The 230,686-nt window shown below is 58.7% G+C and carries 179 protein-coding genes and 2 pseudogenes; 67 read left to right on the forward strand and 114 right to left on the reverse strand.

The genetic code is table 11. From position 1 onward, the window contains the following. The first annotated feature begins 1,204 nt into the window (after positions 1 to 1,204). Together KW848_RS00005 and KW848_RS00010 are read left to right on the forward strand one after the other, a co-directional pair. Positions 1,205 to 2,272, forward strand: a complete 1,068-nt coding sequence (locus tag KW848_RS00005; protein ID WP_134097110.1) for a YCF48-related protein — start codon at positions 1,205 to 1,207, stop codon at positions 2,270 to 2,272. 28 nt (positions 2,273 to 2,300) lie between these two features. Further along, positions 2,301 to 4,685, forward strand: a complete 2,385-nt coding sequence (locus tag KW848_RS00010; protein ID WP_192409466.1) for an RND family transporter — start codon at positions 2,301 to 2,303, stop codon at positions 4,683 to 4,685. Positions 4,686 to 4,751: 66 nt separating this feature from the next. Here the strand turns inward: KW848_RS00010 and KW848_RS00015 are convergent, their stop codons facing one another. The 3 genes from KW848_RS00015 to KW848_RS00025 all read right to left on the reverse strand — a co-directional run bounded on the left by KW848_RS00015 (position 4,752) and on the right by KW848_RS00025 (position 12,250). Continuing rightward, positions 4,752 to 9,470, reverse strand: a complete 4,719-nt coding sequence (locus KW848_RS00015; RefSeq protein WP_218534610.1) for a DUF6543 domain-containing protein — start codon at positions 9,468 to 9,470, stop codon at positions 4,752 to 4,754. A 115-nt stretch (positions 9,471 to 9,585) separates the two neighbouring features. Beyond that, positions 9,586 to 10,305, reverse strand: a complete 720-nt coding sequence (locus KW848_RS00020; RefSeq protein WP_218534611.1) for a FadR/GntR family transcriptional regulator — start codon at positions 10,303 to 10,305, stop codon at positions 9,586 to 9,588. 208 nt (positions 10,306 to 10,513) lie between these two features. Further along, complete coding sequence (locus tag KW848_RS00025; protein WP_218534612.1) at positions 10,514 to 12,250, reverse strand: IlvD/Edd family dehydratase; 1,737 nt, start codon at positions 12,248 to 12,250, stop codon at positions 10,514 to 10,516. Positions 12,251 to 12,443: 193 nt separating this feature from the next. On the opposite strand from KW848_RS00025, the gene KW848_RS00030 reads away from it, so the two are divergent. The 9 genes from KW848_RS00030 to KW848_RS00065 all read left to right on the forward strand — a co-directional run bounded on the left by KW848_RS00030 (position 12,444) and on the right by KW848_RS00065 (position 19,412). After that, a complete protein-coding gene (locus tag KW848_RS00030) occupies positions 12,444 to 13,766 on the forward strand; it encodes an MFS transporter (protein ID WP_111452703.1) in 1,323 nt (440 codons plus the stop codon). A gap of 150 nt (positions 13,767 to 13,916) precedes the next feature. Then, positions 13,917 to 14,909, forward strand: coding sequence for an AraD1 family protein (gene araD1, locus KW848_RS00035; protein WP_218534613.1), 993 nt, complete (start codon positions 13,917 to 13,919; stop codon positions 14,907 to 14,909). A 10-nt stretch (positions 14,910 to 14,919) separates the two neighbouring features. Next, positions 14,920 to 16,500 carry an aldehyde dehydrogenase (NADP(+)) gene (locus KW848_RS00040; RefSeq protein ID WP_218534614.1) on the forward strand — a complete coding sequence of 527 codons (1,581 nt, stop codon included), beginning with the start codon at positions 14,920 to 14,922 and terminating at the stop codon, positions 16,498 to 16,500. A 202-nt stretch (positions 16,501 to 16,702) separates the two neighbouring features. After that, a complete protein-coding gene (locus tag KW848_RS00045; RefSeq protein WP_134097098.1) occupies positions 16,703 to 16,999 on the forward strand; it encodes a DUF5629 family protein in 297 nt (98 codons plus the stop codon). Next, positions 16,992 to 18,161 (forward strand): lactonase family protein, encoded by a 1,170-nt coding sequence (locus tag KW848_RS00050; RefSeq protein ID WP_218535335.1) that lies wholly within the window; start codon positions 16,992 to 16,994, stop codon positions 18,159 to 18,161. Before KW848_RS00045 ends, KW848_RS00050 begins: the two co-directional genes overlap by 8 nt. 155 nt (positions 18,162 to 18,316) lie before the next feature. Next, positions 18,317 to 18,496: a hypothetical protein gene (locus tag KW848_RS00055; RefSeq protein WP_218534615.1), complete on the forward strand. Its 180-nt coding sequence runs from the start codon at positions 18,317 to 18,319 to the stop codon at positions 18,494 to 18,496. 208 nt (positions 18,497 to 18,704) lie between these two features. Then, positions 18,705 to 18,830, forward strand: a complete 126-nt coding sequence (locus tag KW848_RS31585) for a hypothetical protein (RefSeq protein WP_256364976.1) — start codon at positions 18,705 to 18,707, stop codon at positions 18,828 to 18,830. Positions 18,831 to 18,945: 115 nt separating this feature from the next. Then, positions 18,946 to 19,158, forward strand: a complete 213-nt coding sequence (locus KW848_RS00060; protein ID WP_218534616.1) for a hypothetical protein — start codon at positions 18,946 to 18,948, stop codon at positions 19,156 to 19,158. After that, complete coding sequence (locus KW848_RS00065; RefSeq protein ID WP_111451551.1) at positions 19,155 to 19,412, forward strand: hypothetical protein; 258 nt, start codon at positions 19,155 to 19,157, stop codon at positions 19,410 to 19,412. Before KW848_RS00060 ends, KW848_RS00065 begins: the two co-directional genes overlap by 4 nt. 157 nt (positions 19,413 to 19,569) lie before the next feature. Here KW848_RS00065 and KW848_RS00070 read toward each other — a convergent pair whose 3' ends face one another. The 10 genes from KW848_RS00070 to KW848_RS00115 form a co-directional block, all read right to left on the reverse strand. Further along, positions 19,570 to 20,178 (reverse strand): glutathione S-transferase, encoded by a 609-nt coding sequence (locus KW848_RS00070; protein ID WP_218534617.1) that lies wholly within the window; start codon positions 20,176 to 20,178, stop codon positions 19,570 to 19,572. After that, positions 20,175 to 23,816 (reverse strand): AAA family ATPase, encoded by a 3,642-nt coding sequence (locus KW848_RS00075; RefSeq protein WP_218534618.1) that lies wholly within the window; start codon positions 23,814 to 23,816, stop codon positions 20,175 to 20,177. The genes KW848_RS00070 and KW848_RS00075 overlap by 4 nt, the downstream gene beginning before the upstream one ends. Then, on the reverse strand, positions 23,813 to 25,057 hold the full coding sequence (locus tag KW848_RS00080; protein WP_102614364.1) for an exonuclease SbcCD subunit D C-terminal domain-containing protein: 1,245 nt from the start codon (positions 25,055 to 25,057) through the stop codon (positions 23,813 to 23,815). The genes KW848_RS00075 and KW848_RS00080 overlap by 4 nt, the downstream gene beginning before the upstream one ends. 155 nt (positions 25,058 to 25,212) lie before the next feature. Next, entirely contained in the window at positions 25,213 to 26,853 is a 1,641-nt protein-coding gene (locus tag KW848_RS00085) for a BatD family protein (protein WP_218534619.1), read from the reverse strand. After that, the gene (locus KW848_RS00090; RefSeq protein WP_218534620.1) at positions 26,850 to 28,589 is read right to left on the reverse strand and encodes a tetratricopeptide repeat protein; all 1,740 of its coding nucleotides are present in this window, start codon (positions 28,587 to 28,589) and stop codon (positions 26,850 to 26,852) included. The genes KW848_RS00085 and KW848_RS00090 overlap by 4 nt, the downstream gene beginning before the upstream one ends. Continuing rightward, entirely contained in the window at positions 28,586 to 29,662 is a 1,077-nt protein-coding gene (locus KW848_RS00095; protein WP_218534621.1) for a VWA domain-containing protein, read from the reverse strand. Before KW848_RS00095 ends, KW848_RS00090 begins: the two co-directional genes overlap by 4 nt. After that, positions 29,655 to 30,149: a DUF4381 domain-containing protein gene (locus KW848_RS00100; protein ID WP_192409455.1), complete on the reverse strand. Its 495-nt coding sequence runs from the start codon at positions 30,147 to 30,149 to the stop codon at positions 29,655 to 29,657. The genes KW848_RS00095 and KW848_RS00100 overlap by 8 nt, the downstream gene beginning before the upstream one ends. Then, complete coding sequence (locus KW848_RS00105) at positions 30,146 to 31,090, reverse strand: DUF58 domain-containing protein (RefSeq protein WP_008150798.1); 945 nt, start codon at positions 31,088 to 31,090, stop codon at positions 30,146 to 30,148. Before KW848_RS00105 ends, KW848_RS00100 begins: the two co-directional genes overlap by 4 nt. Before the next feature lie 5 nt (positions 31,091 to 31,095). After that, entirely contained in the window at positions 31,096 to 32,055 is a 960-nt protein-coding gene (locus KW848_RS00110; protein WP_008150800.1) for a MoxR family ATPase, read from the reverse strand. A 306-nt stretch (positions 32,056 to 32,361) separates the two neighbouring features. Further along, positions 32,362 to 32,715 (reverse strand): hypothetical protein, encoded by a 354-nt coding sequence (locus KW848_RS00115; RefSeq protein ID WP_218534622.1) that lies wholly within the window; start codon positions 32,713 to 32,715, stop codon positions 32,362 to 32,364. A 503-nt stretch (positions 32,716 to 33,218) separates the two neighbouring features. Here KW848_RS00115 and KW848_RS00120 point away from each other — a divergent pair. Next, complete coding sequence (locus KW848_RS00120; protein ID WP_218534623.1) at positions 33,219 to 38,126, forward strand: NAD-glutamate dehydrogenase; 4,908 nt, start codon at positions 33,219 to 33,221, stop codon at positions 38,124 to 38,126. A 171-nt stretch (positions 38,127 to 38,297) separates the two neighbouring features. Here the strand turns inward: KW848_RS00120 and KW848_RS00125 are convergent, their stop codons facing one another. From KW848_RS00125 to KW848_RS00140, 4 genes are all read right to left on the reverse strand, one after another. Beyond that, positions 38,298 to 39,008 carry an ATPase gene (locus KW848_RS00125; protein WP_218534624.1) on the reverse strand — a complete coding sequence of 237 codons (711 nt, stop codon included), beginning with the start codon at positions 39,006 to 39,008 and terminating at the stop codon, positions 38,298 to 38,300. Positions 39,009 to 39,236: 228 nt separating this feature from the next. Beyond that, the gene (locus tag KW848_RS00130) at positions 39,237 to 39,653 is read right to left on the reverse strand and encodes a cupin domain-containing protein (RefSeq protein WP_218534625.1); all 417 of its coding nucleotides are present in this window, start codon (positions 39,651 to 39,653) and stop codon (positions 39,237 to 39,239) included. 189 nt (positions 39,654 to 39,842) lie between these two features. After that, complete coding sequence (locus KW848_RS00135) at positions 39,843 to 40,136, reverse strand: putative quinol monooxygenase (RefSeq protein ID WP_150657870.1); 294 nt, start codon at positions 40,134 to 40,136, stop codon at positions 39,843 to 39,845. Between the two features lie 123 nt (positions 40,137 to 40,259). Further along, the gene (locus KW848_RS00140) at positions 40,260 to 41,693 is read right to left on the reverse strand and encodes a PLP-dependent aminotransferase family protein (protein WP_218534626.1); all 1,434 of its coding nucleotides are present in this window, start codon (positions 41,691 to 41,693) and stop codon (positions 40,260 to 40,262) included. A 207-nt stretch (positions 41,694 to 41,900) separates the two neighbouring features. Between KW848_RS00140 and KW848_RS00145 the strand changes: the two genes are divergently transcribed. From KW848_RS00145 to KW848_RS00155, 3 genes are all read left to right on the forward strand, one after another. Then, positions 41,901 to 42,341, forward strand: a complete 441-nt coding sequence (locus KW848_RS00145) for a carboxymuconolactone decarboxylase family protein (RefSeq protein ID WP_008150813.1) — start codon at positions 41,901 to 41,903, stop codon at positions 42,339 to 42,341. Between the two features lie 87 nt (positions 42,342 to 42,428). Next, on the forward strand, positions 42,429 to 43,409 hold the full coding sequence (locus KW848_RS00150) for a LysR family transcriptional regulator (RefSeq protein ID WP_218534627.1): 981 nt from the start codon (positions 42,429 to 42,431) through the stop codon (positions 43,407 to 43,409). Positions 43,410 to 43,582: 173 nt separating this feature from the next. Next, a complete protein-coding gene (locus tag KW848_RS00155; RefSeq protein ID WP_218534628.1) occupies positions 43,583 to 44,104 on the forward strand; it encodes a GNAT family N-acetyltransferase in 522 nt (173 codons plus the stop codon). 1 nt (position 44,105) lies between these two features. On the opposite strand, the gene KW848_RS00160 is transcribed toward KW848_RS00155, so the two are convergent. Further along, on the reverse strand, positions 44,106 to 44,798 hold the full coding sequence (locus tag KW848_RS00160; RefSeq protein WP_218534629.1) for an aspartate/glutamate racemase family protein: 693 nt from the start codon (positions 44,796 to 44,798) through the stop codon (positions 44,106 to 44,108). Between the two features lie 93 nt (positions 44,799 to 44,891). Between KW848_RS00160 and KW848_RS00165 the strand changes: the two genes are divergently transcribed. Next, positions 44,892 to 45,668, forward strand: a complete 777-nt coding sequence (locus KW848_RS00165; protein WP_218534630.1) for an AraC family transcriptional regulator — start codon at positions 44,892 to 44,894, stop codon at positions 45,666 to 45,668. 69 nt (positions 45,669 to 45,737) lie between these two features. Beyond that, positions 45,738 to 46,232, forward strand: coding sequence for a hypothetical protein (locus KW848_RS00170; protein WP_218534631.1), 495 nt, complete (start codon positions 45,738 to 45,740; stop codon positions 46,230 to 46,232). A 68-nt stretch (positions 46,233 to 46,300) separates the two neighbouring features. On the opposite strand, the gene KW848_RS00175 is transcribed toward KW848_RS00170, so the two are convergent. Both KW848_RS00175 and ccoN read right to left on the reverse strand, forming a co-directional pair. Then, a complete protein-coding gene (locus KW848_RS00175) occupies positions 46,301 to 46,522 on the reverse strand; it encodes a cbb3-type cytochrome c oxidase subunit 3 (protein WP_218534632.1) in 222 nt (73 codons plus the stop codon). A 15-nt stretch (positions 46,523 to 46,537) separates the two neighbouring features. Further along, on the reverse strand, positions 46,538 to 47,965 hold the full coding sequence (ccoN, locus tag KW848_RS00180; protein WP_192409442.1) for a cytochrome-c oxidase, cbb3-type subunit I: 1,428 nt from the start codon (positions 47,963 to 47,965) through the stop codon (positions 46,538 to 46,540). Positions 47,966 to 48,424: 459 nt separating this feature from the next. Here ccoN and KW848_RS00185 point away from each other — a divergent pair, with 459 nt between their 5' ends. The 3 genes from KW848_RS00185 to KW848_RS00195 all read left to right on the forward strand — a co-directional run bounded on the left by KW848_RS00185 (position 48,425) and on the right by KW848_RS00195 (position 51,620). Next, positions 48,425 to 50,098 (forward strand): nitrite/sulfite reductase, encoded by a 1,674-nt coding sequence (locus KW848_RS00185; RefSeq protein WP_218534633.1) that lies wholly within the window; start codon positions 48,425 to 48,427, stop codon positions 50,096 to 50,098. Further along, positions 50,095 to 50,574: a DUF934 domain-containing protein gene (locus KW848_RS00190; RefSeq protein WP_218534634.1), complete on the forward strand. Its 480-nt coding sequence runs from the start codon at positions 50,095 to 50,097 to the stop codon at positions 50,572 to 50,574. The genes KW848_RS00185 and KW848_RS00190 overlap by 4 nt, the downstream gene beginning before the upstream one ends. 77 nt (positions 50,575 to 50,651) lie before the next feature. Next, positions 50,652 to 51,620 (forward strand): hypothetical protein, encoded by a 969-nt coding sequence (locus KW848_RS00195; protein ID WP_218534635.1) that lies wholly within the window; start codon positions 50,652 to 50,654, stop codon positions 51,618 to 51,620. Between the two features lie 83 nt (positions 51,621 to 51,703). On the opposite strand, the gene KW848_RS00200 is transcribed toward KW848_RS00195, so the two are convergent. From KW848_RS00200 to KW848_RS00270, 15 genes and pseudogenes are all read right to left on the reverse strand, one after another. Beyond that, the gene (locus tag KW848_RS00200; protein ID WP_218534636.1) at positions 51,704 to 54,055 is read right to left on the reverse strand and encodes a tetratricopeptide repeat protein; all 2,352 of its coding nucleotides are present in this window, start codon (positions 54,053 to 54,055) and stop codon (positions 51,704 to 51,706) included. Between the two features lie 152 nt (positions 54,056 to 54,207). Continuing rightward, complete coding sequence (locus KW848_RS00205; RefSeq protein WP_218534637.1) at positions 54,208 to 56,721, reverse strand: fused MFS/spermidine synthase; 2,514 nt, start codon at positions 56,719 to 56,721, stop codon at positions 54,208 to 54,210. Between the two features lie 200 nt (positions 56,722 to 56,921). After that, a complete protein-coding gene (locus KW848_RS00210) occupies positions 56,922 to 58,508 on the reverse strand; it encodes an arylsulfatase (RefSeq protein ID WP_218534638.1) in 1,587 nt (528 codons plus the stop codon). A gap of 73 nt (positions 58,509 to 58,581) precedes the next feature. Next, complete coding sequence (locus KW848_RS00215) at positions 58,582 to 59,610, reverse strand: HAD family phosphatase (protein ID WP_218534639.1); 1,029 nt, start codon at positions 59,608 to 59,610, stop codon at positions 58,582 to 58,584. Next, entirely contained in the window at positions 59,607 to 61,037 is a 1,431-nt protein-coding gene (locus tag KW848_RS00220) for a BatD family protein (RefSeq protein ID WP_218534640.1), read from the reverse strand. The genes KW848_RS00215 and KW848_RS00220 overlap by 4 nt, the downstream gene beginning before the upstream one ends. Next, the gene (locus KW848_RS00225) at positions 61,034 to 62,614 is read right to left on the reverse strand and encodes a VWA domain-containing protein (RefSeq protein ID WP_218534641.1); all 1,581 of its coding nucleotides are present in this window, start codon (positions 62,612 to 62,614) and stop codon (positions 61,034 to 61,036) included. Before KW848_RS00225 ends, KW848_RS00220 begins: the two co-directional genes overlap by 4 nt. A 1-nt stretch (position 62,615) precedes the next feature. Then, positions 62,616 to 63,608 (reverse strand): VWA domain-containing protein, encoded by a 993-nt coding sequence (locus tag KW848_RS00230; protein ID WP_218534642.1) that lies wholly within the window; start codon positions 63,606 to 63,608, stop codon positions 62,616 to 62,618. After that, a complete protein-coding gene (locus KW848_RS00235; protein ID WP_218534643.1) occupies positions 63,595 to 64,188 on the reverse strand; it encodes a DUF4381 domain-containing protein in 594 nt (197 codons plus the stop codon). The genes KW848_RS00230 and KW848_RS00235 overlap by 14 nt, the downstream gene beginning before the upstream one ends. Continuing rightward, positions 64,185 to 65,123, reverse strand: coding sequence for a DUF58 domain-containing protein (locus KW848_RS00240; protein WP_218534644.1), 939 nt, complete (start codon positions 65,121 to 65,123; stop codon positions 64,185 to 64,187). The genes KW848_RS00235 and KW848_RS00240 overlap by 4 nt, the downstream gene beginning before the upstream one ends. Positions 65,124 to 65,131: 8 nt before the next feature. After that, positions 65,132 to 66,112, reverse strand: coding sequence for a MoxR family ATPase (locus KW848_RS00245; protein ID WP_218534645.1), 981 nt, complete (start codon positions 66,110 to 66,112; stop codon positions 65,132 to 65,134). Between the two features lie 14 nt (positions 66,113 to 66,126). Beyond that, positions 66,127 to 67,080 (reverse strand): transporter, encoded by a 954-nt coding sequence (locus KW848_RS00250; RefSeq protein ID WP_218534646.1) that lies wholly within the window; start codon positions 67,078 to 67,080, stop codon positions 66,127 to 66,129. A 12-nt stretch (positions 67,081 to 67,092) separates the two neighbouring features. Further along, positions 67,093 to 68,496 carry a DUF1254 domain-containing protein gene (locus KW848_RS00255; protein WP_218534647.1) on the reverse strand — a complete coding sequence of 468 codons (1,404 nt, stop codon included), beginning with the start codon at positions 68,494 to 68,496 and terminating at the stop codon, positions 67,093 to 67,095. A gap of 27 nt (positions 68,497 to 68,523) precedes the next feature. Further along, positions 68,524 to 69,975, reverse strand: coding sequence for a DUF1254 domain-containing protein (locus KW848_RS00260; RefSeq protein ID WP_218534648.1), 1,452 nt, complete (start codon positions 69,973 to 69,975; stop codon positions 68,524 to 68,526). 58 nt (positions 69,976 to 70,033) lie between these two features. Further along, positions 70,034 to 70,276: pseudogene (locus KW848_RS00265) on the reverse strand (hypothetical protein); the annotation flags it as partial. 181 nt (positions 70,277 to 70,457) lie between these two features. Beyond that, positions 70,458 to 70,883 carry a YciI family protein gene (locus tag KW848_RS00270; protein ID WP_218534649.1) on the reverse strand — a complete coding sequence of 142 codons (426 nt, stop codon included), beginning with the start codon at positions 70,881 to 70,883 and terminating at the stop codon, positions 70,458 to 70,460. Positions 70,884 to 71,252: 369 nt separating this feature from the next. On the opposite strand from KW848_RS00270, the gene tpx reads away from it, so the two are divergent. The 7 genes from tpx (at position 71,253) to KW848_RS00305 (ending at position 84,010) form a co-directional block, all read left to right on the forward strand. Beyond that, on the forward strand, positions 71,253 to 71,753 hold the full coding sequence (gene tpx, locus KW848_RS00275) for a thiol peroxidase (RefSeq protein WP_008150862.1): 501 nt from the start codon (positions 71,253 to 71,255) through the stop codon (positions 71,751 to 71,753). A 178-nt stretch (positions 71,754 to 71,931) separates the two neighbouring features. Continuing rightward, positions 71,932 to 73,248: an MdtA/MuxA family multidrug efflux RND transporter periplasmic adaptor subunit gene (locus KW848_RS00280; protein ID WP_218534650.1), complete on the forward strand. Its 1,317-nt coding sequence runs from the start codon at positions 71,932 to 71,934 to the stop codon at positions 73,246 to 73,248. Beyond that, positions 73,245 to 76,349 carry an MdtB/MuxB family multidrug efflux RND transporter permease subunit gene (locus KW848_RS00285; RefSeq protein WP_218534651.1) on the forward strand — a complete coding sequence of 1,035 codons (3,105 nt, stop codon included), beginning with the start codon at positions 73,245 to 73,247 and terminating at the stop codon, positions 76,347 to 76,349. The genes KW848_RS00280 and KW848_RS00285 overlap by 4 nt, the downstream gene beginning before the upstream one ends. After that, positions 76,346 to 79,453: an efflux RND transporter permease subunit gene (locus tag KW848_RS00290; RefSeq protein WP_192409433.1), complete on the forward strand. Its 3,108-nt coding sequence runs from the start codon at positions 76,346 to 76,348 to the stop codon at positions 79,451 to 79,453. The genes KW848_RS00285 and KW848_RS00290 overlap by 4 nt, the downstream gene beginning before the upstream one ends. After that, positions 79,450 to 80,931, forward strand: coding sequence for an efflux transporter outer membrane subunit (locus KW848_RS00295; RefSeq protein WP_192409432.1), 1,482 nt, complete (start codon positions 79,450 to 79,452; stop codon positions 80,929 to 80,931). The genes KW848_RS00290 and KW848_RS00295 overlap by 4 nt, the downstream gene beginning before the upstream one ends. Positions 80,932 to 81,088: 157 nt before the next feature. Further along, positions 81,089 to 83,170 carry a bifunctional diguanylate cyclase/phosphodiesterase gene (locus KW848_RS00300; protein ID WP_218534652.1) on the forward strand — a complete coding sequence of 694 codons (2,082 nt, stop codon included), beginning with the start codon at positions 81,089 to 81,091 and terminating at the stop codon, positions 83,168 to 83,170. A gap of 93 nt (positions 83,171 to 83,263) precedes the next feature. Continuing rightward, positions 83,264 to 84,010, forward strand: a complete 747-nt coding sequence (locus tag KW848_RS00305) for an SDR family oxidoreductase (RefSeq protein ID WP_218534653.1) — start codon at positions 83,264 to 83,266, stop codon at positions 84,008 to 84,010. A 148-nt stretch (positions 84,011 to 84,158) separates the two neighbouring features. Here KW848_RS00305 and mapR read toward each other — a convergent pair whose 3' ends face one another. The 3 genes from mapR to KW848_RS00320 form a co-directional block, all read right to left on the reverse strand. Continuing rightward, a complete protein-coding gene (gene mapR / locus KW848_RS00310) occupies positions 84,159 to 85,568 on the reverse strand; it encodes a GntR family transcriptional regulator MpaR (RefSeq protein ID WP_076031034.1) in 1,410 nt (469 codons plus the stop codon). A gap of 217 nt (positions 85,569 to 85,785) precedes the next feature. Further along, entirely contained in the window at positions 85,786 to 87,216 is a 1,431-nt protein-coding gene (gene ccoG, locus KW848_RS00315; protein ID WP_218534654.1) for a cytochrome c oxidase accessory protein CcoG, read from the reverse strand. Between the two features lie 195 nt (positions 87,217 to 87,411). Next, a complete protein-coding gene (locus KW848_RS00320; RefSeq protein ID WP_218534655.1) occupies positions 87,412 to 87,645 on the reverse strand; it encodes a DUF3203 family protein in 234 nt (77 codons plus the stop codon). A gap of 122 nt (positions 87,646 to 87,767) precedes the next feature. On the opposite strand from KW848_RS00320, the gene KW848_RS00325 reads away from it, so the two are divergent. After that, on the forward strand, positions 87,768 to 88,277 hold the full coding sequence (locus KW848_RS00325) for an MgtC/SapB family protein (protein ID WP_218534656.1): 510 nt from the start codon (positions 87,768 to 87,770) through the stop codon (positions 88,275 to 88,277). Between the two features lie 26 nt (positions 88,278 to 88,303). Here the strand turns inward: KW848_RS00325 and KW848_RS00330 are convergent, their stop codons facing one another. The 6 genes from KW848_RS00330 to KW848_RS00355 form a co-directional block, all read right to left on the reverse strand. Then, entirely contained in the window at positions 88,304 to 89,020 is a 717-nt protein-coding gene (locus KW848_RS00330; protein ID WP_218534657.1) for an AAA family ATPase, read from the reverse strand. Between the two features lie 755 nt (positions 89,021 to 89,775). Next, positions 89,776 to 90,975 carry a YcaO-like family protein gene (locus KW848_RS00335; protein WP_218534658.1) on the reverse strand — a complete coding sequence of 400 codons (1,200 nt, stop codon included), beginning with the start codon at positions 90,973 to 90,975 and terminating at the stop codon, positions 89,776 to 89,778. Then, positions 90,972 to 91,763, reverse strand: a complete 792-nt coding sequence (locus KW848_RS00340; protein ID WP_218534659.1) for a SagB/ThcOx family dehydrogenase — start codon at positions 91,761 to 91,763, stop codon at positions 90,972 to 90,974. The genes KW848_RS00335 and KW848_RS00340 overlap by 4 nt, the downstream gene beginning before the upstream one ends. Continuing rightward, positions 91,760 to 92,620, reverse strand: a complete 861-nt coding sequence (locus KW848_RS00345) for an McbB family protein (protein WP_218534660.1) — start codon at positions 92,618 to 92,620, stop codon at positions 91,760 to 91,762. The genes KW848_RS00340 and KW848_RS00345 overlap by 4 nt, the downstream gene beginning before the upstream one ends. A gap of 66 nt (positions 92,621 to 92,686) precedes the next feature. Then, positions 92,687 to 93,025, reverse strand: coding sequence for a hypothetical protein (locus KW848_RS00350; protein ID WP_218534661.1), 339 nt, complete (start codon positions 93,023 to 93,025; stop codon positions 92,687 to 92,689). Positions 93,026 to 93,439: 414 nt separating this feature from the next. Continuing rightward, on the reverse strand, positions 93,440 to 93,610 hold the full coding sequence (locus tag KW848_RS00355; RefSeq protein ID WP_218534662.1) for a hypothetical protein: 171 nt from the start codon (positions 93,608 to 93,610) through the stop codon (positions 93,440 to 93,442). A gap of 230 nt (positions 93,611 to 93,840) precedes the next feature. Between KW848_RS00355 and KW848_RS00360 the strand changes: the two genes are divergently transcribed. The 3 genes from KW848_RS00360 (at position 93,841) to glgB (ending at position 101,641) form a co-directional block, all read left to right on the forward strand. After that, positions 93,841 to 95,838, forward strand: a complete 1,998-nt coding sequence (locus KW848_RS00360; RefSeq protein WP_218534663.1) for an alpha-1,4-glucan--maltose-1-phosphate maltosyltransferase — start codon at positions 93,841 to 93,843, stop codon at positions 95,836 to 95,838. A 227-nt stretch (positions 95,839 to 96,065) separates the two neighbouring features. Further along, entirely contained in the window at positions 96,066 to 99,407 is a 3,342-nt protein-coding gene (gene treS / locus KW848_RS00365; protein WP_218534664.1) for a maltose alpha-D-glucosyltransferase, read from the forward strand. Between the two features lie 2 nt (positions 99,408 to 99,409). Further along, positions 99,410 to 101,641 (forward strand): 1,4-alpha-glucan branching protein GlgB, encoded by a 2,232-nt coding sequence (glgB, locus tag KW848_RS00370; RefSeq protein WP_218534665.1) that lies wholly within the window; start codon positions 99,410 to 99,412, stop codon positions 101,639 to 101,641. A 134-nt stretch (positions 101,642 to 101,775) separates the two neighbouring features. Here the strand turns inward: glgB and KW848_RS00375 are convergent, their stop codons facing one another. From KW848_RS00375 to glgA, 10 genes are all read right to left on the reverse strand, one after another. Further along, positions 101,776 to 102,849 (reverse strand): autotransporter outer membrane beta-barrel domain-containing protein, encoded by a 1,074-nt coding sequence (locus KW848_RS00375; RefSeq protein WP_218534666.1) that lies wholly within the window; start codon positions 102,847 to 102,849, stop codon positions 101,776 to 101,778. Between the two features lie 324 nt (positions 102,850 to 103,173). After that, positions 103,174 to 105,741, reverse strand: coding sequence for an autotransporter outer membrane beta-barrel domain-containing protein (locus KW848_RS00380; protein ID WP_218534667.1), 2,568 nt, complete (start codon positions 105,739 to 105,741; stop codon positions 103,174 to 103,176). Positions 105,742 to 106,027: 286 nt separating this feature from the next. Then, positions 106,028 to 106,828, reverse strand: a complete 801-nt coding sequence (locus KW848_RS00385; protein ID WP_111451586.1) for an endonuclease/exonuclease/phosphatase family protein — start codon at positions 106,826 to 106,828, stop codon at positions 106,028 to 106,030. Between the two features lie 147 nt (positions 106,829 to 106,975). Further along, complete coding sequence (locus KW848_RS00390; RefSeq protein WP_111451587.1) at positions 106,976 to 107,734, reverse strand: PIG-L deacetylase family protein; 759 nt, start codon at positions 107,732 to 107,734, stop codon at positions 106,976 to 106,978. Between the two features lie 155 nt (positions 107,735 to 107,889). Continuing rightward, the gene (gene glgX, locus KW848_RS00395) at positions 107,890 to 110,049 is read right to left on the reverse strand and encodes a glycogen debranching protein GlgX (RefSeq protein WP_218534668.1); all 2,160 of its coding nucleotides are present in this window, start codon (positions 110,047 to 110,049) and stop codon (positions 107,890 to 107,892) included. A 114-nt stretch (positions 110,050 to 110,163) separates the two neighbouring features. Then, entirely contained in the window at positions 110,164 to 110,481 is a 318-nt protein-coding gene (locus tag KW848_RS00400; RefSeq protein ID WP_192409421.1) for a DUF2934 domain-containing protein, read from the reverse strand. A 21-nt stretch (positions 110,482 to 110,502) separates the two neighbouring features. Next, positions 110,503 to 113,289: a malto-oligosyltrehalose synthase gene (locus KW848_RS00405; RefSeq protein WP_218534669.1), complete on the reverse strand. Its 2,787-nt coding sequence runs from the start codon at positions 113,287 to 113,289 to the stop codon at positions 110,503 to 110,505. Further along, entirely contained in the window at positions 113,286 to 115,364 is a 2,079-nt protein-coding gene (gene malQ / locus KW848_RS00410) for a 4-alpha-glucanotransferase (RefSeq protein ID WP_218534670.1), read from the reverse strand. Before malQ ends, KW848_RS00405 begins: the two co-directional genes overlap by 4 nt. Continuing rightward, the gene (gene treZ / locus KW848_RS00415) at positions 115,361 to 117,160 is read right to left on the reverse strand and encodes a malto-oligosyltrehalose trehalohydrolase (protein ID WP_218534671.1); all 1,800 of its coding nucleotides are present in this window, start codon (positions 117,158 to 117,160) and stop codon (positions 115,361 to 115,363) included. Before treZ ends, malQ begins: the two co-directional genes overlap by 4 nt. 13 nt (positions 117,161 to 117,173) lie before the next feature. Continuing rightward, positions 117,174 to 118,760: a glycogen synthase GlgA gene (gene glgA / locus KW848_RS00420; protein ID WP_218534672.1), complete on the reverse strand. Its 1,587-nt coding sequence runs from the start codon at positions 118,758 to 118,760 to the stop codon at positions 117,174 to 117,176. A gap of 563 nt (positions 118,761 to 119,323) precedes the next feature. Between glgA and KW848_RS00425 the strand changes: the two genes are divergently transcribed. Both KW848_RS00425 and nudC read left to right on the forward strand, forming a co-directional pair. Then, the gene (locus KW848_RS00425) at positions 119,324 to 120,136 is read left to right on the forward strand and encodes a crotonase/enoyl-CoA hydratase family protein (protein WP_218534673.1); all 813 of its coding nucleotides are present in this window, start codon (positions 119,324 to 119,326) and stop codon (positions 120,134 to 120,136) included. Positions 120,137 to 120,142: 6 nt separating this feature from the next. After that, entirely contained in the window at positions 120,143 to 120,973 is an 831-nt protein-coding gene (gene nudC, locus KW848_RS00430; protein WP_111451595.1) for an NAD(+) diphosphatase, read from the forward strand. On the opposite strand, the gene KW848_RS00435 is transcribed toward nudC, so the two are convergent. After that, positions 120,941 to 121,720: a TSUP family transporter gene (locus tag KW848_RS00435; RefSeq protein WP_192409418.1), complete on the reverse strand. Its 780-nt coding sequence runs from the start codon at positions 121,718 to 121,720 to the stop codon at positions 120,941 to 120,943. The two genes, nudC and KW848_RS00435, sit on opposite strands and share 33 nt — an antisense overlap. 190 nt (positions 121,721 to 121,910) lie before the next feature. Next, entirely contained in the window at positions 121,911 to 123,149 is a 1,239-nt protein-coding gene (locus tag KW848_RS00440; protein WP_218534674.1) for an acyl-CoA dehydrogenase family protein, read from the reverse strand. A 354-nt stretch (positions 123,150 to 123,503) separates the two neighbouring features. Between KW848_RS00440 and sfnG the strand changes: the two genes are divergently transcribed. Further along, positions 123,504 to 124,598 (forward strand): dimethylsulfone monooxygenase SfnG, encoded by a 1,095-nt coding sequence (gene sfnG, locus KW848_RS00445; RefSeq protein WP_046053564.1) that lies wholly within the window; start codon positions 123,504 to 123,506, stop codon positions 124,596 to 124,598. Positions 124,599 to 124,715: 117 nt separating this feature from the next. Here the strand turns inward: sfnG and KW848_RS00450 are convergent, their stop codons facing one another. Together KW848_RS00450 and KW848_RS00455 are read right to left on the reverse strand one after the other, a co-directional pair. Beyond that, positions 124,716 to 125,192 carry a nuclear transport factor 2 family protein gene (locus tag KW848_RS00450; protein ID WP_008152708.1) on the reverse strand — a complete coding sequence of 159 codons (477 nt, stop codon included), beginning with the start codon at positions 125,190 to 125,192 and terminating at the stop codon, positions 124,716 to 124,718. A 56-nt stretch (positions 125,193 to 125,248) separates the two neighbouring features. Then, positions 125,249 to 125,812, reverse strand: a complete 564-nt coding sequence (locus KW848_RS00455; protein WP_218534676.1) for a TetR/AcrR family transcriptional regulator — start codon at positions 125,810 to 125,812, stop codon at positions 125,249 to 125,251. A gap of 233 nt (positions 125,813 to 126,045) precedes the next feature. On the opposite strand from KW848_RS00455, the gene pssA reads away from it, so the two are divergent. Next, complete coding sequence (pssA, locus tag KW848_RS00460; protein ID WP_218534677.1) at positions 126,046 to 127,389, forward strand: CDP-diacylglycerol--serine O-phosphatidyltransferase; 1,344 nt, start codon at positions 126,046 to 126,048, stop codon at positions 127,387 to 127,389. A 12-nt stretch (positions 127,390 to 127,401) separates the two neighbouring features. Here pssA and KW848_RS00465 read toward each other — a convergent pair whose 3' ends face one another. The 8 genes from KW848_RS00465 to KW848_RS00500 form a co-directional block, all read right to left on the reverse strand. Next, the gene (locus KW848_RS00465; RefSeq protein ID WP_218534678.1) at positions 127,402 to 128,244 is read right to left on the reverse strand and encodes a hypothetical protein; all 843 of its coding nucleotides are present in this window, start codon (positions 128,242 to 128,244) and stop codon (positions 127,402 to 127,404) included. 131 nt (positions 128,245 to 128,375) lie between these two features. Next, positions 128,376 to 129,200, reverse strand: a complete 825-nt coding sequence (gene efeO / locus KW848_RS00470) for an iron uptake system protein EfeO (protein ID WP_218534679.1) — start codon at positions 129,198 to 129,200, stop codon at positions 128,376 to 128,378. A gap of 25 nt (positions 129,201 to 129,225) precedes the next feature. Beyond that, positions 129,226 to 130,536 (reverse strand): iron uptake transporter deferrochelatase/peroxidase subunit, encoded by a 1,311-nt coding sequence (efeB, locus tag KW848_RS00475; RefSeq protein ID WP_218534680.1) that lies wholly within the window; start codon positions 130,534 to 130,536, stop codon positions 129,226 to 129,228. Positions 130,537 to 130,552: 16 nt separating this feature from the next. Next, the gene (gene efeO / locus KW848_RS00480) at positions 130,553 to 131,752 is read right to left on the reverse strand and encodes an iron uptake system protein EfeO (RefSeq protein WP_218534681.1); all 1,200 of its coding nucleotides are present in this window, start codon (positions 131,750 to 131,752) and stop codon (positions 130,553 to 130,555) included. Positions 131,753 to 131,760: 8 nt separating this feature from the next. After that, positions 131,761 to 132,600 (reverse strand): iron uptake transporter permease EfeU, encoded by an 840-nt coding sequence (gene efeU / locus KW848_RS00485; protein WP_218534682.1) that lies wholly within the window; start codon positions 132,598 to 132,600, stop codon positions 131,761 to 131,763. A gap of 117 nt (positions 132,601 to 132,717) precedes the next feature. After that, entirely contained in the window at positions 132,718 to 133,725 is a 1,008-nt protein-coding gene (locus tag KW848_RS00490; protein ID WP_218534683.1) for a DUF3829 domain-containing protein, read from the reverse strand. Next, positions 133,722 to 135,425, reverse strand: a complete 1,704-nt coding sequence (locus tag KW848_RS00495) for a J domain-containing protein (protein WP_218534684.1) — start codon at positions 135,423 to 135,425, stop codon at positions 133,722 to 133,724. The genes KW848_RS00490 and KW848_RS00495 overlap by 4 nt, the downstream gene beginning before the upstream one ends. Beyond that, positions 135,416 to 137,119: a molecular chaperone HscC gene (locus tag KW848_RS00500; RefSeq protein ID WP_218534685.1), complete on the reverse strand. Its 1,704-nt coding sequence runs from the start codon at positions 137,117 to 137,119 to the stop codon at positions 135,416 to 135,418. Before KW848_RS00500 ends, KW848_RS00495 begins: the two co-directional genes overlap by 10 nt. Positions 137,120 to 137,274: 155 nt before the next feature. On the opposite strand from KW848_RS00500, the gene KW848_RS00505 reads away from it, so the two are divergent. The 6 genes from KW848_RS00505 to KW848_RS00530 all read left to right on the forward strand — a co-directional run bounded on the left by KW848_RS00505 (position 137,275) and on the right by KW848_RS00530 (position 144,271). Next, the gene (locus KW848_RS00505; protein WP_218534686.1) at positions 137,275 to 138,291 is read left to right on the forward strand and encodes an AraC family transcriptional regulator; all 1,017 of its coding nucleotides are present in this window, start codon (positions 137,275 to 137,277) and stop codon (positions 138,289 to 138,291) included. 254 nt (positions 138,292 to 138,545) lie between these two features. Next, a complete protein-coding gene (locus KW848_RS00510) occupies positions 138,546 to 140,210 on the forward strand; it encodes an AMP-binding protein (RefSeq protein WP_218534687.1) in 1,665 nt (554 codons plus the stop codon). A gap of 16 nt (positions 140,211 to 140,226) precedes the next feature. Further along, complete coding sequence (locus tag KW848_RS00515) at positions 140,227 to 140,988, forward strand: SDR family NAD(P)-dependent oxidoreductase (RefSeq protein WP_074876737.1); 762 nt, start codon at positions 140,227 to 140,229, stop codon at positions 140,986 to 140,988. Between the two features lie 12 nt (positions 140,989 to 141,000). Continuing rightward, complete coding sequence (locus KW848_RS00520) at positions 141,001 to 142,194, forward strand: acetyl-CoA C-acyltransferase (protein WP_218534688.1); 1,194 nt, start codon at positions 141,001 to 141,003, stop codon at positions 142,192 to 142,194. A 161-nt stretch (positions 142,195 to 142,355) separates the two neighbouring features. Beyond that, on the forward strand, positions 142,356 to 143,483 hold the full coding sequence (locus tag KW848_RS00525; protein ID WP_074876733.1) for an acyl-CoA dehydrogenase: 1,128 nt from the start codon (positions 142,356 to 142,358) through the stop codon (positions 143,481 to 143,483). Between the two features lie 14 nt (positions 143,484 to 143,497). Next, positions 143,498 to 144,271 carry an enoyl-CoA hydratase gene (locus KW848_RS00530; RefSeq protein WP_030131385.1) on the forward strand — a complete coding sequence of 258 codons (774 nt, stop codon included), beginning with the start codon at positions 143,498 to 143,500 and terminating at the stop codon, positions 144,269 to 144,271. A 162-nt stretch (positions 144,272 to 144,433) separates the two neighbouring features. Here the strand turns inward: KW848_RS00530 and KW848_RS00535 are convergent, their stop codons facing one another. Further along, complete coding sequence (locus KW848_RS00535) at positions 144,434 to 145,585, reverse strand: acyl-CoA dehydrogenase family protein (RefSeq protein ID WP_129443945.1); 1,152 nt, start codon at positions 145,583 to 145,585, stop codon at positions 144,434 to 144,436. Positions 145,586 to 145,588: 3 nt separating this feature from the next. Further along, entirely contained in the window at positions 145,589 to 146,695 is a 1,107-nt protein-coding gene (locus KW848_RS00540; protein ID WP_218534689.1) for an enoyl-CoA hydratase/isomerase family protein, read from the reverse strand. Between the two features lie 448 nt (positions 146,696 to 147,143). On the opposite strand from KW848_RS00540, the gene KW848_RS00545 reads away from it, so the two are divergent. From KW848_RS00545 to astA, 7 genes are all read left to right on the forward strand, one after another. After that, entirely contained in the window at positions 147,144 to 147,923 is a 780-nt protein-coding gene (locus KW848_RS00545; protein WP_111451608.1) for a transporter substrate-binding domain-containing protein, read from the forward strand. Between the two features lie 75 nt (positions 147,924 to 147,998). After that, positions 147,999 to 148,724: an ABC transporter permease gene (locus KW848_RS00550; protein ID WP_111451609.1), complete on the forward strand. Its 726-nt coding sequence runs from the start codon at positions 147,999 to 148,001 to the stop codon at positions 148,722 to 148,724. After that, complete coding sequence (locus KW848_RS00555; RefSeq protein ID WP_218534690.1) at positions 148,721 to 149,431, forward strand: ABC transporter permease; 711 nt, start codon at positions 148,721 to 148,723, stop codon at positions 149,429 to 149,431. Before KW848_RS00550 ends, KW848_RS00555 begins: the two co-directional genes overlap by 4 nt. A gap of 56 nt (positions 149,432 to 149,487) precedes the next feature. After that, positions 149,488 to 150,249, forward strand: coding sequence for an ABC transporter ATP-binding protein (locus tag KW848_RS00560; protein WP_074876725.1), 762 nt, complete (start codon positions 149,488 to 149,490; stop codon positions 150,247 to 150,249). 12 nt (positions 150,250 to 150,261) lie between these two features. Then, a complete protein-coding gene (locus KW848_RS00565; RefSeq protein WP_007974731.1) occupies positions 150,262 to 150,741 on the forward strand; it encodes an Lrp/AsnC family transcriptional regulator in 480 nt (159 codons plus the stop codon). A 184-nt stretch (positions 150,742 to 150,925) separates the two neighbouring features. Next, positions 150,926 to 151,864, forward strand: coding sequence for a citrulline utilization hydrolase CtlX (gene ctlX / locus KW848_RS00570; RefSeq protein WP_008155283.1), 939 nt, complete (start codon positions 150,926 to 150,928; stop codon positions 151,862 to 151,864). Beyond that, the gene (gene astA, locus KW848_RS00575; protein WP_008155285.1) at positions 151,861 to 152,895 is read left to right on the forward strand and encodes an arginine N-succinyltransferase; all 1,035 of its coding nucleotides are present in this window, start codon (positions 151,861 to 151,863) and stop codon (positions 152,893 to 152,895) included. The genes ctlX and astA overlap by 4 nt, the downstream gene beginning before the upstream one ends. Positions 152,896 to 153,027: 132 nt before the next feature. Here astA and KW848_RS00580 read toward each other — a convergent pair whose 3' ends face one another. The 9 genes from KW848_RS00580 to argH form a co-directional block, all read right to left on the reverse strand. Continuing rightward, on the reverse strand, positions 153,028 to 153,723 hold the full coding sequence (locus KW848_RS00580; protein WP_218534691.1) for an HPP family protein: 696 nt from the start codon (positions 153,721 to 153,723) through the stop codon (positions 153,028 to 153,030). A 160-nt stretch (positions 153,724 to 153,883) separates the two neighbouring features. Continuing rightward, positions 153,884 to 155,062 carry an MFS transporter gene (locus KW848_RS00585; RefSeq protein ID WP_218534692.1) on the reverse strand — a complete coding sequence of 393 codons (1,179 nt, stop codon included), beginning with the start codon at positions 155,060 to 155,062 and terminating at the stop codon, positions 153,884 to 153,886. A gap of 177 nt (positions 155,063 to 155,239) precedes the next feature. Then, on the reverse strand, positions 155,240 to 156,589 hold the full coding sequence (locus tag KW848_RS00590) for an MmgE/PrpD family protein (RefSeq protein WP_218534693.1): 1,350 nt from the start codon (positions 156,587 to 156,589) through the stop codon (positions 155,240 to 155,242). Next, positions 156,586 to 157,473 carry a polysaccharide deacetylase gene (locus KW848_RS00595; protein WP_218534694.1) on the reverse strand — a complete coding sequence of 296 codons (888 nt, stop codon included), beginning with the start codon at positions 157,471 to 157,473 and terminating at the stop codon, positions 156,586 to 156,588. The genes KW848_RS00590 and KW848_RS00595 overlap by 4 nt, the downstream gene beginning before the upstream one ends. Beyond that, the gene (locus KW848_RS00600; RefSeq protein WP_218534695.1) at positions 157,466 to 158,314 is read right to left on the reverse strand and encodes a polysaccharide deacetylase; all 849 of its coding nucleotides are present in this window, start codon (positions 158,312 to 158,314) and stop codon (positions 157,466 to 157,468) included. Before KW848_RS00600 ends, KW848_RS00595 begins: the two co-directional genes overlap by 8 nt. Before the next feature lie 155 nt (positions 158,315 to 158,469). Next, positions 158,470 to 159,294 carry an ABC transporter substrate-binding protein gene (locus tag KW848_RS00605; protein WP_218534696.1) on the reverse strand — a complete coding sequence of 275 codons (825 nt, stop codon included), beginning with the start codon at positions 159,292 to 159,294 and terminating at the stop codon, positions 158,470 to 158,472. A 39-nt stretch (positions 159,295 to 159,333) separates the two neighbouring features. Then, on the reverse strand, positions 159,334 to 160,098 hold the full coding sequence (locus KW848_RS00610; protein WP_007934202.1) for an amino acid ABC transporter ATP-binding protein: 765 nt from the start codon (positions 160,096 to 160,098) through the stop codon (positions 159,334 to 159,336). Positions 160,099 to 160,108: 10 nt separating this feature from the next. After that, positions 160,109 to 160,987 carry an amino acid ABC transporter permease gene (locus KW848_RS00615; RefSeq protein WP_218534697.1) on the reverse strand — a complete coding sequence of 293 codons (879 nt, stop codon included), beginning with the start codon at positions 160,985 to 160,987 and terminating at the stop codon, positions 160,109 to 160,111. Between the two features lie 150 nt (positions 160,988 to 161,137). Beyond that, on the reverse strand, positions 161,138 to 162,565 hold the full coding sequence (gene argH / locus KW848_RS00620; RefSeq protein WP_218534698.1) for an argininosuccinate lyase: 1,428 nt from the start codon (positions 162,563 to 162,565) through the stop codon (positions 161,138 to 161,140). 296 nt (positions 162,566 to 162,861) lie between these two features. Between argH and KW848_RS00625 the strand changes: the two genes are divergently transcribed. Further along, the gene (locus KW848_RS00625; protein WP_218534699.1) at positions 162,862 to 163,827 is read left to right on the forward strand and encodes a LysR family transcriptional regulator; all 966 of its coding nucleotides are present in this window, start codon (positions 162,862 to 162,864) and stop codon (positions 163,825 to 163,827) included. Between the two features lie 240 nt (positions 163,828 to 164,067). On the opposite strand, the gene KW848_RS00630 is transcribed toward KW848_RS00625, so the two are convergent. From KW848_RS00630 to arnB, 9 genes are read right to left on the reverse strand one after another with little or no spacing between them, the layout of a single operon-like run. Continuing rightward, positions 164,068 to 165,654 (reverse strand): glycosyltransferase family 39 protein, encoded by a 1,587-nt coding sequence (locus tag KW848_RS00630; RefSeq protein WP_218534700.1) that lies wholly within the window; start codon positions 165,652 to 165,654, stop codon positions 164,068 to 164,070. A 5-nt stretch (positions 165,655 to 165,659) separates the two neighbouring features. Next, positions 165,660 to 167,039: a UDP-glucose/GDP-mannose dehydrogenase family protein gene (locus KW848_RS00635; RefSeq protein WP_218534701.1), complete on the reverse strand. Its 1,380-nt coding sequence runs from the start codon at positions 167,037 to 167,039 to the stop codon at positions 165,660 to 165,662. Then, the gene (gene arnF / locus KW848_RS00640; protein WP_111451624.1) at positions 167,036 to 167,437 is read right to left on the reverse strand and encodes a 4-amino-4-deoxy-L-arabinose-phosphoundecaprenol flippase subunit ArnF; all 402 of its coding nucleotides are present in this window, start codon (positions 167,435 to 167,437) and stop codon (positions 167,036 to 167,038) included. Before arnF ends, KW848_RS00635 begins: the two co-directional genes overlap by 4 nt. Beyond that, positions 167,434 to 167,778: a 4-amino-4-deoxy-L-arabinose-phosphoundecaprenol flippase subunit ArnE gene (arnE, locus tag KW848_RS00645; protein ID WP_218534702.1), complete on the reverse strand. Its 345-nt coding sequence runs from the start codon at positions 167,776 to 167,778 to the stop codon at positions 167,434 to 167,436. The genes arnF and arnE overlap by 4 nt, the downstream gene beginning before the upstream one ends. Continuing rightward, on the reverse strand, positions 167,775 to 169,424 hold the full coding sequence (gene arnT, locus KW848_RS00650; RefSeq protein WP_218534703.1) for a lipid IV(A) 4-amino-4-deoxy-L-arabinosyltransferase: 1,650 nt from the start codon (positions 169,422 to 169,424) through the stop codon (positions 167,775 to 167,777). Before arnT (KW848_RS00650) ends, arnE begins: the two co-directional genes overlap by 4 nt. Next, on the reverse strand, positions 169,421 to 170,305 hold the full coding sequence (arnD, locus tag KW848_RS00655) for a 4-deoxy-4-formamido-L-arabinose-phosphoundecaprenol deformylase (RefSeq protein ID WP_218534704.1): 885 nt from the start codon (positions 170,303 to 170,305) through the stop codon (positions 169,421 to 169,423). Before arnD ends, arnT (KW848_RS00650) begins: the two co-directional genes overlap by 4 nt. Further along, positions 170,305 to 172,296 (reverse strand): bifunctional UDP-4-amino-4-deoxy-L-arabinose formyltransferase/UDP-glucuronic acid oxidase ArnA, encoded by a 1,992-nt coding sequence (gene arnA / locus KW848_RS00660; RefSeq protein WP_218534705.1) that lies wholly within the window; start codon positions 172,294 to 172,296, stop codon positions 170,305 to 170,307. Before arnA ends, arnD begins: the two co-directional genes overlap by 1 nt. Continuing rightward, positions 172,293 to 173,312 (reverse strand): undecaprenyl-phosphate 4-deoxy-4-formamido-L-arabinose transferase, encoded by a 1,020-nt coding sequence (gene arnC / locus KW848_RS00665; protein WP_218534706.1) that lies wholly within the window; start codon positions 173,310 to 173,312, stop codon positions 172,293 to 172,295. The genes arnA and arnC overlap by 4 nt, the downstream gene beginning before the upstream one ends. Continuing rightward, the gene (gene arnB / locus KW848_RS00670) at positions 173,309 to 174,457 is read right to left on the reverse strand and encodes a UDP-4-amino-4-deoxy-L-arabinose aminotransferase (RefSeq protein WP_008155322.1); all 1,149 of its coding nucleotides are present in this window, start codon (positions 174,455 to 174,457) and stop codon (positions 173,309 to 173,311) included. Before arnB ends, arnC begins: the two co-directional genes overlap by 4 nt. Before the next feature lie 391 nt (positions 174,458 to 174,848). Here arnB and xerC point away from each other — a divergent pair, with 391 nt between their 5' ends. Continuing rightward, positions 174,849 to 175,787: a tyrosine recombinase XerC gene (gene xerC, locus KW848_RS00675; protein ID WP_375154702.1), complete on the forward strand. Its 939-nt coding sequence runs from the start codon at positions 174,849 to 174,851 to the stop codon at positions 175,785 to 175,787. Positions 175,788 to 175,797: 10 nt separating this feature from the next. Here xerC and KW848_RS00680 read toward each other — a convergent pair whose 3' ends face one another. The 5 genes from KW848_RS00680 to KW848_RS00700 form a co-directional block, all read right to left on the reverse strand. Further along, positions 175,798 to 176,868, reverse strand: coding sequence for an ABC transporter ATP-binding protein (locus KW848_RS00680; protein ID WP_218534707.1), 1,071 nt, complete (start codon positions 176,866 to 176,868; stop codon positions 175,798 to 175,800). Further along, positions 176,865 to 178,463, reverse strand: a complete 1,599-nt coding sequence (locus KW848_RS00685) for an iron ABC transporter permease (RefSeq protein ID WP_218534708.1) — start codon at positions 178,461 to 178,463, stop codon at positions 176,865 to 176,867. The genes KW848_RS00680 and KW848_RS00685 overlap by 4 nt, the downstream gene beginning before the upstream one ends. 3 nt (positions 178,464 to 178,466) lie before the next feature. Beyond that, positions 178,467 to 179,480 (reverse strand): iron ABC transporter substrate-binding protein, encoded by a 1,014-nt coding sequence (locus KW848_RS00690; protein WP_218534709.1) that lies wholly within the window; start codon positions 179,478 to 179,480, stop codon positions 178,467 to 178,469. Between the two features lie 340 nt (positions 179,481 to 179,820). Continuing rightward, entirely contained in the window at positions 179,821 to 181,542 is a 1,722-nt protein-coding gene (gene arnT / locus KW848_RS00695; protein WP_218534710.1) for a lipid IV(A) 4-amino-4-deoxy-L-arabinosyltransferase, read from the reverse strand. A 180-nt stretch (positions 181,543 to 181,722) separates the two neighbouring features. After that, positions 181,723 to 182,403, reverse strand: a complete 681-nt coding sequence (locus KW848_RS00700; protein WP_375154703.1) for a histidine phosphatase family protein — start codon at positions 182,401 to 182,403, stop codon at positions 181,723 to 181,725. Positions 182,404 to 182,694: 291 nt separating this feature from the next. Here KW848_RS00700 and KW848_RS00705 point away from each other — a divergent pair, with 291 nt between their 5' ends. After that, positions 182,695 to 184,011 carry a HAMP domain-containing sensor histidine kinase gene (locus KW848_RS00705; RefSeq protein WP_218534712.1) on the forward strand — a complete coding sequence of 439 codons (1,317 nt, stop codon included), beginning with the start codon at positions 182,695 to 182,697 and terminating at the stop codon, positions 184,009 to 184,011. On the opposite strand, the gene KW848_RS00710 is transcribed toward KW848_RS00705, so the two are convergent. The 7 genes from KW848_RS00710 to KW848_RS00740 form a co-directional block, all read right to left on the reverse strand. Next, positions 183,974 to 184,534: a membrane integrity-associated transporter subunit PqiC gene (locus KW848_RS00710; RefSeq protein WP_218534713.1), complete on the reverse strand. Its 561-nt coding sequence runs from the start codon at positions 184,532 to 184,534 to the stop codon at positions 183,974 to 183,976. The two genes, KW848_RS00705 and KW848_RS00710, sit on opposite strands and share 38 nt — an antisense overlap. A 17-nt stretch (positions 184,535 to 184,551) precedes the next feature. Continuing rightward, positions 184,552 to 186,207 (reverse strand): intermembrane transport protein PqiB, encoded by a 1,656-nt coding sequence (locus KW848_RS00715; RefSeq protein WP_218534714.1) that lies wholly within the window; start codon positions 186,205 to 186,207, stop codon positions 184,552 to 184,554. Further along, positions 186,188 to 186,844, reverse strand: a complete 657-nt coding sequence (locus tag KW848_RS00720; protein WP_192409387.1) for a paraquat-inducible protein A — start codon at positions 186,842 to 186,844, stop codon at positions 186,188 to 186,190. Before KW848_RS00720 ends, KW848_RS00715 begins: the two co-directional genes overlap by 20 nt. Further along, positions 186,841 to 187,437, reverse strand: coding sequence for a paraquat-inducible protein A (locus KW848_RS00725; RefSeq protein WP_192409386.1), 597 nt, complete (start codon positions 187,435 to 187,437; stop codon positions 186,841 to 186,843). Before KW848_RS00725 ends, KW848_RS00720 begins: the two co-directional genes overlap by 4 nt. A gap of 251 nt (positions 187,438 to 187,688) precedes the next feature. After that, a complete protein-coding gene (locus KW848_RS00730; protein WP_218534715.1) occupies positions 187,689 to 188,990 on the reverse strand; it encodes an FAD-binding oxidoreductase in 1,302 nt (433 codons plus the stop codon). Next, positions 188,987 to 190,075 (reverse strand): polyamine ABC transporter substrate-binding protein, encoded by a 1,089-nt coding sequence (locus tag KW848_RS00735; RefSeq protein ID WP_218534716.1) that lies wholly within the window; start codon positions 190,073 to 190,075, stop codon positions 188,987 to 188,989. Before KW848_RS00735 ends, KW848_RS00730 begins: the two co-directional genes overlap by 4 nt. 171 nt (positions 190,076 to 190,246) lie before the next feature. Beyond that, positions 190,247 to 191,605, reverse strand: coding sequence for a glutamine synthetase family protein (locus KW848_RS00740; protein ID WP_033053302.1), 1,359 nt, complete (start codon positions 191,603 to 191,605; stop codon positions 190,247 to 190,249). 161 nt (positions 191,606 to 191,766) lie between these two features. Here KW848_RS00740 and KW848_RS00745 point away from each other — a divergent pair, with 161 nt between their 5' ends. Beyond that, positions 191,767 to 192,681: a helix-turn-helix domain-containing protein gene (locus KW848_RS00745; protein ID WP_218534717.1), complete on the forward strand. Its 915-nt coding sequence runs from the start codon at positions 191,767 to 191,769 to the stop codon at positions 192,679 to 192,681. A gap of 12 nt (positions 192,682 to 192,693) precedes the next feature. Here KW848_RS00745 and KW848_RS00750 read toward each other — a convergent pair whose 3' ends face one another. The 7 genes from KW848_RS00750 to KW848_RS00780 form a co-directional block, all read right to left on the reverse strand. Beyond that, the gene (locus tag KW848_RS00750; protein WP_218534718.1) at positions 192,694 to 193,614 is read right to left on the reverse strand and encodes a MurR/RpiR family transcriptional regulator; all 921 of its coding nucleotides are present in this window, start codon (positions 193,612 to 193,614) and stop codon (positions 192,694 to 192,696) included. 115 nt (positions 193,615 to 193,729) lie between these two features. Further along, positions 193,730 to 194,494, reverse strand: coding sequence for an ABC transporter ATP-binding protein (locus KW848_RS00755; RefSeq protein ID WP_111451645.1), 765 nt, complete (start codon positions 194,492 to 194,494; stop codon positions 193,730 to 193,732). 18 nt (positions 194,495 to 194,512) lie between these two features. Continuing rightward, positions 194,513 to 195,625 (reverse strand): succinylglutamate desuccinylase/aspartoacylase family protein, encoded by a 1,113-nt coding sequence (locus tag KW848_RS00760; protein ID WP_218534719.1) that lies wholly within the window; start codon positions 195,623 to 195,625, stop codon positions 194,513 to 194,515. A gap of 9 nt (positions 195,626 to 195,634) precedes the next feature. Next, on the reverse strand, positions 195,635 to 196,333 hold the full coding sequence (locus tag KW848_RS00765; RefSeq protein ID WP_111451647.1) for an ABC transporter permease: 699 nt from the start codon (positions 196,331 to 196,333) through the stop codon (positions 195,635 to 195,637). 14 nt (positions 196,334 to 196,347) lie between these two features. Then, complete coding sequence (locus KW848_RS00770) at positions 196,348 to 197,037, reverse strand: ABC transporter permease (RefSeq protein ID WP_218534720.1); 690 nt, start codon at positions 197,035 to 197,037, stop codon at positions 196,348 to 196,350. Positions 197,038 to 197,128: 91 nt separating this feature from the next. Continuing rightward, a complete protein-coding gene (locus KW848_RS00775) occupies positions 197,129 to 197,905 on the reverse strand; it encodes an ABC transporter substrate-binding protein (protein ID WP_046047038.1) in 777 nt (258 codons plus the stop codon). Between the two features lie 214 nt (positions 197,906 to 198,119). Continuing rightward, positions 198,120 to 200,507 (reverse strand): DUF3772 domain-containing protein, encoded by a 2,388-nt coding sequence (locus KW848_RS00780; protein ID WP_218534721.1) that lies wholly within the window; start codon positions 200,505 to 200,507, stop codon positions 198,120 to 198,122. 228 nt (positions 200,508 to 200,735) lie between these two features. Here KW848_RS00780 and KW848_RS00785 point away from each other — a divergent pair, with 228 nt between their 5' ends. Next, positions 200,736 to 201,191: a YMGG-like glycine zipper-containing protein gene (locus tag KW848_RS00785; protein WP_111451651.1), complete on the forward strand. Its 456-nt coding sequence runs from the start codon at positions 200,736 to 200,738 to the stop codon at positions 201,189 to 201,191. Here KW848_RS00785 and KW848_RS00790 read toward each other — a convergent pair. The 3 genes from KW848_RS00790 to KW848_RS00800 are packed head-to-tail and all read right to left on the reverse strand — an operon-like array spanning position 201,176 to position 204,895. After that, the gene (locus KW848_RS00790; protein WP_218535347.1) at positions 201,176 to 202,201 is read right to left on the reverse strand and encodes a DUF2955 domain-containing protein; all 1,026 of its coding nucleotides are present in this window, start codon (positions 202,199 to 202,201) and stop codon (positions 201,176 to 201,178) included. The two genes, KW848_RS00785 and KW848_RS00790, sit on opposite strands and share 16 nt — an antisense overlap. Positions 202,202 to 202,205: 4 nt before the next feature. Next, the gene (locus KW848_RS00795; RefSeq protein WP_218534722.1) at positions 202,206 to 203,345 is read right to left on the reverse strand and encodes an HlyD family secretion protein; all 1,140 of its coding nucleotides are present in this window, start codon (positions 203,343 to 203,345) and stop codon (positions 202,206 to 202,208) included. Next, entirely contained in the window at positions 203,342 to 204,895 is a 1,554-nt protein-coding gene (locus KW848_RS00800; RefSeq protein ID WP_218534723.1) for an efflux transporter outer membrane subunit, read from the reverse strand. The genes KW848_RS00795 and KW848_RS00800 overlap by 4 nt, the downstream gene beginning before the upstream one ends. Positions 204,896 to 205,215: 320 nt before the next feature. Between KW848_RS00800 and KW848_RS00805 the strand changes: the two genes are divergently transcribed. The 6 genes and pseudogenes from KW848_RS00805 (at position 205,216) to KW848_RS00825 (ending at position 211,387) form a co-directional block, all read left to right on the forward strand. Continuing rightward, the gene (locus KW848_RS00805) at positions 205,216 to 205,746 is read left to right on the forward strand and encodes a cupin domain-containing protein (protein WP_218534724.1); all 531 of its coding nucleotides are present in this window, start codon (positions 205,216 to 205,218) and stop codon (positions 205,744 to 205,746) included. A 1,151-nt stretch (positions 205,747 to 206,897) separates the two neighbouring features. Then, positions 206,898 to 208,727 carry a Mu transposase C-terminal domain-containing protein gene (locus KW848_RS00810; protein ID WP_218534725.1) on the forward strand — a complete coding sequence of 610 codons (1,830 nt, stop codon included), beginning with the start codon at positions 206,898 to 206,900 and terminating at the stop codon, positions 208,725 to 208,727. Between the two features lie 2 nt (positions 208,728 to 208,729). After that, entirely contained in the window at positions 208,730 to 209,602 is an 873-nt protein-coding gene (locus KW848_RS00815; RefSeq protein WP_218534726.1) for a TniB family NTP-binding protein, read from the forward strand. Then, positions 209,599 to 210,330 carry an ATP-binding protein gene (locus KW848_RS00820; protein WP_218534727.1) on the forward strand — a complete coding sequence of 244 codons (732 nt, stop codon included), beginning with the start codon at positions 209,599 to 209,601 and terminating at the stop codon, positions 210,328 to 210,330. Before KW848_RS00815 ends, KW848_RS00820 begins: the two co-directional genes overlap by 4 nt. A 1-nt stretch (position 210,331) precedes the next feature. Continuing rightward, positions 210,332 to 210,760: pseudogene (locus KW848_RS32355) on the forward strand (TniQ family protein); the annotation flags it as partial. 135 nt (positions 210,761 to 210,895) lie between these two features. Next, positions 210,896 to 211,387 (forward strand): hypothetical protein, encoded by a 492-nt coding sequence (locus KW848_RS00825; RefSeq protein WP_218534728.1) that lies wholly within the window; start codon positions 210,896 to 210,898, stop codon positions 211,385 to 211,387. Positions 211,388 to 211,572: 185 nt separating this feature from the next. On the opposite strand, the gene KW848_RS00830 is transcribed toward KW848_RS00825, so the two are convergent. Continuing rightward, on the reverse strand, positions 211,573 to 212,046 hold the full coding sequence (locus tag KW848_RS00830) for an XRE family transcriptional regulator (protein WP_218534729.1): 474 nt from the start codon (positions 212,044 to 212,046) through the stop codon (positions 211,573 to 211,575). A gap of 210 nt (positions 212,047 to 212,256) precedes the next feature. On the opposite strand from KW848_RS00830, the gene KW848_RS00835 reads away from it, so the two are divergent. From KW848_RS00835 to KW848_RS00855, 5 genes are all read left to right on the forward strand, one after another. After that, positions 212,257 to 212,697 carry a DUF6957 family protein gene (locus tag KW848_RS00835; RefSeq protein WP_256364981.1) on the forward strand — a complete coding sequence of 147 codons (441 nt, stop codon included), beginning with the start codon at positions 212,257 to 212,259 and terminating at the stop codon, positions 212,695 to 212,697. Positions 212,698 to 212,738: 41 nt separating this feature from the next. Continuing rightward, the gene (locus KW848_RS00840; protein ID WP_218534731.1) at positions 212,739 to 213,161 is read left to right on the forward strand and encodes a hypothetical protein; all 423 of its coding nucleotides are present in this window, start codon (positions 212,739 to 212,741) and stop codon (positions 213,159 to 213,161) included. An 818-nt stretch (positions 213,162 to 213,979) separates the two neighbouring features. After that, positions 213,980 to 214,477: a 3'-5' exoribonuclease gene (locus tag KW848_RS00845; protein ID WP_218534732.1), complete on the forward strand. Its 498-nt coding sequence runs from the start codon at positions 213,980 to 213,982 to the stop codon at positions 214,475 to 214,477. Positions 214,478 to 214,498: 21 nt separating this feature from the next. Further along, a complete protein-coding gene (locus tag KW848_RS00850; protein ID WP_218534733.1) occupies positions 214,499 to 214,711 on the forward strand; it encodes a hypothetical protein in 213 nt (70 codons plus the stop codon). Positions 214,712 to 215,086: 375 nt separating this feature from the next. Beyond that, positions 215,087 to 215,815 (forward strand): metallophosphoesterase family protein, encoded by a 729-nt coding sequence (locus KW848_RS00855; RefSeq protein WP_218534734.1) that lies wholly within the window; start codon positions 215,087 to 215,089, stop codon positions 215,813 to 215,815. Between the two features lie 120 nt (positions 215,816 to 215,935). On the opposite strand, the gene KW848_RS00860 is transcribed toward KW848_RS00855, so the two are convergent. The 3 genes from KW848_RS00860 to KW848_RS00870 all read right to left on the reverse strand — a co-directional run bounded on the left by KW848_RS00860 (position 215,936) and on the right by KW848_RS00870 (position 219,086). Further along, the gene (locus KW848_RS00860; protein ID WP_218534735.1) at positions 215,936 to 216,640 is read right to left on the reverse strand and encodes a hypothetical protein; all 705 of its coding nucleotides are present in this window, start codon (positions 216,638 to 216,640) and stop codon (positions 215,936 to 215,938) included. A gap of 399 nt (positions 216,641 to 217,039) precedes the next feature. Next, the gene (locus KW848_RS00865) at positions 217,040 to 218,218 is read right to left on the reverse strand and encodes a phospholipase D family protein (RefSeq protein ID WP_218534736.1); all 1,179 of its coding nucleotides are present in this window, start codon (positions 218,216 to 218,218) and stop codon (positions 217,040 to 217,042) included. 103 nt (positions 218,219 to 218,321) lie between these two features. Further along, positions 218,322 to 219,086 (reverse strand): HEPN domain-containing protein, encoded by a 765-nt coding sequence (locus KW848_RS00870; RefSeq protein ID WP_218534737.1) that lies wholly within the window; start codon positions 219,084 to 219,086, stop codon positions 218,322 to 218,324. A gap of 156 nt (positions 219,087 to 219,242) precedes the next feature. Between KW848_RS00870 and KW848_RS00875 the strand changes: the two genes are divergently transcribed. Next, positions 219,243 to 220,487, forward strand: a complete 1,245-nt coding sequence (locus KW848_RS00875) for an RES family NAD+ phosphorylase (protein ID WP_223530921.1) — start codon at positions 219,243 to 219,245, stop codon at positions 220,485 to 220,487. 130 nt (positions 220,488 to 220,617) lie between these two features. Here KW848_RS00875 and KW848_RS00880 read toward each other — a convergent pair whose 3' ends face one another. Beyond that, the gene (locus KW848_RS00880; RefSeq protein ID WP_218534739.1) at positions 220,618 to 221,409 is read right to left on the reverse strand and encodes a hypothetical protein; all 792 of its coding nucleotides are present in this window, start codon (positions 221,407 to 221,409) and stop codon (positions 220,618 to 220,620) included. 125 nt (positions 221,410 to 221,534) lie between these two features. Further along, positions 221,535 to 222,344, reverse strand: coding sequence for a phosphodiester glycosidase family protein (locus KW848_RS00885; RefSeq protein ID WP_218534744.1), 810 nt, complete (start codon positions 222,342 to 222,344; stop codon positions 221,535 to 221,537). A 463-nt stretch (positions 222,345 to 222,807) separates the two neighbouring features. On the opposite strand from KW848_RS00885, the gene KW848_RS00890 reads away from it, so the two are divergent. Together KW848_RS00890 and KW848_RS00895 are read left to right on the forward strand one after the other, a co-directional pair. Continuing rightward, the gene (locus KW848_RS00890) at positions 222,808 to 223,812 is read left to right on the forward strand and encodes a hypothetical protein (RefSeq protein WP_218534746.1); all 1,005 of its coding nucleotides are present in this window, start codon (positions 222,808 to 222,810) and stop codon (positions 223,810 to 223,812) included. A gap of 167 nt (positions 223,813 to 223,979) precedes the next feature. Then, positions 223,980 to 230,618 (forward strand): DUF3320 domain-containing protein, encoded by a 6,639-nt coding sequence (locus tag KW848_RS00895; RefSeq protein ID WP_218534750.1) that lies wholly within the window; start codon positions 223,980 to 223,982, stop codon positions 230,616 to 230,618. Positions 230,619 to 230,686: the final 68 nt, after the last annotated feature.

The following is a 230,686-nucleotide window of genomic DNA, read 5'->3' on the forward strand; positions in this document are numbered from 1 at the left end:
AAAAGCATACGAGGTCCCAAAATCGCCAAGTCCAAGGAATGGCTGGAGGGCAGGGCTGCAAATGCTCATGTGTCGACGGCTCGCGTGCTTAAGGCCCATAAAAAGAAAACACCTTGAAAGGGCTGGCCCTTACGGCGACTCACTTTTTTTTCAAACGCCAAAAAAAAGTAAGCAAAAAAAGGCTCGCCCCGAGCGTCCGGCCCCTCGCTTAGGCTCGGCGTTCCTTCGTTCCGGTATTCATCTGGGGGCATCGCCTCCGGTCGGCTTCGCTTCGACCTCCTCTCGATGTGTTCGACTGCGTCGAACGGCGCTACGCGCCTACCCCCCAGATGAACACCTCCACTCAGCCTCCCGATGGGGCGGGCAAAGCAAGATCAAAATCAAAAGCTGCAGGCGAGCTAACGCTCGGCCTGTTGAGTGGTGAGAAGCGAAAGGCGTACGCCGATCCCCTGTGGGAGTGAGCCTGCTCGCGATGACGGCCTGACAGCCGACCAATCTCTTTCTGCCAAACATCCGATCCCTGTGGGAGCGAGCTTGCTCGCGAAGCTGTTGATCTTGCCGTTGCCGTTGCCGTTGCCGTTGGCTTTGGCTTTGGCTTTGGCTTTGGCTTTGGCTTTGGCTTTGGCTTTGGCTTTGGCTTTGGCTTTGGCTTTGGCTTTGGCTTTTGACGTTGATCTTGATCTTTCGCCCCTTCGGCAGGCCGAGCGGAGGTGTTCATCAGGGGGTAGGCGCGTAGCGCCGTGCGGCGAAGCCGCACACATCGAGAGGAGGTCGTCGCGAAGCAGGCCGTAGGCGATGCCCCCTGATGGACACCGTAGCGAGGGAACACTGAGCTTTAGCGAAGTGCCGTACGCCGGGGCGAAGCCTTTTGCTTACTTTTCGGCGTTTGGAAAAGTGAGTCGCTGTAAAAGCGAAACCGTAATCAGCCGTTACCGCAGCAACGGATATGTACCCCAAACCCAAAACCCAATCACCCCATCTGATACCGAATCATTCAGCACCCACCCATATCCCCCGGGTTAACAAAACATAACGTGGCGTCGATTGTCAGACCTTTCCAAACCCCGATAGGATAAGCCAGCTTCCGAAGGGGCTCTAGATTGCGTATTTCAGGACTATGCTCCAGAAAAGGCAATCCTAAAGAGCATCCCTTATGGCGCCCAGAAAGGTTGAACGACCTAACAATAATAATGGGGGAAGGTCTATGAGTGAGCCTGTCATGGGTGTGGGTATCTGCCGCCCGCCGGCATTACGCAAATTCGCGTTGCTGGCTACAGCGCTCTCGCTGTTGGGCTGTGCCGTGCTGTCGGCACCTGTGCTGGCCGCTGCTGCGCCAGCATCCGACATTGTTTATTCCGTTGAATCCGCCAAAGCCAGCAAGAGCCTGATGCTCGACGTCGTGCACGCCGGCAAGCGCCTGGTGGCGGTCGGTGATCGCGGGCACATTTTATATTCAGATGACCAGGGCGCGACCTGGACCCAAGCCAAGGTGCCGACGCGGCAACTGCTGACGTCGGTGTATTTCGTCGACGACAAACACGGTTGGGCCGTCGGCCATGATGCGCAGATCCTCGCGAGCGAGGACGGCGGCGTTACCTGGACCAAGCAATTCGAAGATTTGAAACGCGAATCTCCGCTGCTCGACGTCTGGTTCCAGGACGTCAACAGCGGCTTTGCCGTAGGCGCTTACGGCGCGTTGCTGGCCACCACCGACGGCGGCAAGAACTGGGAAGATGTCAGCGATCGTCTGGATAACGAAGACCAGTACCACCTCAACGCCATCGCCGCGGTCAAGGATTCCGGGCTGTTCATTGTCGGCGAGCAGGGCAGCATGTTCCGCTCCGCCGACTGGGGCCAGACCTGGGAGAAGCTTGAAGGTCCCTATGAGGGCTCACTGTTTGGCGTGATCGGCACCGCTCAAGCCAATACGCTGCTGGCCTACGGGCTGCGGGGCAATCTGTTTCGCTCCACCGATTTCGGTACGACCTGGGAGCCGATTGAGCTCAAGGCCGCTCGCGGTGCGCTGGAATTCGGTCTGTCCGGCGCGACGCTGCTCGACGACGGCTCCATCGTGATCGTCGGCAACGGTGGCTCGGTGATCCGCAGCAACGACAACGGCGAAACCTTCAGCGTGTTCAACCGTCCGGATCGCATTTCCGTTTCGGCAGTCACCGCAGCGGGCAACGGCAATCTGATTCTGGCAGGACAGGGTGGCGTTCGCGTCACCTCGCCAACCGGCGCAGAGAACGGAAAAAATGGGTCGTCCAAATGAGCCGGGCAAATAATAAGAAGGCGGGTCTATGACATCCTTGAGCACTCATCATCATGACAAGGCGACGTTTCTCGAACGCCTGATTTTCAACAACCGCCCGGCAGTGATCGTCATCTGCCTGCTGGTCAGTATCTTCCTGTTCTGGCAAGCGACGCTGATCCGGCCGTCCACCAGTTTCGAAAAAATGATCCCGCTCGAGCATCCGTTCATTCAAAAGATGATGGAGCATCGCAACGATCTGGCGAACCTGGGCAACACGGTGCGCATCTCGGTGGAAGCCACTGATGGCGACATCTTCTCCAAGGAGTACATGGAGACTCTGCGTCAGATCAATGACGAGGTGTTCTACATTTCCGGGGTTGACCGTTCCGGTCTCAAGTCGCTGTGGAGCCCGAGCGTACGCTGGACCGAAGTGACAGAGGAGGGCTTCGCCGGCGGTGAAGTGATTCCGCAGAGCTACAACGGCTCCCAGCAAAGCCTCGACCTGTTACGCAATAACGTGCTCAAGTCCGGTCAGGTCGGGCGTCTGGTGGCCAACGACTTCAAGTCGAGCATTGTCGATATCCCGCTGCTGGAGTCCTACCCGGACCCGCAGGACCAAGGCAAGTTGCTGGCGCTGGACTATCGCAAGTTCTCTCACGAACTCGAAGACAAGATCCGCAACAAGTTCGAAGCCCAGAACCCTAACGTGAAGATCCACATCGTCGGTTTCGCCAAGAAAGTCGGCGACCTGATCGATGGGTTGGTCATGGTGGTGATGTTCTTCGGCATCGCCTTCATCATCACGTTGATCCTGCTCTACTGGTTCACCAACTGCATGCGCAGCACCGTGGCGGTGTTGAGCACCACGCTGGTGGCGGTGGTCTGGCAGCTCGGTTTGATGCACTTCTTTGGTTTCGGGCTCGATCCCTACTCGATGCTGGTGCCGTTCCTGATCTTCGCCATCGGTATTTCCCACGGTGTGCAGAAGATCAACGGTATTGCCTTGCAGTCCAGCGAGGCAGACAACGCCTTGACTGCGGCGCGGCGCACGTTCCGTCAGCTGTTCCTGCCGGGGATGATTGCGATCCTCGCGGATGCGGTGGGTTTCATCACGCTGCTGATCATCGACATCGGCGTGATTCGTGAACTGGCCATCGGCGCGTCTATCGGCGTGGCGGTCATCGTGTTCACCAACCTGATCCTGCTGCCGGTGGCGATTTCCTACGTTGGCATCAGCAAACGCGCGGTCGAACGCAGCAAGAAAGACGCGCACCGCGAACACCCGTTCTGGCGTCTGCTGTCGAATTTTGCCAGCCCGAAAGTGGCGCCGGTGTCGGTTGTCCTGGCCTTGTTGGCCTTCAGTGGCGGCCTCTGGTACAGCCAGAACCTGAAAATCGGTGACCTGGATCAGGGCGCTCCGGAACTGCGTCCGGACTCGCGCTATAACAAGGACAACAACTTCATCATCAGCAATTACTCCACCAGTTCCGACGTGTTGGTGGTGATGGTCAAGACCAGGTCCGAAGGCTGCTCGCGCTACGAAGCCATGGCGCCGATCGACGAGCTGATGTGGAAGATGCAGAACACCGAGGGCGTGCAGTCGGCGATTTCGCTGGTGACCGTGTCCAAGCAGATGATCAAGGGCATGAACGAAGGCAACCTGAAATGGGAAACCCTGTCGCGTAACCCGGACGTGCTGAACAACTCGATCGCTCGGGCTGATGGTCTGTACAACAACAGTTGCTCCCTGGCGCCGGTACTGGTGTTCCTCAACGATCACAAGGCCGCCACGCTGGATCGCGCCGTACATGCAGTGCAGGACTTCGCCAAGGAGAACAACAAGGAAGGCCTGGAATTCATCCTCGCGGCCGGTAACGCCGGGATCGAAGCGGCCACCAACGAGGTGATCAAGGAATCAGAGCTGACCATCCTGATCCTGGTGTACATCTGCGTGGCGACCATGTGCATGATCACCTTCCGTTCATGGGCGGCGACGTTGTGTATCGTGCTGCCGCTGGTCCTGACCTCGGTACTCGGCAACGCCCTCATGGCCTTCATGGGCATCGGCGTGAAAGTCGCGACCTTGCCTGTCGTGGCACTCGGGGTGGGGATTGGCGTGGACTACGGGATCTACATCTACAGCCGCCTGGAAAGCTTCCTCCGTGCCGGTCTGCCGTTGCAAGAGGCGTACTACCAGACGCTGAAATCCACCGGTAAAGCCGTGCTGTTCACCGGCCTGTGCCTGGCGATCGGCGTGTGCACCTGGATCTTCTCGGCCATCAAGTTCCAGGCCGACATGGGCCTGATGCTGACCTTCATGCTGCTCTGGAACATGTTCGGCGCACTGTGGCTGCTACCAGCGCTGGCACGCTTCCTGATCAAACCGGAGAAACTGGCGGGGCAGAAGGGCAACTCGCTGTTCGCTCACTGATTCCAGGCTGTAATAGAAAAGCCGCAACCTCAGGGTTGCGGCTTTTTTATGGGTGCCAAGCGCGGATCAGCGTGGTTCCAAGGGTAGAAAACTTTGCTCGGCCAAGGATTTAGTGATGAATCCATGATGTATTTCGATCTTTTGTTTCGGGTCCTTGGCCTTCGCCAAGGCCGATTCATAGGTTTCGTAGCGTTGCTCCCTGGTTTTCAAGTGTGCCTGGGTGTAGTTCGCCTTGGCATCGTTGGCCTTTGCGTAGTGAAAATGACCATACCACCAGGGTTGGTTTTCACGGTTGAGCAAGACGTACTCCTGCACGAAATCCTTGCGCCCGGTTTTCAGCTGAACCCGTGCGCCAATGATTCGCGCGTAAAGTTGGTTGTGATGTTGCAGGTATTCCAATCCCTCGCTGGTGGGAGCCTGGTACAACGTCATGCGGGTGCGCAGTTCCGTCGCCTTGTTCTCCAGAACCCGGGCCTTGTCCCGCAGTTCGGTGAGAAGTGTGGCGTCTTTTTCGCCGGTTGACGGGGCGTGCTCATGGTTTTCCAGCTTGTCGGCGAAATGCATGAGCTTTTGCCCTTCACGCTGCAACTGCTCTTCGATTTCCTTGGGTGAGCTTGCACGTTGTGCGTAGCCCTCGATCTTCCTGACCTGCTCATCGACTTTCGCCAACGCTTTGCGGGCGTCGCCCTTGAGTTGCGGGTAGGGGCGGGAGGTGGCTTTGGGTTCCGGTGTTTTGGCTGCAACCATTTCGACCCAGACATCGGGCGAGTCTTCACGGAAAGACGTCAAGGGGCTGTCTTCCATAGGCCCTTTTATGTCAACGATTTCGCCGCCCTGATTGTCGGTGTTCGGGCGAACGTCGCCAATCAACATACCTTTGGACGTTTTGATCACCTTTTTCCGGCTGGCCGTGGAAGGCTTCCTGCCACCGGCTGTTCCTTTCGAAGTACCCGCTTCTTGCGTGGATGATTGCGCCTGTGCGGGTGACGACCTTTGAAGTTCATCGGCCAGGCGCTGCTCGGCATCGACGCGCAATTGCTCGATGATCTCGCGCAAGCGGTTGAATGCCGGCATATGCAACTCATCGGCGCTGAAGATTTCGATACTCCCCAGGGCGTCCTGCGCCTTGTTGTAGCGGTCGACCAGGTTGTCGAGCACAGCGATGCGGTCCGAGGATTCATAAACATGGGCAGACTGTAATTCCGCATGGGACCGGGACAGCATCACCAAGGGGTCGATGGCTGCTTCCAGGGCGGTGGTGGTGTCGCTCAGGAGTGTCTGGACGCTGAGGATTCGCAGGGTAATCAGTTGAAAAATCTTGACCCTTAGGGCTGTCAGCTCGTTTTCCGGTCGACCCTTGTTCAACTCTTCCAGCGCTTGCGCACCCAGCTGGGGGATCTGTTCAAGTTCTTGCAGCCGCTTGTCCACTTCTTCATAGGACTTGATCATGACTTCATTGATTTCGCTGGTTGTGCGTACAAAGTCGAGGTAGCGATCCCAGAGTCCTTCGTCCCCGGTAATCAGCGCCTCATAAAGTCGCCCCGCGGTGCTGAACTCAGAGGAGTTCGCGTTGGCGGCTTCACGATCATGGTCAGCCATGACAATCCGTTTACGTTCATTTTTGATGATGTTGCCCAGCAATACGCTGCGCATTTTTTCGTCGACAGGTAGGCCCGTCAAGGCGCTTTTTTCCTTGATGCCGGCGATTAGCGTTACATAGCTTTGAGTCTGGATGTCCAGCTCCTGGACGTACCGCTGGCGGAAAGTGGAGCGCTCTTGCTCAGTGCTGGAAGGGCTCTTGAGTTTCAACTGTGCCAGGTTGTCGGCAATGTCGACGCGTCTTACCGTGCGATCCTGCTGATCGAGAAAGTCCTGAAACTGCTGCTCCAGCTCCCCGATTCGCTGTTGTTGTTGCTCGCGCAACGCATCAATTCTTTTTTTGCGGCCACCGCCGAGCAGTTTCAGCCCTTGGTCCAGGGTCCATCTGCCCTGGCCATCGGACTTCAGTTTGAATCCGAGATGATCAGGATGTTCAGGGTGTACCAGATAGACCTCGCCAAATCCCGGTACGATGCTCACGCGAAAAAACAGGGCTGCGACGGTGGCGTGCCATTTGTCGTTGATTCGGTACAGCCCTTTGAATGGGCCGGAGGCAATCGGGTCTGGCAGCTTAGCCGGCCACGGAACCCGCACGGCCTTGAGTTTTTCGAACAATCGGGCCGAGGCTGAATCGCGAGCGGTGGACAGGCTGAAGTCCAGCAGGGTGTTGCCACTGCCCGGTGGCTCGGAGGGTAATCCCGGCGAAGCCTCGGTGATTTCAGCCCTGGTTGTATCGAAGGGGTGCGCGGTGGGCTGACGCAATGGGGCCAACACCTGCGCAAACTCTGGGGCAGCGTTGGGGGGGAGTGCGTTGGGGCTGGCTTCGCGAAGTGGCGCATGCAGCAGTAACAGCCCAATGTTGAGCAACACATCGACCCAGGCTTGCTCCCGCGACATGGCGTCATCGCTGTCCAGTGCTGGCAGGTCCTGGATCAGGCTATGGGTAATTTGCAGCATCCAGCCCACCAGCATGGCAGGGCCGCGCGCCAGGGGTAAAAGCAGGTTGTTGAACAGCAGCCAGCCACCTTCGAGGATGATCGCCCAGCGGCTCTCGGCATTGGACACCGATTGCCGGTCAGCCAGTTCGACCAATGCACGGGCATTACTATCGAACAATTGCATTAGCAACCGACCGTGTTCCAGCGCCGCGATCCAGTCGGCGGCGGCTTCGTTGCCTGCCAGAATCGCCGGTTTCGGCTTTTGAAGTGGTACGAAATCATCGCCAATGTGGAAGTGAGTAATGTGTGGTTCGTTGAATCCGTTGTTGTCGTAGACAGGTCGTGCACGGTCCGTCAGCCACGTCAGTACGCTGCTCTGCAATTGACCCGGTTGCGCAATGGCGCGCCACAGGGCTTGGCGGGTCGGGAATTGCTGGAGCGCCGGAACATACAGCGGCCGGTAGAGGATGTGCGGACCATCGGCGTGCAGATCACGGGGCTCGATGATGAACATGTTGCTGACCACGTCGCATTCGGCCTGTGGCTTTCTTTGGAAAGCCAGGGGGCGCAGGACAATTTCCTGCTCGTCCACGAATCGCTCAGCCGTGGTGCCGTGCATCAATGCTTCGACGTAGCGATAGCCCTGACGAGTGAAGCCTTGTTCAGCCTTGATCGCCTGTTCCAGGGCCAACATCGGCAAGTGAACGGCAAGCTCCAGGCCGAACAGTCGCTGGCGTTCCCGCGCTTGCGGGGTGTCGTCAAGCAATTGGGCCTGAATAAACTCAGGGTAGTGTTTGCCAACATTCACTCGGTTGACCAGATCCAACAGATAAGCCTCTGTGACCCAGTCTGGAATCACCAGGCCTGCGGTGTGACGGATGGTTATTCGGCCATTGGGTCTACTGGCCAGGTTATTGATTGCCAGTTGGGTCAACGACATTTTGGTCCGGTGAATATAACCGCTGCCCAAGTCGCCGACGGGTACATGGAAGGTGAGCTCCAGCTGATCGGCGTCATAGTCGGGGGCGGTGGGTCGATCTTCGCTCATCTGTTGACGCAGGGCTTTTTTGGCGAAGGTATGAAGGTCGTCGATACCTGTCTGAAACGAGCGGCCTGCCGCCTGTTGCTTGAGGCTTGCGAGGGCCAGCACCTGTTTGCGATAGGCCATGCGGTCGGTAGCTTCGGCCTTTTGCAACCACTGGGGAATCGTTTTCTGTATCAGGGGAAGGTGAGTGAGGTCTGTTCCAATGCTCGCCTGGGCGCCAATGAATCGCGTGGCCGGATCGGTGATGGCCTCGTAGCGTTTTTCCAGGTCGTCCAGGCTAGTGCGTGCCGGCAGCGTCAGCGCGGCCAGGTCATCGAGCTGTTGGTTCAGCAGCAGGGCTGCCTGGGTGTCGAAAAGGTTGCCGTCAGGTTCGTAACGTTTCCAGGCAATGGCATCGGCCATCAGGCCCGGTTCAAACCGTGTGCACCAGGCCCGCCCGAACGCCTCAAGGGACGGAAATGATTCGATGCCACCGGACACGCTACACAGCAGACGGGTTTCACCGCAGATCAGCAAAATGTCAGGACTTTGCAGGCTGACCGACAGCTGATTTTTGCTCAACGTGGTTTCGATGAAGCAGGCGTGAATCCTGCCTTTGGACCCGGGAGCCTCAAGGCGCTGCTGTTTATCGGGGTTGTTGCAGAGCTCGGTGAGGAGGTCGGCTTGCAGGCTGTTGGTTGACGAGTGGCGAACAGAGGAGGTTTTCAGCACGCCGGCCAGCAAATCAGCAATCCATTGCCAGCGACTGACGCTATTGTCGGTCGCTGCGTTCCAATAGGCACTGAGGTCTTCCTGGAAGCCGATATGAACAGTGGCGGTCAATTCAGCCATGATGCCCGCGATAATTTGCATATCAGGTTCGCGACGGCGGGTGCTATCGACCGACAGGCGCACGGGCGCTTTGTTGGTTAGAAAACACTGGCGACCGTACTGTTCGTCCAGCCGCGGTGCAGTGCCGCTCGCCAGGTAGTTGAGCGCCACGTCGAGCAACAGGGTGAGCGTCCAGCCGCCCCCGGGGAACGGCTGTGCGAGACGAGTGCGCTCGGGATCGAAATCCAGTGACGGATATTTTTCCAGCAGGCTGCTCTGGAGCAGGTGGGCGGTTACCGAGCGTAATGTCGGACGAGTGCCGAACTGTGCACTGACCGCGCGGGCTGTGACGTCGGTATACGCCGTGGTGTCCGGCGATAGAGCTGTAGGCATGATGCAATCCTTTGCATGATTGGAATCATGAGCCTACGGAACAGGCGATTGCCGGGTGCGGTAGCCGGATACCGCACCCTCATTGGTTGAACAGGGTAGTGCCCCTGACTGCCGATTACTCGGGATCAGCGCCCAGCACCGCATTCAACGCACTCCGCGCATCATCCAGCTGCACCAGCGTCGCATGCCGCGCACCCAGCGCATCCCGGTTCTCGATCGCCGTCAGAATCGCCTTGTGCCGGGGCAACGCCAGTTCATGCAGATTCGGTCGCTGATTGGAATGCTTCAAGGCTTCGGCAATCGCCACCGATAGCATGTTGCACAAGTTGGCCAGCAAGTCGTTGTGGGTTGCATCGGCAATCCGGCTATGGAAATCCAGGTCCGGTTGCAGCAGCGCTTCCGGCGTCGGCGCCGCCTCCATGCGTTGGTAGGCTTCACTGATGGAGGCGATGTCCGCGTCCGTGGCGAACTGCGCGGCGAGGGCGGCCGCGGCGGGTTCGATGATGCTGCGCACGCTGGTCAGCAAATCGAAGAATTCATTTTGTGGGCTGCTTTGCATCAGCCAGTGCAGCACATCCGGATCGAGCATGTGCCATTCCTTGCGCTGCTTGACCACCGTGCCCACTCGCGGACGGGAATACACCAGACCCTTGGCGACCAAAACCCGGGTGGCTTCGCGCAGGACTGGCCGACTGACCGCGTATTCTTCGCATAACAAGGCTTCGGCGGGCAGTTTGTCACACGGCTTGAAACGTCCGGAAACGATCTGCATGCCCAGTTCCTGGACGATGCGCGAGTGCATGCTTTTGCGGTCGGAAGGTTTGCGGTAATCCATGGGGAACGGCGCGATCCTGTGGGGTGGGGTGCCGCGCATGATAACAGGCGCGGCGAGGACGGTCGCCAGAGCAAGCACAGTCCTGAATCAGATGAAGATCAAAATGTGGGAGCGGGCTTGCTCGCGAAGAGGCCATCACATGCGACATTGTTGTTGCATAAGCTACCGCCTTCGCGAGCAAGCCCGCTCCCACAGGGGAGTTGTGGGTTTAGTGAGAGTGGCGCGGGACTTCAGAGCCACGACAGCCGACCAGGAAGTCGAAATCGCAACCCTGATCCGCCTGCAGGACATGATCGATGTACAGCTGACGATAACCGCCCACGATCAATTGCTGCGGCGGTTGCAGATCGGCCATGCGCGCCGCCAGTTCGGCGTCTGAAATGTCCAGGTGCAGACGACCGTTGGCGCAATCGAGTTCGATCCAGTCACCTTCTTTCACCGTCGCCAAAGGTCCGCCAGCGGCCGCTTCCGGGGCCACGTGCAGAACGACAGTGCCGTACGCCGTGCCGCTCATGCGCGCATCGGAAATGCGCACCATGTCCGTCACACCCTGGGCCAGCAACTTGGCGGGCAAGCCCATGTTGCCAACCTCGGCCATGCCCGGATAACCCTTCGGACCGCAGTTCTTCATCACCAGAATCGAGTTGGCATCCACCTCCAGCTCCGGATCGTTGATCCGCGCCTTGTACATGTCGAAGTTTTCGAACACCACCGCCCGCCCACGATGTTGCATTAGTTCGGCGCTGGCGGCTGAAGGTTTGAGCACCGCACCCAGTGGTGCGAGGTTGCCGCGCAACACACAGATGCCACCGTCGGCGCGGATCGGGTTGTCGAGGGTGCGGATCACTTCGTCCTGGCCATAAATCGGCGCGTCCTTGGTGTTCTCGCCGAGGGTCTTGCCATTGACGGTCAAAGCATTCGGATGCGGAATCAGGTTGGCTTCACCCAGGCGACGCAGTACCGCTGGCAGGCCACCGGCGTAGTAGAACTCTTCCATCAGGAAACGCCCGGACGGTTGCAAGTCGACGATAGTCGGCATGCCGCGACCGATGCGGGTCCAGTCATCCAGATCCAGCTCGACGCCGATGCGCCCGGCAATGGCTTTCAAATGGATCACGGCGTTGGTCGAACCACCGATGGCAGCGTTCACACGAATGGCGTTTTCGAAGGCTTCTTTGGTGAGGATTTTCGAGAGCTTCAAGTCTTCGCGAACCATCTCCACCGCGCGCATGCCGGACATGTGCGCCAGCACATAACGACGCGCATCGACCGCTGGAATCGCCGCGTTGTGGGGCAGGGAAGTGCCCAGTGCTTCAGCCATGCAGGCCATGGTCGACGCGGTGCCCATGGTGTTGCACGTGCCGGCCGAACGGGACATGCCACCTTCGGCCGCAAGGAAATCGTCAATGGTGATGGTGCCCGCTTTCACTTGCTCGCTGAGCTGCCAGACCACAGTGCCAGAGCCGATGTCCTGGCCCTTGTGTTTGCCGTTGAGCATCGGCCCGCCGGTGACGACGATCGCCGGCACGTCGCAACTGGCCGCGCCCATCAACAATGCCGGGGTGGTTTTGTCGCAGCCGGTCAGCAGCACGACGCCGTCAATCGGGTTGCCGCGAATCGCTTCTTCGACGTCCATGCTCGCCAGGTTGCGGGTGAGCATGGCGGTCGGACGCAGGTTCGATTCGCCGTTGGAGAACACCGGGAATTCCACGGGAAAGCCCCCAGCCTCGATCACTCCACGTTTGACGTGCTCCGCAATCTGGCGGAAATGCGCGTTGCACGGGGTCAGTTCCGACCAGGTGTTGCAGATGCCGATGATCGGCTTGCCGTGGAACTGGTGGTCGGCGATGCCCTGATTCTTCATCCAGCTGCGGTACATGAAGCCATTCTTGTCGGCGGTGCCAAACCATTGGGCGGAGCGCAGGGTGGGTTTCTTATCAGACATGATCGGTTCTCTTATTGTATGACTATATTGTTCGAGCTGAGGCGTAACATAAGCGCAAATTCGGCTGTTTGGAAGTGTTGTTGCTTAAATAGTATTACTATATAGTCCATTTCAACGGAGGGATTGCCCTGGCGGTTTTCCACGAGAGGCGTCCCCCGAGGTTCTATAACAACAACAATCGGAGACCGATCTCATGAGCCAGGAATTGCGGCTTATTCGTCGCATCACGCTAAAACTGATCCCCTTCCTGATCCTGCTGTACCTGATCGCCTATGTGGATCGCTCCGCCGTAGGCTTCGCCAAATTGCACATGGGCGCCGACCTCGGCATCGGTGACGCCGCTTACGGGCTGGGTGCCGGGCTGTTTTTCATTGGTTATTTCCTGCTGGAAATCCCCAGCAACCTGATGCTCGAACGCTTTGGCGCGCGGCGCTGGTTCGCGCGGATCATGGTCACCTGGGGCGCCATCACCATCGGTATGGCCTTCGTCCAGGGGCCGCACAGTTTCTATGTGATGCGTTTTCTGCTCGGCGCGGCGGAAGCCGGGTTCTTCCCGGGCGTTCTCTACTACATCACCCAATGGTTTCCGGTGCGCCATCGCGGCAAGATCCTCGGGTTGTTCATCCTTTCCCAACCCATCGCCATGTTGATCACCGGCCCGGTGTCCGGTGGTCTGCTCGGCATGGACGGCGTACTTGGCCTGCATGGCTGGCAGTGGCTGTTCATGGTCATCGGCACCCCGGCGATCCTGTTGACCTGGCCAGTGCTGCGTTGGCTGCCGGACGGTCCGAAACAGGTGAAGTGGATGGACCAGGCCGAAAAGGACTGGCTGACCGGCGAACTGAAAAAGGATCTCGAGGAATACGGCCAGACCCGCCACGGCAATCCGTTGCACGCCCTCAAGGACAAACGTGTCTTGCTGCTGGCGCTGTTCTATCTGCCGGTGACCCTGAGCATCTACGGCCTGGGTTTGTGGCTGCCGACCCTGATCAAGCAGTTCGGTGGCACGGATCTGGTGACCGGTTTCGTGTCGTCGGTGCCGTACATCTTCGGGATCATCGGGTTGCTGATCATTCCGCGCAGTTCCGACCGCTTGAATGATCGCTACGGCCACTTGGCGGTGCTTTACGTGTTGGGCGCCATCGGCCTGTTCCTCAGCGCCTGGCTGACCGTGCCGGTGCTGCAATTGGCGGCGTTGTGCCTGGTGGCCTTCGCGCTGTTTTCCTGCACCGCAGTGTTCTGGACGTTGCCGGGCCGTTTTTTTGCCGGCGCCAGTGCCGCGGCCGGAATCGCTTTGATCAATTCGGTGGGCAACCTGGGTGGCTACATCGGTCCGTTCGTGATCGGCGCGCTGAAGGAATACACCGGCAACCTGGCTTCGGGCCTGTATTTCCTTTCGGGTGTGATGGTGTTCGGGCTGGTGTTGACCGGTGTGGTCTATCGCCTGTTGGAACGCAAGCACGTGCTGCCGGCCGATCAGTTCGCTGCCAGCGCCCGGGGTGCTACCCGCACCTAAGGATTCACACCTATCAACTGTGGGAGCGGGCTTGCTCGCGAAGACGGAGTGTCAGTCGCCGGTGATGTCGGATGTGACGGCCTCTTCGCGAGCAAGCCCGCTCCCACAGGGTGCGATGCCAACTTCAAGATTGTTCACAGGAGAAGATTCATGCGTTTAGTTCAGTTCGAATTGAGTAACGGCGAGCGCCGGGTGGGCGTGGTCGAGGACGGTCTGGTGCGCGAAGTGCAGGACGCGCGCACCGTTCGCGATCTGGCGTTGGCCGCGATCGAGGCCGGCGTCAATCTTGAGCAACAGGTGAAAACCCTGGGCCTGGGCATCAGCCATGACTATGCCGAACTGCTGGCCAAGTTGCGAATCCTGCCGCCGCTGGATCACCCGGACCCGGCACACATGCTGGTCAGCGGCACAGGCCTGACCCATTTGGGCAGTGCGTCGGCCCGGGACAAGATGCATCAGCAAGTCGGCGACGAAGCCGCGATGACCGACACCATGCGCATCTTCAAATGGGGCGTGGAGGGAGGCAAACCGGTAGCGGGGCAGGCCGGTGTACAACCGGAATGGTTCTACAAGGGCGACGGCAGCATCGTCGTGCGTCCGGGCCAACCGTTCCCGTTGCCACCGTTCGCCGAAGACGCGGGGGAGGAGCCGGAACTCAGCGGGCTCTACGTCATCGGCCACGACGGCAAACCGTATCGACTCGGTTTTGCCGTGGGCAACGAGTTCTCCGATCACGTGATGGAACGCAAGAATTACCTGTACCTGGCCCACTCCAAATTGCGCAGTTGCAGTTATGGCCCGGAACTTCGGGTCGGTGAACTGCCGAAGCATCTGGCGGGCACCAGCCGCATCCTGCGCGACGGCGAAGTGCTGTGGCAGAACGAGTTTCTCAGTGGCGAGGCCAACATGTGTCACAGCCTGGAAAACCTCGAGTACCACCATTTCAAGTACAGCCAGTTCCTGCGCTCGGGCGATGTACACATTCACTTCTTCGGCACCGCGACCCTGTCCTTTGCCGATGGCATTCGCACCCAGCCGGGTGACGTGTTCGAGATCAGCCAGGCCGAGTTCGGTGCACCGTTGATCAACGGGATTGCACCGGTTGAAGCAGCGTTCGAGCCCGGCACTGTTGGCACCCTCTAAGGAGATAGGCATGACCCGAATTCTTGGTCACAACTACATCGGCGGTCAGCGCAGTGCGGCCGGTCAACTCAATCTACAGAGCATCGACGCCAGCACGGGCGAAGCGTTGCCGTTCGATTTCTCCCAGGCGACGCCGGAAGAAGTCGACGCCGCCGCCAAGGCTGCCGCCGCGGCTTACCCGGCCTATCGCAGCCTGAGCGCCGAACGTCGGGCGCAATTTCTCGACGCGATTGCCGATGAACTGGACGCGCTGAGCGATGACTTTGTGGCGCTGGTCTGCCGCGAAACCGCGCTGCCCGCCGCTCGGATTCAAGGCGAGCGCGGTCGCACCAGCGGCCAGATGCGTCTGTTCGCCAAGGTGCTGCGTCGCGGTGATTTCTACGGTGCGCGGATCGATCTGGCGTTGCCTGAGCGCAAACCGTTGCCGCGCCCGGACTTGCGTCAGTACCGCATCGGCCTCGGACCGGTGGCCGTGTTTGGTGCCAGTAACTTTCCGTTGGCGTTCTCTACGGCTGGCGGTGACACCGCGTCGGCGTTGGCCGCCGGTTGCCCGGTGGTGTTCAAGGCCCACAGCGGTCACATGGCCACAGCCGAGTTCGTGGCCGACGCGATCACCCGCGCCGCTGAGAAAACCGGCATGCCGGCCGGCGTGTTCAACATGATCTACGGCGGTGGGGTTGGCGAAGCGCTGGTCAAGCATCCGGCGATTCAGGCGGTTGGCTTTACCGGTTCGCTCAAGGGCGGCCGTGCGTTGTGTGACATGGCCGCAGCCCGTGCGCAGCCTATTCCGGTGTTCGCCGAGATGTCGAGCATCAACCCGGTAATCGTGTTGCCGCAGGCGCTGCACGTTCGCGCCGAATCGGTCGCTCGTGACCTGACTGCTTCGGTGGTCCAGGGTTGCGGTCAGTTCTGCACCAATCCCGGTTTGGTGATTGGTATTCGTTCGCCGCAATTCACCACATTCGTGCAACAGGTGGCGGGGCTGATCGGCGATCAACCGGCGCAAACCATGCTCAATGCCGGGACCCTGAGCAGCTATGGCAAAGGCCTGCAAAAACTCCTCGCTCATCCGGGCATCGAGCACCTGGCCGGCAGTGCGCAACAGGGCAATCAGGCGCAACCGCAGCTGTTCAAGGCCGATGTCAGCCTGTTGATCAATGGCGACGAAGTGCTGCAGGAAGAAGTGTTCGGCCCGACCACGGTGTTCGTCGAGGTCGCCGATCAGGCGCAACTCAGCGCCGCGTTGAACGGCCTGCACGGCCAGCTGACGGCGACGATCATTGGCGAACCGGCGGATTTTGAGCAGTTCGCTGAGCTGACGCCGTTGCTGGAACAGAAGGTCGGACGGATCCTGCTCAACGGCTATCCGACTGGCGTGGAAGTCTGCGATTCAATCGTCCACGGCGGTCCGTATCCGGCCACTTCCGATGCGCGCGGCACCTCGGTGGGTACCTTGGCCATCGACCGTTTCCTGCGCCCGGTGTGCTTCCAGAACTACCCCGACAGCTTGCTGCCGGATGCCTTGAAGAATGGCAATCCGCTGCGTATTCAGCGGTTGGTGGACGGGCTGCCGTCCCGCGACGCGCTGTAATCGCCAAGCACAACCCCCTGTGGGAGCGAGCCTGCTCGCGAATGCGGAGTGTCAGTCGATATCAACCTTGGCTGATACACCGCTTTCGCGAGCAGGCTCGCTCCCACATTTGTTCGGGGTTGTGTGTGAGTTTAGTGACCGACACGGAGTTGCTCCTGCATTGAGCTATCATTGCGTCTTTCCCATTCAAAGATTGACTGCCATGACCGCCCCAACCGACACCTTGCTCGCCACCCTCGAACACTGCGATATGGTGGAAATCGACGGGCTGCATGCCTTCGAATTCTCCCTCGATGAAGACGATAACCTGCACATCGAATGCCTGGACGGTCGTGTGTCCAAGCACTGGGAATTCACCCCGGCCGAGGTCGAGGCCGCGACCTTCGATCCAGACCTGCAAAGCTGGCTGATCACCGGCAGTTCCGGCGAGCACCGGTTGGTGTGCATGACCGCGTTCCGCGGTGATGACGATGAGGAAGAAGCGAATGAGGATGCGTAAGCTCTGGCCATTGTTGATGGCCGGCAGCGTCGGCGCGATGGGTTTTCAGGTTGCGTCGGCCGACGACTATCAGTTGCTGGTCGGTTCCTACACAGCCGGTCAGAGCCAGGGGATTTATCGCCTGAACTTCGACAGCGCTACCGGGCAGATCGACGCCAAGCCGTTGCAAGTGATCAAGAGCGAAAACCCATCCTGGCTGACCCTGTCCAAGGATCAGCGTCAGCTGTTCGTGGTCAACGAAAACGGCCCGGGACAGAGCGATCCGGTAGGGCGCGTCAGCAGTTATGCGATCGATCCGAAAACCCATGAACTGAGCCTGATCAATCAGGTGCAGAGCCTGGGCAACGAGCCGACGCATTCGGGCCTCAGCGCTGAAGCCAGTCACCTGTTTGTCAGCAACTATTCGGTGTCTGAAGATCCGGGCGGCACCCTGGCGGTGTTGCCGGTGGACGCCGATGGCAAACTCAAACCCGTGGTGCAGATGAGCAGCCATCCATCGAGCCGGGTCAATCCTGAACGGCAGATGTCGGCACACGTGCATTCCACGGTGTCCTCGCCGGACGGCCAGTATGTGTTCTCCAATGACCTGGGCGCTGACAAGATCTTTGCCTACCGCTTCGACCCCAAGGCTAACCCGGAACTGCCCTTGACCGCCGCTACACCGGCGTCCGTCCAGTTACCACCCGGCAGCGGTCCGCGTCATTTGCTGTTCAGCGCCGATGGCAAACACGCGTGGCTGACCATGGAAATGAGCGCGCAGGTTGCGGTGTTCGATTACAAGGATGGCCAACTCAAGCAAACGCAGATGGTTGAGCTGGCGGCGGGGCAACCCGTTTCGGACAAGGCAGCCGCTGCACTTCACGCGTCAAGCGATGGCAAGTTCCTCTACGTCAGCAACCGTGGCACCGCCAATCAGTTGCTGGTGTTCGCCATCGATCCTGCGACCGGGCACCTCAAGGAGCTGCAGCGCCGTTCCGTAGACGGTGATCACCCGCGCGAGTTCAGCCTCGATCCGAGTGGCAAGTTCTTGTTGATCGCCAATCAGAAAAGCAACCAGATTGTCGTCGTCGAGCGCGATTCAAAGACAGGCCTGCTGGGTAAAACCGTGCAAAAACTGCCGATGGATGCCCCGAGCGACCTCAAGTTCATGGTGCGTCAATAGGCCGCAGGCCCCGGTTGATGGGGCCTGCATCCTTCTATTAATGACGCTGATATCTGCTAATGCTACAAAAGATTTCAAGGCGCCAACCTCGAAGGTTAAGTTTGCTTCACGGCCCCACCGGGCAAGCAAGCCAACCGAATCCGAGGAACACCGCCATGAACTTCAATCTCTTCTCTGTAATCGCCGCTTCCGCAATCTCTGCCACCGTTGCGTTGCCAGCCAGCGCCAACGTTGAAATCAGCGACAAAAAATCCCACGCCCAAAGCTACACCCAGAAATACCTGCAACAGAGCGCCAACTTTTACGCGGCTCTGGATCACAAGACCCAAAGCTGAAATTTGAACCCTGCACCTTTTATGCAGGAGCGAAGTCACTTGAGTGGATCGAGCTGAAAAGCTTTGAGAAACCTGAGTGATGTCGCTCCTGCATAACGCGTTTACGACAGCATTATATTGCCATCAATGTAATGCTTGATATCACATGGCCACACGTTTAAATTTGACGCTGATTTTTTGACTCCTTCTCCTGATAAGGATCGACAGCATGGCAATGCGTCTGGCCGTGGTTCTTCTGTTTCTCTATTCCACTCCCATTCTTTCGGCTGCCCAGCCCGTTACAGACGAGCCGGATGCGGCCCGTGAACGCATGATTAGTTTTATTGAAGACTGAGATAGTTTGGTTTAATGATTAACGAAGCTGATGGTTACTATGGGTAATCCTGAGTGGTTACCACCGGTTTTTTGATCGATTCTGTGGGCATCGAAACATGCCTGCGGAGAACATCATGGCCAGCGCAATCATCACTTCTGCCAAACACGGCGCCTACCTGGCTATCGCTCTTTATGCGGTGCTGGTGCTGGTTGTCAGCCTCTCGCCACAATCGCGTCAACCGCTAGAAGCGCCGATTCAGGTCGCTCGTCCCGGCATTCAGTTTGAACACCGTTCGCAAACCGCGATGGTCGATCAGGCTGAACTCGCGGGAGTCGCCGGGGAATGAAAGGGCACAGACTTTGGGTCATCGCCTTCCTGGCGTTCATGACCAATGGATCTTCCTTGTTGGGGATCGGACAGGGCTCGGCGGGGTCGGTGGCACGGACTATCGAAGCCAATCACAACCTTGCTCGTAACATTGAAACCGCGAAGGCCTTGGGGCTGCTGGCCGGCAATCCGCCAATCGAACGCCAAAACGACTTCTTCGGGCCGTTCCACGTGGATTGCTCGGTGTTGCAGATGTGTGAAGTGTTTGCGTAAATGCCGGCAGCGATGAGGTCCATTGTGGCGAGGGAGCTTGCTCCCGTTCGGCTGCGAAGCAGTCGTGAATCGACGGATAGAGTATTCCTGAAGGGACAAGGTTGCAGGTTTTGGGGCCGCTTCGCAGCCCAGCGGGAGCAAGCTCCCTCGCCACAATTTATGTATTTTCTTGTTTTTGCATCACGCCAATAAATAGCTCCGAGTCCAGAAACCGCTGCAACCAGGCCTGCAAACGGCGATAGGGCGTCTGCCCAAACCACTCGCGATCCACATGGGCGAACTGCCGCACGAACGGCATCAGTGCCACATCCGCCAGGCTCGGATGCTCGGCCAGCAAGTAGTCGCGTCCCTCCAGCAACTCATCGAGCCTGCGCAAAAACACCTCGCCCTCAGCTCGATAAACCGTCATTGGCTGCTCGGGGTATCGCTCGGCGTACTTGTAGCGATTCAGGTGCACTTTGAACACCTGATCGTTTTCTTCGATCAACCCGGCGATGTGTTGCTGTCCGACGGGATCATCCTTGAGCAACCAATCCTGCGGATCGTTCTGCGCCAGGGCCCAGTGCATGATCGCCAGGCTTTCATCGATCACCTGACCGTCGACGCTCAGCACCGGCACCGTGCCTTTGCTCGACAGCGCAAGCATTTCGGCAGGTTTGGCCTTCAGACTGACCTCGACAATGCTCACCGCAACCCCGGAGTAGCGCAGGGTCATGCGCGCCCGCATTGCGTAGGGGCAGCGGCGGAAGGAATACAGCGTATTCATTTCACCTCCAGCGTACTCAGGCCGTTGCCCTGACGGCGGACCTGAATCTGCACCGGAATCCGTTCATGCATTTCCTGTACGTGTGAAATCACCGCGACTTTTCGTCCCTGGGCTTGCAAGCCGTCGAGAGCATCCATGGCCAGTTGCAGGGATTCCGGATCGAGGCTGCCGAAGCCTTCGTCGATGAACAACGATTCGATTTTCAACGTGCTCGATGCCATCGACGCCAAACCGAGCGCCAGGGCCAGTGACACCAGGAACGTCTCGCCGCCGGACAACGAATGCACCGAACGCAGTTCATCACCCATCTCGGTGTCCATCACCAGCAAACCGAGCATGCTGCCGCCACGTTTGAGGCGATAGCGCCGCACCAGTTGCCGCAACTGAACGTTGGCGTGATGCACCAGCAGGTCGAGGTTGTAGGCCTGGGCGATCTTGCGGAAGGTGTCGCCCGTGGCCGAACCGATCAGGGCATTCAAACGTGCCCAGCGCTGGTATTCGGTATAGGCGTCGGTAATCTGCTGCGCGAGGGCCTGATTGGCGTTTTGCCGGCGCTGATCCTCGGCCTGTTCGGCGCGCAGTTCGGCGCATCGGTGTTCGCTGGCGGTGAACTGGTTTTGCAATTCGGCAAGCGCCGTCGCCAGCTGTTCGAAGTCGAGATTGCCGTTGTGCTGTGCCTGGTGATTGAGCAGACGCTGATCGCGTTCCTGTAGCAGGACCTTGGTCTGTTCGATGGCTTTTTCGCTTTGCTGCAATTGCCGGCGCAGTTCGCTGAGCTGCTGGTCGTCGACACTCAGCAGATCTTCCAGACCACCGTCATCCAGCTCCGGATGCAATGCGCGCCAGTCGGCAATCTTGCCGCTCAGCTCGCGATCTTCGGTGTCCAGTGCCTGCGAGCGTTCCTGCTGAGCCTTGAGTTCGGCGCCCAGCTGCACCAGCCGCGTGCGCACGGTTTGCAATTCCTGATTGGCCGTGGCTTCGGCATTGCGGGCCTGTTCGACGGCTTGATCCAGTTGCTGCTGCCACTGCTCGGCGCTGGCGTGTTCGCCGAGCAATTGCGTGAGTTTTTGCTGGCAGGCCTGTTGCTGGTCGGCGAGGGCGGTGAACTGCTGGCGGGCCGTTTCCAACTGCTGGAGGCGAGTGAGTTGGCGGTCCTGTTCTTTCTCCAGCGTTTGCTGCCGTTGTTGCTGTTCGCTGAGTTCATCGCGTTGCTGATCGAGTTGTTCCAGGCGCTGGCTGATCTGCCGGTCCAACTGCATGAAGGTCGCGGCCGGCTCGTTGCGCAGCGCTTGCAGCGTATCGGCCGGGAGCAGGGTGCTGAACGCCGTCAACTCCTCGTCCAGACGCTGGCGATCACTGCTCAACTCACGTTGCTGGTTGGCCAGGTGCTGGGCAGCTTGCTGGCTCGCCGCTTCAGCGCTACGCAGTTGCTGTTGAAGGCGCGCGGCGTCTTGCTGCAGGGTGAGCAGGGCGGTTTGCCGTTGTTCGTCCTGAGTGATGCTTTGGTTCAACTGGTTATTTTGCTGCACCAACCAGGCATCGCGTTTAGCCGCATCCTGCGTGAGCAATTGCGCAGACAACGGATGGGCTTCAAGGCTCGGTGCCAGGCTCTGTTGCTGCGTCGCGAGGTGTTCTTGCTGTTGCAGCAACTCCTTTTGCTGAGCAATCACGCCGCCCACTTCAGCGCGCAGGTCAGTGAGCTTTTCTTTCAGCAGGTCGACGGCTTTCTGGGCGTTGGCCTGTTCGCTTTCATCATGCCGGCCAAGGCTCTGCAGCAGGGCTTCGGGCTGATGATAGGGATGGTCGGGACTGCCACAGACCGGGCACGGCTGATCGTCCTGCAACTGCTCGCGCAGTTCTTCGACACTGGCGCTGCGGGCCAGGCGCTGGCGCTCCAGCAGTTCGCGGGTGACGCTCAGGGTCTGTTCGGCAATGACCAATTCGTTCTTGGCTTTCACGCCGTCCTGGGTCAGACGTTCTCGTTCTTGCTGAGCGGTGAGCTGGCGCTGCTGGAGTTCGGACGCGCGCTTGTCCAGTTCCTGCTGACTGGCCCACAGGCGTGTCAGCTCCTCAAAGGCTCGCTGCTGCTTGCGGTTGTCTTGCAACAGACTCCCGAGAATCCGGATCTGCTCGGCCACCGCTTCCGGTTCGGCGCCGGCTTCCTTGTACAGCACTTCAAGGCTCTGGCGCTGAGTGGACAGGTCCTCGGCAGCGCGAGCGGCGCTTTGTTCCAGGGCGGCCAGTTCGGCCTGGCCCTTGTTCAGGCGATTGCCGATCAGCATCAACTGTTGCAGGCGATCACGGTAGGCGTTCCAGGCATCGCTCAAGGGTGCCAGAGGGGTGCTTTGTTCAAGCTCCCCGGCAATCCGCTGCAAACGTTCGGCGACCTGTTTCTGTTGGTCGAGCAGGCCTTGGATCGTGTTTTGGCCCTGCGTGCAGGCCAGTTCCGTCTGCTGCTTGAGCTCGGCACTGAGGCTGGCGTCCTTGACCAGACGGGCGAGGGTGCTTTGCTCTTCGAAGGCCTGACGCAGCAGTGGCGCGCTGGTGGTGTGTTGGCCTTGGGCTTCGACGAGTGCCGCCTGCGCGGCGCTCAGGCTGTGTTCGAGTTGCGTCTGGCGCTCGTTCAACTCGGTTTGCTGTTGGGTGTGTTGCTGAATCTGCGCGGCCAGCGGTGTGAGCTGGGCGGTTAGTTCAGTCTTGCGGGCGAACTGGTGCCGTTGCGGGGCCAGTTGCTCCAGGCGAGTCAGCTTCAAACGTTCGCCGGCCAGACCTTCCCAGTGCTGCCGGGCCGATTGCAGCTGCTCGGTGGCGCTCTGTTGTTCGTCCTGCAACTGACGCAAATCCTTGAGCCAGGTGTGTTGCAGTTCCAATTGCTTGAGCTGCGCTTGCTGGGTCTTGAGTTGTTGCTGAGCCTCGTTGAAGCGTTCATCGAGTTCCGCGCGCGCTTCGGGCGACAGCGGCGTCACGCCGGTGGCCTGGTCCTGCAACAACTTGTGGGTTTCGCGAGCCTCTTTGGTTTTGTCGAACGCTCGTCGACCGAGGCGCGTATACAGCGCGGTGTCGGTGAGTTTTTCCAGCAGTTCGCTACGTTCGTTGTCGTTGGCCTTGAGGAATGCACTGAATTCACTCTGGGCCAGCAGCACCGCACGGGTGAATTGCTCGAAGTTCAGGCCCAGAACGGATTCGAGCTGGGTTTTGAATTCAACTTTCTGACTGGCCAGCAGTTGATCCAGATCGATGTCGCGCAAACTCTGACGGCTGGCTTGCAGCTTGCCGCCGGCCTTCTCCCGGGCGCGATTAGCTTCCCAGCGAGCGCGGTAGCGACGGCCATCGATGCCAACGAAATCGACTTCGGCATACCCTTCACCCGTGCCGCGACGCAGCAATGTGCGGGGGTCGCCAGTGCTGATCTCGCCGTCGGCGTCTGGCGCTTTGGCAGACACCTGGGCATTGCTCAGCCGAGGCACAGCACCGAACAGCGCCAGGCACAAGGCGTCGAGCAAGGTGCTTTTACCGGCGCCGGTCGGCCCGGTGATCGCGAACAGACCGGCGCTGGCCAACGGCTCAGCGGTAAAGTCGATTTCAAAAGGCCCGGCCAGTGAGGCGAGGTTTTTCAGGCGGATCGCGAGGATCTTCATGGTTGTTCGCTCTCCATCTGTACGTCTTGCAACAGCTCGGCGAAGTCCTTGAGGGTTTGCTCGTCGACCTCGCTGCCGTAGTTGTCCTGCCAGGCGCGGCTGAACAGTTCCTGAGGCGAGAGCTGGTCGAGTTCGATCAAGGTCGTGCCGTCATCGACGCCATCGCGGCTGCCGTTGCCAGCGTATTCAGCGGCGATCCGCACCAGCCGCACGGCTTTGCCTTGCAGGGCGGTTTCCACTTGATAACGCAAGTCGGGTTGCGGCTCATCGAGGCGCACCCGAACTTCCAGCCATGGCTGGCGCTGGATATCGGCCAGTAGGTCGATATTTGGCAAATCGGCCAATTGCAGGAGGATTTCCGCCAGTGGCGCGGGACCGATGCGTTGCAGATTCACCGCCCGGGGGATCAGTTTGGGTTCGACGCTGACCAGGGTTTCGCCTTTCAGTGTGATGTCGAGAATCTGGTGCTGATAGCCAATCTCGGAGAACGACAACGGAATCGGCGAGCCGCTGTAGCGGATGCGCTCTTCACCATTGACCTTCTGCGGCTTGTGCAAGTGACCGAGGGCGACGTAACTGATGCTCGGCCCGAACAGGCTGGCGGGCAGCGCTTCGGCGTTGCCGATGATCAGGCTGCGCTCGGAGTCTTCCGACACCGAGCCGCCGGCCATGTGTGCGTGGCTGATGGCGATCAGCGCCTGACCCGGTTTGCGCTTGGCATTGGCCGCTTCGATCAGCCATTCGTGAACCTGACCGATACCGCGCAGGTAGTTGTCGCCCAGGTGCGCGCCGGTTACTTCGGCGGGGCGCAGGAACGGCAGCGCCAGGCACCAGGCGACGGTTTTGCCTTTGGCATCCGGCAATGGCAGCAGCAGGCGCTCAGCGTCGAGTTGGCCATCATCCAGCCACAGCACACGACCCAGCGCATGCGTACGCAAACGCCGCATCAACGGCGCGGGCAGTTCGATCCGCGAGCCGGAATCATGGTTGCCGGCGATCATCACGATGGTCAGCTTCGGCTGTTGTTCATGGGCGCTGACGATGAAGTCGTAGAGACGTTCCTGGGCTTTGACCGGCGGGTTGACCGTGTCGAAGATATCGCCGGCGATCAGCAGCACGTCTGGCTGGTCCAGCTTCAGCTGGCGCAGCAGCCATTCGAGAAAGCAGGCGTGTTCGAAATCGCGTTCCTGGCCGTGCAGGTTTTGCCCAAGGTGCCAGTCGGAGGTGTGAAACAGACGCAAGGTGAACTCCGTAGGAAATAAGGTGATGGCCGCGAGGAAAATGATGGCGGCTAAAGGGGAGGGAGTTTACTGGCAAACACGTTGCAGGTGGTCAACGCCACAATCCTGTAGCAGCTGGCTTGGCCAAGCTGCTACAGGGGATGCGGTGGCAGTGGTTATTTGGGATAAAGCGGCGGCAATCCACTGTCGCCCACCGGATCCTGAACCCGCTCGGCAATCGGAATCGCCTTGATCGCCCGCCACAGGTCTTCACCTTGCCAATGCTGGCCGGTTTCGCTGTAGAGCGCGCCGTTCAAGCCGTCGAGGGCGTCGGACAACGGCACAAAGCGCGCCGCCATATCGGCCAGGGTTTCCGGTTGTTGTCGGGCCCAGGCGTCGAGGGCCTGGCGGGTGGCGTGGGAGTCGTTGGCCTGACAGGCGCGTTTGAGATCGTCGAGCACGGTGCGCGGGCTCGGGCCGGTCTGCGCCGCACGCAGGATCGCCGGTTGCCAGCGGGCGCGCCACCAGAGACCGAAGCCCAGCAGGGTGGTGCAGGCCAGGATCAGGGTGCTGAGTTTCCACCACCAGAGGGCTTCGTTGTCGGCTGCGGAAAAGACTTGGGGCATGCCGGCCGGGGTGTCGACCATCAGGCTCGGATTGTTCGCCACTGGCAGGGTTTGAGCCGGCAGGCTGCTGTGATCGAGGTGGTCCTCGAAGGTGTTCCACCAGATCACTTCAACCGCTGGTAACTCGATTGCGCCAGCACGCGTTGGCACCAGGGCTTCACGGTCTTCGCGACTGCCGATCAGGCCTCGTTCGCTGTTCTGGTTGCCCAGTACCGGTTGATCCGGGTAGCGCCGCAAGCCGTTGACGTCGGTGGCGGGCAGCGGTGGCAATTGCGAACTGTCCAGCCCCTCAGCCTTTACCGTCAGGCTGCGGGTCAACGAATCACCCACCTGCGCATGATCCGGTTCCGGGTTCCAGCTTTCGCTCAGGCTGAGGCTACGGGCCGGCAGCCACGGCACGTCGGCCGGGTAGGTGATGGGTTTGGCCTTGACCGTCAGCAGAATCTCGGCGGAGCTGACCCGCATCAATTTGCCGGATTTCGGTGCCTGCGTGGCGGCGTCCTTGGCGGGCTGTGCGTCCACCAGTGCGGCATTGAACACCTGCGGTGGAATGACCAACTCACCGCTGTGTTGCGGGTAGATCGCGTAGCGCATTTCGATCACGCCGTGGCGCAGGCCATTGATGTCTTTCTCATAGGTGCGTGCTTCGCCCAGTTGCTCGATGCGCACATCGGGGATTTGCAACGGGGGCAGGCTGCTGTCGTCGTACAGCGACACCGAATGGTAGATGCGCAAGGTCAGGATCGCCTGGGCTTGCACGTACACGCTGTTTTGATCGAGGCTGGCGTCGATGAACACCGGGTCCCGTTGGGTCGGGCTGTCCTGGGTTTCGGTCTCGACCACTTGCACGGTGATCGGCTGGCTCTGCACGTCACCCAGTTGCAGTGACGGAATCACCACGCTGCCGTTTTGCCGAGGCAGCAGGGTGATGATCCAGCGGGTGGTCGCCCGGTTGTCGCCGTTCAGGGTGGTCAACTGGTTGACCTGACGGGTGCCGCGCACGTCGAACGCCGGCTCCAGTGGTGTCAGGTCGGGCTTGCCGAACTGCGTCACGTCGTTGGTTTCCAGGGTCAGTTCAATCGTTTCGCCGCTGTTCAGGCGACTACGATCCACACTGGCGACCAGCCCCGCAGCCTGGGCCTGAACAGTGCAGATCAGCAGTGCGAGCAAGAAAGTGGTGAAGCGGGTCATCGAGTTTTTCCCTGATCCTGATGTTGTTGCTGTTCGTACCAGAATTTGCGCCTGAGCAATTCACCCGGGTCATCCGGGATCTTGCGCAGCCATTGCTCCAGCGCCTGGCGCTGTTCACCGTCGATGCTGTCGTTGGCCGGGCGCATCGGTGGTCGGGTGCTGTCTTCATCCCCCAGCTCACTGCCCGGGACTTCATTGGTGCCGGGTTTCGACGGCGCTTTGCTCTGTTGGTCAGAGTCCGTCGTGGTTGGTTGGCCGTCGGTTTTCGGTTCGCCCTTATCCGCCGGTTGCGTGGCCGCGCCCGGCGGCGGTTCTTGCGTGGGGGGCTCGGTCTCGTTGCCGGCGTTTTTGTCCTGATCAACGGGCGGTGGAGTGTTTTTCTGCTTGAGCAGAGTTTCCACCAGCGCTTTGTTGGTCAGGGCCGGACGCAAATCCGGTTGGCGTTCCAGTGCCTGATCGTAGGCATCCAGCGCGGCTTCCAGCTCGCCGCTTTTGGCCAGGGCGTTGCCACGATTGTAGTGGGCGTGGGCGTCGCTGCCTTCGGCGAACCGCTGGGCGGCGCCGCTGTAGTCGCCTGCCTCATAGAGCGCGACACCTTGCCATTGTCGATCTTCGAAATGCTGCGCCGCCTCGGCCGGGCGCTTTTGCTTGAGCAGGATCAGACCCTGTTGGTCGGACCGCAGCCACAAATCGTTGAAGTCGAAGGCATAACTCGGTTGTGGCAGCAAAAACAGCAGTGGCAAGCAGAACAGCCAGCCGCGACGACCGGCGCACGCCGCCAGCAGCAGCAACGGCAACAACAGCCAGTAACCCTGATCGGCCCACGTATCGAGGCGCAGGGTATGGCCGTCGTTGCGCAGCGCGCGTGGTCCCTCGAGCAAGCCGAGTGCGCGCAAGTCGGCATCGTCCAGGCGCGCGTGGCGATAGCTTCCGCCCAGGTCGTTGGCAAAGGCTTTCAGGCTTGGCTCGTCCAGATGTGGCACCAGAATCGCGCCTTGGTCGTCCTTCAGAAAACTGCCGTCCTCCTGGGTGATCGGCGCGCCTTCGGCAGTGCCGATACCGAGCATCAGAAATTGAGTCGATTTGCCGTCCAGCGCCTGCTCAATCCCCTGGCGTTCCAGTTCGGTCAAGGTCGAACCGATCAGCAGGATCCGCCCGTCGCCGAGGGCGCCCTGTTTCAGCAGGGCAAGGGCCTTGGTCACCGCCAGGTCGGCGCGATGCCCCACTTGGGGCATCAGCGAAGGCTTGAGGGCATCCAATAGATTACGGCTGGTCGACAGGTCATCAGATAGCGGCACCAGCGTGTGAGCGCTGCCGGCGTAGACGACGATCGCGGTCTGGGCATCGCTGCGGTTCTCCAGCAGGTCGAACAGCTTGCGCCGAGCCTGTTCCAGCCGGCTGGGCGGTACGTCGGTGGCGAGCATTTCCGGGGTCAGCTCAAGGACCACGACCAATGGGTCGGCGGGTTTCTGGCTGGCTTGCTCGACACGTTCCCAGCTCGGCCCAAGCAGCGCCAGAACGGTCAGCACCCAGGCACATCCAAGGATGACCCACGGCAATTTGCTGTCGCGACCGCTGCCACCACTGAGCAGCGCGGCATGGAACGCCGGTGGCAGAATCATCTGCCAGCGCCCGGCGCGTTTCTGCCGATGCCAGAGTTGCCAGAGCAACCAGCCAAGCAATGGCAACAACAGCAACCACCAGGGGCGAAACAAGTACGGCCAGAGTGCGCTCATCGGCGCCTCCGCAGACGCAGGCGTTTCAGCCGCTGGCGCCAGTCGGGCAGTTGAGTTTGCAGAAGGTCCTTGGTGAACAGTCGCCGCAACGGGTTGTCCGGCCAGCGCTCGCGAACAACCAACAGCATGCTCAACAGCAACGCCAGCGCCAAAGGCCAGTGGTACAACGCCTGGGCCGGGCGGGCCTGAGTCGGTTGCTGGGTCACCGGTTCCAGTTGGTCAAGGGTGTCCTTGATCGCTTGCAGTTCCTTGCCATCATGGGCGCGAAAATACTGGCCGCCCGTGGCTTCGGCGATCGCCATCAAGGAGGGTTCGTCGAGGTCGAGGCTCGGGTTGACCCCCAGGAAACCCAAAGTGCCGCTTTGCTCCGGATCGGCGCCGATGCCGATCGGGTAGATTTTCACGCCTTCGCTAGCCGCCAGCCGCGCAGCCGTGAGCGGGTCGATTTGGCCACCGTTGTTGGCGCCGTCAGTGACCAGAATCAGTACGCGACTTTGTGCCGGGCGTTGGCGCAGGCGTTTGAGGGCCAGGCCGATGGCATCGCCGATGGCGGTGTTCTTGCCGGCGATGCCGATCCGCGCCTCGTCGAGCCACACGCGCACCGTGTGCCGGTCGAACGTCAGCGGTGCTTGCAGATACGCCTGGCTGCCGAACAGGATCAGGCCGACGCGATCGCCATCGCGACTTTCAAGGAAGTCACCGAGCAAGTGCTGAACCAGGGTGAGTCGACTGACTTCTTCGTCCTGCCATTGCATGTCGGGGAAATCCATCGAGCCGGACACGTCGACCGCTACCAGCAGATCGCGACCGCTGGCGGCGATGGGCAGCGGTTCGCCAAGCCATTGCGGGCGCGCCGCCGCGATCAGTAGCAACAGCCACAGCAGAATGAACGGTGCCTGTTGGCGCCAGGCCGGCAGGTTGGCCCGGGCGCGGCGGCGGACCAGGCCTTCGAGGTCGCCGAGGAAACTGACTTTGAGCGCCGGCTCGCCACTGTCGGCGACAGGCAGCACGATGCGCATCAGCCAGGGCAGCGGCAACAGGGCAAAGACCCACGGCCAGGCGAACTCAAACATGTTTACGAATCCAGGTGTCGACCGCTTGAGTCAGGCCGGCGATGGCCTTGTCGTCGAGTTTGCATTCGGGTTTGTAGGCGCCTTCGACCAGCACCATCCAGCGGGTCAGGCCGGCGGCCGGGCAGCGATTGTCGAGGAATGCCAGCCATTTGCGCCCATTGAGGGTGTGGCTCTGGCTGTAGGGGTAATGGTTGCGACACAGGCGTTTGAGCAAACCGTTGAGTTGCTGCAACCAGGCACCGGCCGGCGCGCCGTCGTAGGGTTTGGGCATCCGCGCGAGTTCTGCCAGCGCGGCGAGGCGCACCGGGTCCAGCGGTTGTTCGGCGCGCACGATCGGGCGTTTGTTCGCAAAGAAGTGCCTGGCCTTCCACAGACCGAAACCAATGAACGGCACTAACACCAGCAACAGCCACCAGCCCGGTGCCGGTGGCCAGAATTCGATGGGTGGCGGGGAGATCAGCGGTTGCAGTTGATCGAGGCTGCTCATCGGCCTTTCCCCGGTTTCTGCGGGTTCAGGTATTCGCGCAATTGTTCAACCATTTCGCTCTGGGTGCTCAGGGGCATCAGCAACACCCGCAGCTTCTGCGCGAGCAATTCCCAGCGAGCGAGGCGCGCTTCGGCCTGGGCGCGATAGGTCTGGCGCAGCTCGAAATTCAGGGTGTCGAGCTCCAGTTGCGCACCGCGTTCGGCAAAACGTAAAAGCCCGGCGGCGGGCAGGGCGTGATCCAGCGGATCGGATACCGGCAGCAGTAATAGATCGCAATGCCGCGACAACAGGCTCAGCTGCTGTTCGGCGCCCTCGGTCAGGGTGCGTTCGTCGCAGATGATGATCACCAGGCTGCCGGGACGCAGTACTTCCCGGGCGCGACGCAGGGCAATGTTGAAGGCGTCCCGGTCCGGCTCGTTTTCCGTGTGCAGCGACTGATTGACCCGCACCAGCCGGTTGAGCAATTGCAGCAGGCTCTGTTTGCTGCGTCGTGGCTTGATTTCATAGTGTTCGTTGTTGCCGAACACCAGTCCGCCGACCCGATCGTTATGACCCAGTGCGGCCCAGCCGATCAGGCTCGCGGCCTGGGCGGCGAGCACCGATTTGAACATCAGCCCCGAGCCGAAAAACAGTCGGCGGCTTTGCTCGACCATGATGAAAATCGGCCGCTCGCGCTCTTCATGGAACAGCTTGGTATGGGGTTCCTGGGTGCGGGCGGTGACGCGCCAATCGATGCTGCGCACGTCATCGCCGGCCTGATAGACCCGCACCTGATCGAAGTCCACCCCGCGCCCGCGCAGTTTGGAGTGGTGCAGGCCGATCAGCGGGCTGCGCTGGCTCGGTGTGGAAAACAGTTGCACTTCACGCACGCGATGACGCATCTCGATCAGTTCGGCGAGGCTGACACGGATGCCCGGCTCGGGCGGTAGGATGACGTTCATCGGGGTCAAGCGACGGCTACGACGTCGAGAATCCGCTGGACCACCCGGTCCTGGTCGATGCCCGCGGCTTCGGCTTCAAAGGAAAGAATGATGCGGTGGCGCAGTACGTCGAACAGCACGGCTTGAATGTCTTCCGGGCTGACGAAGTCGCGACCGGCCAGCCAGGCGTGGGCCCGGGCGCAACGGTCGAGGGCAATCGAGCCGCGCGGGCTGGCGCCATAGGCGATCCACTCGGCCATCTCCGGGTCGAACTTGGCCGGGGTGCGGGTGGCCATGACCAGTTGCACCAGGTATTCCTCCACGGCATCGGCCATGTACAAGCCAAGGATTTCCTTGCGTGCGGCAAAAATCGCCTGCTGGCTGACCCGGCGCTCGGGCTTGGTTTCGCCGTTCAGCGCTTCGCCACGGGCCTGTTGCAGGATCCGACGTTCGACGGCGGCGTCCGGGAAGCCGATTTTCACATGCATCAGGAAGCGGTCGAGCTGCGCTTCGGGCAATGGATAGGTGCCTTCCTGCTCGATCGGGTTTTGCGTGGCCATCACCAAAAACAGCGGCGACAGCTCGTAGGTGCTGCGCCCGACGCTGACCTGGCGCTCGCCCATGGCTTCGAGCAGGGCCGATTGAACCTTGGCCGGGGCGCGGTTGATTTCGTCCGCCAGTACCAGGTTGTGGAAGATCGGGCCTTGCTGGAACACGAAACTGCCGGTTTCCGGGCGATAGATTTCCGTACCGGTGATGTCGGCCGGCAACAGGTCGGGGGTGAACTGGATGCGATGGAACTGTGCTTCGATGCCTTCGGCAAGTTCTTTGATGGCCTTGGTCTTGGCCAGGCCCGGAGCGCCCTCGACCAGCATGTGGCCGTCGGCGAGCAAGGCGATGAGCAAGCGCTCGATGAGTTTTTCCTGGCCGAGAATCTGCGTTGAAAGAAAGGTTCGCAGCGCTAGCAGCGCTTCACGATGTTCCATCGATGACTGTTCCTGGAAAGGGTGACCGAAGACGTTCGAATAACGCCAGGGCTGGGGGCGTTACTTTAATCTATCGCGGGGGGCGGCGACTAACGGCATTTTGTGCAAAGTGCAGGAATTGATTGGCGAGATTGTTTGAATTTTGTAGGACTCAGAGGGTGATGGTGTTCTTTCGGGCCTCTTCGCGAGCAAGCCCGCTCCCACATTGGAATTGTGCTGGACGCAAATTTTGCATCCGCAGGAGATCCCCTGTGGGAGCGAGCCTGCTCGCGATGAGGCAGGTTCAGGTACCCGAGACTCAGGGGCTCAGAGCTGACTTATGTAGGTGCCAGTACCCTTGAGGATGTTCTGCAGTGTTTCTTCCACTTCCGCCAAGTCGCTCGCATCAGTGCTGTGAATGATTTCCAGCGAATCATCACCATTGAGCGCATCGGCGTCAGCAGCAGCGATTTCGATCAGCAGGCGGGTAGCGCTGAGGGTGACTTTTACGCCGTCCAGCGTCGAAGGCTCGTCGCCAAGGCTGATGTCCAGCGCGTCCTCGTCCGGGTAGCGGGTCATCAGGAACATATCGCCCTGATCGCTGTGGCAGCAGAGCATGGCCATGTTGTCTTCTTCGTCGTCGCACGGGTTGACGATCAAGAGGGCGGTGGTCATTTGCATGGGGAATTCCTGGCTCGACGAGCGTTGTGAAGACGAACAAAGGGCGATTCTGCCAGCCCTGGGGAATTTCTGCTCGCCTGAGTGTCTGAGGATGTGTCGTGAACATCTGGGGTGTTGCTGGCTATTTCTGGTACGGATGTGCCGCAAAACCGGGCTTTAACCCCCCGTTTTGCCGTGCGGCTGCTAGTGTTGTTCGATGCACAAGGCGCAAGCTGCGTACCGATGACCGAATATGTCGCAGCGCTGCAAGCACGGGGCTTGCCGCACTGGTTAAGCTGCGCAACGGATGAGCACCTGTAAAGGCATTGCGCTGCACCTTGCCCAGTCGTTTTTGCAGATGCCCATTCATGGAAGGTGAATGTGACCTGAGTGTCTCGTCCAGCTTCACCCACCTGTCATCCTGTTTCCTCTGCCCGAGAATCAGGAACAGGGTGACGGATTGCCCCGAAAGGGGTTTGCACGCGACGCTTCCATCAATAACAAGCCCAAGCGGAGTACCACAGATGGCGTTCTTCACCGCAGCCAGCAAAGCCGACTTCCAGCACCAACTGCAAGCGGCACTGGCCCAGCACATCAGTGAACAGGCACTGCCACAAGTGGCGCTGTTCGCGGAACAATTTTTCGGCATCATTTCCCTGGACGAGCTGACCCAGCGTCGGTTGTCCGACCTCGCCGGCTGCACCCTTTCTGCGTGGCGCCTGCTTGAGCGCTTCGATCACGCGCAACCGCAAGTGCGCGTCTACAACCCCGATTACGAACGCCACGGCTGGCAGTCGACCCACACCGCGGTCGAAGTGCTGCACCACGACCTGCCATTTCTGGTGGACTCGGTACGCACCGAGCTGAACCGTCGCGGCTACAGCATCCATACTCTGCAAACCACTGTGCTGAGCGTACGTCGCGGCAGCAAGGGCGAGTTGCTGGAAATCCTGCCGAAAGGCACCCAGGGCGAAGGCATTCTTCAAGAATCGCTGATGTACCTGGAAATCGACCGTTGCGCCAACACCGCCGAGCTCAATGTCCTGAGCAAAGAGCTGGAACAGGTACTCGGTGAAGTCCGCGTCGCAGTTGCCGATTTCGAGCCGATGAAAGCCAAGGTCCAGGAAATCCTCACCGGCCTGGACAACAGCCAGTTCGCGGTCGACCCTGAAGAAAAAGGCGAAATCAAAAGCTTCCTGGAATGGCTGGTGGGCAACCACTTCACGTTCCTGGGCTATGAAGAGTTCGTGGTGCGCGATGAAGCCGACGGCGGCCACATCGTCTACGACCAGGACTCCTTCCTCGGCCTGACCAAATTGCTGCGCACCGGCCTGACCTACGATGACCTGCGCATCGAAGACTACGCCGTAAACTACCTGCGCGAACCGACCCTGCTGTCGTTCGCCAAGGCTGCGCACCCAAGCCGTGTACACCGTCCGGCTTACCCGGATTACGTGTCGATCCGTGAAATCGATGCCGACGGCAACGTGATCAAGGAATGCCGTTTCATGGGCCTGTACACCTCCTCGGTGTATGGCGAGAGCGTGCGGGTCATCCCGTACATCCGCCGCAAGGTCGAAGAAATCGAACGCCGTTCCGGCTTCCAGGCCAAGGCTCACCTGGGCAAGGAACTGGCTCAGGTGGTTGAAGTGCTGCCGCGCGACGACCTGTTCCAGACCCCGGTCGACGAACTGTTTGCCACCGTGATGTCGATCGTGCAGATCCAGGAACGCAACAAGATTCGCGTGTTCCTGCGCAAAGACCCGTACGGTCGTTTCTGCTACTGCCTGGCCTACGTGCCGCGCGATATCTACTCCACCGAAGTGCGCCAGAAGATCCAGCAAGTGCTGATGGATCGCCTGAAAGCCTCGGACTGCGAGTTCTGGACCTTCTTCTCCGAGTCCGTGCTGGCCCGCGTGCAACTGATTTTGCGCGTCGATCCGAAGAACCGTCTGGACATCGACCCGGTTCTGCTGGAAAAAGAAGTCGTGCAAGCCTGCCGCAGCTGGCAGGACGACTACGCGAGCCTGGTGGTCGAAAGCTTCGGCGAAGCCCACGGCACCAACGTGTTGGCCGACTTCCCGAAAGGCTTCCCGGCCGGTTACCGCGAGCGTTTCGCCGCGCATTCGGCTGTGGTCGACATGCAGCACCTGCTGAGCCTGAAAGAATCCAACCCGCTGGTGATGAGCTTCTATCAGCCACTGGGTCAGGTCTCCGGTCAGCGTGAGCTGCACTGCAAGCTGTATCACGCCGATACCCCGCTGGCGTTGTCAGACGTGTTGCCGATCCTGGAAAACCTCGGCCTGCGCGTGCTGGGTGAATTCCCGTATCGCCTGCGTCACAACAATGGCCGCGAGTTCTGGATTCACGACTTTGCGTTCACCGCCGCTGAAGGCCTGGAACTCGATATCCAGCAACTCAACGACACCTTGCAGGACGCTTTCGTCCACATCGTGCGCGGCGATGCCGAGAACGATGCGTTCAACCGCCTGGTGCTGACTGCCGGCCTGCCATGGCGCGACGTCGCGCTGCTGCGTGCCTACGCCCGTTACATGAAGCAGATTCGCCTGGGCTTCGACCTGGGTTACATCGCCAGCACCCTGAACAACCACACCGACATCGCTCGCGAGTTGACCCGGTTGTTCAAAACCCGTTTCTACCTGGCGCGCAAGCTGACCGGCGACGATCTGGAAGACAAGCAGCAACGCCTGGAACACGCGATTCTCAGCGCCCTGGACGACGTTCAGGTACTGAACGAAGACCGTATCCTGCGTCGCTACCTGGACCTGATCAAGGCCACCCTGCGGACCAACTTCTACCAGACCGACGCGCACGGTCAGAACAAGTCCTACTTCAGCTTCAAGTTCAACCCGCACCAGATTCCAGAGCTGCCGAAGCCAGTACCGAAGTTCGAAATCTTCGTTTACTCGCCACGTGTCGAAGGCGTGCACCTGCGCTTCGGTAACGTTGCTCGCGGTGGTCTGCGCTGGTCTGATCGTGAAGAAGACTACCGCACCGAAGTCCTGGGCCTGGTAAAAGCCCAGCAAGTGAAGAACTCGGTCATCGTGCCGGTGGGCGCGAAGGGCGGCTTCCTGCCGCGTCGCCTGCCACTGGGTGGCGGTCGGGACGAGATCGCGGCCGAGGGCATCGCCTGCTACCGCATCTTCATCTCGGGCCTGTTGGACATCACCGACAACCTGAAAGACGGTGCGCTGGTACCGCCGGCCAACGTCGTGCGGCATGACGACGATGACCCGTACCTGGTGGTCGCTGCGGACAAGGGCACTGCAACCTTCTCCGACATCGCCAACGGTATCGCCATCGACTACGGCTTCTGGCTCGGCGATGCGTTCGCATCGGGCGGCTCGGCCGGTTACGACCACAAGAAAATGGGCATCACCGCCAAGGGCGCGTGGGTTGGCGTTCAACGTCACTTCCGCGAACGCGGCATCAATGTTCAGGAAGACAACATCACGGTCGTCGGCGTCGGCGACATGGCCGGTGACGTGTTCGGTAACGGCTTGTTGATGTCCGACAAGCTGCAACTGGTCGCAGCGTTCAACCACCTGCACATCTTCATCGACCCGAACCCGGAGCCGGCCAACAGCTTCGCCGAGCGTCAGCGCCTGTTCGACCTGCCGCGTTCGGCCTGGTCGGATTACGACACCAGCATCATGTCCGAAGGCGGCGGGATCTTCTCCCGTAGCGCGAAAAGCATCGCGATTTCCCCGCAGATGAAAGAGCGCTTCGACATTCAGGCTGACAAGCTGACCCCGACCGAACTGCTGAACGCCTTGCTCAAGGCACCGGTGGATCTGTTGTGGAACGGCGGTATCGGTACTTACGTCAAAGCCAGCAGCGAAAGCCACGCCGATGTCGGCGACAAGGCCAACGATGCGCTGCGCGTGAACGGCAACGAACTGCGCTGCAAAGTCGTGGGCGAGGGCGGTAACCTCGGTATGACCCAGCTGGGTCGTGTCGAATTCGGCCTCAATGGCGGCGGTTCCAACACCGACTTCATCGACAACGCCGGTGGTGTGGACTGCTCCGACCACGAAGTCAACATCAAGATCCTGCTGAACGAAGTGGTTCATGCCGGTGACATGACCGACAAGCAACGTAACCAGTTGCTGGCGAGCATGACCGACGAAGTCGGCAACCTGGTGCTGGGCAACAACTACAAGCAGACTCAGGCACTGTCCCTGGCGGCACGCCGTGCCTTCGTGCGGATTGCCGAATACAAGCGCCTGATGAACGATCTGGAAGGCCGCGGCAAGCTGGATCGTGCCATCGAGTTCCTGCCGTCTGAAGAAGCGATCAACGAGCGTCTCGCGGAAGGCCATGGCCTGACCCGTGCAGAGCTGTCGGTGCTGATCTCCTACAGCAAGATCGACCTCAAGGAAGCGCTGCTCAACTCCCAGGTGCCGGACGACGATTACCTGACGCGCGACATGGAAACCGCTTTCCCGCCGACCCTGGTGAGCAAGTTCTCCGACGCCATGCGCCGTCACCGTCTGAAGCGTGAGATCGTCAGCACCCAGATCGCCAACGATCTGGTCAACCACATGGGCATCACCTTCGTTCAACGACTCAAAGAGTCGACCGGCATGAGCCCGGCGAACGTGGCCGGTGCTTACGTGATCGTGCGTGACATCTTCCACCTCCCGCACTGGTTCCGTCAGATCGAAGCACTGGACTACCAGGTTTCCGCCGACGTGCAACTGGAGCTGATGGATGAGCTGATGCGTCTGGGCCGTCGCGCTACGCGCTGGTTCCTGCGCAGCCGTCGCAACGAGCAGAATGCTGCCCGTGACGTCGCGCACTTCGGTCCACATCTGGCAGCGCTGGGCCTCAAGCTCGACGAACTGCTGGAAGGCCCGACCCGCGAAGGCTGGCAGACCCGTTATCAGGCGTACGTTGCGGCTGGCGTTCCTGAGTTGCTGGCGCGCATGGTTGCAGGCACCACTCACCTGTACACCTTGCTGCCGATCATCGAAGCGTCCGACGTGACCGGTCAGAACGCCGCCGACGTGGCGAAGGCTTACTTCGCCGTCGGCAGCGCGCTGGACATCACCTGGTACCTGCAACAGATCAGCGCTCTGCCGGTTGAAAACAACTGGCAGGCCCTGGCCCGTGAAGCGTTCCGCGATGACGTCGACTGGCAACAACGTGCGATCACCATCTCCGTCCTGCAACAGGGCGACGGCACCCAGGACGTGGAAACCCGTCTGGAGCTGTGGATGGAAGAGCACGAAGGCATGATCGAACGCTGGCGCGCCATGCTGGTAGAAATCCGTGCCGCCAGCGGCACTGATTACGCCATGTATGCGGTGGCCAACCGTGAGTTGCTGGATCTGGCGTTGAGCGGTCAAGCGGTAGTGCCCGTCACTGCCGCTAGCATTGCCAGCGCTGAGTTGGAGCCAGCTGCCTGATCAGGCGCTGAATGAAGAAGCCCCGTCTTGAGAAAGACGGGGCTTTTTTTTGCCTGAAAGCTTGCGCTGTCTGGTCGGGCCCTTTCGCGAGCAAGCCCGCTCCCACATTGGTTTTGCGTCGTACACAGAACTAATGTGGGAGCGGGCTTGCTCGCGAAGGGGCCATCAACCTCAATACAACTTTTTGCCTATTTTATTATCGATCATCGACACTTTATCTGTCGGCCTGGTCAATAAATTACTGAGCGACTGGTCAAACTTTTGCAAAGCCCTGACTTGCACATTCTGTTGTTCGTTTATATCGGCAACGATCTCTTCGCTGCGTTTATAGTCCGCCCATAACGGACTCAGTTCTTTAGCGTCATGACCCTGCGCAGTGCCGATGTAGTTGAAGTTGGAATCGTAGAACGCTGCGCTGACATTTGCGCTGATGTCCGAACTGCGCGAAGTCATCAATTGACTGCGCGTGTCGACGATGGCGACCACGTCCGGTTTAGCGGCCCTGAGACTTTGCATGTCCGGGTACACCGTGACCGAGCCAAACTGACGTTGCAAGGATGCTTTGACCCAGTCCACCGCCAGGTCCGGTTTGGAGGTGGCGACGTAGGCATCGTGAATCGACTGCACCAGCAGGCTCTGGCCAAAACCGGTGCCGGCGTTGGCCTGGTAATCCTGAAGGTAGGCGCGGTTGGTCTGCGTGTTGCGGCTGTACACGATGCCCAGGGACACGTTGCTGCCATGGGTGACATGCGTGGCGCTGCTGCGGCCGACCGGTCCGGTGAAAATGCCGTCGAGCGAAGAAACAGCTTTCGGTGCAGTGGGTATTGAACAACCCGTTAAAAGAATCGTTATCGTCAAGGTGCTGACAAGTGCAAGTTTCATGGTGTTTCTCCCGTGAAACAACTTGAGTCGGAACGTTAATAGGCCGGACACAGTCGGCGCAGATTCCAGACTAAACCTGTCGACACTGAATGAAATAGACCATCACTGCACTTATCAGGAAAACTATAGTTTTGTTTGGTTTAAAAGGTCTCGGTTAATTGCGTCGGGAAATTAAAAGGCCCGAATGCTTAATTCGAGCCCGTTTATTTATGGCTGGCGCAACAGCTATCAGTTTTCCAAAGGGATCAATACTTTTTCGTCGGGCGCTAACACCATAAACACCAACAGTTTGGCGGGTTTGGTGGCACTGGCATTTTTCGAGACCAAATGCTCCGAGCCGGCTGGCTCGTACCAGTATTCACCGGCCTTGTAAGTGATCGCCTTTTCGCCTTTGACCTGGGAAATTATTTCTCCCGAAATGACGTAAGCCATGGCCGTGCCTTCGTGCTTGTGGGCGATGGAGGATTGGCCGGGTTTGTAATCGACTTCGATCATCAGCGCTTTTTTGCCCGGTGCGTTTTTCAACATCTGGTCCTGCAACACGGTGACCTTTTCCGAAGGGGCGGCTTCGTGAGCGTATGTCGCGGCGCAAAAGGTCAGGGCCAGGGCGGCGAGGGGCGCAGCACAGTAGCGTAAGGCGTTCATGGGTTATCACCTGCTGTGGTTAGTGTCAGGGACCACAGTAAGTCTCGGTCAAGGCCAATCAAACAGCCAATTTTCGTGAAGGCGAGGGGACCAATCCTGCGCGTTGAACAAACAAGATCGCCGCCTCCAGCTACTTCTACAGAGGTACCCATAGCCCTGTAGGAGTAGCCGAAGGCGGCGACCTAATTGTTAAACGATAGGAAAGCTGTTGAAGTCGACGCTGTTGGCCAGGCGGCTGTCGATCAGGCTGATAAAGCCTTGTACTTCAGGGCAGTTGAAATGCATTTGCATGGCCGCTTCCGATTGCCAGCGGGCACTGACCGTCCAGCGGTTGTCGTCCTCGGGGCAGCGGTCGACCATATAGGAATCGCAGCCCGGTAATTCGCGCAGGGTGTCGACGATTTTTTGCAGTTGCTTACCCAGTTCGTCCGAGCGGCCGGCGGCGGCCTGCACCTTAACGGTATTGATCACTTCGTTGGACATTGCTCACACTCCTGAATCAGGCCGGACGAATCCTGCTCATTGAGGGATAACGCTTATGCAGGATAGGCCTGCATTCCCGGACCACCAATAGCCAATCACGGGATAAAAACGCAGACCAATTCGTCAGGCAACCTGCTGCAAAATGTCCCGCAGGCGGTCCAGGGCGATGTCGATGTCCAGGGTTTCGATGGCGCCAAAACCGAGGAAAAGCCCGGACTGCGGCGCTTGCTGATAGAAAAAACTGTCGATGGGATACACCCCGACCTCGACCTTTTTTGCCAGCTCGATCACCAATGGAATATCGATAGACACTTTGCACATAACCACCATGTGGAACCCTGCAGTGGTCGGAACCGCCTCGAGCCACGGTGACAGATCGCCGGTCATGCGCTCGAGGATCCGCTCACGGCGCCCGGCATAGATCGTATGGCAGCGCCGGATATGCTTGAGCAGACAACCTTCGGCGATGAACTTGGCCAGCGCCCATTGGGGCAGGGTGGACGTGTGCAGGTCGGTGAGCTGCTTGGCGCGAATGACCGCTTCGAGAATCGCTGGCGGCAGGATTGCATAACCCAGGCGCAGCTCCGGTAGCAGGGTTTTCGAAAAGGTCCCGACGTAAGCGACGATGCCGCGTTCGTCCATGCTTTGCAGCGAATCGGTGGGCCGGCCTTCGTAGCGGAATTCGCTGTCGTAATCGTCCTCGATGATGATCGCGCCCAACTCATGGGCCCGCTCCAGCAGCGCCACCCGGCGCGCCTGGCTCATCGGCATGCCGAGCGGAAACTGGTGCGACGGCGTGACGTAGATCAGGCGGGTGCCAGGGGGGATTTTGTCCACTTGAATGCCTTCGGCATCCACCGGGACGCCGATCACCGTGGCGCCGTGGGTACCGAACAACAGGCGTGCGGGCGGGTAACCGGGGTCTTCCATGGTGACGATGCTGCCGGGACGCGTAAGCACCCGGGAGATCAGGTCCAGCGCCTGTTGCGCACCATTGCACACCACCACGTCTTCGTCCTGGCAATTGACCCCGCGGGAAAACGCGATGTGCCGGGCAATCGCATTGCGTAACGCCGGCAGGCCTTCGGGCAAACTGTAGAAGCCCTTGGACGCAGCGATCTGGCGCAAGGCGTGAGCGGTGCAGCGCCGCCAGTCATCCTGGGGGAACTGGCCCTTGCTGGTGGCGCCGCCGATGAAGTCGTAACGCAACGAGCCTTCCAGCGTCGGATGGCGCAGAAACACCGGCAGGTTGCGCCAGGATTCGATGACCTCGGCACTGGCCAACTCCGAATGGCTCTGTTTACGGGTAATTTTCGCCGGTCGGGCGTTGACGTAGGTGCCTTTGCCGATGACCCCGGTGAGGAAGTTTTCGTAGGTCAGTTGCGTGTAGGTGTCGGAAATGGTCTTGCGCGAAATGCCCAGTTGTTCAGCCAGCAAACGGCTGGGCGGCAGCTGCGTCCCGGCTGCCAGACGACCGGATTCGATGGCGCTGCGCAGTTGGTTGTACAACTGGCCTGCCAGGTCCTTGCGGCCGTTGATGACAACGTGAAGTTCCATACCGGCGAAGCTCCTGGGGCGATTGAGGCGCGTGTGCGTCGGGCCAGATTACCCGCATGAACGCCTGCGCAAAAGTTGCGTGGGCGAAAAACCTCCGATTGGTCTGGTGCCTGAGTGGTCCACGGGTATTTCGCAGAATTGGATCTGTAACGTCGGCGTATCAGCGCCTACCTTGAGGGGCACACATTCGATCCACGAGGTCACGCCATGAACGCCCGCCTGGATTACTACAGCGCATCGCCCAAGGCGATGAAAGCGATGATTGCCATGGAGGCGTTGACCAGCAACCTCAGCATCGAGCCGGCCTTGCTGCACTTGATCAAGATCCGTGCCTCACAACTCAATGGCTGCGCTTTCTGCACTGACATGCACTCGGTGGATGCCCGGCGACTCGGCGAGACTGACCGTCGGTTGTATTCGATCGTAGTCTGGCGCGACAGCGGCTTCTTCAATGCACGAGAACGCGCGGCGCTGGCCTGGACCGAAGCCGTCACGTTGCTCTCTGAAAGCCATGTGCCGGACGACGTTTACACGCAGGCCCGGGAGCAGTTCAACGAGGGCGAGATGGTCGACCTGACCATCGCCGTTACCACGATCAACAGCTGGAATCGCCTGGCGGTAAGTTTTCGGCAAACCCCTGGAGGCTGAATCGATTTTCCGCTCCGAGTGTCACGTCAGGTTCATAAACCCTGCGCAGGATGAGGCTATCAAGGACAGATCGACAGGGAGTCAGCGATGCGATTCATGGAAACCACAGCGCGTCAGCGAGTTGCCGAGTACCGCTTGCCCGTAGAAAAAACCTCATCCTGGCGCGCACTGGCGGCAGAGATCGATCCGGTACTGGCGCAGTCTTTTCGGGTCAGTGCCCGTTGCGGCTGTTTCATGCAGGCGGCCCGCAGTCTCAATATCAAGGCGACCCAACTGCGTAAACAACTGGCGCAGCTTGAATCGCAACTGCAGTGTTCGCTGTTCAGCCACTCAGAGAATGGCGTTGCCCTCAGTCGTGACGGATTGCAGCTGCAATCGCAGTTGATTGCTTTGGCCCACGAGCGCGACTTGCCGGTGATCGAACAGCCGTTGATTCGCCTGGCCGTCGCCGAATCGATCCTGCATGACATTCTCGGTCGCGATCTGGTTGCCTTGTTGCGGCGCAACGCCAGCGTGCGCCTGGACATCATCACCCTGGACAGTGAACTGTCCCTGCAAGCGGTCAGCGCCGATGTGGTGCTGTGGCTGGCCGGCACCGAATCACCGCTGCCCGGCCCGAGTTTTGCGGTCAGCGAGCCCCGGCGTCTGGCACGGCTTGACTACCTGCCTCACATCGCCAAACGGTATTCACGGGTGGCGTCGCGGCCAGACAGCCTCGACGACTTGACGGATTTCCTGTTGGTGCAATGGCAGCATGACCGTCAGGTCGACTGTTTCCGGCCGTGGAATACCCTCGTGGATCAGCGCCTGGCCGGGGTGGTGCAGTTGCATTCCTATGCGTTGATGCTGGAAATGATCCGTTGCAGCGCCTGCATTGGCCTGTTGCCCGGATACATCAGCCGCTTCGATCGCGGCCTTATTGAGTTGCCGGGACTGTTCAGTCAATCGATGCAGCGCCAGGTGTGGATGGCGGTCAATGCCGAGTCCGAGGGTTCAGCGCAGGTGCAGATGATGGTTGAGCTGATCCAGAACACCTTCGAAGAGCGCCGAGAGTGGTTCGAAGGCTGACCGCCGTCCAAAATGTGGGAGCGGGCTTGCTCGCGAAAGCGATTTCACATTCAACGATGATGTTGACTGCCAGCCCCCATTCGCGAGCAAGCCCGCTCCCACATGGTTCTCGCCACACTGGAAGATTGCGGTATAGAGTGGGCGGCCATGTCTGTCTCAAGGATGAATCACCCATGCCCGCCACTGACGCTGTCATCACCCTCGAACGTTTCAACGAATCCCACATCGACGGCATTACCGCGCTCTACAACGACCCGGCCATTGCCCGTCAGGTGCTGCAAATGCCGTTTCAGTCCACCGAGGTCTGGCGCAAACGCCTGGCGCCGGACAATGAACGTGTGGTGCAGCTGGTGGCGCTGCATCAAGGGGCGGTCATCGGCAATATTGGCCTGGAGCAGTTTTCACGGATCCGCCGCAGCCATGCCGGCAATCTCGGCATGGGCGTAGCGACAGCCTGGCAGGGCAAGGGCGTCGGCTCGAAGCTGTTGGCGGCGGCGTTGGACATCGCCGACAACTGGATGAACCTACAACGGCTCGAGCTTTCGGTGTACGCCGACAACGAAGCCGCCATCGGGCTGTATCGCAAGTTCGGCTTCGACACCGAAGGGCTGTTTCGCGACTACGCCGTGCGTGACGGCGTGCTGGTGGATGCCTTGAGCATGGCGCGGCTGCGTCGCACGCCCAAGGCCGGTTGAATCACTCGCCCAACGCGAACGCCACCGCTGCCTGTGCATGCAGTTCGGTGGTGTCGAGCAAGGGCAGGGCGCTGTGCTCGGGTTTGATCAGCAGGCCGATTTCGGTGCAACCGAGGATGATTGCCTGGGCGCCACGTCGGGTCAGTGATTTGATGATCTGCTGATAGACCTTGCGTGACGGCTCGCTGATCACCCCGACGCACAACTCGTCATAGATGATCCGGTGGACGGCCTGACGTTCATCGACCTCCGGCACCAGCACGGTCAGCCCCATCGAGGTCAGGCGTTCCTTGAGGAAGTCCTGCTCCATGGTGAACGCTGTGCCGAGCAATCCGACCTTCAGCGCACCAGCCTCGACGGCAGCCTGACCCGCCGGGTCGGCGATGTGCAGGAACGGAATACTGATCGCTGCCTGAATCTGCCCGGCCACTTTGTGCATGGTGTTGGTGCACAGCACCACGCAATCGGCGCCACCCGCCTGCAACCGTTGCGCCGCATCCACTAGAATCGCCGCGGCATCGTCCCAGCGCCCCGCATGCTGGGCCTGTTCGACAGGGCCAAAGTCGACGCTGTACATTAACAATTTCGCCGAACGCAACGGCCCGAGTCGGTCGCGCACCTGTTGGTTGATAAGACGGTAATACTCGGCGCTGGACTCCCAGCTCATGCCGCCGATAAGGCCGATGGTGCGCATGTTGTGCTCCTGGTGATGGCAACCCTTTGTTCGAGCATGCCCTTATTTGAGAGTACCCATGGCTCTTCATCGCGATCTATCAGGAAATTTCACATGCCAGCGGCGCTGAGCCAGTATCTGCTGGGTGGCAGACTTTTCCTGCAGCTTTTGCCCCGTGCTGCTTACAGCGCACGTGACCCTGTGCAGTGGCAAACCCTTGGGGTAACACTGGAACGTCAACAAGGTGTGCACGCCATCGATTCGGATCACCGGGTGGATTTCGACACCTTGCCTGGCGTGCTGGCTTACACCCCGATCGGCGTGGAAGTGTTTTCCGAATCGGCCAGCGGTGGCGAATACCTGCTGATGCGACTGGACGAGCCGTTGGCCGATCAGCATTTACCCTCGGTTGACCACCGTGTGCAGTCTTCAGGCAATCGCCGCGCGCTGGTGCTGGGCCGGGAGCTGCGGCGTCTGTTGCTCGCTCCGCAACCGGACAGGCTGGCGCTTGAGCAAAGGGCGGTGGAGTTCGTTGGTTTGGTGAGTCCAAAGGTCGATACCGCGCAACGCGTCACGCCCAGGGATTTCACCCGAGTGCTGGACCTGATCGCCGAGCAGTTCCACGAGCCCCTGACCCTTGAACAATTGGCCGCCACCTACGGGCAAAACGAGCTGCGCTTTCTGCGCGACTTCACCCGGGCCATCGGCCTGACACCCCACGCTTACCTCGTTGAAGTGCGGCTTCAGGCGGCACGCTGGATGATTGAACATACCGACCTGTCCCTGGCCGACATCGCCCTGGACGCCGGCTTTGCCCATCAGTCCCACATGGGCAGTGCCTTTCGCAAATACCTGGCCATGACCCCCAGCCAATACCGTTCACGCTTTTAGTCGTACGCCGGCAACGCGCATCTGCCATGCTCAACGTCCGCAGCACCGCTTCAACAAAGGAACACCACAATGGACGACGTACAGCAACTGGGTGAGATGCTTCGCCATTACGCAGAAAGCGAAGCGCACAAGAAGCAACTGTTCGAGTCGCAATCGGCCGTGTGGGCGACGCGCATTGGTGAACTGTTCAATCAGATCCAGCAATGGCTGGCACCGGTCCAGGCGCCGAATCTGCTGGAGGTGAGCCGCGAGGCCTATGTCGCCTCGGGACCGAGCGTTCCGGTCGAAACGTCGACCTTCAAGACCGAGAAGCTGTCCATTGTGATCGCCGGTAAGCCGGTGGAGTTTGTGCCCGATGTGATGGGTGCCGGCGGTCAGATTTCACTGGCCGTGATGGGCCTGACAGCGGCGCGGTACGGCAGCATTTCGTTGGTATGCCTGCCACCGTCCAGCAGCTGGCAATGGCGCAAGACCAATGGCTTGAAAGACCCGGATACCTTTGCATTCGATGCGAATTTTCTGGCGCAGCAGTTGCAGAGCCTGATTCCCCGCGAGCGTGGCTGAGTCCTCTGACCTGACACATACCCCTGTGGGAGCGGCGATGCGCCGCTCCCACATTGATCGGCGTGGCGTCAGAATTCCAGGTTGTCCCAGCCCGGTTTTGCTTCTTCCGGCGCAACCGCCTTCACGGTTTTCCCCGTCGCCAACTCCACCCGCCGTGCCACCTCCGGGTCATCGGCAAACGGAATCAAACTGGCTTCCTCCAGACTCTCTGTCGTCTGGTATTTCAGGCAGTATTCAACCGCCAGCCAAAGCCCCACGACCCCCAACACATTCAGCACGACCTCAATCATCTCAAGCCCCTCGCCTCAGGCAATCTGCGCTTCGCGGTGGGCCATTTCGATGTCCGAAACCCGCACCGTGCGCCAGACGTTGTAAGCCATCAGCAACATGCCGCTGAGGAAGAACACACCGCCGACGAAGCGCACCACGAACCCCGGATGGCTGGCCTGCAAGGCTTCGACGAAGGAGTAGGTCAGCGTGCCGTCATCGTTGATCGCACGCCACATCAAGCCCTGGGTGATGCCGTTGACCCACATCGAGGCGATGTACAGCACGGTTCCGATGGTGGCGAGCCAGAAGTGCGCGTTGATCAGCCCGATGCTGTGCATCTGCGTGCGACCGAAGATTTTCGGGATCATGTGGTACAGCGAGCCGAATGTGATCATTGCCACCCAACCCAGAGCGCCGGCGTGAACGTGGCCGATGGTCCAGTCGGTGTAGTGGGAGAGGGCGTTGACCGTCTTGATCGCCATCATCGGCCCTTCGAAGGTCGACATGCCGTAGAAGGCCAGGGACAACACCAAAAAGCGCAGGATCGGGTCGGTGCGCAACTTATGCCAGGCCCCCGAGAGCGTCATCATGCCGTTGATCATCCCGCCCCAACTCGGCGCCAGCAGGATCAACGACATCGCCATGCCGAGCGACTGCGCCCAGTCCGGCAGCGCGGTGTAGTGCAAGTGATGCGGGCCGGCCCAGATGTACAGGGTGATCAGCGCCCAGAAGTGCACGATCGACAAGCGATAGGAATACACCGGCCGCCCAACCTGTTTCGGCACGAAGTAATACATCATCCCCAGGAACCCGGTGGTCAGGAAGAAGCCCACCGCGTTGTGCCCGTACCACCACTGCACCATGGCGTCGGTCGCCCCGGAATACACCGGATAGGACTTGAACCAGTCCACCGGAATCGCCAGGTGATTGACCACGTGCAACATGGCGATCACCACGATAAACGCGCCGAAGAACCAATTGCCGACGTAGATGTGCTTGGTCTTGCGCTGCACCACGGTGGTGAAAAACACGATGGCATACGCGACCCAGACCACGGTCATCCACACCGCGCCGGAGAACTCGATCTCGGCGTATTCCTTGGTGGTGGTGTAGCCCAGCGGTAGGGTGATCAGCATCACCACAATCACCGATTGCCAGCCCCAGAAAGTGAATGCCGCGAGCTTGTCCGAAAACAGCCGCACCTGGCAGGTACGCTGTACCGCGTAGTAACTGGCGGCGAATTGCGCGCTGCCGGCAAAGCCGAAAATCACCAGGCTGGTGTGCAACGGGCGCAAGCGGCCGAAAGTGGTCCATGGCAGGTCGAGGTTCATCTGCGGCCACACCAGTTGCGAGGCGATCCACACCCCCATCGCCATCCCCACGACACCCCATACCACGGTTGCCACGACGAATTGGCGGACGACCTTGTAGTTATAGGCCTGTCCGATTGTTGCTGTGCTCATGGTCAATGCTTCCACGGTTGCAAAGTCTTGCCAGGCCACCCGGACTGGCATGTCGTGCACTGTAGAAACCTTGCGAAAAACAAAACAGGCTCAGGAAAACATCATTTATGCGGATCAGATTTAAGGTAACCCTGCGGCCATCTGCCACAACCTGATACGGCTTTTTAGCGTTCAGCTGAATCTGTAACGCATTGCGCCGCAGGTCCATAGTCGCCTCAAGAAAACGGGCCATAGAGCTTCTAACTCACCCAAATCGCTGTGGGAGCGACCTGTGGTGAGGGGATTTAGCGAAACGTCGCACCGCCCCGTTCGGCTGCGAAGCAGTCGTCAATCCGGACAAAAGGATCTGTCTGGACGGACGCGGGGCCGCTTCGCGACCCAACGGGGATAAATCCCCTCGCCACAGGTCGCTCCCACAGGGGTTGTGCAGAGCCCGATCAATCCTGATGAGGTAGCCACATGTATCAGTACGATGACTATGACCGGGCCCTGGTCTTTGAGCGGGTCGCGCAGTTTCGCGATCAGGTCGAACGCTTCATGGCGCAGGAGTTGAGCGAAGAAGAATTCCTGCCGCTGCGTTTGCAAAACGGTCTGTACATGCAAAAACACGCCTACATGCTGCGCGTGGCGATTCCTTACGGCACGTTAAGCGCGCCGCAAATGCGCACGCTGGCGAGCATCGCCCGGGATTACGACCGTGGCTACGGCCACTTCACCACGCGACAGAACATGCAGTTCAACTGGATCGAACTGGCCCAGGTGCCGGACATCCTCGAACGCCTGGCGCAAGTGGAAATGCACGCGATCCAGACCTCCGGCAACTGCGTGCGCAACATCACCACCGAAGCCTTTGCCGGGGTGGCTGCGGATGAAATGATCGACCCGCGACCGCTGGCGGAAATCCTCCGGCAGTGGTCGACCATCAACCCGGAATTCCTGTTCCTGCCGCGCAAGTTCAAGATCGCTATCTGCTCGGCGGAGCAGGACCGGGCGGCGATCATGATGCATGACATCGGCCTCTATCTTTACCCGGGACCCGACGGACAGAGGTTGCTGCGGGTCATCGTCGGCGGCGGGTTGGGGCGCACGCCGATCCTTGGTTTACAGATTCGCGAAGGGTTGCCGTGGCAGCACCTGCTGTCCTACGTCGAGGCGGTGCTGCGGGTCTACAACCGCCACGGTCGGCGCGACAACAAGTACAAGGCGCGGATCAAGATTCTGGTCAAGGCGCTGGGCATCGAAGCCTTCGCCCGGGAAGTGGAAGAGGAGTGGCAGTACCTCAAGGACGGCCCGGCGCAGTTGACCGATGTCGAGTATGAGCGCGTGGCCAGTGCCTTTGTGCCGCCGGATTACCGCGCGCTGGCGGACACCGACCTTGATTTCGGCACACGCCTTTGCGAAAACCCGGCCTTCGCCCGTTGGGTATCGCGCAATGTCCAGCCGCACAAAGTGCCGGGCTATGCCAGCGTGGTGCTGTCGACCAAACCGGGTATTGCCTCGCCGCCGGGTGATGTCACGGCCGAGCAAATGGAGGCGGTTGCCCGTTGGTCCGAGCAGTTCGGTTTTGGCGAAATTCGCATCGCCCATGAACAGAACATTGTGTTGCCCGACGTGCCCAAGGCTGATCTCTACTCGCTCTGGTGCCTGGCCTGCGAACAGGGCCTGGGCTGCGCCAATATCGGCTTGCTGACCGACATCATCGCCTGCCCCGGCGGCGACTTCTGCGCGCTGGCCAATGCCAAGTCGATCCCCATCGCGCAAGCCATTCAGGCACGCTTCGAAGACCTCGACTATCTGCATGATCTGGGCGACATCAGCCTGAACATCTCCGGCTGCATGAACGCCTGCGGTCACCACCACATCGGCAACATAGGCATTCTGGGGGTCGATAAGAACGGCAGCGAGTGGTACCAGATCACCCTCGGCGGTGCTCAGGGCAAGAACAGCGCATTGGGCAAAGTCATCGGCCCGTCTTTTAGCGCCGCCGAAGTGCCCGAGGTGATCGAGCAAATCATCGCCACGTTCGTCAATTACCGCGAGAGCGAGGAAGTGTTCGTCGACACCTTGCAGCGCATCGGTCTGGAACCGTTCAAAGAGCAGGTCTATCCGAAGCTGCTGGAGGTGTCGGCATGAACAATTTGCTGCGGCTGGAGGAGGGTGTGGCACGGATTGTCGCTGATGATCCCTGGACCCTGGTCAGGAATGTCAACGATGAATGGCCGGCGGGTGCAGTGATTCTGCCGTTGGCCCGCTGGCTTGAAGGGCCACCGCAAAAGGGCGTGTGGTTGGGGCCGGACGATGAGGTGGAATGCCTCAAACCGTGGTTTTCACACCTGCCGCTGATTGCCCTGGATTTTCCGAGTTTCCGTGATGGTCGCGGCTACAGCCAGGCGTACTTGCTGCGCACTCGATTGGGCTGGACGGGCGAGTTACGCGCGGTCGGCGACGTACTGCGCGATCAACTCAGCCACATGCGTCAATGCGGGTTCGACAGCTTCGCGGTGCGTGAGGACAAGTCCGCCGAAGATGCGCTTAAAGGGCTGGCTGGGATGAGTGTGCTGTATGGGCGTTCGGTGATTGAGCCGCGACCGTTGTTCAGGCGACGTTGAGGGTTTCGCTTGGGTCGATGATGTCACTTTGGTAGAGTCCGCATCTCATAAGGAAGTCGTACCGAAAGGAGTCTGGTTTGAGTGTGGGCAAGAAGATTTTAGGGTTAACCGCGTTACTGCTGATGTTGACCCTGTGGGGCGGTTACTTTTATGTGTTTCAGGAAAACCGCGGCGGGCAGTTGGGTGGCGCGTTCGACAGTTACGCCTGGTGCGGCACGCCACCGGCCGCCGATGCGCTGTCGCTGGGCAAGGATCAGCTGACCCTGCGCATCACCAACAACCTGCGTGGCGAGTTCATGCTCAGCGGCGCGGTGATTGTTTCCGAGCGCACCTTCAACCGCTACGACCTGGGCCGTAACGAGCTGCGCTTGCGCCTGGAACCGCTGCAATGGTCCTACGGCGCCACGCCGATTTTCCTCGAACAGGTCAGGATCAAACCCCTGAGCCGTAACCTCGCCTCAGACAACAAAAGCGCCTACGCGGAGCTCGAGTCACGCCCGATTGGCGTGCAGGGGCGCGCCACCGAGTTTCCCTTCGACACCTACCGTTATGGCTATAAACCGGTGCTGTATTACCTCAAGGGCAATGAGCGCATCGACCTGCGCTTTCGCCACATCACCACGGTGATGGAGATGTCGAACACCTTTACGCCCATTCAAAAGTACAACCGGGTCGAGTACATCAATGAGAAAAACTCGCTGGTGCGCGACGAGGATTACAAGCCATACGCCGCCAACGAATGCGCGTTCAGCGTCGAGCGCAAAGGCTCGTTCAAGGTGATTGTCTTGCTGTTGCTGCTGGTCATTTGCCTGCCGCTGATGCACGTGTTTTATCGCGACGAGCCCGGCATCGATTTTCTCGCCACGCTGGTGAGTATCGGGGCGATCCGGTTGTTTCTGGTGGGGCCGTTGCAGGACTTTCAGTTATACAACATCGACTTCCTGTTCGGCGCAGCGATATTGCTGGTGGGCACGGTGTCATTGATCAAGGCGATGCGGGCGAATAGTCGGCGGGAGTTGGCGCTCAAAAGCGGTTCGTCCTGGTGATTCCACCGTCGATATAGCAGCTGCGTGTGGCGAGGGGATAAATCCCCTCGCCACACGCAGCTGCTACAGACCTGGCGCAAGGCTTACTTCAGCGCCGGATCCCCCCTGTTCATTTTCTTCCAGCCCTGCAACAGCACCTGCGCCTTGGGTTCCTGCCCGTTATCCAGGTAGTACTGGATCAATGACAACCGGGCATTGCGATTGGCCGGTTGCACTTTCAGCAGCCGCTCCAGCTCTTGGCAGGCTTCATCGACCTTGCCGCTGTCATGCAACGCCACCGCTAACACGTAACCGTACTGAGCGTTCTGAGGTTCCAGTTGCGCGGCCTTGCGCAGGGCCGGCATGGCCTGGGCGGATTTGCCCGCGCGCACTAGCGACAGGCCTTGAGTGTGTTGCAGCAGGGCGGCATCCGGGTGTTCTTTCAGGCTCTGTGCCAACAGCGTCTGAGCGTCCTGATTGCGTCCGTTCGCCTCCAGCCATTGCACCAGCGTCACTAGCGCCGGGTAGAAATCCGGATCGCGCTTGAGGGCGGTGCGCAGCAGCGCTTCGACTTCACCGCTACGACCGCTGGCTTGATAGAGCATGGCCAGGTTGAGATTGGCTTCAGCGCGTTCGGCCAGGTTCTTCTGGACCGCCTCGTACTCGGCGATGGCTGCATTCCAGTTGTCCTGGGCGCTGCCCAAGCCATTCCGGGCCACGCTCAGCAGGTCCCGGGCTGCGGCTATCCGCACAGCTTTCACCGGGTCGGCCAGCAATGGCGTCAGCAGCGGCGCGCGCTCCGGTGGCGACAGAAACGCGCTGATCGCCCGGACGGCGCTTTCACGCACTTGCGGGGCCGGGTGGTTCAAGTCCTGGGTGGCCAGTTTCAACGCCTGTTCGCTGGGGTACAGCGGCAACTCGGCGAGCAGGGTTGCGCGCTGAATCGCTGGCAAATGGCTGCGCTGAAGCTGCTCGTACAAGGCTTGTGCCGCGCCGGGCTGACCATTGCGAATCAGCCACAGGCTTTCGTCGTAACGCGGTGCCTGCGCGGTGGTGGTATTCCAGAGCTTGAATTGCTCGGTGACCTTGTCGCCCGCCTTGCCCTGGTGACAGGCCAGGCAAGCGTCCGGCGTGCCGAGTTTTTTCGCCCGCTCAGGGTTGGGAATGCTGAAACTGTGGTCATGCCTGAAATCATTTCCCATGTAGAACTTGCCGGGCATGTGGCAATCCACGCACTGCGAACCTGGTTGACCCATGGTGTGGCGCGTGTGTTCGATGGAATCGTAGTTCTTCGCTTGCAGCCCTTTGCCGTCAACGCCGTCCACCGAAGTCTTGCCGGCGGGGTTATGGCATTGCAGGCAGACACCGTTGCCCGGTGCCTTGAGCTCGGTGCTGTGCGGGTTGTGACAGTTGCTGCAGCGCACGCCCTTGTCGAACATTTTGCTCTGGGCGAAGGAGCCGTGTTCGAACACTTCGTCCTTGATTTTGCCGTCCAGTGCATACAACTCGCGGGTCAGGGGGCTCGGCAGGTAGTCATCCATCAAGCGTTTGCCAGCGGTGAAGCCGTCGCCCAGTGGCGCGCGGCGCGAGTGGCAGCGGGCACAGGTTTCGATTTCGACGGTGGCGTTCTTGTCCTTCAGGTCGACGGCAAAACCGGCATGGACCAGGTCACCTTTTTCTGCCGTCCATTCCAGGTGATTGGAGGCTGGGCCGTGGCAAGCCTGACAGCCGACACCGAGGCTGTTCCAGTGACTGTCGAAGGTGTTTTTAGCGGCATCGAAATTGCGCTGGTAACCGGTGGTGTGGCACTCGACGCACATGAAGTTGGCGTTCTGGCTCGGCTTGCTCCAGTGCAATGGGTCCTTGAAGTTCACGCCCTGGCCCGGATAGAGGTGAAACCAGCGGTGCTTTTCGGTATCCCAGGCCACGCCGAGGGCTTGCAACCGACCTTCGCCGACCTCGATCAGGTATTGCTGCAACGGTGCGATGCCGAAGGTGTAGGCGACCTTGAAGTCGGCATTCTTGCCATCAATGCCGGGGGTGTTGACCCAGAACCCGTCGTCCTTGCGCGAGAAACGGGTGGTTTCGTTTTCCGCTTTGAAGGTGACGTTATTGAAGTCGCCGAGCATCGTTTCGGCGTTGGCTTCCTGCATCGCCAATTGGTGATGAGAGCCTTGCCAGTCCTCGACCTGCTCGCTGTGGCAGCCTTGGCATTGTTGCTCATCGACCATCGTTGCCGGCGCCACGGCGACCGGTTGCGGTTTGGCCGGCTGAGCGACCGGAGTGCTGACAGGTGCATAGCTCACGGGGGCCGGTTTGCTGCTGAACAGAAACCAGCCGATGCCCGCTATGGCCAATAGCAAAACGGCAATGGTGACGGGAAACAGGTAACGGTTAATCAAGGCCGGTGGTGAATCAGGATTTGGCTGTACCGCTTTATTTTTATGTTTCGGCATTGCGACTTCCATAGTCCGGGTGCGTTTGCCGTCAGGCGCGGGTTCAAGCTCGATGCAGCTTTGCCGGATGGCCGGCGTCTGTCAAATGATGGTTGTGAAGTGCTGAGCAGTGTCCAGGTCATGAAGGCCGAAGAGGCCTCTCAGGCGCTGCATCACTCCCCGACAAACCACCGGAAATACGGATTCCCCCCATCCCCGTGCATCACCTCGCGAATATCCCTGGCCCACGCGTCGCGGTCGCCGTCATACGCATGCAGACTCGCCCGATAGAACTGCATCAGGCGTTGCTGGTGTGCGTTCATGCGCTCGTTGAAACCCGCATCGGCATTCACCAGCGGTGGCGCTATACGCAGGTTCAGCAGGGCCGGCAGTACTCGGCTGATCTCCTTGTCACGCACCCATGGTGCATATTCGATACGCGGCTGATCGTCGGTCACCGGTGGGGCGTCGGCGGCGAAACGCTCCAGGCCTGCACGATCGGTGACCCAGGTCGAGAGCAACGCTGCAGCGGAGCCAATGCCCACGTCCTGTAAGGTGCTGCGCACGGTGTCCTGTTGGAAGCGTTGGCTGATTTTCGCCGCGTCCAGTTCGATTGGTTCCATCGAGCCCACTAGCAGCATTTCGTGGAACTCGCTGGTCCACAGGGTTGCGTTGGGGAATACGTCGAGAAAGCTGCGCACCAGTGAGCGCGAGTCGTCGATGTTCTGGGTGGGCAGCGGCAACCACTGAGCGACCAGGCCTTGTTTCTCCAGGCGACTGGCGGCCAACTGATAGAAGTCCCGGGAATACAGATTCACCACGCCAGCAGCGGAGGGCGGTGGTGGTTCGAGGGTGATCAAGTCGTAGCGCTGCGGGTTGCGCAGCAGTTCCTGCCGGCCATCCTGCAGGCGGATGTCAACGCCGGGGTCAGCGGCCGCATTGAAGTTGCCTTTGAACAACGGCGCGGCTTTGACTACTGACGGCAGCAACTCGGCCACGACACGGTGCTCCAGCCCCGGATAGCGCGTCAGGGCGCCAGCGGTGATGCCAGTGCCAAAACCGATCACCAGCGCCGAGCGCGGTTCGCCGTTGTGGATCAGCAGCGGCAGCAGCGCCTGGATACGCATGTAGCGCAGGGACGGCATGGCGTCGCCAGTGTTGGAAACGCCCTGGATGTACAAGCGCTGGAACGCTTTTTGTCCTTTGCCCTGAGTGACCACGGCGACGGTTCCACCACGTCCTTCCTCGTAGAATGCCAACGTCGCGTTGCGAGCGCCGGGAAGCAGGCTGGCGAGTTTGTTCACTGGCGTAAAAACGGCCAGCGCAATCGACAACAGGCCGAGAGCGACCACCGCCTGACGCCGGCCTTTCTTGACCCCATGACCCTTGCGCACCGCGAAGTAACCAATTCCGGCAGCGACAATCGCCAGCAGGCCCAGGGTTCGGACCAGCCCCAGCAACGGGATCAGCACAAACCCGCAGAGCATCACTCCGACAATCCCGCCCAGCGTATTGAACGCCACCACCGCGCCGACCGCCTGACCGACCCGCTCGCGGCCGACGCTCAAACGCAGGGCCAGCGGAAATGCGGCGCCGAGCAGCAGGGTCGGTACAAACACGATGCTCATTGCCGCCACCGAAAACCGCGCGGTCATGCCCAGCAGGTCACTCGCACCCAACGACAAGACCCAGGTTTCAGCCAGGCTTTGGGCGACCACCAGCCAGCGTCCGAGCAAGGCGATTTCCAGCAACGCGACGAGCCCGGCACCGGCAATCAACAAGCCGAACACACCCCAGGGATCACGAATGCGGTTAACCCGACGGGCCAGCAGGATGCTGCCCAGAAACAGCCCGGTGAGGTACGTCGCCAGCACCACTGCAAAGGCGTAGGTACGAGTGCTCATGAACTGCACGATGGATTGCGACCAGACCACTTCGTAACCCAGGGCCACGCCACCGGCGATTGAATAAAGCCACAGGGCGATTCGGTCGAGCGCCTTGTCGGCGTGGTGCTTGACTGGTGCCTCGCTCGGCAACGAGCGGTGGCGCTGGAACCACAAGGCACCGACGGCGGCCAGCAGGTTCAGCATTGCTGCCACCAAGGCGCTGCCGCGTACACCGAAGGTCGCAATCAACACAAACGCCGTGAGCAGGGTGCCGGCGATGGCCCCGGCGGTGTTCGCCGCATAGAGCTGCCCGCCGGCCTTGCCCAGCTGTTGCGGGTTTGCTGCCAACGAACGAACCAGCACCGGCAGGGTGCCACCCATCAGCAGCGCCGGAATGCCCACCAGTGCAAACGGCAACACCCAGGCCAGCAGACCGACTTTTTGTTCCAGCCAGGCAAACGGGCTGGCCGAGACGCTCATGGCGAAGGTCGCACCGACACCGAGTACGGCCACCAGCACTTCCAGCCCGGCATAGAGCAGCACCGGCTTTTGCAAGCGATCGGCCCATTGGCCGAACAGTAAACCGCCTAACGCCAACCCGGCAAAAAAGGCGCTGATCCCGGTGGTAATGGCGTACACCTCGACCCCGACCACCAGCGACAGCTGCTTGATCCACAGCACCTGATACACCAGCGCTGCGGCACCGGAGACGAACAGCAGCAGGGCGGGAACAAGCAACGCCGGAGATTTGATCCGAGTGGCGGGTAGGGCCGACGACTTGCTGGCGACACGTGAGGACATTGCGAATTGCCTTGTTCCAATTCAAAAAAAAATACGGCGACCGTGGTGGCCCCTTCGCGAGCAAGCCCGCTCCCACAGTGGATTTGTGCCGCACTGCAGATCCACTGTGGGAGCGGGCTTGCTCGCGAAGGGGGACGACGCGGTCTCAAGCCAAAAAACAGGGCCGCTCGCCGGTGAAGGCGAGCGGCGGTCAAGTGGTCTTACTGTGCAGGCTGGTTCTTCATTTTTTCCGCAATTTTTGCATCCACGGCTGCGCGGATCTGGTCAATGCTGAAGCTGGCCGGTTTCTGGCTTGGCGGATACTCGATAAACGTTTGCAGGAACTGCGCCGACTTGCCGACGGCTACAGAGGCCAGATAGACGTTCTTGGTTTGCCAATCGTAATACTGATCGGAAACGATGTCGGCCCGCTCATACGGATCCATCCGCAGATTGAAGATTTTCGGTACCCGCAAGCATACGAACGGCTCGCTCCACACCTTGAACCCGCCCGGTGCGCGTTGTTCGCAGAACACTGCTTTCCAGTTATCGAAACGCATGGACACCAGTACACCGTCGTCGTTGAAGTAGTAGAACTCCTTGCGTTCGCCTTTAGGTTGTTGGCCCGTCAGGTAGGGCAGTTGGTTGTAGCCGTCCAGGTGCACCTTGAAACTGGTGCCGCCCGAAGTCGGGGCCCAACCTTTCAGGAGTTTGTCTTTCACCCCGGCATCGCCAGCGGCAGCCAGCAGGGTCGGGAACCAGTCCATGCCCGAGAACATTTCATTGGACACTTCACCGGCCTTGATCTTGCCCGGCCAGCGAACAATCGCCGGTACCCGATAGGCACCTTCCCAGTTGGAGTTCTTCTCGTTACGGAATGGCGTGGTCGCCGCGTCCGGCCAGGAGAACTGGTTCGGGCCGTTATCGGTGGAGTAGACGACGATGGTGTTGTCGGCGATTTTCAGGTCGTCGAGGGTTTTCAGCAGTTTGCCGACGTCACCGTCATGCTCGAGCATTCCGTCCGCATACTCGTTGCCGGGCATGCCGCTCTGGCCCTTCATCGAATCGCGCACGTGAGTGAACAAGTGCATGCGGGTGGTGTTCATCCAGACGAAGAACGGCTTGTCTGCCTTGGCCTGTTTCTCGATAAATGCTTGCGCCGCAGCAGTGGTTTCGTCGTCGATGGTTTCCATGCGCTTGGCGGTCAAGGCGCCGGTGTCTTCGATCTTGCCGTCGGCGAAACTGTGAATCACGCCACGGGGGGAGTTGGCCTTGACGAACTCAGGGTCATCCTTTGGCCAGTACGGGCGTTCCGGTTCTTCTTCGGCGTTGAGGTGGTACAGGTTGCCGAAGAACTCGTCGAAACCGTGATTGGTCGGCAGGTATTCATCCCGGTCGCCCAAGTGGTTCTTGCCGAACTGGCCGGTGGCGTAGCCCTGGGACTTGAGTGCCTGGGCGATGGTGATGTCGCGTTTTTGCAAGCCCACCGGGGCACCTGGTATACCGACTTTCGACAGACCGGTGCGCAACGGTGTCTGCCCGGTAATGAATGACGAACGCCCTGCTGTGCAGCTGTTCTCCGCGTAATAGTCGGTGAACATCATGCCTTCTTTGGCAATCCGGTCGATGTTCGGCGTCTTGTACCCGACCACGCCCATGGAATAGGCGCTGATGTTGGTCTGGCCGATGTCATCGCCGAAGATCACCAGAATGTTGGGTTTTTCAGCGGCTCCGGCTGTTGCCGAAATCGCCATCACCGAGGCTGCCACCAGGGCGAATTTCGGTAGCCACTTGCGTATGCGAGTCATCTGACTTGCTCCTTTGCTCACTTGCGTCGCTCAAGCGCGACAAACGTTTTTTGCAGTCCTGCGTAACGCTTTTTTACTGCACGTGCTCGGGGGTGGCGGCCTCGAAGGGATAGATCCGGCGCCACTCGGCGGCCATATCCACGATAGTCCAGCCGCGGGTTTTTGCTTCGTCCAGAGCCTTGTCCAGGCGACCGATCCGGGATTGACGGTCATAAGCCCATTCGCGTTTGGCGTCGGTGTGATGCACCAGCCCCATGAAGCGTTTGCCCGGCCCGGCGGCAGTCCACTGCAACATTTGCAGGTCGCCGTCGGAGTTGCCGAACGCAAGGATCGGGCGCCGGCCGATGACCGCGTCGATACTTTCCGGTTTGCCCGGGCCGTCATCGTTGTGGGCCAGTTTGGCGGTGCGCAGGATCGACGGTTGGCCGTCCTTGAGGTGGTAGGCGGTGACAAACGTGGTGCCGATCACTTGTTCCGGCGGGATGCCGTAGACCTGCTCGGCGAAGGCGCGCATGAACGCGGTGTCACCGCCGGAGACGATGTAGGTTTTGAAATTCTGGCTGCGCAGGTAATCGAGCATTTCCCGCATCGGCTGGAAGATCATCTCGGTGTAGGGCTTGCCGGTTTTTGGATGACGCGCCTGGGTCAGCCAGGTTTTGGCGTAGTCGTCGAAGGCTTCGGTGGTCATGCCGGTGTGGGTGGCACCGAAGATTTTCAGGATGCCGTCCATGCCTGACTCGCCGAGGGCCTTCTGATCATTTTCGAGCACGGCCTTGAAGGGCTGGGTGGTTTTCCATTCCGGGTGCTGCGGTGCGGTGCGTTTGACCTCTTCCAGGGCAAACAGCAATTCGAAGTACATCGGCTGCTCGCTCCACAGCGTGCCGTCGTTGTCGAACACCGCGATACGATCGGCGGGTTTGACGAAGTCCTTGCTGCTTTGATCGGTCACGGCCTGGACGAACTCGATGATGGTGTTTTTCGCCGGGCCGTCGTTCCACGAGGGCAGGGGCTCGCGGGTCTGGGCCAGCACCGGCAGGCTCAGCGCAAGGGTTAACAGCAGCGTCAGCCCGTAGCGGTAGCGCAGCGATATCGGGTTCATCATGGAACATCCTTCGCGTGAGCGGGATTGAGTGGACGCAGTGCTGGTGCGGCTGACGCTGAGTTGCGTTTGGCCTGACTATGCAGCGTAGCCAAGGATTGCTTGAGGTGGTGGAGTGCTTGGTCTTCGGTGGGTTGACGGCTGTAACAGGCGTGCAACAGGTCTTGCAGGCGCGGACCAAGGTTTGTCAGTTTCAGCCCCATGTGGCTGCGTCTGGCCCACAGGTACAGGGCGCTCAACTGTGCGGGTTTGCCATCGATTTGCGCCGGAATCTGCCGCCAGGCGTAGTCGGCGGACTGCAGCCACGCGACGTGTCGGGCGCGGCGTCGGGCCTGCCATTGAAGGTACGTACGATGGACGAGTGGACGGGCAAACCAGCCGAGCAGCGTCACGGTCACCAGCAGCGCTAAAAGCACCAGCCAATGCCTGGAGAGATGCACGCGACCTTGCTGAGTGAGTTTTTTCAGGTCTTCGGTGATCGAAAACACCGGCCGATAAGCGCTGTTGGCCGCGGCCTCGAAGGTGACGGCGGGGACTTGTGCCGTGCGGGTCTGTCCGGAGCTGGCATCCCACCATTTCAGCTCGATTGCCGGCAGGTGATGGCGGCCTTCGGTATCGATTCGATAGGTCATGGTGTCGATGCGCTGGCCGCCGTTGAAATGGCCGCGCCCGTCGTCGAGGTTGCTGATTTGCGCGGCTTTCGGATAGCGGCTGAGGCCGGCGACATCCGCCAGTGACGGCGCGGGCAGCGACATGGCCAGGGCGTCGTCGGCCTGCAATGTCAGTTGCCGGGTGAGGCTGTCACCGACCTTCAGGGGTGTCGCCGAATTGAGGACTGTTTGCGTGAAGCGCAGCCCTTGGGCCACCAGCACCGGTTCGCCGGGTTTGAACCCCGGTGGTTGTGTGGCAATGAAGTGCAGTGGCTGGCTTTGGGCAGTCAACGGCGTGCTGGCCTGACCGGGCGTGGCGTGCACCGTCAATGCCGGGATGTCGAAACCCTGGGCCAGATTCGGGGTGATTCGGTAGCGGTAGCGCATGCCGTTGAACGACTTGCCGTCGAGCGTCTGGTTCAGGTGTTCGGCATGGCCGTCGGGCGGCATGACCAGTGCGCCGGGCAGCTTCAGGTCGGGCAGGGTGGGGGCGTCGGTGAACCAGCTGTCGGTGAGGACATCGAGTTGCAGTTCCAGAATGCCGCCGACCATGATTGAGTTGGTGGGTTGCAGGTGGGACTGGACACGTAGCTCGGGTTCGGTGGCAATGGCGCTGGTGCTGATCAGGGAGAGGATCAACAAGGTGCCGAATTTAGTGGTGAATGACCTGGCGCCTTCGCGAGCAAGCCCGCTCCCACAGGGGATTTGCGGTGCATCCGGATCAAATGTGGGAGCGGGCTTGCTCGCGAAGGGCGCGACTCGGTCTATCAGACGGATCATGGTTTGCCTCCCGCCTGATCCTGCAAGCTGAATTTCTGCTTCAGGAACTTCGCCGGCGACGTGCTGAGGTTCTGCAACCACAGGGCATCCGACGCCGCTTGCTCGGTCTCGACCGGTTTGCTCTGACCCTTGCCCGGCGCCTTGTCCATTTTGATGTCGTCGGGTTTGACCTCAGGTGCGTTCTGTTCGGCGCTGTCGGTATCTTTCTGCAAGGCGATGGCCAGGGCCAGGTTGGCGGTGGCTTCAGGGAATTGCGGTTGCATTTTCAACGCCTGGGTATACGCGGCGATGGCCTGATCAAACTTGAAGCGACGCACGTAAATATTGCCCAGGTAGAAATACGCCTGCGGGGTGTCGAGCCGCGCAAAACTGGCCAATGCCAGGTCGTAATCGGCGGCGTTGTAGGCGGCAATGCCTTTCCAGTAGGGATCGACGAAGTGCGCGGCAGCCTGCGGGAAGTGCTCGTGCTCGAAGGCCCAGCGGCCTTGTTGATCAGAGGTGAAAAAGGCATCGGTCAATGCGTTGGCTTCGGCCGGCGCCGGCTGAATTCCGATGCTGAGTGCCAGCAACCACCCGGCCGTCCAGTTCAGGCTCCAGCCCTTGCGCACACTAAAGAAGGCGATTAGCAGCAACGGCCAGCACAGCCAGTAACCGGCGTCTTTCCAGTGCAGTTCGCGCTGTTCATCGCTGGCCGCCTGGAAGTGCTGCTGGGCGTGCAGCTCGATCCAGTCCAGATCGTCGTCATTGAGCGTCAGGCTGCCCAACGGCGCATCCAGCGTTGATCCAAGCTGTTTGAGGGCTGCCTGATCAAACCTGCCGAGTGCCGGACGACCATCGCTGTCGATACGTGGCTGGCCGTTGGCGTCGTGGATGATCCCGCCGTCCTCGCTGCCGGCGGCCAGAATCAGCACTTGCAGCGCGCTGTCGTCCAGTTGCTTGTCCAGACCGCTGAGTTGTGACGTGTCGGCGCCGTCGGTGATCAGCAATAGGGTTCCCGGCGTTTTCTCGGCGATCAGCAGGCGTTTGGCTTGCTCGATTACCGCGCCGACATTTTTCCCCGGTTTGCTGATCAGGTCGGTACTCAGGGCTTGAATGAAGGTGTCGAGCAGGGCGGGATCGTCGGTTGGCGGCAATACCAGGTGAGCGCTGCCGGCGTAGGCGATCAACCCGTTGCGCGCACCGGCGCGACGCTGGATCAGGTCATGCACCTTGTTTTTGGCCGCTTCCAGACGACTTGGCTGTACGTCGGTGGCGTCCATCGACGGTGACAGGTCGATGGCGATGATCAGTGGCGCGCGGTTTTCCAGAAAGTCCGGACGGTCCTGTTCCCAAGTGGGCCCGGCAGCGGCGATGGCACCCAGCATCAACAACACGCAGGCCAGGTGCACGGGCCGAAAGCGCTGCTGATCCTGCGGCGTAATCAGCAAATGCGGCAACAAGTGCTCGGCGATGTTGCTACGCAAGCGCCGTTGCACGTCGCGACTGCGGCGCCACAGCCAGGGCAACAGGGCGCCGAACGGCACCAGCAACAGCCACAGTGGACGCAGGAAATGGAAGTCGCTGAGATTGATTTCCATCTCAAGCCTCCTGCCGCTGACGCGCGAGTGTCAGGTGCGGACGGAGCAGGGCGCCTAAGTGATAGAGCGCGAGCAAACCGATCGCGGCCCCCATTGGCCACCAGAACAGATCCTTTTTCGGCTGATGACTGAGGGCTTTCACTTGATGCGGCGTGAGTTTGTCGAGGGTGGCGTACACCTGATCCAGCGTATTGCGATCTTCAGCACGGAAGAACTTGCCGCCCGTGGCCTCGGCGATTTGCTGCAAACCCTGAAGGTTGACCTTGGCTTCGCCCGAGGCGTCAGGGTCGCCAATGCCTATGGTGTGAATGACCACGCCTTTGGCGGCCGCCATGGACGCCGCGTGATCCGGCGTAATGGCGCTGCTGGTGTCGTTGCCGTCAGTGAGCAGGATCAGCACTTTTTCCTGTTCGTGGGCCTGGTCGAGCAGTTTCAGGCTCAGACCGATGGCGTCGCCGATGGCCGTGTTGGGGCCGGCCATGCCGATGCCGGTGTCGTCCAGCAACAGTGACAGGCTGGCGTGATCGAGGGTCAGCGGCGCCTGCGGGTAAGCCCCGCTGCCGAACACGATCAGGCCCAGCCGATCATCTTTGCGCTTGTCGATAAAGCCATGAACCACGTCCTTGACCGCCGCCAGACGGTTGATCTTCTGGCCGTTGGCGTCGGTGAAATCAGTGGTTTCCATGGACTGGGAAATGTCGATGGCCAGCATCAGGTCGCGCACCGGTTGCTGGCGCTCGATCGGTTTTTCAACCAGCACCGGGCGAGCGGCCGCCACCAGCAACAGTGCCCAGACCAGCAGATTCAGCAGTAATTGCCAGCGATTGCTGCGTGTGCCGGCCTGGCCGGGTGCCTGGCCGACGGCTCGGCTCATGGCGTTGAAAAACGGTACGCGCACGGCGCTGCGGGCTTCGCGGTAGTCGGGCAGGTAGCGGTAGCCGAGCCACGGCAATGGCAAAAGGATTAGCAGCCAGGGGTAATCAAGCTGCCACATGGTGATGCTCCACCCAGTGTTTGCAGGTGGCGAACAGTTGATCGCGCTTGTCGCTCGGCAATGCAAGCAATTCGGTGTCTGGCGCATAAGCAAGCTGCGCCAGTTGCTGGCTGAAATCGGTCGGCAACGGCTGTGCACTGTGCCGCACCAGGAATGCCTGCCAATCCTTTCCCCCAAGCGTGGATGGATTTTGTGGGAGCGGGCTTGCTCGCGAAGGCGTCTGATCAGACGACATCAGTGTTGAATGGAAGTCCGTCTTCGCGAGCAAGCCCGCTCCCACATTGTTTGCATTCCATCCAGGGGATGGCATCGACAGGGCTACGCGTTTGAGCAGTTCTGGCAGTTCGCGCAGGGCATTGAGTGGATCATCGCTGTTTTGCAGTTCAGCCAGTCGCACCAACGCCTCGCGCCGGTAACGATCCCGCCGCCACTGCCAATACCTCCGTGCGCTGACCAGCAAAACGGCAATCACTAACAGCCAGAGCAACACCCACCAACCCCACGTCTGCGGCGCATAGCTCACCGGCGCGGGCAGGGCGATTTCCTTGAGCTGTTCGATGCTCGGGATGTTCGGGTTCATCGCCGACCTCTGCCGAGCTTGCCCAGTTCGGCGCGCAATTGTTCCTGCGCCTCGGTGGCGGTGCTGAACATCATCAGCGGCACCTGACTGCGGCGCAGCAACGTGGCGACGTCCTTGAGCCGACCACTGAGGAAGTCCCCCAGCGGCTGATGAACGCTGCGTTGCTCGACGGCCAGTTCCACCTGCAACTGGCCTTGAGTGATCAACAAACGACCGTTTTTCGGCAGGTTCAGCGCCAACGGGTCGTAGACCTGCATCGCAATCACATCGTTGTGAGCCGCCAACTGGCGCATCAACTGCAGGGTACGCTCACCGGTGCCGGCGAAGTCGCTGACGATGCAAATCAGGTGATCGTGACCGGCCACCGCCAGGCAATGCTGTAAAACCTTGTCGAGTTGGCCCTCGCCTTCGGCGTCCGGATTGGCTGCGTTCAGATGCTGATTCTGCTCAGCGATGCGACTGCACAGCGCTTCGACACGTTTACGGCTGCGCAACGGGGCAATGGCCTCGATGCGCAAATCGTTGAACACCAGGCCGCCGACCCGATCTCCTGCGTGGAACACCATCCACGCGGCCAACGCGCCAAGTTCGGCGGCAATGGCGGATTTGAAACTGCGCTGGGAGCCGAAGAACATCGACATGCGCTGATCGACCAGAATCAATGCCGGGCGGTCGCGCTCTTCGGTAAAGGTGCGAACCACCGGTTTTCCAGTGCGTAGCGACGCCCGCCAATCCAGATGACGCAAGTCGTCTCCCGGCTGGTAGCGGCGCAGTTCATCGAAGTTCAACCCACGGCCACGCAGGCGTGAGGCATGGTTGCCGGCGAGAATGCTGCCTTGCGGCTGACGCGCGAGGAAACTCAGGTCGCGCGCCTTGAACTCCAGGGCCATCAACTGCGCCAGGGAGACATAGACCAGACCGTCCGCACTGTCCATTTTCTGCCTCAGGCCGGAATCGCGACGTTGTCGAGCAGGCGATCAAGCACCTGATCGGCAGTGACACCGTCAGCTATCGCGTCATAGCTCAGTTGCAGGCGATGACGCAGCACCGGATGCACCACGGCGCGAACGTTGTCCGGCGAGACAAAATCCTGCCCCTGCAACCAGGCATCGGCCCGGGCGCAACGATCCAGGCCAATGCCGCCGCGAGGGCTGGCGCCGATGGCGATCCAGCGACCGAGGTCGGCATCGTAATCGGCCGGGTGGCGGGTGGCATTGATCAGGTCGATCAGGTAGCGGTCGATGGCCGGGGACACGTGAACGGCGCTGACTTCCCTACGCGCCGCGAAGATCACCTCCTGGGACAGTGAAAAGCCCTGCACCGCAGCCGTTTTGGCGCCCAACGCAAACTCCTCTTCACGCAACAGGCGCAGCACCTGGCTTTCGTTTTCCGCGCTCGGGTAATCCAGCAGAACTTTCATCAGGAACCGGTCCATCTGCGCTTCCGGCAGCGGGTAAGTGCCTTCCTGTTCGATCGGGTTCTGGGTCGCGACCACGATGAACAACTCCGGCAGCACGTGGCTGTTGCCGGCCACGGTGATTTGCCGTTCTTCCATGGCTTCGAGCAATGCCGCTTGTACCTTGGCCGGGGCGCGGTTGATTTCATCCGCCAGGATCAGGTTGCCGAACAGCGGGCCGGGCTGGAACTGGATCTCGTTCTTGCCATCGATCTGGTGCAGCACCTCGGCACCGGTGATGTCTGACGGCAGCAGGTCGGGAGTGAACTGGATGCGACTCATCTTCGCGTCCAGGTGTTTGGCCAGCGCCTTGACCGTGCGGGTCTTGGCCAGGCCGGGCAGGCTTTCAAGCAACAAGTGCCCGTTGGCCAACAGACCCAGGATAATCTGACGGATCACCTGATCCTGGCCGAGCACAGCTTCGGCGATGCTGGCTTGCAGGGCGTTGAGGTCATTGAGTGCGGTCATGGGATGTTTCACTCCTAGAAAAACGCCAACGTCAGGTTGATGCTGAAACCGTTACCTTCAGGGCGGTTCTTGGTGTCGAATTCCGGTACCCAGCGGGCGCTGACGCTGGCCTGGGCATCGGCAAATTTTCCGGCCCAGCCCACCACCGGCCCGGCGCCCACCGAGCGGCCGCGAAAACCGTTGAGTGAATCGGCGGTCTGGCCCTTGTCATCGGTGATCTGCTGCACGTAACCGCCGACAATGCCGGCGTTCCAGCCGTTGCCGAACCCGTGGGTCCACAGCGCATCGAGGGTGAAGATGTTGCCGTTGCGATAATCCGTGGCGTCGTTCTCGGTGTAGAACTCCAGGCCGCTCGACAGGGTGAACTCGCCGCCCTTGCCGTCCAGATGGGTGAAGGCCACGGTGGGCATGAAGGTGTAAGTGTTCTGGCCGGGGTTGGCTAGACGATCGTCGTTATAGGCACCGGTCGGCACGTAGATCGGCAAGGAAAGCGAGAGGTGGTTGACCTCGTCGAAGTGGTAGCCGGCGGCGATTGGCGTAATCAGCATGTCGGCGAACTGTGTGCCGGTGTCTTCGCTGCCCAGTGTCCGCCCGCGCGGGCCGGTAATACTGATGCTGACGTCGGTGTACTGCACCGGCACACCGATGGCCGAGGCGTAGTTCCAGCGACCTTTGCCGGTGTCCCAGATATGGGTGAAGTTGGCCATGGTGTAGGAGACTTTCATGTCCAGGCCTACACCGACTTCACCGGAGATCGGCGCACCCTTGCCGCCCTTGAGTTCACCGTCATACCAGATGCTGGTGAACGACGTGACCCAGCCGGGTTCCGGCGGCACGATCCCGGCATTGGAAAACACCTGTTGCCCGGTGATCGGCCGACCGACACCGCCCTCCGCCCCGAGGGTCAGCGAGCTTGTACCGAGCACGCACAGGGCCAGTAAAGGACGCACAACAAAAGGCCTGACCATGACGGGCTCCGTTTATTGTTTTGGTTGATTGACGGGGTTCAGCAGCGGCATTTTCCATTCGCCACTGGTGACTTCCGGTTTCGGCAGGTACAAGCGCAAGACCCCGTAGAACGGGCCATTTGGCGCGGGGAGCCAGTTGCTTTGGAGGTCCTTGGCCGGTGCCTTGTGCTGCACATAAAGCGTCAGCCCACCGTCGGCGTCGAACTTGAGATTTGGCAACATCCGCGAGTTGATCAGGTAACGATTCAACGGGTTGGCCACCAGCAATTTGTTCTTGCCGTCGTACATCGTCAGCGACCAGAACGCGTCGGCCGGGGGCAGGGCGCCCTTGTCGAAATGCAGGGTGTAATCGTGTTTCGAGGCGTCGACCGGCTGGCCGTCCTTGTCGACGAAATAACCGATGTAATTCGCCTCTTCGGCGGAGTTGCCGAAGATCCCCATGTTGGCGCCGGCGTAGCGGTACAGGTAGTTGCCGTTCAGGTGATCGCGAGTGCCGAAGAAGTCACCGCTGGTGACCTGGTGGGTGTCGACCTTGTCTTTTTTGAACTGGGCAAACTCGGTTTTGGCATCGCTGATACCGTCCTCCAGCGCCTTGCGCTGCTCAGGCGTGAGCGCGTCCAGTTTGAAAGGCTTGCCGGCTTCAACACCGATTTTTGCAAAGCGTGCGAGCAGGTCCTTTTCCGCATCCTGGGACGGGGCGAACGACAGCATGAAGTTCAGGTAGCGGAACAGGTCGGGCGTCTCGCTCATGGTCGGCGTGGGTTTCGGCCAGTCGATCTTTGGCGCGGCGGGCGGGGCTTTTTGTTTGACGTAGTGGCTGAGCGTCTCGACCTTGTAACCCTTCTGGATCTCCTTGACCTTGCCCACGTCCTTTTCATCGAACAACTGCGTGCGATACAGCGCGTAGGCGATGTTGGTTTCACTGCGCAGCAGCCGATCCATTTCCACCGGTTGCTGACCTTGCCAGGTCGGCCCGGCAATCATGAAATGCCCGCCATTGTTGCCCGTGCTGCGTGTGCCCAGGTATGCAAAGTTCTGCGTGTAGGCGTCGATCAACTGCACCGAGTAGTAACGGTGCTCGTCGATGGCCGGCAAGGTCAGCACCACCGGTTCGGCGCGCAGGTCCATCCAGACGAAGGAGTAGGGCGTGTCGGCGTTCGGGGTGACGAAGGCGGTGTCTTTGGCGGTGAACGCCTTGGCGGTGTTGCCGATCTGGTTGAACGGTGCCTTGAAATTCGGGCTCTTTTTGTCCACGGCCTGGGTGTAGAGGGTCTTGTACATCTCTACCACAGGGAAGCCGTACAAGTAGGCTTCCCTGGCGATGCCCCGGGCTTCTTCCGGGGTGGCGGTGAAGTCGGCCCAGGCGCTGGTGCTCAGGGCGAGTGACAGTGCGGTGAGCAGCATGCGGGTATTCATAAAATTTCCTTATAAAACGCTTGGGCGTCATTCCACAGCCGTGATGTCGTCGAGTTTCCAGCTTTTATCGAAGTAGGCTTCGGTGGGCGCGTACAGACGGAAATAGCTGAACCAGTGTTTGCCCGGCACGGTTTGCACCCAGTTGTTCTCGAAGTCTTTGGGTGCGGTCGGGCCGAAGTACAGGTCCACCGAGCCGTCGGCGTTCTTTTTCAGGTCCTGACGGGACGACAGATCGGCCTTGCGCTGCGGGTTGTCGATCAGGCAACGGCTGTCGATGTCGTAGACGGTCATCGACCAGAACTGCTTGGCCGGCGGGTTGGCGCCGACGTGCAGGCGATAACTTTTGCCGCCGTCGAGCCAGTTGCCCTTGGCGTCGGTGTAGGCGCCGAGGTAGGTCTGGCCCAGGCCTGGTGTCCTGGAAACCATGCCCTTGGTGTTGGTCACCGCTTCGTAGAACCAGGCACTGCGTTCCCACAACTGGTCGTAATAAGCCACGCGCTGGGACGGCTCGGCGATGTTCAGCACGGTGTCCCATTGCCGGTCTTTCCAGTACTGGGCGTCTGGAAAACGCTTGGCAAAGGTGTTGGCCTTGGCGATCAGTTCGCCGACCTGCGCACCTTGTTCGAGTGCCTTGCGTTGGTTGTCGTTGGGGTTGAAGGGTTTGTCTTTTTCGATGCCCAGGCTGGCCAGCATGGCCATGTAGAAACGGTCACGTTCGTTGACTGGTTCTTTCTGGATGATCTGGTGCAAGCGCTCCCAATACGCCAGGCCACGTGGCTGCGTGCCGGACCAGGCCTTGCCGCCGGGGGAGAGCTGTTGGGTCTTGGCCGGTTCGGCGCGTTTGGCGTACGGGTACATCTTGAAGTGTTCGACCAGCGCTTTGCCCTTGGCCGGGTCCGGATCGAGGACGCGAAAACCCACCAGCACGTTCATCGTTTCCGACTTGGCGAGGTAATACTTGCCGGCGTCGGCCGGTGGCTCGGCACCCGGTGGCAGCACCAGATACTTGCCGCCCTTGCCTTTGTCCGGGCCGGTCTGGCCCATGTCGATGATTGCCCGCTGCCAGAAATCACCCACACCGCCCGCCGTCGGGCCGGGCGGCAGTTCGATCACCAGCGGACCGGTTTCATTCAGGTCGACGAAGCCGAGGATGTACGGCGTGGTGGCGTTGGCGGTGATCACGCCCAGTTTGTCTTCGTAACTGTTGAGCAACATCAGGTCGCCGCTGTGGGCGCCGAGTTTGTCGCGAAACGCTTCCTGCCATTGCGCGTAGGACACCAGCGGCAAGGCCCACAGATAACTCTGGGTCGCCTGTTGGAAATCCAGTTCGGCGTAGAGTCTGGCAATCGATTCATGGGCCGGCAGTTCACCTTCCATTGCGATTTTTCCGATTCGGGTATCGAGGTCTTGAGCGCCGACTCCGCAACTGACGAACATGGTCATCAGGCTGAAACCGGCTGCGCGAATTGCACCGTGCATAGAAAAGTCCTTATTTGCCAAACGTGACGTTGATCCCGGCAAACAGCGTGAACGGCGGCTTGTCGGTGCCCAGTTCATCCTGATCGGCGGTGGGTGCGGTGATTTGCGGACCGATGCCCAGCTGCACACCGTCGCTCTTGAGCAGGAAAATATTGAACAGGTTCAGGTCACCGATGCCGGTGCTGTAGCCGTTGTGCGGGTTACTTTTGTTGGCCGTGTCGGCGTTATCCGCGTGGGCATAAATGGCAGACGCTTTTGATGCTGCCAATAGAAAGGCGTGTGTCCCCGAATTGTTCGACATGATTCCCCCGTTCCTTCGTGGCTCATTGGACAACCCGGCACTTGGCGGCCGTTACTGCGAAATCTCTTTCCTATCAAGCCTGTAGGACACGTCTGTTGAAGCTAGCAGCTAACTCGGGGTTCGCCACTAGGTACCGACATTTTGATCATTCCCACGCAGGCGCGTGGGAATGATCCGTGGTTCAGTGCTTGTTCATCTGCGCACGCACCCGCTCTTCCTGCTCCCGCAGTTCCGGTGTGAACTCGTCCCCGAAATCTTCGGCTTCGAACACTTGGCGAATCTCGATCTCGGCGTCGGTGCCCGGCATCGGATTGGGGCAGCGCTTGACCCACTCGATCGCCTCCTGTTTCGACTTCACCTGCCATATCCAGTAGCCGGCGATCAGCTCCTTGGTTTCGGCGAACGGGCCGTCGATCACCGTGCGCTGGTCACCCGAGAAACGTACACGGGCGCCTTTGCTGCTGGGCTGCAGGCCATCGCAGTCGATGAGGATGCCGGCCTTGGTCAATTCCTCGTTGTAGTTGCCCATCGCAGTCATCAGTTCTTTGCTGGGCATCACACCGGCCTCGGAATCCTGGCTGGCTTTCACAATGATCATGAATCGCATGGTCTTATCTCCGCTGGATGTGAGTGACTCACAGACTAGTCGAATGGCCGTCGCCTGAATCGACAACGCTGGCTGCCTTTCGTCATGAACGCCTGATTGTGGCCGGCGAGGGCGGTACGCTGTACACCGACCCTGTGGGAGCGGGCTTGCTCGCGAAAGCGGTGGGTCAGCTTGCATCAGTGCTGGATGTGCCGACGCCTTCGCGAGCAAGCCCGCTCCCACAAGGGAATTGTGTTGATTGTCAGAGTTGTATCCAATTTAGGCGGCGACACTTCACAATTTGTATCTGGGCATAGGTCGTCGGGCCATTTCGTGGTTAACTTCGGCCTCTTCAAATTCTCTACAACAACGTTCAGAAGGACTCCGTTCATGGCTCAAGTCACTCTTAAAGGCTCCCCGGTTCAAGTCAACGGCCAACTGCCACAAGCCGGTTCCAAGGCGCCAGCCTTTTCCCTGGTTGCCGGCAATCTGTCCGACGTGACCCTGGCGAGCTTCGCCGGCAAGCGCAAAGTGCTGAACATCTTCCCAAGCGTCGATACCCCGACCTGCGCGACTTCGGTTCGCAAGTTCAACGCCCAGGCCAGTGATGTCGCCAACACGGTCGTGCTGTGCATCTCCGCTGACCTGCCGTTCGCTCAAGCACGCTTCTGCGGCGCCGAAGGCCTGGAAAACGTACAGAACCTGTCGACCCTGCGCGGTGCCGAGTTCATCGAGAACTACGGCGTTGCCATCGCTGACGGCCCGCTCAAAGGCCTGACCGCCCGTGCCGTCGTGGTTCTGGACGAAAACGACAACGTTCTGCACAGCGAACTGGTCAAGGAAATCGCTGAAGAACCGAACTACGAAGCAGCACTTGCTGTTCTGAAGTAAGTCTAGTTTTACAATTGTTAACGGCCTGGCACTGTCCAGGCCGTTTTCATTTGTGATTCAGTGTCTTGGCCAAACATCCTGTTACGTAAGCCAAAGGTAAATTGCCGGTAAAGCCGCTTTGCTTAATGCCCGCCAGTGCTTATCGTTCAGCCTCCTGTAGAAGAAGCCCACGCGCCCAATGGTTGATCATTCCATGCAATCCTCCGTTTCCCGTAGTCCCCGTCGCTGGCTGTTCGGCCTGCTTGTCCTGTTGGTCATCGCTGGCCTGTGCTGGAAGTTCTGGCCCGCTGGCACTGCCCAAAAAGAGGGCGCAGGGCAAAAAGCCGTTGCCGGGCATACCGGCAAGTCGGGGGGGATGCGTCCGGGTTTCGGCGGGGCGACCGGGCCGGTTCCAGTGCGTGTCGCGCCAGCGGTCAAGGGCGACTTCCCGCTGTACTACAAGGCGCTGGGCACCGTGACGGCGCTGAACACCATTAATGTGCGCAGCCGAGTCGGTGGCGAGCTGATGAAGATCTCCTTCGAGGAAGGGCAGATGGTCAAGGCTGGCGATCTGCTGGCTGAAATCGACCCGCGTCCTTACCAGAACGCCTTGCTTCAGGCCGAAGGCACCTTGCTGCAGAACCAGGCACAACTGAAAAACGCCCAGGTCGATGTGGAACGCTATCGCGGCCTGTATCGCGAAGACAGTATCGCCAAGCAGACCCTGGACACCGCCGAAGCGCTGGTGGGCCAGTATCAGGGCACGGTCAAAACCAATCAGGCGGCAGTCAACGACGCCAAGCTCAATCTGGAATTCACCAAGATCCGCGCCCCGATTGCCGGACGTGTAGGCTTGCGTCAGCTGGATGTCGGCAACCTGGTGGCAGCCAACGACACCACCGCCCTGGTGATCATCACCCAGACCCAACCGATCAGCGTTGCCTTCACCTTGCCGGAAAACAGCCTGGAGACCGTGCTGGCCCGTTATCGCACCGGTGCCAAACTGCCCGCCGAAGCCTGGGACCGTGGCGACACCAAGTTGCAGGCCACTGGCGTCTTGCAGAGCCTGGACAACCAGATCGACGTCACCACCGGCACCCTGAAATTCAAGGCGCGTTACGAAAACCGCGATCAGGCGCTGTTCCCGAACCAGTTCGTCAACGTCCACCTGCTGGCCGACACCCTCAAAGACGTGGTGCTCGCACCTTCGGCAGCGATTCAGTTCGGCACCAACGGCACGTTTGTCTACGCCCTGGACGGCGACAAGAAAGTCGCGATTCGTCAGTTGAAAGTCGGCGCCAGTGATGGTGAAAACACCGTGGTTACCGAAGGCCTGGCCCCTGGGGATCGCGTGGTCCTTGAAGGCACCGACCGCTTGAAGGAAGGCAGCGAAGTGGAAGTGGTCAACGACACCAGGGATGTACCGACCACCCCGACCGGGCACCTGCAAGGCAAATCGGCCGCTTCGACGCCTGACGCGACGACCACCGACAAGGCGAAAAAGGGCGGCGCATGAACATCTCGCGGCTGTTCATCCTTCGCCCGGTCGCCACGACCCTGAGCATGCTGGCCATTATCCTGGCCGGCGTGATCGCCTATCGGTTGTTGCCGGTATCGGCATTGCCTCAGGTCGATTACCCGACCATCCGCGTCATGACGCTGTATCCCGGTGCCAGCCCGGATGTCATGACCAGCGCCGTGACGGCGCCCCTTGAGCGTCAATTCGGGCAGATGCCCGGCCTGACCCAGATGGCCTCGACCAGTTCCGGCGGCGCTTCAGTGCTGACCCTGCGTTTCAGCCTCGACATCAACATGGACGTCGCCGAGCAGCAGGTGCAGGCGGCGATCAACGCTGCGACCAATTTGCTGCCCAAGGACCTGCCGGCGCCTCCGGTGTACAACAAGGTCAACCCGGCGGACACCCCGGTGCTGACCCTGGCCATCACCTCCAAGACCATGCTGCTGCCCAAGCTCAATGACTTGGTCGACACGCGCATGGCGCAGAAAATTGCCCAGATCAGCGGCGTCGGCATGGTCAGCATCGCCGGCGGCCAGCGTCAGGCGGTGCGGATCAAGGTCAATCCCGAGGCGCTGGCGGCCAATGGCTTGAACCTGTCGGACGTACGCACCCTGATCGGCGCGTCCAACGTCAACCAGCCCAAGGGCAACTTCGACGGCCCGACCCGGGTGTCGATGCTCGATGCAAACGATCAACTGACCTCGCCCAAGGACTACGCCAACCTGATCCTCGCCTACGCCAACGGCGCACCGTTGCGGCTCAAGGATGTGGCAGAGATCGTCGATGGCGCGGAAAACGAACGTCTGGCGGCGTGGGCCAATGAAAACCAGGCCGTGCTGCTGAACATCCAGCGACAGCCTGGCGCCAACGTCATCGAAGTGGTTGACCGGATCAAAGCCCTGCTGCCGAGCATTACCGACAACCTGCCGGCCGGTCTGGAAGTCACCGTGCTGACCGACCGCACCCAGACCATTCGCGCCTCGGTCACCGACGTGCAGCACGAATTGTTGATCGCCATTGCGCTGGTCGTGATGGTGACCTTCCTGTTCCTGCGTCGGGCCAGCGCCACGATCATTCCGTCAGTGGCCGTGCCACTGTCATTGATCGGCACCTTCGGCGTGATGTACCTCGCGGGCTTCTCGGTCAACAACCTGACCCTGATGGCACTGACCATCGCCACCGGTTTCGTGGTGGACGATGCGATCGTCATGCTGGAGAACATTTCCCGATTTATCGAAGAGGGCGACAGCCCCCTGAATGCGGCGCTCAAGGGCGCCAAGCAGATCGGCTTCACCCTGATCTCCCTGACCCTGTCGCTGATCGCCGTACTGATCCCGCTGCTGTTCATGGCCGACGTGGTGGGGCGGCTGTTCCGCGAATTTGCCATCACCCTGGCGGTGGCGATCCTGATTTCCCTTGTCGTCTCCCTGACCCTGACGCCGATGATGTGCGCGCGTTTGCTCAAACGTGAGCCGAAGGAAGAAGAGCAGGGCCGTTTCTACCGGGCCAGCGGCGCCACAATTGATTGGATGATCGCGGCTTACGGGCGCAAGTTAAAGTGGGTTCTCAAGCATCAACCGCTGACCCTGATGGTGGCCATCGGCACGCTGGCGTTGACCGTGTTCCTTTACATGGTGGTGCCCAAGGGCTTTTTCCCGGTGCAGGACACCGGGGTGATCCAGGGTATTTCCGAAGCGCCGCAGTCGATTTCCTTTGCGGCCATGAGCGAACGTCAGCAGGAACTGGCCAAAGTGATCCTGGCGGATCCGGCGGTGGAGAGCCTGTCGTCCTACATCGGCGTGGACGGTGACAACTCGACGCTGAACAGCGGCCGTCTGCTGATCAACCTCAAATCCCACAGCAATCGCGACCTGAGCGCCACCGAGGTGATTGCACGCCTGCAACCGGAGCTGGACAAACTCACCGGCATTCGCCTGTTCATGCAACCGGTGCAGGACCTGACCATCGAAGACCGCGTCAGCCGGACTCAATACCAGTTCAGCATGTCGTCGCCGGACTCGGAGTTGCTCACTCTGTGGAGCGGTCGTCTGGTGGACGCGCTGGCCCAACGGCCAGAGCTGACCGACGTTGCCAGCGATTTGCAGGACAAAGGCCTACAGGTCTATCTGGTGATCGACCGCGATGCGGCGTCGCGGGTCGGTGTGTCGGTGTCGAACATCACCGATGCGCTGTACGACGCCTTCGGCCAGCGACAGATTTCCACCATCTACACCCAGGCCAGCCAGTACCGAGTGGTGTTGCAATCGCAGTCGGGCGAAAGGATCGGCCCGGAGGCGCTGAATCAGATTCACGTGAAAACCACCGATGGCGGGCAAGTGCGCCTGTCCAGTCTGGCGCACATGGAGGAACGTCAGGCCCAACTGGCGATCACTCATATCGGGCAGTTTCCGGCAGTGATGATGTCGTTCAACCTCGCGCCCGGCGTGGCGCTGGGGCATGCGGTGGAGATCATCGACCAGGTGCAGAAGGACATCGGCATGCCGATTGGCGTGCAGACCCAGTTCCAGGGCGCGGCCGAGGCATTCCAGGCGTCGCTGTCGAGCACCTTGCTGCTGATTCTGGCGGCGGTGGTCACCATGTACATCGTGCTCGGCGTGCTCTACGAGAGCTACATCCACCCGATCACCATTCTCTCGACCTTGCCCTCGGCGGCGGTCGGCGCCTTGCTGGCGTTGCTGTTGAGCGGCAATGATCTGGGCATGATCGCGATCATCGGCATCATTTTGTTGATCGGTATCGTGAAAAAGAACGCGATCATGATGATCGACTTCGCCCTCGACGCTGAACGCAATCAGGGCGTGGACCCGGAAACGGCGATCTATCAGGCGGCGCTGCTGCGTTTCCGGCCGATTCTGATGACCACGCTGGCCGCGTTGTTCGGCGCGGTGCCACTGATGCTGGCGACCGGTTCCGGCGCGGAACTGCGTCAACCATTGGGTCTGGTGATGGTGGGCGGCTTGTTGGTGAGTCAGGTGCTGACGCTGTTTACCACTCCGGTCATCTACCTGTACTTCGACCGCCTCGGTCGGCGCTGGGGCCGCAAGTCTGAAACCGTGGAAGCGGCAGAACAGCCATGAACCTGTCCGGACCTTTTATCAAGCGCCCGGTCGCAACGATGTTGCTGAGCCTGGCGATTCTGCTGCTGGGCGGCGTGAGCTTCGGCCTGTTGCCGGTATCGCCGCTGCCGCAGATGGACTTCCCGGTGATCGTGGTCCAGGCGAGTCTGCCCGGTGCGAGCCCGGAAGTCATGGCCTCGACGGTGGCCACGCCACTGGAACGCTCCTTCGGCGCCATCGCCGGGGTCAACACCATGAGCAGCCGATCCAGCCAGGGCTCGACCCGGGTGATTTTGCAGTTCGACCTGGACCGCGACATCAACGGCGCGGCGCGGGAAGTGCAGGCGGCGATCAACGCTTCGCGCAATTTGCTGCCGAGCGGGATGCGCAGCATGCCGACCTACAAGAAGGTCAACCCGTCCCAGGCGCCGATCATGGTGCTGTCGCTGACCTCCGATGTACTGGAAAAAGGCCAGCTCTACGATTTGGCCTCGACGATTCTGTCCCAGAGCCTGTCTCAGGTGCAGGGCGTCGGCGAAGTGCAGATTGGCGGCAGTTCCCTGCCGGCGGTGCGCATCGAACTCGAACCGCAGGCGCTCAACCAGTACGGCGTGGCGCTGGACGATGTGCGCAACACCATCGCCAACGCCAACGTGCGCAGGCCCAAAGGCTCGGTCGAAGATGCCCAGAGGCTGTGGCAGGTTCAGGCCAACGATCAACTCGAGAAAGCCAAGGATTACGAGTCGCTGATCATCCACTACGCGGACGGCGCGGCCCTGCGCCTGAAGGACGTGGCCAAGGTCAGCGACGGCGTCGAAGACCGCTACAACAGCGGCTTCTTCAACAACGACGCGGCGGTACTGCTGGTGATCAACCGCCAGGCCGGCGCCAACATCATCGAGACGGTCAACGAAATCAAGGCTCAACTGCCAGCGTTGCAGGCCGTTTTGCCGGCCAGCGTGAAGCTGAACGTGGCGATGGACCGGTCGCCGGTGATCAAGGCGACCTTGCACGAAGCGGAAATGACCCTGCTGATTGCCGTGGCGCTGGTGATTCTGGTGGTGTTCCTGTTCCTCGGTAACTTCCGCGCCTCGTTGATTCCGACCCTTGCGGTGCCTGTGTCGCTGGTCGGCACCTTTGCGGTGATGTACCTCTACGGATTCTCCCTGAACAACCTGTCGCTGATGGCGCTGATTCTGGCCACCGGGCTGGTGGTGGACGATGCCATTGTGGTGCTGGAGAACATTTCCCGGCACATCGACAAAGGCGTACCGCCGATGAAGGCCGCGTACCTCGGGGCGCAGGAAGTCGGCTTCACCTTGCTGTCGATGAACGCCTCGCTGGTGGCGGTGTTCCTGTCGATCCTGTTTATGGGCGGGATTGTCGAAAGCCTGTTTCGCGAGTTTTCCATCACGTTGGCGGCGTCCATCGTGGTGTCGCTGGTGGTCTCCTTGACGCTGACGCCGATGCTCTGCGCCCGCTGGCTCAAGCCGCATACGCCGGGTGAGGAAAACCGTTTGCAGCGCTGGAGCCAGCGCGCCAACGAGTGGATGGTCGGCAAATACGCCACAAGCCTTGACTGGGTGCTGCGTCACCGCCGGTTGACGTTGCTTAGCCTGATCGTGACAGTCGGCGTTAACATTGCGCTGTATGTCGTTGTTCCTAAAACATTTATGCCTCAGCAGGACACCGGCCAACTGATCGGTTTCGTGCGCGGTGACGACGGATTGTCATTCAATGTGATGCAGCCAAAAATGGAAACCTTCCGCCGCGCCGTGCTCAAGGATGACGCGGTGCAAAGCGTTGCCGGCTTCATCGGCGGCACCAACGGCACCAACAACGCCTTCATGCTGGTGCGGTTGAAACCGATCAAGGAACGCAACATTTCTGCGCAAAAGGTCATTGAGCGCCTGCGCAAGGAAATGCCCAAGGTCGCCGGTGCACAGCTGATGCTGATGGCCGATCAGGACCTGCAGTTTGGGGGCGGTCGTGAACAGACCACGTCCCAGTATTCCTACATCCTGCAAAGCGCCGACCTTGGCGAGTTGCGCGAGTGGTATCCGAAAGTCGTTACCGCACTCAAGGCGTTGCCGGAACTGACCGCGATTGACGCCCGTGAAGGGCGCGGCGCCCAACAGGTGACCCTGATCGTCGACCGCGATCAGGCCAAACGCCTGGGCGTCGACATGGACATGGTCACCGCGGTGCTGAACAACGCCTATAGCCAGCGGCAGATTTCGACGATTTACGACAGCCTTAACCAGTATCAGGTGGTCATGGAGGTCAATCCGAAATATGCCCAGGACCCGATCACCCTCAAACAGGTTCAGGTGATCACCGCTGACGGTGCGCGGATTCCGCTCTCGACCATCGCTCATTACGAAAACAGCCTGGAAGACGACCGCGTCAGCCATGAAGGCCAATTCGCCTCCGAGAGCATTTCCTTCGACATGGCCGAAGGCGTGGCGGTGGAGCAGGGCACGGCGGCCATTGAGCGGGCTATCGCCAGACTGGGTATGCCGGAAGACGTGATCGTGAAAATGGCCGGCACTGCCGACGCCTTTGCCGCGACCCAGAAGAGCCAGCCGTGGATGATTCTCGGAGCGCTGGTGGCGGTGTATCTGGTGCTCGGTGTGCTGTATGAAAGCTACATCCATCCGCTGACCATTCTTTCGACCTTGCCGTCGGCCGGGGTTGGCGCGTTGCTGTCGATCTATGCGCTGGGCGGTGAGTTCAGCCTGATCTCGTTGCTCGGGCTGTTCCTGTTGATCGGCGTGGTGAAGAAAAACGCCATTCTAATGATCGACCTTGCCTTGCAGCTGGAGCGGCATCAGGGCATGGCGCCGCTGGAATCGATTCGCAGCGCTTGCCTGCAACGTCTGCGGCCGATTCTGATGACCACCCTGGCGGCGATCCTCGGCGCGTTGCCGTTGCTGCTGAGCCGCGCCGAAGGTGCGGAAATGCGTCAGCCACTGGGCCTGACGATCATTGGCGGACTGGTTTTCAGCCAGGTGCTGACCCTTTACACCACCCCGGTGGTTTACCTCTATCTCGACAAACTGCGCCATCGCTTCAACCACTGGCGTGGGGTGCGTACCGATGCTGCTCTGGAAACTCCGCTATGACTGACCGTTCGCTTATCACTCTGGCTGCACCGCTGGTAACGGCCCGAGGCTCGCGCTTGTTGAGCCTGGCGCTGTGCGTCGCGATGCTCAGCGCCTGCGCCATCGGCCCGGATTACCAGCGCCCGCAAGCGGCTGCACCGGCGCAATACAAGGAAGCGGCAGGCTGGCGTCAGGCCAACCCCAGCGATTCCCTGGCCCGTGGCGCCTGGTGGGAGTTGTATGGCGATCAGCAGCTCAATGGCCTGATCGAAAAACTTAACAGTGCCAACCAGACCGTCGCGCAGTCCGAAGCCCAGTACCGTCAGGCCCAGGCCTTGGTGCGCAGTGCCCGTGGCGCGTTTTTTCCGACCGTGGACCTGACCGTCGGGAAAAACCGCTCCAGCCAGGGCACCGGCAGCAGCAGTTCGAGCCTGACCAGTTCTTCCAGCGGGATTCGCGACACTTACACCGCACAGGCCGGCGTCAGTTGGGAGGCCGACGTTTGGGGCAAGTTGCGCCGAGGCCTTGAAGCTGACACCGCCAACGCCGAGGCGAGTTATGCCGATCTGGCGGCGATGCGCTTGAGCCAGCAGTCGGAACTGGTGCAGAACTACCTGCAATTGCGGGTGATCGACGAGCAGAAACGCCTGCTGGAAGCGACGGTCGAGGCCTATCAGCGCTCGCTGACAATGACTGAAAACCAGTACCGCGCCGGTGTCTCCGGCAAGGATGCGGTGGCGCAGGCCCAGACTCAGCTTAAAAGCACCCAGGCTGACAGGGTCGATCTGATCTGGCAGCGTGCTCAATTCGAGAATGCCATCGCCGTACTGATCGGGCTACCGCCGGCCGAGTTCAGCCTGGCTGAAACCAAAGACATTCCCGCGTTGCCCGAGATACCGCTGAGCCTGCCTTCGCAATTGCTCGAGCGCCGCCCGGACATCGCCTCCGCCGAACGCTCGGTGATGGCGGCCAATGCCAACATCGGTGTGGCCAAGGCGGCCTATTACCCGGACTTCACCCTGAGTCTGAACGGTGGCTATAGCAGCAGCACCTATGCCAACTGGATCAGCTTGCCAAACCGTTTCTGGTCGGTCGGACCGCAATTGGCCATGACCTTGTTCGACGGCGGTCAGCGCTCCGCGGAAGTTGACCGCAGCGAAGCGGCCTACGACGAGACCGTGGCCAAGTACCGCCAGACCGTGCTCGATGGCTTCCGTGAAGTGGAAAACTATCTGGTGCAGCTCAAGGTTCTGGAAGACGAAGCGGGCGTGCGCCAGGAAGCACTGGACGCGGCGCGTGAATCCTTGCGCCTGACCCAGAACCAGTACAAGGCCGGTGTGATCGCTTACCTGGGCGTGGTGGTGGTTCAGGCCACAGCGTTGAACAATGAACGTAGCGTGCTGAGCCTGTTGCAGAGCCGGTTGATTGCCAGCGTGCAGTTGATCGCGGCATTGGGCGGTGGCTGGGATGGGGCATTGCAAGTAAGCGAAAAAGAGTAGGGGCTGCGAGCCTGTGGCAGGGTGTCAAACAAGCGTTTCATCGGCTTGATGGCCATTTGCTTATTTTGTCAGTGCGTTCTTTTGCGCAATCAGTACAATCGCCCGATTTGCCCCCCGAGAATGGAAGCAGTACGGAGGGGCTGTCGCGAGTAGTCTCATGCTTATCGGTAGCTATTCCCCCACGCTGGTCATCATCTCGCTTTTTGTGGCGATTCTCGCCTCATATACCGCGCTCGACCTGACCGAACGCATCGCCACGGCCAAGGGCCGGGCCGTGCATCTATGGACGGCGGGCGGCGCCTTTGCCATGGGGGTTGGCGTGTGGTCGATGCATTTCATCGGCATGCTCGCGTTCAGATTGCCCATCGACCTCGGTTACGACGTCGGCATCACGTTGCTGTCACTGCTGACTGGCATCTTGTCCTGCGGCTTTGCCCTGTGGCTGGTCAGCCAGCCACAATTGCCAGCCTGGCAATTGGCATTCGGCGCGCTGGTCATGGGTTCCGGGATCAGCGCGATGCACTACACCGGCATGGCCGCCATGCGCATGCAGCCGGGTATCGATTACGATCCGACGCTGTTCGGCGCCTCGCTGCTGATCGCCGTAGTCGCCTCGGGCGCCGCGTTATGGATCGCTTTCCGCCTGCGCCAGCACACGCCTTATGTCGGCCTGATCCGTGGCGGTGCGGCGGTGATCATGGGGTTCGCGATCGTCGGCATGCATTACACCGGCATGGCGGCGGCGCGTTTCCCGGATGGCAGCTTCTGTGGCGCGGCCGTCAGCGGTCTGAACGGCAAGGGCCTGGACAATCTGGTGCTGATCACCACCCTGGCAGTGTTGAGCCTTGCCTTGTTGACTTCGATCCTCGATGCGCGCCTTGAGGCCCGCACCGCAAGCCTTGCCCACTCATTGACCGAGGCCAACCGCGAACTGACTCAACTGGCCTTGCATGACACCCTGACCGGCCTGCCGAATCGCGTGTTGCTGGCTGACCGTATTGATCAGGCGATGTCCATGGTGCAGGAGCAGGGCGGTTGTTTCGCGTTGATGTTCATCGATCTGGACGGTTTCAAACCCGTCAACGATGCCTTCGGTCACCATATGGGCGATCTGTTGTTGCGTGAAGTCGGTCTGCGCTTGCGCGAGGATTTGCGCAGCCATGACACCCTGGCGCGGATCGGCGGTGATGAGTTCGTTTTACTGGTGCAGCTCGGCGAACAGAATGACGCATTGAGCCTGGCAGCCCGCCAGGTCGGGCTGATCGCGCGTTCGTTCCGGGTCGCCGAACATGACTTGCAGATTTCCGCCAGTGTCGGCATCGCGATTTATCCCGGTAACGGTGAAACCGCCGAAGAGTTGCTGATGAACGCCGACGCGGCGATGTATCACGCCAAAGGCGCCGGGAAAAACGGCTATAGCTTCTTCGATGCCTCGATGAACAGCAACGCGCGTAAACAGCTGCAATTGCTGCAGGACTTGCGTATCGCCCTCGATCAGCAGCAATTCAGTCTCTATTACCAACCCAAGTTCGATGCCAACAATGGCCGGCCGGTCGGTGCCGAGGCATTGCTGCGCTGGGAGCATCCGACCCAGGGCATGTTGCTCCCGGACAAGTTCATCGAACTGGCGGAAAAGACCGGGCTGATCATTCCGATTGGCGAATGGGTGCTCAACGAAGCCTGCCGCCAGATGCGCGAGTGGTACGTGCTCGGGTACACCGACTGGCGCATCGCGGTGAACCTTTCAGCCCTGCAGTTCTGCCACGCAGGCCTGGTCCAGAGCGTCGCCAAAGCCTTGGCCACTCACCATTTGCCGGCCAACAGCCTGACCCTCGAGATCACCGAAACTACCGCCATGAGCGATGCCGATGCGAGCATGACGGTGCTTCAGGAACTGTCGACAATGGGTGTCGACCTGTCGATCGACGACTTTGGCACCGGCTATTCGAGCTTGATGTACCTCAAGCGCTTGCCCGCCAACGAACTGAAGATCGATCGTGGTTTTGTCCGCGATCTGGAGCGTGACAGCGATGACGCCGCCATCGTTTCCGCCATCGTTGCCCTCGGCCAGGCACTGGGGTTGCGGATCGTCGCCGAAGGGGTGGAAACCGACTCGCAGCAAGACTTCCTGACGCAACTCGGTTGTGATTCGCTTCAGGGTTACCTGCTCGGGCACCCGCTGCCGGCTGAACGCTTCATGGTGGATATTCTGCGTGCAGAGCAATTGGCGGTGAGTTGAGAACGATGTGATTGATGTGAGCCCATGCAAAAGCCAGCGATGACGGTTATTCTTGGCCCCGACCGCTAACGCTTGGTATGGGGGAAGTTTCGCATGGACAAAGTCATCGTCATCACTGGCGGCAGCCGTGGTATCGGCGCCGCCACAGCCCTGTTGGCCGCCGAACAAGGCTATAAGATCTGCATCAACTACCTGGCCGACGAATCCGCTGCGCAAACGGTGCTGGAGCAAGTCCGCGCCCTCGGCGCCCAAGCCATCGCGGTGCGCGCTGACGTCAGCATCGAAGATGAAGTGATCGCGCTGTTCCATCGCGTGGACACGGAGTTGGGCCGGGTCACGGCACTGGTGAACAACGCCGGCACCGTCGGACAGAAGTCCCGGATCGATGAAATGTCTGAGTTCCGTATTCTCAAGATCCTCAGGACCAACGTCCTGGCGCCGATCCTCTGCTCCAAACACGCGATCCTGCGCATGTCGCCCAAGCATGGCGGGCAGGGTGGCAGCATCGTTAACGTGTCCTCGGTGGCCTCACGCCTGGGCGCGCCCAATGAATACGTCGACTACGCCGCCTCCAAAGGTGCGCTGGATACGTTCACCATCGGCCTGTCCAAGGAAGTGGCTGGCGAAGGCATCCGCGTCAACGCCGTGCGCCCGGGTTACATCTACACCGATTTCCATGCGTTGAGCGGTGACCCGGATCGGGTCAGCAAGCTGGAGTCGGCGATCCCGATGGCTCGGGGCGGGCGTCCGGAAGAAGTGGCTGAGGCGATTGTGTGGTTGCTGTCGGACAAGGCTTCCTATGCGACCGGGACTTTTGTTGACCTCGGCGGCGGGCGTTAATACTTCAGATTTGCACTGTTTGATCTGGCCGCTTCGCGAGCAAGCCCGCTCCCACAGGATTTGTGTCGTTCACAACCTTCTGATCGACACCGTCCATTGTGGGAGCGGGCTTGCTCGCGAAGGCGTCAGTCGTGACGCCACCAAACCCTCAGAACGACCGCACAATCCGCCCCAACGTCTCCATCGCCTTCTCGGCCGTCTCATCCCAGGGGCTACCGTAGTTCAGGCGGATACAATTCCTGAAACGCTGGGTCGGTGAAAAAATCGGCCCGGGCGCAATGCTGATTCCTTGCGCCAACGCCATCTGAAACAACTTCAGCGAATCCATCTGCGGTGGCAATTCCAGCCACAAAAAGTAGCCGCCGGCCGGTTGGCTGACGCGAGTCTGTGCCGGGAAGTAGCGCGCGATGGCGGCGAGCATGGCGCTTTGCTGTTCTTCCAGGGCGTAACGCAGTTTTCGCAGGTGCCGGTCGTAGCCGCCGTGTTGCAGGTAATCGGCGATGGCCGCCTGGGCCGGCATCGACGCACACAGCGACGTCATGAGTTTCAACCGTTCGATCTTCTGCGCATAACGCCCGGCGGCGACCCAGCCGATGCGGTAGCCGGGGGCCAGGCTTTTGGCGAACGAACCGCAGTGCATCACCAGCCCTTCGGTATCAAAAGCCTTGGCCGGTTTCGGCGCCTGTTGGCCGTAATACAGTTCGGCGTAGACGTCGTCTTCGATCAGCGGCACCTGATGGCTGCGCAATAGCTCAACCAGTTCCTGCTTCTTCGCCTCGGGCATCGTCGCGCCCATCGGGTTCTGGAAGCTGGTCATGCACCAGACAGCCTTGATCGGGTGCCGTGCCAGGGTTTGCGCGAGTACGCCAAGGTCGATGCCATCGCGCGGATGCACCGGGATTTCCACGGCTTTGAGCTTGAGCCGCTCGAGGATTTGCAGGCACGCGTAGAACGCCGGGGCTTCGATGGCCACCAGATCGCCGGGCTCGGTGACCGCTTGCAGGCACAGGTTCAGCGCTTCCAGTGCGCCGTTGGTGATCAGCAGTTCTTCCATGGGCAGCATCAACCCGCCGACCATGTAGCGCAGGGCGATTTGTCGACGCAGTTGCGGGTTGCCCGGCGACATGTCGGTGACGACCATGCGCGGGTCCATCTCGCGCGCGGCGCTGGCCAGGGAGCGGGACAGGCGCTGCAGCGGGAACAGGGTCGGGCTGGGGAAGGCTGAGCCGAAGGGCACGGTGTTCGGGTCCTTGATCGAATCGAGGACCGAGAACACCAGTTCGCTGACGTCGACTTCGGTGGACTCGTTGACTTGGCTGCTGATCACCGGCTCCGAGAACGGACTCGGCGCGTGCGCGTTGACGAAGTAGCCGGAACGCGGGCGAGCGCGGATCAGGCCGCGGCGTTCGAGCAGGTAATAGGCCTGAAACACCGTGGACGGGCTGACCCCGTAAGTCTGGCTGGCGTAGCGCACCGATGGCACACGCTGGCCGGGGCCGAGAACGCCGGAGCGGATCAGTTCAGCGATGTCGTCGGCGAATTTTTCGTAGCGTTTCATCTAAGTCCCGCAATCGAATGGGTTCAATTAGCTGTTGTGGCTAGGGGGCCTTGTGGCTAGCAGGCTGTTGTGGCGAGGGGATTTATCCCCGTTCGGTTGCGCAGCAGCCGTAAAATTTTGGGGCCGCTTCGCAGCCCAACGGGAATAAATCCCCTCGCCACAAGAGCCCCCTAGCCACAGGGAGCCTGCTTTCCACAGGGCACCGCAGTCTAAGGGATCAACGATTCATCGGCGCAACAAACCGGCTCTTCGCCACGCTATAAATCCCTGGCTCATCACTGTCGACAATCTTGAAGCTGATCGTCTGCGAACTGCTGCTCGGCCGTTCCGTGGTCATCGCCACCGACACCGGCACATCCACAATCTCGCCCTGCGCCAGGCTCAGTTCGGTCTTGCCTTGCAACTGGAAGCCGTCGCCATCGACCAGCGTCAGACGGTAATCCTGACGTTGCTGGGTCTTGTTGATGACTTTCAGGCTGTAGATGTTTTCGATCTGCCCCTGACTGTTCTCGCGGAACAGGCCACGGTCCTTGCTCACGTCCAGCGAGACCATCGGCCGCTCCACCAGCGCCAGGGCAAGCGCACCGATCATCACCAGCAGGACCGCGGTGTAGCCGATCAATCGCGGCCGCAACCAATGAGTCTTGCCACCCTGCAATTGATGCTCGGAGGTATAGCTGATCAGCCCGCGGGCGTAGCCCATTTTGTCCATGATCGAATCACAGGCGTCGATGCACGCGGCGCAACCGATGCATTCCATCTGCAAACCGTCGCGGATGTCGATGCCGGTCGGGCAGACCTGTACACACACCTGGCAGTCGATGCAATCACCGAGACCGACTTCTGCCGGTGCCACGTCACGTTTGCGCGGGCCACGGTTTTCGCCACGGGCCACGTCGTAGGAGATGGTCAGGGTGTCTTTGTCGAACATCACGCTCTGGAACCGCGCATACGGACACATGTGCATGCACACCGCTTCACGCAGCCAACCGGCGTTGATGTATGTCGCGCCGGTAAAGAACAGCACCCAGAACAGGCTGACGCCGCCCATTTGCAAGGTCAGCAGTTCTTCGGCCAGCGGCCGGATCGGGGTGAAGTAGCCGACAAAGGTCAGGCCGGTCAACAGGCTGATGGCCAGCCACAAGGTGTGCTTGGCCGAGCGCCGGACCAGTTTGTTCAGGCCCCAGGGCGCGGCTTGCAGCTTGATCCGCTGGTTGCGTTCGCCTTCGGTGAGCTTCTCGCACCACATGAAGATCCAGGTCCAGGAGCTCTGTGGGCAGGTGTAACCGCACCACACTCGCCCGGCGAACACGGTGATCGCAAACAGGCCGAACGCGGCAATGATCAGCAGCGCCGACAGCAGGATGAAATCCTGCGGCCAGAAGGTTGCGCCGAAAATATGGAATTTGCTTTCGGAAAGGTCCCAGAGCACCGCCTGGCGGCCGCCCCAGTTCAACCACACCGTGCCGAAGAACAGCAAAAATAGAAACCCCGCGCCGCTCATGCGCAGGGTGCGGAATAAACCGGTGAAGCTGCGGGTGTGGATCAGGTTGTCGCTGGACTTGGCCTTCATCTTTGGACGCGAAGGCTCATAGCTTTGAACGGACGGGGCACTTTCAACAATTCGGACGGGGATTCTATCGCTCATGGTCTTTCGCTCATCAGCCTCCATCAGGCCTGAGCACTATGAGCGGCGATCTGTTTGCATAACAGACTCACCTATTGCAATAAAAAGCGGATCAGATGGCCATTGATCCGCTGCCTGCGACAAGTTGATGCACCCGCTACAGCGGGGCGCAGACACCTATATCAAGCGTCTGCAGGGGTTATTGATCCGGGTCAGTCAAATCACCGAACCACTGTCGGTGGCCTTCAAATGCTTACGCCCGTCGACTGCGCCTGCTACGGTCAATGCGTCGGCTTCTGCTTCGGTAATGTAGAAGCGCTGGCCATTGAGCTCCACCGCCGACATGGCTTTTTCCGAGTCGGTAATGATGGTGACGTCGGGACACAAACGAATTTCTTCGCCGTTCTCGGTAATGAAGAAGCAGGTCTGGCTTTCGATGCGCACAGTCATGAAGGTGTCCTTTTTTCTGCGGGATCTAAAGCGTTAGGGCGCAGCCGAGGATCATCGTTCTGTGCAACCGATTAATGGTCGACGCGGTCCACCCTGAAACGATCCTTCATAAGGACAACACCATGAACGCCTGGTGGCATGAGGTTTGGGTGACCCTGCAAGCGGAGTTCGCCGACGTTGGCGACGCTTCACAACTGACGCGCATTACCGTGCGTTTACTGATTGCTGCGATGTTGGGCGGGATTCTCGGTTTCGAACGCGAGCACAAGGGCAAGGCCGCCGGGGTTCGCACCCACATGCTGGTGGCCCTCGGCGCCGCGCTGTTCGTGCTGGTGCCGCAAATGTCCGGCTCGCAAGCCGATGCCATGAGCCGGGTGATGCAGGGTGTGATCGCCGGGATCGGCTTTCTCGGTGCCGGCACCATCCTGAAAAACCAGGAAGGCGATGAAGGCCATGTGAAAGGCCTGACCACTGCCGCCGGGTTGTGGATGACCGCCGCCATTGGCGTCTCGGCCGGGTTGGGACGAGAAGCGACGGCGGTGCTCAGTACGTTGCTGGCGTTGGCGATATTCAGCGTGATGCCGAGGATTGTGAAATTACTCGATAAAAATCACACGCCGGAAAGGTGGTAGATCAAGCTTTCGTATGATTGGCTCTCCTAGAAGTATTCTCTGGCTGCTGACGCGCAGATGAATGCTTCGTCAAGGCTAGTGGCGCTGTAATGTTTTTTGAATTCATCTCCAGACTGAAAAGGCTTAAACGTACGGTTACTTATCATGTAGAAGCGATCGCAATTAGCGGCGATCTCTTCGATATTATGTGACGAGACTAAGATGGCCACACCTTCTCGTGCAGCACCTCTCAGGCACTTCCATATATAGTGACGAAACTCTGCGTCAACTCCTGCGCTTGGTTCGTCCAAGATAACCAGGTCTGCATTTAGAGCAAGCAAAGTCAACGTGAAGAACCACCGCTTTTCACCATAACTGCAGATCGAAGATTTCTTGTTCCATATTTCAGTGTAACGCTCGATAATCTCAGGGCTCCACGCTTGAAGTTTCTCAAGTGCTTTCTGTTGGCTCAGCGTTTCTGACGAGCATAGGAGGGTGGTCATTCTGAAAATATCAAACATACGCAGAGAATGTGGAGTGCTGAGGGATTGAGATAAATACACCTGGTTTTTGAATGTGTTAACTATTTCGGTTTTTTTTATGTTTGTTAGTCCGCACAGAATATCAAAAAAAGTGGTTTTCCCACTGCCGTTTGGGCCGAGCAGCCCTGTGATGGAACCTGAATGCACGGCAATTGAAGCATTGGCGAATATGGGGTTCTTCATGTAGCTGAAGGAAAGGTTAGTAACCGTTAGTGAGTTCATTAATATCTACTCCATACTGGATTTATTCTCAAGAGACGTAGAGTTGATAGTAGAGTGCTTAAAAATAATATAACTATTATAAATGTCAGTGCTCTGTTATTCGTCATTCCTTGTAAGATGATATCGTTTGCCATGGCTAAAGGGTTTGTACTTCGGATGATGCTTGAGACTTCCGACGAGGAACTAGCCCCATAGATCCCAAGAATTAGCATCGAGAATGAAGCGATTGAATAAAAAGTATTTGCATTTTGGAATGTGATGGGTGGCAGTGTTAATAAAAGCCCTGGTATGCTGAATAGAAGAAAGCAAAGATAGAATCTGCCAGCAATAATAAATATCTCTTCAATAGATAATGATCCAAACGCAGGTCGTGTCAGGCAGTAAAACGCCATGCAATAAAGTATCGATATGAGAGAGTACGCAAAAAACTGTCCTAGCAGGAACACAATTCGTGCTTCAAACTTGTATATGAACGATCTAATAAATCCACTTTCCCTTCGGCCAATTATATAAAATGAGAATCCGAAAAAAGCTACACTTGAGGAAATATAAGCATAAAACCAAGATGTGGCTGCAATGTAATCAGAGCTGTATGGTGGTGTGTTTCCTCTAGAGTAGTTTAGTAGATAAAATAATGCGGCAGGAGATAAAATGGTCCAAAAAAAAGCAGTTGGCTCCTTGATTTGTTCTTTTATGAAAATAAAGCTAAGCTCAATCGCGCGTTTAACTTTGTTGTCTGACATGATTTGTTCTCTTCAGGGAAATGGAACCATGAATTTTTTACGGGTGTCATCGACTTCATGGAAGAATGAATCTGAGTAGCGGTTACGAATATTTATATTTTGTGAGCTGTTCATGTGTAAAAACAAATCGGGCGATAAGTACTTGCTAGCAAAATAGTTGGAGTTTTCAATTGCTATAGGTTTTATATAGATAAAGCCATTAATACCTTGGGTTTCGAGCGTTTTTAACAGGCCGGGAGCATCAAAACGTTCTTTGTGATGTGGCACCTTCTCATGAGATTGTAGTGTTGTGGTTATCTCTTGGTAGGTTCGATAATTATTGCAGCTTAGAAAATATTTTAGATAGGGATCTTCAATTTCTTTGTGCTCGCTATTGGTGGCGCAGAATAAATCTATAAATCGAAATGTTTGCCATAGCTCACGAATCGATTTGTCCAGCGCCTCTTCAAAACTGGCCGTATATGCCATTCCCGCGCAGTATTTGACATGCCTATTGTCGGCTGCGCTTCCATAAACGATGAGCACGCAAGCGCCAGGGAACCGCGGGTCAGAAATATCGATAACGGTCGTATCCCCAGCCAGTGCGAGATGCTGATACAGCTTCGCTGAGTGTGCATTATTTAATTTGGCGATCGCTATATTTATAGGGACTATTGTTCGGCATTTCTTTGTAAGCCAGAATTTTGTCAGGAATTGCCTTTCAAGTTGCTCCTTTAACGAACCAAATATGGCGATCATGGGATCCCAGTGGAAGCTGCAACCACATGTATCTCGTAAAGGGTATATTGTGCTGTCATTTTCAATTTTATGCCTACTCAACGATATACAGGCAGTTGGCACATGGCACTGTGAAAGATCGCTAGCTCGGTAAACTTCAGATAATTGGAATTTATGGTTCCAGATATCATCCAGTAATTTATTTCCTTCACATGTTTGGTGGAGCGCCTTGCAAAAGTCTTTGCTTTCTGCTTCGGACATAGAAAAACCAAGATTGCCGGTCTTGTCAGGCATGACTTCCATATAAAAATGTCGTCTTTCAAAATATTCGCCTAACGCGGCTCGTATCGCTTCGGATCCGGCGCCAATGCCCGACCCACCGTTCCCCCATGAATCATCAGTTTCTGCTGACATTGGCATAGAAGTCAGACACGATGGCTGATATATAATCGAGTTCGGTAGCGATGAATAATTATTTTGATTGTAAATGTTCATTCTGTTTGACCTACAAAATGTACGCATAGAGGAAGAAAGACCGCTGGATTCAATCCAATTGCTTTGCATACCATCGTATCTGTGTAAGCCGACCATAGACGGCTTCGTAATTTAAGTTTTTTTGCCTGTAACTCTATCAACATATACATTGATCCTGCCTCCATGAGAGCTAAACGGTATCCGCGATATCTATACTTAAACATTGTCTTTGGCAGATAGGCGGCGTAGATAATTGCAACGCTAGGCGAACCAATATTGCCCGGAGCTGAAAGAATTGCGGAACGTAGTTCTTTTGTACATGCCGTATCCTGCATAATTTCGAATTTTGCAGATTGAGGCAACAAATGCAGAATTTTTTCTGGACATGGCCAGGTTGACTCATCATCCATTAACGAGCAAACAAATACTTCTATTGGATAAAGGGCTCCGCCACTTGGGTATCCTCGTTTATAGTTGTTTATATTTTTTGCGGTTAGCGGATTTACTAGTTTTTCTATTGTGCTGAAATCTATATTTTGGTTGATGAATGACTCGCACGAATCATTTCGATATAAGCAGCCAGATTCTTCGGTTGTTTTCAAAGGCAGGCTTATATCTAAGTCTGGATAAAGCTTGAGTTCATTTCCTGTCAGTGCAGTCAGATATTTGGCATCAATGAAATGCAGAGCGGTTGAGTTTTTGAAAGCCTCGTGAATTATATAGTTTCCTTTGTTGTGAAAGTCCAAGACTTGCTCGTGGACAACAGAATCCAGAAACCTAAGGTAATAGTCATGCGGGATGTTCTTCATGTGCTGACCCTTAAACAGTCACACATGCACCAGTGTGAAATTGATGATTCTGATACATTTCCATTGCTAAGAGATAGGGTGGTTTCCTGAAGTATGTTGTCTTGGAATCGGCAGATTCCATTTGAACCCGTTATGAGTTTTACTTTTTGTACAATTGCGCCAATAATCAAACATTTCTGGTATAAGGAATAGTGTGGTGTCGGAATGGGTATATGTTTACTTCGGCAAAAGTTCAAAAGGCTCGACCAAGTATTTTTGCTTGGTTTGTACGTCTCATGATTAATCAACCTGTCTATCGAGCAGAAATGACAAGGGTTTCCTATTTTCGGAAAGTAAGGTTGACCTATTACATAGCTGTCTCCATTCGAATAGCAGATGCTAACTGCGCTTTCAGGGTGATTGGATGTGATCTGGAAATAGATTTTCTTTAAGTCGTTATACTCGTAATTTTTACAAGCCAGTATAATATAGCTGCAAGAATCTACAGTTATTCTCTGTGCCAATTCAGATATTTTGCAGACACTTGTCGAACTGGGCAGTTCATCCAGCAAGAGCGATTCAAATTGTGCGGTGTCATCCCAGTCATGAGCTACTATGATTGTTTTAAAATAAAAAGCATCTTTCTCTGTTTGTATGTCGATGATGCCTTCAAGGGATTGGTATGCTTCTTCTTGATCTAGGTTGTATTCGCTGAATAAGCCAAAAAGCTCATTGTCAGTTATGCTGCTTCGATTGTTTAGCCTTCTAATTACCTCTAGTAGTGAAGGTGACTTTACGCGCGACACACCTTTTTGAGAAATGACGACGCTATCACTGTTGAAATTCAGTAGATTGTAGTTTTGTATGCTGAGCTTCATGGCTTTCCCTGTCGAGGTCTTTCCATATGAGGGCGGAAAGACCTCGCCTCCCTTTAATGTAAAGTCTTATTGTTTGGAGCGCTCATTTTCGCCGCCGGAAGTAACGGCATTGCCGCCGGAAGTAACGGCATTGCCGCCGGAACCGCCAGATCCTCCGCTTCCCCCCTTACAACCACCCCCACCCCCACACCCCCCACTTCCTCCGCACCCACCTGCGCTACCGGATCCCCCAGCAATGTGCGAGAACGAATCCCCACCAAACTCTTTTTTGAAGCTGAAGATTGTCTCGGTCAAGTTTCCATTTTGCATTTTCAAACTCCTTTTCGGAAAGAAGTCACTGTTTAGTAAGTGACGAGCAATTTCTAACTCGTTGAGTGGCGTGTTGCAAATTTGAATGTTTTTCATTGTAGGAAGCTTCATACAAGCTTGGGTAAGAAGTCTTTCGTGATAGGTGACGTATTGCACGAGCGTCAACTTGGTGATTAAACAGTCTTGTTGTTTGGAAAAATACGAGGAAACTCTGACGGTTGCAGCCTATTTTTTTTATGATGCGGGTTTGCGTAAAGGATTATCAATAAAGAATAGTCTGAGGACGCATGTAGTGCGTTTCCTGAACGTCTGTGGGCATTGTTTTGATATTTCAGTTTGACAGTGTTAGGTATTCCGACGAACGGTACATGCTTGTTGGATGTACTTCGCAGACTGATTCCAAGCCCGTGCATCTTGGCCAATAGATTAGCTTCGAGATCGTTATTACGAGTCTTCATAAACGGCGCCGAGACGTCGGTTCCTTCCTACGGCGCAGTTAATAATCTCTCCCTAAGATTCTGGCGCAACAGTTACCGGTGGCATGGTTTCAGGCGGATCTTCCCGCGCAGGCGGGGTCGTGCCCGGCGGCTCCTGCTCGGGTTCCGGAGCAGGCTCGGTCGGCGGAATGGTCGGGCTGTCGATGTTTGGATCAGGCGTTTCGGCCGGGATCGGAATGCTCATAAATTCAACCTCCAGTGGCACATGGCGTAAGTCGTGCTTAAGTGTGTTGACCACTGCGTAAAGGAATTGATTCCTTCGAAGGCTTGGGCAAATCCTCGTGAACTTTTACCGGCGCCTGTCGCTCGGAACCTAAGTGAGTTCATTCCGGGGCGGACGATCCTGCGGGATGGCTATCCTGTTACAAGCCACAGACACAAGAGCGTCCATGGGGCGTAAAGGAGAGATGCTCGATGACTGCTGAAAAACCGACAGAGCTGAACTACAACCCTCATATGCCGCTGTCGCAGGCTTTACTGCTGCCGCGGATCGCCATCGAAAACACCATGCCGACCCTCGATGGCGGACAGTTCGCCGTCAAAGCCGTGATGGGTCAGGACGTGGTGGTGACCAGCAAAGTGTTTGCCGACGGTCACGACAAATTGGCCGTGCGAGTGCGCTGGCACGCCGAGGGTGAGGAAACCTGGCAAAGCGAAGTCATGGCCGAGCTGGGCAATAACGGTTGGCAGGGCCAGTTCCGGGTCGCGCGTCAGGGCCGTTATGTGTTTTGCATCGAAGCCTGGATCGATCAGTTCGCCAGCTTCTGTTACGAGCTGGAGAAAAAACATGCCGCCAGGGTGCCGATCAGCCTGGAGTTGCAGGAGGGGCGAACGCTGGTCCAGCAAGCCGCCGAACGCACCGAAGGACAGCTGAGCGAGCAACTGACGGCGTTGCACCATGAATTGTCGGGGTTGCTCGAAATCGAGCAGGTCGAGCTGTTTCTGCACCAGCGTAGCGCTGAGCTGATGACGCAGGCCGATCATCGTGCCTATTTGAGCCTCAGCCCTGAGTACCCGGTCGACGTCGAACGGGACCTGGCGCAGTTCGCCAGTTGGTATGAATTGTTTCCGCGTTCGATCACTGACGATCCGGCCCGTCATGGCACCTTCAACGATGTGCATTCGCGGCTGCCGATGATTCAGGACATGGGCTTCGATGTGCTGTACTTCCCGCCGATCCACCCGATTGGTCTCAGCTACCGCAAAGGCCCGAACAATTCCCTGACCGCCGGCCCGGACGATCCGGGCAGTCCGTATGCCATTGGCAGCGAAGAGGGTGGGCATGAAGCCATTCATTCGCAGCTGGGCACGCGCGAAGACTTCCGGCGTCTTGTCGCGGCGGCTGCAGACCATGGGCTGGAAATCGCCCTCGATTTTGCGATTCAGTGTTCTCAGGATCACCCGTGGCTGCAACAGCATCCGGGCTGGTTCAACTGGCGCCCAGACGGCACGATCAAATACGCCGAGAACCCGCCGAAGAAATACCAGGACATCGTCAACGTCGATTTCTATGCCACCGATGCGATCCCGAGTTTGTGGGTCGAGTTGCGCGACATCGTGGTGGGTTGGGTCGAGGAGGGCGTGAAGCTGTTCCGCGTCGACAACCCTCACACCAAACCGCTGCCGTTCTGGCAGTGGCTGATTGCGGATGTGCGGGCGCTGTACCCCGAGGTGATCTTCCTGGCCGAAGCCTTTACCACCCCGGCAATGATGGCGCGGTTGGGCAAGGTCGGTTACTCCCAGAGCTACACCTACTTCACCTGGCGCAACAACAAGTCCGAGCTGGCCACTTACTTCACCGAACTCAATGAGTCACCGTGGCGCGAATGCTTCCGACCGAACTTCTTCGTCAACACACCGGACATCAACCCGGCGTTTTTGCATGAGTCGGGGCGCGCCGGTTTTCTGATCCGCGCGGCACTGGCCACCATGGGCTCTGGTCTGTGGGGCATGTATTCAGGCTTCGAACTGTGCGAAGCGGCACCGGTGCCGGGCAAGGAGGAATACCTCAATTCCGAGAAGTACGAAATCCGCCCACGGGACTTCAACGCGCCGGGCAACATCATTGCCGAGATCGCCCAGCTCAACCGCATCCGCCGGCAGAACCCGGCGCTGCAGACGCATCTGGGCCTGAAGGTCTACAACGCCTGGAACGACAACATTCTGTATTTCGGCAAACGCAGCGCCGATGGCAGCAATTTCATTCTGGTGGCCGTCAGCCTTGATCCGCATAACGTCCAGGAAGCGAACTTCGAATTGCCGCTGTGGGAAATGGGCTTGCCCGACGACGCCAGCACCCAGGGCGAAGACTTGATGAACGGTCATCGCTGGACCTGGTACGGCAAGTACCAATTCATGCGGATCGACCCGGCGCATCAACCGTTCGGGATATGGCGGATCACAACCTCTTGACTTGTGGCGAGAGGACTTCTGTGGTGAGAGGGCTTCTGTGGCGAGGGGATTTATCCCCGTTGGGTCGCGAAGCGGCCCCCAATCCGCCCAGACACCGCATCAACAAGATTGAAAGTATGCGACTGCTTCGCAGCCGAACGGGGATAAATCCCCTCGCCACAAAAGCCCCCTTCACCACACGTAGGCGTTCGGCTCAAGGGCTTCACTGAATTCAACAGGAGTTTCAAATGGCGAAGAAACCCAAGGCAGCCACCTTTATCAAAGACCCGCTCTGGTACAAGGATGCGGTGATCTACCAGGTTCACGTTAAGTCTTTTTTCGACTCCAACAATGACGGGATCGGCGACTTTCCCGGTCTTATCGCCAAACTCGATTACATTGCCGATCTGGGCGTCAACACCATCTGGCTGTTGCCGTTCTATCCCTCGCCACGGCGTGATGACGGCTACGACATTGCCGAATACCGTGGCGTGCATTCCGACTACGGCACCATGGCCGACGCCAAGCGGTTCATCTCGGAAGCCCACAAACGTGGCCTGCGGGTGATTACCGAACTGGTCATCAACCACACCTCGGACCAGCACGCCTGGTTTCAGCGTGCGCGCAAGGCCAAGAAAGGCTCGGCGGCACGGGATTTCTACGTCTGGTCGGATGACGATCATAAGTACGACGGCACCCGCATCATCTTTCTCGACACCGAAAAGTCCAACTGGACCTGGGACCCGGTGGCCGGCCAGTACTTCTGGCACCGGTTCTATTCCCACCAGCCAGACCTGAACTTCGATAACCCGCAAGTCATGAAAGCCGTGCTGTCGGTGATGCGCTACTGGCTGGACATGGGCATCGACGGTCTGCGTCTGGACGCGATCCCGTACCTGATCGAACGCGACGGCACCAACAACGAAAACCTGCCCGAGACCCACGACGTCCTCAAGCAGATCCGTGCCGAAATCGACGCCAATTACCCGGACCGCATGTTGCTGGCCGAGGCCAACCAATGGCCGGAAGACACGCAACTGTACTTCGGCGACACCGACGCCAAAGGCCTGAACGGTGACGAATGCCACATGGCGTTCCACTTCCCGCTGATGCCGCGCATGTACATGGCGCTGGCCCAGGAGGACCGTTTCCCGATCACCGATATCCTGCGTCAGACCCCGGAGATCCCGGCTAACTGTCAGTGGGCGATTTTCCTGCGCAACCACGATGAGCTGACCCTGGAAATGGTCACCGACAAGGAGCGCGATTATCTGTGGAATTACTACGCAGCCGACCGTCGAGCGCGGATCAACCTGGGGATTCGCCGCCGCCTGGCGCCGTTGATGGAACGCGACCGTCGTCGTGTGGAGTTGCTGAACAGTTTGCTGCTATCGATGCCCGGCACGCCGACCCTGTATTACGGCGATGAAATCGGCATGGGCGACAACATCTACCTCGGCGACCGTGACGGCGTGCGCACGCCGATGCAGTGGTCGATTGACCGTAACGGCGGTTTCTCCCGCGCCGACCCGGCCAGCCTGGTGCTGCCACCGATCATGGACCCGCAATACGGTTACCTGTCGGTCAATGTTGAAACCCAGGCCGGCGATCCGCATTCGTTGCTCAACTGGACTCGGCGCATGCTCGCCGTGCGCAAGCAGTCCAAGGCCTTCGGTCGCGGCACCCTGAAAATGCTTTCGCCGACTAACCGGAGGATCCTGGCCTACACCCGGGAATTCACCGGGCCGGATGGTAAGTACGAAATCATTCTGTGCGTGGCCAACGTATCGCGCAGTGCGCAAGCGGCGGAGCTGGATTTATCCGCTTATGCCGGCATGGTGCCGGTGGAAATGCTTGGCGGTAACGCCTTCCCGCCGATCGGCCAGTTGAATTTCCTTCTGACCCTGGCGCCTTACGGCTTCTACTGGTTCGGCCTGGCAGCAGAAAACCAGATGCCAAGCTGGCACGTGGAACCGGCGCAAAGCCTGCCGGACTTCACCACGCTGGTGCTGAAGAAACGCATGGAAGAACTGCTCGAAGCACCGTCCCGCGGCACGCTGGAGCAGGGCATCTTGCCGAACTGGCTACAGAACCGCCGCTGGTTTGCCGGTAAGGACGCAGCCATCGAACAGGTCAACATCGCTTATGGCGTGCGCTTCGGCGATCCGCTGCACCCCGTGTTGTTGAGTGAAATCGACGTCACCAGTGGCGGCCAGACCAGCCGCTATCAGTTGCCGTTCGGTTTTATCTCTGAAGATCAGGTGGGCGCCGCGTTGCCTCAGCAACTGGCCTTGTCTCGGGTCCGGCGCGTGCGTCAGGTCGGCTTGATCACTGATGCCTTCAGCCTCGATACCTTTGTGCATGCGGTGTTGCAGGGCATGCAAAGTAATACCGTAGTGCCATCCAGTGCGGGCGATATCTGCTTTGAGCCGACGTGGGAACTGGCGAAACTCGGCCTGACCGGGGAATCGGAAGTGCGTTACCTGTCCACCGAGCAGTCCAACAGTTCGGTGGTGATCGGCAACAGCCTGGTGCTGAAACTGATCCGCAAGGTCGCGTCCGGCGTGCACCCGGAGCTGGAAATGAGCGCGTTCCTGACTCACGCCGGTTTCCGCAATATCTCGCCGCTAATCGGTTCGGTGGTTCGCCGTGATCCGGCGGGCGAGGAAACGTTGCTGATGATTGCCCAAGGCTACTTGAGCAATCAGGGCGACGCCTGGGAATGGACCCAGAACAACCTTGAAAGGGCGCTGCGCGACGAGCTGGCCGACGCCATGTCCGAGCAGGAGCAACACTACAACGCCTTGGGTGAGCTCAGAGACTTCGCCGGCATGCTCGGTCAGCGTCTGGGTGAAATGCATCAGGTGCTGGCGGCGCCCAGCGACAACCCGGACTTCGCCCCGAAGGTCACCACCCAGAAAGAAGCCCTGGCCTGTGCCAAGGACGTGGCGGCGCAACTGGAGCACGCGCTGAAGTTGCTCAAACAGCATCAAAGCGAATTGAACCCGGCAGACAAAGCCTTGGTCACTCGTTTACTGGACAACAAAAAAGACATCCTCAGCCATGTTCAGGAGCTGGGCAAAAAAGCCGTTGGGGGGCTGCGCATTCGCGTCCATGGCGACTTGCACCTGGGCCAGGTGCTGGTGATCAAGGGCGACGCCTACCTGATCGACTTCGAAGGCGAGCCGGCGCGGCCGTTGCACGAACGACGGGGCAAACACAGCCCGTACAAAGACGTCAGTGGCGTATTGCGCTCCTTTGACTACGCTGCGGCGATGGCGATCAATGTGCACAACGTCGACAACACGGCCGATGCCAAAGCCGCTCGTCAACGTGTCGCCGATCGCTATTTGAATGAAGCAAGACACGCATTTGTCGACGCTTATCGGCTGGCGGCAGCTAGTCTTGCTCATGCATGGCAAGATCCGGAAGGCGAGGACGCCGCGTTGGCGTTGTTCGGCCTGGAGAAGGCAGCGTATGAAGTGGCCTACGAGGCAGAAAATCGCCCCACATGGTTGCCCGTGCCGTTGCACGGCTTGTATGGGTTATTGAGTGGGCTTAAACCCTTTTCCGATCTTGGTGGAGAGTAGTCATGAGTTTCTCGAACAAGGAACAGGGTCACGCTAAAGAAGCGTTGCTGCCCAGATCGCGGGACATCGACGCACTGGTACGCGCCGAACATCACGACCCCTTTGCAATTCTTGGCCCCCACGGCGATGGTGTCGGCGGGCAATTCATTCGAGCCTATTTGCCGGACGCCTTGAGCGTGCAGGTACTGGCCAAGGACTCCGGGGAAGAACTCGGCAACCTTGAGGCCACCCAGACGCCGGGCCTGTTCGTCGGGCACTTCGATCGGGCGCAGCCGTATCTGCTGCGAACCCGCTGGGCCGGCGGCGAACAGGTTTGCGAAGACCCTTACAGCTTTGGCCCGTTGCTTGGCGAGATGGACTTGTACCTGTTCGCCGAAGGTAATCACCGCGATCTCAGCGCTTGCCTGGGCGCGCAGCTGAAAACGGTCGACGGTGTCGATGGCGTGCGTTTCGCCGTGTGGGCACCGAACGCCAGAAGGGTGTCGGTGGTGGGTGACTTCAACAACTGGGACGGTCGCCGGCACCCGATGCGCCTGCGTCATCCTACCGGCGTATGGGAAATTTTCGTCCCGCGCATGCAAGCGGGGGAAACGTACAAATACGAAATCCTCGGTAGCCACGGCATTCTGCCACTCAAGGCCGACCCGATGGCGCTGGCCACTTCGCTGCCGCCGGACACCGCGTCAAAAGTCGCTTCACCGCTGAACATCGATTGGCAGGACCACGAGTGGATGCAATCCCGGGGCGACCGTCATCGGGTGAGTGCGCCGCTGTCGATCTACGAATTGCATGCCGGGTCCTGGCAATGTGAGCTGGATGATCTGGGCGAAGTTGCGCGCCTGTACACCTGGCATGAGTTGGCCGAGCGGCTGATTCCTTACGTGAAGGAACTGGGTTTTACCCACATCGAGCTGATGCCGATCATGGAGCACCCGTTCGGCGGCTCCTGGGGCTATCAGCTGCTGTCGCAATTCGCCCCGAGCGCCCGCTACGGCTCGCCGGATGACTTCGCCGCGTTCGTCAATGCCTGCCACCAGGCCGATATCGGCGTGATCCTCGATTGGGTGCCGGCCCATTTCCCGACCGATACTCACGGTCTGGCGCAATTCGACGGCACTGCGCTGTACGAATACGGCAACCCGCAAGAAGGCTTCCATCAGGACTGGGACACGCTGATCTACAACCTGGGTCGCACCGAAGTGCACGGCTACATGCTGGCCTCGGCGCTGCACTGGCTCAAACATTTTCACGTCGACGGCCTGCGGGTCGATGCCGTGGCCTCGATGCTGTATCGCGATTACTCGCGCAAGGCCGGCGAATGGGTGCCAAACCGTCACGGCGGTCGGGAAAACCTCGAAGCCATCGACTTCCTGCGCCATCTCAATGACGTGGTCGACCTCGAAGCCCCCGGTGCGCTGGTGATTGCCGAAGAGTCCACCGCATGGCCGGGTGTCAGCCAGGGCACGCAACAGGGCGGACTGGGCTTCGACTACAAGTGGAACATGGGCTGGATGCACGATTCGCTGCACTACATCCAGCAGGACCCGGTGTACCGCGCCCATCACCACAACGAGCTGAGTTTTGGCCTGGTGTATGCCTGGTCCGAGCGCTTTATCCTGCCGATTTCCCACGACGAGGTGGTACACGGCAAACACTCGCTGATCGACAAGATGCCGGGCGATCGCTGGCAGAAATTCGCCAACCTGCGCGCCTACCTCAGTTTCATGTGGGCACATCCGGGCAAGAAGCTGTTGTTCATGGGCTGCGAGTTTGGTCAGTGGCGTGAGTGGAACCACGATCAGCAACTCGACTGGTACTTGCTGCAGTACTCGGAACACAAAGGTGTGCAGAAACTCGTCGGCGATCTTAATCGGCTGTATCGCGAGGAACCGGCGCTGCATGATCAGGACGACGCGCCGCAAGGCTTCCAGTGGTTGATTGGTGATGATGCCATCAACAGCGTTTACGCCTTCATGCGCTGGAGCAGGGAGGGGCGGCCGGTGTTGGTGGTGGCTAACTTCACCCCGGTGCCGCGTGAGGGTTATCGCATTGGCGTACCGTTTGCCGGGCGTTGGACCGAGGTGATCAACAGCGATGCGGCCACTTACGCCGGTTCGAACTATGGCAACAGCGGCGGGGCGTTTACCGAGGATGAGCCGAGCCATGGCCAGGCACTCTCGTTGGTATTGAACCTGCCGCCGCTGGCGGTGTTGATGCTGCGTCCGGAGGGTTGATCTAAAACCGAGTCGCTCCCTTCGCGAGCAAGCCCGCTCCCACATTGGTTTTGTGTACGACATCAATCCAATGTGGGAGCGGGCTTGCTCGCGAAGGCGTCAGCCCGAACAATCAATTTCTTGAACTGAAACACTCACCACCGCATCCGCACACCCAAACTCCCAATCAACCCGTTCAAATCATTGCCATCCACATCACTGCTGTAGTCGGCGCTGACGTAAAGACTCACGGTGGGCGTCACTCTGGCCACCAGGCCCAAACCCACTTCGACGGTCGATGAGTAGCGGCTGCTGCTGATCTTCTCGACCTGATCGAGGTTCACGGTATCGCTGGTGTACACCGTATGCCACACGTTGGTTCGCACATAGGGTTCGACCCCCAGGCCGTTGATGTCGTAACTACCTTTCAACCGCGCACCGACCCGGCCGCTCCAGGACGTCAGATCGCCGGACGAGGCATTGCCTGAGCCGGCATACGGGGTGTCCAGGGTAATGCGTTGATTGATTAATTGCGCCTGGGGTTCAACGACCCAGTTATCGCTCAGACCAATGGGGAAACCACCTTCCACCGACAGCGTCACCGCGTTGCCCTCGGTCGCCAGTCGGGCGCCCTGATCATTGCGGGTATAGCCGTTGACCCGGCCGCCGCTGGCCGTCAAGTCCACGTGCCAGCCTTGGGGCCCGGTCAAACTCCAGTAAGCGCCGAGGCTCTGGCCTTCGAGGTTGAGAGTGTCGTGGCTGGGGTCAGCAAGGGCGCGACCGGTCAGCAGTCCGTTGCTATTGCTTTGTAACTGAGTCATGCCGCCGACCAGCCCGAGCCGTTGGATATGACCGCTATCGCTTTGCAGCGTCAGGATCGCCGGACCTTTGAATTCGCTGCTGCCAGGGACAGCAAACCCCTGAGCCAGAACATCGGTTTGCGCCTGCCGCGAAGCCAGTCCATACATCTGATCCCAGGCCGAAGGTGTAGCGCCCTCGATGGTCAGGTGTGAACTTCGTGTATCGGAGGCGGCGCTGAAGTGGCCGGAGTAGGGGTCGGTCAAAGTGACGGAGGGTAAGGTCATGACCGGAACATCCTGACGGTACCAAGGCGTGGTTTCATTCTCTGCCGGCCCTGCCAGTACTTCCATGGACGAGCACAGAAGAAGTGAGCTCGAGACAGTGCAAAAAGTTACTTTGATCTCTTGTTGGGTGAATGAAGTTTTCATGGAGGTCTGCCTTGCAATCGCATGCGGTATCTCGCTCTGGCGTCTCTCTCCTACCCGAATGAGGGGCGACCGAATGTATTGGGGCAAGCCTCTGGCCGCCCGATTTTGCGGGTGTCTTGGGGTTTGCCCCTGGTGTATTTCCGGGGGTAGTAACGTGTAGCTAAGAAGACCCTTGACATCGCGTCAAGAAAATGGCCGATAAATGGTAGCTGTATTTTAGAGCTTGCAAGTGATTGATTTTTGCCGCACATCTAAGTTCTTGTTTGTTCGGAAAATCGTCAAAAAAGCCGCGTCCCAGAGCACTTTTGATAGTGGGCTACCGGTCTACCAACTCACTCTTACACCGAAATTTGCAGCCGTTGCGCGCAGCTGATTACTGTCGATATTGCGGGTGTAGTCGACTCCGCCATACACGCTCACGGTTTTCGCGAGGCTAAGCACAACCCCGACTCCGAGGTCGACCGATGAAGATTTTTGCTGGGTATCTATCCGGTCCGCGCCGTCGAAGGTTACCGAGTCGGTACCGGAAAGGGTGTGCCACAGATTGGCTCGTACATAAGGTTCCAGTGGTCGTCCACTGACTTGGTAGCGGCCTTTGAGTCGAGCGCCGAGGCGACCGGTCCAGGCACCGTCGGAGTCGAATGAGACGTGAGAAATTCCGTCGTCCTGGCTGTCCAGCGAGACTTTTTGATGGATGACCTGCACCTGGGGTTCAACCACCCAGTTACCCGTCACTTGAAGCGGATAGCCGGTTTCCGCCGAAACAGTCAAGGCGTGGCCTCGGTTATCCAGTTTGAGGCCGCGTTCGGAGTGGCTGTCACCGTCGAGCCGGGTGCCCATGATGACGGTGTCGACGTACCAGCCCTTGGGGTCGGTCAACGTCCAGTACACGCCATAACTGTCGCCCTCAAGTTCAACTTTGCCAGCGCGCTTGCCTTCAAAACCTTGGTTGAAACCGTCGACATCGCCCTGCAAACGCGTATGCCCGACAAAAAAACCAGTACGCTGGGTCTGTCCATTGGAAGTCTGTGAGCTGTACACATCGTTACCCACCTGGAAACCGCTGAGCGAACCGTCGAGCCTTGGCGTTACGGTGCCGACCCAGGTCTGATCGACGTTCTTGCCGTAGACCCGACCCCAGCCAGCGCCAAAGGCCCCGGATTCGTTGAGCAGGTGCTGATCGCCTTGGCGATCATGGAAAGTGCCGAGTGCATTCAGGGTCAGTTGCGCGGCAGCGGGTGGTAGTACCGACCAGGTCGGAACCTCGGGGCGGTACAGCGCAATCGGTGCCGCGCCCGGTACGGCTGCCGGTAAAACCGGGAGCGGTGGACTGCCGGCGGGAGCGAGTGCGGCCACCGGCGTTGCGGTAACCGGGACGACAATCGGTGGCAAGGCCGGATCCGGGTTTGGGAGGGTGACGGTGGCGGGGGCCACAACGGCAGAGCGCAAATACCAGCTGTTTTCGCTGCCTGCGGTAACGCCACCCTTGAACAGGTAGTAATCGAAGGCACCCGCAGAGACCGGACCTTTGAGCGCAAACGCATCGGGGGCGCTGACAGCAGTGCCTTGAGCCTGCACCAACTCAATACCGTTCTGTCGCGTCAACCCGCCGGTTCCGCTCAGATTGGTGACCGTGATCAATGTGCCGCCGGTCAACGTCCCATCGTTTACCACCAGTTTGTCGCTGGGGGCGTTGTCGTCTCCCACCACGCTTTGCAACAGCAACTGGCCGCCGTTACCCGCGTAATTGCCTTGCACGGTCAGGGTGTCATTGGTGCGGGTATTACCGCTGCTGAGGTCGATCCGCCCGGCGTTGTTCAAGGTTGCACGCTGGCCGGCGGTGAATGGCGTGATGCTGCCCTGGCTTGACGTCAGCGTGCTGCTGCCATCGATATTGAACACACCGGTGCCGCTGGCTCCGTCACCCACTACAAAATTGCCGGCCAGATCGAACTGTGAACCATTGTTCAGGTTGACCGTTTCCCAGTTGATGTACCGGGCAGCGCCCGATGAAGTGGTGTGATCGAAGGTCAGCAGGTCTGTGCCGTTTCCACCGTCGATGCTCGGGGTGAGGACAAGGGTGCTTTCGCCGAGATTGCCCAAGGTGGCGCTGTCGTTGCCAACGCCCATAAGGATGGCCGAGCGGATGATGCCGCCACCGTTCCACAGCAACGTGTCGTTGCCGGCACTGGCGCGGACCTCGCCGACGATTTCGCCACCCGTCACCGTGATGCTGTCGTTGCCACCGCTGACACTGACGTTGCCGCCAATTCGCCCGGCGGACACGATGATGGTATCGGTGCCGAAACCGGTCACCAGGTTGCCGAGGATCTGCCCGCCGGACATGTTGAAAGTGTTGTCGTCGAGTTTCATGTCGACGCGACCGATCGTGCCACCCGTCATCTGCGCAAAGTCACCATCTTCAAAGCCACCGACAATCGTGCCGCCGGTCATCAGGAATTGGTCGAAACCATCGCCCTGCGCCAGGGACTGAATACTCCCGCCATTCATGATGAAGGTGTCGATGCCGCTGTGCTGATGGACTTCGCCGGTAATCTGCCCGTTGTCGATTCGCAGAATATTGGCACCGTCGCCCTGATCGAGTACGCCCACGATGGTGCCTGAACCCATGAACACCCGGTCGACACCCGCGCCGAAGGTTACGTTGCCATTGATGGTGCCGGTGCCATTGGCGGGAAAGGTCAGGGTGTTGTTGCCCGATAAGTCGGTCCGTGGGCCACTGCTGGCGCTGTCGCACACGTAGTTGTCGTTGCCGGCGGTCGGTATGAGCGTACAGGCCGCCTGGGCGGTCTGGGACCCGCCGATACATAGCCAGAGAGAAACGGCGTAGGCTGAGTAACGGTACTTGGGCAGTTCTGTCGAAAATATCATGCTCGTCTCCACGCATCGATCGACGCCCGATACCTTCACTCGTCATGAGTGAAAAAGTTTCAGACGTCCTTGGCAGCGCGAATGGCGAGACGACATCGGTAATACAAGTCCCCGAACTGGAAAACCTTCGGCAACGTTGGCTGCTACGGTTGTATGTCCGTACATGCAGCGGGTACGGGCATGCGCACCGTAACAACAGCGGGTGAAAGGCGCTACTGTCATAAATAACAGGTAGGGCAGCAAATTTGCTATCCGGGTCTGGTATTCAACGAAGCTAATGGGCGTTTCAAAGATGCACTTCCACCGCCAACGGCAAGTGATCCGACAAATGCGTCCAGGGCTTGTGGCCCAGTATTCGCGGCTCATGACTGCTGGCATTGCGCAGATAAATCCGATCCAGGCGCAGCAGCGGAAAGCGCGCCGGATAGGTTTTCGCCGGGCGACCGAGGTGACGCTCGAAGGCTTCATGCAGATAGTCGCGTCGGGCGAGGGCGGTATTGCCTTGCAGCTGCCAGTCGTTGAAGTCGCCGGCGATAATCACCGGCGCATCATCGGGCAAGGATTCGAGCAGTTGGCACAGTAGCTGGAGCTGCAACTGTCGATGGCTTTCCAGCAGACTCAAGTGCACGCAGATCGCATGCACTTCAGTGTGCCCCGGCACATCCAGTACGCAATGCAGCAGGCCGCGGCGTTCTGGGCCGGTGATCGAGACGTCGAGGTTACGGTGTTCGCGGATCGGGTACTTCGATAACAGGGCATTGCCGTGGTGACCGTTGGGGTAGACCGCGTTACGACCGTAGGCGAAGTCGCTCCACATGCTGTCGGCCAGGAACTCGTATTGTGAGGTCTGCGGCCAATCGTTGTAGCGAGTGGAATGGCGGTCGTGTTCTCCGACGACTTCCTGCAGAAACACCAGGTCCGCCGACGTGCTGCGTACCGCTTCACGCAGTTCCGGGAGAATGAAACGTCGGTTGAGTGCGGTAAAACCCTTGTGGGTGTTGACCGTCAGCACTCTCAGCCGATGAATCGCCGGGGGCGTGTTCAACGGAGATGATTCGACGGCCTGCCACTTGGAATCACTGGTCACGTTCACTCCTCTGAATCAGGACGGGTTATGTATGCGACTGATACAGCGGCGGGCAGTTCAGAGTGATTCGTCGTAAGCAGCCTTCATACCAAAATGTAGCAGCTGTCGAGCTTGCGACAGCTGCTACAGGCTGCTGCCAGCGCTGCGTCAGACGAAGACAATTTCGTACGGCAACCGTATCCGTTCCAGAAGCACCGGGGGCAGCAGCGGGGCGAGGCCGATGGCGGGCTCGCCGTCGAGCTGGCTGGCATAGGCGTGGGTGGCGTGGCTTTTGCGCGCGACGGTCCAGGTGTCCAGGCGAACCTTGCGTGCGCGATGCCACGGGATGAGCCCTCGATCACGCGTTGGCCAGTGCCAGGCCCAGACCGGTACTTCGTTGAACGCCGCCCCGACCATGGCCGCGGCCTTGACGCTGGCCCGGCCGACGGCGTCATGGTCGACAATGCCATCCTCGCGCCAGGTGCTGAACACCACATCCCCGGGGCGTAAATAACGGGCAATGAACTGAGTCATCTGAAATTCCCGTTCAGCCAGCGCGTTGTCGGTGAAGCCACCGCGAATCCATTTGAGGCTGTGCATCGGCAGCCCGAGACGGCGCAAGGCTTCGAGGCTTTCCTGGGGGCGGAACACGCTCAAGCGTTTCTCCGACCACTGTTGCGAGCCCGGATGGCTGGCGCTGCCGTCGGTCATCGAGATTAATTGCAGGGGATGTCCCAGGGCGCTGAGCAACTGCAGCAGGCCGCCGCAGGTCACGACTTCATCGCCAGGGTGTGGGGCAATCACTACAGCGCGTGCGCCGGCGGGAACCAGGGTCTGAGTACTGATGACCGGAATGTTGTCCAGTTGCGGAGCGCTGTTCCAGATTTGTACGGGTAGGCTGCTTTCACTGATGGTGACGGATTTCATGGCTACGTCCTTGTTCTCGTTGATAGCAATGTGCGGCGCTCCAAACCCTGGATTGCCGCGAACAGAGTATTGCTCATGTCACGCTATTCGTCGCCCCGATGTTCTATTCGGCATGTTTTTTCATCCGGGCGGCAGCTAATCCCTGAAGGTCCATTTCACTCTTCTTCCTCGCGCTGCAATTCGAACAGCAGCAGCGAACGGCCAGTGACCGAATATTCGTGCCCGAACTCGAAGCGTTCCTGCCCGCGAATCGACGGTTGATTGGTGTCGATCATGCAGGTCCAGAAACTGCCATCAGGCACTTCCGGAAGCAGGAAATTGACAATGTCGTGATGCGCGTTGACCACCAACAGCAAGGTGGCGTCAGCACCTTTGCGGCGAATGCCGGTTTCTTGAGCACGGCCATCCATCAGCATGCCGAGGCAGCGGCCATGGCCTTCCTCCCATTGTTCGATGGACATTTCGCTGCCATCCGGCGCGAGCCAGGTGACATCCTTGACGCCGATGTCCTCGTTGTAATTGCCCACCAGGAACCGGCCGCGACGCAGGATCGGGTAGGCCAGGCGCAACTTGATCAGTCGTTTGACGAACTTGAGCAGGGCCTTGCCGTCTTCGCTCAGGTCCCAATTGACCCAACCGATCTCGCTGTCCTGGCAATAGGCGTTGTTGTTGCCCTCCTGGGTGCGGGCGAATTCGTCGCCGGCCACCAGCATCGGCGTGCCTTGGGACAGCAGCAGCGTGGCAAAGAAATTGCGCATTTGGCGCTGACGCAGCTCATTGATCTCGGGATCGTCGGTCGGGCCTTCGACGCCGTGGTTCCAGGACAGGTTGTTGTTGCTGCCGTCCTGATTGTTCTCGTCGTTGGCTTCGTTGTGTTTGTCGTTGTACGACACCAGGTCGTTCAGGGTGAAACCGTCATGGGCGGTAACGAAGTTCACTGAGGCGTACGGCCGTCGGCCACGCTGATTGAACATCTCGCCGGAGGCGGTCATGCGACTGGCGAAGTCCGCCAGTTGGCCGTCGTCGCCTTTCCAGAACGCACGCACGGTGTCGCGGAATTTGTCATTCCACTCGACCCAGCCGGGCGGAAAGTTACCGACCTGATAGCCGCCGGGGCCGCAATCCCAGGCTTCTGCAATCATTTTCACCTGGCGCAGCACCGGGTCCTGGCGGCAGGCCACAAGGAAGCTGTGACGTTCGTCGAAGCCATCGTGGTAGCGCCCGAGAATGGTCGCCAGGTCGAAACGGAAACCGTCCACGTGCATTTCCGAGGCCCAGTAGCGCAGGGAGTCGGTGACCATTTGCAGCACGCACGGGTGACTCAGGTCCAGGGTGTTGCCGGTACCGGAATCGTTGATGTAGAAGCGCTTGTCGTCGGGCATCAAGCGGTAGTAAGAGGCGTTGTCGATGCCGCGCATGGACAGGGTCGGGCCTTGTTCGTTGCCCTCGGCGGTGTGGTTGTAGACCACGTCGAGGATCACTTCAAGATTGGCTTCGTGCAGGTGTGCAACCATCTCCTTGAACTCGGCGATCTTGCCGCTGGCCAGGTAACGCGGGTCGGGGGCGAAGAACGCGATGCTGTTGTAGCCCCAGTAATTGGTCATGCCTTTGTGCAACAGATGCTGGTCGTTGACGAAGGCATGAATCGGCAGCAATTCCACGGTCGACACGCCGAGCTTGCGGATGTGTTCCAGCACATCATCGACCATCAACCCGGCGAAGGTGCCGCGCACATTCTCGGGGACGGAGGGGTGACGCATGCTGATACCGCGCACGTGAGTCTCATAAATGATGGTCTTGTCCCACGGCACGCTGACCCGCTGGTCGTGACCCCAGGTGTGGGCGGGGTCGATCACCTTGCACTTGGGCACGAACGGCGCGCTGTCGCGCTCATCGAAACTGAGGTCGGCGTCGGGGTGGCCGATGGTGTAGCCGAACAGCGCTTCGGACCATTTCAACTGGCCGACCAGTTGTTTGGCGTAGGGGTCGATCAGCAGTTTGTTGGGGTTGAAGCGATGACCGTTCGCCGGGTCGTACGGGCCGTAGACACGGTAGCCGTAGATCATCCCCGGATGCGCGTCGGGCAGGTAGCCGTGGTAGATCTCGTCGGTGTATTCCGGCAGTTCGATGCGTTCCAGTTCGACCTCGCCGGCATCATCGAAGATGCACAGCTCGACCTTGGTGGCATTGGCGGAAAACAAGGCGAAGTTGACCCCCAGGCCATCCCAGGTCGCGCCCAGCGGGAAGGGCAAGCCTTCACGGATTCGCGAGGCCTCGAGTTGAGGTTCTGGCGCGGCTTTCTTCGGACTGGTCATAGGTGCTCCTGCAAAGGGGGGACAATTCTTGGCTCTGGTTTTTTTTGAGGGCGAGCGAGCCCTCGGTGGCGAGAAGGCTCGCCACGAGGTCAATCAGGACAAAGGTGAAAGGCGTCAGACAGCGGGCGGCTTACGCGCTGCTCGAGGCTTTTTCTCGCTGGCTTTCTCGCCCGGCGGGATGACCTTGGAGGCAGCGGCGGGCTTGGCTTTGGTTTTTGGCTCCGCCGCCTTGCCATTGGCTTTGCTGGCAGGGGCCTTGGTGGCGGCGGTTTTGCTGGCAGCGGCTTTTGGCGATTTGCTCGGTGCCAGCGCTTCGGCTTCAGCCAGTTTGCGGGCCATCTCCCAGTGGCGAGCGTCCTGGCCCTCGGGTTTTCCTTCCGATTCCCAGATCTGATAGGCGAATTCGCGGATGCGTTTATCGTTAGTACTCATCGAAATGCTCCTGAACTGAACTCAAGTGTGGGTAGTTTGGATAAATAGATTGACCGGGAAATCCCCCAGCCCGTCGCTGATGTTCAGCTCCCTTTGGTGTGTGACTGTTGTGCTTGAAAAAAGTCCCTTCAAATGTTCATCAGGGGCGGTGAACGGTAATTTGATCCGTGTATCGCCCCACAGCGGCGCGTCAATCAGGGGGTGGGCACTGTTTTTCAGCAGTTCGGCGCAGCGTATCGGCACGATCACGATGGCGCGTTTTCCTTCCAGCGAGCGCGCAAATGCGAGCACCCTGTGAGCCTGGCCGCCGACGACTTCAAGGGCTTGATACGTCCCTCGCCGAAACAGCTCGGTGTGCTCGAGCCGCAGGTTCAACACATGAGCGATCAGCGCTTGTTTAATGCGCCCGTCGCGCCAGTCAGCCAACAGCCCGGGCAGTGCCAAGGGCGTCTGCATCGACTGCTGACGGCTGGCGTAATCCACCGGCCGGCGGTTGTCCGGATCGACCAGCGAGAAGTCCCAGTACTCGTTGCCCTGATAAAGATCCGGCACCCCCGGCACGGTCATGCGCAGCAAGGTTTGCGCCAATCCGTTGAGTGCGCCGGGAACGGCGATGCTCTTGGCTGCCTTGCCGAGGGCCGCGCGCAACGGTTCACCTTCGGGGCTCAGAAGCAGATGTTGCAGGAATTGGTGAACCGCGTGTTCGTAAGCCTCGTTCGGCGCGCTCCAGCTGCTTTGCAACTTGGCTTCGCGCAAGGCTTTCTGTTGCCACTGCCACACCCGTTGAGTGTAGTTCTCCAGCGCTGCTTGATCGTCACTGTGCAAATCGAGCGGCCAGCTGCCGAGGATCGCTTGATAGAGGATCAACTCATCGCCCGCCGTCGGCATCTGGTCGTCGTCGCGCAAGGGACGGGCGAGGGCCTGCCAGAGCGGTACTTGCTCGGCGTACCAGGCACTGCGCTCGCTCAGCACCGCCAGGCGCGCGCGGGTGTCTTCGCCGCGTTTGTGGTCGTGGGTCGCGGTGGCCAGCAAATTATCGGGAAACTCGTCGAGACGGTTGACGCAAGCCGCATGGAAGTCGGCTACCGGCGCGCTGAACTGTTCGGTGTTGAAGCCCACGTCATTGCGCGACAACAATGTCGCCGAACGATAGAACGCAGTGTCCTCCACGGCCTTCGCCGCCGCCGGCGACGTCAGTTGCTGAAAACGCACACAGGCATGCTTGAGCATCTTGCGCGGCCGGCCCAGCGGGCGTTTGCGCCATGATTCACCGCCCAGCCAGCGGGCCAGGCAATCGAGCACCGGCCAGTCGGCCTCGCCGAGGGTAAGCCTCGCACCGTTCATGGCTTGCTGGAAAAACACATCGTCTTCAGCCGTACGCCCACGGGGGGTGATGTAGGTGCGGTACACCGGGAAATGCACGATCAGTTCCTGCAACGCCCGACGAATCGCACCGAGGGTCAGGTCGCGGGTCATCAGGTCATCCCGGGCCACTTGCAACAGGGCCTGGGCGACGCTTTCGAAGTCTCCGGCGAGGGAACCGTTGAGAATCTGCTGGCGGGCCAATTGCGCTTCCTGACGGAAATCGGCGGGCCGTTCGCTGTAGCGATTCCACAGTTCGGCCAACGTGTCGGCACCTTCGGGAGCGTGTTGCAGCAGCGACAGCTGATTCATGAACTCGTAACCCGTGGTGCCATCCACCGACCAGTCACGGTGCAGGGTTTCACCTTCGCCGAGGATCTTCTCGACGTAGATCGGCAGGTGCCGATCCGGCGACAGGCTGTCGACCCGTCGCCGCAGTTTGCGGCAGTAACCCCGAGGGTCGGCGAGACCGTCGATGTGGTCGATGCGCAGACCGTCAACCAGACCTTCGGCCACCAGCTCGAAGATTTTTGCATGGGTGGCTTCGAACACGGCGGGGCGTTCGACCCGCAGGCCGCCCAGTTCGTTGACATCGAAAAAACGCCGCCAGTTGATGTCATCTGCCGCCGTGCGCCAACTGGCCAGGCGATAGCTTTGGCGTTCAAGCAACTGGTGCAGGCGCTGGAAACCTTCGGCGGTGAGCGAGTCGTAAGCGCTGAGGTTTTGCTGGATGGCCTGCAGAATCGCCGGATCGCTGGCCAGTTCACGCAACTCTGTTTTCAGCGGCATCGCCAGGCTGTGAGCGTCGGTCTGGTAGCTCAAGGTGCTGAAACGGTCTGCCAGCGACTTGAGCGATTCGGCGCTCAGTGGGTCATCGGTCCTGAGCAGTTCGCCGTAATTCGTCGGGCAGATCGGGAAGTGATGCTCATAGTGCGCGACATAAAACGCGCCCTTTTGCGCATCGAAACGCAGGGGCAGGGTGCCGTCCTGCAAGGCGATGCCGTAGTCGCTGCCGAGGAAGGGCAGCAACAACTGACCTTCCATCAACGGGTCGGGCGAATGCCACTGGATATCGAAGAACTCGCCGTAAGGGCTCAGGCGTCCCCATTCCAGCAAATCCTGCCACCAGGGATTATCGCCACCGCCGACGGCCATGTGGTTGGAGACGATGTCGAGGATCAGCCCCATGTTCAGCTCGCGCAATGCGCTGACCAAACGCCGCAGTGCCGCTTCGCCGCCCAGCTGCGGGTTGACCGTGGTCGGGTCCACGACGTCGTAGCCGTGCATGGAACCGGCACGAGCACTCAGTAGCGGTGACGCATAGACATGGCTGATGCCGAGGCTGGCGAAGTACGGCACCAGCGGCACCGCATCGTCCAGCGTGAAGTCTTTATGGAACTGCAGCCGCAGGGTCGCCCGCAGCGGTTGGATAAGCGTTTGCTTCATTGGTCACGCTCGGCCGCCTGCAGCCGCGCACAGGCGAGCAGTTCCAGACGTCGGGCGGCGTCCGGGTCATCGAGCAAGGCTTCACTGTCGCCGGGCAGGCGTCGGGACCAGTTGGGGTGCGTGTCGGTGGTGCCGGGCAGGTTGGCCTGCTGCTCGATGCCCAGGGCATCTTCCAGCGGCAGCAACACCAAGGGCGCACGGGTATGACCGAGGAAACGTATCGCGGCGTCGAGCACCTGATCGGTTTCATGGGACTCGTCGCGAAAGTTCTGCGGGTCCTCGCTCAACACCCGGCGCAGGCCTTCACGCTCGCGTTCGCGGTGATGGCGCCATTCGATTTCACCCGGGGCGTTGACCAGGCCCAGTCGGGCGTTCCAGTCGATATCGCGGCCATGCCACCAGCCATTGAGCGTCGGCAGGTCATGGGTGCTGGTAGTCGCCAGGGCGTTGTCTGGCCAGTCGAGAATCGGCTTGAAGTGCGCGTTGTCCTGTTCGAACAGCAGCACGCGCATACCCAGGATCGAGCGTGCGATGAGCTTTTCTCGCAGACCGTCAGCCACGGTGCCGAGGTCTTCACCGAGGACGATGGCCTGATGGCGATGGGACTCGAGGGTCAGCAAACGCAGCAGGTCGTCCACCGGGTAATAGAGGTAGGCGCCGTCGGCGGGTGACGCGCCATTGGGGATCACCCACAGCCGTTGCAGGCCCATGACGTGATCGATGCGCAGGCCACCGGCGTGGGCAAAATTGGCGCGGAGCATTTCGATGAAGGCACGAAAGCCGTTGCGGACCAGACCTTCGGGCGAGAATGCGGAAATCCCCCAGCCCTGACCGGTGCGGTTGAGAATGTCCGGTGGTGCACCCACGGTCAGCGAGGCGAGCAACTCGTCCTGACGACTCCAGGCCTGACTGCCACCGCCATCGGCACCCACCGCCAGATCGGCGATCAGGCCAATGCTCATGCCAGCGCCTCGGGCGGCGGTTTGAGCGCGTTCCAGGCAGCGTGTGATCAGCCATTGGCAGAAGGCGAAGAAGCCGATGCGCCCGGCGTTCTCTTCGGCGAATTCGGCCAGGGCCGCGCTGCGCGGGTTTTGCCATTGCTCGGGCCAATGCCGCCAGTCGAGACTTTCACCCTTGGCGGCGCGGGCTTCTTGAATGGCTTCAAAGCGGCAGTGGTTTTCCAGGGCTTCGCCAGCGGCGTGGCGGAAGCTGCTGAAATCGGCATGCAACGGGTGTTCGCCCTGGACAAAGCCTTCGTACAACGCTTGCAACAGACGATGTTTGGCTTCGGCTGCCACCGGCCAATCAATCAACGGCGAGGCTTCAAGGTGCTTGAGTTCTGCCGCCAGGCCGGTTGCATCAATCGCGGTACGCAATGCTCGATCGCCCAGGATGGCGCCGGGTGCGGCGTACAGGCTGTTGAGAAACAAACGGCTGGAAGGCGAATACGGGCTGTAACGCTGGGTGTCGCTGCCGAACATCGCATGCAGCGGACTGATCGCCAGCGCTTCGGCACCGCGTTCGCCGGCCACCCGGGCCAGGTCTTCCAGCGCTTGGGTATCGCCGAAACCGCCATCGCCCGGACGACGCAGCGAATACAGCTGCACGCTCAGGCCCCAGGCACGGGGGATCGGGCTGTCGACGGCATCGCCGACGCTGTAGCAGCGAGCCGGTGCAACGGCCAGCGTAAATGCCTGTCCGTCGATGCTGACGTGTTGATAACCGACCGGGATCAGACCGGGCAACACCGCCTCGGCGTCCAGTTTCAAATGAAGTCGCGAGCCATCCTCAAGGTGGATCTCGCACGGTGTTTCGGGCTCAAAATAATGCGCCAGGCTGAGGCCGACTCCGAAGTCTGCGGTCAGCAGCGGTGGCAGGTGTCGGGTTTGTTGCACCTGCTGCAGTTCTTGCAGGCTGGCGTCGATTTCCTGAGCGCTGCCGGCCGGGTGGCCGAGTCCGGTAAGGACGTTGCGTAACACTGATGGAGCGACTTTCTGTGGGCGGCCGTTGGCGTCGATCCAGTCGACTGCCAGGCCTGCTCGGCTGGCCAGTATTTCCAGTTGCGCATCGCTCATTGGCGCTCTCCATCCGGGGGTAGCAAAGGGGCTGCGGCCGTGAGGTTGACTAGCGCGCAATACGGGGCAAGCGTGCCCTGATCCAACAGGCCGGCTGACTGTGGCGGGTATTCGAACAACAACAACGAAGCGTCGGCCTGTGGGGAGTGGACCACAGGCGTGTCGCTGAGGTTCAGGTCAATGCGCAGCTGACTGCCATCGCCCAGTCGCCAGCGCGCCGTTACCGCGCCTGTGGCCAGCACCTCGGCGCCCAATGCTTGCGCACCGGGCAGGCGGGGGATGATCTGCTGATGGCGGATCTGCAACAGTTGGCGATACAGGTCGTGCATGGCGGATTGTCGGGTTGATGTCAGCTCGGGGCGTGAAGCCTCAAAGGTCTGGCGCGCGTTGGGGTCGGGAATCTGCTCGCGTGTGTGCGGATCAGCAAACGCGCTGAACGCTGCAAACTCGTTACGGCGTCCTTCGCGGACCAACTCCGCCAGGTCACCGTGATGGCTGGTGAAGAACAGGAACGGTTGCTCGGCGGCGAACTCGTCGCCCATGAACATCAGCGGGATCATCGGTGACAACAGCAGCAATGCGGTGGCGGCCTTGAGCGCATCGGGGTTGGCCAATTGATGTAATCGTTCGCCCAAGGCGCGGTTGCCGATCTGGTCGTGATTTTGCAGAAACAGCACGAAAGCACTCGGCGGCAAATGACCGCTGGGCTCACCGCGGATTGTACCGTGACGGGTGACGTGGCCCTGAAACACGAAGCCCTGGCTCAGGCAACGTGCCAGTTGTTCGGTGGGGTTTTGCGCGTAGTCGGCGTAATAGGCGTCGGTTTCGCCGGTCAGCAGCACGTGCAAGGCGTTGTGGCCGTCGTCGTTCCACTGCGCGTCGAAGCCTTCTTCGAGCAGGCTGGCCTGGTTGTGTTCGTTTTCAACGGTCAGCCACACATGCCTGGCTGGATCGGTTTGCTGGCGAACCTTTTGCGCCAGCTCCCGAAGAAAGTCCGGGTCTTCGATGGCGTGAACCGCGTCCAGGCGCAAGCCATCGAAGCGGTACTCCAGCAACCACATCAACGCATTGTCGATGAAGAAGTCCCGCACCTCGCGTCGCCGGAAGTCGATCGCCGCACCCCACGGGGTGTGCTTGTCTTCGCGGAAGAAGCCCTTGGCGTAGCGATGCAGGTAATTGCCGTCCGGGCCGAAGTGGTTGTAAACCACGTCGAGAATCACCGCCAGGCCATGGCCGTGGGCGGTGTCGATCAGATGTTTGAGTTGTTCGGGAGTGCCGTAGGAGGCTTGGGGCGCGTAGGGCAGAACCCCGTCGTAACCCCAATTGCGATCACCGGGGAACTGCGCCAGCGGCATCAATTCGATCGCGCTGATGCCCAGCTCCACGAGGCGTGCCAGGTGCTGCTCGACTTCGCTGAAGCCGCCGAGCGCACCGACGTGCAATTCGTAGATCACCGCCTCATTCCACGGCCGCCCGAGCCAGGCGCTGTGTTGCCATTGATAGGCAAGTGGGTCGACCACCACGCTGTGGCGGTCGATATCACCGGCCTGCGCGCGGGAGGCCGGGTCGGGCACCTCCAGTTCGCCGTCGATGTTGTAGCGGTAACGCGTGCCGGCGGGGCAGCGGGTATTGATCACGAACCAACCATCTGCCTGAGGCAGGAGTGGCAAGGACTGTCCATCTTCCAGTTCGACACTGACGTAAAACGCATCTGGCGCCCACAAGGCAAAACGCGTGTGTTCTGCGTCCAGCATGATTGCGCCGTGGGGCCAGGTCTCAAGGGTCCGTAACGGCATCTTTGAAAACCTCTTAATGTTTGCCCGATTTGCCCAGCGCCTTGGTCACCAGTTTTTCGTAGAGTTCGGCGTACGGTTCGACTGCCTTGCACCAGTTGAAAGGCGCGGCCATGGCTCGGCAGCGCATGGCATTGAGCAGGTCGGGGAAGGCAAAAACCTTGAAGGCCCGGCTCAGGGCTTCCTCGTAACTTTCAGCCGTGGATTCGTCGAACAGGAAACCGGTCACGCCGTTTTCAATGGTGTCGGCCAAACCACCGGTGTTGCGTGCCACCGGCAACGAACCGAAGCGCTGGGCGTACATCTGGCTCAGGCCGCAAGGCTCGTAACGCGAAGGCATCAGCAGGAAATCACTGCCGGCGAACATGCGACGGGCGTCGGTTTCGTTGAAACCGATGCGCACGCCGATCTGGCCTGGAAAACGCAGGGCCAGTTCACGCATGGCTTGTTCTTCTTCCGGCTCGCCACGACCGATGATCGCGATCTGTCCGCCCGATTTGACGATGTACTCGGAGACGGCTTCGGTCAGGTCCAGGCCTTTCTGATAGACCAGTCGCGACACCACAGCGAACAGCGGACCTTCGGAATCTTCCAGGCCGAACAGCTTACGCACGTGGGCGGCGTTGACCGCTTTGCCTTCCCAATCGCCAATTTTGAAGGGGCAGAACAGGTGCGGGTCGGTGGCCGCGTCCCAGCTTTCATCGATGCCATTGGGGATACCACTGAGCAGACCTTGCTGGGTCTTGGCGGCAAGAAAACCGTCGAGACCGCAGCCGAAGGCCGGGGTGGTGATTTCCTGGGCATAGGTGGCGCTGACGGTCGTGATGTGGCTCGAATAAGCCATGCCGGCCTTGAGGAACGACATCTTGCCGTAGAACTCCATGCCTTCCTGTTGCAAGGCATGCATGGGAATACCCAGTTCCGGGCACGACCCAAGACTGGTCACGCCCTGATAGGCGAGGTTATGAATGGTGAACAGCGTCGGGGTGCGCTGTCCACGCCAGTGCATGTAAGCGGGTGCCAGACCGGCAGGCCAGTCATGGGCATGCACCAGGTCCGGGCACCAGTGAATTTGTGCAAGGTTGGCGGCGATATCGGCGGCGGCCAGGCCCAGACGGGCGAAACGAATGTGGTTGTCCGGCCAGTCGCGGCCGTTGTTGGCGCCGTAAGGCGAACCCTCGCGCTCGTAGAGTTCGGGGCAGATTAATACGTAAATGACCAGACCGTCGGGCATGTCCATGCGCCCGATCTTGCAGGGAGGCAACGCGGCGTGACCACCGAGCTCGCCAATGATATGAATCGGGTTTTCGCTGTGCAGCACTTGCGGGTAACCGGGGATCAACACTCGCACATCATGCAAATGAGCCATGGCTCGCGGCAGCGCTGCGGAAACGTCGCCCAGACCACCGGTTTTCACCAGATCGGCGATCTCCGAGGTGACGAACAGCACTTTCTTCTTGTTGGGGTTCTGACTGGCCACCGGTGCCAGCGTCTTGGTGCCGGGGACGCTGATCGATTGGTGACTGGGGGCACTCACGGCGCTCGTTTCGCCGACTTGCTGATGAGCACGTTCTCCCTGAATATCTAAAGCCGCACTGATCATATGAATCTCCCGTGTTGTTGATCTAATTCTTAGGTCTGGCACAAACGGTGTTTCGTGGCCAATTCCTGTGGCCGGGCGCAAACGCGCTACGCATCGGTGAGCAAGCGCTGCCAATGCGATGAAGCAGAATGGCTGGAGAGATCGTTGCAAGGATTGCACCAGTCGCAACGCACCTCCTTTTAAGCTGACCCGTCACGACCGGCAAAAGTTTCGACTTTCTTTCCGCTTTGTGACCGGTCGGTTTTGCCCCGCGGAACTGAGTCTAGGCCAGAACTTAGAGCGGGGGAGGCCATATGGCAAAATTGTTCGACAATCGGTTTAAAGAGGTACGGACGTACCGCTTGGAGGGGGAAACGCACCGACGAAGGGCATGTTTTTTTGCAGTTCTGCCACAAAAAATATTCGGAATGTCACATGAGTGTGCGAGATACAGCCATGTTCGCGCACTGTTGTGGTGCGTAGCTGACAAGTCCCGTCTTTGGCCGAACCGCTGCCTTACAGCCGGCCATGTTGCCTTGTTATAGTCCGGACCTCATTTTCTGCCCGGTAAAAGGATCACTGCCATGTCTCAGTACACTGCGTTCACCGTCGAACTGGCCGATAAGATCGCCCATGTGCAGATCAACCGGCCGGAAAAGATCAATTCGATGAACGCCGCGTTCTGGAGTGAGATCATCGAGATTTTCCAGTGGATTGAGGACACCGACGAAGTCCGGGTGGTGGTCCTCAGTGGTGCGGGCAAGCATTTTTCTTCCGGCATCGACCTGATGATGCTGGCCGGCGTGGCCAATGAACTGGGCAAGGACGTGGGCCGTAACGCGCGCCTGTTGCGCCGCAAGATCCTCGCCCTGCAAGCGTCTTTCAATGCCGTCGACAATTGCCGCAAGCCGGTACTGGCGGCGATTCAGGGTTATTGCCTGGGCGGCGCCATTGATTTGATTGCGGCTTGCGACATGCGTTACGCCGCCGAAGACGCACAATTCTCGATCAAGGAAATCGACATCGGCATGGCCGCCGATGTTGGCACTTTGCAACGCTTGCCGCGGATCATTGGTGACGGCATGCTGCGTGAACTGGCTTACACTGGTCGCACGTTCGGTGCCGAGGAAGCGCGTGGCATGGGCCTGGTCAATCGCGTTTACAGCGACACCGCCAGCCTGCTCGACGGTGTCATGGGCATAGCCCGCGAGATCGCCAGCAAGTCGCCGATTGCGATCACCGGCACCAAAGAGATGATCAGCTACATGCGCGATCATCGCATCGATGACGGCCTCGAATACGTCGCCACCTGGAACGCCGCCATGCTGCAATCCACCGATCTGCGCGTGGCCATGGCCGCCCATATGAGCAAACAGAAACCCGAATTTCTGGACTGATTAAAAATGACTTCACGCTGGACCACTGCAGTACTGGACACCGACCAACCCGGCGGCTGGGCCGTGGCGCGTAGCCCCGAAGGCTTTCTGTTCGATGACAATGGCGCGCTGTTCCCCCGCGAATGGCTCAAGCGTCAGGACCTGTCGATCCTCGCCGAACATGGCATTGGTCACCTGGACGGCGAACCGGTCTATTTATTGGAGCTGCGCAGTCACAGCGAGGTGCCGGGCTGCAACTGGAAAGGTCTGCGGGCGTTCATGCTCGAAGGCGACCATACGGTTTACAGGATGCTCGGTTATGCCGCGCAAATCGGCACCTGGGCCCGCGAACACCGCTTTTGCGGTAACTGCGGGCAGGCGATGACCCAAGTGACCCGGGAACGGGCGATGTATTGCGAGCCGTGTGATTTACGCAGCTACCCGCGGATTTCGCCGAGCATGATCGTACTGGTGACCCGGGGCGATGAAGTCCTGCTGGCGCGTTCGCCGCGCTTTGTCACCGGGGTCTACAGCACACTGGCAGGGTTTGCCGAACCGGGCGAGTCGGCCGAAGACTGCCTGATTCGCGAAGTCCGCGAAGAAGTGCAGATCGAGGTCAAGAACATCCAGTACATGGGCAGCCAGTGCTGGCCGTTCCCGCATTCGATGATGCTGGGTTTCCATGCCGAATACGCCGGCGGCGAGATCGTGTGCCAGGAAGACGAGATCGAAGACGCCCAGTGGTTCAACGTTCATGAGCTGCCGCCGTTGCCGGCGTCACGCTCGATTGCCCGTTACCTGATCGACGTCTATGTGGCGCGGCGCTTAGGCCACGCTGAACCAGTGTTGCCAGGCTAACCGCACGGTCAAGCCCAGCACCACAGTGATGAACACCGGGCGAATGAACTTCGCACCGCCGCTGATGGCGGTGCGAGCCCCGAAGAACGCCCCGATCATCACCGACAGGCCCATGCTCAGGCCGATGATCCAGTCCACTTGCCCGGAAAACACGAACACCGACAGTGCCGCAATGTTGCTGACGAAGTTCATGCTGCGCGCCACGCCGCTGGCCTTCACCAGGTCGATGGGGTACATCAGCATCGTGCTGACGGTCCAGAATGCGCCCGTGCCGGGACCGGCCACGCCGTCGTAAAAACCCAGGCCGAAGCCTTGGGTCGATTGCCACTTTTTCTTGATCGGTGCGTCGCTGTCCAGCGGCGCTTTCGGCGTGCCACCAAACAACAGATAGACGCCGCAGGCGAAAACGATCACCGGGAGCATCTTGTTCAGCCATTCCGCCGGCAGGTAGTGAGCGACCACGGCACCGGTCAGCGCGCCCACCAGCGTGCCGACAATGGCGTGCATCCACTGCCTGGGATGGAACAGCTTGCGTCGGTAGAAGGTGAAACTGGCGGTGGCCGAGCCGAACGTCGAACTGAGCTTGTTGGTGCCCAGCACCAGATGCGGTGGCAGGCCTGCGGTCAGCAGCGCCGGAGTGGTCAACAGACCACCACCGCCGGCAATGGCGTCAATGAAACCGGCAATGAAAGCGACGAGAGCCAGAATGGCCAGGGTGGTGAGGTCAACACTGAGTTCGAAAGGCATGGAATCGGCTTATTCGGCGGGGTGCAGGACAGGGCTGCGGGGAAGGGCCGATATCTTACCCATATCCAACTTCTGCGGCGACCGCTCTGGCCTCATCGCGAGCAGGCTCACTCCCACAGGGGATTTGCGGCGTTGCACAAATCAATGTGGGAGCGAGCCTGCTCGCGATGGCGTCACCCCAAATAACACATCACTTGGGCTGTGGCCCATTGCCGATCTGCCACACAAACGGCGGTTCGGTCCCGTTGATCGCCCAATCCCCGACAATCCGCGCCTTGTAGATCACCGGATTGTGCGACGACACCGTCCGCGCATTGCGCCAGTGCCGGTCCAGCGATTTACCCACCCGAGTATCCGAAGCCCCCAGCGCATTGAACAGCGCTGTGGTCGCTCGCTGGATCAACTCCGACACCACCACCTGCGCCTTGGCCGATTCGATTTCCGCCGTGACATTCGCTTCTTGTTCCAAGGCTTCATCACCCGAAAATCGCGCCAGATAAGCCCGCTGCGCCGGTTGTGCAGCCCTCAAGGCGCTGGCCTCGGCCGCATACACCAGTGCCGCAATCTCACCGACCACTTGCTGCACCTGCGAATCCTGGCTGACTTGCTGCGCATTGCCATGGCTGTAGATGCGTTTGCGTTCACGCACCTGATGAGCCACATCGCCCAACGCCGCACGGCCGATCCCGGCCAGGGTCGCCAGCAGCACCAACTGATAAAACGCGGTCTGGTATTTGAAGCGGGTGGCGAAGTCGATGATGTTCTCGGCCTCCACGTCGGCATCGATAAACCGTGAGGTGCCGCTGCCGGTGGTGCGCTGGCCGAAGCCATCCCAGTCATCGCTCTGCACGATGCCCGGCTGGCGGGTCCGGACCGCCGCAATTACATCGCCGCCAGTGTCGCTGCGTTGCGCGTACACGTCGATCCAGTCGGAAAACAGGCTGCCGGTGCTGTAGAACTTCTCGCCATTGAGCCTCCACTTCTCGCCGTGAGGCGAAACTTTGGTGATGACATCGCCAATTGCCACGCTGCCGATTTCGGTCCAGGCATTGCCGGCGATATCACCGTCGACGAAGCGCTTGAACCACAGATCCCGGGCTGGCCCAGGTGGCGAGTTCAAGCGATCCTCCGCGAAAGCGAAATGCCCGCGCAGTGCCTGGGGAACGTTCGAATCGGCTTCGGCCAATTCGATCAGCAGCTCGAACAACTGCGGCAGGGACGCACCGCCACCGCCGTATTCAACCGGCACCCGTACGGCGCCGAATCCGGCGTCCTTGAGCCATTGAATCGGTTCGTATGGAAGGCTACGGGACTGTTCGCGCTCAACGGCACCGGCGGCGATGCGTTGGAAAATCGGCCGGAACCTTGCGGCTAGCGCTTCATAGTCAGTGCCAGTGGACAGCGGATTGATTACCTGGTGTTCGGTCATGGGACGGCTCCTTGGGTTGGCAGTGGATGCCACTGGGGATTGCACGGTCCATGCCGAATTCAAAGGCCAGTCATTACGGGCTTGCACGGGTTTCCCCCGACTGCAACTGTTGCAGCGCCAACAGTGCATCAGCAAATTGCCCCAGACACACTCGGAACCCTGTGGGAGCGGGCTTGCTCGCGAAAGCGGTGGGCCATTCAACATCTTCGTTGGCTGACGCACCGCTTTCGCGAGCAAGCCCGCTCCCACAGGGTTCTCATCAGGCTCAAGACAGTCGTCCCGCAAGTCACGCTGCAGTGCTGGCACGGTTGCTGCTCTGACCCCAGGACTTCCCTGAAATCCGAGGACATGCCAATGAGTCAGCAAGCCGTCAAATTTGCCTACTGGGTACCGAACGTCAGCGGCGGGCTGGTGGTCAGCAAGATCGAGCAACGCACCCACTGGGGCATCGACTACAACCGCAAATTGGCGCAACTGGCCGAAGAGGCAGGGTTTGAATACGCCCTGACGCAGATCCGCTTCACCGCCGGTTACGGCGCCGAATACCAGCACGAATCGGTCGCCTTCAGCCACGCGCTACTGGCCGCCACCACCCAACTGAAAGTGATCGCCGCGATCCTGCCGGGCCCTTGGCAACCGGCGCTGGCGGCCAAGCAATTGGCAACCATCGACCAGCTGACTAACGGCCGGGTGGCGGTGAACATTGTCAGTGGCTGGTTCAAGGGTGAATTCCAGGCGATTGGCGAACACTGGCTGGAACACGACGAGCGTTATCGCCGCTCCGAAGAATTCATCCGCTCGCTGAAGGGCATCTGGAGCCAGGACAATTTTACCTTTCGCGGCGACTTCTACCGCTTCGACAACTACAGCCTCAAACCGAAACCGCTGGGTCAGCCGGAAATCTTCCAGGGTGGCAGTTCCCGCGCAGCTCGGGACATGGCGGCACGGGTGTCGGACTGGTACTTCACCAACGGCAACACCCCGGAAGGCATCAAGGCCCAGGTCGATGACATCCGCGCCAAGGCGGCGGCGAACAATCATTCGGTGAAAGTCGGCGTGAACGCGTTTGTCATAGCCCGCGACACCGAAGAAGAAGCGCGAGCCGTGCTCGCGCAAATCATCGATCAGGCTGACCCCGAGGCGGTGAATGCGTTTGGCGATGCGGCGAAGCAGGCGGGCAGGGCGTCACCTGAGGGCGAGGGCAACTGGGCCAAGTCAACGTTCGAGGATCTGGTGCAGTACAACGACGGCTTCAAGACCAACCTGATTGGTACGCCGCAGCAGATTGCCGAGCGGATCGTTGCGCTGAAAGCGGTGGGCGTGGATCTGGTGTTGGCAGGGTTTCTGCACTTCCAGGAAGAAGTGGAGTATTTCGGCAAGCGGGTATTGCCGTTGGTGCGTGAGCTAGAGGCTAAAGCAGCGGCCAAGCAACAGGCCGCGGTCGCCTGAACACCACAAAACGAGTGTGGGAGCGGGCTTGCTCGCGAAAGCGGTGTATCAGGCAACAATGATGTCGACTGACACTCCGCCTTCGCGAGCAAGCCCGCTCCCACATTGGATCAGTGTTTACAGACCCAGGTCGGACAAGCCTGGATGGTCATCAGGCCGACGCCCCAGCGGCCAATGGAACTTGCGGTCGCTTTCCTTGATCGGCATGTCGTTGATGCAGGCAAACCGATTGGCCATCAAACCGTTCTCGTCGAATTCCCAGTTTTCGTTGCCATACGAGCGGAACCAGTTGCCCGAGTCGTCGTGCCATTCGTAGGCATAACGCACGGCGATGCGGTTGCCGGTAAAGGCCCAAAGTTCTTTGATCAGGCGGTAATCCAGTTCCTTGGCCCATTTACGTGTCAGGAAACCTTTGGCTTCTTCGCGGTTGTAGGCGAACTCGGCGCGGTTGCGCCATTTGGTGTCCAGGGTGTAGGCCAGCGACACCCGTTCCGGGTCGCGGGAGTTCCAGCCATCTTCGGCCAGGCGTACTTTTTCGATGGCCGATTCACGGGTGAATGGCGGCAATGGCGGACGAACTTCGGCATTAGACATTAATAGTCTCCCTATCAAAGTAAAGTTCTAGCAAGTTGTCGGGCTTGGTTAAAGTGTTACAGGTCCAATAACTTTCGCGCCATGCATTGCGCATTATCGGCGGCACTGTTATCACCCATGACAAGCGCCACGGTAATGGCACCGTCGATCAGGATCAGCAGCTGTTTGGCCAGCGTCTCCGGGTCTGTGGCGCCATGTTCGGTGCAGAGCTCGCGCACGTAGTCGAGCAGCTTCTGTTTGTGGTCTTTGGCGACCAGGCGAACCGGGTCTTGCGGGTCGCCGGTTTCACCGCTGGTATTGATGAATGCGCAGCCACGGAAGCCTTCGGAGGCGAACCAGGCCTTGAGCACGGTAAACAGGTTGAGCAGGCGGTCGGCCGGCGTTTCGGCCTGGTCGACTTCGCTTCTGTACCAGTGCATCCAGCGCACATCACGGCGTTGCAGGGCCGCGACGGTGAGCTCCTCCTTGTTGGCGAAGTAGCGGTAAATACTCTTTCTGGAGACGCCGGCGGTTTTCACCAGAAGATCCATCCCGGTGGCAGCGATGCCACTTTTGTAGATCAACTTTTCGGTGACATCCAGAATGATGTCGCGTGTGTCGTTGCTGGTTATTTCGTTCATGTGGCGAACAGTAGAACGATCGTTCTCCTTGGTCAAGAAAATATTTCTTGTCGCCTGAAAAATCGCTTTCGCGAGCAAGCCCGCTCCCACAGGGGGGACGCATTTCAATGTGGGAGCGGCGGTGCGACGATTCGACTTGCTCGCGAAGGGGCCATTACAGTCAGTAACAAGACCCGAACCGATCCATGGTGTAAGCTCTCGGGTTCTCCGGATTCGACCTTTTTGCGAGCCCTATGCCGTCGCTTTTCAAACGCTCTCTGCTGCCCAAACTGCGCAGTTTTCCGCTGACCGCCGATGCCGTCACCATCCTTTCTGGCGCTGCCGAGTTTCGCCGGTGCCTGCTGGAAAAAATCGCCAGCGCCACCCGGCGCATCTATATCGTCGCGCTCTATCTGCAACAGGATGAAGCCGGCCAGGAAATTCTCGATGCCTTGCACGCGGCCAAACTGGCGCGTCCGGAACTGGACGTGGTGGTGGTGGTTGACTGGTTGCGCGCCCAGCGCGGCTTGATCGGCGCCGGCAAGCAGCCGGGCAACTCGGCCTGGTATCAGGAAACCACCCGCACTCATGCCAGTGAAGTGCCGGTGTATGGCGTTCCCGTGCAGACCCGAGAACTGTTCGGCGTGCTGCATTTGAAAGGCTTCGTGATCGACGATTGCGTGATCTACAGCGGCGCGAGCCTGAACAACGTTTACCTGCACAAATTCGACAAGTACCGCTACGACCGTTATCACCTGCTAAATAACAGCGCCCTGGCCGATTCGATGCAGCACCTGATCCAGCACGGTCTGATCGCCTCTAAAGCGGTGCATCGTCTCGATTTGCCGAACCTGCCGACCACCCGCAGCCTGCGCAATGACATCGGCGACTTGCGCAGCCGCCTCAAGCACGCGGCATACGACACCACGACAGGTACCACGGAAAAGAGCGGTTTGTCGGTCAGCCCATTGCTCGGTGTCGGCAAGAACAACCCGTTGAGCCGAGTGATTTGCGAATTGATCGCCAGCGCTCAGCAGCACCTGACCATCTGCACGCCCTACTTCAACCTGCCGCTGCCCGTGACCCGGGAAGTCAATCGGGCACTGGCGCGGGGCGTGAAGATCGACATCATCGTCGGCGACAAGACGGCCAACGATTTCTACATCCCGCCGAGCGAGCCGTTCAAGGTGATTTCGGCGCTGCCGTATCTTTACGAGATCAGCCTGCGGCGCTTCGCCAAGCGTCATCATCGCAGCATCGACAACGGCCAGTTGAACCTGCATCTGTGGCGTGACGGCGACAACACCTATCACCTCAAGGGCATGTGGGTCGACCAGCGCTACACTTTGCTGACCGGCAACAATCTCAATCCGCGGGCGTTCCGTCTCGATCTGGAAAACGCCTTGCTGATCGATGATCCGAAAGGCGAGTTGTTGGAGCCGCGCCGTAAAGAGCTGGCGGAGATTTTCGAGAACACCCGCCGCATCGAGCGTTATCAGGAACTGGAAACGCTGCTGGAATACCCGGCGGGGGTGGCCAAGTTTCTCAAGCGCGTGAGTCGGGTGCGGATCGAGCGGTTGCTCTATCGGATTCTGTAAGGCTCGATTGCGTCACTGCGGTGTTTGCCCGCCACTGGCAGGCGCCAACCCGGTGGTCTTCGGACACCTGCGACGCTCGAGTGGTGTCATGAACGATTGGTCTCTGCTCACCACCAGTACAGTCTCATCGTCACTGCGGATGAGGCGTTCCAGCTCAGTGTTTCTGACACAGGGATCGTGGGCGTACATTTCATAACGCACGGCGAACAGCCAGCCGATGGACTTCAGTGCGGTTTCATACCACGGTATGATCTGGAGAATGCCCGAGGCTAGTGCGAAGACGCCTAAAAGCCTCATGCTGATAACCAACGTTACCCAGCGCGCCGCTTTGGTTTTGAATTTCGGCAAGATGATTTTCATCACGCCCATGAGCATGGAAAGCGTGCCCATCACAAAGGCGTGAGCAAACACCAGGACGTAAACCACCATAACCACCATCAACAACACTGCCAGAGCGGCCAATGGCGTGAGAAACGCAGTGGTGTAAGGGAAAAGAGAGGGCGGTGCACCGGTGATTTCGTTGACGAGGGTGGAGGCATATGCGGCTGAAAATGCCAGTGCCATCGTCAGCAGCCCAGCGAATGTACCCCGGACCAGCCAGGAAGCTTCCTGCCAGGTTTTCAGGCGCGTAGCCCAGGCATGAATTTCAATTAGTAAACTCAGGCCCGAAGCGATCGCGGCCACGCCCAGCAATGCCAGGCTCAGCGGGCCGGTCAGCGGCCTTTGCGGTTCGATGACAGCGCCAATTACCCAGGCAATTGCAGTCATCATCGCCACGCTGTAGAGCTTGATGCACAGCGATGCTTCCATCCATTCGATGGCAAATTCCATCAGGTTGTTCAGTCGTTTGTTCAAAGCCCTAAGTCCATTTGAATACATCGGCGGTGGTGTCCTTCCGTCACGGCGCCATAGTATGCCGTAACATGAACATCCTCATCCGATGTAGCCGCCCTCTGAATCCTTGAAGGGCGGCGTGCATAAGAAACTCAGTTCAATCCAAGCTTCCCACGCAACGTCGACAAATCCTCAGCCAGCGTATTCACCGGCCCGACCAGCGCCTTGCGGTCGTTTTCCTTCACCTTGTCATACGTCTCGAAACCACCGTCCCTGGTTTTGTACTTGGCCAGCGTCTTGTTCACCATCGCGAAGTTCTTGTCGACTTTGGCAATGAACGCCGCGTCCTGCTTTTCGATCTGCGGACGGAACAAATCGACGATTTTCTTCGCGCCGTCGATGTTGCCCTGGAAGTCATAAAGGTCGGTGTGGCTGTAGCGATCTTCCTCACCGGAGATCTTGGTCGCAGCGACTTCTTCAAGCAGTGCAGCGGCACCACCCACCACTTTTTCCGGCGGGAAAGTCAGGCCGGCGACGCGGGTTTGCAGGTCTTTCACGTCTTTGTTCAAGCCATCGGCCAGTTCGCCAAGGCCCTGGGTACTGTTTTCCGAAAACAGCGAGTATTCGATGCGGTGGAAACCGCTGAAGTCTTCGGCTTTCACGCCTTTTTCGTGGTCATCGACACGTGAGTCGATGGACGCGTCCAGGTCACTGAACAGTTCGGCAATCGGCTCGATCGACTCGTAGTAGACGCGGGTCGGGGCGTAGAGTTTTTTGGCGGTGGCCAAGTCACCTTTTTTCACGGCGTCGGTGAATTGTTGGGTGTGGCTGGCCAGCTCATCGAGCTGTTCCGTCACGTAAATCTTGTAGTCGGAGATCGGCCCCACCAACTCCAGCGGTGCCGTCGCCGCGAAAGCCGAATGCGGGGTGTTGAGCAAACCAAGGGTCAGCAATAACGCGAGGGGCGACTTTTTCATGGCACGGTTCCGTGTTGGGGGATGGTTATGCGGTGGCTTTTGGTTGAAGAGCGGGTTGTGTGGCGTCAAGCAGCGAGCGGCCGATGAAGTCCTTGTCGCCAATCACGCCGGGCAGGGTGAAGAAGTACCCGCCGCCGACCGGTTTGAGGTATTCCTCGAGCGGCTCGCCGTTGAGTCGGGTTTGCACGGTGATGAAGCCTTTTTGCAGATCCGCCTGATAGCAGATGAACAGCAGACCCATGTCCAGCTGACCGTTCTTGTTCACGCCGTTGGAGTAGTTGAACGGCCGGCGCAGGATCAGGTTGGCCTGTGTCGCGGCGGTGCGCGGGTTGGCCAGGCGGATATGCGCATCGAGTTTGGTCAGCTTGCCTTCCGGGTCCTTGGCATAGTCCGGGACCTGAGTTTCATGCTCGCCGCCCATCGGCGCGCCAGTGCTCTTGACCCGGCCGAGAATGCTTTCCTGTTCCTGCAGCGGCGTGCGGTCCCAGCGCTCGACGAAGTTGCGGATGATCCGCACCGCTTGATAGCTACCATTGGCCGCCCAGGCCGGTTCGTCACTGCCGGGCGGGACCCAGACGATGCTGTCCATGGTCTTGGCATCGTTGGAATTCGGGTTGGCTGAGCCGTCACGAAAACCGAGAAAGTTGCGTGCACTTTGCGCGGGCACGCCGGGCTTTGCCGGGGCCTGGGGCGGCACGCTGCCTTCCTGTTTCCAGCGCACCAGCAGTAAGTCCGGCAGGTTTTTCACGATGTCGCGCAGGGCGTGGATGTTGGTGTCAGTGGTGTTGGAACAGAACTGCACACTGAGGTCGCCGTGGCAGCAATCGGCTTCCAGCGCATCGTTGGGGAAACCGACCATGCGGATCAGCCGCTTGGGTTTGGCGTCGGCCAGGCCGAAGCGCTCATCGAACAGCGACTCGCCCACCGACACGGTGATGGTCAGGTTGTCCGGCGTGACGACCGGGCCGAGTATCCCCGAATCCACCGGCGGCAGTTTCGGATCGACCTGCGTAACCGGGCCGCCCTTCATCAGGAAGGCTATGCGCTCGTTGAGGGTGCGAAACAAACGTTCCAAGTCTTCGCGATCGCTGGCCAAAACGTCAAACGACACCAGCATGCCGCAGGCCGGGCGCGGGGTGACGATGCCGGTCTGGTGCTTGCCGTGAAACGCGTGGCGGTCTTCGGTCTTGTCGCTGCTCGGCGCTTCGGTCACTTGCGCCGGGCTGGCGGCCATGGCCGGGCAACTGAGTGCGGTGCCGGCCAATGCCACGCCAGCGGCGCCCATGCCCATCAAAACCCGGCGACGCTGGAGGTTGAATTGCTCTGAATCGTTCATCGGTTTTTTCTTCTGCTTACAGGCCGGAAAGGCCAAGGGCGGGATCGATTCCATCGAGTGCGTCGGCCAGAACCTTGGCCTTGTCGGCGATCTGTGTGCGCCGCTCGGCACTGACGCTGTCGTAGCTCGCATAGCCTTCATTGACCTTGAAGCCGTTGAGCTCGGCGTCGAGGGCAGTGACGGCGCTGTCGATCTTCGGCAGCAGTTCGGCGGCGGATTTGCTCAGTAACGGACGCAACAGCTCGACGACTTTGCGGGTGGCGACGAGGTTGGCGGCAAAACCGTTCAGGTCGGTGTGGCTGTAGCGCTCTTCTTCACCGCTGCTGGCGCGGACGTCGGCAAGACTGTTGAGATTGCGCACCACAATGCTCACCAGTTGTTCAGGCGGCAGCGACTGGGCCAGCAGTTGTTGTTTGAGCGTGGTGATGTCGGCGATCAGACGCTGGGCGACGGGCATCAGGCCATCGAGCGTGCGTTGCTGGAACAGTGCGTATTCGATCCGGTGGAAACCGGCGAAACCCGGATCCTGCTCGCGCTTGTCGAAGTAATCGGCGCGGGCGTTGATTGTGTTGTCCAGCTCCGCCAGGCGCTGGGCAGCCAGGGCGATCCGTTGATACGCGGCGCGGGCTGGCACGTACAAGGCTTGCGCTTGACCGAGGTCGCCGGCTTCGATGGCGTGTTCAAGGGCGGTGACGGCTTTGATCAGCGCACTGCTCTGAGTGCTCAGGTAAACGCGGAACTCAGACAAGGGGCCAACAAAGGCCACCATCGAAGGTTTAGCCTTGGCCGCAGCGTCTGAAGCGGCCGTCGGGCTGACGTGCAAAGTGCCGCGCGGATTGCTCAGCAAGCCGCATGTGATCGCATAGTCACCGGGCAACAGGTTGGCATTGATCACCTGGCTCAGGCCGGGGGCGATGTTTTCCCGTTCTTCGACCACCAGCACACCGTCGAGAATCTCCCATTCAACGGCCCGATCCGAGCGATTGACGATGCGGAAACTGGCGCGACCGGCCGGGACGCTCAATGCATTCGGCTCGCAGCTGTGCGGGTGGAGGGTCACCAGCACTTCGTCATGGTTGGCCTGGCGCTTGGCGGCGGCGACTTTCGAGGCGTAATAGAACAGGCCACCGGCGGCGATCATCACGATCACCGAACCGGCCACCGCCCAGCGCAAGGCGCGCGGAGGGGAGGCCTGGGGAGAGGCTTGATTTGGCATGGATGCCCTTACTGGCTGGAAACGGAAGAAGGTTGTTTAGCCGGTGCCGGAACCGGGTAAAAAAACATCACCAGCGCCACCACCAGATAAATCAGATACGCCCCGAGGGTGCTGACGGTCGGCGCGTCCTGGTAACCGAACATTCCGGCCAGCACTGCGCCCAGCGGGCCATCCATCGGCAGCGTTGCGCTGAAGTCGAAGAGCACGGTTTGCAGGTGATTCCATACGCCGGCTTCATGCAGCGCTTGCACCGAGTTGGCGAGAATCCCGGCGGCTACCACCAGAATGAACAACCCGGTCCAGCGAAAGAACGCCCCCAGGTTCAGGCGCATGCTGCCGGTGTAGATCAGGAAACCGATGATTATCGCCAGGATCAGGCCGAGCAGGGCGCCAATCGGTGCCGCCGGGCCTTCGCCCTGCTGGAACACGGCGAGCAGGAAGAACACCGTCTCCAGACCTTCCCGGGCCACGGCGAAAAACACCATGGCGATCAGCGCCATGACCTGGTGTCTGGAACCGGTCAGCGCCTGATCGAGAGAAGCGTGCAGCGAATGTTTGATTGAACGCGCGACTTTGCGCATCCAGAACACCATGGAGCTGAGAATGCCCACGGCGACCAGGCCGACCACGCCTTCAAACAGTTCCTGCTGTTTTTGCGGGAACTCGGCACTGACCAGTTCCAGACCTCCGCCCACCAGCAGGGCCAGGGCCGCGGCGAGGAACACGCCGATCCACACCGCCGGCATCCACTGGCCGCGGCCGGTCTGCTTGAGGTAGCTGGCGATGATGCCAACGATCAGCGCGGCTTCAATGCCTTCGCGCAACATGATCAGAAAAGGAACGAGCATTCAGCACCGGGGCGTCATTAGATAGGGTGCTAATTTGTAACATAATGACACTCATTCCCAAATGGCACTCATTGGCATTTAGCTGAACGTAAGCTGAACGCATTGTTCAATGTGTCGTCAAAACAGCGGACTCACCCGATCGTTGTACACCTCGATCAACTGATCGTAGCGGCGGCCGATCCGTTCGAAGTCGTCACTCAGCTGTTGTGGCGAGGCGTTGGCTGCCCAGTCGTCGCGCAGCTTGTTAACGGCATCCAGATAGTTCTTGCCGGGTGAACGCACATAGTTCCAGATGTTTTCCGGGTAATCGGCGTTGCTGGTTGCCGGGTTGGCTTGCATGTAACGGGTGCCGTCGTCCCAGGCCTGTTGCAGCATGAGTGTCGCGTCGCTCAGATCACTGGCGGTAAAGGTTCGCTCGCGAACACGGTTGTCGAGCTTGAGCATGAGGGTTCGCGCTTGCAGCATGTAGGTGAGGATGTGCGCGTACTTGAGTTGATCCCGGGTCTTGAGCTGCTCGAGCTGGACCTGGCGCAAACCTTGATCCTGGGTATCAAGCGCGCGGCGCAGTTGGTCAGAGGCGTTGAGGTAGTCGTTGACTAGCGGGATAAACAGGTTGTCACGCTCGGCCTTATCTGTAGGGCTGACCGAATAGAGCGGCGTGGGGCTGAAAAAATCGAATTTCTCGGCCGCTTGGTTGGCGGCCGTCAGCGACGCTTCAAAGCGATTTTGCAACGGTATCAACTCAGGTGCCGACTTCTGAAGATTATCTTTTCGCACTGGGTCCAGCCGGCAGATGTAAACATCGTTGGCTCTCCGGTAGTTGAGCTGCTCGCGGACGCTTACCATCGGGTCGAAGTCCTCGGGAAAGCGCTCCTTCAGGGTCGGATCGACTTTGCGGTCCCGGTTCAAGTATTTGGCGTAGGCGTGACGCCAGCGGCTGTCGACTGAGTTCAGGCAGGCAATCAACGGGCGCAAGGCGTTGGCCTTTTCCCGTTCGGCGAGGTCAGGTTGACGGAGCCAGCGCTGGATCGGGGTCAGGAGGGTGCCTTGATGCTCTCTCAACATACCGAGAAAGGTCACCGTCAACACGGCGGTGATTGCGACGGCCAGAACGCGCTTGTTCACGGTTGAGCCCTCTGAGCATGCGACGGCCCATACCACTGCTCATAGTCAGGTGCGATCCGGCATTCCTGACGACTGTCGAGGGGCCCACTGCAACCGCGTTTGGCAAACGGCTGCAACCCTTGATCCGGGCCCATCAACTGACTGCTGGCAATGGTATAAAACAGGAACGTCAGACCAATGACCCCGATCATCAGCGCAATCGACGGTGCCGATCCCAAGGTGGGCAACCGAACCTTGGGAGGCTTGATGCGTAGCGTTTCTGGCCAGACGACACGACTCAATACACCCAGCGCCAGCAGCACTCCGGTGTAGCTGGCAAATGCTGGCGCGCCACAGCAGGCCCATGTCAATGCACCCATTAGCCAGCAGGGCAGCAACTCGCGCAGCACTAGCGGCGCAGGGCATCTGAAGCTGAGTCGAGGCGACACGGCGCGGCTCAAATACACGTCCAATGACCAGAACCGGTCCGCCATCGGGCGCCAGACCCACAACAGTGCCGCGCCAGGCGTGGCCAATACACACAGCCAGAACAGCATCGCGACAAAGCTTGCACCGAGCCCGGATTTATCACTGAGGTATTCGCCGACTGCCCAGGTGAGCGACGCGCCAAACAACCCGGCAAACATCGGCCAGGCTTGGTGGCGCGGCACAAGGGCCTTCCAGAAATACGGATCACCGTTTGGCATGTCGCGGCATCGCGCCGGGTCCAGGCGCAGAAGCTTCTCGCTGAGTGTGCGACAGGCATTCCAGTCCGCTTCAAAAAAACGCCGGGCAAAGGCGCTTCGATCGGTGTCGGTCATTGGCGTCAGTAACAAGCGTGCCGCGCGGCTCTGGGGCTCACGATCATTCAGGACGGCCAGGCGTTCCAGGGTTTCAACAAACACCTGCTCATCTCGGCGTTTCACGAGCGCCGACCAATAAGGCTGCGAGCAACGCCCCCCGTCCTCTGTGGCGCTCCAGTGCTGATGTGCACACAGCGTTTCGAACACATGTGCCGACCAGAAACTCGAATCCACCAGTAAGCGGGCCAAGGTTTCATTGAACCAGTCGTGGCGTTCGAACGACTGCAGCCAGTCGACTTTTTTGAGCACCAGGTAGCGCTTGACGAACGCGTCGACCTGGCCAGCGTCAAGCAGCTCGCGCAAGCCCTTTTCCACATGGTTGCAGTAAGCGCGAAGCACCAACTCAAGCACATGCGGCGATAAGTCCGGGCGCTGCCAGACGCTGAGCCAGTTGAATTTCTCCATCCCCCAGGCGACCAATAACATCCCGTCGTCGCGCGGTGACAGGCACGTCATTAACAACTGGTCTTCAAACTCCCGGCTGCAGTGAGACACCTGTGCCTGAGCCAGACGTTCATCGAGTTGCTCGACCGTAACGTCTTCCAGTAGCTGCGCCGCCCGTCGTGCTCCGTGGGTGCGCTCAACCTCTAGATGTTCCAGCTCGAAACTGAGCGGAGGATCAAGCGACCGCTCAAGAGGCTGTGTTTCAACCACAGGGTCGCGCTGACTGAATGAAGACATCGACGATTCGCGGCGACTCCACTCCATCGCCTGCTCATAGGCTTCGCGCAGACGCTGGAAACCGCTCGGGTCTTCGTCCGGGCGGTGCACTTTAAGCAGCGTAGCGTATTGGCGTTTGATGCTGCGCAAGTCGGCATCGGCTTCCAGCCCCAGAATTGCCCAGCAATTCACCGCCACAGGCCCTGTTCCAGTTCATCAAGCTGTTGCGTCAGTTGCAGGCGCAGTTCGCGTATCGCGCGGTCGTTCTGGGTATCGAGCACCTGCTGAAAGCGGTTGGCCATGTGATCGAGGCGTTGACGCAAATCACCGAGGCTTTCCTGATAAAGGCGCTCGAGACGGGCATTTAGCAGGCTGTTGACCTGTTGCTCGCGCGGGTGAATCTTGAGGTTGGCCAGCGCGGCCAGGCGTTTCCGAACCTCTTCGGGATCGAGTACACCGGGATTGTTTTCGATCACCAGGATCCGACGCTCACCGGTACGATTTATCAGCGCCTCGGCTTCGAGCAGGCCGTTGTTATCGTAAGTGAAGCGTACATCGATGCTGATCTCGCCAGCCGGCGCCACGGGCACCTCGATGTCCATTTCCCCCAGATAAATGTTTTCTTTTACCCAACGACTTTCGCCCTGGTAAATCTTCAACTGCACAACGCGTTGATGGTGGCGCAGGGTCGAGACGGTTTTGACCCGGCTCACCGGGACCACGCAGTTGCGCTCGATAATTGGCAGGTAATGACCCGCTTGCGTACTTTCGCCGACGCTGACCGCGACTTCGATGCCCAAGGTGTAGGGGCAAACGTCGGTCAACACCACCTCTTCAAGTGCGGCATCCCGTGCCTTCAGGGCCGCCTGCACCGCTGCGCCCAGCGCAATCGATTCGTCCGGGTTCAGCGCAATCGAAGGAAACCGGCCGAACAACCCCGCGACCATTCGCCGGATCATTGGCATGCGGGTCGTACCGCCCACCAGCAGGACTTCATCCAGCTCCGATGGCCGAATACGCGCGTCGCGCAGCGCGGTTTCGATCGGCGTGCGCAGACGCACGAGCAGCGGGGCGCAGAGTTCGGCCAACTGCGCCTGGGTGAACGTCTGCTCCCATTGACCGCTGCCATGACGCAGGACGAAGGTCGCGCTGTCGGCCTGGCCAAGGGCGTGTCGCACGCGCTCGGCTTCGCGGCGCAGGCGATGGGCGATATTCGGTTCCGTCAGTGAGGGCATGTCGCTACGGTTGGCGTGTGCGGCGACAAAGGCCTGAACCAGCACGGTGTCGAAGTCTTCGCCTCCGAGAAAGTTGTCGCCGGCGCTGGCGCGCACTTCCATGACGCCGTCGAACAGTTCGAGGATCGACACATCGAAGGTCCCTCCACCGAGGTCGAACACCAGAAACGAACTGGCGCTGTCGCGTTGATGCAGTCCGTAGGCGAGGGCCGCAGCAGTCGGTTCGTTGATCAGCCGTTCGACCTTGAGACCGGCCAGTTCGCCAGCGATTTTCGTGGCTTTGCGCTGGGCGTCGTTGAAATAGGCGGGTACGCTGATCACCGCTTCAGTGACCGTTTCTCCGTAGCGGCGCTCGACGTCCGCCTTCAGGCTGCGCAGCACCAGTGCCGACAGTTCTTCCGGACGGAACGATCGGGTGCCGAGGCGAAGTTCATGAGCGCTGCCCATGTGTCGTTTGAACAATGCCGCCGTCAACTGTGGGTGAGTCTGTAAACGTTCATTGGCGGCCTGTCCGACCAGCACTCTACCCTCGTCGTCGAGGCCCACCACGCTTGGCGTCAGCAGACTTTCCAGGGCGTTGGGAACCAGTTCAGGCGCGCCGTTGCGCCAAACGGCAACCAGACTATTGGTGGTGCCCAAATCAATGCCGACGATCATAACGTTTACAACTCCATGTCTATTCGGGAATTCCCGGCAACAACCTATCGGCCACAGGGCCAGCTAATTGAGGCTGGTTACGCGCAGGGCTGGTTTTTTATTGCGGGCTGCCTAAGATGGCCAACAGATTAATCAGAGCACCTGAGTGACGCTTAATGTCGGAAAAAGACACCATTTCCATTCAACTGGTGCGTGAAGCGCTGTTGCAAAGCTGCGCCCCGGGAGTCGCCACCGAAGAGGTGTTGAACAAGGTCGGCATCGATCCGGCATTGCTGCAAACCACCGACGCACGCGTGCCGGCCACCGCTTATGCGCGCCTGTGGCGTTTACTGGCACGACGTGGGGACGATGAGTTTTTTGGCATGGACCCGCGCAAGCTCAAATCCGGCAGCCTGGCGTTTCTCTGTCGCTGCTCCATGGTCCAGCCGAGCCTGGCCGCGGGCCTGACCTCGGGTTTGAGCTTTTTGTCGTTGATGCTCGAACACCTGCCCGCGCAACTGGTTCGTCAGCAAAGCCTGGCGGAAATCGTCCTGCTCGAAGACGACCAGGACCCGCGCCGCGCCTTCACGTATTTCACCTACTGGATGATCGTTCACGGCATCGCTTGCTGGCTGGCGGGGCGGCGGATTCCGATCCTGGCCATCGAGTTACGCTGCCCGGAGCCTGACTTCTGCGATGACTATCAGGTGATGTTTTCCGAGAACCTGCGTTTCGACCGGCCGCGCACGCGGATGATTTTCTCCGCCGAGTGCCTGGACTTGCCGATCAAGCGCAGCCCGGAAGAGCTCAAGCGTTTCCTGGCCCATGCGCCGGCCAATATTCTGGTCAAGTACCGCGACCCGCAGAGCCTGGCCAGCCGGATCAAGCACGATTTGCGGCAACTGCCCGCCGAACACTGGCCGGAAACCGAACCCCTGGCGCAACAGCTGTGCATGTCGGCTTCCACCCTGCGTCGACGCCTGGCCGAAGAGGGGCAGACTTACCAGGGGCTCAAGGACAGCGTGCGCAAGGAGTTGGCGATTGTCTGGCTGGCAGAACCGACCATCAGCTTTGCCGAGATCGCCGCGCGTTTGGGCTTTGCCGATACCAGCTCGTTCTACAAGGCGTTTCGCAAGTGGTCCGGGTCAAATCCGGGGCATTACCGCAGCCTGATTCTCAACGAAGCCAGCTGATCCGGATTTTGTGTTGATTGGTTTGGCGCCTTCGCGAGCAAGCCCGCTCCCACAGTAGTTCTGTGGTGTGCCCCCCTGTGGGAGCGGGCTTGCTCGCGAAGAGGCCATCCCTGACGACGCATCCCTTGAATCTTGGCCAAACCAGTCACGCAACTTGATAGCTTTGACCATTGTCCTGCACCCCGCGCAGAGCGAGTATTTCCTTGTTAATCGAGGTTCCCCCAGCCTAATAAAAATACAAAGGGATTCTGGCAATGCGCGATTACTTGTCTGCTACATCACAGTTCAATTATCAGCACACCGTCGACGCCGCACTCGCGGGCGATTTGTCTGCCCTCAACGCCTGTGTCGAGTGTTGCGACCGGCATGCCTTGCCGGGGCGCATCGCGCTGTTCTGGGAAGGCCGCGATGGCGCCAGCGCGACCTACACCTTCAGCGACTTGCAGGACAAAGCCGCGCGGTTAGCCAATTTCCTGCTGGCCCAGGGCGTGAAAAAAGGCGACAAGGTGGCCGGTCTCCTGCCACGTAACATCGAATTGCTGATCACCGTATTCGCCACCTGGCGCATCGGCGCGGTCTACCAGCCGCTGTTCACGGCATTCGGCCCGAAAGCCATCGAACACCGCCTCAGCTCCTCGGGCGCCAAAGTGGTGGTGACCGACGCGGGCAATCGCTCCAAACTCTCGGAAGTCGCCGACTGCCCGACCATCGTCACCGTCGCCGGTCCCAAAGGCCAAGGCATCGTCCGCGGCGATTACAGCTTCTGGGCCGAACTGGCCAATTATTCTGCTGAGTGCGAGCCGGTCCTGCTGACGGGTGAAGACCCGTTCCTGCTGATGTTCACCTCGGGCACCACCGGCCCATCGAAAGCGCTGTCCGTTCCGCTCAAGGCCATCGTCGCCTTCCAGAGCTACACCCGTGACGCCGTGGACTTGCGCCCTGAAGACGCCTTCTGGAACGTCGCCGATCCGGGCTGGGCCTATGGCATCTATTTCGGTGTTACCGGGCCGATGGCCATGGGGCATCCGATCACCTTTTACGATGGCCCGTTCTCCCTCGAAAGCACCTGCCGGGTGATCAACAAATACGGGATCACCAACCTCACCGGTTCGCCGACGGCCTATCGCCTGTTGATCGCGGGTGGCGACGAGTTCGCCCGCTCGATCAAGGGCAAGCTGCGCATCGTCAGCAGCGCCGGCGAGCCGCTGAACCCGGAAGTGATTCGCTGGTTCGCCGACAACCTCGGTGTGGTCATCAACGACCACTATGGCCAGACCGAACTGGGCATGGTGCTGTGCAATCACCATGGCCTGGAGCATCCGATCCACATGGGCGCCGCCGGTTTCGCCTCGCCGGGGCATCGCATCGTGGTGCTGGATGACGAGTACAAAGAACTCGGCGTCGGTCAGCCGGGCATTCTGGCCATCGATCGTACCCAGTCGCCAATGTGCTGGTTTGCCGGTTACGAAGGCGCACCGACCAAGGCCTTCGTCGGCAACTATTACCTGAGCGGCGACACCGTCGAGTGGAACCCGGACGGCAGCATCAGCTTCGTCGGTCGCAGCGACGACGTGATCACCACCTCCGGCTACCGGGTCGGCCCGTTCGACGTGGAAAGCGCATTGATCGAACACCCGGCAGTGGTCGAAGCGGCGGTGGTCGGCAAGCCCGATCCGGAACGCACCGAACTGGTCAAAGCCTTTGTCGTGCTCAGCCCGCAGTACCGCGCTGCACCGGAACTGGCCGAAGAATTGCGCCAACACGTGCGCAAACGACTGGCCGCGCACTCATACCCGCGCGAAATCGAATTTGTCAGCGAATTGCCGAAAACCCCTAGCGGCAAATTGCAGCGCTTTATCTTGCGCAACCAGGAAATCGCCAAGGCTCAAGAGGCCGCCGCGAAGAACGTTTCAGCTTGAATCCAAGGAAACAATGATGCAGATCGAAAACAAGGTTTTTCTCGTCACCGGCGGTGCGTCGGGCCTCGGTGCGGCCACGGCTGAAATGCTCGTCGCGGCCGGCGCCAAAGTGATGCTGGTGGACATGAACGCCGAAGCTGTTGCGGCCCAGGCTGAACGTCTCGGCGCGCAAAGCGTGGTGGCGGACATCAGCAACGAAGCCGCGGCTGAAGCCGCTGTGCAGGCGACGGTCAAAGCCTTCGGCGGCCTCAATGGGCTGGTCAACTGCGCCGGTATCGTGCGCGGTGAGAAGATCCTCGGCAAGAATGGCCCGCACCTGTTGGCCAATTTCAGCCAGGTGATCAACGTCAACCTGATCGGCAGTTTCAACATGCTGCGCCTGGCCGCTGCGGCGATTGCCGAAACCGAAGCCGATGCTGACGGCGAGCGCGGCGTGATCATCAACACCGCCTCGGCTGCCGCCTATGACGGCCAGATCGGTCAGGCCGCGTATGCCGCCTCCAAAGGCGCGATCGTCAGCCTGACCTTGCCCGCCGCCCGTGAACTGGCGCGCTTCGGCATCCGCGTGATGACCATCGCCCCGGGCATTTTCGAAACCCCGATGATGGCCGGCATGACCCCGGAAGTCCGCGCGTCCCTGGCGGCTGGCGTGCCGTTTCCGCCACGTTTGGGCAAACCAAGCGAGTATGCCGGGCTGGTCAGGCATATCATTGAAAACAGCATGCTCAATGGCGAGGTGATCCGTCTCGACGGCGCCTTGCGCATGGCCGCCAAATAAGGAGGATTTGTCATGACTATTTCCAACGATCCCATTGTTATCGTCAGCGCCGTCCGCACCCCGATGGGCGGTTTTCAGGGCGAACTGAAAAGCCTGACTGCACCGCAACTCGGTGCTGCGGCAATTCGCGCTGCCGTCGAGCGCGCCGGTGTGGCGCCAGACTCGGTTGAAGAAGTGCTGTTCGGTTGCGTCCTCTCTGCCGGTCTCGGCCAAGCCCCGGCGCGCCAGGCTGCATTGGGCGCAGGGCTGGATAAATCGACCCGCTGCACCACCCTGAACAAAATGTGCGGTTCGGGCATGGAAGCAGCCATTCTGGCCCACGACATGCTGGTGGCCGGCAGCGCCGATGTGGTTGTCGCCGGCGGCATGGAAAGCATGTCCAACGCCCCGTATCTGCTGGACCGCGCCCGCAGCGGTTACCGCATGGGCCACGGTCGCGTCCTTGACCACATGTTCCTCGACGGTCTGGAAGACGCTTACGACAAGGGTCGCCTGATGGGCACCTACGCCGAGGATTGCGCTGAAACCAACGGTTTCACCCGTGAAGCCCAGGACGCGTTTGCCATTGCCTCGACCACCCGCGCACAGCAGGCGATCAACGACGGCAGTTTCAAAGACGAGATCGTGCCGCTCACCGTGACCGTCGGCAAAGAGCAGGTGCTGATCAGCAATGACGAACAGCCACCGAAAGCCAAACTGGACAAGATCGCCTCCTTGAAACCGGCGTTCCGCGACGGCGGCACGGTGACGGCGGCGAACTCCAGCTCGATCTCTGATGGTGCTGCGGCACTGGTGTTGATGCGCCGTTCCGAAGCTGAAAAGCGCGGCCTGAAACCACTGGCAGTGATTCACGGCCACGCAGCGTTTGCCGACACCCCGGGCCTGTTCCCGGTGGCGCCGGTGGGCGCGATCGAGAAGCTGATGAAGAAAACCGGCTGGTCCCTGGACGAAGTCGATCTGGTCGAAGTCAACGAAGCCTTCGCCGTGGTCAGTCTGGTGACCATGACCAAACTGGAAATCCCCCACGAGAAGATCAACGTTCACGGCGGCGCTTGCGCCCTCGGTCACCCGATCGGTGCGTCTGGCGCGCGGATCCTCGTGACCTTGCTCTCGGCCCTGCGCCAGAAAGGCCTGAAGCGCGGCGTTGCAGCGATCTGTATCGGCGGCGGCGAAGCCACGGCCATGGCCGTTGAATGCCTGTACTAAGGGCTGACGCCTATCCCGTGGGAGCGGGCTTGCTCGCGAAAGCGGTGTGTCATTCAACCTTGATGTCGACTGACACGGCCTCTTCGCGAGCAAGCCCGCTCCCACAGGTCCAGCGTTTCACCAGGTATTTTGTGCGACAGGCTCACTTTTAAGGATTTGGCATGATTCCCAATGACGAACAACTGCAAATCAGCGACGCGGCCCGGCAGTTTGCCCAGGAACGGCTGAAACCGTTCGCCGCCGAGTGGGACCGCGAGCATCGCTTCCCCAAGGAGGCCATCGGCGAGATGGCCGAGCTGGGCTTCTTCGGCATGTTGGTGCCGGAAGAGTGGGGCGGTTGCGACACCGGCTACCTGGCCTACGCCATGGCCCTGGAAGAAATCGCGGCCGGCGACGGCGCCTGCTCGACGATCATGAGCGTGCACAACTCGGTGGGTTGCGTGCCGATTCTCAAATACGGCAACGACGACCAGAAAGAGCGCTTCCTCAAACCGTTGGCCAGCGGCTCGATGCTAGGGGCATTTGCCCTGACCGAACCGCAGGCCGGCTCCGACGCCAGCGGCTTGAAAACCCGTGCCCGTCTGGAAGGCGATCACTACGTGTTGAACGGCTGCAAGCAGTTCATCACCTCCGGGCAGAACGCCGGGGTGGTGATCGTGTTCGCCGTGACTGACCCGAGTGCCGGCAAGCGTGGCATCACGGCGCTGATCGTGCCCACCGATTCGCCAGGCTATAAAGTTGCGCGGGTCGAAGACAAGCTCGGCCAGCACGCTTCCGACACCTGCCAGATCCTGTTCGAAGACGTGAAGGTGCCGGTGGCCAACCGCTTGGGCGAGGAGGGCGAAGGTTATCGAATCGCCTTGGCCAACCTTGAAGGCGGCCGTGTCGGCATCGCTTCGCAATCGGTGGGCATGGCCCGCGCTGCGTTCGAAGCAGCCCGCGACTATGCCCGCGAGCGTGAAAGCTTTGGCAAGCCGATCATCGAACATCAAGCGGTCGCGTTCCGCCTGGCGGACATGGCGACCCAAATCGCTGTGGCTCGGCAGATGGTGCATTACGCGGCGGCGCTGCGTGACAGCGGTAAACCGGCCTTGGTCGAAGCGTCCATGGCCAAGCTGTTCGCCTCGGAAATGGCCGAAAAAGTCTGCTCCTCGGCGTTGCAAACCCTCGGTGGTTACGGTTACTTGAACGATTTCCCGCTGGAGCGGATCTACCGCGACGTGCGCGTTTGCCAGATCTACGAAGGCACCAGCGATATTCAGCGCATGGTTATTTCGCGCAATCTTTGAGAAGGAAGCTACTTGTGAACTACGAAACGATTTTGTTGGAAACCCACGGTCGCGTTGGCCTGATCACCCTGAACCGCCCGCAAGCGTTGAATGCGTTGAACGCGCAGATCGTCAGCGAGCTGAACCACGCCCTCGATGGCCTGGAAGCCGATTCGAACATCGGCTGCATCGTGCTCACCGGCTCGAAAAAAGCCTTCGCGGCCGGCGCCGACATCAAGGAAATGGCCGAGCTGACCTACCCGCAGATCTACCTCGACGACCTGTTCAGCGACAGCGATCGCGTGGCTAACCGCCGCAAGCCGATCATTGCTGCCGTCAACGGTTTCGCCTTAGGCGGTGGGTGTGAACTGGCGCTGATGTGCGACTTCATCCTGGCCGGCGACAACGCCAAGTTCGGTCAGCCGGAAATCAACCTCGGCGTACTGCCGGGCATGGGCGGCACCCAGCGCCTGACCCGCGCGGTGGGCAAGGCCAAGGCTATGGAAATGTGCCTCAGCGGTCGCTTGATCGATGCGGTGGAAGCGGAGCGTTGCGGGATTGTCGCGCGGATTGTTCCGGCTGATGAGTTGCTGGAAGAAGCGTTGAAAGTCGCGGCGCTGATTGCCAAGAAGTCGTTGCCGATTGCAATGATGATCAAGGAAAGCGTCAACCGCGCGTTTGAAGTGAGCCTGTCGGAAGGTGTGCGCTTTGAACGTCGGGTGTTCCATGCGGCGTTTGCGACGCAGGATCAGAAGGAAGGGATGGCGGCGTTTATTGCCAAGCGTGAGGCCGAGTTCCAAGGGAAGTAATGTAGCGTTCTTGAAGGCGCTTTCGCGAGCAAGCCCGCTCCCACATTAGTCCGCGTGTTTCCAGGAGGAACGCGGACTAATGTGGGAGCGGGCTTGCTCGCGAAGCTTTTAAGCTTTTGATCGTTCCCATGCGCGTGGGAACGATCAGTTCGGTGGCGATCATTAGACCAGGTAGTGCTTCAACTCCCGGGCAATCACCATCCGTTGTATCTCGCTCGACCCTTCATAAATCTGCGTAATCCGCGCATCCCGGTAGTAACGCTCCACCGGGTAATCCTCCAGATACCCATACCCGCCGTGAATCTGCATCGCCGACGAACACACTTTCTCGGCCATCTCCGATGCAAACAATTTAGCCTGTGAAGCCTCCGACAGACACGGCTTGCCGGCACTGCGCAACCGCGCGGCATGCAGGATCAGCAGTCGTGCCGCGTTCAACCGGGTGTGCATGTCGGCCAGCATGTTGGCAATGCTCTGGTGCTCGATGATCGGCTTGTTGAACTGCACCCGATCCCGCGAGTAGGCCAGCGCTGCTTCAAACGCCGCGCGGGCAATGCCCAACGCCTGCGCCGCAATGCCGATGCGGCCGCCTTCGAGGTTGGAGAGGGCAATCGCCAGTCCTTTGCCGCGCTCACCCAGCAGGTTGGCTTCAGGGATCGTGCAATTGCTCAGGGTCACCGCGCAGGTATCGGACGCGCGAATACCCATTTTGTGTTCGGTGCGATCGACGATGAAACCCGCTGTATCGGTCGGCACCAGGAACGCCGAGATGCCGCGCTTGCCCAAGTCCGGATCGGTCACCGCAAACACGATGGCCAGTTTCGCCCGTTTGCCGTTGCTGACGAATTGCTTGGCGCCGTTGATCACCCACTGGCCGTCGCGCAGTTCGGCGCGGGTGCGCAGGTTGTGGGCTTCGGAGCCGGCCTGGGGTTCGGTCAGGCAGAAGCAGCCGATGGCCTGACCGCTGGCCAGATCCGGCAGCCAGGTCTGTTTCTGTTCTTCAGTGCCGTAGTTGAGGACCGGACCGCAACCTACGGAGTTGTGAATGCTCATCAGTGCGCCAGTGGCGCCGTCACCGGCCGAAATCTCTTCCACGGCCAAGGCGTAGGCGACGTAGTCGACATAGGTGCCGCCCCATTCCTCGGGCACCACCATGCCCAGCAGGCCGAGTTCGCCCATCTTCGCCACCAGACCATCATCGATCCAGCCGGCCTTTTCCCAAGCCTGGGCGTGGGGTGCGATTTCGCCGCGGGCAAAGTCCCGGGCCATGTCGCGGATCATGACTTGCTCTTCGCTCAATTCGATATCGTGCATGGCTCAGCTCCCGCTTTGGTCAAAACCGGTGAAGAAACTCGCGACGTGCTCGGCGTCCAGCGCCTGCAAGGTCGGCGGGTTCCAGCGCGGTTTCTTGTCTTTGTCGATCAGCAAGGCGCGCACGCCTTCGATCAGGTCGCCGCGCTCGAACCACTGACGGTCCAGGTGCAGCTCAAGGGCGAAGCAGTCTTCCAGACTCAAGTGCCGACCACGACGGAGCATTTCCAGGGTCACGCCCATGGCCTGCGGTGAACGGCTTTCCAGCAGGTCGGCGGTGGTCGTGGCCCATTCGTGGCTGTCGGCGACCGTTACTTCACGCAGTTGCTCAACAATACTCGGCACATCGGGCAGGGCGAAGAAGTGATCGATGGCCGGGCGCAACGCGCTCAATGGCGCGTCGGGTAGCTGTTGCACCGCAAGTTTCGCCAGCAGACCTTGAAGGTCCTTCAACGGCGTTTCGTGCCATTCGAGCTGATCGAGTCGCTCGTCGAGGGTGCCCAGTTTGTCGCTCTCCAGGTACCAGTCGGCCAGGCCGCAATAGAGCGCATCGGCCGCACGGATCTGCACGCCGCTGACGCCGAGGTAAATCCCCAGTTCACCGGGAACGCGCGGCAGGAAATGGCTGCCACCGACATCCGGGAAATAACCGATCGCCACTTCCGGCATCGCCAGACGGCTTTTCTCGGTGACCACCCGCAAGTCAGCACCTTGCACCAGGCCCATGCCGCCACCCAGGACAAAACCGTCCATCAAGGCGAGTACAGGTTTGCGGTAATGGTGAATCGCGAGGTCGAGGGCGTATTCCTCGACGAAGAAATCTTCGTGCAGCGTGTCGCCGTTCTTGAAGCTGTCGTACAGCGAGCGAATATCACCGCCGGCACAGAAAGCCTTCTCGCCAGCACCGCGCAACACCACCGCGTGTACGTGCGGATCCAGAGCCCAGGCGTCGAGCTGACGCTGCAGGTTGCGCACCATGTCCAGGGTAATGGCGTTGAGCCCGGCGGGGCGATTGAGGGTCAGGTGACCGATGTGGTTGCGGACCTCGGCCAGCACGTCGTTTTGCATGGCATCCATGGACGAAGTCCACTTCGATGAAACCTGAGCAGTCATCACTAACTCCCTGCTTTTATTGTTCTTTATAGAGAAGCTCGCGCGCGAGCGATGCTGGATCGTAACAGTGCAAATTTGTGATGTACAACCGGCATATGTGCAGGTCTTGCCTGCATTTTTGTAATGCCGGTGTGGAATTCCTTTGCGAAAACGGCCGCGGGCCGGGCTCACGACAGATTCGGCTGTCAAAACAGCCTTATCAGCGCATTCCGGGTGTCTGCACCGGCCCGTACGACACCTGCACCCGCTCATCTGTTGGCATTCTGGCCTCGGGTTTGAAGCCGTCTGTGTCGAGGGTTTCAGGCCGGGTGCCGCTGAGTGCGGCCCACCGTGCAAAACAATAAGAACGCTGTTGCGGTGTTAGCCGCATCGACTCTCTGTTCCTGCCCATAAAGGTGGCCTGGTTAGCCTGGCCGCGATAATTCCAAACAAATCGGGATTCAAGAAGATGAAGACTAGATGGCTGAGCTTGTCGGTACTCGCATTGCTGTGCTGCACCACCGGCGCCAGTGCCAAGGAATGGAAAGAGCTGCGATTCGGCGTCAACCCGAGCTACCCGCCTTTTGAGTCCACCACCGCCGATGGCGGCGTGCAGGGTTTTGGCGTGGATTTGGGCAACGCGATCTGCGCCGAACTGAAGGTGAAATGCGTGTGGGTCAGCAATGACTTCGACGGGCTGATTCCGGCGCTCAAGGCGGGCAAGTTCGATGCCATCGAATCGTCGATGACCGTGACCGATGCGCGCAAGAAACAGATCGACTTCACCGATCGCCTGTATGCCGGGCCGACCGCCATCGTCACTCGCAAGGATTCCGGGCTGTTGCCTACCGCTGAGTCGCTGCAGGGCAAGACCATCGGTTACATGCAGGGCACGATTCAGGAAACCTATGCCAAGGCCAAACTGGCACCCGGCGGCGTGAAACTGCGGGCCTATCAGAATCAGGATCAGGTTTACGCCGACCTGGTATTTGGCCGTCTCGACGCCTCGATCCAGGACAAGATGCAGGCGCAAATGAGCTTTTTGACCTCACCGCAAGGCGCTGACTTCAAGAACAGTGAAGGCATCAGCGACCCGTTGGTACCGTCCGACATCGCCATCGGCGTGCGCAAGGACAACGAAGAACTCAAAGGCATGCTCAATACCGCCATCAAGGCCCTGCATGACAAGGGTATCTACGCACAGATCCAGCAGAAACACTTCGGCGATCTGGACCTCTACAACTACTGATCCTCGCGCCCCGAAGGCTGCGTCTGGTAACAGGCGCAGCGCTTGAGCGCGGGCGCCTCAAGACAGGTGATTGACGTGAACTTCTTCCTGAATCTGATCGGGGTCGATCTCTCGGCCCTGCAAGGCTATGGCCCTTTGTTGCTGCACGGCACCTGGGTCACGCTGAAATTGTCAGCGCTCTCGCTGCTGGTGAGCATGGCGCTGGGCCTGCTCGGCGCAGCGGCGAAACTGTCGCCGCTAAAACTGTTGAACCTGCCGGCGACCTTCTACACGACGCTGATCCGCGGTGTGCCGGACCTGGTGCTGATGCTGTTGATTTTCTACAGCCTGCAAGGCTGGCTGAGCAGCCTGACCGAGGCGATGGACTGGCCCTACATGGAAATCGATCCGTTCGTGGCCGGCGTCATCACCCTTGGGTTTATCTACGGCGCGTATTTCACCGAGACCTTTCGCGGGGCGATTCTGAGCGTGCCGCGCGGCCAGCAGGAGGCCGCCGCGTGCTTTGGTCTGAACCGCTGGCAGCGATTCCGCTTTGTGGTGTTCCCGCAGATGATGCGTTTCGCTTTGCCGAGCCTGGGCAATAACTGGTTGGTGCTGCTCAAGGCTACGGCGCTGGTGTCGATCATCGGTTTGTCGGACCTGGTCAAAGTCGCGCAGGAAGCGGGTAAAAGCACCTTCAATATGCTCGATTTCCTGCTGCTGGCAGCGGCGCTGTATTTGCTGATCACCAGCGCTTCGAACTACGTTTTGCGCGTGTTGGAACGGCGCTATAACCAGGGTGTGCGGGGGATGGCACGATGATCGAGTTGATTGCCGAATACTGGAAACCCTTTCTGTTCAGCGACGGCTACAGCCTCACCGGGTTGGCCATGACCTTGTGGCTGCTGGTGACGAGCATTGTGATGGGGTTCTTCCTGTCGCTGCCATTGGCGATCATGCGCACCTCGCGCTGGGGCCTGTTGCGCTGGCCGGTTCAGCTGTTCACTTATGTGTTTCGCGGTACGCCGCTGTATATCCAGTTGCTGATTTGCTACAGCGGGATCTACGGCATCGCGGTGGTGCGCTCGCAACCGCTGCTCGAAGCATTTTTCCGCGATGCGATGAATTGCACCTTGCTCGCGTTCACGCTCAACACTTGCGCCTACACCGTGGAAATCTTCGCCGGGGCGATTCGCAGCATTCCCTACGGTGAAATCGAGGCCGCGCACGCGTATGGATTAAGTGGCTGGCGCCTGTACCTGCGGCTGATTCTGCCTTCGGCATTGCGCCGGGCACTGCCGTATTACAGCAACGAGGTGATCCTGATGTTGCACGCGACTTCCGTGGCGTTCACCGCCACCATTCCGGACATCCTCAAAATCGCCCGGGACGCCAATGCCGCGACCTTCATGACCTTCCAGGCCTTCGGCATTGCCGGCCTGCTGTACCTCGCGCTGTCGTTCGGCCTGGTCGGAGCCTTCCGCCTGGCAGAGAAGCGCTGGCTGAGTTTTCTCGGCCCGACTCACTGAATCCCATTTTCTGTCCAGAGCGGTGCCGCCAGGCGCGCCGCTCCAGGAGTGCTGACATGTACAAACTCACGGTTGAAAATCTGTATAAACGTTTTGGTGACAACGAAGTGCTCAAGGGCGTCTCGTTGAATGCACGGGCAGGCGATGTGGTGAGCATGATCGGCGCCAGCGGTTCGGGTAAAAGCACGATGCTGCGCTGCATCAACTTTCTGGAGCGCGCGGACGAAGGCGCCATTGAACTGGACGGCGAGCGCGTCATCACGCGCCCGGGTGCCGGTGGCATGCGTGTCGCTCATCCGGCGCAATTGCAGCGTTTGCGCACGCGCCTGGCGATGGTGTTCCAGCATTTCAATCTGTGGAGCCATCTGACGGTGCTGGAGAACATCGTGCTGGCGCCGTGTCGGGTGCTGGGGATCAGCCGCAAGGCCGCCGAAGAGAGTGCGCGGGCCTATCTGGACAAGGTCGGTCTGGCGCAACGAGTGGCCGATCAATACCCGGCGTTTCTGTCCGGTGGGCAGCAACAGCGGGTGGCGATCGCGCGTGCCCTGGCGGTGGAACCGGAGATTCTGTTGTTCGACGAGCCGACTTCGGCACTCGATCCGGAATTGGTGGGTGAGGTGCTGAAGGTCATTCAGGCGCTGGCCGAAGAAGGCCGTACCATGTTGATGGTGACCCACGAGATGGGGTTTGCCCGGCAGGTTTCCAGCCAGGTGTTGTTCTTGCATCAGGGCAAGGTCGAGGAGCAGGGTGACGCTACGATCCTCGACCAGCCCAAAAGTGAACGTTTGCAGCAATTTCTATCGGGTCGTTTGAAGTGAGGCAAGACGTACATGGCGGATATCCGCGATCTGTCGATCGTGCTTGATCGTATCGATCAGGCAATCATCGAAGTGCTGCGCCACGAAGGGCGCATCACTTATCAAAAGCTTTCCGAGCGCGTGCACCTGACGCCCAGGCCGTGCCTGGAACGGGTGCGCAAACTCGAACAGCTCGGGGTCATTCGTGGGTATGGCGCGATTCTCGATGAAAAGAAACTGACGCCAGGCTTGTCGTTGCTGGTGCTGGTTGCATTGTCCAACCAGAGTGGGCGGGCGGCGCAAAAGGCGTTCGAAGCCAAGGTCCGCGCCTGCCCGCAGGTACTGGAATGTCGGTTGATCAGCGGTGCGTTCGACTACAGCTTGCGCATGCGTTGCCGGGACATGGAGCACTATCGGGTGCTGACCGAAGTCTGGTTCGATGACCCGGATTTGCACATCGACAAGTTGGTCAGCCATCCGGAATTGGCGATGGTCAAGACCACGATGGAATAGGTTTGGCAGAACAAAAAAATCGCAGCTCCGGGCTGCGATTTTTTTTGTGTTCAGCTCCGCCGAATCGGCTGGGCCACACACGTTTTTCAGCCGTTTCCATCACGCCACAGCCATTTATCAACCGGGTTTTCCAGCCTGCGAAACAGACAATGAGTACCTCTTAACCCTCATTGAATCTGTGCCCATGCAAACCACCAATACCGTTTTGATGATTCGCCCGACACGTTTCTCCTTCAATCAGGACACGGCGGCGAACAACCGTTTCCAGCAGCCGGCCGCCGTCAGCGAAGACGTGCAGCTCAAGGCCCTGCAAGAGTTCGATGGCTACGTTGCCGCGCTGCGTCACCACGGTGTCGAGGTCATGGTGCACAACGACCGCGAAGCGCCGCATACCCCGGATTCGATCTTCCCCAACAACTGGTGGAGCAGCCATCCCGACGGCACCTTGGTGCTGTACCCGATGCAGGGCCATAACCGGCGCCTGGAACGGGACAAAGGCGTGCTCGACTGGCTGCGGGACGAGTACCGGGTGGAACAGTTGCTGGACCTTTCCAGCCTCGAACAGCAGGAAGTGTTCCTCGAAGGCACCGGCAGCATGGTGCTGGATCGTCAGCAGCGGATTTGCTACGCCGGTTACTCCACCCGCACCCATGCCCGTGCCCTGGACCAGGTGGTCAGTCATTTGGGTTACGAGCTGTGCGCCTTCAATGCGGTGGACCGCCAGGGCGTCGCGATTTACCACACCAACGTGATGATGAGTGTCGGCACGCGCCTGGCCGTGGCGTGCCTGGCCTCGGTCACGCACCCGGCCGAACGCCTGGCCCTGCGTAAACGCCTGGAGGACAGCGGCAAGCAGGTGATTGCCTTGAACTGGGCGCAGCTGGAATCTTTCGCCGGCAACATGCTGGAAGTCCACAACGCTGCGGGCGAACCCTTGCTGGTGATGTCGCGCACGGCCTGGCAATCGCTGGATGCCGCGCAGCGTCGCCTGATCGAAACCCACACCACGCCACTCCCCGTGAACATCGACACCATCGAGCGCATCGGCGGCGGCAGTGCGCGCTGCATGCTGGCCGAGGTCTTTCTGTCCAAACATCTGGCTACCCAGGAGCAAATGCGATGATCGTTCGTCCAGCCACACCGGCAGACCTGCCGGCACTGTTAGCCCTGGCCCATAGCGCCGGAACCGGTTTGACCACCTTGCCGGCCGACGCGGGGCGTTTGCGTCAGCGTCTGGAATGGGCGGCGAAAACCTTCGCCGGCGAAGCCGAGCGTGCCGATGCCGATTACCTGTTTGTGCTCGAGAATGACCAGCATGAAGCCATCGGCATTTGCGCACTGGCCGGTGCCGTCGGCCTGCGCGAGCCTTGGTACAACTATCGACTGGGCCTGTTTGTCGCGGCCTCGAAAAACCTCGGGATCAATCAGCAGCTGCCGACGTTGTTCCTCGGTAACGACATGACCGGTCACTCAGAGCTGTGTTCGCTGTTCCTGCATGCCGACCACCGCAGCGGCCTGAACGGGCGCTTGCTGTCCAAGGCGCGGTTCCTGTTTCTGGCGGAGTTTCGTCAGCACTTCGGGGAGAAGGTCATCGCCGAGATGCGCGGTTACTCGGACGCGGAGGGCGTTTCACCGTTCTGGGAAGGCCTGGGACGGCACTTCTTCAAGATGGACTTTGCCGATGCCGACTATCTGACCGGGCTGGGTAACAAGACGTTCATCGCCGAGCTGATGCCCAAGTTTCCGTTGCCCACCTGCCTGTTGCCTGAAGCAGCAAGAACCGTCATCGGTCGGGTTCACCCCAACACCGAACCGGCGCTGGGCATGCTCAAGGCTGAAGGATTCGAACACCGCGATTACATCGACATCTTTGACGGTGGCCCGCTGATTGAATGCGCCACCGGGGATATCCGCGCAGTGCGCGACAGTCAGGTGCTGCAACTGAGCATTGGCACACCGGGTGAGCAGGCGGCGACTTACCTGATTCATAACCGTCAATTTGCCGAGTGCCGGATTACCGCGGCACCGGCACGGGTGGCTGCCGGGACGTTGATAGTCGATGCAGCAACTGCGAAGAGTTTGGGGTTGAGTGCCGGTTCATCGGTGCGCGCGGTGAGTCTGGCAGTGCCTGCACGGCAACAATCAGCGGCCTAAACAGATTTTTGGGTTGGCGCTGAACCTGTGGGAGCGGGCTTGCTCGCGAAGGGGCCCTGCCAATCAACATTGATGTTGGATGACACACCGCTTTCGCGAGCAAGCCCGCTCCCACAGGGGATCTGTGTTTCTTCAGGTTCTACTGCTGAGTACCTCAGCAATGCTGCGGCGCCTGGCATGCAGCTCACTGGCATGGATCAACTGTTCAAGGTCTTCCGGGGTGACGTCGAAGAAGGCTTCCATGTCCGCCAGGGCCAGTTTCATGTCCTGGGCGGTGATCGCCTGGCTGTCGGGGACGGGCATCATCGGTGCCGGTTCAGCGGGACGTTTTGGGTAACGAATGCGCGTCAGGTTGTTGTAGGCCAGGGCGCTGAGCAACATGGTCGATCCGCTGAGCATCACCGGGCCGAGGGCTTTCCAGTCGAGGGCAATGGTCGCCGGGTCTGCCAATACCAACAGCAACGCCAAGGCCCCGGCCGGTGGATGCAGGCAACGCAGCCAGCACATCAGAATCAGCGCCATGCCCGCCGCCAGGCAAGCGCTGCCAAGGGTTCGCCCGAGCACGTGAGCGACCAGCAGCGCAACCACCCCGGCGCTGAGGTAGCCGCCGAGAATCGACCAGGGCTGGGCGAGGGCGCCGGAGGACACGGCGAACAGCAGCACGGCCGATGCACCCAGCGGACCGATCAGGTGCTGCGCCACTGGCATGCCGAATACCTGGCTGCAGAGCCAGACGCTGAACATCGTGCCCAACGACATGCCGATCGCGGCGCGGCTCCATTCGGAGGGGCGGGTGTTGATGGCGGCGGGAAACCAGCGAGCAAACATGAGGCAGACGATCCGTTGAAAAAAAACCGAGGCAAAAAAAAGGCTTAGCTGGGATACCCAGAAAGCCCTTGAAGTTGTTCCAACTATTGGGGGAGGAACGGGCACAGTGTGCCGTTCATTCCTGATGCTGACAAATTCATATTAATGCAGTTTTAGTGCATTAATTTTGCTGTAATGCCACCCGGCGACCGCTCATGAAACACAGGAAACCGCCCATGGCGGTCAGCGCGCTCAGGGCATAAAACATCGTGGGCGCCGGGGTGTGCATCAGCAGGAAACCGCAAATCACCGGGCTCAAGGCACCGCCCAGGGCCGCGAGGTTTTGCGCGCCGTAATAACTACCGCGCAGTTCTTCCGGGGCCAGGGTGTCGACGAAGAGGAATTCGGCGGGGTAAATGATCATTTCACCGAGGGTGAAGATGAACATGGCCACGCACCAGCTCACCAGGCTGTCGGCCAGGCTGAAACCGATCAATCCGACAATGAACAGGCTGGTACCGCCCGCGATCCAGTAACGCAATTGTTCGCGTTTGAGGAAACGGCCGATCTGGTATTGCAGCAGGATCACGCTGATCGCATTGCAGGCGAGCAGGGCGGCCATGGTTTCCAGTGCCCGTTTGGAGTCGTGGGTCACCAGCAGGTATTGCGACAGGTACAGGGTGAAACGGCCATGAACCACGGTACTGAGCAGGCAGCCGCAGGTGAACATGATCAGCGTGCGGTCGTTCTTCAGGGTGACCAGGGTCTTGAGAAAACTCTGGGGCTGGCCGATTGCGGGTGTCTGGGCGGGGTCCTTCGGTATCCCGATCATCAGGAAAATACTGAAGAACGCGATGCCGCCGGCAATCAGGAACGGTGCAATCGGATACACCCCGGCAATCACCACGCCCAGCATCGGGCCGGTGGCGTAGCCGATGTTGGTCAAGGTGTAGCGCAGGGAAAACGCCTTGGCGCGCTGGCCTATGGGCAGGTTTTCGCTGAGGATCGCCTTCGAACCGATCAGGAACAGCGCCGAGGCGGTTTCGGTGATCACCAGGGTGGCGGTGGTCAGGTAGAGGTTGTCGGCGAAGGTCAGCAGCACGAAGCCGATGGCGCTGGAGAGCATCGCCAGAATCAGTAGGCGGCGCTTTTCGAGACGGTCGATGATGTAACCGCCGTAGAGCGCGAGCAGGGTGGCGATGAACACCGCGATGCCCAGCAGCAAGCCGACATCCTGTTGGTTGAGGCCGAGTTTGTTGCTCAGGAACAGCGTCAGCAGCGGGCTGGTGATGGCGCGGCTGACGACGATGGTCAGCGAAACGATCATCAACCGGCGGATAACGAGTGAGTAAGTGGCCACGGTGGTGCAAATATCCTTATTTAGATTTTAGTGTTCGTCGTAACACCCAGTCGCTGCCATTCGCGAGCAAGCCCGCTCCCACAGTTGATCTTCAGTGATCACCAATTTTGTGTTCACTGAAGATCAACTGTGGGAGCGGGCTTGCTCGCGAAGAGGCCGGATCAGGCAACGCAATGTTCAAGTCAGCCACCGATCCAGCGAACGAACCGATTCCAGCTCATCCAACCGCCACAACTGCCCGAGCAGTTCTGCCGCTTGCCCCCGCGCCATCACCCGCACCGCCAGGCTGAAAAACTTCTCCTCCAGCGCCGCATCACTCAACGGATTGCCCGGCGCACCCAGTGGCGGGTCGACACACAGGCTCGCCTGCCGACCGTCCACGGTCCGCACGCTGACGACGGGCTCGCCATCCTCTGACAGTTGCGGGTCCACTTCAAGGCGGATGCGCGACATCCAGTGAGCAATCCTTGGATCGCCCCGTTGTTCATCGTCATACGCCTCCAACCGGCAATGACCCTGCACCAGCCGGGCCGCGAGGGCATACGGCAGGCTCATCTGCGCCGCCGCCAGCGTGCTGACATCGCGTCCGCCGCACATGTCCTGCAGAAACCCGCACAACGACACCCGGACATCCTCGACTTGATCCGCGCTGACCTGCAGTTGATCCAGCAACAGCCCCAGCGCATCAATGGCTGAATGCGTTCCGCGGCACGCGGCGTAGGGTTTGATCGAACAGCGAGCGAGTTTCCACACGACGCCCAGGTCGGCATCCAGCGCGTCAGGTTGTGCAGTCTCACTTGCCAAAGTCTTGAGAAATCCGCCCCAGACATCATCGAATAATCGGGTCGGCCCGCTGATGCCTCGTTGGGCAAATCGCGCCGCCAGCAACCCACCCTCGGCGGCACGACCACTGTGAAGTTTTTTACTTTGCGAGCCGTCGTGAATAAACGCCCATAACCCCCCACTGAAACTGCCGGCAATGCCCAGCGCCGAGACGGTTTGCCCGATATCCAGTCCGAGAATTCGCGCACTGGCCGCCGCCGCAGCGAACACGCCGCAGGTGGCGGTGGAGTGCCAGCCGGCGCCGTTGTGGGCTGAGTAGCTGCCGCAGGCTTCGAGCACCCGACGGCCGATTTCGTAGCCGATTACCACAGCGGTGATCAACTCCCGGCCATTCACCGGTTGTCCAGACATCGACACCGCCGCCATGACTGCCGGCAGCACCACCGCGCCGGAATGGTCGCAGCCGCCGGTGTCGTCCAGTTCCAGGGCATGGGCGGCGACACCATTGAGCATGGCGGCCTGAGCCGCGCCGGTGCGCTGATCGGTGCCCCAGATCAGCGTGCTCCCGGTTTCTCCGTCGAAGACCTGCCGTGCCTGCTTCGCGACATCACTGCCAGCCCCGGCCAGGGTCGCGCCGAAGGTGTCGAGTATGTGCCGCTTGGCTTGGGCCACCAGTGCGGGCGGCAAGTCTTCGAATCGGCTGTCGACGCAGAACTGCGCCAGTCGCTGCATCCGTTCACTCATGAAAGGTAATCCCGATAATGCCGCTCATACACGGCCGCCGGATGGTCCTCGGTCACCGGCAGCGCCGATTCAGCCCACCATTGAGCGACGTCGGCACCCGTGGCAATCCACACGTCATCGTGCTGTTGAATCCCCTCCAGCAACTCGCGCAACACGCCAATCCGTCCGGGCGTAGCAATGATCTCCGGGTGCAGCCGTAGCACATAACACAAGCCAAACCGGTGAAACCCGGCGAAGTCCATTTGCAGGTTGCCCAGGGTGTGGCTGTAAGAAGCGATCCGCGATTGCGCCGGCGGCACGGCCGGGCTCAGGTTGAAAGCGAAGTAGGGTTCGTCTTCCAGTTCGTAGTGCAACGGCAACTCGATGACGTCGGGTGCCGTCGGATGAGCGAATGGCAAATCATCACCGCGCCACGACGATGACCAGCGTATGCCGTGATCCTTCAATGCTTCGATGAAGCCCGGCGCACCGTTGCCGGCCGGGATGCGAAACCCCGTCGGGCGCTGGCCAGTCAGCGCGCTCAACGCCTCACAGCCTTTGGCAATCTCGGCGCTTTGCTGGGCGAGGCTCAGGTTGTCGTAGTGCTGATGGCGATAACCGGCGCAGGCGATCTCATGTCCACCGGCCTGGATTGCCCGAATGTGCCCGGGGTTTTCCTCGGCGACGATACCGGGAATAAACCAGCTGCTGGAGACCTCCTGTTCGTCGAACAAACCGAGCAAACGGTCGACGCCGCGTTGGGTGCCATAGCGCCAGACCGACAGCGTCTTGTCGCGCCCGGCGACTTCCGGGGCCTGGGTCAGGATGCCGTGGACGTCGTTGTAATCGACGGTCAGTACCACGGCGCAGCGGTAGCCTTTGGGCCAGACAGTGGAATCAGCCATGGTGATGTTCCTTCAGCCACCACTGGGCGACATCGCGGCACGTGGCGAACCACACGTCATCGCGCTGGCGCATGTGTTCGAAGAGTTTTTCCAGCAGCAGGATGCGTCCTGGTTTGCCGGTGATCTTGGGGTGGAACAGGGTGGTCAGGCACAACCCTTCGTTCATCGCACCGTCGTATTCGCGGCACCAGTTATCGAGGGTCAGCGCGTAGCTGGCGGTGCGGTCCAGCCCGGAAGGAAAGTCCGGCGCGCGGGTGTAGGCGAGGGAGGCGTAGTCGTCCATTTCCCAGCGGCCGGGGATTTCCACCAGCGGTGTTTCGTGCCCCGGCACTTTTACCAGGTACGGCCGGTCATCACCGCGCATGCTGCTGGAGTAGGTCACGCCGGCGTCCACCAGCATCGCCGGGGTTTCGGCCCGCCAGTCGCCGGACGGAGTGCGAAACCCTTCGGCGCGGATGTTCAAGTGCTTCCAGAACACCTCGCGGGATTTGTTCATCACGTACTTTTGCTGTTCCAGCGTCAGGGCGTAAAAGGATTCGTGTTTGTAGCCGTGGTAGGCCACTTCATGCCCGCGCTCGACAATCGCCTGGCACTGTTTCGGCCAGTTCTCCACGACCCAGGCCGGGACGAAGAACGTCGTCGGGATTTGGTACTCATCGAGCACATCGAGGATGCGGGGCAGGGCGCGGTAAGGGCCGTAACCACCGAAACCGAAGTACTCGGGCTTGCGCCAGATCGAGCCGTTGAGCATGGCATCGCCGGTCGGGCCGTCGAGGTCGAAGGCCAGGGCGAGGCAGGCTGTGTGCTGGTCGGGCCAGGTGGGTTGGGGTGAGGAGGACATGGGTGTGGCACTCCATAATTCCATAGGTAAAACACAAAACCCTGTGGGAGCGGGCTTGCTCGCGAAGGGGCCGTATCAGTCAATGAATATGTCGAATGACACACCGCATTCGCGAGCAAGCCCGCTCCCACATTTGGTCCGGGTCGCCTGCTTAATTATTTCCCGGCGTTAATGGTCACAGTCTTGATCGCACCCAACTCCAGGTCCCATTTCTTCAGGATCGTCTGGTAAGTGCCGTCATCGACCATGCTCTGCATCGCCACTTTCACCGCCTCACTCAGCTCAGGCTTTTTCTTGCTCACGCCCAGCCCGGTGAACTGCTTGGAGATCGGCAGGCCCACGGTTTTGTACATGTCCTTTTCCTGAGTCTTCAGGTAGGGCAAGGTCTCGCTGCCCTGCATGGCGGCGTCGATACGGCTCTGACGCAATTGCGCGCGGGCATCGGCCGAGCCTTCGGTGCCGATCACGTTGATCGCAGGCTTGCCGGCGGCTTCGCAATTGGCCTTGCTCCACTCGGCGATTTCCGCCGGGAAGGTGGTGCGGCGGCTGGTGCCGACTTTCTTGCCACACAAATCAATGATCTCGTTGAAATCCTTGTTCTTCTGCAAGGTGTAGAACTGCGGGCCACTGGTGAAGTAGTCGACGAAGGTCACGCTGGCCTGACGTTCGGCGGTGTCGGTCATGCCCGACATCACCATGTCCACGCGGTCGGTGGTCAGCGCATTGATCATTTGCTCGAAGCCGGTTTCCTGCCATTTGATCTTCACGCCTAGACGTTCGGCCAGGGCATTGCCCAGGTCGTAGTCGAGACCCGTGAGGGTGTTGGTGGCCGGGTCCTTGAAGTCCATCGGCGGGTAGTTCGGCATGATCGCTACCACGACCTCGCCTTTTGCTTTGATGCTGGCCGGTAGCTCGGCGGCCCAGGTGAAGCCGGAGGCCATAACGCCTGCGAGTACTGCTGGAATAACTATGTTCTTCATGGTCGTTCTCTTATGAGTGTTGTGAGCGCCAAAGGGCGCTTAGGTTCGAACGGCAGAAATGAAGCTTTGGGTGCGCGGGTTTTGCGGACTTATTAGTATTTCTTCGGGGCTTCCAGCCTCCACGATCTGCCCGCCGTCCATGAACACCATGCGGTTGGAAACTTCGCGAGCGAAGCCCAGTTCATGGGTGACGACGATCATGGTCATGCCGGTTTGCGCCAGATCGCGCATCACCGACAGCACCTCACCGACCAGTTCCGGGTCGAGTGCCGAAGTGGGTTCATCGAACAGCATCAGCTTGGGCCGCATGGCCAGTGCACGGGCAATGGCGACACGTTGTTGCTGCCCCCCCGAGAGTTCGATCGGGTAGCTGTTGCGCTTGTCGGCCAGGCCGACGCGAGCGAGCAATTCCAAGGCTTCTTCGTGCGCTTCTTTGGGTGAACGCTTGAGCACCTGGCACGGCCCTTCGATGATGTTTTGCAGCACGGTCATGTGCGGGAACAGGTTGAAGCGCTGGAACACCATGCCGGTGGCCAGGCGTTGACGGGCAATCTGCGACTCGTTGAGTTCGTGCAGCTTGTTGCCGACGATCCGGTAACCCACCAGTTCGCCGTCGACCCAAAGACCGCCCTTGTCGATTTTTTCCAGCTGATTCACGCAGCGCAGCAGGGTGCTTTTGCCGGAGCCGGACGGGCCGATGATGCACAGCACTTCGCCTTGCTCGACTTCGATGTTGATGTCCTTGAGCGCGTGGAAATGGTCGTAGTACTTGTTCAGGCTCACGGCCTTGACGATGCTTCTCATGTGGGGCTCCTCAAGAACGCTTGCCGGCGCCGCGAGCGAAACGACGCTCCAGACGGCTTTGACCGAAGGACAGGACGGTGACCGTGGCCAGGTACCAGATACCGGCGACGATCAGCAACTCCATGACCCGGGCGTTGGCGTAGTAGATGTTCTGGGCGTTGTAGAGCAGTTCCGAGTACTGGATGACGCTCGCCAGGGAGGTCATCTTCACCATGCCGATGAACTCGTTACCGACCGGCGGAATGATCACCCGCATGGCTTGCGGCAGGATGATCCGGCGCAGCGCTTGCAGGCGCGGCATGCCGATCGACTTGGCGGCTTCGTACTGACCGGTGTCCACCGACAGCAGGCCGGCCCGCACCACTTCGGCGGTGTAGGCGCCCTGGTTGATGCTCAAGCCGAGAAGGGCGGCCGCGAACGGGGTCATCAGGCTCACGGTGTCCATTTCGAACAGGCCGGGGATGCCGATGGTGGGGAAGATCAGCGCCAGGTTGAACCACAACAGCAGTTGCAGGATCAGCGGCGTACCGCGGAACAGCCAGGTGTAGGTCACCGCCACGTAGCGCAGGATCGGGTTGGCCGACATGCGCATGATCGCGGTGATCACCCCAAAAACGATGCCCAGCGCCATGGCCAGCACCGCCATGACGATGGTGTTGAGCAAGCCCCACATGATCGCTTGGGAAGTGAGGAACTGGCCGATATAAGACCACTCGATCTTGCCTTCGGCGAAGGCTCGCACCAGTCCGAGAATCGCAATGACAATCACGGTGGCGAAGAAAATCCGCCCGTAGTAACGCCGTGGCACATGGTGGTACTGGGTGATATCGAACTGGTTTTCCGCCAGTTTGCGCTCCGCCTGGAGTCGTTCTGCCTGAGTCTGGCTCATGTTGTTTCTCCGTACACTTGGTAATTCAGGCCAACCACAATCCCTGTGGGAGCGGGCTTGCTCGCGAATGCGGTGTGTCATTCAACATAAATGGCGACTGACACGGCCCCTTCGCGAGCAAGCCCGCTCCCACAGGTTTTGTGTGCTGCTTCAGAGCCGGAAACCTTGATAGTTCTCGGTCCATTCGTGCTGCGTAGCCAGGGCCGTTTTCAACCGCCCGATTTGCTCGCGCACCTGTTGCGGCGCGGTGCCGCCCCAGCCACTGCGGGCGGCGATGGCGGCTTCGAGGGTCAGGCTCTCACGCACTTCCGCCGTCAGGCGCGGGTCAATCTCGGCCAACAGCGCCGGCGAGGCTTCCCACAGTTCGATGTCATGTTTCTCGCAGGCCTGGACCAGCGCACCGGTGATTTCGTGGGCTTCCTTGAACGGCACGCCGCGCATGGCCAGCCAGTCGGCGACTTCGGTGGCGAGGGTGAAACCCAGTGGCGCCTGACGACGCAGCTCTTCGACGTTGACCTTCATGGTCGCGACCATCCCGGCCATGGCTGGCAGCACCAGCAACAGGGTGTCGACACTGTCGAGCACGCCGTTTTTGTCTTCGCTCAAGTCGCGGTTGTACGACAGCGGCAGGGATTTCAGCGTGGAAAGCAGGCCGGTGAGGTTGCCGATCAGCCGACCCGCCTTGCCCCGGGCCAGTTCAGCGATGTCCGGGTTTTTCTTCTGCGGCATGATCGAGCTGCCGGTGGCGTAGGCATCGTCCAGCGCGACCCAGCGAAATTGCCGCGACGACCACAGGCAGAACTCTTCGGCGAGCCGGGAAATGTTGATCCCGAGCATGCTGGCGATAAACAGGAACTCGGCGACGTGATCGCGGCTGGCCACAGCGTCGATGGAGTTTTCACACACGCCGCTGTAACCCATTTCCTTGGCCGACTGCTGCGGCAAGCGCGCGATGGCGGAACCGGCCATGGCCGCCGCGCCGAGTGGCGACAGCGAAGTGCGCACGTCCCAATCCACCAGGCGTTGCACGTCACGCAACATGGATTGGGCGTGGGCCAGCAAGTGGTGAGCGAAAACGATCGGCTGGGCTTGCTGCAGGTGAGTGAAGCCCGGGCAGATACTTTCGATGTGCTGCTCGGCCTGATCCACCAGTGCTTGTTGCAGGGCCAGGACTTCAACAGCCAGGGTGCGGACGTGATCACGCAGGAACAGGCGCAGGTCGTTGGCGGTCTGGTCGTTGCGTGAACGGCCGGCGCGCAGCTTGCCGCCGAGGGCGCCGAGACGTTCGGTCAGCAGGCGTTCGATGAAGGTGTGGACGTCTTCGTCGTCCAGGGTCGGCGCGATGCTGCCGGCGCGGAAGTCATCACCGATGCGCCCCAGAGCGTCGAGCATGGTCAGGGTTTCTTGTTCGCTCAGCAGCCCGGCGCGCTGCAATTCACGGGCATGCGCCTTGGAACCGGCGAGGTCATACGGGGTGAGGCGAAAGTAGCGCTCGGGGCAACGGGACAAGGCCGCCAGGGCTTCGGACGGGCCGCTTTTGAAGCGGGCACCCCAGAGACGGTCGGTGGTTTGAGACATTGTTGTTTTCCTCGTCGGTAAAGCGAACTGAAATCGATGTGCAGAGCCAGGAACATCTGCCGGAAATGATTCGGGCGTGGTTCGGCTTAAGCAGTTTTCAAGAGGGCAGTTGCATCGTTGCGAGAGCTGATCGAAGTGTCAGCTTTTAATAGTTCGAAATCAGTGAGTTGGCACTGATGTGCGGGATTTATTAGCGGTTGCCAAGCCTGGTTTTCTGTGGTCATTATTATTTACCAGCACTGTTTTTGTTGTTGGACACAGGTTGTTGAATAGGGCGCCAGAGGTAAATAGGCATTATGGAAACCCCACTTTCCAATTCCGGAAACCCGCCGCTGAAAACGGGTCATCGGGCACCGCTGACCCTCAGCGGTCTGGACTTCAAACTGCTCAAAGTATTCAAGGCCGTGGTCGAGGCCGGCGGCTTCAGTGCCGCCCAGAACGAGCTGAATGTGGGACTGGCAGCCATCAGCAAACAGATCTCCGACCTGGAGATCCGCATCGGCATGCGCCTGTGCACCCGCGGTCGCGAGGGTTTTCACCTGACCGAAGAGGGTCGTCTGGTGTATCAGGCATCCATTGATTTATTTGCCTCGGTCGACAACTTTCGTGATCGCCTTAGTTCAGCGCAAAACGAACTGATCGGTGACCTTGGTGTGGGGGTTATTGATAATACGATTTCCGATGTTAATTCGCCGTTAGTTGCTGCGCTTAGAATAATTAATGAGACATCGCCGAAAGTAAGATTCCAACTTCAAGCCTCTCAGTTGGATGAAGTGGAAAGAGGCGTGGTAGAGGGGCGGTTAGTGGCGGGGATCGTGCCGGTTTATCAGAAACGCGAAGAGTTTGATTACTACACGCTTTATGAAGAGCGCTCCGAAGTTTATTGTGCGGTCGGTCATCCGTTATTCACGGTGCCGGAGGCAGAAATCGGCAGTCATGTACTCAAGGATTACGAGTGCATCAACCACCGCTACGCGATTCATCGCGACAAACTGAATTTTGCCCACTACGACAGCTTTTCTGCCTCAGCCAGCCAGGTCGAAGCGGTGGCATTGTTGATCAAGACCGGGCGTTTCGTGGGTTTTCTGCCACAGCATTACGCCGCATCGATGGTCGCTCAGGGGCAGTTTCGGGCGGTGCGTCCGGACCTCATCCACATCGTCACGCCGTTCAATCTGATCCTTCGCCACAACACCGTGCGCAGTCCGCTGGTCAAGGCGTTTGCCCAGGCGTTGGGGGTTGATTTGAAGGCGCCGGTGTGATGTCGACAACACGCGAAACGTGGTCTGAATCGATCGGATTAATCGCGACTTGCAGCAACTTGTTGCGCTGAAAAACTTACGACTGCTGCGCGTTCGAATGCAGGCTTCGCCAGGTGCTACATAAAGCTTGGTGTACACCGTAATGCTCGGGGTTTCAGGTGGACCTACATAGTGGTTGCTTTGATTGGGTGTATATCCGTTACCGAGGAAACGGATATGTACCCAATCCAATCCCCCGGACTACGGTTTCACATGCAGCAGGATGTAATCGTTTTTGTCGAAACTGCCGCTCAACACGGGCGGCAACGCTCCCAACGGCGTGCCCTGCAGGGCGCGGTAGTCGTTTTCATCCATCATCAACCACGCTGGCCGCTGAAGGTTTTCCAGTTCTTGGGTCGATTCGGTGAAAACCGGCTGTAAGTCCTGTTCGATGTTGACCATGAACTTGATCGCCTTGGCGTCTTTACCCATGGCGTGCAGCACCAGGGGCGCCGGGTCTTTCTGGAACAGTGCGAAGGCCGCGCGGCTGAAAGTCCGGGTGTCGTAGAGTCGGCGTTCGACCGGTTCGAATACCAGTATGTAGACCGACCACAGCGCCAGGACCGCACACGAGGCCAGTGTCTGAGCCCGCCAGCCGGGGCGCAAAAGCACCGCCAGCGCAATGACTTGCAGCACGCCGAGGATGATCAGAATTGCAGGCAGTGGCGGCAATTGCTCGGAAAAACGTCGGTGAGCGACCATCAATCCAACGGCCAGCAGGGCGGGAATCAATAACCACACCCCTTGCATCAACCCCCGCAACCAGGCGAATACCCGACCTTGCGCCACCTGAAACGGATACGCCGCAATGATCGCTGCCATGGGCAACATCGGCAGCAGATAGCGTGCCTTTTTGGCCTGGGGGATCGAGAGCCCGACCATCACGATCAGGCCGGCTGCCGTGCAGTACTGCAACAGGCGCAATGCAGGACCGGCCTGCCGTGGAGTTGTCAGCCAGACGGCGGCCAGTACCAGCAATGCCAACGGGTACGCGAGCGCATAGTTGCCCACCGAGCTGGTGAAGTAATACAGCGAACCGCTGACGCCTTCGCTACCGTCCATGCGCCCCATGAACTGCATGCGCACCACGTCGTGCATGAACTCCGGGCCGCCGACGGTTTCCGCCAGCCACAGCAGCACGCCAATGCACAAGCCCAGCAGCACCGACGCCATCAGGCCAAAACCAAAAAAATGCTGCCATTGTCGATTGAGCAAGAAATAGCTGCACAGCATGCCCGTGGGAATCACCAGCCCGATCGGCCCGCGAACCCCGAAACCCAGCAGCAACAAGGCAAAGATCAGCCACCACCGGCGCTTTGCTGCGAAATGATCGGCGGCATAGCCCAGGTAGAACACCGAAAACGCCACCGCCGCGAGCATCAAATCCAGGGACACGGCACGGGCTTCGGTGACAAACGTGTTGGTCAGCAGCATCAAGGCGATGCTCAGCAACGCCCAACGCTGGGAGTAGGGCGCCAGCAACCGGTACATCAACGTGACGATCACCGCCCCGGCAATGGCGCTCGGCAACCAGGCACTCAGGCTGTTGACCTGACCGAACGGCAGCGATAGCAGCCAGGTGAACAGTGTCGCAAGCGCCGAATAGTCCGCATACGGCTGGCCATAGGTGGTCGGAAAAACGGACGGCCCGTGGCGCAGCATTTCCTGAGCGAACAACACGAAGCGCGAATCGAAGCCGATCACCGCCTGCTGATACACCCCGGCGCTGAACAGCAGCAGCGCCAACAGTCCCAGGCCTAGCGACTGTCGGCGGATACCAGGTGACATCGCAATCAAGCGGTGACCGACGCAGCAGGCCACTGCTGATGCGGAATCGGCAGATTGCGCGATTCACCACGGCCCATCGGGAAGTACTTGAAGCCGGCGCGAGCCAGGCGATCGGCGTCGTAGAGGTTGCGTCCGTCGAAGATTATCGGTGCGTTGAGCCGCTGTTGGATCAGGTTGAAATCCGGGGCCTTGAACTGCTGCCATTCGGTGCAGATGATCAACGCATCAGCGCCGGACAATACCGATTCCGGTGTGCCCATGAGCATCAACTTGGGTTCATCGGGATACAGTTGCTGGGTTTCCTGCATGGCTTCCGGGTCGAACGCGCGGACGCTGGCTCCGGCGGCCCACAGTGATTCGAGCAGCACCCGACTCGGTGCATCGCGCATGTCGTCGGTGTTCGGTTTGAACGCCAGTCCCCACACGGCAAAGGTCTTGCCGCGCAAATCGCCCTTGTAGAACGCGTTGATGCGCTCAAACAGCTTGTGCTTCTGACGCTCGTTGATTGCTTCTACCGCTTTCAGCAAATCGTTGGAGCAATGCGCCTCTTCAGCGCTGTGGATCAGCGCGCGCATGTCCTTGGGAAAGCACGAGCCGCCATAACCGCAGCCGGGGTAGATGAAATGGTAGCCAATGCGCGAATCGGCGCCGATGCCCAGGCGCACCGATTCGATGTCGGCGCCCAGGTGTTCGGCCAGTTCGGCGATCTGGTTGATGAAGCTGATCTTGGTCGCCAGCATGCAGTTGGCGGCGTACTTGGTCAGCTCGGCGCTGCGCAGGTCCATGAACATGACCCGGTCATGGTTGCGGTTGAAGGGCGCGTAGAGGTCACGCATCACGTCACGCACTTCATCGCGTTCGCAACCGATGATGATCCGGTCCGGGCGCCGGCAATCGGCGACGGCCGAGCCTTCTTTCAAAAATTCCGGGTTGGAGACGATATCGAACTGCAGCAAGCGGCCGACCTTGACCAGGCACTTGTCGATGTGCGCGCGCAAGGTGTCACCCGTGCCCACCGGCACCGTGGATTTCTCCACCAGAATCACCGGTTGTTCACGATGACGCGCCACGGCTTCTCCCACCGACAGCACATAACTCAGATCCGCCGAACCATCGTCCCGGGACGGTGTGCCGACCGCGATAAACAATACCTGACCATGCTGCACCGCGAATTTTTCGTCGCTGGTGAACTGTAGACGTTTGGCTTCCAGGCTTTCACGCACCAGGCTGGCCAGCCCCGGTTCGAAAATGCTCACGTGGCCTTGCTGCAACAGCTCGATTTTTTTCTCGTCAATGTCCATGCAGACCACGTCGTGGCCAACTTCTGCCAGGACGGCGGCTTGCACCAGACCAACGTAACCGCTACCAAATACACTGATTTTCATGGGGCACTCCTGAGTTCGCGCGTGCGAGCAGGCCGAGAGTTAATGGTAATGACACCGAGGATGACCAAGGCCACCCCGATGGTTTTTGAAAGACTGAATGTTTCGTTGAACAGCGGCAGGCTGGCGGCCAGCAGGTACACCAGCGCGTAGCTGATGCTCAGCAGTGAATAAGCCCGGCCCAGCGGTAAATCCCGCAGGGCGGCAAGCCAGCTGAGCATCGACAGGGCGTAAGCGAAAATGGCGACCAGCACCACGGCGACAGCGCTCAGATCGATGCTGGTGGTGAGCCAGTGCTCGGGCGATGGCAGGCGGCTCATGCTCCAGCGCATGCCCAATTGCGCGGCACTGACCAACAGTACGCTGCCCAGTGCGAAGGTAATTCCGCGACGCAGGTTCATGTGTGTTGCCCCAGCAGCACCACGCCACCGATCACCAGCGCCACACCCAACCAGTGGCGACGGTCGATGGTTTCGTGGAAAACGAAGCGGGCGACCAGGGTGATCAGTACGAAGTTGAGGCTCAGCATCGGGTAGGCGATGCCGACTTCAAGGCGCTGCAACACCAGCAGCCACACCAGCAAGCCCAAACCCAGCGCGGCGAGCGCCAGCCACAGCCACGGCGAACGCAGTTTCTCGCTCCAGCCCGAGGCCTTGTCGCGCCAGCTTTCAACAGCGTATTTCTGGGCGATCTGGCCCAGGCAGGTCAGCAGGCAGGCGGTCAAGAGCAGTACCAGGCTCATGACGCCTCCTGAGGGAAAATCAGAATCACAATGTTGCCTTGTTCATAGCGCTTGCCATCCTTGGGCAGCCGTTCGATTTCGCGCAGTTCGTCGTCACCCTTGATGCGCATCACCACGCCGACCGAACCGCTCTGGCGGGCATCGCGCATCCATGCTTGAACCTGGTTCGGGTCGACTCGCTGCTGTGCGCCGTCAGGATAGGCGAGGCCATATTTCAATTCGCCTATTGTGTTGTACAACGCCACGTCCGGGCGCTTCAGGCGCCAGGCCAGGGCCCCGGCGGCGCCGAGGTCGTTGCTCAGCAACTGGTCGGTCTGGCCGAGTTCCTGGGTGTGTTCGAGGATGAACTGGTCGGGCATCTTGTTGGCGACCACCGATTCGGGCAGCCCGGCCGGCAACAAGGCGATCAGCAGCAGACTGCCGAAGGCCGGCGCCGCCCAGCATTGCAAGGGTCTGAAGGCTTGCAGCAGGTTGGCCATGATCCAGCCGGTCAGGCCGATGAACACCAGCACCAGGTTGTGCAGTTCATGGTTGTAGAGCGGCTTTTTCAGTTGCAGGTAGACCAGGGCCACCAGGATCGCCACGCCCAGTATCAGGTTCAGCAAACCATTGATGCCCAGTATCAGGCCTTGCGCAAGCTTCAAGCGGTCCACCAGTGCGTGGCCCAGCAGCAATGCCAGTGGCAACAGGCACGGCAGGATGTAGCTCGGCAATTTGCCTTTGCTGAGGCTGAAAAACAGCAGCGGCATCAACAGCCACAACAACAGGAAAGCGATATTCGACTGACGTCGTGTTTGCCACGCCTGCCGCAACGCCGCTGGCAACAACGCCACCCACGGCAGACTGAACACCACCAGCAACGGCAAGTAGTAGTACCACGGGGCGTCATGCTGGGCATCGTCCCCGGCGAAGCGGCGGATGTGTTCGTGCCAGAAGAAGAACCGCCAGTAATCGGACTCCTGGCCATGCACCGCCAAGGCCCACGGCAAGCTGACGGCGATGGCCACGACAATCGCCAACGGCCCGTAGATCAGCAGCTCACGCCAGCGTTTTTGCCAGAGCATCCAGGGCAGGGCGATCAACACCGGCAACAACCAGGCGAGGAAACCCTTGGTCATGAACCCCATGCCGCAGGCCAGGCCTAACCCGGCCCAACTGATCAGGCGTTGGGTGCGGTCGACGCTGTCCAGCGCAAACCACAAAGCGACCAGGCTCAAATTGACCCAGAACGTGAATTGCGGATCGAGATTGGCGTAGCCCGCCGCGCCGGCGATGACGGTGAGACTCATGTACAGCAGCGCACAGGCAAAACTCTTGCGTGGATCGTTCCACATCCGGCGAGCGATGAGGTAACACAGCAACACACTCAGCCCGGTGCTCAGGGCGGAGGCAAACCGCACGCCGAACAGGTTCTGGCCAAACAGTGCCTGGCTGGCGGCGATCATCCAGTAGCCGGCCGCGGGTTTTTCGAAATAACGCAAACTCATGAAATGCGGCGACACCCAGTTACCGCTCAGGAGCATGTCCTGGCTGATCTGGGCGTAGCGGGTTTCGTCGGGAATCCATAAGCCGTGGCTGCCCAGCGGCAGCAGATACGCCAGCAAGAAGATGCCCAGCAACAACGGCAATGCCCAGCGCTTGCTCATACGCCTTGTACTCCCAACCAGCCTTCGCGACCTTCCAGGGTGCCGCGCAGCACTCGGCCGACCGGCAAGGTGTCGGGGTTTTCGGGCAGCAGATCGCCCAAGGGTTGAAAATGGATGTCTCGCTGGCGCGCATCGGCGAGCAGTTTGCGGAAATCGTTGGCCATCAGAATCCCTTCTACTTCGGCATGGATCGTATAGACGTTGAGTTTTTCGGGGTTGAAGCGATCAAGAATGAAGGCGTTGAAGTCCTTGGCCGCCACGTGGGGGCCGACTACCTCATCGAACGTCGGCAGGTCCACCGGAATCTGTGGCGCACCCAAACCACCATCGGCCAATCTCGGCTGGAACAGGCTCTGGCCCCGGCAATCGCTGTTGTAGCGAAAGCTGAACGCTTGCTTGGCCTCGATCACGCGCTCGTCCGCCCGCCACCCGGCGGATGCCGAGCACTCGACGTTTTGCCCGAGGATATCGCAGAGCGTGTCCACGCCCCGACGAAGTTGCTCGATCAGCTGCTTGTCGCTCCAGCGTCCGGCATTGGCCTGCCAGCCGTGATGATCCCAGGCGTGCAGGCCGACTTCATGCCCGGCGGCCACGGTTTGACGCATCAAATGCCCAAGATCACGACCGATCGGTTTGCCGGGCCACGCGGTGCCGGCCAGCAAGATGTCCCAGCCGTACAGGCCTGCCGCGTTGGAACGGAGCATTTTCCAGAGAAATTGCGGACGGATCAGGCGCCATAAGTGGCGCCCCATGTTGTCCGGCCCGACGCTGAAAAAAAACGTTGCCTTGACCTGCGCTTCATCGAGGATTTCCAGGAGCCGCGGCACCCCCTCACGGGTGCCTCGGTACGTGTCGACATCGATTCGAAGACCTGCCTGCATTAACGCTTGTCCGCGATTTCGAGCATGGCTTCACGCAAGAAGAAGTCCAGCGTGTTGCCGATGGTTTCACTCATTTCCACGGTCGGCGTCCAGTCCAGCAGGCGCTCGGCGTTGGCGATGCTCGGTTTGCGGTGCGACACGTCCTGATACCCGGTGCCGTAGAACGCTTTGCTTTCGACATCGCGGAACCCGGCGAACGGCGGGAAGTTGTCGCGCAACGGGTGGGCTTCGAACTGACGCAGCAGCTCTTCGCCCAACTGGCGGATGCTGGCTTCGTTGTCCGGGTTGCCGATGTTGATGATCTGGCCGTTGCAGGCGTCGTTGTCGTTGTCGATGATCCGCGCCAGGGCTTCTACGCCGTCGGCAATGTCGGTGAAGCAGCGTTTTTGCTCACCGCCATCGAACAGGCGAATCGGCGTGCCTTCCACCAGGTTGAGGATCAGCTGGGTGATCGCCCGGGAACTGCCGATACGCGCCGAGTCCAGGCGGTCGAGGCGTGGGCCCATCCAGTTGAAGGGACGGAACAAGGTGAAGTTCAGGCCTTTCTGGCCGTAGGCCCAGATCACGCGGTCGAGCAGTTGCTTGGAGATCGAGTAGATCCAGCGCTGCTTGTTGATCGGACCGACGATCAGGTTGGAGGTGTCTTCGTCGAAGTTCTGATCCTGGCACATGCCATAGACTTCGGAGGTCGACGGGAAGATCACGCGTTTGTTGTACTTGACGCAGTAGCGAACCAGTTTCAGGTTCTCTTCAAAGTCCAGCTCGAACACCCGCAGCGGGTTGCGGGTGTATTCGATCGGCGTGGCGATCGCCACCAGTGGCAGGACCACGTCGCACTTCTTGATGTGGTATTCGATCCACTCGGAGTGGATGCTGATGTCGCCTTCGACGAAATGGAAGTTCGGGTGACTGCGCAGACGCTCGATGGCGTCCGAGCCGATGTCCAGGCCATAGACTTCGTATCTATCGTCACGCAGCAGGCGCTCGGACAGGTGATTGCCGATGAAGCCGTTGACGCCGAGGATCAGCACGCGCGTGCGACGCGGGGCGCGACCGGACTCGGCGCCACGCAGCACCGAACCGTCCACCAGACCCAACTCGTTGGCCAGTTGCGGGCCGCTCAGGTACAGGCCATTGTCGTTGCGCTGGCCGGCGGTAATCACCAGGGAATCTTCGCCGCAGGCGATTCGCAGCGGGTTGACGCTGATGACGCGACCAGGCGCTTGACCTTCATTGCCTTGGGCGACTTCTGCGCTCCAGACAATCAGCTTGTGCTCGCCCACGGCGCAGAACGCGCCTGGATACGGCTGGGTGACCGCACGGACCAGGTTGAACAGCTCTTCGGCGGGACGCTTCCAGACCAGTTTGCCGTCGGCTGGCGTGCGACGACCAAACACAGTGGCTTTGGATTCGTCCTGCGCCGTTTCGCTGATTTTGCCGGCGAGCAACTCTGGCAAGGTGTCACGCAGCAAGTCGGTGGCGGCCACGCGCAACTTACCGTGCAGGGTCAACGCGGTGTCGCTGCGGTCGATGGCAACCTTTTGCTGGGCAATGATGGCACCGGCATCGGCACGCTTGACCATGCGATGCAAGGTAACGCCGGTTTCGGTTTCTCCGTTGACCAGCACCCAGTTGGCCGGCGCGCGTCCACGGTAGCGCGGCAGCAACGAACCGTGCAGGTTGAAGGCGCCTTTGCTGGCGATGGCCAGCAGCGGTTCGCTCAGCAGGTGGCGGTAGTAGAACGAGAACAGGTAATCCGGGTTGAGCTTGCTGATGCGCTCGATCCACAGCGGGTGGTTGGCATCTTCGGGGGCGTGCACCGGGATGCCATTGCGGGCGCACAGTTGCGCAACCGAGCCATAGAACGCGTTCTCCTTCGGATCATCGGCGTGGGTAAACACGGCAGCAATTTCAAAGCCCGAACTGAGCAGGGTTTCAATGCCGGCACAGCCGATATCGTGATAGGCGAAGACAATAGCTTTTGCACTCATGAGAGAACCTGATCTGAAGAAGTGGAAGTGAGGCCGTCAACGGTGACAACGGGAACAGGGGCAGCAGGCTGACTACGCAGAACCTTTTCGATAAAGAACCGGGGGCGGGCGCGCACGTCGCTGTACATGCGGCCCAAGTACTCGCCCAACAGGCCCATGCCGATGAACTGACCACCGGTGAAGATGAACAGCACGGCGAACAGTACGAAGGTGCCGTCGCCGGCCCAATGGGCGCCGAAGGCCAGGCGCAGCACGATCAGCAAACTGGCAAACAGCACGCCGAGGGCCGCCATGCCGAAGCCGACGATGCTCAGCAAACGCAGGGGCGTGGTGGTCATGCAGGTGATCAGGTCGAACATCAGATTGACCAGGCGCATCGGGCTGTACTTGGACTCCCCGTGTTCGCGCTCGGCGTGGAGCACGAGGATTTCCGTGGTGTGCCGGGCGAAGCTGTTGGCAAGGATCGGGATGAAGGTGCTGCGTTCACGGCAGGCGAGCATGGCGTCGACGATAGTTCGCCGGTAAGCGCGGAGCATGCAGCCGTAGTCAGTCATGGCGACGCCGGTGGAGCGCTGCACGGCCAGGTTGATCAGCTTCGACGGCCAGCGGCGCAGCGCCGAGTCCTGGCGGTTGTTGCGCACGGTGGCGACCACGTCATAACCCAGCTCGGCCTGAGCCACCAACCGCGGGATTTCTTCGGGAGGGTTTTGCAGGTCGGCGTCGAGGGTGATGACCACATCGCCCTTGCACTGCTCGAAACCGGCCATGATTGCCGCGTGCTGGCCGTAGTTGCGGTTGAGAATGACCGCCACCACCGGGCTGTTCTCGCGACTGGCGGCGGCTTCGAGGATCTGCGCCGAGTCATCGCGGCTGCCGTCATCGACCAATACAATCTCGTAGTCATGGTGCAATTGCTGACAGGCCGCTTCGGTACGCCGGAGCAACTCGGGCAGGCTGTCTTGCTCGTTGTAGACCGGGATGACGATCGACACGCAACGGATTGGGTAAGGTTTCACAGGCTTGAGTCCATAACGTTTTCAATGGCGCCGACCACACGATCGACGTCATCGAGGGTCATGTCGGGGAACAATGGAATCGAGCACAGCCGTGCAGAGTTCCATTCGGTGTTGGGCAAATAGATGTTGGGGAAGCGTTGGCGGTAGTAGGTGTGCAGGTGAGTGGCGATGAAGTGAATGCCGGTGCCGATGTTCTGTGCCTGCAGGGCCTTCATGAATGCCTCACGGTCCAGCCCGCAGCGCTCGGTGTCGATGCGCAGGATGAACAGGTGCCAGGCGTGCTGTTGCGGGTACGCTGGAATCGCCAATGGCTGCACCTTTGAGCCTTCCAGGCGTTGCAGGTAGGCGCCGGCCAGTTCGGTACGCTTGGCGTTGATCTGGTCCAGGCGTTCCAGCTGCACCAGGGCGATGGCGGCGTTGATGTCGGCCAGGTTGTATTTGAACCCCGGCTCCATGACCTGAGCCTGGGGTTTGCGGCCGTGCGTCATGCGGTCATAGGCGTCGACGCCAAGGCCGTGAAACTTGAGCATGCGTACACGACTGGCCAGGGCCTCATCGTCACTGACGAACATGGCGCCCTCGGCGCAGGTCATGTTCTTGATCGCGTGGAAGGAGAAGATCGCCGTGCCTTTGGCGCCGACATGCCGACCTTTGTAGAAGGTGCCCGCCGCGTGGGCGGCGTCTTCGATGACCGGGATGCCGTGTTTGTCGGCCAACGCATAAAGCGGATCGAGATCGAACGCGGCGCCGGCGTAGTGCACCGGAATGATGGCTTTGGTGCGCGGCGTGATCGCGGCTTCGATGCTTGCCAGGTCACTCATCAGCGTGTCGCGATCAACGTCGACGAACACCGGTGTCGCGCCCAGCAGGCAGATCATGTTGGCGGTGGATACCCACGTCTGGGACGGCGTAATGACCTCGTCGCCAGGACCAATGCCCAATGCCAGTAACGTGATGTGCATCCCGCCGGTGGCGGAGGACAGTGCCACGGCATGACGGCATCCCACGTAGTTGGCGAATTGCTCTTCCAGTTCCTGGTTCTTCGGCCCGGTAGTGATCCAGCCGGAGCGCAATACTTGCTCTACGGCGGCAATTTCTTCATCGCCGATACTGGGGCGGGAGAAGGGGAGAAAAGCCTGACTCATGGACACCTCGGGGGCTGAAGAGCAAATAGCCTGTGAGGCTAAAAAAAAATTGGATCCCTTGCAAGCTTAGACGAAAAAACAAAAGCTGCATCAGTCAGTTACTTCAAATGCATGAGAAAGCACATCAGTTGACTTTTGCTGCCATGCTCGGCAGGTTGGGACCAAAGGCAGGGTCACCCCGGACTCATTGAGGTTATTCCCGATTTTGTGAAAGGAACATGAAAACCCGGTCGGCGAATCGTTTATCTGTATGTCATACAGCCACTGTTCAGGCTTGTGCCGTTCATCGAGATTTCCAGTAGAAAGTCCTACAGAAATGCCCCGCTTTACATGAAGGATGTTTCAATCCTTAGTTGTTTAATGAACTGTTTCCACATTAAGGCCGTTTCGTTTGATTGACTTACCCGCTACCGACCCAATCCCTTCAAAGACCAATCCGCTGACCCTGTACCTGGCACGTCTGGCGCCTTCCAGCCAACTGACCATGCGTTATGTGCTGCAGGACGCCGCTGACCGGCTGGGCTTCGAAGACATGAATGTCGAGGAGATTCCCTGGCACAACCTGCAACCCGAAGATGTCATCGCACTGGTGGCCACCTTGCGCACCGACGGCTACGCGCCGAACACCTCTTCGCTGTACGTCAACGCGGTGCGCGGGGTGATGAACGAAGCGTGGCGCATGAGCCTGATCAGTCAGGAACACTTGCTGAAAATGCGCTCGGTCAAGGGGATTTCCGGCACGCGATTGTCCCAGGGGCGAAACCTCAGGCGTACGCTGATCCAGGAATTGATGGCGGTTTGCGCCGCCGATCCACGGCCTCAAGGGTTGAGGGATGCGGCGATTATCGGGATTTTGTATGGCTCGGGCATGCGCAAATCGGAATCGGTGAACCTGGACCTGAATCAGGTCGATTTCGCCGAGCGCAGCCTTCGTGTGACCGCCAAGGGCAACAAGCAATTGATCAAGTACGCACCGGCCTGGGCGTTCGCCAAACTCAATGACTGGCTCGAGCTGCGGCGCTCGCTACTGAAGGAGGGCGAAACGGACGATACGTTCCTGTTCAATCGCATCCGTCGCGGCAGTCACATCACCCGCGAGCGCATCACCAAACATGCGATCTATTACATCGCCCGACAGCGGGGCGCGCAGGTCGGGGTGAAAATCATGCCGCATGATTTTCGACGTTCGTTCATTACCCGAGTGATTGAGGAGTACGACTTGTCGATCGCCCAGAAACTCGCCCATCACAGCAACATCCAGACCACCGCCAACTACGATGTGCGCGATGACAACGAGCGGCGTCGGGCCGTGGACCGGTTCGATCTTTGAAGGGTGGGGTTCACGATTCGCTCAGTACGTGGGCATGGCCGATTGTCGTGACGTGAACCTCGCTGCCGGCGGGTGGTGCATACAGGCCCGAACTGCGCACCATCAATGATCGACCAGGCTGTTGCCCGGACGCCAAAGCCTCCAGTTCCACCGTCAAGGTGCAGGAATTGCCACTGAAATCCCGCTCGGTCACGACGGCGCGACACCCCGCAGCCTTGGTCGGGCTGGGCTGAATGCTGACCAGTTGCAGTTGTTCGGGACGCAGCATGATCTGCGCCGATTTGTTGGCCCGGTGGTTGTTCACCGGTATCCGACCGAGATCGCAATGGGCCCAGCCGGCTTCGATTCTGGCGGGCATGACGATGGCATCCCCCAGAAACAGCGCGGTTTGTTCATCCTCGGGGTAACGGTAAAGGTCCAGCGGATGCCCCGACTGCACCAGCCTGCCGCCGCGCATCACCGCCAGCTGATCGGCAAACGACAAGGCTTCACTCTGGTCATGGGTGACCAGAATGGTGGTCACGCCGGCGTCGCTCAGCAGCCGTGCGACCATTTTGCGCATGGCGCCTCGAAGCCCGGTGTCGAGGGCCGAAAACGGCTCGTCCAGCAGCATCAATCGTGGCTGTTGCGCCAACGCCCGCGCCAGCGCCACACGTTGTTGCTGGCCGCCGGAGAGTTCATGAGGCCAACGGTTGGCCATGTTCGCATCCAGCGCCACGCTGTCCATCAACTCTGCGACTCGCTCCTGTTTTGCACTGCCCTTGATCGAAAGCCCGAAACCGATGTTCGCGGCCACGGTCATGTGCGGGAACAGGGCGCCGTCCTGGGGAACATAGCCAATCAGGCGCTGATGCGCCGGAACCTCGTGCGTCTCATCGACGAGCGTTTGGCCATTGAGTGAAAGACGGCCCGTGTCCGGGAATTCGAAGCCGGCGATCATCCGCAACAGCGTGGTTTTTCCTGAGCCGGACGGGCCGACGATGACCGTTCGGCTGCCTGTTGGCACCGACAGGTTGATGTTCTCCAGCGCTTGATGGGCGCCGTAGGCCTTGGAAATGGAATGGAGTTCAAGAGCGTTCATCGGCCAGCCGTTCGTTTGGATTGGTGATAAAGAAGTCCGGTTAACGGAAGCGACAGCAGGATCATCAGCAAGGCGTAGGGCGCAGCGGCGGCGTAGTCGATTTCGCTGGTCATGGCCCAGAACCCGGTGGCCAGGGTGCGTGTGCCGTTGGGGGCGAGCAGCAAGGTGGCGGTCAACTCATTGGTGATCGCCAGAAACACCAGCGCGGCGCCTGCGGCAGCGCCAGGCGCGGCCAGACGCAAGGTGATCAGCCACAATGCCCGGGCAGGGGAGCGGCCGAGGCTGCGGGCCATGTTTTCCAGCTCCACCGGCGCCTGTGCGATGCCGGCGCGCAAACTCACCAGGGCGCGGGGCAAAAACATCAGCAGGTACGCCAGCAACACCGTCACAGTCGTCTGGTAAATCGGCCGGGCGAAATGGATGGTGACGGTGACTAATGCCAGCGCCACGACGATCCCGGGCAACGAACTGGTGATGTAGTTGCAACTTTCCAGGACACGTTGCAACCGGCCCGGAGAGCGAATCGACAGCCAGGCAATCGGAATGGCAGCGCAGGTGGTCAAGGCGGCACCCGCAACGCCGAGCAGCAGCGTCTGCTCCAGCGCCGGCAGAAGTTCGTCCATCTGCCAGACCTGCGCACCGCCGGCGATCAGCCAGTTACCTAAGGTCACGAGTGGCACGCCCAGTGCCAGCGCGCAGGTCGCAATCTGTACGGTCAGGGCGAGGAAGGTGGTTGCGGGTTTCAGGCGCACCACCCGCTGTTCGCGAGCGCTTCCCGAGCCGACCCGGGCGTAACGCGCCGTGCCGCGAGCGGCCGATTCTGCGGTCAGCATCACCAGGCAACACAGGGCGAGTACGCTGGCCAGCATATGGGCGGCGGGGCCGTTGAAGGTGGATTTGAACTGATCGAAGATGGCCGTGGTGAAGGTGTCGAAACGGATCATCGCGTACAGGCCATATTCGGCCAGCAGGTGCAGGCCCACCAGTAACGCGCCGCCGCAGATGGCCAGGCGCAATTGCGGCAGCACCACGCGGAAAAATATCGCCCAAGGCTTGAGCCCCAGCGATTCGGCAACGTCTTCGATGGCCGGATCGAGCCTGCGCAGGGTCGCAGCAATCGGCAAGTACAGGAACGGGAAGTAGGCGATGACCGAGACCAGCACCCCGGCAAACAGACCGTGAATCGGCGGGACCAGACTGACCCACGCATAGCTGTGGACGAACGCCGGCACCGCCAGCGGCGCGGTCGCCAACAACGACCACCAGCGCCGACCAGGCAGGTTGGTGCGCTCTGTCAGCCAGGCCAGACACAGGCCTAACGTGACGCACAATGGAATCGTGATCACCACCAGTAAAACGGTGTTGATCAATAATTCAGCGACCCGCGGCCGGAACACCAGCGGCACAAGGGTCGCCCAGCCTGTCTGAAACGATACGCCGATGACGAAGGCAATCGGCAGCAGCGACAGCAGCGAAACCAGCACCGACAAACTGATCACCCACGCGCCACCACGTCCCGCGAAGAGGCCGCGGGATCGTCGTCGCAAATTCGCGGGTATCGCCTCGGCGACACCCGCTGGCAAGGTTTCAGGCATCAATTAGAGCAGTCCCGCCTGAGTCATTAGCTCCACGGCTTTTTTACTGTCGAGTTTTGAAGCATCGACTGTCGGCGCGTCGAGTTGCTGCAAAGGCACCAGTTTTGGATTGGATTCAGCGTTCTTGCCCACGGCGTATTCGAACGATTTACCGGTTTTGAGGATGGCCTGGCCATCCTTGCCAGTGATCCACTTGAGGAACGCCTGGGCTTGTTCCTTGTGTTTGCTGGACGCCAGCACGCCGCCACCGGAGACACTGACAAACGCGCCCGGATCCTTGTGCTTGAAGTAGTGCAGGGCGGTGTTGTTGCTGTTTTCGCCGGTCTTGGCCTGGTCACCGAAGCTGTAATAGTGGTAAATAACGCCGCTGTCGATCTGCCCGGCGTTGACGGCTTTGAGCACGGCGCTGTTGCCACGATAGGCCGTGTAGTTGGTTTTCATCCCTTTCAGCCATTCCAGGGTGGCGGCTTCGCCTTTGAGTTCCAGCACGGCGGCGACGATGGCCTGGAAGTCGGCACCGGCCGGCGAAGCGCCCCAGCGACCTTTCCAGTTCGGGCCGGCGAGGTCCATCAGCGACTTGGGCAGCTCGGCTTCGGGCAGTTTGCTCGGGTTATAGACAAACACCGTGGAGCGCGCAGCAATCCCCACCCATTTGCCATGGGCCGGGCGGTAAGCATTGCCGACCTGTTCCAGGGTGGCCGGCGCAACCGGCGCAAACAGCCCCGCGTTGTCGACCAGCACCATGGCCGGGGAGTTTTCGGTCAGGAACACATCGGCCGGGGAGGCCGCGCCTTCCTGCACGATCTGATTGCCCATCTCGGTGTCGTCACCATTGCGAACGGTGACCTTGATCCCGGTTTCCTTGGTAAAGCCCTCGATCCAGGATTTGGTCAGGCTTTCGTGCTGCGCGTTGTAGACCACGATGCCATCGGCATCCGCGGCATACACATGGCCGGCGCTCAGCAGAGCGGTGGCCAGCAGTGCGGTTTTCAGGAAAGAAGGGAAATGGGCATTCATGCGTCGGCAGCTCCTGTTTTTTAATCGTGCGCACAGATTCGACAGCATCGACGAGGTACGTCGTCGATGAGTGTAGATCAATAGGAATCATTTGCATGTTTGAGACGCGGCGAATGTAGTGCCTGAAATGAGAAAAAAACGTCAATTTAATCGTTAATTCCTGTCATTTGGCGTCTGGGCTCGGGGACTGAGACAGTCACTCGCGAGCCGTTGCCTGGAGCGCTGTGCATGGTCACCGAGTGTTTCGACAATGTGTATCTACTGACAGATCATTGAACCCGATTGAATAGAGAGGCCCCTGTGGCCCCTCAGGCCTCTCTTTTTTCGAGCTCCGTCCTTGTCAGGGTTGGCGCTGAGGAAAAATCAGAATTTCCAGGTCACCGCGCTCATAACGCTTGCCGTCGATGGGCAACAGCTCGACTTCTTGCTCTTCCTGGACACTGTTGACTCGCATCACCACGCCGACCGCGCCTTTTTTGCGGGCCTCGGTCATCCACTGGGCGACATTGTCCATGGTCACTTTTCTCGATTCCATCGCAGGATCGTTGAGGCCGTACTTCAGCTCGCCGACGGTGTTGTAAAGTGCGATCTGCGGCCGCTTCAGGCGCCACGACAAGGCCGCTGCAGCACCCAAATCATTACTGAGCAGCGAGGTCGTCTGGCTCAAGGCATCCAGATGCTCGGCAATGAACTGATCGGGCATCTTGCTATCGACGATCTGGCCGGGCATCGCCGCCGGCAGCAAGGCGACCAGCAGCCAGATGCCCAGGGCCGGCATGGCCCAGAACATCAAAGGACGCAAGACTTGCAACGCGTTAGCGATGATCCAGCCAAGCAGCACGAAAAACACCAGCGACAGGCTGAACATTTCCGTGTTTTCGTAGAGCTCTTTGGTGGCCTGCAAATAAAGCAGAACGATCAGGGCTGTGGTCGCAATGACGACATTGATCACACCGTTGATACGAATCGCCCGGCCGCGTGCCTTATTCAGCAACTCGGTCAGAGCATGGCCCATCAGCAACGCCAGGGGTAAAAGGCACGGCATGATATAGGTCGGCAGCTTGCCGCTGCTCAGGCTGAAGAACCCCAGTGGCAATAGCAGCCAGAGCAATAGAAAGCAGATCGCCGGCTGGCGTTTGTGCTGCCAGGCCTGGACGAATGTCGCTGGCAGCAAGGCTGCCCAAGGCAGACTCGACACGACCATTAGCGGCACGTAGAACCACCAGGGACGAGCGTGCTGCGCATCATCGGCAGCAAAACGGCGAATGTGTTCGTTCCAGAAGAAAAACCGCCAGAAGTCTGGTTCCTGATGGTGGATCGCGAGTACCCACGGCAGGCAGACCACAGCGGCCACGACGACCGCCAACGGCCCGTAACGTAACAACTCACCCAAGCGTCGTTGCCAGAGCATCCAGGGCAGGGCGATCAACACGGGCAACAACCAGGCAAGAAAACCCTTGGTCATGAAACCCATACCGCAGGCAACGCCCAACACTGCCCAAGCGCCGAGTCGAGCGCGTGAAACCTGGCTATCGATGGCAAACCACAGCGCAACCAGACTCAGGTTGACCCATAACGTGAATTGCGGATCGAGGTTGGCGTATCCGGCCTGACCGGCGATCAACCCGAAGCTCATGTACAACAGTGCGCAGGCGAAGCTTTTGCGCGGGTCGTTCCAGAGGCGACGGGCAATCAGGTAGGTTAGCCAGATACTCAGCCCGGTGCTCAATGCCGAGGCGATACGCACCCCAAACAAGGTGTCGCCAAATACAGCCTGACCGATGGCGATCATCCAGTAACCGGCAATCGGCTTCTCGAAATACCGAATCCCCATGAAATGCGGAGCGACCCAGTTACCGCTCAACAGCATTTCCTGACTGATCTGAGCATAACGGGTTTCATCAGGCGTCCATAAGCCATGGGTCACCAGCGGCAGGAGATAAAAGACCAGGAAGGCCAGCAGCAATCCCGGAACCATCCAGCGCTCGGCGATCGACCGGGCTGAGGCGTCTGCTCGGGACAAATGGCCAGCAGAACGGGGAAGCAGGTTATCGGGTGTCATGACTAAACCTTGGTAAAGTTTGTAAATGAACAGGCGCGTGGCACGAAGCAACAAGAGCGCAACTTCTTCAATGTCATGACGCAACCGCGACCTGAACTTGGAAGTTGGCTCAATGGGTTTTGAATTTTTTAAGTTAAAGGGATTTGTTCTCAAACACTGTATTCGACTGCGCCCGCAGGATTATTGGCTCACCTGTTTTTCGCTCAACAGCGAATCCCAGTCATTGGCATTGACGATCCCGAGCACCTGAAGTTTTCCATCCGCACTAATGCTCACGAACAACGAACTGCCATATTCACTTTTCTTCACGTGTTTGAAACCGGTCTGCGCTTCAAATTCGTGAATACAACCGCTGTGAGTGACCAACACCAGATTGCGATGGGCCACCTTGCGCGCCACCACATCGTTACGCAGGGTCTTGCCGCAGGTTGCCAGCCAGTCCTGAGTCATCGCGTCTTTGCCGAGCATATAGTGTGAAGTTTGCACTGTACGGGTAACCGGACTACTCAGGACATCGGTCTGCGCCAGCCCCAGGCGCAGGAAACCCTGGCCCACCGCCGCGGCCGCAACGCTGCCGGCTTGGGTGATGCCGTCAGCCGGACCCAGGCATGGGTTGGTGGATCGGTCGCATCGCTCGGTATGACGCACCAGCGCGATGACCTCACCGGCTTGCCAGCGCTGGAGCAGGTCCGCTTTAGTTGCGGATCCGGCAGTGACCACGTTGGCCGGAGATCTTGGCCACAAGGCAAAACCGGTTACCCCGGCAAGGGTGACCAACACCACGATCAACCCCGTGAGCCCGAACAGCCGCGATAGCCACGTTGGTTTATGCGGAAACTTGCGCGATAGTAAATTAGGCACGTATGTTTTTACCCCTGAGTACGCGATAAACATCAACTTTCAATGCGCTTCTTCCAATCGGATGTTGAAGCTGATTGGCTATTTGGTTGTCAAGACGCTATCGACGACAAACTAAAAGGTGTCAGGTGCCTGAGAAGTGAAAGAAATGTGAAAGTTTTGCGAGAGGGTTGCGCGGTTAATTATTAGTGCATTGTTGCAAACGTTTCTCTTATGTACCTTGCCTGTGGACTGACGTTGGTTTTAGCCCCGGTTCTGCGGCAATAGACCCCGACAATGGAGCCCGACAACAGAATGGATTTAAAGCAAAGTCTGACGAAACGGATTGTCATCGTATTCACCCTGATGAGCGCGCTGGTCGCGGGGATTTTTGCGTTTGGCATTGTGGCGACTGTCCATGTGGTGGAACGAAAGCTCTCGGCCGCGACCCTGGGAGGAGGGCTGCACCGCCTGCTGTTGATGGACAACCCCGATAACTGGCTCCATCAACCCGAAAAAGATGAACTGTTTTTCGCCCAGGGAGCCAAGGCCCCCATGGCCCTGAACTCGGTGCTGGAGGCGCTGCCCCCGGGGTTTCAGGAGATTCTCTACGGTGGTTCGAAGTACTACGCCATGGTGAACCTGGTGGGTGATCGAAAATACGTTTTGTTGCGCGACGAACGAAGCCTCGAACGACGGGAACATGTGCTGTTCCTGGTAGTGGTTGTCGGGGTTTTCTTGAGTGTCTTGCTGGCGATTTTGATGGGCCGGTTGCTGGCCCGACGCGTCCTCGCACCTGTGATTCGTCTGGCGCGTCAGGTGCGGCATCGCGATCAACTGCTGGAGCTGGCACCACCGCTACATCCCGATTATGCAAAGGACGAAGTGGGTGAACTGGCGCTTTCCTTCGATCAGACGCTGGGCCGTTTGCGCGCTGCACTGGGACGGGAAAAACTCTTTACCAGCGATGTCAGTCACGAACTGCGCACGCCTTTGATGGTGCTGGCCAGCTCCTGTGAACTGCTACTCGGCAATCCCTCGCTGGACCACCGTTCCACGGCGCAGGTTCAGCGAATCGCCCGTGCCAGTCATGAAATGCGCCAATTGGTCGAGACGTTTTTGATGTTGGCGCGCGCGCGGGAGGATTCCGGTTCAGGTGTGAGTGCCACCCTGAAGGACATCGCCGACGCGCTGGTGGATGTCTGGAGACCGCTGATCAGGGAAAAGGACATCGAGTTTATTTACGTCGTCGAACACGTTTCAACGGAACGCCATAACCTGACGTTCCTGCAGTCGGTCATGGGCAACTTGTTGCGTAATGCCTGGCACTACACCGATCGGGGCTTCATTCGGCTGACGTTGCGCGAGCACGGTTTCAGTGTCGAAGACAGTGGCATAGGCATTGCGGAAGAAAAACGTCATGCAATGTTTCAACCGTTTGTGCGCGGTGATGAGCAACGTGGCGAAGGGCTGGGCCTGGGCCTTTCGTTGATCCAGCGTATTTGCACCCATCAGAATTGGCGAGTGGAACTCACCAGCCGCCAGCCAAACGGATGTTGCTTCACGGTTGACTTGACGGGTGGGAGGTCGGCGCTTACTGCGCCGCCGGACAACCTCTTGATGTACCGGTAGCGGCCTGATTGATCAACGCGGCCAGGCGTTTGACGTTGTTCTGTTGGGCGCTCACCAGTTCATCGATGGAAGGCCCTGATGGTGTCTGCAGCGTGCTGCGGCAAGTGATCAGCGTGTTATCGCTTTCGCCGAGATTGCGCAGGCGCCATTTGACGTCAATCAGCGCGTATTGGCCGGGGATCGAATCAAAGCGTTGCACGTCCAGCCGCACCGACACCCTGCGCTGGGGATTGCTGTTGACCAGTTGATCGACCAGGGCAGTGCGCAATTCATCCGACAGGCTCGCCCCCCACCATTGGGTTTCGAGGATCGCCAGGCCGCTGTTGCCTTGGCGAATAACGATCTGCGGACGGTCGACCTGCGGCGGGACGCTGAGGCCCTCGATCTGGATATCCGCAGTGCTGGTCCTTGAATTGCTGCTCGGTTGGGCCGGGGTCAGGGTGTGGAATTGAATCGGCTCACTGCGGCAAGCCGTGAGCAAAAACAATGCGCTGACCAAGGTGATCTTTAACGAAAAAGCCATGGGTGATGCTCCTGTGGTCATTTGCGTGGTGGCCCCTGCAGGTCCATCGGCGCGGCATTGTCGGGGCGGCCGCGAATCAGCGATTCCGGATGCCGTCCCAGGTAATCCGAGAGTTCACGCAAGGAGCGCGACATACGCCCGAGCTCGTCGAGGGTCTGACCTAATTGTTCGCGTTGCGGCGAGTCTTCGGCCAAGGTCGAACTGGCCGATTGCAGCGTCTTGCTGACATCCGCCAGGGTGGTCTGCACGCCGGGCAGGGTCTTGGCGTTGAATTGCGCCAGGCTTTTGCGCAGTTCGACGAGGTTGCTGTCCAGGTTGCCGGCAATGCGTTCGATCGGCAGTTGGTTGATCTTGTTGATCATGCCCTCCAGTTTTTCCTGCAATTGTTCGAGGCTGCCAGGAATGGTCGGGATAGAGACTGGACGAGCGGTTGGATCGAACACGACTTTCTCCGCTTTGGGGTAGAAGTCGAGTGCAATGTAAAGCTGGCCGGTCAATAGATTGCCGCTCCGAGCCTGGGCCCGCAGACCATTTTCGATAAAGCTGCCCATCAGCTGGACGCCAGCGGCTTCGTCGTTGGGGTCATGATTCAAGGCCTTGAGCATTTTGGTGTGAGCCTGGCCGAGACGTTGCGGGTAGATCATGATGCCGACGTTGACGGGGAAGCTGCGTTTTTTCGCGTCGAAATCCAGATTGACCGCCACGACTCTGCCGAACTCGATGCCAAGGAACTCAACCGGCGCACCGACCTTGAGCCCGCGCAAGGCTTGATCGAAACGCAAGGCCAGGAATTGCCCCTTGCCGCTGGGCGGGGCGAGGGCAGTTAACTGGTCTTCGAACAGGTCGAAGGCTTTGTCCTCTTTAGCCGGTTGATCATTGGGGCTGTAATCCGGAGCGCGGAAGGCGATGCCGCCCACCAGGATCGATGACAGCGACTCGGTTTTCAGCGAAAAGCCGTTGGCGTCGACGTTCACGTCGATTCCGCTGGCGTTCCAGAACCGGGTATTTTCAGTGACGTAGGCATCGTTGGGCGAGTGGATGAACACTTCGATGTTGACCCCTTTGCCGTCGGCGTCCAGGGCATAGGCCACCACTTGCCCCACCGGAATCTTGCGGTAGTAAACCGGAGAGCCGATATCCAGCGAACCGAGGTCCTGGGTGTTCAGGGTGAAGCGCTTGCCCGGCTCGCCATAGGTAATCGGTGGCGGGTTTTCCAGGCCGATAAAGTTTTTTGCACGAGCGTGGGCCTGGCCGATGTCGGCGCCAATGTAGTCCCCGGACAGCAGGGTATCGATACCCGATACCCCGCCGGCGCCAATACGCGGACGCACGACCCAGAATTGCGAATCTTCGCGGGTGAAACTTTCCGCCTGCTTGGACAGTTTGATGGTGGCGTCGACGCTCTTCTGATCGTTGCTCAGCTCCACGTCCGAAACATGGCCGATCACCACGTTGCGGTATTTGACTTCGGTTTTGTTGGCCGTCAGACCGCTACCGGTCTTGAACGTGACGGTAATGGTCGGACCTTCCTGCAGCATGGTGTGCACGACCAGGGAAATCCCCACCAGCACCGCGACAATCGGCACGATCCACACCAGTGAAACGCTGAAGCGGCGGGTCTTGACCGGGGCCTGACCGGGGGCTTGCGGCCCGTCAGTGATTTGCGACTTCATCCATGACCTCCTCGTTTGGGTTATCCCGCTCTTCTTTATCCCAGATCAGGCGTGGGTCGAAACTCATTGCCGACAGCATGGTGAAGACCACCACCAGGCCAAAAAACAGAATGCCCGGGCGCGGTTCGATATCGGCCAGGGCTTGAAACTTCACCAGTGAGGCCACCAGGGCGACCACGATTACATCGAGCATCGACCAGTAACCGATGAGCTCGACGAAACGGTACAGCGTTGACCGCTGCTTGCTCGCCCATTGGCTGTCGCGCTGAACGGTCACCAGTAACAGCGTCAGGGCGACGAACTTGATGCCCGGCACCGCGATGCTGGCGATGAAAATAATCAGGGCAATGTCCCAGGCGCCGTGCTGCCAGAACTCAATTACACCGCTCATGATCGTGCTATCGGCGCCGTTGCCGACCATCTTGGTGTTCATCACTGGCAGCAGATTGGCCGGGACGTAAAACGCCAGGGCAGTGAACATGTAGGCCCAGGTCCGGGCCAGTGAGTTGGTTTTGCGCCGATGCAGCGGCGCGCCGCACCGTGTGCATTCGTGAGGTTCATCGGTCATGTCACAGGCCAGGCCGCAGCTATGACACAGGCACAGGTTGAGTTCACTCGCCACCGGAGGCCTGTTCATAAGATGTCCCATAGATCACGGATGTCGCGCCCGGCGATGCGGATCATCATCAGACTGAGAATGGCCAGTGCAAACAGGCCGATGCCAGGCAGTACATCTAGCAATCCGGCGAGTTTGATGACCGCGACCATCGCCCCCAGCAGACAGACCTCCAGCATGCTCCAGGGCCTGAGGGTTTCCAGCCAGCGCATGCAGAACCTGAAACCGGGCGAGCGCTGGTGGGCGAGGGCGAAGCTCAGGACCCAGATAAGCAGCAACAGCTGGAAAATCGGCGCGATAATCATCGAGATCGCCGCCACCATGGCGATGAAAGTGATCGGCCCCAGACTCAGGGCCAGCACCGAATCCCAGAGCGTTGCGCTGTTTTTAAGGCCTTTGAGGCTGATGCTCATGACGGGATAGAAGTTGGCGAAAATCCACAGCATCAACGCGGTGAAGGTCAACGCCAGACGTTGTTCCACCGTCAGGCCGTTATAGCGCTGAAGCACACCGCCACAGCGTGTACAGAGGGTTTTTTGATGTTTGGCGAGCGTGACTTTTTGATACACGCAGTCGCAGTGCTCGCAGATGATCAGTGGGTCAGTCGTAGCCATAGGCTGCACTCGCCAGGACGCAGGGAAGTCAGAGCACTCCCTCAATATAGAAGCGCCTAGCGATTGAGCAAATCTAAAGGCTCAAACAACTGCTTGACCGCGTTATCGTTCTTCGCGAGCAAGTCGAATCGTCGCACCGCCGCTCCCACATTTGATCTTCAGTAGCCACATCATTTGTGAGCGACGCAGATCCAGTGTGGGAGCGGGCTTGCTCGCGAAGGCGGATTGTCAGGCTACTAACGTCTTACTGATCACCCCAGCAGTTCGCGCAATCGATACCAGAACATGCCGAGGGCCAGCAGTGGAGAGCGCAGCATCGGCCCACCGGGAAAGGTCATGTGCGGCACGGCGCTGAACACGTCAAAGCCCTGACTGTGCCCGACGTGGATCGCTTCACCCAACAGCTTGGCGCACCAGTGGGTCACGTTCAGGCCATGACCGGAGTAACCCTGGGCGTAGAACACGTTCGGATGCTGGTTCAAGCGCCCGACCTGAGGGAAGCGATTGGCGCTGATGCCAATCTTGCCGCCCCATTGATAGTCGATGCGCACGTTGGCCAGTTGCGGGAAGACCTTGAGCATGTGCGGGCGCATGTAAGCTTCGATGTCCGCCGGATCACGCCCGGAATAATGACAGGCGCCGCCGAACAGCAAGCGTCGGTCCGCCGAGAGCCGGTAGTAATCCAGGCCGACTTTCTGATCGCAGAGCGCCAGGTTCAGCGGGATCAATTGCGCTGCCTGTTCGGGCGTCAACGGCTCGGTGGCGATGATGTAGCTGCCCGCCGGAAGGACTTTTCCGCTCAGTTTCGGTTCGAGCTCTTCCAGGTGAGCGTTGCACGCCAGCACCAGACTGCCGGCGCGCACCGTGCCGCCGGCACAGCGAACCTGCACGGTGCTGCCATGGATCAACTCCAGCACGGGGCTCTGCTCGAAGATCTGCACCCCTAAGGATTGCGCCAATAGCGCTTCGCCAAGGACCAGATTGAGCGGCTGCAAGTGCCCCGAGCCCATGTCGATGAGACCACCGGCATACACGTCGGAGTTCACCACCTGCTGACGGATTTGCTCCGGCCCGACGAGTCGGGTTTCGTGGGCGTAACCCGATTCGGCAAGGCCTTGCTGCTCAGCCTTGAACGCCGCGAACTGCGCTTTAGTATTGGCCAGTTCACAGAACCCCCAGCGCAGGTCGCAATCAATCCCGTGTTCACGAATGCGGTTGCCCACAAGTGCTACCGACTCGACGCCCGCACGCTCAAGGTAGCGCACGCCTTCTTCACCGACATGACGGGCGAAACCGCTGACGTCATGGCCGATGCCGCGAATCAACTGCCCGCCGTTGCGCCCGCTGGCACCCCAGCCGATCCGTCGGCCCTCCAGCAGAATCACCGAGAGCCCGCGTTGCGCCAGTTCTATCGCGGTGTTAACGCCGGTAAAGCCGCCGCCGATCACACAGACATCGGCTTCAAGGTCCTCGGCCAGTGTAGGGTAGGGTGCCGTTCCATTGGCTGACGCCGCGTAATAGGAACGAGCATGTTCGTTGCTGTACTGGTTCATTGGTTGGACTTCACTTTGCTCCAGGAACGGGTCATCAAACGCATGATTGCCTGGGGCGGGGTGGTGGAAATGTAGAGCTTGTCGAGGACTGCCTGAGGCGGATAAACCTCAGGGTTGTTGACCAGTTCAGGGTCCATGTCTTGCTTGGACGCCGGGTTCGGGTTGGCGTAACCGACCGACGCACTGACCTTGGCAATCACGTGCGGATCGAGCAGGTAATTGATGAAAGCATGCGCCTCTTTCTGGTTGCTGGCGTCTGCGGGAACCGCCAACAGGTCGAACCACAAGTTGCTGCCTTCCTTGGGAATCGCGTAGGCGATATTCACGCCGTTCTTGGCTTCCTTGGCCCGGTTCGCGGCCTGGAACACGTCACCCGAGTAACCGAACGCCACGCAGATGTCGCCGTTGGCCAGGTCCGAAACGTACTTGGAGGAGTGGAAATAGGTGATGTAAGGGCGGATGGTCAGCAGCTTGGCTTCAGCTTTCTTGAAGTCTTCAGGGTTTTCGCTGCGCGGGTCCATGCCCATGTAATTGAGAACGGCCGGGAACACTTCATCGGCCGAATCCATCATCGACACGCCGCACTGGCTGAGTTTCTTCAGATTCTCCGGTTCGAAAAAAACCGCCCAGGAATCGATGCGGTCAATGCCCAGCACTTGCTTGACCTTGTCGACGTTGTAGCCGATGCCGTTGGTGCCCCACAGGTACGGAACCGAGTGTTCGTTGCCCGGATCGTTTTTCTCCAGCAGCGCCAGCAGTTTCGGGTCGAGGTTCTTGAAGTTGGGCAGCTGCGAACGGTCGAGCTTCAGGAACGCGCCGGCTTTCACCTGGCGAGCGAGGAAGTGGTTGGACGGCACCACCACGTCATACCCGGTGCGGCCGGCGAGCAGTTTGCCCTCCAGGGTTTCGTTGGAATCGAACACGTCGTAGATCACCTTGATCCCGCTTTTCGCCTGGAAATCGGCTAGGGTGGTCTCGCCGATGTAATCGGTCCAGTTGTAGACGCTGACCGTTGGCTGAGCCTGCGCAACGGCGCTGAACAACACGGCCAGCGCGACCGGAACCACGGATTTCAATAGACGCATACGACACCTCTTGTAGTTGTTGGATTTTTCAGGCGTTGGCATTTTCCTTGTGGGAGCGGGCTTGCTCGCGAAAGCGGTCTATCAGTCAACGGTGATGTTGCATGTGCCGGCCTATTCGCGAGCAAGCCCGCTCCCACAGGGGGAATGCGGTCTCAGGTGAGCGCTTGTTTGCTAGACGCTGAGCAGCAGGAACTCGCGCTCCCACGAGCTGATCACCCGTTTGAAGTTCTCGTGTTCCGCTCGCTTGACCGCGACATAACCACGGACGAATTTGCTGCCCAGATAACGCGAAACGGTGTCGCATTCCTCCATCTGCGTCAGAGCGTCTTCGATGGTGATCGGCAGGCGCAGATTGCGGCGCTCATAGGCACGTCCCTGGACCGCAGCGCTCGGTTCGATACGTTCGACCATCCCCAGATACCCACACAACAGACTCGCAGCGATGGCCAGATAAGGGTTGGCATCGGCGCCTGGCAAACGGTTTTCCACGCGCATCGCGTCCGGCGTGGAGGTCGGCACACGCAGGCCAACGGTACGGTTTTCTTCGCCCCATTCGACGTTCACCGGTGCCGACGTGTCCGGCAGGAAGCGGCGGAACGAATTGACGTTCGGTGCGAACATCGGCAGCACTTTGGGGATGTACTTTTGCAGGCCGCCGATGTGGTGCAGGAACAGCTCGCTCATTTTCCCGTCGGCATCGGCAAAGATCGGCTGGCCGGTGGCGATGTCCACCACGCTTTGGTGGATATGCATGGCGCTGCCGGGCTCATCGCCAATCGGTTTGGCCATGAAGGTCGCGGTGACGTTGTGCTTGAGCGCCGCTTCACGCAGGGTGCGCTTGAACACGGTGATCTGGTCGGCCAGATCCAGTGCGTCGCCATGCCGGAAGTTGATTTCCATCTGCGCCGGGCCGTCTTCGTGGATCAGGGTATCGAGGTCCAGACCCTGAAGTTCACACCAGTCGTACACGTCTTCAAACAGCGGATCGAATTCGTTGGCGGCGTCGATGGAAAACGACTGACGACCACTTTCCGCACGGCCCGAACGACCCAGCGGTGCCTTGAGCGGCAAGTCCGGGTCTTCGCAGCGCTGGGTCAGGTAGAACTCCATTTCCGGCGCGACAATCGGCCGCCAGCCTTTGTCGGTGTACAGCTGCAGGACTTTTTTCAGCACGTTGCGCGGTGACAGCTCGATCGGGTTGCCGAACTTGTCGAAGGTGTCGTGGATCACGATGGCGGTGGGCTCGATGGCCCATGGGATCACGTACACCGCGTCGGAGACGGGCTTGCACACCATGTCGATGTCGGCCGGGTCGAGCAGGTCGTAGTAGATGTCGTCGTCGACAAAGTCCCCGGTTACCGTTTGCAAAAGCACACTTTCCGGCAGGCGCATGCCTCGCTCATGCAGGAACTTGTTGGTGGGTGCAATTTTGCCGCGTGCAATGCCGGTCAAGTCGCTGACCACACACTCGACTTCGGTAATCTTGTGATCTTTCAGCCACGTGAGCAGCTGATCGAAAGGGACATTCATAAAGACCTCGTTATTGGTTTTATTAACGCCGGGGAGGCTGGTTTCATCCACCACACACTTCCCCTGTGGCGCGTTGACGACTATCTTGGGCGAGCCTTGACGTTCCATCTATCCACTTTCAGCAGCACCAAAACGCACCAAACGAGTGCGTAAGGTCACCCATGACAACGTGCAACCCCCTGCAAGTCCAAGCGTTCGACACCGCCGATGTCGCCGAGCAAATCCGCGTCACACCGGGTTGGGTCCAGCATTACCAACAAATGTCACCGGGGCATTTCGCCGGGCGCGTGCGCTACCTGGACCTGCAAGGTGTGGAGATTTACGAGGAACAGATGAACACCCGGGTCGAGCAGAATTTCAGCGCGCCCGAAGGTTCGCTGGCGTTCTGTTTCGATCGCAGCGACAACGCGCTGTACGTGTTGAATGGCGAAAGTCGCAACATCTGGATCACCCCGGAGAACTACCAGGAAATTGCCGTGGTGTTCGGTCCGGCGTTCGTGCAGCGTCACGGATTGAACGTGGACAGGCTCGAAGGCCTGTTCATGGCGCCGCTGAACTCGGGGCAGAATGCATTGTTCAGTCGCTGGCTCAGCGGGACGCTGACCCGACTGGCGCAGACCCTCGATCCGCCGAGCAAGGAGGCGTTGACTCAGCAGTTGCTCGAAGACTGCCTGTACATCCTCGACAACGCGTGTGTTTGCCTTGATCGCGGAGGGTTACAGCGCCGCGCCGAAGAGCGTGCGGTGATGAAACGCATCGGTGAGTGGGCGGCGGACGCCCCGGAAGACACCCTGAATCTGCTGGAGCTTTCGCAAATTGCCGGGGTTTCACTGCGTCAGTTGCAGCATGCGTTCAAGGCTTATACCGGGATGACCCCGACCCATTGGCTGCGCTTGCGCCGACTCAACAGCGCACGCCGCGAGTTGCTCAGCCGCACAGCGATGGACACCACCGTTGCTGAAGTGGCGATGCACTGGTCGTTCTGGCATTTAGGGCGATTTTCCAGCAGTTATCGCGCGTTGTTCAACGAACTTCCCAGTCAGACGCTCGCCCGCACCGCAACAGGTCGCGGGTAAGTCGGGGATACGTCAGCGCGGCTTTGTGGCTTTCGCCGATTTGCTGTTACCCGGCATGTGCAGGTAAGCCATCACGCTTTCGGTCAGTTCGGTCGCCAGTTTGACGGCTTCTTTATTGCGCGCCATCACGCCCGCCACCAAGCCTTCGATCAAGGCGAGCACCGCGATGTTGGAACTGGTCAATACCGGATGGTCGGCGGGAGCAAACAGCACGTGTTCGGCAATGCTGGTGAGCGGCGAGGCGGGTGAATCGGTGATTGCCAACACCGTGGCACCCCGTTCATTGGCGAAACGGGCGAGTTGCAGGGTGTCGAGGGAATAGCGCGGCAGGGAGATCGCCAGCAACACATCCTGATCGGTAATCGCGGCCAGACGGTAAGCGGCGTTTTCGTTGCCGCCCTCCATGCTGATGGCGGTGGCGTCGGCGCAGAAGGGCATCAGGGTCGAGGCGGCGAGGCCGGCGAAGTACACGCTGTTGCCAAAACCCAGGATGTAGATTTTGCGCGCCTGGGTCAGGCGGGTCACGAACGCTTCAAAGGTGTCTGCGTGGTTGTTGGTCGCCGCCGTCGCGAGGTTGCTGCTGGCGCTTTGGATTTGCTCATGCAGGCCAAACGCGCCGCCAGGACGATGTGCCAGTTCGTTGCGCAGTTTGTCGACCGGCGACACCATTTGCTGCAATGTCGCGACGAGTTCGGCTTTCATGCCGGTGTAGCCACCCAGGTTCAGGGCCTTGGCCAAGCGGTTGACCGCGGCTGGCGAGGTGGATGTTTCGTGGGCCATCTCCTCGATGGTCAGCGTCGCGGCCCGCAGCGGGTGACGCAGGATAAAGTCCGCCACCTTGCGCAGGGACGGCTGCAAATCGCCAACGATCTCCGCCAGTTTGCGCATAACCGGTGCGGCATAGACCGTGGTGTTGTTCGATGGGGTCGGCATATCCGGCTCAACATTTCCTGAGGGTTGATAAAGCTGGCGGGAGTGTATCCGAAGCCGACCCTCGGTGTGCAGCGCTGCCAAGAGTCGGTAATGTCAGTCAGTTAAGCTGGGCGGATTACTTCAAGCTCCCGGCAAGAAACTGTTGGAGGCGTTCGGATTGCGGGTTGACCAGCACTTCGCGCGGGTCGCCACGTTCTTCGACCTGCCCTTTGTGCAGGAACACCAGTTGATTGGAAACCTCGCGGGCAAAGCCCATTTCGTGGGTCACGACCACCATGGTGCGGCCTTCGAGGGCGAGGTCCTGCATGACTTTGAGCACTTCGCCGACCAGTTCGGGGTCGAGTGCCGAGGTCGGCTCATCGAACAACATCACTTCCGGCTCCATCGCCAGCGCCCGGGCAATCGCCACACGCTGCTGCTCGCCGCCGGACATATGGGCTGGCCAGGCGTCCATCCGGTGCGCCACGCCGACTTTGTTCAGGTAGTGCTCGGCCTTTTCCCGGGCCTCTTTCTTGCCCATGCCAAGCACATGCACCGGGGCTTCCATGACGTTTTCAAGGGCGCTCATGTGCGACCACAGGTTGAAGTGCTGAAACACCATCGACAGCCGTGAACGCATGCGTTGTAGCTGCTTGGGTTCGGCGGCCTTGAGCCCGCCGAGTTTGTTGGTCACCAGTTTCAATTGTTCGCCGTTGAGCACGATGTTGCCGGCGTTGGGCTGCTCCAGCAGGTTGATGCAGCGCAAGAAGGTGCTTTTGCCCGAGCCGCTGGAGCCGATGAGGCTGATCACATCACCGGCCTTCGCTTCCAGGGACACGCCCTTGAGCACGTGGTGGCTGCCATAGCTTTTGTGTAGATCCTGAACTTCTAGTTTGTACATGGTTTTTATTCTCTGGAATCAGTCGCTGAGCAAGCGACCCTGGCGAATAAGACGGGTGCCGGCGACTTTGGCCAGCCACAAACCGGGCTGGGCAAAGCGCAGGCGTTCTCGGGCATAGAGGGTGCCGTCGGTGCTGGCGCGCACGATACTGTGGCGATCGGTCAGCGGATCCAGCACTTCGAACAGCGGATCGCCCACCCTGACCCTGGCACCCAGCGGTTGCAGAAAACTCACTACCCCCGGGTGCGGCGCATAGGCGTACTGCGCGCCGGCGAATGGGGTCGCTTCACAACAGGTCGGTGGCACTGCTGGCCAGTCACCGCTGATCAGGCCTTGTTCGGCGAGATAGCCAAGAATAGCCTCGGCGCTATCGACACATTGTTCGCGTTCGGTGTCGGCCATGCCGCGCAACTCGATGGTGGTGGCCACGCAGGCCAGCGGAATATCGGCTTCGGGAAACAGCTCAGCCAAGCGCAACCAAGGGATCGCACAGGCCTCATCGAAGGCACTGCCGCCCGCACCCTCGGCCAGCAGCGCGGCGCCGGCACCGAGTCGAGCGGCCAACGAACGCAATCGCGGCCAATTTTGCGGCATGGCGTAAAGCAGCATGATCGACTCGAAATCGCAGTGCAGGTCCAGCACTACATCGGCGTCACAGGCATGTTGCAGCAACAGGCGGCGCAAGCCATCGAGTTCCGACATCGGTGGTGGCATGTCGGCGAGGACATCGGCCATGGCCCGACGGATCTGTGCAGTGTTGACGTCGGCATTGTCGCCCAGGTGGTCTTTCACCTGCGCCGCCACGGCTTCGGTCAGCTCCGGGAAATCCCGATTGAAATTCTTCCCGCTGGAAAACTCGAAGCGCCCCTGATGGGTCGCCTGGAACATCTGGGCGATGCCAATCGGATTGGCCATCGGCACTAACTCGATCACGCCGTTCAGGCGACCTTGTTCTTCCAGCACCCGCAGACGTCGTTTGAGTTCAACCGCCACGCGCATCCCCGGCAACTCGTCGGCATGCAGGGACGCCTGAATGTAGGCCTTGCGCGATCCGCTGCCAAAACGAAACAGCGACAGTTTCCGTTCAGTGCCCGAAGCACTCCACGGCAACAGGTATTCAATGTGCTCCATAACAGCTCCTTAGTGCTTGCGCGGTGCCAGGTACGCCAGCCAGCGACGCTCGGCCAGCTTGAACAGGCGAACCAGAATGAAGGTCAGGGCCAGGTAAATGAGGCCGGCCGTGATGAACGCCTCGAACGGCAGATAGAACCGCGCACTGACCGTACGCGCGGCCCCGGTGATGTCCACCAGGGTGACAATCGATGCCAGGCTGGTGGTTTGCAGCATCATCAGCACTTCGTTGCTGTACTGCGGCAAGGCCCGGCGCAAGGCCGAGGGCAGCAGAATGCGGCGGTACAGGGTCAAGCGCGACATGCCCATGGCCTTGGCGGCTTCGATCTCACCGTGGGCCGTGGCCTTCAAACTGCCGGCCAGCAGTTCCGCGCTATAGGCACTGGTGTTGATCGCAAAGGCCAGGCAGGCACAAAAGGTTGCGCTGGACAGGTACGGCCAGAGCGCGCTTTCACGTACCGCTGCGAACTGCGCCAGGCCGTAATAGATCAGGAACAATTGCACCAGCATCGGTGTGCCGCGAATCACGTAGGTGTAGAGCCACGCCGGGACGTTGATCAGGGGCGATCGGGACACTCGCATCAATGCCAACGGAATCGCCAGCACCAGGCCGAAGGCCAGGGAAATCAGCAGGACTTTGAGGGTCAACAAGGCGCCATTGAAATACAGCGGCAGGTTTTCCCAGATCAGGTTGTAGTCGAGAATCATGGGGTTGCTCCCAATCACAATTCGGCGGCTTTGATGCCGACCGAGTAGTGTTTTTCCAGGTAACGCAGCACCAGCAATGACACGCTGGTCAGCATCAAATAAAGCGCCGCCACCGTGAGGAAAAACGTAAACGGCTCATGGGTGGCGTCCGCCGCGTTCTTGGCTTTGAACATCATGTCCTGCAAGCCGATCACCGAAATCAGCGCGGTGGATTTGGTCAGCACCAACCAATTGTTGGTGAACCCCGGGATGGCGAACCGAATCATCTGCGGCACCAGAATCCGCCAGAACACCTGACCACCACTCATGCCATACGCCACAGCGGCCTCGGCCTGACCTTTAGGAATCGCCATGAACGCGCCGCGAAAGGTTTCCGAAAGATAGGCACCAAAAATGAAGCCCATGGTGCAGACGCCGGCGATAAAGGGGTTGATGTCGATGTAGTGGGTGTAACCGAGCGCCAGGGCGATGCGGTTCACCAGATCCTGGCCGCCGTAGAAGATCAGCAGGATCAACACCAGGTCAGGAATACCGCGAATCAGGGTGGTATACCCTTCGCCCAGCATCGCCAGCCATTTGAGCGGCGACAACCGAAAGGCCGCGCCGATCAGACCCAAAGCAATCGCCATGCTCATGGAGGTCAAGGCCAGGTTAATGGTCAGCCAGGCGCCATCGAGAATGCTCGATCCGTAGCCGTGAAGCATGATGAAAGTCCTCAAACGTGCGCCAAAAGGCGCGCGAGACAAGCCCAAAAGCGCCCGCAAGAGGCCGGCGCCACAGGGTTACAGGTAAGGCTTATTCGCCGTAGATATCGAACGCGAAGTACTTGGCCATCACTTGCTGGTACTTGCCGTTGGCGCGGATGGCGTCGATCGCTGTACTCAGACGTGCAACGTTCACGCTGTCGCCTTTACGCACCGCAATCCCGGCGCCTCGGCCGAAATATTTCGGGTCGCTGATGTCCGGTCCCACCAGCGCGAAGCCTTTGCCTGCCGGCGTTTTGATGAAGCTCTCATCGGTGTTGACGATGTCGGCGAGCGTCGCGTCCAGTCGACCCGACGCCAGATCGAGGAAGGCTTCATTTTGTGAGCCGTAGCGCACCACTTCGACCCCGGCTTTTTCAAGCTGCTCGGTAGCAAAACGGTCGTAGGTCGATGAGCGTTGCACCCCGACTTTTTTGCCCTTGAGATCAACCAGCGGGTCGTTGATCACGTTGCCGGCCTTCATCGCGAACTTGCCCGGCGTGTGGTAGTACTTTTTGCTGAAGTCGACCGACTTCATGCGGTCTTCAGTGATCGACATCGACGACAGCACGGCATCGATCTTGCGCACTTTCAGCGATGGGATCATGCCGTCGAATTCCTGGATGACCCACTCGCATTTGACCTTCATTTCTTCGCACAGGGCATTGCCGATGTCGTAATCGAAACCACTGACGTTGCCCTCTGGCGTCTTGAAAGAGAAGGGTGGGTAGGCGGCTTCGATACCGATGCGCAGGCTGTCTTCGTCGGCGTGTGCCAGCAAACTTGCGGCGCACAGTGCCAGAGCACCTAGAAGTTCTGTCTTGTTCATATTGTTGACTCCTTGGAGGGGCGTTGGGGTGGTACAGGCCATCCGATCTGGCACGGTGGATCAGTCCTGATGATTTTGTGTGGCTATAAATGACATGTTTTATTTCATAATGCAACGCGGTGAAAATAAACGTATCACTCGAAGGCGCACAAATTCACAACGCTCCCGCGTGATCACGAGCACGTTCAGGCGCCAGGCAGGCTATTGATGGGTATTACGCAGGAGGAACAGGCTTGGCTAATTCAATGCCGGCCGCACCCAATCGCTTCAGGATTTCAAAGAGCAGATCGCTCTTGGTCGTACTGACAATCCTTGGGCTGCTGACATAGCCGGTGATGGTCAATGTGATGCCTTCAGGGCTCAGATTGCTGAATCGAACAACGGGGGAGGGTTTGTCGAGGATGGTTTCATGTTCGCAATAGGTGGTGTACAGCAGGGTTTTGACTTGCTCGGGGTCAATATCCAGAGGGAACACCAGTTCGAGTGTGGCCACCCCTTGGGCGCTGCCGCCCATGGTTATATTGCGCAGGTTCTGGGAAATAAGCTGCGAGTTGGGCACGATCACGATCGAGCGATCACTGAGCTGAATCTCCGTGGCCCTGACATTGATTCGCCGGATATCGCCTTCGACCCCACTGATGCTGATCAGGTCGCCGACCTTGACCGGACGCTCGGTGAGCAGGATTAACCCGGATACGAAGTTCTTGACGATCTCCTGCAAACCGAAGCCGATCCCCACTGACAACGCACTGACGATCCAGGCCAGATTGGTCCATTTGACGCCCAATGAAGACAACGCCATCAGAATGACCAATACGTACCCGATATTACTGAACAGGGTGCTCAGCGACGCTCCCATGCCGGGGTCCATATCGGTTTTCGGCAGGAACTCGTTATCCAGCCATCTGCGCAGCGATCGAATCAGGTAAATACCGATCAACAGCGCGAGGACCGCATTCAACAGATTGCCCGGAATGATGTTCAGCTTGCGCAAGCCATCGCCGCCGAGGATTGCTGAAACCCTGTCAGTCAGTTGGCCAAAGGTCGCTCCAATCCCCCCCACAAACGTTGTAATCACAGCAATTAACAGTAAGGCCGCTCTGCCAATACCCGCCACAACAACCTCGATTTGTTCAAGCCGAACGTCGCCGATGCCCAGCAGCTGTTTGATCGCTTTGCCGCTGGGTTGTTTTGGCGAAAACAGGTAATCACACAAGTCTCTGAACAACTGCGTCAGCAAATAGAAGCTGGCAATAACGATATAGAGCCAGACAACTTCGTAAGTGATGAACCGGGCCAGGGAGATGTAACCGACCAGCAGGCCAAAAATCGAGATCAACACGGCGATACTGAGGCCGGTGTAAATCACCCCCGCCAGCGTAGTACCTGACTCAGGGTGTCCCCCGGCAATGACCATCGCTCGGCGGGTTCTACTGACGCGTAGCAATAGCGCACCAATAATCAGGATGACGACGAGTGACACCACGCCCCGGCTGAAAAGTACCATTTGCGTACTCATACCCGTCGCATTGGTGACTTGTATCAGCGAGATGAGTATCAGCATTGATCCGGCCAGCAGCGCCGGAAAAGGGTTTATTGCAAGTGCTACTTCATCGGCGATGCCAGGTAACCGCCATGAGGGATTGCGTTTAGACAACAGGGCCCGACTCAGACCGATAATCAGGGCGCAGGCGTAAGCGACTTTCTCGACATCGTCGAAGTAACCTTGCAGGGGCTGCGGCAATGGTTCAAGGCGGGTAGTCGCCGCGGAGATGAGCTGTATTACACAACCTGCGCTCAACATCGTGGCAACTACCGTCGCTATCGCCAATGAACTTCTGCGCAGGCGACCTTCCGGTACTCGATGGATACAGATCCATGTCAAACCACGTTCAGCCAGTCTTCGCCCCGGCGTCCAGAAGGCCAGGGCCAATAATAACAACGTGACGGTCGCGGTACGCCGGCCGGGTTGCCAGACGGACTGGATGACATTGTTGGACTGGTCAATCAAAAACCTCAGACGGTTTTTATCCTCCTCCAGTGGAGAAAACACCGGCAACCAGAACCGGGGGTTGAGGAAGCTGGCGGTGCGCTGGGCCAGTTCGGTTTCAAGTTGGGTACGCCGAATGCTGGCAATCTGAGTGATGAGGTTAGCAGCACCTTCTTTGATGGCCTGCAGTATGTTGAGATCGTTATCCACCTTGTCTTTTTGCGCGCTGAGATAGGACCTCTGTTTCACCAGATCGGACTTTTCCATGGTAACGCTGGTGGCGGATGACGTCCCGAGCACACTGAGTTGCGCTTGCAATTGCGTTTGCTCGGGAAGTAACACCGCCGCCAACTTGTCCACATCACTGAAGAGCAACTGTACGTTGTCCTGAAAGCCTATCAACTGGGTGTAGTTACTGGTCAGTGACACCTGCTGTTTAAGGTTGTCCAGCCTCAATTGCAGTGCTTCCAGATCGCTTTTTGACACGGTAGAGGTGGCGCTGGCCTCACCGTTTCTAGACGTGTTGGGTAGTTCATCCGCCGACAGCTCGCCGATGTTCGCCCCCATCAGCGCGAACACAACGAATAAGAGTAATTTCAATGCAGGACGCATAGGCATGCCTCCAGCGGCTGTAGCCATTCAGGTTAGGTCATGGCGTGTGCAGGCGCGAAAAATAGTTCTGCGAGGCGGGCCACGAATAGGGAAGGGGGGCGGTTGAGAAGGGGTGATCTACAATCTTTTATGCTGAACCACGCTCAGGATCACGAGGTGTGACGTATTGAGCGATCTGTCTACCGACCCAGTGTGCTTGCAAAGTGCCGGGCCCTGTCGGAGGTCATCATGAAAAGGCTGTCATTCATTAGCCTGTGCATCGCACTGTCGGTTTCCTGGACCCAGGGATGGGCCGAAACGGTCGTGCCGATGAAAGGGCAGAGTTCGCAACAAACCCAGGCGGACATCACCGATTGCCACAACATCGCGGCCAGTCAGAGCACTTCGACTGCACCGCCTCCTTCCGGTGGAAGATTGAAGGGGGCCGCCGCGGGCGCTGCCGCAGGGGCTGCGGGGGCGCAGGTGCGGGGACGTCAACATGACGAGTTTTATGATCAGGTCGATGAAGACCGCAAGCAGGACTATCGTCAGAATCGCGCCAAGGAAACCGCCGCGGCAGGCGCGGTCGTCGGAGGTTCGCGTCAGCGTCAGGAACGCCGGGCGCAAGAGAAAACCAGTGCGGCGACCAGTTCAACGGCCTATACCAGTTGCCTGCAAGGGAAGGGGTATCAGGTTAATCCTTGAGCGTTTTCCTGCCGTTGTTCGAGCAGATGAACCATCAGGCAGGCATACAACGTCACGAGGATGAACAAACCCATGCGGATGGCGAACGCTGTGTAAACGTCCTTGCCTGCTGCGCTGTCCTGTACCGACTGACCCAACAGGATGATCAGCGTGATCAGGGTATTGAGCCAAAACCCCGGGGTAAACCGCGTCGGGCTCAGGGCATACAGCTTGCGCGCCAGCACCAGGCCGAACAGCAACATCCACAGAAAGAACATCCACAGATGCACAAACAGGCTGAGGGCGCTCCAGAAGAGGATCGCCAACAGGCCTGCGAGCAAGGTCGAGCCGAGCAGTTCGCGACCGGCGATGCGGGCGTTTGTCGTGGAGCTTTGCTGGCCCAGGCTGACGGCCTTCAAGATGATCGGCAAATAACCGGCCGGGTCGATCAACGCCAGCAGGAATGCCGGTAATACGATCAGGGTTGCACGCAGCGCAACCCGACTGACCTCTTCTGCCGGCAGGGGTGGGGCAGGCGGCGGAGAAGGGGCGTTGGGTGGATCCGGGAATAACCCATGACTGAACGCCACGACAACAACGGCGAGCAGCAAACCCTTGACCAGTGCGTCGATGACCATCGCTGCCAGATCGAATTCGGCGATACCGGCCGAGGAAATCATGGTCAGGCCAATCACCAGGAAGGTCATGATCAAGGTGTTGCCGCCGCGTAGGCCAAAGCGGAAGGCCAGGAACAGACCGACGCTGATCAATAGCACGCCGCTGATGGGGTAATAACGCAGGACCGGGATCAATAGCAGGCCGATGCCGGTGGTCAACAGGGCGGCCAGTGCGAGAACCAGTCCGGCCTTGAACGGCAGCGGGCGATTGACCGAAGCCAGCAATAGCAGGCAAAGCACCGGCGCCAGAAAGGGAATCGGCAAGCCCAGGCCGAAACTGGCGGTGAGGCACAACGCTGTACCGGTGGCCAGGCGCAGTGCGCGTTGATCCCGCGGCGTGCGCCGAGTAGACATGCCCTTAATAGGCATAGCTCAGCCAGCTCATGAACCCCACAAACACGCGGCCGAGCGGGTTCAGCGGATTGCCCTCGGAGGGGAAGGCCATGACTTCGGCCTGCCCGCCGGCACGGATCGCCCGACTGTCACGCAACGTGTTCAATGAGTCTGGCGAAAACTCGATAATGACCGGGAAACGCTGGGCCGGACGCAACCAGTCGCGGCTGTTCTGCACGCTGGGCAAGGTGCCAGGCGCGGGTGTCTGCCCCACGCTGACACCGTAACCAACGCTGCGCACGCGCCCCTCGAAGACCTCGCCCGGCAGAGCATCCAGAACAATCGACACCGGTGTGTCGAGCTTCACCAGACCGAGGTTGTTCTCGGTCATGTCCGCACTGATCCACACATCATGAATGGCGATCAGGGTCATGACCGGGCTACCGGCAGCGGCGAATTGCCCGGCGTCAGTACGCAGATCCGTAATCAGTCCGGCCGAGCGAGCACGAATCTGCGTGTTGGACAGATCCAGTTCAGCTTTGGACAACGCCGTGGCGGCGCTGCGCAGCAAAGCGTTGTCTTCCTCGCTGCCACCTTCCTGCTCACGCGCGCGCTGCACTTCGGCGCGGGCAGCGGCCACTTGGCTGACCGCCTGTTCGCGGTTGGCGCGAGACACTTCGAGCAGTCGTACGGAAATAGTGCCGGGGTCTTCGCGATACAAACCTTCAAGACGCTGATTGTCCTGACGCGCCTTGAGTTCATTGGCCTGGGCTGCGCGCAGATTGGCTTGCGCCGAGGCAATGCCGGCGGTGCTTGCGCCGATCTGTCGGCGGGTCGATTCAAGGTCGGCGCGCGCACGGTCGACGGCAATCTGGTACGGCTGAGGGTCCACCTCGAAAAGGATTTCGCCGGCCTTGACGTCCTGGTTATTGCGCACGTTCACCCGGGTCACGCGGCCCGCCACTTCCGAGGCAACCGGAATCACAAAGGCACCCACCCGGGCCTGTTGTGTATAGGGTGTGAAACGATCCGCCAACAGGTACCAGGTCAGGCTCAGGAGGATCAGTAACAGGACCCATTTGATGCCTTTTTTCGCCGGGTCGGCAGTCGGCGCCGGTGCTTGGGCGACTGGGGGCTCGGACGAGGAAGGGGCGGTTTCACTCATTGGTCTTTTACCTTGTAAGACATTGGAATGGCAGGCTGTGCAGTGGCGGGTTCTTTCAGCAGATCGCCCCAGTCGGTGCGTTTTTCCATCTGTTGGCGGGTGGTCGGATCAACCCTCGGCTGGGCGCTGTACCAGCCACCGCCCATGGCCCTGTACAAGGCGATGACATTACTGACGGCATTGCTGCGGGCGACCAGGTAATTGTCCTGTTGTTCGAGCAAGGCACGTTGTGCATCCAGCACCCGCTGGAAGTCCGAATAACCTTCGCGATATTGCACGCTGGCCAGCACCAGCGAACGCTTGGCCGCCACTCCGGCCTCACGCAGGATGCGTTCGCGCTCCAGGGATTTGATCAGGCCATAGGCCGCATCGTCTGCCTCGCGTGCTGCCTGGCGAACCTTGTCGCGGTAAGCCTCGATCAGCTGCTGCAACCGCGCATCCTGCACGCGCACGTTGTTGCTGATCCGGCCGTGATCGAACAGATTCCAGCGCAGACTGGGGCCGCCAATTAAATCCAGATTCCGGGGTGTGCCACTGAGCGTGTCGGTTGACCAGACGATGCTGCCCAGCAAGGTCAGCGACGGATAGAAGTCGCTCTCGGCCACGCCAATCAGCGCTGACTGGGCGGCGACGTTAAGCTCGGCGGCGCGCACGTCGGGCCGACGCAGGAGCAGGTTGGCCGGTACATCTTGCAACACGGCACGATCGACCAGCGGGATCAATCCTTCGTACTCGACCAGTTGTGGCAGTGCGCCGGGCGGCTGACCAATCAGCACCGCCAACGCATTGCGGGTTCGTTGCAACTGGTCTTCGAAATTGGGGATGGTGCTCAACGTGCCCAAGTACTGGGTTCTGGCTTGTTGCAGGTCGAGTTCGGCAGTCTGGCCACTGTTGAAGAGCTTTTCGGTGATCTCGAAGTTGCGTTTTTGCTGTTTGGCGTTTTCCCGGGCGACACGCAAACGAGCTTCGGTGGTGCGCAGCGAAAAATAAGTATCGGCCACTTGCGCGCGCAGCAGTACGAGTACGTCTTCATAGTTGGCTTGGGCGGCGAAGTAGCTGGCATCGGACGACTCGATGGCGCGACTGAAGCGGCCCCAGAAGTCCAACTCCCAACCCACGTCGAACCCCGCGCTGTGTTGCCAGAAATGGCTGTCTTGCGGGTTGGTCCCGCCGGATTGCCTGCGGTTGAAGTAAAGGCTGTCGACGCTGGCTTGCTGCAGTTGCGGGTAAAGACCACTTTGAGCAATGCCGAGTTGGGCGCGGGCTTCCATGATGCGCAGGCCGGCGATTTTGAGACTGGGATTGCCTGCATCCGACTGGGCAATCAAATGATTGAGGATCGGATCGGCAAAAACTTGCCACCACTGACGAATGTCCGGGTTCAGGCTCCGCTGGCTGGATTGCTCAAGGGCAGGGGTGCTCCAGTGTTTGACCCAATCTTCGCCGGGTGGCTGGAAGTCCGGCCCAAGTCGTACGCAGCCACTGAGGCCGAGTACGCCGAGCAGCACGAGCCGGCCTGGCCACTTCAGCAGGGTTGTACCTGGATGCATTACGCATGTCCCGACCAACAAAGTTCACTGGAGCATAGCCGTCCAAATGGGCACATGACTGCTACGCTTTTTAAGCGCCATCGAATCTATTTTTCTGGGAGAAAGTGCGCGCCTTGTTTATTCGCACGGCTCGGGTAGCAAACACACGTGCAGTGTGAACAACAATAGCGGGCGAGGAGTGAGTACTTGTATGCTCACGCTCTATTAGCTAGCTCTACTAAAGAGCTATTTAGCATAGTTATTATTAATTGTTTTCATAATCATAATAGAGATATCGCATTAACGGCTCGCTATTTCAAAGGCTGGAGGGCTCAATCAACATGACGACCAACACCTTTGATAAACACATTCCCAACGCTGAGGCTGTAATCGCAGCACTGAACCTGGAACCCCACATGGAAGGCGGTTTCTACCGCAGAACCTTTCAAACCGATCACCACACGATGGTTGAGACCACTGGTGGCCGGCGCTACCTGATGACATCCATTTACTACTTGCTGACCAAGGATTCGCCAATAGGTCATTTTCATTTGAACCAATCGGACATCGTGCATTACTACCATGTGGGAGATGCAATTCAGTACAGCCTGATTTTTCCGGACGGCACATTAAAAACGGTTGTGATGGGCAGCGATATAATCGCCGGACAATGTCTGCAGCTGCATGTGCCGGGCGGCGTCTGGAAAGCTTCGCAGCTTACAAATGGATTGGCGGGATACGGTTTGATCAGTGAAGCGGTTTCACCAGGGTTTGATTTTGCAGATATGGAGTTGGGCAGTCGGCAAAAGCTTAGCGAGCAATTTCCCGAATGTGGCCCTCCTTTAAAAGTGGTTAAACGCTCAAGCCCTTAGGATCCGTGGCTTCTAGCGATTCTGACTTTTAAAAATGGCTGAAAGCTTAGATGCATTAGTGGATTTGATCGTTTTAAAAGGAGTGCAGTCTTAGCCCGTAAATGCAGGAGAGGCTGAAATAACCTCTGTATCCTGGTTGTGGTGATGGAGTCCAACCTGTTGATTTATAGCGGTTTTTTTTAAAGGTTTAAGCCCATGAGGCCTTGAGAAATATGCCAGTTCTAAAAGTCCAGAAAGATCGCTTCCTGTTCGCCTCGTAAAGCTGTTGCTCAAGGAGCGTTTGCTAACACGGGGTATCAGGGAGGACTCCAATCGGCGGTGACTACTCTCAGCTACAGCCTTGAGCACGGAAACAAAGTTGGATACATGCCACGAACGATGGCGCAGTGCGCGGTAAAGCCTTCTGCAAGCCCCATAGGGTGTTGGAGGGCACATCACGTGACGTTTAACCCCGCTGGCTACGAAGGGGGGAAGGGGCTAGATAACCCCTTGCTATGCCATTGAATGTGGAGTGCGGCTCTCAGACTGAGATAACAGGCGCCCGGATAGACTGACTTGGCTAGCTGCCAATATAAGTAAAAGCAGCTTTTTTGACTCAATAATTAGCCTTTTTTGCCGTCGGATGCGGCGTCTCAGACTCCAGTTTACAGAGCCGTGTCATTATCTTGGCGGTTATTTCGAGTCTCAAAATCCAAGAAGCTCTTTCAAAGCTCTTTCAAAGCTCTTTCAAAGCTCTTAATTGACTCGGGGCTGGCTCAGGAAATACCCTCTCCAACGTGAATGCGGTTCATACACCAAAAGCTCGGACTTAAATTTTATTCATTTTATTTGTATATATTGAATAATTGACACTGCAGGCGGCGAGCGGAAAATTATATCAAATAATAATCCATGAGTCGTGAATTCGGGGTTCACAGTTGCTTGGCTCGCTTATTGCTAAATGCGGGCGTGTCAATTGATTAAATTTGTTGAAGTTTGGCGTCAATTAACACAATATTAGTTAAAGTCCTTCGTCAATATATGCAATTTAACTCAGTGCTAACGCAAAATTAGTTGATGCCTAACGCCAATTTTATGACCGTTGACAAGCTCGGTAGTCATAGAGCTATGCTTGCGCACCTAGAATTTAAAATAGTCGGTGCCGAGTCCTTATGTTGCAACCCATCGTCGAAGGAAACTTAGTTAGCTTTGAGGAGAAAGTATATCGAGTAATAGCTTGTGGAGCTGACGGTGCCATTACCCTAAAAAGCCTGGAAAGTGAGCACTCCTTTGATGTGCTCTTTACTCAGGTAAATCTGGTTGAGGTCGATCAAGAAAAACATGAGCTATACAATGATCGCCGTTTGATTTGGTTGGAACAAACAGAAGTCAATCCCAAAGAGTTGGCTATTGCTTCGGATCGAGCAAAAAACATTAACGACTACTTTCAGGGGAAAGTTTCACGGGCAGAGCTTATCGAAAAACTCGGCTCATCAGAAACAACGATTCGACGTCTATTGAAAAGATATGACCCAGAACTTGGTGCTGTTTCGCTTGTTAGAAGTATCAGGGGGCGTAAAAAAAATTCGCGATTGCTTTCTGATATTCAAGAGCAAATCATGGAGAAAGCAATTTCGAAACGCCTTAATGATAAGACTAAAAAATTAGAAGCGTTTGCTTCTCTTTGGGAATATGTCGACTCTCTATGTCACAGCATGGATGTTAAAACCCCGAGTCTTAATGCTCTGAAGCGAAGGCTTGAATCGTTCGGGCAGAAAGCCGTTTACTCCCTTCTGCACGGCAGAGAGCCGATGCTTCAAAAGTTTGATCTGAAGCCGGGGATGATTCATGTAGATACCATACTTACTATGGTGCAAATCGACCACACACGGGTGGATGTAATTATCTGCGACGAGCATGGTCGACCACTCATGCGGCCTTGGCTGACGGTAGTTATCGAACTTAAGAGTCGCGTTATTCTTGGTTACTATCTTGCACTCCATCCGCCTAGCTCACTCAGCGTTGCCATGGCGATGCTTTCTGCCTGTTTTCCTAAGCGAGACTTTCCAATCGCTCTCGGTGGGGGTCAGAATACTCGCCACAGGTACTGGGGAGTGCCTGGTGCAATTGGTATGGATAACGCCGCGGAATTTACTAGCCCAGAACTTGAAGCCACCCTGCAATATTACAAAATCGTCCCCCTGCTGCGGCCTGTCGGGAAAAAGCATTACGGAGGGCACGTTGAGCGAATTATCGGTACGCTGATGGGGAAGGTGCATCTTCTGCCAGGTACTACCTACTCGAATGTGCTGAAGAAAGCAGACTACGACTCTGCCAAGCATTCAGCTATGACCTTTTCAGCATTTTGTGAGTGGTTCGCAAATGAAGTGGCGATCTATCATGGGCGTGCTCATGAAGGGTTGAACAGACTTGCGCCGTTCGAGGTTTGGGATGCAGAGATGGCCAAGAAGGGGCCGGATTATGTACCTCCTATGCCGGGGAACTTTCAAACATTTGCTCTTGACTTCTTTCCAAGTGTGATACGAACGGTGCAACCAAAGGGTGTCGAGTTTAGTAGGTCATTTTACTCTTCGGCGATACTCAGAAGGTTCGTTGGTTCACGATTTTCGTTTAAGTACAATCCATTGAACCTTTCAAAAATATGGTTACGCCAAGATGGCCGGTATCATGAAATTCCTTATTCTGATTTGACGAAAACTCCTGTCTCGTACAGCGAGTACTGGGCGTTCTCGCGACATCGCGACCGTCGCCCGGGAACACTGGTGGACGAGGAGTTGCACCAAGTTCGCTTGGAGAATCATGAGTTAGTGGAAAATTCAAAGGCTACGACTAAGCGGCTCCGGCAAAACATCGCCAAGAAAGTTACGGCCGCTGAAACTATGTCTTTTCTTTCCTACGGCGGGGAAGGGCATTTGCTTCAGGGGAATACCAAAGAACCGAGCTCTGATCAAACTCGAAAAAAACTTAAGTGGGAAGACTGAGAATGGATGGAGAACATTTGCATGAGAGTCGGCGTTACGCTTTGATTCTGTCAGACGAGGAACGCTGTAAGATTATTCGGCAAGATATAAAGGTCGACACCGAACACTTGCTTACCGTGTCTAACATTGTCCACAACATGCTTAGCATCGTACGCGGCAGTATGGAGGCACCGTGTCTAGTCGTATCTGCCGGATCTAACCATGGAAAGACCACAATTTGCAATGCGGTCAGGGGGATGGATGAGTCATGGCGTCATAAAATCAGGTATGTGACCTTTGTCAAAGATACTGGGAAGACAAAGCCTATGGTGAAGCTCCTAACGGCTTTGGGCATAGAACCTGGGAAAGCTGGGATACCCATTAGCATGGTAGCCGAATACTGTATCGCTAACGATATTCGCGGTGTGTTTATGGATGAGTTTCATGACTCCATCAAGGGGCTTTCTAAGGGCGAGCAGGATACATTTCTCTCCTTGCTGAGGGGTTTATGCGGCGCGCCTGCTTACCTAAGCTTTTTTGTTTTCGGTATCGATGAGGCCCTCAATGCTCTCGCAATTGACGCCCAGTACGTCCGCCGATTTGAGCTCTATGAGCTTACTCCTTGGTCAAAAACCGATGCAGAGTATCTTAACTTTTTGGATACTTGGGAGGAGATCGTTCCGCTTGCAAAGAGATCACATCTTTCTTCTAAGGCAATGTCTGACTATATCTATACTAATACTTTGGGGGTTATTGGAAATATTTGCACGTTACTCCGAGCGGCTGCTTGCCTGGCAGTGATATGGGGCGATGAGAAAATTACACTTGAAAGCTTGCAGGCTGCTACTCGTTCGAAGTGGAATACCCGCGTACGACCAAAGGGTGCTGTGGAGTGAAGTATTTATTGTGTCCAAAACAGTATCAAGCTGAGCAGAACGTCTTGGCAGGTTTTTCCGCTAACGTACTAACTATTCTAGGTGGGGAGACTTGGACAGGAAAAACCACTGTTGCCAAGCGGTTGCTTAAAAATGCCGATCGGGCAAAAGTTTATACAGCTTACGTGCCTGGGAGTTTCACTAAGGTATATCGCAACGTGGATTTGGCATTTGCGTCAGCGCTAGGCCTACCTCTGACTAGCCAGTTCATGTCATTTCGAAATATCGAACGCTCACTTGAAGATATGATTGGTGGTCGGGAGTTTCGTCTAGTGTTTGACGATGCCAGCGTCCACTTTGGCGGTGGTAAGGAGCAACGGAACGCTTCTCTTGGATTGATGCAGACACTCCAGAGACGTTTTCCGAACATAAAATTATTGTTAGTTTCTGGGCCCAATATTTTAGATGGCGCTCTGAAAGAGATCATGGCTAAAGAGATGCACTATGTCGACATCGGTGTGTGGGAGTACGACCAACAGTATCTAGCATTTATTAACCAAGTTGGGGGGGCATATGGCTTCAAGCGCTCGCAGTTGGCCAATGACGACTTCACAAAAATTCTTCTGGATAAAGCTCATGGCGCCAGCGGGGCCCTCATACAAATTCTACAGACACTAGCGCGAAACCCCATCTACAAAGCTTGTCCATCGTTGCCTGTTGAGAGCCTACGTAATATGTGGAAATTCTGAGTTGTTCGACGAGTTCTCATCAGGGAAACCGCCCCGTTTCATTCTGGGAGAGACACTTCTTTCCTGGGTGATGCGGTGCCTGGGCCAGAACAAGCTCCGAAACCCTCATTTATTTCGGGGTGCCATTAACCAGAGCCTCGTACCCCCAAAACGAGTGGTTCCCGGCGTCGTGGAGTCTTGGCCACCTCCAGCCTTTGAGGACATCGAGTTTGATCTTGATACCATGCTATTTAAAGTTGTGCATGACACTTATGGTACCGGAGCGACTGTCTTAAGGAAGCAGTTTGCTGCGCGCCAGTCAGGGTTGCTTGACATCCATTTCCGGCACACATATTGCTCTGCTTGTCTTCTCGAAAGTATGGTGACGACTGGATTTCCAATCTGGCGTCAATCTTGGTGCTACACGACCAGCGTATATTGCGTTGAACACCGACGCCCATTGATGAGACCGCGGGATACTTTTACACCTGAAAGACGTATCTGGGATGCGTACCTCTATTCAGCGGGTGAGCGAACAGGGCAGAGCTCTCTCTTTGACCGGCGAATTGCGGGAATCGCAATACGCATGCAGCATTGGATTGAATCTTTGATACCAGGGCAGGAGCTCACCGAAGGAGTGGAAGCCCTGTATGGACTGTTGCTTGCGAAGCGAACGGCATTTGCACCTGGTGGGATAGCGTCAGTGGGATTTTCTCGCGCCCAACAGGTTTTGTGCAGACTAAATCTGGATCTGCATGAGCGCATCGAGTACGGATTGAATGACAGTGATCCGTACCAGCGGATGGGGGCTTTGCTATTGATCGGATGGTTGAGCGGTATGGTTTCACCGGCAGAAATCGTCTACTTGGGGCACCATGACCATCGCGTCCTCAGAACGCTGCCACCCTCACCGCAGCAATTGGGGCGCATGGTAACTCTGACCCTAAGTGCAGAGGAAGTGATGGTCGTTCGAGAGAAACTGGTCAAGCTGGGGGAGATATCGTCCACCATGATGTCGAGTTTTTTGGAAGGTTTTGACGAAGCCACATCCCGCTCCCTTCGTTCAAGCCGGCCATAGCGTTGAATCGTCCACGCGGTACTGGGCCAACTCATTCCGCAGGCGGTGAGGTCTTCAAGACCGCCAATACCGGAGCGCCGCCAAACTCAGTCAGCCAGGCAGCGCCGGAGTGAAGACTTCAGCCATCGTCTTCATTCATTGTCGCTCTTGACAAATTACTTCGCCTGCCAGCGAAGATACCTCGGCTATCGCTTTCTCCAATACTCCCTCACCGACGTCAACGCCAGTCCCAACTGCGCCGCCGCCTGCTGCTGCGTCGCACCTTCCGCTTTGAGTGCCAGTACCGCTCTCTCATTATCTGCGTTTAGCGGTTTGCCGCGTCCTCGTTTTATGAGGTTACCGTCAGCGTCGAACTGGTCGCTGAGCACCTTCATTCCACCTTCAGCTTCAAAGGCAGCCACGTCGGTCAACGAACGGCCTATCACGGTGAGTGGTTGCTCACCCTGGCGGTGAGCAATGCAGAGAGTAAGCATCGCGATCGGGTCGAGGCCAAGTGATTGCGCCAGCTCGTCAAATTGCTCGACGGTGATGCTGGTCTGCGCGTTCTCGAGAGCGCTGACTTTACGTCGGTGGGTCGCATCCGAGACGTCAGCGTACTTGGCGCGCCGGACGAGGCGTAGCGCCCGAAGTACGCCTGCAAATGCGGTTCTCAGTTCCATGACTTTCTCAAAAGTCAGGATATAGCCATAACTGAGCTTTACGAATAAACGTCAATATAGTGTATTATTCGTTCTGTCGGTTGCTCCTGTGGCCAGATGCCTCGGTTCGAAAGTAGCAGGGCGCCACCAAAGTTTCCTCAAGGATCACTAAAACCGATGTACCTATGGTGGGTGTCCAGTTCGAGAGTTCCTCCGGATGGTGATCGCTCGATGAACACACCAGTTGTATTGACGGAGATTACGAGATTGAGCACAGATACAAACGAAGGTGCTGAAGGGTTACTCGGCGGGCCTGGCAATCCCCGCCTAGGATCGACTGACGACGACGAGATTCTCATCGAACTGGTTAAGACTCTCTTCCCACGCAAGCCTTACTGCCTTGTAGAAGATTGGACAGTCTTCAACGTTGAGGTCACCGAAGGCGAGCTACAAAAAGTCCACGCAGCCGGAAAGCTACCGCTGGTGTTGTTTGCTCACAATGTCCGCTTTGACAGCGAGCGGCGATTTGACGTCGGCGACTGGGTACGCTCCACCATGGCGATTTCATTTCAGGACGGCTTCCTTTTTGAAACCTGGAACACGACTTATGTGTTGAAGGGGCCCGGTCACGAAAAATCAGCAAGCCTCGAGGCAATCTTTTCTTTCTTTTAGATGACGCGGTGCCTAGGCAACGATTTCAGATTGAGACAAAAATGTTCCGAACCAACATCGAAGACATTGAAGGCATACCGGGAATGTTCGGGGAGGGTCTCGCGCACTGGCATGGCATTTCGCGAGCTCTAAATATTCACTGGTACCACGTATGTGTGAAAGAGAGGCTCGACGGTCGCTTCATAAACATAATTGAGATGTTGAATGACGAGACACGGCTGCTTGAGGTTCTTGAGTCGCAGAATGAAGACTATGTCATTACTGAAATTCAAGGCTTCCTTCCTCCCTGGATGACCGGTTGTAAGAGTTGGCGACTGGAAACACTGAATGCGGTCTCCATTGGCTATGACGGAAATGGCGCCGTGGTCTGCTTACTCGAGGCCGAAGACGGCGAGATTTACGCTGACACTCACGTTCGCTCTTTCGACCCTAAGTCGTTAACCAACGTCCGGAAAATCTACTGAAAAACAGCGGCAAATTCAGTAACTGAGCTCGCTCCTCGTGAGCTCTATCAATGGCATGGGAGACGGTCAGTGAGTGACAGTACAGAGGTCGAGTTACATTCCAAGCGTCTATCGGATTTTCATCTGCGCAGAATCCTACGCGCAAGCAAGCATCTGTATGGTGAACCCATCACTGCCATCCTGAGCGACGTTTTCGTATACGCAAATTCAGCGGTGGGTATCGTTTTTGGTCATGTGGATCAAGGGCCTCACGGACGCTATGCAGATGGTCACTTTTTGCGCACCAGCGATATCCGCCAAGTGCAAAAAGAAGGACGATTTTGGGTGCTGACCACTCAGAATTCCCGATACGTTGTTGCCTCTTTCAAGCGTGATAACGGCAGGGCTAGTTTTAGAACCTTTCTACTGCGAACTAAATGTAGTTTTCATTAGACGAGCTCTCACTACGAACGACGCTCAAAAAGGCTGCTGGCCGCTAGGGGTGTCTATCGGATGATCCGCGAAATTTGCGAGGATAGAAGGTGGAATTACTCATTCGAAAAGGGGAGCCTCTCAGCTTATCGTACGGCATCTTTGCGTCATACCATCGCTGCGGCCCGTTCAAAGCCCTCCGAGATTTCGACCTTCTAGAGGCGATTGAGGTATACAAAAGTCAGACCTCTGAGGCGACGGACGAATATTCCCTGCTGTCTGATTTTCCTGATTACCTAATCGCACACCGGTACATAGAATTAACGCCGTGCCGAAATATTCACCTCGGTGAGTTCAATGGGTTCGATGTGAGACAGAAGGTCGATTCTGATGAATGAGCGTCAAGGTTGAAGCTCTTTCTGGACTGCGAGTTTTCTCAGCTCAACAAAGACGCCAGGCTCGTCTCTTTTGCGCTGGTGGCTGAGTCAGGTCAAGAGTTCTACGTCGAACTCCTGGATACCTACGACGTGGCTGACTGCAGCGAGTTTGTGATCGAGCACGTACTCCCACAGCTCAACCCATCGCTGCATGGTCAAACCTTGGCGGAAGCTCAAGCAGCTTTAAGCGGTTTCCTTGCGCGTTTCGATGAGACGCTCGAAATATGCACGGACGCCCCGGACTGGGACTGGGATTTTTTCTGTGACCTCGCATACGTACACAACAGTTGGCCAGCACATGTCATTAACCGGCCGACCAATCTCATCACGCTGTTCAGCAAGGTGAGCACCAACGCTCTGCAAGATGTGGAGCTTCCTGACCTGCCACATCACGCCCTATTGGACGCACGGATCCTTGCATTGCTCTACAAGGATCTGGCTTCAGCTTTGTACCCCAACATAGATTAGAAAATATGCGGAGGATTGGCGATGTCCTTTGATGACGACACGGTGTACTGCGATGTTCAAATGCCGGTCGCGCAGGGGCGGGAGCTACTGCAGTTGGTGAATGCCTTGCGCGATTCGGGAGTTCATCCGAACCTCGATACAGTTTTTGCGCACATGCAAATTGAATTGAGGATGTCGATCGATATCGTCGAAAACCCACCAGATTGGGGAGCTGCCGAGCCTACTAAGCATTGAAGGCATAAGGCTAGGCGCTGGCGCGAAGAGGCGATTGCAGGTTGCAGGTTGCAGGTTGCAGGTTGGGAATCGAAAGTCTTCCTAGGTCAGGTACGTCAACGAGGTTCGCGAGCTTGCCTGTAGTTCCGGTCGTTCCGTGAGGCGGTTGCCGCTGCAGAAGTACAGTCTTTTTTTGATCTGCAAAGTTTGTGGGCAAATCGGGATTCTAGAAGAGGGTCGTTGGCTGAGCTTACGATGCTTCGAGCACATCCATTGGTCAACCTTTCACGACAGCAAATGATGTGATCGGATGCAAGACATAGATCCGATGAAACAGCTGACCGCTCATACACCTTTTTAAGAATGTGCTGAGCACTGCTCAGGGCGGGTAATCCAATGAAGCTTCAAATCTATTCAGATCTGCACAATGAATTCGCTCGATTCGATCCTGCCCCAAGCGATGCTGATGTCATCATCCTCGCCGGCGACATCGACCTGAAAGCGCGTGGCGTGAAATGGGCGAACGAAGTTTTCCAATGCCCTGTGATCTATGTGTGCGGGAATCACGAGTACTACGGTGGTCACATCGATCACACGTTACGCAAAATGAAAGAGGCGGCATTGCCTCATGTGCATGTGTTGGAAAATCAGGCTCTGATTTTAGATCAGGTTCGTTTCCTGGTTACCACAGGTTGGACGGACTACACATCGACTGGAGATCTCCAAGCCGCAACACGTACTGCCGCAGAATGGATGAACGATTTTCGTGTGATAAGAGCGGATGCTAATTATCGACGTCTGCGCCCAACTGATTTAATAGCCAAATCTAAGGTGGCCTACTCCTGGTTAGCTCGGGAGTTAGAGGCGTCCTTTGACGGCAAAACGGTTGTGATAACGCATCACGCACCAGTGCCAGATTACCTCTCTGATGATCATGCCGGTCATTTGGCAGCTGCCTATGCGAACGATTGGTCGGATCTCCTGGGAAAGGCTGACCTTTGGGTATATGGGCACACCCACGTTGCGGCAAGCTTCATCAAATATGGGTGCCGTGTGGTGTCAAATCCACGTGGTTATCCAGGGGAAAGCACAGGATTTGACCCTGAATTACTGATCGATATTTGATGCTACTTACTGGTCATGAGCAAGAGCGCATCGATGGCGCCACTCGTTGGCGGCGCGCTTATGGTGGGGCACAAATAGTAGTGAGCTTTTTTTAAAACGCCCGCTGTGTGGGTTTGCCAGCTAAGGTAAGGCGTCAGGCTCAGGCTCGTTACCACCAAGTTCTGCTGTTGCAGGACAGGCCTTTTTTTCTGGCCACTTTCGACGGAAATCTGCAGTAGTACGGCCAAGTCGAATAGCTAGCCCTAGAGCGAAGAACAAAGGGTAAATGTGGATTTCCACAGCGGATAGGAGTCCGTCCTCAGCTTCTTTGGCTAGGTCGTTCTTTTTATCTCTAGATGCGCGCACGAGTGCGAATGAATCGCACAGATCTGTTGCAACGAGCTTCGTTGCATCGTGAATCAGACCTGCAGAAAATTTCGTACAATCAAAAAAATCCTCCATTCGATCCGGCCAATCTGGTTCTTGTAGATTACCGGTAAATCCCTGAATGCGATGGGTCAGGTTCATTATCTCAGGGCGATACTCATTGCTCCCGGTCAGGCCGTCGGCGGGGCCATACTGATGCATTATGTCGAGCGTGTTGATCTTCTGTTGTACCGTCGATTCAGCCATTTGGCGCATCTGGCTGAGGTGTGAAACGTAGTTTGGCAACTGTTGCCTAGCGTAGTCTTGCTCAGCTTTTTGGGCGTAAAAAAAGATAGTGGTGGCGGCTAAGCCAAGCCAAACGTAGTCAGTGGAAAGCCATGAGACTTCGTACTTGTAGGTTAAAAATCCAAACACCTGGAAAACTACAAAACTAACTGCGAAAAATACGAGAAATTCCATGTCTATCAGCCGGCTGCAATTCGGGCGCGCAGGGTATCAGATCTCGCGAAAGTCAATGGCTACACCCTCAGCCTTAGGGTCGTGAATGCATGAGCCATCGTCGTAGGGGGGCAGTAACTATCCATGCTGCCCACCATTCGAAATAATCCCTTCAGTCAAAAAAAACAGCCTGTATTCTTTTGATCGATTCGCTTATCGCGTAGGTCATCTCATGTTGTGCCTCGCCTCAGCCACCGCAGTTAGGGCCACGCTTCCAAAAACACAGATCGTGGGCTCGTCGGGTATCGGCGATGTATCCGGGCCTCGACGTTAACAACGTGCTGATCAGTCACCATTAGGTTGGTTGTTGGCATACGTGGGCGTGAAACATTGGAAAAAACTCGCGCCCAACGCATAAATTCAAAATTCTGCGTCGGGATTGCTTTGCAGCCATATGAGGGCATCGAGCTCGCCAATGTTTTTCGCCGGATAATCTTTCGCGCGGTTTAGCGCTATGCGAAATAGGCGTGCGGAACGAATGTAGTTCTCGCCCTCGGTCGCGCCTCCTACTCTGTCTAGGTCTGAATGTCGTAGCCAGTCTTTGACTGGTTTATCGAGCACGTGGTACTGCGTCGGGAAGAATTGACAGAGCATTTCTGAGAGGAGGGCGCCTCTGGTGTTCACGCCATTGTGGCGTAGGCGATCAATTTCTACCTTCACGACACGATCTCGGGATACTACCTGCGCGTCCAATATTCGCACCAGGCTTCTCGCCAGTTCTTGAAAATTACTACCTCGCCCTTGTCTTTCCCAACCAAGACCTTGGAACCGGCTTCCGGTATGGAGTGACCATAGCTCGTTTAGGTTGGCGTAAAAGTCTAGGCTGCGAGACGGATTCCATGCGCGGGCTCTCGCAGTCGTCCGGAATAAAGTTTCGAGGTCGGGCCTGACGCTTTTGAACAGGCGCATCTGTTGTCGTCGTCTGGCGAGAACGGCAGCGTATCGCTTGAGCGTATGAGGGTCGGGTAGTACCAGCTCAAAGACAGCTCCATCATCTTCGCCTTCCGCTTCTGATGTATCTGGCGATTTCGGCTTCTTAGGTTGGATGGCCTCTCGGTAGCGACGAATCCAATTCTCGTCGAGGGTTACACACTTGTCTGTGAGGGTTTCGATCCACTGTTCGGCCGCATTGAAAGTCTTGTCAGAAATCAGTGAATAGCCATTAGCTTCGTAATTGGTAGAGAACGCAGCTTTAGAAAGATTTGAAGAGCCGACAAGCGCGTAGCATTTGCCATTCAGTTCCTTCCAAAAAACGGCTTTCGGGTGAAACCCGTCTATCGCTTCTGCGGCGAGAAAATCATCGTGCCTGTCAGGGGGAAGCCACTCGAGTACGTCCTCGCAAGCTGCTTTTCGGGTGATCCCGAAATCTTTGCCGACTATGAACTTGAATGACTCGCACTGGCTGCCCAGCTCTTCCTCGATGTCCCAATGAGTCAGATAAGCGCTGACGATGTACAGATGAGTCGATTCGCGAAGAGCTCGACGATAGACGTCTTGAAGCTCGATGCCAGAACGTTTGGGCAGTAAAAGCAATTCCATGCATTGAACTCCATATTGTTATTGAGACGGGGGCGTTGGTTAGTTGAGGTCACTTTGCCTGCGAAGGTGGCGCAGCTAAGCAATGCGCGTGCCCCCACATTTGCTAGAAGGGAGAAGCCTCCTGCTCCAGCTGTTGAACCGCGTTGTAGATTCTGCGCTTAAGATCTGCTGCGAATTCGCGAATGGTCATGATGGCCTGCAGTACTTCGGCGCAGTCAAAATGTATGGGCTCATCGTCGACGGTTCTACCATTGCGGTGCACGATGTCGTGGCGCTTGATGCAGATTGAGCTGATTTCATCCAGCTTCAGGCCTAGCATGTGTTTGCCAAACATCGCGTCCAGCACCGTCTTGATGGTAGATGGGTTGTGAAACGACAGTTCTGTGAGCGTTTTCAAGACGATGCTTTCAACTCCCTTGGGTTGCATTGCGACCTCCTTGAGCGTGAACTTCTTCTTGCTCAGCTCCTCGTACCCGGTCGCTACGTTCATCATGACGCTTTCATAATTCACGACGAGCGTGCGGACAACCGAGCTGATCAGCGCCTCTAGCAATGTCACTGCGTGCGCATAAACGAGCTTGTAAACGGTCTGGGATTTCTGATCGTCTTGGCCAAGCTCTAAGAGGTCAGAGGCGGTGGCGAGTTCTCTAGAAAAGTCGTTGAAAAACTCATTGTGCGAATGTCGCTCCAACCAACGGTACTCAGCTTCCTCCATCTCTGCATCGTGCATCGCGGAGTATTCCGCGCTCAATAATTCCCAGGTTTCGGGATCCTCATCAGGGTCGACTTCGACACCGTATTGCCGTTTGATCCACGCCAGGCATCTTTCCTGTTCAACCTCGAACGCATATTCCTTGATGGAGCTCATGAGTGTGTCCCGCTAGGTTTGCAGTTCTGCAGTAACGGCATCAGACCGGCTGCGAAGAATAAATCGAGTTTGGTGTATTGAGGCTCATCGGAGATCATGTCCGCCTGCAAATATTTCTACTTTGCCACTACCCCGCGAAAGGACGATAGAGCCTCCATGGCTGATTCCGATGTTTGTTACAAATGTGTTCTGGATCGGTTCCTAGGTGGGCAGATCCAGCGCAACGGCGTTTCCACATGCTGCAGCTTGTGTGGTTCGAAGCGTAAGTGCCTACCGCTCTCCAAGATAGTTACCCGTGTCGAGGCGATCCTTGGGCAGTACATTTGCGAAGGCGAAGTCGATTTTCGCTTTAGTGGCCACGGCTCTGAGCAGTTTCAGAAAGGTGAGGCCATCGACATATGGGTCAGCGAAATCTTTGATTGCGACAATGTTGTACCAATCGTAAAAGCAGTTTGCAGAAAGCTAACCTCATACAGCGATGACGTTAACTATTCCAGATTACCGTTCAGTCCCGATGATATCGGTCATCAGTGGGGGGAATTTCAGGAAGGAATGAAGCACGGGAGTCGCTTCTTCAACGAAAGCGCGAAGGGTTTCTTAGACTGGCTTTTCAAAGGTTTGGACAACTACCCCGTCTCGTCGAGCGAAGAGGCTGTGGTGCGAACACTGACCCCTAAAAATGCTCCCCAGATTTACCGTGCACGCACGTGCATGACCTCCGAAAGTTTCGATCAGATTCTGACCAATCCTGCACGTAATCTTGCAGCGCCTCCAAAGGACAGAGCAGGTGAGGGGAGGATGAATCCCGCTGGCGTCCCTGCATTTTATGGAGCTTTGGAACGACTGACCTGTATAGCGGAGCTGCGTCCCCCTGTGGGAGGCACAGTCGTGAGTGGCGAGTTCAAGTTAATCAGGGAGGTTAGGGTGCTAGACTTTGCTCGGCTCGAGAGCGCCGATTTGGGCCCTGAACCGAGTTTTTTCGATCCTAAATACTTCGCGAAAGCGGGTCGAAGAGAATTCCTCAGATACCTACACGGGGAAATCACGCTCCCCGTTCTCCCCGGCCTGGAGAGCAATTATCTTACGACGCAAGTCATTGCCGAGTATCTGGCGACTCACTGTAATCCAAGGATCGATGGTGTGATCTTCAAATCGGTGCAGCAAAAATCGGGAACAAATATTGTGTTGTTCTCGCACGTGGCGTGCGCTGCAGAATCGGTAAGCTGGGGGTTCAAAGGAGGGCGGAGTATTAGGGGTGCTAAGCAATCTGACGCACCTTGTATCGAGTATGTGCCTGGCAGTCTTGTATATCACGCAATCCGCGGCGTTGTGTACGAACCAGAGGATGAACCATTAACAGAATATGAACCCAAGACCGCTACGGCTCTGAGTGAATGGTAAGTCGAACGGCGAAGACTGTTCGTTAGGATGAATTATTCAGATTTGCACCAGGGTGACTGCGAACGGTTCAAGCGGGTTACTCCACCCGCTTGAGCCGTTCGCACGCTCCGTCAGAACTTTGGACGGAGGTTTAGTAATCGCTCCCAAAATCAAAGCTCGCCGTGGCCATGAATTTTTCTGCCCGAAGCGTTTTCCAGGTCGAGAATTTTACTGCCGGGGAGCAATCAAGCCCTTGGGCGCCAGTTTCTTTTCTTTGGTCTGGCGCATTTCGCAGATAGTAGGCGCATCCGCGCATCTGAATGCTGCCAGACTCTTTCTCGATGACGTAATCACCTACGACCCAGAGACGTTCCACCGCAGATTTGGAGGGAATCAAAAAATCCATACGGAATGTGTTCCCGTCCTTGCTGCCTGAGATCTTTCCGCTTTTCCATTTGTATTGAGGGAAATCAAATGAACCGGTGAGCTTGGATTCCGACTGGACGAGCTTTAGTACGCCTGAATTTGCACCGAGTACCATCTCCCACTCACCCGCGAGAATGACTCGCTTCGTATCCGTCCGTTCAAAGTGTGGTTTCAGCGTGGGCAGTTTGGGCGTGATGCTGAAGGTGATTGGAGTCGAGTTTCGTTCCAGATCGCCGGTACGGTAACTCGCAGAGACCTGTATCGGAGCGTCGGTGAAGCTGACAGCGCGTACTTTGAATTCTTTTAGGAGACCCGAACCGCTGATTTCACCCACCACTGCATTTGCGGTCGGGATCACCTTCAAGCTGCTCGAGGACGATGTGACGGTGACCGTCCCAGGGGGTAGCTTGTGTTGTGCAGTGGGATAGATTTTGATTACTAAATCCTGCGTGTCTCCGACATTCAAGGATTTCGAGTCGGCGTCAATTCTCACCTCAGCATCTGGGCTTTGAAACATGCTAACCGCATTCTTAATCGACTCAGCATGGGCTATGCACCAAGCTAAGGCTGACCCACAAGATGCTAGCGCGCTTACGTAGATTGTTAATTTTTTGGTTAACTGCTTACTCATACCGAACATGGCTATTTCTCAGCCAAGCGGTCGATTCTGATGGCGTTCGGAAAGTACGACCTTCCAGAGTCACCGAACAGCAAGCCCTTCGATGGGATGTGTATCTGAGCACCGGCACCGCCATCTAGGGCGATGGCTCTGTGAATTTTCAGCCTACGACTGTCGGCGATTTCTTTGAATGTTTGCGCAAAATCATAGAGCGTGGATGCTTGGCTGAATGAGTGGAAAACGCCTACAACCAGCATTTCTCCCTCGAGCGTGTAACCAACGGCAACTCTGTTGAATTCAGCATCCCGCGGATTTTTGCGGATGTCGACTGCGCCTTTGTAAACGATGATCGGTTTGGATTGAACAGCTTCCGACCATGCGCCTGCCTGATTACGATTCTGGGCTGGAATGATCTTCACATTGCCTTTGCGGTCAGAGACCAGAATCCCCCCGTGATCCCACTCCATGAGCTTAACCAGGCGTTTCCCATTCGACCTGATCAAGCCAATTGGCTTCTCGGCACCATCTGATCTGAAACCAAAAAAGCCGCCGCTTGCTATCAAAATGGTGTTTTTGTTCGCGATCGCAGAATAGGCTTCCTTGGCGGTGCCTTTCTTCCGGATATCTTGGACTGACAGGGCGGAGACGTTCGCAGGGATATAGGCAGTGACGGTTTGATGCTCGCCGCAAATCCGTGTCACCACTTCTGCTCCCGCTGCCAAGAGGTAGTTTTTTTCGACGCACTCTTGAGTCGCTGGCTGCTCCTGCGCTTGGGCAGTAAACACTACGGTCAATAAACAAATCAGAAGTGCAGCGGGTGAAGTCCGTTTCATTATTTTTCTTGTCTATATATTGGTTTTTCGCCACCCAGACATTGTCTAGCTGGCACTAAAAAAGCGCGCGGAATAGTAATGTATAAGGGTACTGGCGTCTCGCCATTTTTTCCTAGGCCGGGTGCACCAATGGCGTTAAACCCAGCGCGTTATGGATACTTCGGAAGGGGATAGGTTGAGGGATTTCCGAGGTTGGGGAGAGTCGAGGTGCGCTCTAAGCCGAACTCTCTGCTCTCGCTTTTGTACTAGCGCCACAATCGCTTGTGTAGCTGGCAACATCCCGAGCAGCCAGCCCCACTCCCAATAAAATCGCGACTTTCTGACCTGTCACTCAGGTCAAACTTGCTCCGTATTTGCTGGGTTCATCTCCTTTCTAAATCGGGCCTAGGTGCTAAGATGCCATCATCCTCAAAGGCTGCCTGTCGTTCGACTTTGCTCGGCCAACACTTCAAAGGAATGAAAAATGGGTTGGAAAGGAACGTTGCGTTCGATGCAGGCGGCTTCGCGTAGAGCTGATCGTAATGCCCAGCGTAGGCAGCGTGAGCTTCAGTCCCGCCAGAAAGAATACGCCAAGATGGAAGCGCTGGAGCAGGCTGCTTACGAAGTCGAGGTCTACGAAAATCAGATCGATGTCCTGCTTTCTGTGCATAAAGAATGTGGGGAGGAGATTGACTGGCAGTCATTCGTTGATAGGGCTGAGCCCGTAAAACCTGCTTTCGCGGGTACGCGTGAAGCGCATGCGAAATCTCTCGAGCAAACCTATGCACCTGGTTTTTTCGCACGATTGTTCAAGCTCGAAGCCCGTCAGCGTAAAAACTTGGCTGCTGCCATCGAGACGGGCCGGCTTCACGATGGCAAAGAGCATGAAGCCGCTGTCGCGAATTGGCGAGTCGAGCACGACTCTTGGCACCAGGAATACACTATCGCTCAGGGTGTTTTGAGCGGTATAGGTAAGGCGAAGCTTGAAGCGATCAAGCTTGTCGATCCTTTTACAGACATTTCTCATCTCGGCACATCGATCAAATTCTCGATAGGGGACACAGGGCTCGTGGAAGCGAACCTTAGCGTTCACGGCGTTCGGGTTATTCCTGCTGAAATCAAGTCCTTGCTGCAGAGTGGAAAGCTTTCAACGAAGAAGATGCCGGCAGGGAGGTATAACGAGCTTTTGCAGGACTATGTGTGCAGCTGCGTTTTGAGAGTAGGGCGCGAACTTTTGTCGATGCTGCCTGATGATCTCGTGATTGTGACGGCGGTCGACGACGTCCTTAATTCGACGACGGGACATATAGAAGAGCTACCCATTTTGAGTGTCGCGATCTCCCGGCGCACATTGGAAACATTGAATATGGACTCGATCGACCCCTCCGATTCTATGAAAAATTTCGTGCACAACTCGTCCTTCAAAAAGACAACCGGTTTTCAACCTATTAAAGCGCTGGATGCTCGACAGTTCGTCACAAACGTCTAACAGATAGACGGTATTGGTGAACCGCTTTTGCACAGGCAAATACAGCGGACTCGCCTTTGGATCCCGTTATAAGATAGTGGCCATTTCTGGCGTCTACTTGTCGCGTTGAGCCCACTATCCACGCTCCGCGTTCATGTGCGCCTCCATTAGCAGGATAGGGGAAGCACATGGACGAGGCACCAGTGATCACGGTTGACGCTGAAGTAGAGCCAATCAAAGTTGTAAGCATTCACAGTACAGTCGTTGCAAAGCTAAATCTCGCGGATTATCAAAACGCTGTTCCTGTCATTCGGGAGCTGCGAGTAATCAATGAGACAGCGATCAAGTACAACGACCTAGTGCTGACGCTGACGGCCTATCCCGAAGTTTTTAAGCCTAAAACTTGGCGCATTGACGCGCTGACTCCAAACGCGTTCATGCCTATCCCAGGTCATGACCTTGCTTTGGATGGTGCCTTGCTAGGTCGACTAACCGAAGCAGAAAACGCCACACTCACTTTCACGTTGACCGCGGCAGATCCGTCTGCTGAATCTGGTCGAGCGGAAATAGCTCGGCTGGATTTGGCATTGGAGCTGTTGCCACGCAATCACTGGGGCGGACTCTCTCATCTCCCTGATATGACTGCAGCGTTTGTTCAACCGAATGATCTTGCGGTGGAGCGGTTGCTCAAGCAGGCGGCTGAGGTATTACGTCAAAGCGAAAAGAGCTCTGCCCTAGATGGATACACCGGTGGAGCGAAAAGAGCCTGGGAGCTGACTTCAGCCATCTGGGCTGCAGTGGCACGTATGAAACTGGATTATGCACTACCACCGGCGAGCTTTGAGCAAACCGGCCAGAAGGTGCGTAGCCCAAGCCATGTTACGGAACATGGCCTGGCGACGTGTTTCGATCTTGCATTGTTCTTTTGCGCCGCAATTGAGCAGGCAGGTCTAAACCCCGTCCTGGTGTTCACCAAGGGACACGCTTTTGCGGGCTTTTGGCTTAAACCTGAAGAGTTTTCCACGACCGTCATCGACGACATCACAGCCGTGCGCAAACGCATAAAGCTCAAGGAGCTGATGCTGTTCGAGACGACGTTTGCGACCCAGCATCCAGTACCGCCATTCACGTATGCTACAGATCGTGGCGAACAACTGATCGCAGAAGGGCAGGACGAAAACTTCCACCTGCTTTTGGATGTCCGTAGAGCACGTTTGCAACGTATCAAGCCCTTGGCTAGTGCCGACACGCAGGTTTCAAAGTTACCGACGGATAATGATCTTGCTGATGGGTCGGAGCTATTAGTCGGTATTGCGCCGGCGCTTCCTGGTGAGGCGGTTACGGTCGAGGTGGATGAGCGTCTGCTCGACCCAAAAGATCGTCTGGGACGGTGGCAACGCAAGCTACTGGACTTATCGCTTCGCAATAACTTGCTCAATTTCAAAGCCGGGAAAAAGTCGCTGAAGCTTGAGTCACCTGATCCAGCGGCGCTGGAAGATATCCTGGCCAGCGGTAAGAAGCTGAAATTGCTGACACGTCCCGACCTAATGGATGGGGCAGATCCACGTGACCAGGCGCTATACGAATTACGTGAGCGGGAAGATGTTCGTCGTCTTCACGCCCTGGATGCATTGAAACGCAATGAGGTGTTTGTCGGCCTTTCCAGCACTGAAATGGAAGCAAGGCTGATTGAACTCTATCGTGGGGCACGAACTGCATTGCAAGAAGGGGGCTCCAACACCCTTTACCTTGCCTTGGGTTTTCTCAGTTGGGAGCGAGCGGACAAAGGCGGGCAGAAGTACCGGGCACCGCTTGTCTTGATCCCTGTGACGCTCGAACGCAAGAGTGCGCGCTCCGGCTTTTCGATGGTGCTGCATGACGACGAGCCTAGGTTCAACCCAACGCTCATCGAGATGCTTCGCCAGGATTTTGAACTGAATCTTGGGCAACTTGAGACGGAGCTTCCTCGAGATGACGCGGGCCTGGATATCGGTGCCATCTGGAAGGCGGTGGGTCGCGCCGTCAAAGACATCGCGGGTTGGGAAGTCGTGGAAGATGTTGTTCTGTCCATGTTCTCTTTCGCGAAATATTTGATGTGGAAAGACCTATCTGAGAATGCCGAAGCGCTTCGCGAGAGCCCGGTCGTTCGGCATCTTTTGGATACTCCGCGAGACGCTTTCCCGTCAGACATTACGTTCCCAGAAGATCGACGCCTGGATATCGACTTCAACCCACGAGAAGTGTTCTGCCCGTTGCCATCTGACTCCTCGCAGTTATCCGCTGTGATGGCTGCGTCGAAAGGAAAGGATTTTGTACTGATTGGCCCTCCCGGTACCGGGAAGAGCCAAACCATCGCCAACCTCATTGCGCAATCGGTGGCGCAGGGCCGACGGGTGCTTTTCGTTTCTGAAAAAATTGCGGCGCTGGATGTCGTTTACCGGCGCTTGCGTGAAGTCGGCTTGGGTGAGTTTTGCCTGGAAGTCCATTCCAGCAAGGCACGCAAAACTGACGTCCTGGCTCAGCTACAGTCAGCTTGGGATGCGAAGGGGGTAGTGGATTCCGCAACATGGCATGCCGAAGCTGATCGTCTTCAGGCGTTACGCGACGGATTGAACACCTACGTAGAGCGACTGCACCAGCGTTATACGAACGGGTACAGCATCTACCACGCGATTGGAGTTGTCTGTGGCGGCGCATCTATTACGCCGATGGATATGTTGTGGTCATCGCCACATGTTCATACGCGGGAGGACATGGCAGCACTGCGGGAGTTGTCAGATCGTCTGGAAGTGAACGCCCAGGCAATCGGATATGGAGTGTTGTCAAATCACCCACTTGCTCTGGTTGGTCAGGGAGAGTGGTCGCCTTCCTGGCAGCAACAACTTATTCAAGCTGCGCGAGAGGTGCTTCCTGCCGCGCAAGCCGCTATCCGGGCCGCGGAAAAATTCAGCGCCGCCACGAGCTTGCCGATCGCCGCTCTTGTGCCTTCTGTTTGCAGCGGTCTTTCACTCCTGTCGTCAACGCTGCCGCTTGCGGTGGGCCATGATTGGCGATTCGTGTTGCGGCCAGACGGTCGCATGATCTCGCAACGACTGTCTGAAGGCAGGGAGCTAGTAGAGAAGCATCGTTTGCTCTCCGAGCAACTTTCACCGGTATGGCCTATCACGACGGTTAATGCTGCAGAGAAAGGTCTCAGCCTTTTGGAGAGACGCAGGGCTTTGCTTTCGCAGCTCAGCCCAGCCTGGCCAGTGCAGACGTTTGAGACACTGAGCCAAGCAATAGAAATGCTCGACGGTATCGCGGAACTCAAACAAGAGCTCTCCGCGACTTACACCGACATCATTGAAACACTTGATGTACGCGAATTACTCGGAGATTGGCAAAGCGCAGAGCAGTCGTTTTGGCCCAAGTCACTGATGGGGACGCGCAAAGTCACAAAGACTCTCTCAACAGCTGTCTCCGGTGGTGCAGAACCCGATGTGGCGAAAGACCTACGTGTCTGGATTCAGATCCGTGACTTGCGCGAGAAGCTCGACACAATGGAGTTGGGGGAACACTGCACGCAAATCTGGGACGGCTCACTATCGGTTACGCGGAATCTTAAGGCTGTCATTCAGTTGCGCCAAGCAACGCTCTGCGTGACAGCGGAGGAGCCTTGGACTGATGTCGGGTTCGATGTTATCGCTGAAGGTCATTGCGGTGAGCAGTTGAAATCAGACCTAGCCCATATGCGTTCTATTGTCCTGCTTGACCTGGAGCTAGCTCCCTATCTGCACTTGGGCGACCTTACAGAAGGATTATGGTCTGGGCTTAACACCGACGCGGAACCGCTGTTCGCTGCAATTGCTTTTCAAACCTCGCGTCGTCCAGTGGTCGAGCAGGGTGGGCTCGAGGGGGATCACGACCCAGTAGCAGTCGGCCGATGCGGCAAGACCATGCAGGCAGACTTGGCGGTGCTCCAGCAACGACATCTCGTTGAAAAAGCGCTGTCAGAATTTGATGATCTGAGTGCCATTACCTCGGGGCTGTGGGCGGGTCTTAAAACCAAGGTAGACAAGGTCTCGGACGCGGTCGCGTTCCAGGGAAATTTGGCGTCCGCACTTGCTCAGCTCGGTACGACACCTGAGCTTGTATCTGCGTATCGCAGTGCAATACAGGTACTGCTCGGTGACGCGAATGCACTGCTTGAACCCGAGGGCATAGTTTGCCAATCAGGTGCTGAATTGCGTCAGTGCTTTGAGTTACTCCATCAGCGGGTGGATGTTCTAGCGACGGCGGGGCGTTTTACAGAATCAGGGCAAGCGGACATCCAGCTGTTTACGCTGGATGCGCTACTGCAGCATTGCGAGTCCATGGTTCGATCTGAGCCCGGTGTTCGTGCCTGGTGCGCATGGCGCAAGGTGCGTGAAGAGGCGGTTGGCGCGGGGCTCTCGAGTCTGGTTCAGGCTATGGAGGGCAACCTCGTCAAAGCCGGCGAAGTCCGCCATTCATTTGAAACCAACTACGCTCGGTGGTGGCTGAACGCTGTCGTAGACAACGAACCTGTCATTCGTGGTTTTGTGAGTGTTGAACATGAGCAGCGAATTCGGGATTTCAGAGCCCTGGATGATCGCTTCACTGCATTGACCCGTGATTGGCTACGGGCACGTCTTTGTGCGGATCTTCCTAATCCGGAGAGCGTAACCCGTTCCTCGGAGTGGGGTGTACTCAGGTACGAGATGGGTAAGAAAACTCGTCATTTGCCGCTTCGCGAGTTGATGTCCAAGATTCCAGATGCGTTGACGAAACTGACGCCGTGCATGCTGATGAGCCCGCTTTCCATCGCCCAATACCTCACACCTGGCGCGAGTGCATTTGATCTCGTCATTTTCGACGAAGCCTCGCAAATTCCCGTGTGGGATGCAGTTGGGGCTATGGCGCGTGGTAAACAAGTTGTGATGGTCGGTGACCCCAAACAGCTACCTCCAACGTCATTCTTCGATCGCGCAGAATCAACGGCGGATGATGAAGATGTCGAAGCCGATCTTGAGAGTATTCTGGATGAGTGCATCAGCGCGAACCTTCCAGTTCGTCATCTGAATTGGCACTACCGCAGTCGCCATGAAAGCTTGATTGCGTTCTCAAACCAACGCTATTACGAGTCCAAGCTCGTTACGTTCCCATCACCTGTGACGAACGACCGTGCCGTCAAACTGCACGAGATTGCGGGTGTCTATTCCAAAGGTGGATCAAGAACAAATCTGATCGAAGCGCGCGCAGTCGTCGCTGATGTAGTTGCTCGTCTGCGTTCCCCGGGATTCCGAGAAAGCAAACTGACCATTGGCGTGGTGACGTTTAACGGTGAGCAGCAGAAGCTTATTGAGGATCTGTTAGACGAAGCACGTCGTAACGAACCATCACTTGAGGCTTACTTTGCCGACACCGAGCTTGAGCCTCTGTTCGTGAAGAATCTTGAGAGTGTTCAGGGGGATGAGCGAGATATCATCTACTTCTCGATTACTTACGGCCGCGATGCAGCGGGTACTCTGGCCATGAATTTTGGCCCTATCAATCGCCCTGGCGGCGAGCGTCGATTGAACGTAGCAATTACTAGGGCTCGGCACGAGCTGTGCGTCTTCGCTAGTTTGCAACCTGAACAAATAGATCTAACGCGAACCCAATCGATTGGTGTGCGTGACCTGAAGCACTTCCTCGAATTTGCACAGCGAGGGCCTCGAGCGCTGGCTGAAGCAGTCACCGGCAGTGTCGGCGGCTTTGATAGTCCATTCGAAGAAGCGGTCGCCGCGGCGCTCACAAGCCGAGGATGGCAGGTGCATACTCAAGTCGGTGTTTCGGCATTCAGAATCGACTTGGGAGTGGTCGATCCTGATGCGCCAGGCCGTTACCTGGCCGGTGTGGAATGTGATGGGGCAACCTACCATCGCAGCGCTACGGCGCGGGATAGAGACAAGCTGCGTGAGCATGTATTGCGTGGGCTTGGCTGGGAGATTCTGCGTATATGGTCAACTGACTGGTGGATTAACGCCGTTGGCACCGCTGATCTTATCCATGAACGACTGACCGCTTTGCTCGTGTTGAGTCGAGCTCAACGCGCCGAGCATGACGCCCGGGAGGAGGCCACCCGCTTACTGGCCGAAACTGCAATGGTTGAGGTTATTGAGGTCATCGATGAGGTCATAGGTTCCGTTACTGAGCCGCTGACAATCGAGAGTGCAAATGACGAAGCAGGTACTCTTGAGAACCAGCAGTACGCAACAGTCGCTTTGGCTCCTCAGCCTGCGAGCAGCTCCCAATCGCATTACTCTCCGGTGGAGGTTGTTTACTACAGAGAGTCCGATCCTGCTTCCAGTGTCCAAGGGGTGGATCCGGATGCGTTTTTTGAGGCGAGTTACTCAGGTGTTTTAAGCGCACTCATCGAGCATGTGATTAGCGAAGAAGGGCCTATTCTCGATGTAATTCTTGCTCGGCGAATTGCCAGGGCTCATGGTTGGGTGCGTACGGGTTCGAAGATTCGAGAAAGAGTGTCGGCGATGGCGCAGAGCACACATCGTATGACGATTGATGATGTCGGGGAGTTCTACTGGCCGAGCCATATAACTGATGCATCTGCAGTTGTCTGTCGGCGTCCAGAAGATGAGGCGAGTATCCGACCGGTTGATGAGATCTGTTGCGATGAGTTGGCATCACTCGCTCGGGAGCTTTGTGCCAAAGGCAAAGCAGGGGAGGCATTACTGCACACCATGGCCAGAGAGCTGGGACTTCAGAAGCTGACAGCATCCAGTCGGTTGAGGCTCGAGAAAACAGCCCTTTTGGTTCGAGATAACTAATAAATCGCAGCGACCCCGGTATCGATAAGTAGCTGATACTGGGGTTTTATAAGATACTGTTTGAACAT

It is taken from the genome of Pseudomonas sp. PDM25 (assembly GCF_019219045.1).
Lineage (GTDB): Bacteria > Pseudomonadota > Gammaproteobacteria > Pseudomonadales > Pseudomonadaceae > Aquipseudomonas.

Excerpts from the sequence above, each read along its gene's own strand:
- KW848_RS00595 (WP_218534694.1), bottom strand. The coding sequence starts at position 157,473 with ATGGCTGATTCCACTGTCTGGCCCAAAGGCTACCGCTGCGCCGTGGTA.
- KW848_RS00505 (WP_218534686.1), top strand. The coding sequence starts at position 137,275 with ATGTCGGAAAAAGACACCATTTCCATTCAACTGGTGCGTGAAGCGCTG.
- KW848_RS00525 (WP_074876733.1), top strand. The coding sequence starts at position 142,356 with ATGATTCCCAATGACGAACAACTGCAAATCAGCGACGCGGCCCGGCAG.
- KW848_RS00270 (WP_218534649.1), bottom strand. The coding sequence starts at position 70,883 with ATGCGATTCATGATCATTGTGAAAGCCAGCCAGGATTCCGAGGCCGGT.
- KW848_RS00190 (WP_218534634.1), top strand. The coding sequence starts at position 50,095 with ATGAACAATTTGCTGCGGCTGGAGGAGGGTGTGGCACGGATTGTCGCT.
- KW848_RS00775 (WP_046047038.1), bottom strand. The coding sequence starts at position 197,905 with ATGAACAAGACAGAACTTCTAGGTGCTCTGGCACTGTGCGCCGCAAGT.
- KW848_RS00145 (WP_008150813.1), top strand. The coding sequence starts at position 41,901 with ATGAACGCCCGCCTGGATTACTACAGCGCATCGCCCAAGGCGATGAAA.
- KW848_RS00060 (WP_218534616.1), top strand. The coding sequence starts at position 18,946 with ATGGCCAGCGCAATCATCACTTCTGCCAAACACGGCGCCTACCTGGCT.
- KW848_RS00685 (WP_218534708.1), bottom strand. The coding sequence starts at position 178,463 with ATGCCTGAAACCTTGCCAGCGGGTGTCGCCGAGGCGATACCCGCGAAT.
- KW848_RS00095 (WP_218534621.1), bottom strand. The coding sequence starts at position 29,662 with ATGTTTGAGTTCGCCTGGCCGTGGGTCTTTGCCCTGTTGCCGCTGCCC.
- KW848_RS00220 (WP_218534640.1), bottom strand. The coding sequence starts at position 61,037 with ATGATCCGTCTGATAGACCGAGTCGCGCCCTTCGCGAGCAAGCCCGCT.
- KW848_RS00895 (WP_218534750.1), top strand. The coding sequence starts at position 223,980 with ATGGACGAGGCACCAGTGATCACGGTTGACGCTGAAGTAGAGCCAATC.
- KW848_RS00165 (WP_218534630.1), top strand. The coding sequence starts at position 44,892 with ATGCCAGCGGCGCTGAGCCAGTATCTGCTGGGTGGCAGACTTTTCCTG.
- KW848_RS00010 (WP_192409466.1), top strand. The coding sequence starts at position 2,301 with ATGACATCCTTGAGCACTCATCATCATGACAAGGCGACGTTTCTCGAA.
- KW848_RS00720 (WP_192409387.1), bottom strand. The coding sequence starts at position 186,844 with ATGAACAGGCCTCCGGTGGCGAGTGAACTCAACCTGTGCCTGTGTCAT.
- KW848_RS00005 (WP_134097110.1), top strand. The coding sequence starts at position 1,205 with ATGAGTGAGCCTGTCATGGGTGTGGGTATCTGCCGCCCGCCGGCATTA.
- KW848_RS00285 (WP_218534651.1), top strand. The coding sequence starts at position 73,245 with ATGAACATCTCGCGGCTGTTCATCCTTCGCCCGGTCGCCACGACCCTG.
- KW848_RS00600 (WP_218534695.1), bottom strand. The coding sequence starts at position 158,314 with ATGTCCTCCTCACCCCAACCCACCTGGCCCGACCAGCACACAGCCTGC.
- KW848_RS00725 (WP_192409386.1), bottom strand. The coding sequence starts at position 187,437 with ATGGCTACGACTGACCCACTGATCATCTGCGAGCACTGCGACTGCGTG.
- KW848_RS00750 (WP_218534718.1), bottom strand. The coding sequence starts at position 193,614 with ATGCCGACCCCATCGAACAACACCACGGTCTATGCCGCACCGGTTATG.
- KW848_RS00150 (WP_218534627.1), top strand. The coding sequence starts at position 42,429 with ATGCGATTCATGGAAACCACAGCGCGTCAGCGAGTTGCCGAGTACCGC.
- efeB (WP_218534680.1), bottom strand. The coding sequence starts at position 130,536 with ATGAACGATTCAGAGCAATTCAACCTCCAGCGTCGCCGGGTTTTGATG.
- KW848_RS00840 (WP_218534731.1), top strand. The coding sequence starts at position 212,739 with ATGTTCCGAACCAACATCGAAGACATTGAAGGCATACCGGGAATGTTC.
- KW848_RS00185 (WP_218534633.1), top strand. The coding sequence starts at position 48,425 with ATGTATCAGTACGATGACTATGACCGGGCCCTGGTCTTTGAGCGGGTC.
- KW848_RS00755 (WP_111451645.1), bottom strand. The coding sequence starts at position 194,494 with ATGTACAAACTAGAAGTTCAGGATCTACACAAAAGCTATGGCAGCCAC.
- arnD (WP_218534704.1), bottom strand. The coding sequence starts at position 170,305 with ATGCAGGCAGGTCTTCGAATCGATGTCGACACGTACCGAGGCACCCGT.
- KW848_RS00815 (WP_218534726.1), top strand. The coding sequence starts at position 208,730 with ATGGATGGAGAACATTTGCATGAGAGTCGGCGTTACGCTTTGATTCTG.
- KW848_RS00870 (WP_218534737.1), bottom strand. The coding sequence starts at position 219,086 with ATGAGCTCCATCAAGGAATATGCGTTCGAGGTTGAACAGGAAAGATGC.
- KW848_RS00355 (WP_218534662.1), bottom strand. The coding sequence starts at position 93,610 with ATGAGCATTCCGATCCCGGCCGAAACGCCTGATCCAAACATCGACAGC.
- KW848_RS00375 (WP_218534666.1), bottom strand. The coding sequence starts at position 102,849 with ATGAAAACTTCATTCACCCAACAAGAGATCAAAGTAACTTTTTGCACT.
- KW848_RS00630 (WP_218534700.1), bottom strand. The coding sequence starts at position 165,654 with ATGTCACCTGGTATCCGCCGACAGTCGCTAGGCCTGGGACTGTTGGCG.
- KW848_RS00125 (WP_218534624.1), bottom strand. The coding sequence starts at position 39,008 with ATGAAACTTGCACTTGTCAGCACCTTGACGATAACGATTCTTTTAACG.
- KW848_RS00075 (WP_218534618.1), bottom strand. The coding sequence starts at position 23,816 with ATGAAGATCCTCGCGATCCGCCTGAAAAACCTCGCCTCACTGGCCGGG.
- KW848_RS00510 (WP_218534687.1), top strand. The coding sequence starts at position 138,546 with ATGCGCGATTACTTGTCTGCTACATCACAGTTCAATTATCAGCACACC.
- KW848_RS00825 (WP_218534728.1), top strand. The coding sequence starts at position 210,896 with ATGCAGCATTGGATTGAATCTTTGATACCAGGGCAGGAGCTCACCGAA.
- KW848_RS00345 (WP_218534660.1), bottom strand. The coding sequence starts at position 92,620 with ATGAAGCTCAGCATACAAAACTACAATCTACTGAATTTCAACAGTGAT.
- KW848_RS00540 (WP_218534689.1), bottom strand. The coding sequence starts at position 146,695 with ATGACTGCTCAGGTTTCATCGAAGTGGACTTCGTCCATGGATGCCATG.
- KW848_RS00090 (WP_218534620.1), bottom strand. The coding sequence starts at position 28,589 with ATGAGCGCACTCTGGCCGTACTTGTTTCGCCCCTGGTGGTTGCTGTTG.
- KW848_RS00255 (WP_218534647.1), bottom strand. The coding sequence starts at position 68,496 with ATGAATACCCGCATGCTGCTCACCGCACTGTCACTCGCCCTGAGCACC.
- KW848_RS00030 (WP_111452703.1), top strand. The coding sequence starts at position 12,444 with ATGAGCCAGGAATTGCGGCTTATTCGTCGCATCACGCTAAAACTGATC.
- KW848_RS00875 (WP_223530921.1), top strand. The coding sequence starts at position 219,243 with ATGGCTGATTCCGATGTTTGTTACAAATGTGTTCTGGATCGGTTCCTA.
- pssA (WP_218534677.1), top strand. The coding sequence starts at position 126,046 with ATGCCGTCGCTTTTCAAACGCTCTCTGCTGCCCAAACTGCGCAGTTTT.
- KW848_RS00305 (WP_218534653.1), top strand. The coding sequence starts at position 83,264 with ATGGACAAAGTCATCGTCATCACTGGCGGCAGCCGTGGTATCGGCGCC.
- KW848_RS00605 (WP_218534696.1), bottom strand. The coding sequence starts at position 159,294 with ATGAAGAACATAGTTATTCCAGCAGTACTCGCAGGCGTTATGGCCTCC.
- KW848_RS00115 (WP_218534622.1), bottom strand. The coding sequence starts at position 32,715 with ATGCAAATGACCACCGCCCTCTTGATCGTCAACCCGTGCGACGACGAA.
- KW848_RS00635 (WP_218534701.1), bottom strand. The coding sequence starts at position 167,039 with ATGAAAATCAGTGTATTTGGTAGCGGTTACGTTGGTCTGGTGCAAGCC.
- KW848_RS00330 (WP_218534657.1), bottom strand. The coding sequence starts at position 89,020 with ATGAACTCACTAACGGTTACTAACCTTTCCTTCAGCTACATGAAGAAC.
- KW848_RS00450 (WP_008152708.1), bottom strand. The coding sequence starts at position 125,192 with ATGTCTAATGCCGAAGTTCGTCCGCCATTGCCGCCATTCACCCGTGAA.
- KW848_RS00690 (WP_218534709.1), bottom strand. The coding sequence starts at position 179,480 with ATGAATGCCCATTTCCCTTCTTTCCTGAAAACCGCACTGCTGGCCACC.
- KW848_RS00250 (WP_218534646.1), bottom strand. The coding sequence starts at position 67,080 with ATGGTCAGGCCTTTTGTTGTGCGTCCTTTACTGGCCCTGTGCGTGCTC.
- KW848_RS00025 (WP_218534612.1), bottom strand. The coding sequence starts at position 12,250 with ATGTCTGATAAGAAACCCACCCTGCGCTCCGCCCAATGGTTTGGCACC.
- KW848_RS00785 (WP_111451651.1), top strand. The coding sequence starts at position 200,736 with ATGAAAAGGCTGTCATTCATTAGCCTGTGCATCGCACTGTCGGTTTCC.
- KW848_RS00680 (WP_218534707.1), bottom strand. The coding sequence starts at position 176,868 with ATGAACGCTCTTGAACTCCATTCCATTTCCAAGGCCTACGGCGCCCAT.
- glgA (WP_218534672.1), bottom strand. The coding sequence starts at position 118,760 with ATGATCAGTGCGGCTTTAGATATTCAGGGAGAACGTGCTCATCAGCAA.
- mapR (WP_076031034.1), bottom strand. The coding sequence starts at position 85,568 with ATGAAACGCTACGAAAAATTCGCCGACGACATCGCTGAACTGATCCGC.
- treS (WP_218534664.1), top strand. The coding sequence starts at position 96,066 with ATGGCGAAGAAACCCAAGGCAGCCACCTTTATCAAAGACCCGCTCTGG.
- KW848_RS00340 (WP_218534659.1), bottom strand. The coding sequence starts at position 91,763 with ATGAAGAACATCCCGCATGACTATTACCTTAGGTTTCTGGATTCTGTT.
- KW848_RS00295 (WP_192409432.1), top strand. The coding sequence starts at position 79,450 with ATGACTGACCGTTCGCTTATCACTCTGGCTGCACCGCTGGTAACGGCC.
- efeO (WP_218534681.1), bottom strand. The coding sequence starts at position 131,752 with ATGCCAAATCAAGCCTCTCCCCAGGCCTCCCCTCCGCGCGCCTTGCGC.
- KW848_RS31585 (WP_256364976.1), top strand. The coding sequence starts at position 18,705 with ATGGCAATGCGTCTGGCCGTGGTTCTTCTGTTTCTCTATTCCACTCCC.
- efeO (WP_218534679.1), bottom strand. The coding sequence starts at position 129,200 with ATGAAAAAGTCGCCCCTCGCGTTATTGCTGACCCTTGGTTTGCTCAAC.
- KW848_RS00215 (WP_218534639.1), bottom strand. The coding sequence starts at position 59,610 with ATGATGAACCCGATATCGCTGCGCTACCGCTACGGGCTGACGCTGCTG.
- KW848_RS00280 (WP_218534650.1), top strand. The coding sequence starts at position 71,932 with ATGGTTGATCATTCCATGCAATCCTCCGTTTCCCGTAGTCCCCGTCGC.
- arnE (WP_218534702.1), bottom strand. The coding sequence starts at position 167,778 with ATGAGCCTGGTACTGCTCTTGACCGCCTGCCTGCTGACCTGCCTGGGC.
- KW848_RS00770 (WP_218534720.1), bottom strand. The coding sequence starts at position 197,037 with ATGCTTCACGGCTACGGATCGAGCATTCTCGATGGCGCCTGGCTGACC.
- argH (WP_218534698.1), bottom strand. The coding sequence starts at position 162,565 with ATGTCTCAAACCACCGACCGTCTCTGGGGTGCCCGCTTCAAAAGCGGC.
- KW848_RS00070 (WP_218534617.1), bottom strand. The coding sequence starts at position 20,178 with ATGAATACGCTGTATTCCTTCCGCCGCTGCCCCTACGCAATGCGGGCG.
- KW848_RS00780 (WP_218534721.1), bottom strand. The coding sequence starts at position 200,507 with ATGCGTCCTGCATTGAAATTACTCTTATTCGTTGTGTTCGCGCTGATG.
- KW848_RS00535 (WP_129443945.1), bottom strand. The coding sequence starts at position 145,585 with ATGCACGATATCGAATTGAGCGAAGAGCAAGTCATGATCCGCGACATG.
- KW848_RS00805 (WP_218534724.1), top strand. The coding sequence starts at position 205,216 with ATGACGACCAACACCTTTGATAAACACATTCCCAACGCTGAGGCTGTA.
- KW848_RS00790 (WP_218535347.1), bottom strand. The coding sequence starts at position 202,201 with ATGTCTACTCGGCGCACGCCGCGGGATCAACGCGCACTGCGCCTGGCC.
- nudC (WP_111451595.1), top strand. The coding sequence starts at position 120,143 with ATGACTTCACGCTGGACCACTGCAGTACTGGACACCGACCAACCCGGC.
- KW848_RS00300 (WP_218534652.1), top strand. The coding sequence starts at position 81,089 with ATGCTTATCGGTAGCTATTCCCCCACGCTGGTCATCATCTCGCTTTTT.
- KW848_RS00160 (WP_218534629.1), bottom strand. The coding sequence starts at position 44,798 with ATGCGCACCATCGGCCTTATCGGCGGCATGAGCTGGGAGTCCAGCGCC.
- KW848_RS00050 (WP_218535335.1), top strand. The coding sequence starts at position 16,992 with ATGCGTAAGCTCTGGCCATTGTTGATGGCCGGCAGCGTCGGCGCGATG.
- KW848_RS00565 (WP_007974731.1), top strand. The coding sequence starts at position 150,262 with ATGGCGGATATCCGCGATCTGTCGATCGTGCTTGATCGTATCGATCAG.
- KW848_RS00560 (WP_074876725.1), top strand. The coding sequence starts at position 149,488 with ATGTACAAACTCACGGTTGAAAATCTGTATAAACGTTTTGGTGACAAC.
- KW848_RS00230 (WP_218534642.1), bottom strand. The coding sequence starts at position 63,608 with ATGTGGCAGCTTGATTACCCCTGGCTGCTAATCCTTTTGCCATTGCCG.
- glgB (WP_218534665.1), top strand. The coding sequence starts at position 99,410 with ATGAGTTTCTCGAACAAGGAACAGGGTCACGCTAAAGAAGCGTTGCTG.
- KW848_RS00885 (WP_218534744.1), bottom strand. The coding sequence starts at position 222,344 with ATGAAACGGACTTCACCCGCTGCACTTCTGATTTGTTTATTGACCGTA.
- KW848_RS00085 (WP_218534619.1), bottom strand. The coding sequence starts at position 26,853 with ATGACCCGCTTCACCACTTTCTTGCTCGCACTGCTGATCTGCACTGTT.
- KW848_RS00105 (WP_008150798.1), bottom strand. The coding sequence starts at position 31,090 with ATGAACGTCATCCTACCGCCCGAGCCGGGCATCCGTGTCAGCCTCGCC.
- KW848_RS00225 (WP_218534641.1), bottom strand. The coding sequence starts at position 62,614 with ATGGAAATCAATCTCAGCGACTTCCATTTCCTGCGTCCACTGTGGCTG.
- arnB (WP_008155322.1), bottom strand. The coding sequence starts at position 174,457 with ATGAGTCAGGCTTTTCTCCCCTTCTCCCGCCCCAGTATCGGCGATGAA.
- KW848_RS00590 (WP_218534693.1), bottom strand. The coding sequence starts at position 156,589 with ATGAGTGAACGGATGCAGCGACTGGCGCAGTTCTGCGTCGACAGCCGA.
- KW848_RS00325 (WP_218534656.1), top strand. The coding sequence starts at position 87,768 with ATGAACGCCTGGTGGCATGAGGTTTGGGTGACCCTGCAAGCGGAGTTC.
- KW848_RS00545 (WP_111451608.1), top strand. The coding sequence starts at position 147,144 with ATGAAGACTAGATGGCTGAGCTTGTCGGTACTCGCATTGCTGTGCTGC.
- KW848_RS00350 (WP_218534661.1), bottom strand. The coding sequence starts at position 93,025 with ATGAAAAACATTCAAATTTGCAACACGCCACTCAACGAGTTAGAAATT.
- KW848_RS00760 (WP_218534719.1), bottom strand. The coding sequence starts at position 195,625 with ATGGAGCACATTGAATACCTGTTGCCGTGGAGTGCTTCGGGCACTGAA.
- KW848_RS00130 (WP_218534625.1), bottom strand. The coding sequence starts at position 39,653 with ATGAACGCCTTACGCTACTGTGCTGCGCCCCTCGCCGCCCTGGCCCTG.
- KW848_RS00240 (WP_218534644.1), bottom strand. The coding sequence starts at position 65,123 with ATGGACAGTGCGGACGGTCTGGTCTATGTCTCCCTGGCGCAGTTGATG.
- KW848_RS00245 (WP_218534645.1), bottom strand. The coding sequence starts at position 66,112 with ATGACCGCACTCAATGACCTCAACGCCCTGCAAGCCAGCATCGCCGAA.
- KW848_RS00065 (WP_111451551.1), top strand. The coding sequence starts at position 19,155 with ATGAAAGGGCACAGACTTTGGGTCATCGCCTTCCTGGCGTTCATGACC.
- KW848_RS00810 (WP_218534725.1), top strand. The coding sequence starts at position 206,898 with ATGTTGCAACCCATCGTCGAAGGAAACTTAGTTAGCTTTGAGGAGAAA.
- KW848_RS00170 (WP_218534631.1), top strand. The coding sequence starts at position 45,738 with ATGGACGACGTACAGCAACTGGGTGAGATGCTTCGCCATTACGCAGAA.
- KW848_RS00800 (WP_218534723.1), bottom strand. The coding sequence starts at position 204,895 with ATGCATCCAGGTACAACCCTGCTGAAGTGGCCAGGCCGGCTCGTGCTG.
- KW848_RS00055 (WP_218534615.1), top strand. The coding sequence starts at position 18,317 with ATGAACTTCAATCTCTTCTCTGTAATCGCCGCTTCCGCAATCTCTGCC.
- KW848_RS00260 (WP_218534648.1), bottom strand. The coding sequence starts at position 69,975 with ATGCACGGTGCAATTCGCGCAGCCGGTTTCAGCCTGATGACCATGTTC.
- KW848_RS00835 (WP_256364981.1), top strand. The coding sequence starts at position 212,257 with ATGAACACACCAGTTGTATTGACGGAGATTACGAGATTGAGCACAGAT.
- KW848_RS00740 (WP_033053302.1), bottom strand. The coding sequence starts at position 191,605 with ATGAATGTCCCTTTCGATCAGCTGCTCACGTGGCTGAAAGATCACAAG.
- KW848_RS00440 (WP_218534674.1), bottom strand. The coding sequence starts at position 123,149 with ATGACCGAACACCAGGTAATCAATCCGCTGTCCACTGGCACTGACTAT.
- KW848_RS00730 (WP_218534715.1), bottom strand. The coding sequence starts at position 188,990 with ATGAACCAGTACAGCAACGAACATGCTCGTTCCTATTACGCGGCGTCA.
- KW848_RS00155 (WP_218534628.1), top strand. The coding sequence starts at position 43,583 with ATGCCCGCCACTGACGCTGTCATCACCCTCGAACGTTTCAACGAATCC.
- arnT (WP_218534703.1), bottom strand. The coding sequence starts at position 169,424 with ATGAGCAAGCGCTGGGCATTGCCGTTGTTGCTGGGCATCTTCTTGCTG.
- KW848_RS00865 (WP_218534736.1), bottom strand. The coding sequence starts at position 218,218 with ATGGAATTGCTTTTACTGCCCAAACGTTCTGGCATCGAGCTTCAAGAC.
- KW848_RS00615 (WP_218534697.1), bottom strand. The coding sequence starts at position 160,987 with ATGAGCCAGACTCAGGCAGAACGACTCCAGGCGGAGCGCAAACTGGCG.
- ccoG (WP_218534654.1), bottom strand. The coding sequence starts at position 87,216 with ATGAGCGATAGAATCCCCGTCCGAATTGTTGAAAGTGCCCCGTCCGTT.
- KW848_RS00045 (WP_134097098.1), top strand. The coding sequence starts at position 16,703 with ATGACCGCCCCAACCGACACCTTGCTCGCCACCCTCGAACACTGCGAT.
- araD1 (WP_218534613.1), top strand. The coding sequence starts at position 13,917 with ATGCGTTTAGTTCAGTTCGAATTGAGTAACGGCGAGCGCCGGGTGGGC.
- KW848_RS00880 (WP_218534739.1), bottom strand. The coding sequence starts at position 221,409 with ATGTTTCAAAGCCCAGATGCTGAGGTGAGAATTGACGCCGACTCGAAA.
- KW848_RS00850 (WP_218534733.1), top strand. The coding sequence starts at position 214,499 with ATGTCCTTTGATGACGACACGGTGTACTGCGATGTTCAAATGCCGGTC.
- arnF (WP_111451624.1), bottom strand. The coding sequence starts at position 167,437 with ATGAACCTGCGTCGCGGAATTACCTTCGCACTGGGCAGCGTACTGTTG.
- KW848_RS00710 (WP_218534713.1), bottom strand. The coding sequence starts at position 184,534 with ATGGCTTTTTCGTTAAAGATCACCTTGGTCAGCGCATTGTTTTTGCTC.
- KW848_RS00735 (WP_218534716.1), bottom strand. The coding sequence starts at position 190,075 with ATGCGTCTATTGAAATCCGTGGTTCCGGTCGCGCTGGCCGTGTTGTTC.
- KW848_RS00405 (WP_218534669.1), bottom strand. The coding sequence starts at position 113,289 with ATGAAGCAAACGCTTATCCAACCGCTGCGGGCGACCCTGCGGCTGCAG.
- KW848_RS00360 (WP_218534663.1), top strand. The coding sequence starts at position 93,841 with ATGACTGCTGAAAAACCGACAGAGCTGAACTACAACCCTCATATGCCG.
- KW848_RS00555 (WP_218534690.1), top strand. The coding sequence starts at position 148,721 with ATGATCGAGTTGATTGCCGAATACTGGAAACCCTTTCTGTTCAGCGAC.
- KW848_RS00610 (WP_007934202.1), bottom strand. The coding sequence starts at position 160,098 with ATGAGAAGCATCGTCAAGGCCGTGAGCCTGAACAAGTACTACGACCAT.
- KW848_RS00205 (WP_218534637.1), bottom strand. The coding sequence starts at position 56,721 with ATGTCCTCACGTGTCGCCAGCAAGTCGTCGGCCCTACCCGCCACTCGG.
- KW848_RS00380 (WP_218534667.1), bottom strand. The coding sequence starts at position 105,741 with ATGATATTTTCGACAGAACTGCCCAAGTACCGTTACTCAGCCTACGCC.
- ccoN (WP_192409442.1), bottom strand. The coding sequence starts at position 47,965 with ATGAGCACAGCAACAATCGGACAGGCCTATAACTACAAGGTCGTCCGC.
- ctlX (WP_008155283.1), top strand. The coding sequence starts at position 150,926 with ATGCAAACCACCAATACCGTTTTGATGATTCGCCCGACACGTTTCTCC.
- sfnG (WP_046053564.1), top strand. The coding sequence starts at position 123,504 with ATGAGTCAGCAAGCCGTCAAATTTGCCTACTGGGTACCGAACGTCAGC.
- KW848_RS00200 (WP_218534636.1), bottom strand. The coding sequence starts at position 54,055 with ATGCCGAAACATAAAAATAAAGCGGTACAGCCAAATCCTGATTCACCA.
- KW848_RS00500 (WP_218534685.1), bottom strand. The coding sequence starts at position 137,119 with ATGATCGTCGGCATTGATTTGGGCACCACCAATAGTCTGGTTGCCGTT.
- KW848_RS00455 (WP_218534676.1), bottom strand. The coding sequence starts at position 125,812 with ATGAACGAAATAACCAGCAACGACACACGCGACATCATTCTGGATGTC.
- KW848_RS00830 (WP_218534729.1), bottom strand. The coding sequence starts at position 212,046 with ATGGAACTGAGAACCGCATTTGCAGGCGTACTTCGGGCGCTACGCCTC.
- KW848_RS00745 (WP_218534717.1), top strand. The coding sequence starts at position 191,767 with ATGACAACGTGCAACCCCCTGCAAGTCCAAGCGTTCGACACCGCCGAT.
- KW848_RS00765 (WP_111451647.1), bottom strand. The coding sequence starts at position 196,333 with ATGATTCTCGACTACAACCTGATCTGGGAAAACCTGCCGCTGTATTTC.
- treZ (WP_218534671.1), bottom strand. The coding sequence starts at position 117,160 with ATGCCGTTACGGACCCTTGAGACCTGGCCCCACGGCGCAATCATGCTG.
- KW848_RS00040 (WP_218534614.1), top strand. The coding sequence starts at position 14,920 with ATGACCCGAATTCTTGGTCACAACTACATCGGCGGTCAGCGCAGTGCG.
- KW848_RS00290 (WP_192409433.1), top strand. The coding sequence starts at position 76,346 with ATGAACCTGTCCGGACCTTTTATCAAGCGCCCGGTCGCAACGATGTTG.
- KW848_RS00390 (WP_111451587.1), bottom strand. The coding sequence starts at position 107,734 with ATGAAATCCGTCACCATCAGTGAAAGCAGCCTACCCGTACAAATCTGG.
- KW848_RS00110 (WP_008150800.1), bottom strand. The coding sequence starts at position 32,055 with ATGGAACATCGTGAAGCGCTGCTAGCGCTGCGAACCTTTCTTTCAACG.
- KW848_RS00795 (WP_218534722.1), bottom strand. The coding sequence starts at position 203,345 with ATGAGTGAAACCGCCCCTTCCTCGTCCGAGCCCCCAGTCGCCCAAGCA.
- KW848_RS00020 (WP_218534611.1), bottom strand. The coding sequence starts at position 10,305 with ATGGATTACCGCAAACCTTCCGACCGCAAAAGCATGCACTCGCGCATC.
- KW848_RS00890 (WP_218534746.1), top strand. The coding sequence starts at position 222,808 with ATGGGTTGGAAAGGAACGTTGCGTTCGATGCAGGCGGCTTCGCGTAGA.
- KW848_RS00335 (WP_218534658.1), bottom strand. The coding sequence starts at position 90,975 with ATGAACATTTACAATCAAAATAATTATTCATCGCTACCGAACTCGATT.
- KW848_RS00400 (WP_192409421.1), bottom strand. The coding sequence starts at position 110,481 with ATGAGTACTAACGATAAACGCATCCGCGAATTCGCCTATCAGATCTGG.
- KW848_RS00135 (WP_150657870.1), bottom strand. The coding sequence starts at position 40,136 with ATGTCCAACGAAGTGATCAATACCGTTAAGGTGCAGGCCGCCGCCGGC.
- KW848_RS00210 (WP_218534638.1), bottom strand. The coding sequence starts at position 58,508 with ATGACTCGCATACGCAAGTGGCTACCGAAATTCGCCCTGGTGGCAGCC.
- KW848_RS00515 (WP_074876737.1), top strand. The coding sequence starts at position 140,227 with ATGCAGATCGAAAACAAGGTTTTTCTCGTCACCGGCGGTGCGTCGGGC.
- KW848_RS00705 (WP_218534712.1), top strand. The coding sequence starts at position 182,695 with ATGGATTTAAAGCAAAGTCTGACGAAACGGATTGTCATCGTATTCACC.
- malQ (WP_218534670.1), bottom strand. The coding sequence starts at position 115,364 with ATGAGCGATGCGCAACTGGAAATACTGGCCAGCCGAGCAGGCCTGGCA.
- KW848_RS00175 (WP_218534632.1), bottom strand. The coding sequence starts at position 46,522 with ATGATTGAGGTCGTGCTGAATGTGTTGGGGGTCGTGGGGCTTTGGCTG.
- KW848_RS00520 (WP_218534688.1), top strand. The coding sequence starts at position 141,001 with ATGACTATTTCCAACGATCCCATTGTTATCGTCAGCGCCGTCCGCACC.
- KW848_RS00435 (WP_192409418.1), bottom strand. The coding sequence starts at position 121,720 with ATGCCTTTCGAACTCAGTGTTGACCTCACCACCCTGGCCATTCTGGCT.
- KW848_RS00320 (WP_218534655.1), bottom strand. The coding sequence starts at position 87,645 with ATGACTGTGCGCATCGAAAGCCAGACCTGCTTCTTCATTACCGAGAAC.
- KW848_RS00100 (WP_192409455.1), bottom strand. The coding sequence starts at position 30,149 with ATGAGCAGCCTCGATCAACTGCAACCGCTGATCTCCCCGCCACCCATC.
- glgX (WP_218534668.1), bottom strand. The coding sequence starts at position 110,049 with ATGACCAGTCCGAAGAAAGCCGCGCCAGAACCTCAACTCGAGGCCTCG.
- KW848_RS00235 (WP_218534643.1), bottom strand. The coding sequence starts at position 64,188 with ATGAACCCGAACATCCCGAGCATCGAACAGCTCAAGGAAATCGCCCTG.
- arnT (WP_218534710.1), bottom strand. The coding sequence starts at position 181,542 with ATGACACCCGATAACCTGCTTCCCCGTTCTGCTGGCCATTTGTCCCGA.
- KW848_RS00140 (WP_218534626.1), bottom strand. The coding sequence starts at position 41,693 with ATGGAACTTCACGTTGTCATCAACGGCCGCAAGGACCTGGCAGGCCAG.
- astA (WP_008155285.1), top strand. The coding sequence starts at position 151,861 with ATGATCGTTCGTCCAGCCACACCGGCAGACCTGCCGGCACTGTTAGCC.
- KW848_RS00425 (WP_218534673.1), top strand. The coding sequence starts at position 119,324 with ATGTCTCAGTACACTGCGTTCACCGTCGAACTGGCCGATAAGATCGCC.
- KW848_RS00625 (WP_218534699.1), top strand. The coding sequence starts at position 162,862 with ATGGAAACCCCACTTTCCAATTCCGGAAACCCGCCGCTGAAAACGGGT.
- KW848_RS00120 (WP_218534623.1), top strand. The coding sequence starts at position 33,219 with ATGGCGTTCTTCACCGCAGCCAGCAAAGCCGACTTCCAGCACCAACTG.
- KW848_RS00855 (WP_218534734.1), top strand. The coding sequence starts at position 215,087 with ATGAAGCTTCAAATCTATTCAGATCTGCACAATGAATTCGCTCGATTC.
- KW848_RS00715 (WP_218534714.1), bottom strand. The coding sequence starts at position 186,207 with ATGAAGTCGCAAATCACTGACGGGCCGCAAGCCCCCGGTCAGGCCCCG.
- KW848_RS00860 (WP_218534735.1), bottom strand. The coding sequence starts at position 216,640 with ATGGAATTTCTCGTATTTTTCGCAGTTAGTTTTGTAGTTTTCCAGGTG.
- KW848_RS00580 (WP_218534691.1), bottom strand. The coding sequence starts at position 153,723 with ATGTTTGCTCGCTGGTTTCCCGCCGCCATCAACACCCGCCCCTCCGAA.
- KW848_RS00015 (WP_218534610.1), bottom strand. The coding sequence starts at position 9,470 with ATGCCTACAGCTCTATCGCCGGACACCACGGCGTATACCGACGTCACA.
- arnA (WP_218534705.1), bottom strand. The coding sequence starts at position 172,296 with ATGAGTGCAAAAGCTATTGTCTTCGCCTATCACGATATCGGCTGTGCC.
- efeU (WP_218534682.1), bottom strand. The coding sequence starts at position 132,600 with ATGCTCGTTCCTTTTCTGATCATGTTGCGCGAAGGCATTGAAGCCGCG.
- tpx (WP_008150862.1), top strand. The coding sequence starts at position 71,253 with ATGGCTCAAGTCACTCTTAAAGGCTCCCCGGTTCAAGTCAACGGCCAA.